The sequence below is a fragment of the Shewanella cyperi genome (genome assembly GCF_017354985.1).
Taxonomy (GTDB): Bacteria; Pseudomonadota; Gammaproteobacteria; order Enterobacterales; family Shewanellaceae; genus Shewanella; species Shewanella cyperi.
Window position 1 is genome coordinate 2,051,657 of record NZ_CP071501.1, and the last position, 230,686, is coordinate 2,282,342.

Sequence of the window (230,686 nt, forward strand, 5' to 3'; positions counted from 1 at the left end):
AAACCATGGGCTTCTCCCGGCTTGTGCTGGTCAACAGCCAATGTTACCTGCAGGACGAAGCACAATGGGTCGCCCATGGAGCCACAGAGATTTTGGAATCGGCCCGTGTGGTTGACAGTTTGGCGGCTATTCGGCCTGAATTTGATCTTCTGGTAGGCACCACGGCCCGGGAGCGGGGTTCGCCAAGGCACTACCTGGCACCGGATGAACTGGCACAGACCCTGGCTGCCAAGGCAAGCCAGAAAACCGCTTTGGTCTTTGGCCGCGAAAGCAGCGGTCTGAACAATCAGGAGCTGGCCCTTTGCGATCTGCTCAGCTATGTGCCACAGCAATGCGAATATCCGTCATTGAATCTGGGGCAAGCCACCATGCTCTACTGTTACGCTCTCTCAGATGCGCAAAAACGACTGGGACTGCAAAACACAGCAGCACCGGCACCACAGCTGCAGGCGCTCAAACACAAGACCCAAAGTTTGCTCGACCAGTTACCTTTAAGCGCCAATGATAAGCTGACGCCCTGGCTGATGGAGGGCTTGTCGTTGCTGTCGGATAGGGACTGTCGCCTTGCCCATCAACTGGTGGGAGATTTGCTTGAGAAACTCAAACAGAATACTCAGAGATAAACGGCACTGACGCCGGACTGCTGCTGACCCATAATTGAAACTACCAGCGGTTGTTACACTTCAGGCCATGATTTTCAGCAATAGTGCCAGCCTTTTCCACGCTCTTAGGCCAGCAAAAGGCGGCAGCATTAAACTGCCGGGCTTGTCGCTTTGTCTTGCTCTGGTGCTGTTTTTGAGTGCTTGTACTCCCAATGCAGAGGATCTTTGGAAGGACTACCAGGACCGCCTTGAGCGGGTACTGGTGCAAAGTCTAAGTTCAAAAACCACTCCCTCTGACGTGCCCGTTTTTGTCCCGCCTCCCAAGCGTCGTTGGCCCGATGCTCAGGTCAACATTTCCCTGCTGCAACTGGCCAAAATTGCCCAGTGCCCATTGGGGCGATTGATTGCCGAGCACAATAACAGCCTTGGCAAGGTCGCACAGCCAAGCCAGCGTTTGGCATACCAGCTGAATTTTATTCGCCTTGCCCCCGAATGCATTGCTTCCCTCAATAAGGCCCAGTCGGACGAGGCCGCGCTAAGGAGCGTGCTGCAAGCCGAACGGCAGGCCAAGATAGGCAGCGCGATGCAGGACTTACGGTTTATGCTGGAGCAGGACAGCACTCTGAGGCAAAAACTCGCTCCGGGCCACGGACTTGACAGTCGGCAACCACTAGGGGGCTTGAGCGAGACCCAATTGGCATTCAATATGCTGTTTGTACTCAAACAAGCCATTGCACTGGCTGACTGGGAGAAGCTCAACACCGAGTCTGTGGAGCAAGCCCTGGGCGAGTTGCACCGCAGTGACCTTATAGCCGGATATATGCTAAGCCTGGCCCAGAGCCTGACGGCACTTGAAGGTCTCAACCAGGAGCTCTCCCAGGCCAAGGGGTTTTTATGTCAACCGGGACGCAATAAAAACCGTCAGGAAATACTGCTCAATGTGCTCAACAAGGTTTTCATTGGCCGGCTCCAACCCTTTCTGGGGGCGCTGGACACAATACAGTTTGAATTGGGCCCGGCTCTGCTTGACCTGTACACAGGCACAGCCTATGAAGTGCAATTGCAGTTTTATTTTGGCGAGTTGCCAGACTCAGCAATGACCAGGCTGAAAGCGGCCATCAAAGAACACATAGCTTTGTGGCAACAACTGCAGCAATCCTGCCGTATGGAGTTGGCTCCGGGCAGTGCCGGCGGCGAGCAAGCAACTTCGCAGGAATAAATTTTCCGGGAGCCATAGATTGTGGTGCTGCAAGCAGCCAATATAGAGTTTTTGCAGTGCGGCGCCATTCGGGGCCCGCAGATATCCGGAAGCAGCCATGGCAGATCCTAAAACCCTCATCCAGTTGATAGAAACCCAGTTTGGCAAGGGGCATCAATCCCTTGGCTACGATTCATTGAAAATCCAGGATGATGGCGTCAACGGCAGCTTTCAGATCACCTATGGTCGCTGCCAGGCCAAAGAGCAGGACAAGCTCAGATATCTTATTGAAATGTATGTTGAAAACGAAGGTGTTTTCAGTGATGACTTTGTTCCCTTCCTTGACAGGATAGGTACTGAATCCCTGGTCAGTCACGAGGGTTTTCATCAACTGTTGGTACAGGCCGCCAACGACGACCCCATAATGCGCCAAACCCAGGACGCCTTCTTCGATACCTTTTACTGGGATCCGGCCAAGGCTTGGTGCGAGGCCCACGGCTTGATGTGTCCGCTATCTTTGCTGGTGATCTACGACTCCTTCGTTCAGTCCGGATGCGTGCCTTTATTCCTGCGCAAGCGTTTCAGTGAAAAGCCACCTTCCAAGGGCGGAGACGAGCATAAGTGGCTGGCGGCCTACGTGGAAGCCCGGCACCAATGGCTCAAATACCACAAACGCCGGGAACTGCGCGCCGGCACGGCCCATACCCAGATGTTCCGCGCTGAAATGGCGCGAGGAAATTGGGACTTAAGCCAGACACCAATAATGGTGGAAGGGGTGCCGATCGGTTAAGCTGCCTTAGCCCTGGCGGGCGAGAAACTGGTTAATAAGCTGCGCAATCTTGGTATGAAAGCGTTCTTCCAGGCTGTCAATTTCCAAGTCGAACAGTTCCAGATAACGGTCAGCCTGCTCCCTTGAAAGCTGACGATTGGCGATAGAGAATTCCAGTTCGGGTAGGGTTTTATCCAGCCTGGGTTCCAGACGCCATTGGCATACACCCGGCGCAAGCGCCTGAACCGATCGCTGTGCCAGAGCGCAAAAAGCCGCGATATGACTCAGCCCGTCAGGCCCCAGGCAACCCGGCTCAAGTCTGGCCAGCAGGGTCAATTGCATTTGTTGTTCATTCATTGATCTTTCATCCAGGGTTTTCGCTTTCTGTTCGAGTATATCCTACTGGCCGCTGTCGTGGATTTGTCATTTCACTGGCATGTGTCTGTCATACTCCGTCACTAGGCTCGTTGGCAATTTCCAAAGCAACATTTACAAAGTAACAGCCATCTGGAGCAAGCATGAGTAAGGCGACTTTCGACCCCACCCGCTATAACAACAGCAATAACACTTCCTTTGCCGAGGTGCTGGACAAGCATCTGTCACGCCGTCATTTCGTCAAGAGCGGCCTTGGCCTTGGCGCCCTCACCGCCTTCGGCGGCTTTGGCCTTGCCGGTTGCAACTCGGATGACAAGACTACGCCAACCCCAACTGATCCCGTGCCTCCCACTCCGGTGCCACCGGCCAGGAGCAGTGTCTCTCTTGGATTCAATTCCATCCCCGGCTCCCTGACCGATGCAGTGACCATCCCCGAAGGCTACAAGGCTCAGATCCTGGCCCCCTGGGGCACGCCGCTCAACGACAAGGCCGCCCCCTGGAAGGCCGATGGCAGCAACACAGCTGAGGATCAGGCCAATTCCGTTGGTCAAAACCACGACGGCATGCACTTCTTTCCCTTAAATGACGCAGCCGATGACGGCCTGCTGTGTATCAACCATGAATACATAGAGCAAGATGCTCTGCATCCCATGGGCCCGACCCTGGATGCCGACACCGGCCTGCGCAATGTCATCGATGAAGTACGCAAAGAAATCAATGCCCATGGCATCACTGTTGTTCGTATCCGTCTGGTGGAGGGCAACTGGACTGTGGTGACCAACGACAGCCATAACCGCCGCATTACCGGTGCCAGTACCTTTGATATTGCCGGCCCGGTCGCCTACAGCGAGCACCTGGTCACACCTTTCTCACCCGATGGCAGTCAAGCCCGCGGCACCTTAAACAACTGTGGCAACGGTTACACCCCCTGGGGTACCTATTTAACCTGCGAAGAAAACTGGCCCGAGTATTTCGTCAACAAAGGAGAACTGACCGAGTCCCAAAAACGCATAGGTATAGGTACCAGCAAGACCCGCTATGGCTGGGCCGATCTGGCCGGCCATGAAGAAGAGCGCGTGGATGAATTTGCCCGCTTCGATGTCACCGCAACCGGCGCCGGCGCCCTTTATGACTATCGCAATGAAGCCAACGGTTATGGCTACATTGTGGAAATAGACCCCTACAGCCCCAACGCCCGTGGCGTGAAACGTACCGCCCTTGGTCGTTTCCGCCATGAGGGCTGTACCTTCGGTAAACTGGAAGAAGGCAAAAGCCTGGTGTTTTACTCGGGCCACGATTCCCGCTTTGAATACCTGTACAAGTTTGTCTCCAAGGCGAGCTGGAGCGAAGCGGATGCCAAGCCTGCCAACCGCCTGGCCACGGGCGCCAAGTATATGGATGATGGTGTACTCTATGTGGCACGCTTTAACGAAGACGGCAGCGGTACCTGGCTGGCGCTGGAACCCGGTTCAAGCACTCAGGATGGCAAAACCCTTGCCGACTATTTTGCCACTCAGGCCGACATACTGCTCAATACCCCTGGGGCGGCGGATCTTCTGGGGGCCACCCCCATGGACAGACCCGAGTGGTGCGCCGTCGACCCCTTCACCGGCAGCGCCTATCTGACCCTGACCAATAACAGCAAACGCACCGAAGCCAACCCCGCCAACCCCAGGCTTAAGAATAACTTCGGCCACATTATTCGCTGGGACGAAGGCGCTTCGGATACCGAATTCAACTGGGATATTTTTGTCTTTGGTGCCCCAACAGACAATGCCGATTATAACCTGTCAAACCTGAGTGAATTCAATCAGTTCGCCAGCCCCGATGGATTGTCCTTCGACAAGCGCGGCATTCTCTGGATCCAAACCGATAACGGTGCCAGTGAAGTTACCTCCTACACCAACGATCAGATGCTGGCCGTTGTCCCATCCACACTGACGGATGGTGACGGTAAGCAACAGACCATAGGTGAGGCAAATCAGACCGAACTGCGACGCTTCTTTGTTGGCCCCAATGGCTGCGAAGTAACGGGCTTTGCCATCAGCCCGGATTATCGCAGTGTGTTCGCCAATATCCAGCATCCGGATAACTGGCCCGTATCCAACGATGCCACTGAGGCCACGCCGGCCGGCGAGCGCATCAGGCCAAGGGCTGCGACCGTGGTGATCCGCAAGCTTGATGGCACCGAAGTCGGCGTCTGATGGCAGAAACAGCAAGGCCGGCAAATGCCGGCCTTGTTCTTAATGGGGTGATTTACCACGTAAATTTCAAGTTAAGAGGCTTGAATTTTAACCAAGGCAAACTTATCTTGGAGTGAGTTCGGAGCGTAGCTCAGTCTGGTAGAGCACTGCCTTCGGGAGGCAGGGGCCGCAAGTTCGAATCTTGTCGCTCCGACCAATTCAGTCTTTTTCGGTGGAATCAAGCGCCATATGCTCTGCAAAGCGCTGCAACAAGCCGTCACGGACACTCATATCGGTACTGGGCCTGCGGCTGCGTCCCAGCAGCGAACATTCAATAAAGAGATCAAACCACATTCCCAGCGCCTCTGCGTTAGCTTTCTCCCCCATGGCATCCAATACCATGGCAGCCACCTCGGCAGTGCCAAACTGAAAATCCCGCTGTCCCTTGCGCAGGGCGTAACGGGCAACGGTTGCCGCATCAAATGACAGCAAGGGCAAACCCGCCAGATAGGGGCTTTTACGGAACATTTTCACCGCCTCGCGCCAGCTGCCGTCGAGCATCACGAACAGCGGCCGCTTGCCAAGCGCGAACAGGGATTGACTGTTAATTTCCCCAAGTACCTGCTGACCTTCGGTGGCGTACTCTCCAGGAAACACCACGAACGGCTGGTAGCGCGGGTCTGACAACAAGGCCAGCACTTCCGGAGCGACTTCGGTTCGGGACCAGAGAAAAGCATGGGTGTCCGGCACCAGATCTGCAATCAAGCGGCCGCTGTTGGTGGGTTTGAGCACCTCATCATCGTACATCAACAGCAGGAAGGCCGCGTTGCTGTTAAGCAAGGCACGGGCACCGCAGGTGCAATAACGTTCCGACAGTAGACACTGACCACAGCGTTTGAGACTCTTTCCCCTGGCGGTAAAAGGTCGGGTGGAGATGGATTTGCGGTATTGATAAAGCCTGTGAACCGCATGTTCCGGCAATAGCTGCACCGGCAGTGACATAGTGGGTTCCGGCTGTGACATTTATGGCTTCCGCTGTGATGGGTTTGGACACCGGATACATTTTCCGGGGAGCGCAAGTCTAGCGGCAGCAAACAGGCGCTGCAAGAGGCTGCAGAGACAAAAAAGCCACGGGCTTGAGTCCGTGGCTGATGTTGGAGCGACTTCCAGTCAGAGAATGCGACGCAGCAGGAAGTCCGCCTTGAGACGCTTGATGCGGTTCATGATCTTCTTCACCGGCTTGGGGTAGCTCTGCAGCGTGTCAACCTGGCTGTAATGATAGAGTCTCTGGGTATGGAGCAGTATATGCCGTTGCTCCGCCTCGAATTGCTCTCGCCATTGGCCTTCTGTGTCATGGAGCAACAAACCATTTTCCAGATCCAGCGCCCAGGCCCGTGGATTGAGATTGGAGCCTGTGATCAAATGCCGCTTGCCGTCACAGCTGATGCCCTTCAGATGGAAGCTGTTGTCCTCGTGCTTCCACAGGTGCACATTGAGCAGACCGGCATCTACGGCCCACTGCTGACGTTTCACAAACTTGCGCAGTGACTGCTCATACAGATAAGGCAAGGCGCCAATGGTGCTGAATTCGCGCTCCGGTGGGATATAAAAATCATTGGCCGTTTTGTCTCCGACCACTATGTCGATCCTTATTCCCTGACGCAGTTTTTTCGCCAGGGCCCGTACCAGCGGATAAGGCGGATTAAAATAAGGGGTGCAAATAAACAGCTGTTCGTTGGCCTCTTCAACCAGATCGAGCACAGCCTTGTTCAGGGCATTGTGTTTGCGCCCAAGACCCACCAGAGGGGTGATCCTCGCCCCTTGGGTGACAGAGTCAAACCGATATTGACCTGCTGCAAGTCGCTGCTTGAAACTGCGAATGTCGGTCTTCTCGGGCAGCACTTCCGATTCGGCGCACTGGGTCAGTGACGACACCGCCGGATCGGCCACTATGTGCGCATCGATATAGCTGCGCATGGACTCGGCCAACTGGGCGTTTTCAATCAGGTGGTAGCGATCAAAACGGTAACGCCCCTGTTGCTGCAGGTAAACGTTATTTAGGCTGGCACCACTGTAAATCACCGCATCATCGATGACGAAACCTTTGAGGTGCAGTACCCCCATAAATTCGCGCGATTTTACCGGCACCCCGAGAATGTCGATACAGTGCTCGGCTTCGCTCATTACCCTGCGGTACATCAGATAGTTACCGCTGTCACCCGTGTGGCCTATCAGACCTCGACGGGCACGGTGAAAATCGACCAGAACCTTGACCTTGAGTTCGGGATTGCGCGCCTTGGCAGCCATCAGTGCCTGCAGCACTTCCCTACCCGCTTCATCATCTTCCAGATACAGGGCAGCCAGATATATAGAATGCCTTGCCTGAGCGATTCGCTCCAGCAAACTGTTTTTGAAATTGGTCGGGGTTAGCAGCCATTGCATTTGGTCAGGCTGCAGGGCAATTCCACCCAGCTTATCCAGCAAGGTATCCTCCTTAGGGCTGGTTGCGGCACTCAAGGATGAGGCATCCAATACAGATCCAAAGCGCCTCTTAACAGAGCAATGCTTTGGCCAGGCTCCCACGGCATGACAACGGGGAACCGGGGGTAGAAATTACCGGCTTAACCGGGTGGCAGCAACCTTTTTCTGGCCCGGGCGTGTAAAAGACTGCTGAATTTGCTCGAAAAAACATCACGACCTAGACCTGGCGCGCTGCTTTTCAAGGCAAGGGTTCAAAAAAGGCCTCCCATGGGAGGCCTTTTATCCGAGCAATGCGTTAGAACAGCTCAGCACCCGGCTCCATGATACATCCGGCGCCGGCATTCACCTGACTCAGGTGCCAACGGGCCCTTGGCAGCAATTTTTCCAGGTAGAAGCGACAGAATGCGGCTTTTTGCTGCGCAAACGATGCATCTGCTTCTTCCTGGGCGAGTGCGGCCATTTTAATCCAGTAATAGCCGTAAAGGCTGAAGCCAAAGGCATCAAGATAGTCTACCGCTACGCTATTGATCAGTGCCGGTTGTTCGCGCTTGGCTTCGTTTATGTTGCCGGCGCTGGCAATCAGATCGTCGAGTAATACGAGCAGTTCGCCGGCCTTGTCCTGCCACTCTGGAGCCAAGGCCGCAAGCTCAGCCTTCAATTCAGCGATAAACTCGTTCAGCGTCGCGAGGTTATCCCCGGTAACCTTACGGCCCAGAAAATCAATGGCCTGAATACCATTGGTGCCCTCATAAATCTGCGCGATGCGGGTATCGCGGACAAACTGCTCTATCCCTGTCTCGCGGATATAACCGGCACCGCCAAATACCTGCTGCGCCATGATGCAGGCGTCCAGACCACGATCGGTCAGGAAAGCCTTGGCAACCGGAGTCAGCAGTCCCACAAAGCGGGCGGCCTTGTCGCGCTCGGCTTCATCTTCGGAAAACTTTGCCAGATCCAATTGCATGCCCGCGTCGACGGCGAGCGCTCGTCCGGCTTCAGTGAGGCTTCGGATGGTAAGCAGCATGCGGCGCACATCACCATGGACCAGAATGGGATCGGCCGCGGCAGTTGAACCCGTGGCGGCCAGCCCCTGCAGACGCTCCTTGGCGTAGTCTGTAGCCATCTGCGATGCCGCCTGGGCACTGCCCAGCCCCTGAATACCTATGGCCAGGCGCTCGTAGTTCATCATGGTAAACATGCAGGCCAGACCGCGATCGGCTTCGCCGATAAGGAAACCACGGGCATTGTCGAAGTTCATCACGCAGGTGGCCGAGCCCTTGAGACCCATCTTGTGCTCAATGGAACCCACGCTGACGCCATTGTTTTCGCCCAGACTGCCATCGTCATTGACCTTGAGTTTGGGGACCAGAAACAGTGACAATGACTGGCTGCCGACCAGCTTGGCCAAAACCAGGTGCACCACGTTTGAGGTGAGGTCCTGATCGCCACCGGTAATAAAAATCTTGCTGCCGCTGATAAGGAAAGAACCATCGTCCTGGGGCTCGGCACGGGTGCGGACACCGCGCAGATCGGAGCCCGCCTGGGGTTCGGTCATGTCCATGGCCCCGGCCCACTCACCGCTGTAGAGCTTGGGCAAATACAAATCCTTCAGTTCATCACTGCCGTGGGCATTGAGAGCCAGTGCGGCGCCGGCGGTCAAAGAGCTGTACAGGTTGAAGGCATTGCAGACGCTGTAGCCCATTTCATCAACCAGCACGCCGAGCATTTTCGGCATGCCCATACCACCAAACTCGGGATCGCCACAAAAGCCTACCCAGCCACCTTCCATAAAGGCCTGATAGGCCTCCTTGTAGCCGTCCGGGGTGATCACAGTACCGTCTTCAAACCTGACTCCCTGCTCATCTCCCGCCCGGTTGATGGGCTGCACTATGTCGCGATTAAGCTTGGCCGCCTCTTCGAGGATGGCCATTGCTGTATCCAGGTCGACTGTCTCAGCCAGTTGCGGCAGACGCTGCCAAATGGCAGGTGCTTTGAAGACCTTGTCGAGCAAAAAGCGCATTTCGTTAAGCGGAGCAGAATAGGGATACATGGCGACTCTCAAACATTAGATTAAAACAGTTGTTTTAATTTAGCCTGATTCAGTGCCGAACACAATGGCAACAGGGGGATTATCCAAACGCTTTTTCCGGTCGCTGCCAACAAACCGGGACTTTTCGCAATGCAGGAAAGCCGCTGGGTGAAAATAAAAAGCCCCTACAATGAAGGGGCCTGAACAAAACTACCACATAAGATCGTCGGGGATCACATAATCTGCGTAGGGATCCTCTTCTTCCAATGCCGGGTTGCTGTCTTCCGGCTTCCACAGGTAACCACACCAGTCAGGCACCAGCAGATTGACCCGTTCGGCCAATTTGTGCGGCACTAAGAAGCTGCTGTCTTCCAACCTGACGATACCCAGTTGGCCCCCCAGTAACTGGGCCTGGATCCGCTCTGTGATAAACAAGGGATAAATTTTGTTGTTCAGTGTGTAGTTGAACTTAAGCTCGGCCCCCGCGGGCGGTTTGATGGCACAGCGTTTGACTTCAGTCACCAGGCTGCGTACCTGGCCCCGGGCCTGGGCCTCCTGGAAACGCTGCTCATTGAGTGCCCTGTCCTGCTCAGCCTGGCGCTTCTTTTGCTCGGCGATACTTTGTTTCAGGGTAGCTGAGCCGTCGTCCACGTTGGATTTGCGGTCACGGCGCTTCTGGGTTTTAACGTCCTTAACCTTTTGTTTGCTGGCAAGCCCTGCCTTCAGCAGTTGCTCCTGTAATGCGTTAGCCATTTTTCACTCTCAACTTGTCGTGTTCTTTTACTTTATGCCATCTTGCCAAGGCCCGACATGGCAATGCTGGCGCCACCAAGGGACCAGCCACCATCAACGGGCATGACGATACCTGTAATATACGCAGCCTGTGGCGAGGCCAGGAACATGGCCGCATTGGCTATGTCCACACCTTCACCATTGCGTCCCAAAGGCACGCTTTTGGCGACCCTGGCCTGTAATTCCTCTGACGGCGCCAGGCGATTAAAACCTTCGGTATGGGCTATGGGCCCGGGCACTATGGAATTGATCCTTATGCCTTCAGGCCCCCATTCCATCGCCAGGGTGCGGGTCAGCATGTCAACTCCTGCTTTGGCCGCACAGACATGGGCCTGCATCGGCATGGGCACAAAGGCCTGGGGAGCTGAGATCTGCACTATGGCGCCTGGGCGCTGCATCATGCCATAGGCGCATTTGAGCACCTGAAAGCTGCCCAGCAGATCTATGTCCATCACAGCCTTGAAGCCGTTGGGGCTGAGATCTTTGGCGCTGGCTGGAAAGTTGCCGGCAGCACCACTTATCAGCACATCCAGTTTACCGAAGGCGTGTTCAACCTCGGCAAAACCGGCGCTGAGTGCCTCCATATCACGGACATCAAAGCTAACCCCCAGATGTTGCCCCCGGGGGTTGACCTTGTGCAGGGCTTCCACTGTGCGGGCAACTTTTTCAGGATCGCGACTACCCACGGCAACCGAGGCACCGTGGCCGGCAAACGCCAGGGCTATGCTGAGATTGATGCCACTGGTACCCCCAACAACGAAGACCTTCTTTCCATCAAAATTGAACATAACCTGACTCCTTTGTGATGCCGTTCCTATCTCTTACAAGCCTCGCCCCTTACAAACCTTGGCCCTTACAGGCCTTGAATAGAGGCGTGGATATCCTTGAGCGCCTGCAGCGGATCCGCTGCCTTGGTGATGGGGCGGCCAATGACCAGGTAATCCGATCCGGCCTCCAGCGCCTTGGCGGGGGTCATAATTCTGTGCTGATCGCCCGCATCGCTGCCAGCGGGACGAATCCCTGGGGTGATTAACTTAAATTCCTGTCCCAACTGTTGTTTGAGCATAGTCGCTTCCTGGGCCGAACACACCACCCCGTCCAGCCCCGCTTGCTTGGTCAAGCCCGCCAGGCGTTTGACATGCTCTGCCGCAGGCACATTGATGCCCAGCAACTTGAGATCGTCATCGCTCATGGAGGTCAGCACCGTCACCGCAATCAACCAGGGCGCTTGCTCACCGTAGGGCTCCAGAGCCTTGCGGGCCGCTTCCATCATGGCGAGTCCACCGCCGGCGTGCACATTGACCATCCACACGCCGAGCTCGGCGGCGGCGGCCACCGCTTTGGCGACCGTGTTGGGAATATCATGGAATTTCAAATCCAGGAACAATTCAAAGCCACGTCCCTGAAAATCCCTGACCAATTCGGGACCAAACAGGGTGAACATTTCTTTGCCGACCTTAAGACGGCACATGGCGGGATCCAGTTTGTCGACCAGCTGCAGGGCGGCATTGCGATCATCAAAATCCAATGCGACCAGAATGGGGGTATCTCTCATCTTGTCTCCCGATGTTTCTTTGGTACAGGTGCTCACCGTCCTATTCTCCGTCTAAGCCCCTGATCCGGCTGATGCTGCCCCAGGATTTACAGGAAGGGCAATGCCAATACAGGGTATGTGACGGGAAACCGCAGGAAGTGCAGCGGTAACTTGGACGGAATTTAATTTGTTGTTCTACCAGTTGCTCCAGCATGGCCAGGCTGTCTCTTGCCTGTCCGGGCTCGGCCTGGCGTATGTGCAATTGCATCAGGTGCTGAAAGCCCCGCATGGTCGGATGCCGATAAAGGGCATCCAATACCAGGCGTTCTGCATCCTTGGTCTTTCCTGAGCCGATCAAATGCTCGGCAAGGGCCACCACCACTGAGGCACCGGCACCATCGGCCACGGCCTGGGTCAGCAAATCGCGGTAGCCTTCCTTATCTTTAAGCTCATCATACACTTGCCGGGCAATTTTAAGCGCTTCGGGCAGCAGCTGCAGATCCACAGTGGCGAGCTCGGCCAGCATTCTTTTGGCCTCGGTATAATTGTCCTGCTTTAAATAGAGCTGCGCCAAACTCAGAAGTGCCCTACCACAACCGCCGTGCTGCTTCAGGGCCATGCCAAACAGTTTTATCTTGGCATCGGGCTCCATGGCCTCGTCGGCCAACTGACAGTAAAAATGGGCAATGGTGGGCTTAAGTGCCTGCTGGCGCTTGCGCGGCAGCCGTTTGGTGATATCTATGGCCTTTTGCCATTCCTTGGTGATCTGGTAGATGGCTATCAGCTGATTTTCGGCTTCTTCGCTGTGGTCTTCCTGCTTGACCAGGGTCAGGAAAATTTCCTCTGCCCTGTCATAGAAACCCGCGGCCTGGTAGTCCTTGCCCAGCTCCATCATAGCCAGATCCCGCTGCTCTGTGGTCAGGCTGGGACGGGCAATCAGGTTTTGGTGGATGCGAATGGAGCGGTCAACCTCGCCGCGTTTTCGAAATAAGGCGCCGAGGGACATATGGGTATCTATGGTTTCATCGTCCACGTCCAGCAGACTGATGAAGAGATCCACCGCCTTGTCCGACTCGTTGGACAGCAGAAAATTCAAGCCCGTGAAGTAGTCCCGGCTGAGCTGTTTGCTGCGACTGCTCTGATGTTGCCTAATACTGCGCCTGCCCATGTACCAGCCATAGGCCGCGGCAATTGGCAGCAGCAGAAACAGGATTTCCAGCATATCAGGACTTCACTTCACCTTCTGTGGTTACTGTCCCGGCAACCGTGGCCGACTCCAGCTTTGATAATTTACGTCTGGCTTTGGCGAGTGCCAGCTTCAGGCGGGTAATATGGTAGATGGCAAACAGCCAACACAGCAGGAAGCCCGCCAGGAAAACGCTCGCCAGCACCACAGGCAATCTGAATTCACCCTGGGCAACAAAATAACTGATGGTAACCATTTGCTCGTTGCGCGCGCCCAGCAGCAGCGCCAGAAAGAACAGCAAGGCGACAATCACGGTCGCGAAAAATGCCTTCACGTTATACTCCCTAAACGCGGTTCAATGGCCTGATTATCCAAGAATTTGAACACGCTGACCAGCACGGAAACCGGCCGGATACAAAAAAGCCTCCAAAAGGAGGCTTTTTTAAGCATTAAGACAATCACATGTTGACTGCGTCAACACGCTCGCGCAATTCCTTGCCTGGCTTGAAGTGCGGAACGTACTTGCCATCCAGTTCGACCGAAGACCCGGTTTTTGGGTTACGGCCAACGCGAGGAGCGCGGTAATGAAGGGAGAAACTGCCAAAGCCACGGATCTCGATACGATCACCGGTTTCCAATGTTGTTGCCATTTGCTCCAACATCTCTTTTACAGCGCCTTCCACTTCTTTCGCCGACAGTTGCGACTGCCTGGTGGCGAGTTTTTCGATCAGTTCGGATTTAGTCATCCTAGCTACCCCTATTATCAAGCCAAACACAGTCGCCTATGGGAGGGAGATAACCCTCCCATATGGCAGGCGAAATTACTTACGAGCTGCCTTAAAGGCTTCAGCCATAGCATTACTAATAACAGCGTCTTCTTGCTTGTTCAAGTTAGCCATAACTTCTTTTTCATCAGCTTCGTCTTTCGCTTTGATAGACAGGCTGATAGAACGGTTCTTGCGATCAACGCCCATGAACTTGGCTTCTACGCTGTCACCTACGCTGTAAACGGTAGATGCATCTTCGATACGCTCACGGCTGATGTCAGCTACACGGATGTAACCTTCAACAGTGTCGGCCAGCTCAACGGTTACGCCTTTGGCATCAACAGCAGTCACGGTACCGGTAACGATAGTACCTTTCTTCTTGTCGGCCAGGTAAGCGTTGAATGGATCGTCTTCAGTCTGCTTCACGCCCAGGCTGATACGCTCGCGCTCTGGGTCAACAGACAGAACCACGGCGTGGATTTCGTCGCCTTTCTTGTATTCGCCAACGGCGTCTTCGCCGGTGCCGTTCCAAGAGATGTCAGACAGGTGAACCAGACCGTCGATACCGCCGTCCAGACCGATGAAGATACCGAAGTCAGTGATAGACTTGATCTTACCGGAAACCTTGTCGCCCTTGTTGTAACGGTTGGCGAAATCTTCCCATGGGTTGGTCTTGCACTGCTTGAGACCCAGAGAAATACGACGACGCTCTTCATCGATGTCCAGAACCAGAACTTCAACTTCGTCACCCAGGTTAACAACCTTGGATGGGTGGATGTTCTTGTTGGTCCAATCCATTTCAGAAACGTGTACCAGACCTTCAACGCCTTCTTCGATTTCAACGAAGCAGCCGTAGTCAGTCAGGTTGGTCACGCGACCGGTCAGCTTGGTGTTTTCTGGGTAGCGCTTGCTGATTTCCAGCCATGGATCTTCACCCAGTTGCTTCAGACCCAGAGATACGCGGGTACGCTCGCGATCGTACTTCAGTACTTTCACGTTGATTTCGTCACCAACGTTTACGATCTCAGATGGGTGCTTAACGCGCTTCCAAGCCATATCGGTGATGTGCAGCAGGCCGTCAACACCGCCCAGATCTACGAACGCGCCGTAGTCGGTCAGGTTCTTAACGATACCTTTAACTGCTTGACCTTCTTGCAGGTTTTCCAGCAGAGCATCGCGCTCAGCGCTGCTCTCAGACTCGATAACTGCACGACGAGAAACAACAACGTTGTTGCGCTTCTGGTCCAGCTTGATAACTTTGAATTCCAGTTCTTTGTTTTCCAGGTGACCAGTGTCGCGTACTGGACGCACGTCAACCAGAGAACCAGGCAGGAACGCACGGATACCGTTCAGTTCAACGGTGAAACCGCCTTTAACCTTGCCATTGATGATACCGATAACGGTCTCAGCATCTTCGTAAGCTTTTTCCAGAACGATCCAGGCTTCGTGGCGCTTGGCTTTTTCGCGAGACAGTTGAGTCTCACCGAAACCGTCTTCAACGCTGTCCAGAGCTACGTCAACTTGGTCACCAACGGCGATTTCCAGAACGCCCTGGGCATTCTTGAACTGCTCGGCTGGGATTGGGCTCTCGGATTTCAGACCGGCGTCAACCAGTACCAGGCCGTTTTCGATGGCAACTACAGTACCACGAACGATAGAACCTGGACGGAATTCCAGTTGTTGAAGGGATTGTTCAAACAGATCAGCAAAAGATTCAGTCATGTTAAGTTACTTTAAGTAGTAATAAACCAGCATCCATCCTGGACCTGGAGTCAGTAATCAAACCCGCGTCTTCCCTGATGCGGATACCTATCTGGCCCCGGCCTACTGACCGGAAACCGATAATTGGATCTCGATGTAATCTATGGCCTTGGCCAGTACATCGTCTATGGCTATACCCGTGGTGTCTATCACCAGGGCATCCTCTGCCGGGACTAAGGGCGCAACCGGGCGGTTCATATCCCGCTCATCACGCTCGATTATCTCGGCTAAAAGGCGATCGATGTTAACATCGAAGCCCTTGTCCCGCAACTGATTATAGCGTCTTTGAGCCCGCTCTTCGGCCGATGCGGTCAAATAAATTTTTGCCGGTGCCGTGGGGAAAACCACAGTGCCCATATCACGACCATCGGCGATCAATCCCGGAGCCACATTAAAGGCACGCTGGCGGCGCAAAAGGGCCTCACGAACCCGTGGGAAAGCGGCCACTTTTGAAGCGGCGTTGGAGCACTCCTGGGAACGGATGGCACCGGTGACATCTTCCCCTTCGAGCACCACCTTGATGGCGTCTTTATCATTGCCGGTCAGAAACTGCACATCCAGATGTGCGGCCAGCAAGGTAAGGGCTTCTTCATTCTCCAGTTCTACATTGTGATGAATAGCTGCAAGTGCCAGTACCCGGTATATCGCACCACTGTCGAGCAATTGCCAGCCGAAATGTTTGGCAAGCAACTGGGCAATGGTTCCCTTACCGGCACCGCTTGGGCCGTCGATTGTGACTACAGGAGCCCGTTCAGACATAAATTCCTCCGCAATAAAAAACCATCTTCCATGAATGCACAAATGAGTTCACCGAAAATGAGCGCGCGGCATTATATAACAAAGGAAGGCAAAGATCCGGGTAATTTTGCCATTTTAAAGGGGCTACCGTATGGCAGCCCTTTTAACAATTTCCCGTTAAGCTTGAGTTAACCTTGCGAATTGATTGAAGTAATCAGGGAAGGTCTTGGAGGTACAGTCGGGGTCATTGATGGTGACACCGCAATCGGCAAAGGCCAGCAGCGAAAAACACATGGCCATGCGGTGATCGTTATAGGTGTCTATGTCCGCATGCTTGGGCACAGCCGGCGGCACCACACGAATAAAATCGTGGCCCTCCTCTACCTCGGCACCGATTTTTCTGAGTTCGGTGGCCATGGCATGGAGCCGGTCAGTTTCTTTGATACGCCAGTTGTAGATATTGCGCAGGCAGGTTTCACCCTCGGCAAATACGGCGGCGGTGGCCAGGGTCATAGCCGCATCGGGAATATGGTTCATATCCATGTCGATACCGTGCAATTTAGCCGCGCGGGCGATGATATAGTCATCTCCCCATTCAATGTCGGCACCCATGGCCGCCAAAGCATCGGCAAAGTGCACATCGCCCTGAATGCTGAGCTTACCAACACCCGTCACCTTCACTTCGCCACCGCCCAAGGCGCCGGCTGCGAGGAAATAGGATGCCGAGGACGCATCCCCTTCCACCAGAACCTTGCCGGGCGAGCGGTATTTCTGACCTGCGGCCAACTCGAAACGGCGATAGTCATGGTTAATGACCTTGACGCCAAACTGCGCCATCAGGGCTATGGTGATGTCGATATAGGGCTTGGATACCAGTTCGCCCCGTACCTTGATAACCACGCTGTCCTTGGCAAGGGGCGCCACCATCAACAAGGCGGTGAGGAATTGACTGGAAAGCTCACCGCTGATTTCCACTTCACCGCCCTTGAGACCGGTGGCGGAAATGGTCAGCGGCGGGAAGCCCGGTTGCTTTAAATAGCGAATATCGGCGCCCAGGGCCTGAAGACTGTCCACCAGATCGCCTATTGGTCGCTCTTCCATCCGCGGTTCACCGGTCAGGGTAAAGGTGCCCTGCCCCAGGGTCAGGGCGGCGCACAGTGGCCGCATGGCGGTGCCTGCATTGCCAAGAAACAGCTCCTGTGGCTGCGCCGCGTTAATGGGTCCACCCAGTCCTTGCACAACGCAGGTTTGCTTGTCGTCTGATAATTTAAAACCGACACCCAATTGCTTCAGAGCCGCCAACATATGGCGAATGTCATCGGAATCCAGCAGGTTGACCAGGGTGGTTTCACCCTCGGCCAGGGTAGCGAGCAGCAAGGCCCGGTTGGAAATGCTTTTGGAACCGGGAATGTTCACTTCTCCCCGGAACCCTTTTACTGGCTCAAGACGTAATTGCTTCATCGTTTCTCACTTAACTTTTTGAGTGGCCAAGTTCTCCAATGTCAGGAGTATCCATGGCAGCTGGACTGGCAAGACAACGCTACAGGCTGTCAGCTTTTAGTTACGTTTACTGAAGGAATGATTCCGTTTTGAGTCTTCATGCTTCTAAAAATACTCAATGGCCACGGGCTTTCAACCGTTTTTTGTCGCAAACGGCCCTTTGTCCAATGATTTTTGTTCAAGATGACAAAAATTGCCCTTGTTTTAGCCAATCCAGACCGGATTTGACCAGAAAAGTTGCCAATTCTCACAGGGCTTTTCCGTCTCGCTCAGGCTTTTGATGCTGGTATTTGCGTTTAACTGCGGTGCAATTCAGGCTATGCTAGGTGTTCATTCCAAGGGGCCAGACTGGCCTGATAAACCAGCAGAAGGTAAAGGAAAGATGTTTCAATATCTCAGCGCCATGCCGGCAGATCCCATTCTGGGCTTATTGACCAAGTATCGTCAGGACAGTCATCCACAAAAGGTGGATCTGGGTGTCGGTGTGTATAAAGATCCCCAGGGCAATACCCCCATCCTGGCCTGCGTCAAGACCGCCGAAAAATTCAGGCTGGATTCCGAAACCACCAAGGTCTATATCGGCCCCACAGGTTCTGCTTCCTTTAACGAGCTCACGTCCGCCCTCGCCTTTGGCAGCGAGCATCCGGCCCTGAACGCGGGTCGCATCCGGACCGTATCCACTCCGGGCGGCACTGGAGCCCTCAGGGTCGCCGCCGATTTCATCGCCCGCTGCAAACCGGGCGCCACCATTTGGGTGAGCGATCCTACCTGGGCCAACCACACAGGTCTGTTCCAGGCTGCGGGTCTCACGGTTAAAACCTATCCCTATTACGACTATCAAAACAAAACGCTCAGATTTGATGACATGCTGGCGACTCTGAAAACCGTCGGCAAGGACGATGTGGTGCTGCTGCACGCCTGCTGTCATAACCCCAGCGGTCAGGATCTGACACAGAATCAATGGGATCAAGTGGTTGCGCTCACCAAGGACTGCGGCTTTATGCCCATGATAGATATGGCATACCAGGGCTTTGGTGACGGCGTCGATGAAGATGCCTATGGCGTCAGGGCCATGGCCGCCGCCGTCGACAACATGCTGCTGGCTTCCTCCTGCTCGAAAAACTTTGGTCTGTACCGTGAGCGCATCGGCGCCTGCTCCATCATAGCAAAAGACAGTGCCCAGGCCGATGTGGCTCTGTCTGTGCTGCTGTACGTGGTACGTTGCAATTACTCCATGCCACCGGCCCACGGCGCCGCCATAGTGGAAACCATTCTGGGTTCGGTCGAGCTCAAGGCCCAATGGCTGGAGGAGCTCAAGGTGATGCGGGATCGCATCAACGGCAATCGCGCCATTTTGGTGGAAAAGCTCAAGCAAAATGGCGTTGACCGCGACTTCAGCTTTATCGCCCGCCAGAAAGGCATGTTCTCCTTCCTCGGCATAGATGAGCAGCAGGTTGCCACCCTGATGCAGGACTACAGCATCTATATGGTGGGCTCGAGCCGCATCAGCATCGCCGGGATAAGCGAAGACAACGTGGATTATCTGGCCAAATCCATAGCTGCCATTCTCTGATAGCCCATAGGTTGCACCAATGAAAAAGGACTGCCAATGCAGTCCTTTTTTCATGCGCTTTTCAGCGTTCTTTTTAACCTTCTTATTGGCTTAGGCGTGCCTGGCGGCAAATTCTTCCATAAAGGTTACCAGGGCATCTACACCGTCCAGGGGCATAGCGTTATAGAGGCTAGCACGCATGCCGCCCACAATTCTGTGGCCCTTGAGCGCCAACAGCCCTTTGGCTTCGGCTTCGGTAAGAAACACCTTATCCAATGACTCATCGGTTAGCTGAAAAGTGACGTTCATGCGGGAACGGTTTGCCATCGCCACCCCATTGCGGTAGAAGTCCAGCTTGTCTATACAAGCGTACAGTCTGGCGGCCTTCTCCTTGTTGATGGCTTCCATGGCTTTAACGCCGCCTATGCCTTTGAGCCAGGTAAAGACTTCGGCAGCCAGGTACCAGGCAAAGGTCGGTGGCGTGTTGAACATGGAGTCATGCTCGGCACAGAGGCGATAGTCCATGATGGAAGCCTGGGGCATCTGTGGCAGTTCCAGCATGTCTTTGCGTACTATCACTATCGCCAGACCCGACGGGCCTATGTTTTTCTGGGCGCCGGCGTAAATCAGGCCATAGCGACTGACATCCAGCTCACGGGACATGATGGTGGAGGACAGGTCCGCGACTATCGGCCAGGGACTGGTTATCTCATCAAAAATTTCGATACCATCGACCGTCTCATTGGGGCAGTAGTGCAAGTAACGGTATTCATCGCCACTGCCTTTCAATGCAGGCATTACCACAGTATTGATACCATTGATATTTTCAACGATATTCAGCGCATCTATTTGACTGTCGCCCGCCAGCTTTCTGGCCTCTTCCATGGCCGACTTTGACCACTGACCGCTGACCAAATACAGGGCACGGCCTTTGTCTCCGAGAAAATTATTCACAACCGCAGCGAACTGGCCACGACCACCACCGTGCATAAACAACACGTGGTAGTTGTCGGGTATCGACATGAGTTCGCGCAAATCGGCTTCGGCCTGTTTCGCCAGTGCAATGAATTCACTGCTGCGATGGCTGATCTCCATCACGGACACGCCCAGACCATTCCAATCAAGCAATTCCTGTTGCGCCTTTGCCATCACGGGTGGGGGCAACATCGCTGGACCGGCACAGAAATTATACTTAACGCTCACTCGCAATCTCCTCGGGTACTGTTTTTAAAATTCTGTTTCCACCAAAAAAACGAGCGTCACAATGGACGCCCGTTTTTCAGTTATTATGCTTCGGTGTCTTCACCCGCAGCCTCTTCTGTGTCTGCGGCCTCGTCGACCACCGGCACTATGGGTTCGCCGTTCTCGTCGTATTCGACTTCCTCGCCGCCTTGGATTTCATCAATCCGCTGCAGACCGACCACGGTTTCATCCTCGGCGGTACGGATAATGGTCACACCCTGAGTGTTACGACCTATGATGGACACACCATTGGCCGGTGTACGCACCAGGGTACCCTTATCGCTGATGAGCATGATCTCGTCATTCTCACCTACCTGAACCGCACCCACTACGGCACCGTTACGCTCACTGACCTTGATGGACACTACGCCCTTGGTGGCACGGCTCTTGGCCGGATATTCCATAAGCTCGGTACGCTTACCGTATCCATTTTCGGTCACGGTCAAAATGGCACCATCGCCCTTGGGCACAATCAGGGACACTACTTTCTGACCATCTTCGAGGGCAATACCGCGCACGCCGGTAGCGTTACGGCCCATGGGGCGCACGCCCTTGAAGTTAATTTGCGGCTGACCGTTTTCATCCAGCACAGGGTTGCCGTTTTCATCTACAACGGCAACTTCTTCACCTTCCTTGAAGCGCACTACCTTGCCGGCGTCAGAGAACAACATGATCTCGTTGCTGCCATCTGTGATATCCACACCGATCAACTGATCACCATCCTTCAGGTTGACGGCAATGATACCGTTGGCCCGTGGACGGCTGTATTCGGTCAGGGCGGTTTTCTTCACTGTACCGTGAGAGGTCGCCATGATGATGAACTTGCCTTCTTCGTATTCACGCACCGGCAGAATAGCCGTGATGCGCTCGCCTTCAGACAGCGGCAGCAGGTTGATAATAGGCTTGCCGCGGGACTGACGGCTGGCGAGCGGCAATTGATATACCTTGAGCCAGTACAACTTACCCAGATCCGAGAAGCAGAGTATGGTGTCGTGGGTGTTGGCAACCAGCAGCTTCTCAACGAAGTCCTCGTCCTTCACCTTGGTCGCCGCCTTGCCCTTACCACCACGCCGCTGGGCCTGGTAATCGGACAGTGGCTGGTACTTGGCATAGCCAAGATGCGACAGGGTGACCACCACATCTTCTTCGGTGATCAGATCTTCCAGGCTGATGTCGACGGCCGAGGCATTGATTTCGGTGCGGCGGGCATCGCCGAATTGCTCGAGGATTTCCTCCAGCTCTTCCTTAATCACTTCCATCAGGCGCTCTGGGCTGCGCAGAATAAACAGCAGGCCGGCGATGATTTCGAGCAGCTCCTCGTATTCCTGGAGGATCTTTTCATGTTCCAGACCGGTCAGCTTGTGCAAACGCAGATCCAAAATCGCCTGGGCTTGTTGTTCGGTCAGGAAGTACAGACCATCACGGATACCGTACTGGGGCTCCAGCCACTCTGGACGGGCGGCATCATCACCGGCCTTTTCCAGCATGGCTTGCACGTTGCCCAAAGCCCAACCGTTTTCAATCAAACGTACCTTGGCTTCCGCCGGGCTCGGAGAAGCCTTGATCAGCGCAATGATGGGGTCAATGTTGGCCAGGGCCACCGCCAGTGCTTCCAGAATGTGGGCACGGTCGCGGGCCTTGCGCAGTTCATATACGGTTCTGCGGGTGACGACTTCACGGCGATGCAGAATAAAGGCTTCCAGCATCTCCTTGAGGTTAAACAGCTTGGGTTGGCCATTGGCCAGGGCCACCATGTTGATACCAAAAGAAGTCTGCATCTGGGTATGGGCATAGAGGTTGTTCAGCACCACCTCGCCCACTTCACCGCGCTTGATCTCGATAACGATACGCATACCGTCTTTATCGGATTCGTCACGCAGACCGCTGATGCCTTCCAGCTTCTTATCCTTCACCAACTCGGCAATCTTTTCGATCAGACGGGCCTTGTTTACCTGGTAAGGGATCTCGGTAACGATAATGCGCTCGCGACCGTTTTCTTCGGTCTCAACTTCGGCACGGGCACGCATGATGGCCTTGCCGCGGCCGGTGCGATAGGCTTCTTCGATGCCCTTGCGGCCATTGATGATGGCGGCAGTGGGGAAATCCGGGCCCGGGATGTACTCCATCAGTTGCTCAATCGGCAACTCGGGATCTTCAATCAGCGCCAGACAACCCTGAATGATTTCATTGATGTTGTGTGGCGGAATATTGGTGGCCATACCTACGGCAATACCGGAAGAACCGTTTACCAGCAGGTTGGGAATGCGAGTTGGCAGCACCGCAGGAATTTGTTCTGTGCCGTCATAGTTGGGCACATAGTCGACGGTTTCTTTGTCGAGATCGGCCAGCAGCTGATGGGCCAACTTGTCCATGCGGATTTCGGTATAACGCATGGCTGCTGCCGCGTCGCCGTCGATGGAACCGAAGTTACCCTGACCGTCCACCAGTGTGTAGCGCAGGGAGAAAGGTTGCGCCATCCGCACTATGGTGTCGTACACGGCACTGTCGCCGTGTGGGTGGTATTTACCTATAACGTCACCGACCACACGGGCGGATTTTTTGTAGGGCTTGTTCCAGTCGTTCTTCAACTCGCTCATGGCGAACAGCACGCGACGATGCACGGGTTTCAAACCGTCACGCACATCCGGCAATGCCCGGCCCACGATCACGCTCATGGCGTAATCCAGGTACGAATTCTTGAGTTCGTCTTCGATATTAATTGGCGAAATTGATGAAGCCAAATCAGTCATAAACTGCTCGATCCCCTGAAAAATAGCTGACAAGCCGGCATTCCGTGTCTTTGTCGAGCCAATAAACGTGATTTGGCATTCTAACACAGTAATTTATTGTCGGAAGCCCCTGTTTTGCATCTTGGTAACATGGGGCTCGGATTGTCCATGATATCAGGGGGGCAGATTATACTTTCACTAATAAATTCAGCGTAATATTTAAGGAATTGCCTTTAAGTACCGACAGTATTCGCGCCATAAATCCGGGGTGTTTGTAGATTAAGTATCCAATTTCAACATTAGCTGCTCATTAAAGCGCCAAATATGCCAATTAAGCGGGCAATAAAGGGCAAAGTTTGGCTTCTTAACCGGTGGCAAATCGCTATAATGGGCGCATCTTTATCCGTCTGCGAAAAAATGGACTCTATATATGTCTCAGCACGCCAATGTCGATGCCAATGAAATAGCCAAATTTGAAAAGATGGCTGCAACCTGGTGGGATCCTGAAGGTGAGTTCAAGCCCCTGCATCAACTCAATCCCCTGCGGCTCAACTATATAGACAAGACCGCCGGCGGCATTTTTGGCAAAGCAGTACTCGATGTCGGCTGTGGCGGCGGCATATTGTCAGAAAGTATGGCCCGTATCGGCGCCAGGGTGACAGGGCTGGATATGGGAGCAGAGCCTTTGGATGTCGCCAGACTGCATGCACTGGAAGCAGGCGTCAGTATTGACTATGTACAACAGACGGCTGAAGAGCACAGAGACAGTCACAGGGAAAGATATGACGTGGTCACCTGCATGGAGATGCTGGAACATGTGCCCGATCCCCAGTCGGTGATCCAGGCCTGCTGCGACATGATCAAACCCGGTGGCTGGGTGTTCTTTTCCACCATCAATCGCAATCTGCGCTCCTATGTGGAAACCATACTGGGCGCCGAGTATCTGCTGAAGATGTTACCCGTCGGCACCCATGACCACGGCAAGTTCATCAAACCTTCAGAATTGATGGCCATGGTAGACAATACCGCCCTGCTCAATCGCGACGCCCTGGGGATCCGTTACAACCCGTTAAGCGGCATGTTCGGCTATACCCAGAACCTGGACGTCAACTATATGATAGCCACGGTAAAACCTCTTGACTGATCTCCGACTGCGCCCCCAGGGGGTACTGCTTGATGTGGATGGCACCCTGGTGGATACGGCACCGGATCTGGTGCAGGCACTCAACCTGGCGTTAAGTGACTTCGGCTTGCCGGAGGTTTCCCTGGCGCAAATGCGTCATGTGGCCTCCCACGGCAGCCTGGCACTGGTTGAAGCCGGCGCGCCGACGCAGCCCCAGGCGATGAAATATGAATTGCAACAGGCGCTGCTACGGCACTATGCCCGTATCAACGGCCAGCATTGCGTGCTGTTTGCCGGCATGGCCGAACTGCTGAAAGAACTCGAACAATCAGAGATCCCTGTCGGGGTCGTTACCAATAAAGCCGCCCGCTTTTGCCGCCCCTTGATGGGATCCCTGGGAATAGAAAGCGCGCTGGTGTCCATAGTGTGCGGAGACAGCACTCTGATGGCCAAACCCAATGCGGCGCCCATGTTACTGGCGGCGCAGCAACTGGGGGTAGCGCCGGCGGATATCTGGTATTTGGGCGACGCCGAGCGTGATATGCAGGCCGCGGTAAATGCAGGCATGGCGCCGGTCCTCGCCCTTTGGGGCTATTTGGGCGAGCAAGACGATATTGACAGTTGGCCAGTGGAATATCGGCTGAATTCGCCCTTGGAGTTGGTGCAATTAATCCGCAATCGCGGCTAAATTCGCCACAGAGAATTATGACGATCTTATTGCGATCGCCCATTAAAAAAGCGATCGCACCGGATCTCAAACTGGCAAAATAATCGCCAGTCGATGTTAAGCGCAGGGAAAAATTGCCCTCTGAAGTTAGCTTCCACTAACGTTTTTTTTATCCTCAAGATATCCACAAGATCTACACCAATTTCTTACTTGCAAATGGCCCCCCACCTCACTATCTTGTATCTTAGATTTAAATAAGCACCATATCTTGTGTATTGACAGCAATCAGACACACTAGAAATGCCCCGCTTAGCCAGTACAGCTTGTCTGCCAGATGTAGGTTAACGGTATTCCAGATTGATTGTTTACAAGGATACGTACGGTGGCGCCAATCATATTTACAGTGAAAAGAACCAAGGCCTATCTTCAATGAACAGCAACATGACAGTCACAAAGCGCAGTGGCGAAAGAGAGACAATTAATCTCGACAAGATCCACCGCGTGGTTACCTGGGCAGCCAAGGGCTTAAAAAACGTTTCCGTTTCCGAAGTAGAACTGCGCTCACATCTGCAATTCTTCGATGGCATTCCAACCGAAGCCATACATGAAACCATTATCAAGGCTGCGGCGGACCTGATCTCCCCCGAGTCTCCGGATTACCAATTCCTGGCGGCCCGTCTGGCCGTGTTCCACCTGCGCAAGAAGGCCTTTGGCCAATTCGAGCCGCCCAAGCTGTACGACCATGTGGTACGCCTGGTGGAAATGGGTAAATACGATCAGCACATCCTCGCCGACTACAGCAAGGAAGAGCTGGACGTACTCGACAGCTATATCGACCACTGGCGTGACATGGACTTCTCCTATGCCGCGGTTAAACAGCTCGAAGGCAAGTACCTGGTACAGAACCGCGTGACCCACGAAGTGTATGAGAGTGCCCAGTTCCTCTATATCCTGGTGGCCGCCTGTCTGTTTGCCGGTTATCCAAAGGAAACCCGCCTGAAGTACATCAAGGACTTCTACGACGCGGTGTCGACCTTCAAGATTTCTCTGCCCACGCCGATTATGTCAGGCGTGCGCACCCCAACCCGCCAGTTCAGCTCCTGTGTACTGATCGAGTGCGGTGACAGTCTGGATTCCATCAACGCCACTGCCTCTTCCATAGTGAAGTACGTCAGTCAGCGAGCCGGTATCGGCGTCAATGCCGGTCGTATTCGTGCCCTGGGCAGCCCGATCCGTGGCGGCGAAGCCTTCCACACCGGCTGTTTGCCCTTCTACAAGTATTTCCAGACCGCGGTGAAGTCCTGCTCCCAGGGCGGTGTCCGTGGTGGCGCGGCCACCCTGTTCTACCCCATATGGCACCTGGAAGTGGAATCCCTGCTGGTACTGAAAAACAACCGCGGCGTGGAAGACAACCGTGTCCGTCATCTGGACTACGGCGTGCAACTGAACAAACTGATGTATCAGCGCCTGATCAAGGGTGAAAACATCTCTCTGTTCAGCCCCTCGGACGTACCAGGTCTCTACGATGCCTTCTTTGAAGATCAGGATGAATTCGAGCGCCTGTACCAGATGTATGAGCAGGATCCGGCCATCCGCAAGAAGACCCTCAAGGCAGTGGAACTCTTCTCGCTGATGATGCAGGAACGTGCCTCAACCGGTCGTATCTACATCCAGAACGTGGATCACTGCAACACCCACAGCCCGTTCGATGCCAAGGTGGCCCCAATTCGCCAGTCCAACCTGTGTCTGGAAATTGCCCTGCCCACCAAGCCGCTGGAAAGTGTCGATGACACCAATGGTGAAATCGCCCTCTGTACCCTGTCGGCACTGAACCTGGGCGCCATTGCCAATCTGGAAGAGCTGGAAAACCTGGCGGATCTGGCGGTACGTGCCCTCGACAACCTGCTGGACTACCAGGACTACCCCATCAAGGCGGCCCAAATAGCCTCCATGAACCGTCGTACCCTGGGTATAGGTGTCATCAACTTCGCCAACTACCTGGCGAAAAACGGCATGAAGTATTCCGATGGCAGCGCCAACAACCTGACCCACAAAACCTTTGAAGCCATTCAGTACTACCTGCTGAAGGCATCAATGAATCTGGCCAGGGAAAAAGGTGCCTGCCCTGCGTTCCATGAAACCACTTACGCCCAGGGCATACTGCCAATCGACACTTATAAGCGCGATTTGGACAAGATTTGTGACGAACCACTGCACCTGGATTGGGAAGCGCTGCGCAGCGATATCAAGCACTATGGTTTGCGTAACTCCACCCTGTCAGCGTTGATGCCGTCCGAGACCTCTTCGCAGATCTCCAATGCCACCAACGGTATTGAGCCACCCCGTGGTCTGATTTCGGTCAAGGCCAGTAAAGACGGTCAGCTCAAGCAAGTGGTACCGGATTTTGACAGCCTCAAGCACAACTATGAGTTGCTGTGGCAGATGCCAGGCAACGACGGTTACCTGCAATTGGTGGGCATAATGCAGAAGTTCGTCGATCAGGCGATTTCGGCCAACACCAACTATGACCCTGCCCGCTTTGAAGGTCGTAAGGTGCCAATGCAGTTGTTGCTCAAAGACCTGCTGACCGCCTACAAGCTTGGCGTCAAGACGCTCTATTACCATAACACCCGTGATGGTGCGACCGATCAGCACGACGACATCACCAGTGTTGAAAAAGAAGATGACGGCTGCGCCGGCGGCGCCTGCAAGATCTGATGCGCCGTCAGACAACTCTTTGGTGTTAACGGGGGCCTTTGCCCCCTTTTGCCCGGAATACGAACCATGGCTTACAGTACATTTTGTCAAACCCCCAATGACGCGACCCGCGAACCCATGTTCTTCGGTCAGTCGGTCAACGTCGCCCGTTACGACCAACAGCGTTATGAAGTATTCGAGAAGTTAATCGAGAAGCAGCTGTCCTTCTTCTGGCGTCCGGAAGAAGTGGATGTCAGCCGCGACAAGATTGACTATGCGGCTCTGCCCGATCACGAGAAGCACATCTTTATTTCCAACCTCAAGTATCAGACCCTGCTGGACTCCATTCAGGGCCGTTCACCCAATGTGGCCTTCCTGCCGCTGGTGTCGCTGCCGGAGTTGGAAACCTGGATTGAGACCTGGTCCTTCTCCGAGACCATCCACAGCCGTTCTTACACTCACATTATCCGTAACATAGTCACGGACCCCTCAGTGGTGTTTAACGACATAGTGGGCAACGAGCAGATCCTCAAGCGCGCCACCGACATTGCCGCCTATTACGACAAGCTGATCAGGCTGACCCAGGTGTACGAACTGCTGGGTGAAGGCACCCACATGATCGACGGTGAAGAGGTTCAGGTCACATTGCGGGAGCTGAAAAAGGCCCTGTACCTGTGCATGATGTCGGTCAACGCCCTGGAAGCGATACGCTTCTATGTCAGCTTCGCCTGCTCCTTCGCCTTTGCCGAGCGCAAGCTGATGGAAGGCAACGCCAAGATCATTCGCCTCATTGCCCGTGATGAAGCCCTGCACCTCAATTCAACCCAGCACATTCTCAACCTGATGCAGGGTGGCAAGGACGATCCCGAAATGGCAGAAATTGCCATTGAATGCCAACAGCAGGCTTACGATCTGTTCCTGCGTGCCGCAGAGCAGGAAAAGGAATGGGCCAAGTACCTGTTTAAAGACGGCTCAATGATCGGCCTCAATGAGCAGATCCTCTGCCAATACGTTGAGTTCATCACCAACCAGCGCATGAAGTCGGTAAACCTGCCGCAACCCTACGGTGAGCAGACCAACCCCCTGCCCTGGATGAAGAACTGGCTTGAAAGCGACGCGGTACAGGTTGCCCCCCAGGAAGTGGAAGTCTCTTCCTATCTGGTGGGTCAGATTGACGCTGCAGTTGATGAAAATGAGTTCCTCGACTTTGACCTGTAACAAGGCACCCATAGTCAGCCTCAATGGCCAGCCGGTGCTGCTGTTTAATGGACAGCAGCACACCTTGCTGCAAGCCCTTGAAGTTAAAAAGATTAAGGTGTTTTCCGAGTGCCGCAGTGGTTACTGCGGTGCCTGCAAGACCCGGGTGATCAGTGGTTCGGTGCGCTACCTGACCGAACCATTGGCCGTGCTTGGCGAAGACGAATGCCTGCCCTGTTGCTGCGTGCCCAGTAAAGATTTGGATCTCGACCTGTCTGCCAAGGGGGCCGACGTGGTCAACCGCCCTGTCAGTCTGCATCCCCAGGCCGAACATCTGCTCATCGACTGATAGCCAACACCAAATGGCTCAGATGGCCTTTTTGGCCATTTTTTTGTGCAGTTCATTCACCTCCACCAAAGCCGCGCTGCCATACCAGGGCAAGAGTTCCATCACCAGGCTTCCGGCCTGAACGGCAGGATCAGTTTCGGTCAGGGCTTTGGCCTCTTCCACGGTTCGCACGTTGAAAATGTAGATCCCCCGCAACTCACCATCATTCAAAAAAGGCCCCGCCAGCACCAGTTTACCGGCCTTGGCCATGCGGCCTATGTTATCCAGATGGGCCCGCTGCAGCTTTTCCGCCTCTTCCTTGGACCGGTCACGATTGGGCCCCTTCTTTAAAAACGCCAGCACGTATTGCTTCATACCGTACTCATCGGCACCGGCGCGCTCTGCCAGGGCCGGATCGTACTGTGAATTGTCACCGGCTACAGTGGGCATGGACAGCAATCCATTGAGCACCACAAGCGTTAACGCCGCTATCAGATGTTTCATTATCATCTCCTTGTTTTCTTGTTTGTTCTTATCAGCCAAACGTGAATTTAGCATAGCAAAACGCCCGCGGCTGCGGGCGTTTGTCAGTGAAATCAGGTTGTGACTAAATTCTTGCCGCCAATTCTGTTCCCTGGCGGATAGCGCGCTTGGCGTCCAGCTCGGCGGCCACATCGACGCCACCTATCAGGTGAACCGGCTTGCCCGTGGCCTCCATGGCGGCAACCAGCTCACGGTTCGACTCCTGACCGGCACAGAGCACCAGGGTGTCCACCGGCAGAATTTCGCTTTGCTCTCCCACCTTGATATGCAGTCCCTGCTCGTCAAACTTCTCGTAGCTGACACCGGTTTTTTCCACCACACCGTGCTGTTTCACCACGGCCCTGTGGATCCAGCCCGTGGTCTTGCCAAGGCCCTTGCCCATTTTGGAAGTCTTGCGCTGCAGCAGATACAGTTTACGCTCCGGCGAATGGGCTTTTTCCGGCGCCTTCAGGCCGCCGGGGGTGCGATATTCCTTGTCTATCCCCCACTCGTTGAGCCAGCGGTCCCTGTCCAGGGTCGCCGAGGATGTTTCGCCGAGGAAGTGGGCCATGTCGAACCCGATACCACCGGCCCCCATCAGGGCAACCCGCTCACCCACCGGCACTTCACCGCGCAGTACCTGTTGATAGGTCACCACCTTGGGAGAGTCAAAACCCGGTAAGTTCACTTTTCTCGGTACCACACCGGCGGCGATGACAATTTCATCGAAGGCTTCAGCCTTCAGCGTGTCCGCCTCCAAACGGGTGTTGAGCCTGAGTTCCACGCCGGTTTCCTTGAGTTGAGTGAGGAAATAGCGGATGGTCTCGTTGAATTCTTCTTTGCCGGGGATCCTGCGAGCCAGATTGAACTGGCCACCGACTTCGGAAGCCGCCTCAAACAGCACTACCTTATGGCCTCTGGCAGCCGCGCTGACGGAGAACGCCAGGCCCGCGGGGCCTGCGCCCATGACGGCTATGCGCTTGGGCACCGATGTTTTGCTCAGATTGAGCTCGGTTTCATAACAGGCCCTGGGGTTCACCAGACAGGTGGCGCGCTTGAGCTGAAAGGTATGATCCAGACAAGCCTGGTTACAGCCGATACAGGTGTTAATCAGATCGGCACGGTCCGCCGCGGCTTTATTAACGAATTCAGGATCCGCCAGGAAAGGCCTGGCCATGGACACCATGTCCGCCTGGCCCGATGCCAGTATCTGTTCAGCGATTTCCGGGGTGTTAATTCTGTTGGTGGCGACCAGGGGTACCTTGACCTCGGATTTAAGCTTCTCGGTCACCCAGGAAAACGCCGCCCGGGGCACGCTGGTGGCTATGGTCGGCACCCTGGCTTCATGCCAACCGATACCGGTATTGATAATGCTGACACCCGCCTGCTCCAGTGCCTTGGCCAATTGCACCACTTCATCCCAGCTGGAGCCCTGCTCCACCAGATCCAGCATCGACAGCCGGAAGATGATAATAAAGTCTTTGCCGACCTTGGCCCTTATGGCTTTAACTATTTCCAACGGGAAGCGGGCACGGTTGTCAAAACTGCCACCCCATTCATCGGTGCGTTTATTGGTGCGCTGGCAAATAAACTGGTTAATCAGGTAACCCTCGGAGCCCATCACCTCGACACCATCGTAACCGGCCTTGCGCGCCAGAGAAGCACTGGTGGCATAGTCCTTGATGGTGCAGCGAACCTGGCGTGGTGACATGGCAGACGGGGTAAAGCGAGATATAGGAGCTTTTATCTTGCTCGGCGCCAGCGAAAAAGGATGGTAGCCGTAGCGGCCCGCGTGCAGGATCTGCATGCAGATCTTGCCGCCGGCCTGGTGCACCGCATCCGTCACTATTTTGTGTTTTCTGACCTGCCAGGAAAAGCTCAGCTGACTGGCGTGGGGAGCCAGGCGTCCACGGAAATTGGGCGCGATACCGCCGGTCACAATCAGACCGACACCGCCCTCGGCACGCTCACGATAAAACGCGGCCAATTTTTCAAAACCGCCCTTTTCTTCTTCAAGACCGGTGTGCATCGATCCCATCAATACCCGGTTTTTCAATTGGGTAAAGCCCAGGTCAAGGGGTTGCAACAGATGTGGAAACGGCATTCAAACATCCTTTTAAAACAGGTGATTTAATGGAGCATACCCAAAGAACCCGCCAAGCTCAACCGGCACCTGTGGCCGCATGTTAAAAACCTTTACAATTGCGCGTCGCCCGCATAGCTAAATTGCTGTAACATAACGGCAGATCATATTTCAGGAGTGGCAGATGGCCCGTAAACCCTTAACAACCCGCAACACCTTAGCGCTTATCTGGAGCACCATTAATTTTGTTCGCAAGCTCATCATCAACCTGGTGTTTTTCCCCGTTTTCCTGTTGCTGCTTATCGGCGTTATCATAGCTTTCAGCAGCGGCGAAGAAACCCGGGTAGAGCCCGGTTCGGCGCTGGTATTGGATCTCAACGGTACCCTGGTGGATCAGGCCCGTCCTGTGGATCCCATCGAAAGTCTGTTAATGCAGAACAAGCGCGACAGAGAAGATGCCGAAGTGCTGCTGTCTGAACTTCTGTATGTTATTGAAAACGCAAGCCATGATGACAGAATAAGCACCATAGTGCTGGATCTGGCCAACCTCCATGGCGGCGGTATCAGCAAACTGGAGGCAGTGGGCACGGCCCTGAATAAATTCAAGGAAGCCGGCAAGTCCGTGGTTGCCATAGGTGACTGGTACGGTCAGGGAGAGTATCTGCTGGCCAGCTATGCCGATACCATTTATCTCAATCCCCAGGGCATGGTATCCCTCGATGGTTTCGCCAGTTACCGGATGTTCTTCAAATCGGCACTGGAAAAGCTGAAAATCAAGACCCACGTGTTCCGCGTCGGCACCTATAAGTCAGCTGTTGAGCCTTTCATCCGCGACGACATGTCAAAGGAAGCCAAGGAAGCCAGCGGCGCCCTGCTCGGTGATATCTGGCAAAGCTTTGCCGACACAGTCAGCAGCAACCGTGGCATCCCAGCCGAGAACCTGGTACTCGATGGTGACACCTATCTCGCCAAGCTCGAAGCCGCTGAGGGTGACTCCGCCAAATTGGCCTTGGACATGGGTTGGGTAGATGCCTTGGCCAGTGCCGAAGAATTCCGCGTTGCCATGGTAGACAAGGTTGGCAAGGCCAAAGAAGGTAACGGCTTCCTTGCCATCCATTACGATGAATATGCCAAGCTGGTAGCGCCAAGCCCCTCTTTTGCCCCCATGGACAGTGTGGCCATAGTGGTTGCCAAGGGCACCATACTCAATGGTTACCAGGCACCCGGCGACATAGGTGGTGAAAGCACATCCGAGTTGCTGCGCAAGGCCCGTTTCAACAAGCATGTCAAAGCCCTGGTGCTCAGGGTAGACAGCCCCGGCGGCAGCGCCTTTGCATCTGAGCAGATCCGTCAGGAACTGTTGGCATTGCAAGCCGCCGGCAAGCCTGTGGTGGTCAGCATGGGCAGCATGGCCGCCTCCGGTGGTTACTGGATTTCCGCCAGCGCCGACTATATCTATGCCACTCCAACCACACTCACAGGGTCAATTGGTATTTTCGGCATGATCACCACCTTCGAAGACTCCCTGGCGAGCCTTGGGATCCACACAGATGGTGTGGCGACCAGCGAATGGGCGGGCATGTCTGCCACCCGTACCCTGTCGCCCAAGCTTGAGGCCGTCATTCAGCGCCATATCGAGCGTGGTTACCACGAGTTTATCTCTCTGGTGGCCAAGGAGCGCAATATGACGCTCGAGCAAGTGGACAGCATAGCGCAGGGCCGGGTATGGAGCGGCAAAAAAGCCCTGGAGCTTGGGCTGGTCGACGCCATGGGGGATATGGATGACGCCATAGCCAAGGCTGCAGAACTGGCATCGCTGGACACCTTCGATACCGAACTTATCGAGCAGGAACTGACGCCGGAGCAGAAGTTCATTCAGGAAATGTTTGCCCAGGTCGCCGCCTGGATGCCAATCAGTGTGCGTCAATCCACACCGCTGGAGCAGATGCTGGGCCAATTGTCCGGGGCCGTGGCCGAAATCGCCGCCTTCGACGATCCCAACCATGTGTATCTCTACTGCGAGCTTTGCAGCCAGTAAAGTTAAATCGCCCGGTTCGCCGGGCTTTTTATTGTTTCTTTTCTTACGCCTTAAATACCTTTTTCAGCGCCAAGCCCTTATAATCGGGGCTCTCTCTCCAGCTTTTAAGTCAGTGCAGATGTCGGTGCAGAATCAAAAACGTTCCATTTATGTTGCCTACACGGGCGGTACCATAGGCATGCAAAAAACCGTTAACGGTTTCGTGCCGGTGGCGGGTTTTCTCACCCAGTGCGTGCAAGCCATGCCCGAGTTTTATCACGAGGAAATGCCCGAATTCGTCATCCACGAATATTGTCCGCTGATCGACTCGTCAAATATGTCTCCGGCCCATTGGCAAATGATTGCCGATGATATCCAGGCCAACTATGACAAGTACGACGGTTTCGTGATCCTGCACGGTACCGACACCATGGCCTACACCGCCTCGGCGCTGTCCTTTATGCTCCAGGGCCTCACCAAGCCGGTGATAGTCACAGGATCGCAAATTCCCCTGGCCCAGTTGCGCTCAGACGGTCAAACCAATCTGCTGAATGCCCTGTATATCGCCGCCAATTACCCGGTGGCCGAAGTGTGTTTGTTTTTCAACAACAAGCTGTTCCGCGGCAATCGCACCACCAAGGCTCACGCCGACGGCTTTGATGCCTTTGCCTCGCCCAATTTTCCTCTGTTGTTGGAAGCCGGGATCAAGATCAATCTCAAGGCCGGCAAAATCTGCACTGCCAGCGATGGCAATCTCAGGGTCGCCACCATAGAGCCCCATCCCATAGGAGTGGTGACACTTTACCCCGGGATCTCCACCGAGATTTTCATCAATATTTTGCAGCAACCGGTGAAAGCGCTGATCCTGCTGACCTTTGGTGTGGGCAATGCGCCCCAGGATGAAGGCCTGCTCAGGACCCTCAAGGAAGCCGATGAGCGCGGCATAGTGCTGGTCAATCTGACCCAGTGCTTCCAGGGCAAGGTGAATATGGGGGGCTATGCCACGGGCAACGCCCTGGCCAGGGCCGGAGTGATTGGCGGCGCCGACATGACCATAGAAGCCTGCCTGGCCAAGTTGCACTTCCTGCTGTCACAGCACCTTTCCAGCGAGCAAATCAAGGCCGCAATGAAGCAGAATATTGCCGGCGAGCTGACACCGGATTAGTAAAACAGATATAAAAAAGCCGGTCGTCGACCGGCTTTTTTATTCATGAAATTCAGATTTCGTCGTTGCCGAAGATGGCGATGGACTCACCACCGAAATCCCGCGCCATGCGCTTTTTCAATTCCAGCTTGGACAGATCGTTGAATACGCCATTGGCACCTATGGTCAGATGTTGATCCTGCTGCATCCGCCTTGCCTGGTACAACATCACCACCTGCAGGGTATTGTCGCGCTGCTCTTCACTGAGCACAGAGCCGTCTTCCCATTTGCCCAGCTCGACCGCCGAGCGCATCCGCTCGTACACCTCATGGGGCATTTCATCTATGATGCGATTGATATCCGTCATATGCTTTTCCGCTTATGTAACACAATTTGAACCCGAGTGATCAGGTAGCCGATAAACCCCAGACTGAAACACACGGCACCTGCCTGTACCCTTATGCCCTCGGCAGCTTCGCCGCCCCAGAACCAAATCACCACCCCGGCGATAAACAGGGTCATGGCCACAAAACTCTGGTTCATCAGTCTTTGGGTTTTCTGGATGTGGGCAATGCGCATTCTGGAATGCATATCGCCATCAACGCCGGTACTGCAATGGGCACACTGCTTGGCCTTGCTGGAAATACGTTTGCCACATACGGGACATTGGATCAGTGCCATGGCGCCTCCTTATCTGAGTTTGTCAACCACGGCCAACATGGCCAGCAGTGACGCTTCGCCCAGGTACACCGAGCGCTCGGGTGACCAGCCCACCAGGGGATCGGGCAGGTTGTCGTTATCTTTGAATGGCATTTCCAGGGTGTTTGACAGGCAATCAAATTCCTGAGCCACCCAGTTGGAGGCCACAGTCATGTTGGCCTTGCCAGGCTCGTCCTTGGTGTAACCAAACTGGCTCTGGAAATCGGCGCTGGCCAGGGTCAGAGCGGCAACGAAATCCTGTTGCAGACCGGCAAGACGCTCACCCCAGGCAGGTACGCCCTCACTGCCCGCCAGGAACACATAGGGCAAACCTTCATCGCCGTGGACATCGTAGAAGAGGTCCACACCGGTTTCTTTCATCTTGTTAACCACATGGTACACCTCTGGGCTGCGCTCCAGACTCGGGGTCTGCCACTCGCGGTTGAGGTTAACGCCTGCGGCATTGGTACGCAGGTGACCGCGCACCGAACCATCGGGATTCATGTTGGGCACTATGTAAAAGTTCGCCTTGTCGAGCAGGGACTTGGCGGTAGCACATTCGCGGTCCAGTAAGCGGTTGAGCAAACCTTCCACCAGCCATTCGGCCATGGTTTCACCCGGATGTTGACGGGCAGTGATCCAGATATTGCGTTTGGAGGGATCTTCATCACCGACTTTCACCAGAGTGATGTCGCGGCCGTCCAGGGTCAGCCCCAGGTGCTCCAGATCCACATCCGGGTGACGCTGAACCGCACTGAGCAGATCCCAGTGACGCTCATAGCTGTAGGGGGCGAAATAGGCAATCTGAATGGCGCTGCAATCCAGCTCAACGGCGATGGACAGGACCCCATTCTCGTAGCTGGTTGGCAAACGGAACCAATGCTGACGGTCGTAACTGGCTGCCGCCTGGTAGTTTTCCCAGCCCTTGGGATAGGAGGCAGTGCCGGCATTGATAATATTCAGCCGATATTGGTTACCCACCTCACCTTCAAAGCGGAAGTTGAACCATTGGTAGAATTCGCCGCCGGCATCGGGGCGAATAGCCAGTTGGATGTCGTCCTTGTTGTCTAGGTTGATGACCTGGATATTGCCACCATCAAAATTGGCACTGATGCGCATTGTCTGTTCCTGAATCGGGTTTGCGGTAACGGCGCTGCCCGGTGAAGGGAAAAGAGCCGCCTTTCTTGCGCCATAGGATAAACCAAAACGGCCCGGATTCTAAGCCCCCCGGCACTTTGGCACGGTTAAATGGGTCGGTTTGCGACTATCAGTAAGCACGGCGGCAAAAAAAGGGCCCCATCTGGGGCCCGTGGCATTACTTACCTTCTTTCATCAAGGATTTGATGTACTTGACCGGCGCACTGCCGTAGCTGAGGAACTGCTCGTGGAAGGCCTTGAGATCAAACTTGTCGCCCTGCTCTTGCTTGAGCTGTTCACGGAAATCATAGATCTCACGGTAACCGGCATAATAGCTGGTGAGCTGCACCTGGCTCAGGGTAGCGCGGCGCCATTTGCCTTCGGCCTCGGCCTGCTGCTGGAAGGCTTCTTCCGTCATCAGGCGAATGGCCTCATCCCTGTCCATACCCTTCACCTGGATGCTGTAGTCCAGAATGGTGTTGACTATCACCCTCAGGTTCCACTTGTAATACATCAACCACATTTCAGGCTCGAAATTACCGTAGCCCTGCTCCAGCATCATACGTTCGGTATAGACGGCCCACCCCTCCACCATGGCACCGTTGCCAAACAGGCTCTTGACCAGGCTCGGAGATTCGTTGGAATACACCAATTGGGTGTAGTGACCGGGAATGGCTTCGTGGATATTCAGTACCTGCAAAATCCAGTGATTGTATTCCCGCAGATAGCTTTCGGCCGACTCGTCACTCATACCATCAAGGGGCGTCACGTTGTAATAGGTATTGCCACCCTTGTCGTAGGGGCCGGGGGCGCTGACACTGGCACCGGCATAGCCGCGCATATACTCGGGCGTTTCCCGAACCACCAGAGGTTTGTTGGGGTCGAGGGTCAACAACCGGTGTTGATTGACAAATTCCACCAGGGTTGGGATCTGTGCCCTCACCTCGGCGACAAAGTCATCACGCTTCACATGGTTGGCCGACAACTTGTCTATCATCTGGCGGATGGCAATTTTCGGCTCTGAAGGCATGGGCTCACTGAAGTACTTGTCCCAGATTTGGGCAGTGAGCTTGGCCATTTCGGCCTGTACCCTGTCCTTGTCCGCGAGAGCCTTCTGATACAGCTCATTGGCGGTCATGCCGGACTGGATGTCATAGGCAAACTTCTGCTCATAGAGGGCTTCGCCAATACGGAAATCCTTGGCGCCGTCCTGTTTCAGACTGGCAATCAATTGCTCCAGCCAGCTGTTGTGCTCCTTAATGGCATCAACCGCCGCTTGATAGCGGGTTTGGAACAAGGCCTTATCGGCATCGCTGAGTCCGGAGGCGGCAACTTTGGCCACCAGCTCATCATTGAGTACCGAAAACGCCCCCTGGTTTTGCTGCAGTGCCAACTCGGTATGTTCCAGGGTTGGGTTGACTATGTTCGCCCGGGCAGCTGCATAGTAGGCGGGCACATTTTCCAGGCGGGACACCAGACTCTTCAATCGGCTATCCAGTGGCGCATACTCTTCGTTAATCAGCTGGGCGAAACCACCGGCGACATTGTAACCGGACGGATCCCACTGCCAGGATTTAAAGGTCTGTTGCTCCCAGGCCATGCTGGCAAGCAGGTTTTCGATCAGGCGGTAATCAATCAATTCACCGGCGCTGAGCTTGCCGGTATCAAACTGGCTGAGTGCTTTTTGCTGGGCGGTGACAAAGGCCAGGGTTTGGGCCATGGTCTGTTCATTGGGGATCTGCAGCAAACCGTCATAGTCGTGGACACCACTGTAAAGTGCCCAGGTGGGCGCCACTTGCCACAGGGCATCAATAAAGCGGTGACTGAATGCGGCAAAGTCCTGCACCTGGCTCACTGCCTGGGGCGCGCTCGCCTCCGGTGCAACCTTGTCCTGAGGGTTGCAGCCGCTCAGGGAGCCCACGCCGGCCAGAGCCAGCGCCATGACGAGAAATGATTTTTTCATGCTTGTCCTTGTTGTCGTTTTGGCATCAAAGGCGACAGTAAAACACGGCAGCAACAAAAACTTAAGACGAAAAAGACCGGATTCATCTTTTGTTACCAAAATAACAAAAGCGGCGTTACGCGTGGGCGGGAAAGATAAACAGCTGAAAAACAAAACGGGGATCAGCTAAGCTGATCCCCGTCTCTAAATGTGGCGGTGAGGGAGGGAGTCGAACCCTCGATACGTTTCCGTATACACACTTTCCAGGCGTGCTCCTTCGGCCACTCGGACACCTCACCATATTGTCATCGACCGGGCGCATATCTCGCTTTCCCCTGTCGACGGAGCGGTACTTTACGCAAAAGCCCAGGCAGGGTCAAGCAAAAAAGTACAAGGATTATGTGTTTGCACACTTGCTAAGCAAACCGCTGATTTAAGCGCCAATATTGCCTTTGCCCAGCTTGAATTTAGCCACTTCCCTGGACATCAGCTCCACTTCCTCCAGCAGCTTGTCATTCAGGCTGCCCAGTGATTCGGCAACCGCTTGCGTATTTTGATAGATCTCACTTATCCGCAGCGCATTGCGGTTCACTTCTTCAGCCACCGCGGATTGTTCATGGGTGGCCGTTGCTATCTGCTCGTTCATGGAATCTATGACGCCCACATGTTTGGCGATACGCTCCAGCTCCTTGCCGGCCTTTTCGGCCTCGGCAACGCTGGAACCCGCCTGTTGCTGACCGCGTTGCATGGCATCAACCGCCACCACGGCACCGCTCTTTAGCCGCTCTGTCATGGTACGTATATCCGTGGTGGATGCCTGGGCCCGCTGTGCCAGGGTACGCACCTCATCGGCCACCACGGCAAAACCCCGGCCCATCTCCCCTGCCCGCGCCGCCTCTATGGCCGCATTCAGTGCCAACAAATTGGTTTGCTCGGCGATGCTGCTGATAACCTCAAGCACACTGACTATGCCCTGAATGTCAACATCAAGCCTGTGGATGGCATCGGCGGCGAGATCTATGTCATGGGCCAGAGCCGAGATGGAACGGCCGGTTTCCTGTACCTCCTGGCTCCCCTTGTTGGCCTCTTCGCTGGCCTTGTTGGAGGCAGTGCTGGCCTCCACCGCGCTGGAGGCTATTTCATTGACCGTGGCCGTCATCTGGGTCATAGCCGAGGCCACCTGCTGAGCTTCGTCGTGGCCCTGAGCCACATCGGTGCGCATTTGCTGCGAGAAGGCCTCCATTTGCTGCACCGCCTCTGCCACCTGGGCACTGTTGCTGTTGACCCTGATAATGATCCGCTCGAAGTCTTCCATCATAGCGTTATAGGCCTTGGCCAATTGACCAAACTCATCCTCACTGCGGTGCCCTATGCGTGTGGTCAGATCGTGCCTGTCCCTCGCATGGCGGATCTGACCGACAATGCCATCCACCGTCTTATGCAGGTAATGCATCACGGTCAGGCTCAGCACCACCACCAGGGCCAGGACCAGCACCAGTGAGGTGCCAACCCACATCAGCACCTGATTGGCCGCGGCCATACGAATGGTCATCATGTCGCCAAGTTCCTTGGCAAGCATTTTTTCGGTTGCATACAGGCTGTTAATTCTGTCGGTGGACATGGAAAACCACTCTTCCGCCGACTGGCCGCGGATTTTTGCGCTGTCCTGCGACAGTGCCAGTTCCCGGGCGGCCTCAACCTGACTGAACTCGGATCCGCTTTGCAGCCGGCGCCAGCTTTCCTGCCAGGCATCTGGAGCCAGGGCATTGAAACGTTCCGCATAGGTGCGCTGTTCGGATACCAGATTGATAAAGCGATTGAACATTCCCGGCTTAAAGCCCTCGGTGCCGAAGGTGGAGCTCAGCACCGCCCGTTCAATCCCGGCGCGTTCCTTCATCTGCAGATAGGCGCTGAATGAGGCCAGGGCCACGGCCAGCGATTGATCCCGTCCCTGCTTAACACTTTCATCCACTATGCCCAGCAGCAAGGCATTGACCTCGGTGTAATAGGCCACCGCCTGAGGAACCGCCACAGTCAGATCATCCACTTGATTGCGCATGGCAGCCAGACGGACCAATTGCTGTGTTGCACTGTTGATGTCTGCCGCCACACCGGCAGGGAAATCATTGCCTGCGATAAAGCGTTGAAACTCATTGCGCCTGTCATCGGTTAAACGACGCTGTCCGGGAAGTTGATTTGCAAAGGCTTTGCCCGATGAACCGAGAAAACCGGCACTCATGCCACGCTCTTTTTGCAGCTCGTGTACCAGGGCACTGTTGCTCACCGCAAGTTCGGTTAACTGCTGCACCTGTGCCAGAGACTGTTTGTCATCCCAGGCATCCCTGAGCATTAGACTGCCGTAGATCAAGTACCCAAGCAGTGAGGGCATGACCACCATTAAAAGTTTTTGTTTGAGGCTGAGATTGCCTATCCATTGCCAGTTCATAAAGATCCCTTTATTGATGCGGTTGTGGACGAGTCTACCTCAGCAAGTCTAGACGCCACATACGCCTTTGGTAGGGTAACTGGCCAAAAAAAAGCCCACCTTCAGGTGGGCTTTTCGGTATCTGAGGCTCAGGCATTACCTTTGAGCTGCATGTTCAGTCCCTTGGCAAAATCCAGCATACGATCCAGCGGGATCAAGGCCTTATGACGAAGGTTTTCATCCACATGGATCTCGTGGTTTTCCATATCGCTGCCGCTCAGTGCCGCCTCAATTGCCTTGAGGCCGTTCATGGCCATCCAGGGACAATGGGCGCAGCTGCGACAGGTGGCACCGTTACCGCCGGTGGGCGCTTCAATCAGCGTCTTGCCCGGGGCCGCCTGCTGCATCTTGTAGAAGATGCCCCTGTCGGTGGCGACTATGAAGGTGTCATTGTCCATGGTCTGGGCGGCACGGATCAGCTGACTGGTGGAGCCCACGGCGTCGGCCATCTCGACCACACTCGCAGGCGACTCTGGATGAACCAACACGGCCGCATCGGGATACTGGGCCTTGAGTTCCCGCAAAGCCTTGGCCTTGAACTCATCATGGACGATACACTCACCCTGCCACAGCAACATGTCGGCGCCGGTTTGCTTGGCAATATAGCTGCCAAGGTGTCTGTCCGGTCCCCAGATGATCTGCTTGCCTTCGCTGTCCAGGTGCTCAACGATTTCCAGCGCTATGCTGGAGGTTACCACCCAGTCGGCGCGGGCCTTAACGGCCGCCGAGGTGTTGGCATACACCACCACGGTATGATCCGGATGAGCATCGCAGAAGGCGCTGAAGGCGTCTTCGGGGCAACCGAGATCCAAAGAACAGGTGGCTTCCAGGGTGGGCATCAGCACGGTTTTTTCGGGGCTGAGGATCTTGGCGGTTTCGCCCATAAATTTCACCCCGGCCACAATCAAGGTCTTGGCAGCATGATCGCGGCCAAAACGCGCCATCTCCAGCGAATCTGACACGCAGCCACCGGTTTCCTCGGCCAGGGCCTGGATCTCGGGATCGGTATAGTAGTGCGCTACCAATACCGCATCGCGCTCCTTAAGCAAGGTCTTGATCCTGGCCTTGTAGTCGGCCTTCTCGGCATCGCTCAAGGGGACAGGCTTGGGAGGAAATGGATACTGAATGCTTTCGATAATTGGGGCAAGCTGACTCATGTTGGTTCCACCGTCTGACAACTGGGGCGAATTATACGAAATTGAGCTGCAAAGATTAACCCATTTTATGGCGGTGGGCCCAAAAAGCCTGCGGCACGGCGGCCGCAGCGCTTGCCAATTGAACACATGAGCCAATAAAAAAGGACGCCGCAGCGTCCTTTTTTGATGCCCGACCATCAATGCATGGCCAGCAGCATCTCCTGTGGGTTTTCCAGGTACTGTTTCCACAGGTTACAGAAGCGGGCAATGGTGCCGCCGTCGATAACCCTGTGATCCCCGGACCAGCTGACCTGCATGATCTTGCGGGCCTGCACGCTGCCATCGGCAGCAAAGCGTGGCAGGGTTTGCACCTTGCCAAGGGCCACAATGGCCACTTCCGGCTTGTTGATGATGGGGGTTGCCACAGTGCCACCCAGAGCGCCAATGTTGGAGATGGAGATGGTTCCGCCCTTGATATCCGCCGGCGCCACGCGACCGCTGCGGGCGCTGTCCGTCAGACGGGTGATTTCCGCTGCCACTTCCAGGATGGACTTGTTCTGTACATCCTTGACGTTAGGCACCAACAGACCCACCTTGGAGTCTACCGCCATGCCGATGTTGTGGCTGCTCTTATAAGTCAGCTCGGTACAATCTGCATTCACCTGGCTGTTCAGCACAGGGAATTGCTTGAGCGCCAGTGACATGGACTTCATAAAGAAGGGCATCATGGTCAGCTTGAGCTCATCAGAGCTGTACTTGGTCTTCATGGCTTCACGCAGGGCGATAAGATCGGTCAGATCTATCTCTTCGCAGTAGGTGAAGTGCGGGATGCTGGACACAGAGTCCATCATCTGGCGCGCCATGGCGGCCTGAACACCGCGGATAGCGACAACTGTATCGGCTGCGGCTGGTGCAACAGCGGCAGCTGCGGCTACAGGAGCAGTCGCTGTTTGCGGCTGGGCTGAAGCCTGCACAGCAGGCTGTCCAGAGACAAAGCGCTGCACATCTTCCTTGTACACCCGGCCGTGTTTGCCGCTGCCGGGCACCTTGGACAGATCCACATCCAGGCTGCGGGCAAGACGGCGCACCGCGGGGCTCGCCAGGGCTTTACCTTGGGCAACGGGCGTTACCGCTGCGTTGCAGGCGGCAGCCTGAGATGCGACTTGTGTACCGGCATGCGAAGCAACAACAGCGCCGGCGGCACCTTCCACTTCGATGGCGTACAGGGGCGCATGCACCTTGGCCAGTTGGCCCTTGCGATAATGCAGTTTGACTATCTTGCCGGGTTTGATGGCAGGGATTTGCACCAGGGCCTTGTCGGTCATCACGTCGGCGATGGGTTGGTCTTCCACCACCATATCGCCTTCGGCAACCAGCCACTCCACCAGTTCACACTCAACAATGCCTTCACCTATGTCCGGCAGCAGGAATTCTTCCACCGCGGCGCCGCTAGCCGCAACCGCAGGAGCGGCAGTAGGAGTTTGCACGGCTGCGGCTGGAGCTGAGGCTTCGGCTTCACCGCCGATATCCACGGCGTACAGCGGCGCATGCACCTTGGCAATATCGCCCTTGGCGTAATAGAGCTTGCTGATCACACCGGCAAAGGGGGCCGGGATCTGCACCAGGGCCTTGTCGGTCATCACGTCACAAACCGGCTGGTCTTCGGCCACAGTGTCACCTTCGGCAACCAGCCACTCCACCAGTTCGCACTCAACCACACCCTCACCGATATCCGGCAATATAAAATCTTTAATCATACCGGACTCCTAGAATGCGACGCAGGCCTTGATGGCTTCAAAGGTCTTGAGCGCATCGGGCATATATTCTTTTTCGTGGATCAGCGGATACGGGGTATCCAGACCACACACACGGGCAATGGGTGATTCCAGGTACAGGAAGCATTCTTCCTGTATGGTGGCGGCGATTTCGCCGGCAAAACCACCGGTCAGCGGCGCTTCGTGGTTAATCAGCAAACGGCCGGTTTTCTTCACCGACTCGGCAACCGTGTCCACATCCCAGGGTGACAGGGTGCGCAGGTCGATAACCTCGCAGGAAATGCCTTCGGCAGCGGCCATTTCGGCGGCCTTCTCCAGGATTTCCATCTGGGCGCCCCAGCCAAGCAGGGTGATGTCTTTGCCCTGCTGGAGTACTTCGGCCTTGCCCAGTTCGATTTCGTAATCCCCTTCCGGCACTTCGCCAACGGAAGCGCGGTAGAGACGCTTGGGTTCAAAGAACACCACAGGGTTGGGGTCACGGATGGACGCCAGCAGCAAGCCCTTGGCCTGATAGGCGTTACGGGGCACTACAACCTTGAGACCCGGGGTACCGGTGAAGTAGGCTTCAGGTGATTGCGAGTGGTAATGACCACCGGCAATACCGCCACCGTAAGGGGTACGGAAGGTCAAACCGCCGACGTTGAATTCGTTACCTGAGCGGTAACGGAACTTGGCGCTCTCGTTCACTATCTGGTCGAACGCCGGGAAGATGTAGTCTGCGAACTGGATCTCGGCTACCACAGTCATGCCATTGGAGGCCAGACCGTTGGCAAAACCGGCGATACCCTGCTCGGTCAGCGGCGTGTTGAAGCAACGCGCGCGGCCGAAGGTATCCTGCAGACCGGATGTGGCACGGAATACACCACCGAAGTGGCCCACGTCCTCACCGAACACCGTCATGGTGGAGTCTTTTTCCATCGCAATGCGCAGGGCACTGTTGATGGCATGCAACATATTCATTTCAGCCACGGCTTACAGCCTCCCTGAGGTTTTTGGATAGGATTGAGGGTACTTTTTGACATGCTCTTTCAGCGCATCCAGCTGCTTTTGCAGCAGCGGTGTCGGCTTGTCGTACACATCCTCAATGATTTCCTCAAGCAGTGGCGCAGGCACCTTTTCGGCAACCTTCACCGCCGCCAGCACCTCTTCACGGTACTTCTCGTACAGGGCAACATCTTCGGCTTCGGTCATCCAGCCCTTGTTGATCAGCCACAGCTTGAAGCGCTTGACCGGATCGTGTTCACGCCACTTGGCTTCTTCTTCCTTGGAACGGTATCCGGATGGATCGTCGGAGGAAGAGTGAGCGCCCAGACGGTAGGTCATGGCTTCAATCAACACAGGGGCATTGTTTTCCACCGCGTAGGCCCGGGCCTGTTGGGTGGCAGCCAGCACCGCCAGCATATCGTTGCCGTCAACACGTATGGTGTGCATGCCATAACCCACACCGCGGCTGGCAATACCGTTACCGGCAAATTGCTCTTCGGTTGGGGTGGAAATGGCGTAGCCGTTGTTGCGGCAGAAGAAGATCACCGGCGATTTCAACACGGCGGCCATGTTGAGACCGGCATGGAAGTCCCCTTCCGAGGCGGCGCCTTCACCGAAGTAGCATACGGCGACATTGCGCTGGCCCTTCAGTTTCAGGCTGTAGCCCACACCCGTGGCCTGGGGAATTTGCGTGCCCAGGGGGGAAGAAATGGTTTGATAGTTCAGCGCGGCGCAGCCGTAGTGGATGGGCATCTGCCGACCCTTGCCGAGATCTTTCTCGTTGCTGAACATCTGGTTCATGAACTGTTCTGTGCTGAAACCGCGATAGCGCAGCGCAGCATGCTCACGGTATTGGGCCAGGATGATGTCGTTATCATCCAGTGCGGCGACGCTGCCAACGATGGCGGCTTCTTCACCGGTACAGGTCATGTAGAAACTGATCCGTCCCTGACGCTGGGCACCGAGCATGCGCTCGTCCAGAACCCGGGTAAAGACACAGGCATCGTGGATACGATTGGCCAGAGCCTCATCGATTTGAGGCAGCACGGCCTGTTCAAAGGTGGTACCGTCGGCTTGGAGAATTTTCAACACAGGGATAGCAAGCGACTCCCTGTCCAGAAAGGCGACGCGATGCACCGTTTCGCTATTCGTTGTTGCGTTGCTCATAATTTGCTCTTGTTATTGGTGGCCGGCGCAGCACGCCCTGCCAGTTGCTAAAACGCGGACTGAACATTACGTTAACGTAAACTACCTATCAACCATTGGCACCCGTCCGGCGCCAACTTAGGACCGGATCGGATGTATAAATTGGTTTACAAGCTTAGCGTACGTCCGGCGCCTGTGCCGCTGTCAGCATGATCACAGTGCGCTGCCCCACGGGGACCTTGGCGTTGGGAAACACCACGGCCTCGCTGTCGAGCTCCACCCTGATGTCCTTGCCCCCTTCCCTTGCAAGCACAAAGCCCTTGGGGAAAGAGGTAAAGTTCTCGACATCGGAGGCAAAGGTAAATTCAAAGTCTTCGGCCTGCTTATTGATCACCCGGCACACCTGATACAGGTTGACCTTGTCAGGGCCATAGCTTTCCAGCTCCAGGTCCCGGCCGCAAATCAGTCGGCTCAGCATCTCGCGGGTGGCAATAAAGCGGGTCATGTCGTTCTGGCCCATGGGATAGACCTTGCCCAGCTCTATGGTGAAGGCATCGGCGCCATAATTCTCGGAAGAGAAATAGCTGAAGGTGGTGGTCGGCTCATGATGGAACAGAACTGTATCCACCCCGGCGGCCTTGAGGAACATGATCTGTTCGGCGCTGTACGCGCGGCCCGGACGGTAGGGATAGATGGCAAATTTTTCGTGCTTGGAACCCCGGATAGCGGTATGCAGATCGTAATGAATGCGCTGCGCCCCTTCACGGGCACGGAAGAAACGATCCACATAGGTTTCCAGCTTACGGGCGCGGATCCGCTCCGGATTCACCAGCCCGGGGCCGCGGGAATGCTCGCCGCTGAACAGGCGGTTCATGTTCTCATCCACTATGCGGGTGCCGTTGTTGATGGCGGCCGGATTGCCGATGAGAAACAGGGTGCGCTCACCTACCCGGATTTTGTCTTCCAGCAGATCGCGGATAAGACCGTTGCACAGTTCTATGGGGGCGGTTTCGTTGCCGTGAACGCCGCAGGACAGCACCACATCTTTGTTGGCGACTTGCTGCAATGGCTGAAACAGGATCACGCCCGTGTCCCAGACATCGACCCGGGTATGTTCGCCTATGTCGAAGCCAAAGGGTTCGGGAAAGCTTTGGGGATTGGCCAGGGTCAGGGCCAGGAAATCTTTGGTTTTAAGCAAAGTGTCGAGCACAGCGAATTCTCCTTGTTCATCCGTAACGGCGGTGGGCACAAACGGGACTAATACTAACATAAGTGGCTGAGGTGTCAGCTATCCCTTTCGCTGCCTTACCGGTTGAGGACAAGGTCTTACTTCTGCCCTACTGCTGTACGCATGTTTCTACGCTTGCTTTTCCTTTTGCATTGCTCTTGCATTTGTCTTGGCATTTGCTCACAATATTTAGCCATCCAGACATCCATTATTTTGCGAGAGATTCATGTCAGCACAAGATACCTCCCTGGCCACCTTCGGCGCCGGCTGCTTTTGGGGCGTGGAATATTTCTTCCGCCAGGTCCCCGGCGTGCTTAATGCCACCTGCGGTTACATGGGCGGCAACAACCAGGCCACCACCTATGAAGAGGTTAAAAAAGGCAAAACCGGCCATGCGGAAGTGGTGCAGGTGGAATTCGATCCCACTCGGGTCAGTTATGAAGAGCTGCTGCAGGTGTTCTGGAAAAACCACAATCCCACCAGTCTCAATCAACAGGGTGGCGACATAGGCACCCAATACCGCAGCACCATTTTCTTTCACGACAAGCAGCAAAAGGCCGAAGCCGAAGAATCCAAACTGGCGCTGGCCCGCTCCGGCAAATGGGGCATTCGCCACATAGTGACCGAGATAGTGCCGCTGCAGCAGTTCCACCGTGCCGAGGAATACCATCAGGACTATATCCAGAAGAACAATCTGCCGAGCTGCCACCTGGAATACTGATTGGCTTTTCGATCATAAGTACAAAAAGCCGAAAGCAAGGTAAAAGAAAACGCGCCCAAGGGCGCGTTTTTTTATGTCTTAATGGTTCAGCCCTTGAGGGCGGCGCCAATCAAGGCCTGGGCCTCGGCTATCAGCTCTGCCAGATGGACTTCGCTGACAAAACTCTCGGCATAGAGCTTAAACAATGGCTCCGTGCCAGAGGGGCGCGCCGCAATCCAGCCATTGGCCGTGACAATCTTGATGCCGCCGATGGCGGCACCGTTGCCCGGTGCATGGGTCAGCACCTCGAGTATGGCATCGCCGCCCAGGGTGCTGGCATTGAGGCTGTCGCCATTGAGTCCGGCAAACTTGGCCTTCATCTTGGCATTGAGCGGACTGTCGATACGGCGATAGAAGCTGCGACCATGTTTTGCCGCCAGCGCCTCATAACGCTCGGCGGGCGTCTGGCCGGTGACAGCCAAAATTTCCGCCGCCAGCAGCGCCAGAATAAAGCCGTCCTTGTCGGTACACCAGGTACCGCCATCACGGCGCAGGAAGGCGGCGCCGGCGCTTTCTTCACCGCCAAAGGCCACGGTGCCGTTCGCCAGCCCATCCACAAACCACTTGAAGCCCACCGGCACTTCCATTAAAGGCCGGCCATGGGCGGCGCAGACCTTGTCGATGAGGGCGCTGGACACCAAAGTCTTGCCGATGGCGAGGTTTTCGGCCCAGCCGGGTCTGTGACCCAGAAGGTAATCTATGGCCACCGCCAGGAAGTGATTGGGATCCATCAGGCCACTGCCGGGGCAGACTATGCCGTGACGGTCGTAGTCCGGGTCGTTGCCGACACAGATATCAAACTTGTCCTTGTGGGCCAGCAGACCCGCCATGGCATGGGGCGAGGAGCAGTCCATGCGGATCTTGCCGTCCTTGTCCAGGGTCATAAAGCCGAAGGTCGGGTCGACCCTGTTGTTGACGACCGTAATGTCCAAACCATAGCGCTTGGCTATTCTGTCCCAGTAATAGATGCCAGAGCCGCCCAGGGGGTCAACGCCGATGCGTACTTTGGCCCTGGCTATGGCCTCCATGTCTATGACCTGGGCCAGATCGTCTACGTAAGGGCCGATAAGATCCTTGTGTTTGAGCAGCGGCATGGCGCGGGCCACGCTGTAATTAACCCGTCTGACGCCATCGAGATTGTGTGCCAGGTAGTGGTTGGCACGGGTCTCAATCCAGGAGGTGATCTCCCCTTCGGCGGGGCCACCGTGCGGCGGATTGTACTTGATGCCTCCGTCCTGGGGCGGATTGTGGGACGGGGTGATGATCAAGCCATCAGACAATTCGTTGCTGTTGGCGTTGCGGTTAGCGCAAAGAATGGCGTGTGACACCACGGGCGTAGGGGTAAAGCTGTCATTTTCCTGGGCAATGACACACACCTGGTTGGCCACAAGCACCTCGATGGCACTGACATAAGCGGCCTGTGACAGTGCGTGGGTATCCATGCCGAGATAAAGGGGACCTTGAATACCCGCCTGCTTGCGGTAGTCCACCACGGCCTGGGTGATGGCCAGGATATGTCGCTCGTTAAAGCTGTTCAAAAAAGCACAGCCCCTGTGGCCCGAGGTGCCAAAACTCACCCGCTCCGCCGGATTGCCGGCATCCGGCACCAGGCGGAAATAGTGGCTCATGAGTTTGGGGATATTGACCAGATCCTGTTGCTGTGCCAGGGTACCGGCGCGCTCGTGTATTGCCAAAACCATTACTCCTTGTGTTGCGCTTGCGGACTTAACCCAGCGCCCGCTCGCCGATACTGGCAGCACGCACGGGATCGCAGCCAAAGCACTCCAGCACTTCCTGCAATATCATGCGCTTCTTACCTGTGTTGTTATTGGTGGTCACCCAAAAACCACTGCTGCCGATTTCCTTGGGATTGGCCGACTGGCTGGCCTGTAACAGCGCATCCCTGGAGGTTGCAAAATAAAGCCGGTCGCGGCCCTGGATTTGCAGTACCTTGGAAAAACCCGCCGGGTTCGCCCTATGCAGGCTCTCAAGCACAAACAGGAAGCGGCCAACCGCGCCCTTTTGTTGCTCCAGCAGGGATTCAGACAGCAGATGCTCGAAATCATAGTCGGCATTTATGTCAGTTTGAGGGGCAAGGGTCGCCTCCATGCCAGGCTGGCTGATGGGCTTGGGTTCGGTGTTGACCACTTCTGTCACCGACAGACCCAGCAGGCGCCGTAAAATGTCTGAAGCACTCTCGCCTATCCTTTCCGTTTTTGCTGCGATAAAACGATAAAGCTCTTCATCCACTTCAATGTATTTCATAACCCTCGAGTTCCTTAATCTTATGGTTCGTCACTGACGGCCACAGCCAACACTGTGACCGGCAAAGGGAGTAAGGCCACCAGTGTAGACAGTTATGAATCTTTGATAAAGCACTCTTAATTCAAAACTTGTGGCCTTTTGACGGCGCTGCGGCCATGACAGTTTAAAAAGACAGCGAACGGCCCAAAGCGTGGGACAACTTGATCCCTTTGGGTCACCCATGCACAATTGCGCACCATTGAAAAGGCGGCAGCAGCGGAACACACACACATGCACATCAACAGAGCCATCAGCGGCCAGGGGCCGGCAATAGTGCTTATTCATGGTCTCTTTGGCGATCTGGATAACCTCAAGTCGCTGGGACAAAGTTTGCAAAGCGATTACAGGGTCATACGGGTGGATGTGCCCAACCACGGCAACAGCCCCCATTGGGACACCATGGACTACCCAGCCCTGGCCGATGCCATGGTAGCCATGCTGGATGAAGAAGGCATAGACAAGGCGCTGTTTATCGGTCACTCCATGGGCGGCAAAATCGCCATGGCCACGGCCCTGTACCACCCCGAGCGCGTCAGTGGCGTAGTGGCGGCCGATATCTCGCCGGTTGCTTATCCCCACAGACATCAGCTGGTGTTCCAGGCGCTGACCAGTTTGCCGCTGGACGGCAGCTATGACCGCCGCCAGGCCCTGGTGCACATGAAAGATGCAGGTGTTGACGAGGCCACGGCGCAATTTTTGCTGAAAAGTTTTCGCCGCACCGACACAGGCTTTGGCTGGAAGATGAATATTGATGGCCTCAAGCGCAATTACGATGCCCTGATTGGCTGGCCGTTCCACACGCTCAGCTATTCCGGCCCCACCCTGTTTGTCCGCGGCGGCGATTCCGACTATGTCAAGGCCGAGCACAAGGACGCCATTATGGCGCAGTTTCCGGCGGTGCAGCTGAAATCCATCGCCGCCACCGGCCACTGGCTGCATGCCCAGAAACCCGAGCTGTTCAATCGTCTGGTGAAAGGATTTGTTGACAGCCTGGCGCTGCCACTCTGAGTTGTACTGAAACTTGTGCTCTGGCAGGCGGTAGCGGGCACTTTATCTATGTGATATATTCCCGCCTCTTCCAATCCCGGCGGCGCCTGCGGCCGGAATGATTAGCAGCGGGAATCAGGAGAAGCAGTCGATGTTGTCCCAGTACATGGAACAGATAGAGACCATAGGGCTCAATCTGTTTTTTGCCAGTATCTTCTTTTTTATCGGTATGGCTATCCACGACGTACTGAAGCAGGGCAATGTTCCCAAGTTCGGCCGCTTTATCGTGTGGCTGGTACTTTTTCTCGGCTGCGCCGGTTTTATTGCAAAAGGAATTATCCAGGTGGCCTGGGAAGGTGCAGGCATCGGCTAATTGACTATCATGGCAAAAGAAGCAACAGACAGAATAACAATAGACCTTTTTGCCTCCGAAAAACGCCGCGGTCGTCCCCGCAGCAGTCCCCTTTCTCGGGAGCAACAGCTCAAGGTCAACAAGCGTAACCAGATCCAAAGGGATCGTGCCAAGGGGTTAAAGCGAATAGAGTTAAAAGTGTCACAAGATTTATATGACGCCTTGAACGAAAAAGCTTTGGCCAGTAACATCAGCCGCAGCCAGCTAATCGAATGCATATTGCAGGAACAATTTGGCGGTTGAATCCGGCTTTAAACGATTGATTGCAATCGCGAACTACATATTAAAGGAAAGACAATGGCTACTGTAGGTCTTTTTTTCGGGAGTGACACAGGTAACACCGAAGCTGTCGCCAAGATGATCCAGAAGAAACTGGGCAAAAACATGGTGGATGTCAAAGACATCGCCAAGAGCACCAAGGAGCAGATCGCCGAGTACGACCTGCTGCTGTTCGGGATCCCGACCTGGTATTATGGTGAAGCCCAGTGTGATTGGGACGACTTCTTCCCCGAGCTGGAACAAATTGACTTTACCGACAAGCTGGTGGCCATTTTCGGTTGCGGCGATCAGGAAGACTATGCCGAGTATTTCCTTGATGCCATGGGCATGGTACGCGACATAGTGGAAGCCCGCGGCGGTATCATCATCGGCCATTGGCCCACCGCCGGCTACAACTTTGAAGCCTCCAAGGGCCTGGTGGATGACGACCATTTCGTGGGTCTGGGCATTGACGAAGACCGTCAACCCGAGCTGACCGAAGAGCGCGTCGACGCCTGGGTGAAGCAGATTTACGAAGAGATGTGTCTGGCCGAACTGGAAGATTAATTCCCCGGACATCAATATTGAAGCGGCCATAGGTGCCGCTTTTTTATTCGCGTTTTTAAGCGCCTTTTTATACGCCTTATTTCTACGTCAAGAGAACAGCAAATAGATGCAACACAGCCACTGGGATATCTTTTGTGCCGTCGTCGACAACTATGGCGACATAGGGGTCACCTGGCGCCTTGCCCGGCAACTGGCCAGCGAACACGGCATTGAGGTGAATCTCTGGGTTGACGACCTCAGAAGCTTTGGCCATATCCTGCCGGCACTGGATCCCAAGCTCCCTTGCCAAATGGTAGAAGGCATCAGGGTACTGCAATGGAATACCCCACTCGACCTGCCCTATGTTGCCGGTGAGGTGCTGATCGAAGCCTTTGCCTGCGAGTTGCCCGATGAGGTGAAACAGGCGGTCAGAGATGCGGCCACCCCGCCCTGCTGGCTCAATCTGGAATACCTAAGCGCCGAAGACTGGGTCGAGGGTTGCCATGGCCTGCCCTCCTTCCAACCCGGTGGCATCAACAAGTACTTTTATATGCCGGGCTTCAGCGCCGCCACAGGTGGTCTTATCTGCGAAACCGGTCTGTTTGAGGCTAGGGCAGCCTGGCAGACAGACAGCAGCAATAAGATGGCGCTGTTCCAAAAGCTGGGCCTTGGCGGCATACAGGCCGAAGATAAGGTCATCAGCGTCTTCAGCTATGAAACCGAGGCCCTGCCGGCCCTGTGCGAACTCTGGTCCGAAGGCCAGCAGCGGGTCCATGCCCTTATCCCCAAGGGCCGCAGCTTCAACAGTCTTAAAGCCTTGCTGCCCTGTCCGGTGGAGGCCCTGACACCGGGGCAGCGGATTGAGCTCGGCATGCTGACCCTGCATGTGCTGCCGATGACGGATCAACAGGGCTACGATCGCCTGCTGTGGAGCTGTGATTTCAACATAGTCCGCGGCGAAGACTCCTTCCTGCGAGCCCAGTGGGCGGCCAGACCCTTCATCTGGCACATTTATCAACAGGAAGAAGATTACCACCTGGTAAAATTAGAAGCTTTTATGCAACTTTACTGCGATAATCTGGCTTCTGAAATTGCAGAGTGCTGGCGGAACCTCAACCTTTCGTTCAACCAGCAACAGGCGACGGCAGTGCAACAGCACTGGCAATATATGGATTCGCACGCTGTGCCCTTGCTGGCCCATGCCAGACAATGGCCAATCGATGCACTTAAGACGACAGATCTGGCCACAAGGCTAGTGCAATTCGTCAAAAATTCGTTAAGATAGCGCCTTTAGTAAAACGTCCAAGATATAGGAAATTTAGTAATGAAAACTGCTCATGAAATCCGTCCCGGTAACGTGATCATGTTTAATGACGCCCCATGGGTCGTTCAGAAAACTGAAACCACTCGTTCAGGTCGTAACGCTGCCATCGTGAAAATGAAGCTGAAGCACGTGCTGATCGATTCTTCTACCGAGACCACCTTCAAGGGTGAAGACAAGATGGACGTTATCGTTCTGGAGCGTCTGGATTGTACCTACTCCTACTTTAACGATCCTATGTACGTATTCATGGACGCCGAGTACAACCAGTACGACGTTGAAGCCGAAAACGTGGGCGATGCCGCCAAGTTCATCGTTGACGGTATGGAAGACACCTGCCAGGTTACCTTCTACGAAGGTAAGGCCATCAGTGTTGAACTGCCAACCACTATCGTACGTGAAGTGGGTTACACCGAGCCTTCTGCCCGTGGTGACACTTCAGGCAAGGTGATGAAGCCTGCCAAACTGGTAGGTACCGACATCGAGCTGATGGTTGCCGACTTCGTTAAAGAAGGCGACAAGATCGAAATCGATACCCGTACCGGTGAATTCAAGAAGCGCGTGTAATTCCCGCAGCTGAATCCCGAATTGATAAAAAGGCCAGCAAATTGCTGGCCTTTTTAATTTCCGTTCCACCCAAAGGTGTCAGGCAACTTCGACCCGGTTACGGCCGGCGGTCTTGGCCCGATACAGGGCGTTATCGGCCCGCTCCACCAATTCAGCAAGATCTTCCGGTCCCTGCCACTGGGCCAGACCGATACTGGTGGTAAAGCGCACCTCTTCGCCGTCATCGGTTGTCACCAACAGGGCTTCGCAGGACTCGCGGATCCGCTCAGCCACCTCAAGCGCATGCTTGGCGTCGGTTTCCGGCAAAATCACCAGGAATTCTTCACCGCCATAGCGGCCCACCAAATCCACGTTGCGCACCGCCTTTTGGGCCGCCACGGCAAAACTTTGCAATACCTTGTCACCCACCAGGTGACCATACTGATCGTTGACCCGTTTGAATCTGTCCAGATCGAGCAGCAGCACAGTTACGCTGCGTAAATATCTGTCCGCCCTGAGCACCTCGGTCTGCAGGCGCTCAAACAGGGCGCGGCGGTTAAACAGGCCGGTCAGCGGATCCCGGGTTGCCTGACGATACAGGCTCACCAGCATGAACAATTGCGACATCTGGGCCCACAGGGTCAGCGCTACCAGCAGGATCAGGGTCATCATCAGCTCCTGGGGGATCTGATAACCACTCATCTGCGAAGCCAACAGCACACTGAAAAACACCGGCAGCGCCAGCACCATGCCCTCAATCAGGGTCAGCGGAAACACCGCCAGTTGAACTGCAGTGATCAGCGGATAATATTGATAGATCTGTTGGCTCTGCTCGAGCAACTGGGCACTGTAGACATAAAACGCCGATGGAATAAGCACCAGCAAGGCCAATCTGAGGCGCGCCAGCAGCAGACTGGAACTGCGCCCCTGCCAGAACACCAGCCCCATAAAGCCCGCGGCCATAAAGCTCCTGGCCGGTACCATGGCCTGAAACTGCACCAGCGGCATACTGATATAGTCCAAAATCATCCAACCCAATGCCACCAACATGTAAATGGCGGCCAGGGCCTGTACCCTATGGTGTATTTGGCTGGCCCTGGATCCATCGAAATCCTTGGTATGATCCCGATTGGAAAACAGGTCACCGAGCTGTAATAAGCGTTGCCATCTCATTATCAGTGGCATGGGCTCTATTTGAGCCGAAACCTGGGATTTGGTCATGTTTGTCCTTCATTTTCAACGGCTGACCCTGGGGCTAGCGGTTTGTCTTAGTTATCTGAGCCTAAACTAACCTAAATTAATGACTTTCTGTTTGAGCAACATCAAATATACGAACACTGGCCGGATAAAGCGCAAAAAACCGCATAAAAAAACCGGCATTAAGCCGGTTCTTTGCAGAGACTTTTACTCTTTGGCTATTACCCTCAGGCGATCAGGATGAAACCTACAAAAGCCAAACCTGCTGCGATCAGGGCATAGGGCAACTGGGTTACGGCATGGCTGACCAGATCGCATCCCGAGCCCTGGGCCGCCAGCACTGTGGAGTCCGAGTAGAAACAGGCCTGGCTGCCAAAGGATGAGGCCGACAGCAGCGCACCTATCACCAGAGGGATGTCAGCGCCTACGGAATGGGCCAGGGGCATCACAATAGGAATGGTCACGGCGAAAATACCCCAGCTGGAACCTGTGGCAAAGGCCAGTACCGCCATGGCCAGGAACACCACGGCTGGCAGCAACTGCGCCGTCATAAAGGGGCTCAGGGTGTCAATAACATACTGGGGCAACATCAGGTTGTCGCAGACGTCCTTGAAGATAAAGGCAGCAATAACTGTGCCTATGGCAGGCAGCATGTTCTTAAAGCCGTCGATCATCTGCTCCATCATCTCGGACAGCGGCATCAACTTTTGCACCGCATAGTAAGGCAGGGTGACCACCAAGGTCGCCAACAGGCCTTTCCATACATCGATGTCGAAATAGACGGTAAAGCCCACCATAAGCAACAGCGGCACCAGGAAGTTATGCAGCTTGCCGTCCTTATGGGCGGTCTCAAACTCTTCTTCGATGGCATGCACGGCATAATCGTCCGAGGTGTGCACCTGACGGGCATTGGCATCATGCTGCTCTTCCACCGCAGCCGCCTTGAGTTCGGCCCGCTTCATGGGACCCAAAGCGGGTACCAGTCCCAGTGCCACCAGGAGCACCATGGCCACCGCCAACCAGGCATAGAGCATATAGGGAATGGCCGACATATAGACGCTGATGCCCTCACCTTCGGGAGCCACACCGTTGTCCACCAACAGGCCGCCGAAGAATACCGCCCAGGTGGATACAGGCACCAGCACGCACACGGGGGCCGCGGTGGAGTCCACCACATAGGCCAGCATCTCGCGGGACACCTTGTACTTGTCGGTCACCCGCTTCATGGTTTCACCCACGGTCAGGGCATTGAGGTAATCGTCAATAAAGATCACCAGACCCAGGATAAAGGTCATAAACAGGGATGAGCGCCGCCCCTTCGCCAGGGCAATGGCCTTGTGGCCGAATGCCAGGGCACCTCCGGTGCGGACCAAAAGCGCAATCAGGGCACCAAAACTGCCACACACCAGAATCAACCAGCCTATGGTTTCATCGGCCATCACCTTAAGGGAGGTGGCAGCGAAGTTGTTCAGCATTTCGGCGGGATCAAGCAGCAGCAGACCCACTACCGCACCCAGGATAAGAGACAGTATGGGGCGACGCAGCCACACGGCCAGCACCAGCACCACAGCCGGAGGAATTAGACTCAACGCCGTCGGTTCAGACATGCACTCAGGTCCTCAAAATACGCCCAAAGGGCTCTGAAAAAAGATACAAGGTGTCGACCGTCTTCCGGGATCAGGCACCGCTCTGCTTAAGGTTGGATCCGGCACAAATACGAGTGCCCAGGGTAAAACATCGCGCAGAAAATAAAACGCAACCCCAAGTGAGTCAACCAGAAATTCCATTCAGTTGCCACTTTTTTGCAACATGCCTGGCAAGCCCCATCCATCTTCATGTTTATATTGAATAAATGAAGACGATGCATCGATAGAAAACACAAAAACTGCATGGATAAAAATGCACTGTCCCTGCCGGTCCCCAATTTACAAAAAGTGGGTCAAACGCGGTAAAAAAATCTGCAAAAACAACGCCGACTTCCGGCGGTCAAAAGTCCAGATTAAATTGGCTGTCACTTTGGCCAAAACAGCGCAATGCCACCTTAAAATCACCATGAAATAGTTTATTATGCTTTTTATGCGTGTCGTCAAGCGGCTTTCTCAGACAATAATGCTGCAAAATACCGAAATATTTCAGCTTTATCCCCTTCCAGAGCCCCTGAATTTTCGTTATCGTGCCTAGACTTACTCCGGGCCACAGCATTTCGCAAATCAGAGGTAGCGATGTACCCCATAATCAAATCCAACAAACTGGACAGTGTTTGCTATGACATTCGCGGTCCGGTACACAAGGAAGCCCGCCGCCTGGAAGACGAAGGCCACAGGATCCTCAAGCTCAACATAGGCAACCCGGCTCCCTTCGGTTTTGAAGCGCCGGAAGAGATAGTGCGGGACGTGATCCTCAATCTGCCCACGGCCCAGGGCTATTGCGAGTCCAAGGGCCTGTTCTCCGCCCGCAAGGCCATAGTGCAACACTACCAGTCCCAGGGGATCTTCGGCGTCGACATAGAAGACGTCTACATAGGCAATGGCGTATCTGAACTGATCATGATGGCGCTGCAGGGCCTGCTCAATACCGACGATGAGGTGCTGATCCCCTCCCCCGACTATCCGCTGTGGACCGCGGCCGCCAACCTCGCCGGTGGCAAGGCGGTGCACTATCGCTGCGATGAAGAGGCGGACTGGTTTCCCGACCTTGACGATATCCGCGCCAAAATAAGCCCGCGCACCCGCGGCCTGGTGCTGATCAACCCCAACAATCCTACAGGGGCCGTGTACAGCCGTGAGCTGTTGCTGGAAATAGTGGAAATCTGCCGTCAGCACTCGCTTATCCTGTTTGCCGATGAGATTTACGACAAAATTCTGTACGACGGCGCTGTGCATATCCCCGCCGCGTCGCTTTCCGACGACATACTGACAGTCACCTTCAACGGTCTGTCCAAGGCCTACCGCGCCGCCGGTTTCCGGGTCGGCTGGATGATGCTGTCCGGTAACCTCAAGGCCGCCAAGAGCTATATCGAAGGACTGGAAATGCTGTCCTCCATGCGCCTGTGCGCCAACGTGCCCAATCAGCATGCGGTGCAGACAGCCCTCGGCGGCTACCAGAGCATCAATGAACTCATCTTGCCAAGCGGCCGGTTGACTGTGCAGCGGGACACCTGTGTCGAGTTGCTGAACGCCATTCCCGGGGTCAGCGTCAAGAAGCCCAAGGGCGCCCTGTATGCCTTCCCGAAACTGGATGCCAAGAAGTTCAACCTGAGGGATGATGAACGCCTGGTGCTGGACTTGCTCAAGGACAAGAAAATCCTCTTGGTGCAGGGCACGGCCTTTAACTGGCCAGCACCGGATCACCTGCGGGTGGTGTTCCTGCCCCACAAGGAAGATTTGCAAAAGGCGCTGCTGGCCTTTGGCGAGTTTCTTGAGAACTATCGCCAATAGCTTTTCGTCAATAGCTATAGCCAATAGCTTTTCGCCAATGGCTGTAGCAATAGAAGCGACAAGGCTGCCCCGGGCAGCCTTTTTATTTGCCGTGCATCCGGCTTACGCCCGGCGGTGGGTAATTTAACTGCCCATTTTCATGCCCTTAGGGTAAAGTGGCTTAGGCGTATTGAGGTTTCGTAATTAGATTCAGTTCATCTTGACGACACTGTTTTAGACTTGAGAAAAGAGTCGCGAAACGAGGAACCAAGTTTAGTTAAGCTAAATGAGTGACGAGTGGCACTGCTTAAAGAGACATAAGAAAAGTATTGCCAAGGTGAACCAGAGCCGAGGGAAGTATGAGTCATTTCTTTGCCCATCTGGCGCGGATGAAGCTTATCCAGCGCTGGCCCCTGATGTACAACGTGCGTCGGGAAAATGTTCAGGAGCATTCGCTGCAGGTCGCCATGGTGGCACACGCCCTGGCGGTGATCAGTAACCGCGAATTCGGCACAAATCTCGATGCCGACAAGGCCGCCACCCTGGCAATTTTTCACGATGCCAGCGAAATCCTCACCGGCGATCTGCCAACCCCGGTCAAATACTTCAACCGCGAAATCGAGGCCGAGTACAAGAAAATCGAGGCCATAGCCGAGCAGCGCTTGCTGGAACTGGTGCCCGAGGCCTTCAAGGACATCTACCGGCCGCTGCTGTTGGCCGATGAGGCCGATCCCACACTCAAGGCCCTGGTCAAATCCGCAGACACCCTGTGCGCCTATTTGAAATGCCTGGAAGAGATCAAGGCCGGCAACCGCGAGTTCAATACCGCCCGTACCCGGCTGGAGGCCATGCTCAGGGCCAACACGGATCCTGCGGTCAAGTTCTTCATTGATGTCTATGTGCCCAGCTTCCAGCTGGATCTGGATGAAATCAACAAGATGCTATAGGTGAACCCATGACGTCTCTCTGGCACGATCGTTTTCACGGCGAAGACAAGCACAGGCGCAACGACCACCGCAGTCCCTTCCAGCGGGACAGGGCCAGGATCCTTCACAGCGCCGCCTTCCGCCGCCTGCAGGCCAAAACCCAGGTGCTCGGCGTCGGCATGAACGACTTTTACCGCACCCGCCTGACCCACTCGCTGGAGGTGTCGCAAATAGGCACCGGTATCGCCGCCCAGCTCAGACGCAAACATGCCGAGTACGCGCCACTGCTGGATTCCATGAGCCTGATTGAATCCCTGTGCCTGGCCCACGACCTGGGTCATCCCCCCTTTGGCCACGGCGGCGAGGTGGCGCTCAACTACATGATGCGCGAACACGGCGGCTTTGAGGGCAACGGTCAGACCTTCAGAATTCTCACCAAACTGGAGCCCTATACCCCGGGCTTTGGCATGAACCTGTGCCGCCGCACCCTGCTCGGCATTCTCAAATACCCCGCCCTGGCCTCGAAACTCAGCGGCGATCTGCCAAGCACTCAGGTGGCCCATTACCGCCAGCTGCGGGCCAAGGACTGGCCGCCGGTCAAGGCCGTCTTTGATGATGACGCCACCATGCTGGAGTGGGTGCTGGCGCCGCTTTCGGATGAAGACAGAAGCAAACTCGGCGAGATTTTCCGTCCCGCCGATGCCCGCCATTCCAAGACCCGCCACAAGTCACTGGATGCCACCCTGATGGAGCTGGCGGACGACATAGCCTATGCGGTCCACGATCTGGAAGACGCTATAGTCATGGGCATAGTCCGCCGTGACCAATGGTTGGAGGATGTGGCCCCCGTGCTTTGCAACAACGAGGATGACTGGATCCGCACCGAGCTGGCACAAATCGACCGGGATTTGTTCTCCCGCGAACACCACCTGCGCAAGGACGCCATTGGCACCCTGGTGAACGGCTTTGTCACCGCCATCAGTATCCGCAACAAGGAAGGTTTCGAAGAGCCACTGCTGGCCTGCAATGCCGAACTGGATGCGGGATTTGATACGGCGCTCGCCGCCCTCAAGGCCTTTGTGCTGCGCCACGTGGTGCAAAAGCCCGAGCTGCAGATGCTGGAATACAAGGGCCAGCAGATAGTCATGCAGTTGTTTGAGGCCTTCGCCTCGGACCCCGAGCGTTTACTGCCACACAACACCCAGGCCAGGTGGCGTGCGGCCCACGAACAGGGCCACAACAGCATGCGGGTTATCGCCGACTATATCTCCGGCATGACGGATGAGTTTGCGATGCGGATGCACCAACAGTTGTTCAGCCCCCGACTTGGGGGGTTGCATGAGCTTGGACCAGAGTGATGGGGTTGGCTCCCGAGGGGGGGAGCCAAATAGTCTAATGCGGCTTAGAACAATATAAAGTAATGAGGGATTAACGTACTCAATTTGGGATAGATGCACAAAGCAATGACCTTACAGCAGTGAGGAATTACTTTGACTATCACCCTACCTAACTGCGCTCTTCCTTAAGCTTCATATATTCCTTCAAACCAAGGTGCACTTTGAACCGATTTGCATTTGCGTCCCATCCCAATTCAGGATTGGCGAACTTCGATTTCCATCCAGACCCCCCATAACCAGAACGTGCTTCATATTCAATAATGCTGAAATTATATAACTCTTCTAGTGATTGTGATGCTGAGTAAGTTTTACCATTGCTAGCTTCGAGTTCATATGCACCTATATATTCGTCCTTTGTGAAGTAGACTTTTCCCATTCTTGATAGTACTTGCAAGCAGACTTCCCAATCTGCCCAGTGCGGAAGAATTTCGTCATCAAGTTCCAACTTCAGATATTCTGAGTATTTTGGTCTAGACGCAACAACATCCCTGTTTTCAAATATAAGATTTTCATCATCTCTTTTTTTAGTTGTTTCTAACAGAATATTAAGAAAAGAAATTACATCCCTTGGTCTCATGAGTGTTCTCTCGATGATATGCCTCCATTTCTTCTGTTTATTTATTCTTTTCCCATCATCAAGATCATCCCACGCCCCTCCCTCTCCTAATGACACTTTTACGCGTTTCTGAATTAATTTGAAAAGTTCATCTTGACCCCACTCAATAAACTCAGAGTTAGACGATGATATTTTATTTTTGTCTGAAAATTTTAACTCATCCCAAATATCTCGCCTCAAATAAACGACGGATTTAAATGAAGTCGAACTATTCTTTAAGTCTTTAAATATTTCTTTAGAAGCAAGAATAAGGCCTATAACCATATCTTTTCTCGATTCAGTAAGGGAAGTTATCCCCCTATCAAGCTCATCGAAGTGAACAAAAATTTTATTAATTTCTGAAACCTCTGCCGCTTTTTTTACATGCTTCAATATTTTATCAGTTAGAGCATTGAGCTCCGAACCTAAAGTTAAGTCTTTCTCATCCCTTGACAATGATATTTTTCCAAGCTTGCAGCCTAGAAACTGGGGTTCAAGGTCACCACTAACTTTTAGCTTAGATGGCGAGAATATATTGACAATTTTGGGTTCGATTGAGCCATAGTTGTCATTTAAAAACTTATTTAGCTCTACAATTTCTGTCATCATGTGGCGGTCAGATAACTTAACCACTAACTTAGCAAACTCGACAGCTATTAAATATTTCCAAGATGCTACATAAGACTCTACGTGCTCGACTCCAAAGTCTTTTATCTTTTCATGAACCCGCCAAGGATACCCGTTTAAGTTCAAAGCAGCTGAATACATTAATTGAGATTTTTCTGTAAAAAATCTAAATAGCGCAGTTTTTCCTGAACCCTTTCTCCCAAGAACTAGGAATGCATCATTATTATTCACATTATCTGTTACGTTCATTTCGACAAAATAGTCAAGGACAGCATCATCCTCTGCCTCAACCTTACCAAAATTAGTGATATCTCTTAGTCCTTTCATAAATAGCCCTACTAATTTAAGCAACTAAAAACATAAAAATCTAAAGTGTTTAATAATCAGTTTTATTAACTCATGGCTTCGATAAAAGGCGAAGCAAGCAATGAGCTATCTAGACTTATTATTATCACCGTTATCTTCTAACAGCTTGTCGAAATTTATACCTAGCTTCTTTTCTATATGTTCAAGCGCATGTTTTATGCCACGTAAAATATAAAGCTGGTTAGCACCAAAAGCATAATATGCTGAGTTATAGCGTTTGTTACCTAATTGACCCTGGACATAATCACCATTGACTTTTTTGGTGAAAGGATATCGCCCCCTATATTTATCCTTATCACCTTTATCGTTGATAAAAGTAACGGGATATCGAAAGTCTCTTCCTTCACCAGCCCAATCTCCACCAGGTCCATAATTTTGGATATTACCGTTGTAGCACTCTGAACCGATTTCGTATTCGATTTCGTGTATCAAATCATAGAATTTATAAGAGCGATCTTTGCTCATGGTATCTACCTTACTTATAGCCCTAACTTTTTATTGAGTGCATACAGTTCGGACCTGAAGCTCTATAGCAATTTCATCGGAATATGCGAAATTTTATTAAATCCAGTCAAATTGTTTCTCTTCATCTCGCATTTAGTTTTTGCCGCTTAATCAGCATCTTGGCAGATGTAACTACCGTTCGGCAAGCGAAAAAGTGATGTGCAGCAAGCCTTTTATTAAAGACTACTTGACGCGTGAGGGTAACACCTTTGAGCAAGCACTGCCGCACCAGTGACCATGGTGAGCAGATGTCGCCGCTGAGCGCCCATGGAAGGGTTCACAGCGTGTCACGAGTGTGGCAGTGCGAAAGCGCACCACAGGGGGATAAGCGTGTCGTCAGACTGCGAGATGAACAGTTTCATCTCGCAAGCGTTCCCCGAAGGCCTCTGGCCGCCACGCGGAGATGAGTTGCATCCGATGCAGGATGTCAGGACAAAACACAAGATAGCCGCTGTGCCAGCGGCACAACGTCGTGGGTCTCCAACCCACACCCGGCCAAGAGGGGCTCATCAGCAAGCCCCTCTTGGATCACCCTGCCGCCCCCCGATCGGAGCCGAAATCCCCTCGGCCTTATACTGAAAATTGGCTAACGCGCCAGACGCTCATCCATGATTCGACTGGCGCTGCTTCGGCATCCATGCCTTGCCACGCCATTTTCAGCAACGTCCTCAGCGGCTCCAAAGGGGGGACATTCGGGTGCAACAGTCCGGCTGCGTCATTCTTCTTTTCACCTGATTGCCGATTCCACCATTGCTGGAGTGGAACACCTTTGATCAAGCACCGCCGCACCAGTGACCGTCCGAGCCATGGATGGCGAGGGGAGGCTCCACGGACGGATTCACGCCGTGTCACGGGTGTGGCAGTGCGAAGGCGCACCGCAGGTGATTTATAACTCAGCAGCAGGAAGTTGCTTTAAAAATGGAAGGTATCCACTGTGTGCGTAGCACGGAGAAATGACCACTGCTGCACCAGAGGCGATGGCGTTGCACGCCAGAAACAACAAAGCCCGCGTTGGGCGGGCTTTGTAATGAGGGTTGTAGGGCGTTCAGCCCAACAGATTGGGGAACATACCTTTAAAGCCGGCGGCAATGACTTCGATGCCGATGGAGAGCATGAGCAGGCCCATCAGACGGGTGATGACGTTGATGCCGGTTTTGCCCAGTACCTTGTAGATCATCGGTGCCATGCGGAACAGGCCGAAGCTGAGCAGGCCGAAGATGACGACTGTGACAAACATGGCGACCAGGTCCATCAGGGTGTTGTGGGAGGCGGCGAACACTATCACAGAGCTGATGGCACCGGGGCCGGCCATCAGCGGCAGTGCCAGGGGTACCACGGCGACGGATTCCATGCCTGAGGCTTCGCGGTCTTCCTCCTGGTTGCGTTTCACCTCACCCAGTTTGCCCTGCAACATGGACATGGCAATGATGGCGATCAGGCTGCCGCCGGCGATGCGGAACGCCGACAGGGAAATGCTGAACATGTTCAGTATGTGCTGCCCCGCGACTATGGTGACCAGCAGGATCACCACCACGGCAAAGTTGGCCACCTTGCCGGTGTGATTGCGCTCGGCTTCAGTCTGGTGACTGGTGAGGCTGACAAACACCGGCAGCAGGCCCACCGGGTTGATGATGGCCACCAGGCCGAGAAAGAATTTAACGTACAGGGTCAAATCCACTTTTGCTGTTCCTTTACACAGAGGGTTGGGCGCCAGATCACAACGACTGCGTGGCGATGAACTAATCTACCTTAAGGCCATAAAACCCGGAAATGAGATTTTCTGTCGAGACGGCCGATTTTTAATTAGTTTAGCTAATGATTGGTACATTTTTCGGCCAGCGGCAACTCTTGTTCGGGGGCGGCGATTTTTAGCGCAACCTGGCGGAGTTTACGTCATTCCGTTACAGATAAGCGTGGATATTGGGTCGGGATCACAGAAAAAGCCCGCCGTTAACTGTAATTTTATTACACAAAGAATCCTTGGCCAAATCGGCATTTCGCCAAGTATTTTTAAAGGAAGGCTATTATGAAAGTCACCAATACCCAAGAGCTCGACGCCCTGGTCGAGCGGGTCGCCAAGGCCCAGGCTCAATTCGCCACTTACAGTCAGGAGCAGGTGGACACCATTTTCCGTGCCGCCGCCCTTGCCGCCGCCGACGCACGCATCAAGCTGGCCAAGATGGCGGCCACCGAAACCCGCATGGGGGTGCTGGAAGACAAGGTGATCAAGAACCACTTCGCCTCCGAGTACATTTACAACAAGTACAAGGACGAGAAAACCTGCGGCATTCTGGCCGAGGATGACACCTTCGGCACCATCACCATAGCCGAGCCCGTGGGGCTGATTTGCGGCATAGTGCCGACCACCAACCCCACCTCCACGGCCATCTTCAAGGCGCTGATCAGCCTTAAGACCCGTAACGGCATCATCTTCTCGCCCCACCCCAGGGCCAAGGAGTCCACCACCACGGCGGCGCGCCTGGTGCTGGAAGCCGCAGTGGCGGCCGGTGCGCCCAAAGATATCATAGGCTGGATAGACGAGCCCAGCGTGGCCCTGTCGAACCAGCTGATGACCCACGCCAAGATTAACCTGATCCTGGCAACCGGTGGCCCCGGCATGGTGAAGGCCGCCTACTCCTCTGGTAAACCCGCCATAGGCGTGGGCGCAGGTAATACGCCGATTGTTATCGACGAAACCGCCGATATCAAACGCGCCGTCAGCTCCATCCTGATGTCCAAGACCTTCGACAACGGTGTGGTCTGCGCCTCCGAGCAGGCCGTAGTAGTGGTCGATGCCGTCTACGCCCAGGTGAAGGAGCGCTTTGCCAGCCACGGTGGTTACCTGCTGAGCAAGAAGGAAAATGCCGCCCTGCAATCTGTGATTTTGAAAAACGGTGCCCTCAACGCCGACATAGTGGGTCAGAGCGCAGTTGCCATTGCCGCCATGGCCAATATCAAGGTACCGGCACACACCAAGGTGCTGATCGGCGAAGTGAGCGAGATAAACGAGACCGAAGCCTTCGCCCATGAAAAGCTGTCTCCGCTTTTGGGTATGTACCGCGCCGCCAACTTCGACGAGGCGCTGGACAAGGCCGAGGCCCTGGTGGCCCTTGGCGGTATAGGCCACACCTCGGGTCTGTACACAGACCAGGATACCCAGACAGAGCGGGTGAAAACCTTTGGCTACCGGATGAAGACGGCGCGGATCCTTATCAACACCCCGGCCTCCCAGGGCGGCATCGGCGATCTGTACAACTTCAAACTGGCGCCCTCCCTCACCCTGGGCTGCGGCTCCTGGGGCGGCAACTCCATTTCGGAAAACGTCGGCCCCAGCCATTTGATCAACAAGAAAACCGTCGCCAAGAGGGCCGAGAACATGCTGTGGCACAAACTGCCTTCGTCCATCTACTTCCGTCGTGGCAGCCTGCCGATTGCACTGGAAGAACTCGCAGGTAAAAAACGCGCCCTGATAGTCACGGACAAGTTCTTGTTCAACAACGGCTATTGCGACGAAACCATACGTATCCTCAAGGCCCAGGGCCTGGAGACCGAAGTGTTTTACGAAGTGGAAGCCGATCCCACCCTCGCCATAGTGCGTCAGGGTGCCAGAGTGGCCATGAGCTTCCAGCCCGATGTGATCATCGCCCTTGGCGGTGGCTCCCCCATGGATGCGGCCAAAATAATCTGGGTCATGTACGAGCATCCGGAAGTGGACTTTGCCGATCTGGCGCTGCGCTTTATGGATATCCGCAAGCGCATCTACAAGTTCCCCAAACTCGGCGCCAAGGCCATGATGGTGGCCATACCCACCACCTCGGGCACAGGTTCGGAAGTCACCCCCTTTGCCGTGGTGACCGACGAGCAGACAGGCACCAAGTACCCCATTGCCGACTATGAGCTGACACCCAATATGGCCATTGTCGACCCCAATCTGGTGATGGACATGCCCAAGTCACTGACCGCCTTTGGTGGTATTGATGCTGTGACCCACGCCCTGGAGGCCTATGTCAGCGTGATGGCCAACGAGTACAGCGACGGCCAGGCATTGCAGGCCCTCACCCTGCTGTTCCAGCACCTGCCAGAGGCCTACGACAAGGGTGCCCAGGCACCGGTTGCCAGGGAGAAGGTACACAATGGCGCCACCATAGCCGGTATCGCCTTTGCCAACGCCTTCCTCGGCATCTGTCACTCCATGGCCCACAAGCTGGGAGCCGAGTTCCACCTGCCACACGGTCTGGCGAACGCGCTGCTGATCAGCAACGTCATTCGCTTCAACGCCACCGACCTGCCCACCAAGCAGGCGGCCTTCAGCCAGTACGACAGGCCCAAGGCCCTGTGCCGTTACGCCGCCATCGCCTCTCACCTGGGGCTGCCCGGCAAGACAGATGCCGCCAAGGTGGAGGCCCTGCTGGCCAAACTGGAAGAACTGAAAGCCAAGCTCGGGATCCCGGCCTCCATCCGTGAAGCCGGTGTCAACGAGGCAGACTTCCTCGCCAGGCTCGACGAGCTGGCAGAAGACGCCTTCGACGATCAGTGCACAGGCGCCAACCCGCGCTATCCGCTGATAAGCGAGCTGAAACAAGTGCTGCTGGACAGCTTCTACGGCAAGGCCTACAGCGATAACTGAGCCCGGGCTCAGGCATAAACCGCAAAAACAGCTAAAACAAAAACGGCGCCCAAGGGCGCCGTTGCTTTATCTGTACTTCAAAAGAACGCTAAGAGGCTCAGCAGATGCTGACCAGATCGTCCTCGACAAACTGCTCAGGCAGATTCTGCATCTGCTTCAGCAGCAAGGGATTACCGAGAATATAACCCAGCTCCTGCTTGCTCAGCAGCGCCAGCAGGCTCTTGCGGCACACGGCTTCCTGTACCTTAACCCTGGCGATGGCATCCAAAGGCTCGACGGCGCCACCCGGGGTATGGGTTGGCAGCTTGTCCATCATGGCCAGATGCAGCTCCATCAGCTCGGGGCTTCTCAGCAGGGCCTCTATGGTCCAGATCTCGGTCAGATCGGCCTGATACTGCTCCCGGCGCTCCGCCACCTTGGTCACCAGCTGCGGCTGGGCCACCTCTTCCGGCGTCGCCATGATACGGCGGCGTTTAAACCAGGCACCTATGCCCCAGGAAGAAGTAAATGCCGACAGGGGCACGGACAACCACAGACCCACCAGGGCCGGTGACATCCAGGCCAGCAGGGTCAGGGAGTCGAGCCAGGCCGCATAGCCCAGCAAGGCGCCTGCCACCATATGCCACTTGTGCCTGAAGATCAGTGCGGCCCAGGGCAAACTGCCGTCGTCCCGGCGCTGGGGCGACCAGCCGCTGTCTCGGCCAAAGAGGATAGACAGCACGGCGCCGCAGTGGATAAGCATCATGATGGGGGCGATGAGCGCCGACAGTATTACCTCCACCAGGACGCTGACACCAACACGCAAGCGGCCACCGAGGGCGCGGCAGGTGGCCGAATCCTTGATAAGCAGCAGCAAGCCGAAGATCTTGGGCCCGAACAGCACGCCCATGGTGATGAAGAACAACCGCAAAGCGCGATCCGAGTCCATCACGGGCCAGGTGGGAAACAAGGAGAACTGATCGGTGAAGTACTCTGGCCGGATATAGTGCGCCTGCAGGGCGAGCAGCAAACCGGACAGGATCAGCATCAGCCAGAAAGGCGAAGACAGATAGGCCATGATGCCGGTCAGCAGATGCAGACGGTTTATCCAGTGCAGCCCCTTGGCCGGCAACACCCTTGAGTGCTGCAGGTTGCCCTGGCACCAACGCCTGTCCCGTACCGCCAGGTCGATGATGGACGGTGGGCATTCCTCGTAGGATCCGTGGAGATCCGCGGCAATTTGCACGCTCCAGCCGGCGCGGCGGATCAGCGCCGCCTCGACAAAATCGTGGCTGAGAATATGGCCGCCAAAGGGAGGCTTGCCCGACAGGTGTGGCAACCCCGCCGCCTGCATAAAGGCCTGGGTGCGTATGATGGCGTTGTGGCCCCAGAAGTTACCTTCCTTTTGCACCCACCAGGCCAGCCCCGTGCCTATGACGGGACCATAGATGCGGGCGGCGAACTGCTGCAACCTGGCCATCAGGGTAGTGCCGTTGATCAACGCCGGTATGGTCTGGATAAGGCCCGCATCGGGATCGGCCTGCATCCTCGCCGCCAGGCTGACCATGGTGCGGGTCTCCATGATGGAGTCGGCATCAAGCACCAACAGATGATCATAACTGGCGCCCCAGCGGCGACAAAAGTCGGCCACGTTGCCAGCCTTGCGGGCGATGTTTTTGCGGCGGCGACGGTAATAGACCCTCGCCCTGCCGTCCACGGCCTGACGCAGCAGCCAAAAGGCCTGCTCCTCGGCCAGCGCCACACTGGGATCAGTGGTATCGCTCAGGATAAACCAGTCAAAGGCATGTCCCTGGCTGCGCTCGGCCAGCGCCAAAGCCATGGTTTCCACCGCGGCAAATACCCTGTCCGGCGCCTCATTGTAGGTCGGCATCAGGATAGCGGTGCGGGTGGTCAGCACGGCATCTTCGGCAAAGGCATCCTGGCGATGACGCAGCAGCTGGATAAAGCCGGCCACGCCGCTGCAAAAGGCCAGCGCAATCCAGCAGAAGTTAACTGCGAACAGCAAGAGCACCAGGTACTCCAGCGGCGTAATGCCGCCGACGCTGAATACCCCGGCCATTTCATAGATGGCAAAGGCCGACAGCAAAATGGCGCTGCCGACCACCAATACCCGGCGCCGTGCCAGGGAACGCACTCCCCGGGGCGCGACGCTTGCGCGGGGAAATCCCTCGGCAAAGGCCTTGAGGCTCTGGGGTGGCATGGGGCTGTGACGCTCGGGCGGCATGGCACTGTCGCCGGCCAGCACGGGCGCGGCGACGTTAAGCAAGGCTTCGGTCATGGACGGGATACCTTAGAGCGTCCAACGATAGAGCCAGGTTTCGGCCTGACGCTGATCGCCAAATTTCAGCTCGGCGCGCAGTTCCGCCAGATTGACCTCCAGGGGATCGAACTCGAACGACAGACGATAGCCATGGCTTCTTGGGTTCTCGCGCACCACTATGTTGCTGATGCTGCCGGCGGAGGATTCCACCTTGGCCACGGCCTGGCCTTGGGGCATGTCGCCCTTCACCTGATAGTCAATCACAAACAAGCGTCTGGCGGTTGGCTTGGCAATGTCGGCGCGGCCACTGGCGGTGCGACTGACGATAACGGCCCTGTCGTTGTTCACCGGCTCGGCGCCCCACACCAGATGGTAGGAGAAATGGAACTCACTGCCGGCCGCCAGCGGATGACGGGGTTTCCAGAAGGCCACTATGTTGTCGTGAATTTCCGATTGAGTCGGGATTTCGGTCAGCACCACGGCGCCTGGGCCCCAATTACCCACCGGCTCCACCCACAGGCTGGGACGACGCTCGTAATTGGCTTCCAGATCCTGATAGGCATCGAAATTGCGTTCGCGCTGCATCAGGCCAAAGCCCTGGGGTGAGTTGTCCATAAAGGCACTGATCTGCAGGTTGCTGGGGTTGGCCAGAGGGCGCCACAGGCGCTCGCCGCGACCGTTGATCATCAGCAAACCGTCGGAGTCGTGGACCGAAGGCCTGAAATCATCGGCGTTCTGGCGGCCATTGGCTGAGTGCATGTACATGCTGGTGCTTGGGGCCAGACCGACCTTTTCCAACTCTACCCGTGGGAACAGGGTCGCTTCCACGTCCATGCGGGTATTGTCACCGGGACGGATGGAGAAGCGGTAGGCACCGGCCACGCTGGGGCTGTCCAGCAGCGCATGCACCACAATCAGGTTGGTTTCGGCATTGGGTTTTTCTATCCAGAAAGCGCGGAATACCGGGAATTCCTCACCGGCAGGCTCGGCGGTATTGATGGCCAAACCGCGGGCGGACAGACCATAGGCATTACCCTTGCCCAGGGCGCGGAAATAACTGGCCCCCTGGAACACGAACAGCTCGTCGAAGTACTCGGCGTTGTTGAGGGGGTAATGGACCCGCAGACCGCTGTAACCTATGTCCTGGGTCGGCAGTTTTTCCCGGAGCACCTCACCGGCACTGAAGAAATTGGGATCGTAGGCCAGGTGGCTGGCCTTGTTGCCTTCCACCAGGGCGATTTCAATCAGATCCTGGAAATAAAATCCGCGGTGAAACAGCTGCATCTGGTATGGCAAGGCTTCGCTGCGCCAGATAGCCGCTTCCGGTTTGAAACGAATATCGCGGTATTCGTCGTAGTTGATCTTTGCCAGGCTGGCGGGCAGAGGATCTTTCAAGGCCACATAGGGCTTTTGCGCCAGATTGCGGGCTATCCGTACCACAGTATCTGAATCAAACTGGCCATTCCTGGCAAAGCGCACCTGAGCCCGGGAGTCTGTCTTGACCGGCTTGGGCTGGGGATCTGCGGGCTTGACCTCGGTGGCGGGGTTGGCATCGCTGCCCTTGATGTCGGCCGCATTGACGGCTGCACAGCAAAGCAAGGACGCGGCGGCGAATCCGTACGCCAGCAAGGGGGCCAATTTTGAACGGTTTGGGTGGCAACTCAGAAAGCTAACCATAGTGGAGATGACCTGAATAAAGTAGAGAAACGGATGTATTTTATGGAGTTTCGTTAAACTTTGTCTGCCGGACGGCATAACGGGAAAGTTAGCGGCTCACATTGCGCGAAAGATAGCAGAACAGTAAAAAAATGCACAAGATATGTGTGCTTAAGGGCAAACAAAACTATACCATTTGGTTATAAGCTTATACCCAAAATTAAAACTTCGGTTCTACCCCGGAATTTTGTCGCCATTCCGGAGCAGAACCGTTGCTATTTCAGGGGATTAAGGCGCGGGATCATTTATCCCAAAGTGCAGGTGCCAGACTGTTGAATCGGCTGATGCCTTTGTCGGGTGCGCCCTTGAGTTGGTAGTAGTTGTCCTGATAAATGCGCCAGCGACACAGATCTATCGGGGTCACTTCCGAGCAATTGATGGTACCTGTCATACCTGCAGCTTCAAAGCCCGCAGCCACCAGCTCGGAGCAGAAGAATTTGGCAAAATCTTCCTGGTTGTAACCCGGCCCGTTGAAGTCATCGAACAGGTCAAAGGCCGATAACAGCGCCTGGGGCACATCGAAGGGTTTACGCGCCTTGGCCTGGTTGAACAGGAACTCATAAAATGCCGCTTCGTTGAAACGGGTTTCCCGCAATTCGGGATCCAGCGGCAACCACCAGATCTCCCCGTCGTAATCCAGCCTGTCGCTGAAGCGGGAGATCTGCACCCCGGTGAAATCGTTGAGTTCGGTAGACTCAATGATCTGATTGAAAAACCGGTCACTGCTGTCATTGACCACCTTGGTTTGCAGTATCACCCCCACATGGGACACATGGGAGCGGGTGGCGAACTTGGTCAGGTTGGAAAAAGCGGCCTTGCCGCCAAAGGCAATGACGTCACCGGGCCTCATCCGTGCCCTGGCGTCTTCGTAACCTATTTGAATGGCTGTCATGGCAAGCTCCTTTTGCTGTTAGAGACGCTATTACTATTGCAGCCTCTGGCCGAAATTCAACACCTTAGATAAAAAAAGCCGGCATAAGCCGGCTTTCTTGGGTGGAAATTATTGTTTGCCCGTCCAGCGGTCCATCCAACCCAGCACCTTGGCATACCATTGTTGCAGGTTGTCGGGATTAAGGATCCAGTGATTCTCGTCGGGGAAAATCAGCAGTTCAGATGGAATGTTGTTGCGCTGCATGTAACTGAAGGCCGCCAGCCCCTGATCGTAGGGCACGCGGAAGTCCTTCTCACCGTGGATCACCAGCATGGGGGTCTTCCAGTTTTCCACGTAGTTGGCGGGATTGAACTTCTCGTACAGGGACTTGGCCTCTTCATAGCTGCCGCCAAACTCATGCTCTGGGAACCAGAGTTCCTCGGTCACATGGTACATGGAGCGCATATCGAACAGACCGGCATGGTTCACCAGGCACTTGAAACCTGTGTTCCAGTTACCCTGGATCCAGTTCATCATGTAGCCGCCGTAGGAGCCACCGAGGGCACAGGCGTTGTCCACATCCAGCCATTTTTGCTGCTTACCGACGGCTGCCAGACCCTTTTGCAGATCTTCCAGCGGCTTGCCACCCCAGTCCAGGGAAATGGAATCGGTAAAGGCCTGACCGTAGCCTGTGGAACCGTGGAAGTCCACCATGACCACACCGTAACCGGCACCAGCCCACAACTGGGCGTTCCAGCGACCGCTGAAGCTGTTGCCAAAGGAACCCTGTGGACCGCCGTGTACCAAATAGGCCACGGGGTACTTCTTGCCTTCTTCAAAGTTGGCCGGCTTGATCCAGTAGCCATAAACTTCTTCGTTGTTCCAGCCCTTGAAACTGAACTGCTGGTATTCACCGAACTGGATTTCTGCCAGCTTGTCCTTGTTGGACTCGGTCAGGCGGGTCAGCCTGTCACCGTCGAGGCCTATGCTGTAGAAGTCGCCGGGCTCGGACAGGCTCTTGTGGTTGAATACCAGCTTGTCGCCGGCCAGGCCCACCAGGCTGTTGCTGCCATCGTTGTAGATGGGACGCACATCGCCAAATTGGGTGTTGATTTCAAAAATCGACACCTGGCCCAGATCCTGGGCGGTCACGTACAGGGTACGCTGGTCGGCACCGAACTGAATGGATGAAGGGCTTCTGTCCCACAGGGGCGCCACTTCCTTTTCCTGGCCGGTCACCAGATCGCGCATCATGATGGCGTAACGATCGGCCTCAAAGGCGGGCTTCTTCATTGCCAGATAAGCCAGGTAACGGCCATCGGCGGAGAAAGTTGGCTGGGCATCCCAGGCGATGTTCTTTTCGGTCAGGTTCACGGCCTTGCCGCCGGTCACAGGCACCTGCCACAGATCATAGTTGGTGGTCCAGGCCTGATCTTTTGATGGCGCCTTGGCGCTGTAAACCACTGTCTTGCCATCGGGGCTGAAGGTCACTTCTTCCATACCGGAGAAGGGCTTGGGCGGGGTTTCGGTATCCTGACCGACTGTGATGTCCACCGGCGTACCGAGACCGGTCTCGTCCAGCGGAGCCACAAACAGGTGATTGCGGGCGTGATCGAACCAGGTATCCCAGTGACGCACCATCAGCTGGCTGTACTCACGGCCGGTGCTCTTGCGCTTGGCCTCGGCATCGAACTTGTCCTTGGAGCACTCCAGGGTGTCGCACTCGGGGAACACCCGCATGCTCATCACCACTTGCTTGCCATCGGCAGACAGCTTGAAGCCGTCAATGTCCAGCGGCAGCTTGGAGATCTGCTGCGCTTCACCGCCATCCAGCGGCAGGCGGAACAGCTGGCTGGAACCATCGCGGGCAGCGATAAAATACACACTCTTGCCGTCGGGGCTGAAGGCGGCGTCATGCTCTGTGCCCTTGGCTGAGGTCAGCTTGAGCGCGGCCTTGTCTGAGGTGAGATCCAGCAGGTAGAGGTCGGATTCGCCTTTGCCGGCATCGTCAATGGTCTTGAGGCCATACACCAGCTTGGTACCGTCATTGGACAGAGCGGCGGAGTGGAGCTTGTTGAGTTTAACCAGTTGCTGCACATTGAAGGGTTGAGGTGCAGCCAAGGCGGTTGCGCTGATGCCGGCCAATGCCAGGCCAAGCGCGATAGCGTTGTGCTTGTTCATTCTGCTTGTCGTCCGATGTTTTTGTTGAACTTGTTATTGTTATTTCCTGAAAAACCGCCCGTCCCCACAGTTTTGTCAGTGGCAGACGGGCGTTTGCCCTTAGGCGCGAGCTTTTTCTATGTTGACCTTCCAGATGGCGGGACCTGTCTCGTGGGCGTTGACGCCCTTGGAGTCCACGGCCACTGTCACAGGCATGTCCTGTACATCAAACTCATAGATGGCTTCCATACCCAGATCTTCGAAGGCGACCACGCGGGCCTTCTTGATGGCCTTGGACACCAGGTAGGCGGCGCCACCAACGGCCATCAGGTACACGGCCTTGTGCTGCTTGATGGATTCAACCGTGGCCGGGCCACGTTCGGCCTTGCCAATCATGCCCATCAGACCTGTCTTGTCGAGCATCAGATCGGTGAACTTGTCCATACGGGTGGCGGTAGTTGGGCCTGCAGGTCCCACCACTTCATTGCCCACGGGATCAACAGGGCCCACGTAGTAGATGAACTTACCGGTGAAGTCCACGCCCGCCGGCAGGCCTTCGCCTGATTCGATCAGGGTCTGGATGCGCTTGTGGGCAGCATCACGGCCGGTGAGCATTTTGCCGGACAGCAGCAGGGTGTCGCCGCTGTTCCAGGTTTCAATCTCGGCCTGGGTCACAGTGTCCAGGTTAACGCGGCGCACGTTCTCGCCCACTTCCCAGGTAATTTCGGGCCAGTCGGCCAGGCTTGGCGGGGTCAGATCCGCAGGACCTGTGCCGTCCAGGTGGAAATGCACGTGACGGGTGGCGGCGCAGTTGGGGATCATCACCACAGGCTTGGAGGCGGCGTGGGTCGGCGCGGACTTGATTTTCACGTCCAGTACCGTGGTGAGGCCACCCAGACCCTGGGCGCCTATACCCAGGGCATTGGCGCGCTCGAAAATGTCCAGACGCAGTTTTTCTTCGGCGGTTTGGGCACCACGGGCCTTGAGTTCGTGGATGTCCACGCTCTCCATCAGGGACTCCTTGGCCAGCACCGCAGCTTTCTCGGCGGTACCGCCGATACCTATGCCGAGCATGCCCGGAGGACACCAGCCGGCACCCATGGTGGGCAGGGTCTTTTCTACCCAGGCGGCGATATCGTCTGAGGGGTTCAGCATCACCATCTTGGATTTGTTCTCACTGCCACCGCCCTTGGCGGCAATGGCCACTTCCACATGGTTACCGGCCACCATGTCGATATGCACCACGGCGGGCGCGTTATCCTTGGTGTTGGTGCGGGCACCGGCGGGATCGGCCACTATGGAGGCCCGCAGCGGATTGTCGGGATTGCTGTAAGCGCGGCGCACACCTTCATCCACCATCTGCTGCACCGTCATATCGGTCTTGTCCCACTGCACCGCCATGCCCACTTTAACGAAGCAGGTGACAATGCCAGTGTCCTGACACAGGGGGCGGTGCCCTTCGGCCGACATGCGCGAATTGATGAGGATCTGGGCTATGGCGTCCTTGGCGGCGGCACTTTGCTCGCGCTCGTAGGCTTCGGCCATGGCATCAACGAAATCTTTGGGATGGTAGTAGGAGATGTATTGCAAGGCATCGGCAATACTTTCGATGAAATCGGCCTGTTTAATGACGACCGCTGACTGATGTTCTGACACTTTCTGCTCCGACACTTTCATTGATTGAATGGGTGTACCCGCATGACGGGTGTGCCCCGCTCTAACGGGTGTGCCCCGTTTTTGGGCGTGTTGGCATTTCATAATTGTTTTTGCAGCAGCTGGGCCGGTTTTTATACCAGGCAGCGTCTGCGCCCTGTAGCCATACTACATAAGCAGGCGATAACACAGTAGAAAGACCGGCCAAGCGCTGCCCTTCGGGTTCGCTTTGGCGGCGTCCTGCTCTTTGTCACTCGTTGCTCATTTAGAATAACTAAACTTCGCTCCTCGCTTCGCGACCATAACGTCGCCAAGGCGAACAAAATCTAATCTAGAAATGCCAACACGCCCTAATGTTTTATTAATTCTTTTCAGGCCGGTATGATAACCTCTCGGGTCTTTTTGGGCTACATCACATTGTAATAAGGTTTATCGATGTTCAAGCTGGCACAGTCACGTCATGTCTCTGCCCCCCTCGCCGTGAAAACCCTCGATTGGGATGACAGCACCCCGGCGCTGTTTGCCCACCTGGCACACCTGCCCTGGGCCCTGTTGCTGGACTCTGCCGATGCCCCCCACGAGGATGCCCGCCGCGATTTGATTTGCGCCAATCCTGTGGCCAGCCTCAGCGCTACCGAAACCGAAGCTCACCTGTGGCACAGTGACGCAGTGTTCGAGGCTACCCTGCCCGCTACCCTCGCCTGCACAGATCCCCTGGCGCTGCTGGAACAAATGCAGACTGCGCTGTTCCCGCACGCCAAGCCCTGCAGCGCGTCACCCTTTGCCGGTGGCGCCGCCGGAGCCTTCAGCTACGATTTGGGCCGCACCATAGAAAAACTGCCGAGCCGGGCCAAGGATGACATTGCCCTGCCGCTGATGAATATAGGTTTCTATGACTGGGTTCTGGTGCACGATTACGACAGCAACAACTGGACCCTGGTGCATTACCTTGGCGAAGCGGCCCTGAACGAGACCCTGTCCTGGCTCGAAAGCTTACGTTCGCAGACCGAGCCAGTACCTGACAACTTCAAACTGACCCGGCCCTTTGCCAAGCAAATCAGTTTTGAGCAGTACCGGCAGAAATTCGATGCGGTGCAATCCTACCTGCACAGCGGCGATTGCTATCAGATAAACCTGACCCAGAGATTCAGCGCCGGCTTCGAGGGCGATTCCTGGCAGGCCTATCAGGCGCTGCGCCGAGCCAATGGCGCGCCCTTCTCCGCCTTTATGCGCCTGCCCCAGGGCAGCATATTGTCGATTTCGCCGGAGCGTTTTATTCGTCTCGATGGCAGGAAAATCCAGACCAAGCCCATCAAGGGCACCCTGCCAAGACAGCAGGATCCGGCTTTGGATGCCAAGGCCGCCGAGACCCTCAAGGCCTCGCCCAAGGACAGGGCCGAAAACCTGATGATAGTGGACCTGCTGCGCAACGATATGGGCAAGGTGGCGAGCCCCGGCAGCGTTCGGGTGCCCAGTCTGTTTGCCATTGAAAGCTTCCCGGCGGTGCACCATCTGGTCAGCACGGTCGAGGCTGAGCTGGCCGAGGGTCAAAGTGCCGCCAGTTTGTTGCGGGCGGCCTTCCCCGGCGGTTCAATCACGGGGGCACCCAAGATCCGCGCCATGGAAATCATCGAGGAGCTGGAGCCTTCGCGGCGCAGCCTCTATTGCGGCTCCATGGGTTATCTGAGTCAGAGCGGCGCCATGGACACCAGCATCACCATACGCACCCTGGTGGCGGCCGATGGCGAGATCCATTGCTGGGCCGGTGGAGGCGTGGTGGCCGACTCGGTGGTTGAAAGTGAATACCAGGAAAGCTTCGACAAGGTCAGCCGGATCTTGCCGCTGCTGGAGCGTTTTCTGGCCCCAGACGCCAGAAGCGAGGCCCGATGATGACGGGCCGGGGCTGGAAAATGAATGCGGAGCAGTTCAGGCTGCATTTCTCCCTGCAGCCCCTGGTCCATGAGATCGTTTCCGCACCGGCGCCGGGTACATTACGCCAGGCCGCGGTCTTGATGGCGCTGGAGGAGCATAATGGCGAGCTGCATCTGATCCTCACCCAAAGGCCCAATCACCTGCGGGCCCACCCGGGGCAAATCAGTTTTCCAGGTGGCAAGGTGGAGCCTGAGGACATCAACAGCAAGGCCACAGCGCTTAGGGAAGCGGCGGAAGAAATTGGCCTGCACAGCGACAATCTGGAGGTGCTGGGGCTGTTTCCGCCACACCGCACCTTTACCGGCTTTGAAATCACCCCTGTGGTGGCCCTGGTGAAGGCCCCCTTTGAACTTGTGCTGGATCCCGGGGAAGTCGCTGCCTGCTTCAGGGCTCCACTGAGTTATTTCCTGGACGATGCCCACAGGCACAAACGCAGTTTCCAGCGCCAGGGAAAACACTATCAGGTGATGTTCATGCCCTGGCGCCAGTACTTTATCTGGGGCGCCACCGCGGCCATGATTGATTTACTTTGCCGCCATCTGAAGCACGGTGGCATTAAGGGTTGAGATCAGTAGTTTAAAGACCAACACATTTGGCGTTGGAGCACCGGGCTCGAGAATACCTGCCACCTGGACAATAGACTGCTAGAACACCACGAAGCTGATATAGAGTCCGGCGGCCAGGGACGACAGGAACAACAGCGGGATATTGAACCAGTAACCCAGGCGACTGTGGTGCGCCACATACCAATTGAACGCCATACTGACAAAACTGATGGCGGCGCAGATCCAGATAATGTGCTCCAGCAGCACAGTCTGCTCGGGGTCCCAACCCAGGCGTACCGGGGCACCCTTGGAAAAGAAATAGCCCACGGCCCTGTCGGGTCTGGCCTCATGGAACAGCAGCAAGGCATAGATGGCCAGGCTCCAGCCGGCGATCGACATTGTCGCCAGCAGCAGTTGGAAGATCTTGACCTTTTTCATCCATCACCTCCATTGTGATTTTTCGGGCATCACAGTGAATCGTGATTATTCTCAAAGCATACCTTTTTCAGCTTGAGAAAAGCCACCGGAAAGGTAATATAAACCTCCCAAAATTATCATAGAAAACGTTTCGTTGGAGAAATGAGCAACAATGAGCATTGCATCTGTCGCTTCTGTATTTAAGGGTGAATTCGCCGCCGGCACCGAGATCACGGTGCGTGGTTGGGTCCGTACCCGCCGGGATTCCAAAGCCGGGATCTCCTTTTTGGCCGTGTATGACGGTTCCTGTTTCGACGCCATCCAAGGCGTAGTTCCCAATACCCTCGCCAATTACGACAATGAAGTGCTCAAGCTGACCGCAGGTTGCTCTGTGGTGATGACTGGTACTGTGGTGGAATCTCCCGGTGCCGGCCAGGCCTTCGAATTGCAGGCCAGCGCTGTGGAAGTGACCGGCTGGGTTGACGATCCAGATACTTACCCCATGGCCGCCAAGCGTCACTCCATTGAGCATTTGCGTGAAGTGGCCCACCTGCGTCCCCGCACCAACATCATAGGTGCCGTGGCCCGGGTGCGTAACTGTCTGTCCCAGGCCATCCACCGCTTCTATCACGAAAACGGTTTTATCTGGGTTTCTACCCCCATCATCACCGCCTCCGACTGTGAAGGCGCAGGTGAAATGTTCCGCGTTTCTACCCTGGACATGGAAAACCTGCCCCGCACCGAAGCCGGCAAGGTGGACTACGATCAGGATTTCTTCGGGAAAGAGGCCTTTCTGACGGTATCCGGTCAGCTGAACGGCGAAACCTACGCCTGTGCCCTGTCCAAGATTTACACCTTCGGCCCCACTTTCCGCGCCGAAAATTCCAACACCAGCCGTCACCTGGCGGAGTTCTGGATGGTGGAACCCGAAGTGGCCTTCGCCAACCTCGATGATGTGGCCGGTCTGGCGGAAGCCATGCTCAAGTACGCCTTCAAGGCTGTGCTGGCTGAGCGCATGGACGATCTCACGTTCTTCGCCGAGCGCGTTGAGAGCAGCGTAATTGAGCGTCTGCAAAACTTCGTCAGCAGCGACTTTGCCCAGGTGGATTACACCGACGCGGTAACCATACTGCAAAACTGTGGCAAGACCTTCGAATTCCCTGTGGAATGGGGCATAGATCTGCAGTCCGAGCACGAGCGATACCTGGCCGAAGAGCACTTCAAGGCCCCTGTGGTAGTGAAGAACTATCCGAAGGACATCAAGGCCTTCTACATGCGTCTTAACGAAGACGGCAAGACTGTGGCGGCCATGGACGTACTGGCTCCCGGTATAGGTGAAATCATCGGTGGCTCCCAGCGTGAAGAGCGTCTCGATGTACTGGATGCCCGCCTGGAAGAAATGGGTCTGAACAAGGAAGACTACTGGTGGTACAGGGATCTGCGCCGCTACGGCACTGTGCCTCACTCAGGCTTCGGCCTGGGCTTTGAGCGCCTGGTGTCCTACGTGACCGGCGTGGGCAACATCCGCGACGTGATCCCCTTCCCGCGCGCACCGCGCAGCGCCAGCTTCTAAGCCGCTGTTAACAAACAGGCTTAAAACAGAAAACGCACCCACCTCGGGTGCGTTTTTTATTGGCCGCATTGGTGATTTGTATTTGTAGCGTTAGCGTAAAACCCAGTAGGGCAAATCCTGCTCTTCAAGAAAATCTTCCGCATCCTCACCCTTAAGCATGGCCAGGGTCGCCAACATACCCGCCACGGTGCAGTTGGCCGCCATTACCGTCACTGAACGGGGCGCCCCTTCAATGGGATAACCGCTGAGGGGACTCAGTATGTGGCCGTAACGTTTGCCGTGACGCTCGATAAATCTGTGGCTGTCACCACTGGTGGCCAGGCCACCGCCGGGAAACTGAATGCTGAGTTTGGCCGCCTGGTGATTGTCGGGATCTTCTATGCCGACCCGCCAATGGGACTCGTGTGGGCTGGCGGCAAGATCGCCCCCCAGGTTAACCAGGATTGCCGGCTCAATGGCAATGCTGCCAAGCTGCTCCTGCATCAGCTTCAGCGCCCGGTCGGCGGCATATTCCTTGGCGATACCGCCAAGATCCAAGGTCATGTCCCTGGGCTGCAATATGCTGGTGCTGGTGAACTTCAGCCGTTCGAACCCCACATGGGCCAGGGCCTTTTGCACATCTTCGGCGCCGGGTACATCGTTTGAGCCGTCAAAACGCCACAGCCGCGACAGGGGCTCGCTGCTGATATCGAACAAACCGTCGGAATGGCGATAACATTCCCTGGCAAAGGACAGCAAACCAAAGGTCTCGGGATCCAGCGGCTGACGCTCGCCTGCATCCCGGTTAAGCTGGGACAGCACACTGTCGTGATTGAAGCGACTGTACTTGGCTTCGATACGGCGCACCTCATCCACCGCCACTTTACCCAGCCTCTGGGCTTCCTCCTGGCTTTCCAAACCATAGAACAGAATTTCACAGGGGCTGGCCATGGCCCTGAACGTCGCAGCCATACCGGGCACCGGGACATCGTCCGGGCCCATAAATCCCCTGTGATGCCATTTGACGCCATCTTTGACCACACATTTACTGCTCATAGCACCCTGTCCCAGGTCCAATTTCGCTCTTTTACCAAAGTGCGACGCCTTCAATTTGAAAGCGATATGCTTACCATTGATAGTTTAGCTGTAACATCGCGGCATCGACCACGGGATACAGATCCAACCCCGCCAGTGCCGGCAAGGCCGGCTGACTTCCCCTGGGTACCTGGTGATACCAGCCCAAACGCCAGGCCAGCTCGCGCCCACCCGAGAGGCGGTATCCCAGCTTGACTCCCAGGGTGTAAGTGTCCAGGTCGCCGAGGCGATAATCGGCGCTCATATAGCGCGGCAAGGCCTCGCCTTCCATCAGAAAGCTGCGATAAAAATCCGTCTCCCCCTGATGCAGCCAACGCAAGTGCAATTGGCCGTAAAGTCCTTTAAAGCCCCAAATATCACCGAACTGACGTCTTAAGCGGGTTTCCAGGGTATGGGACTGCATGCCCCAGTCATCGAGGGTAAAACGGTAGGAAGCTTCCCAAACGCCCTTATCCATCGCGTACTTCAGCAGGGCAAACAGGCTATGGCGCAGCCGCGAATCCGGCCGGCTCTCATACCTGTATTCCTGTGCCAGCCCCTGTTCGTTGACCACAGACAGGATTTTATAGGGATCGGTCAAATAGCCCTGACTCAGGGCCACACCATAATTGAGTTGCACCAGGGTGCTGCGATTGATTACCTGATTGAGGCCAAAGAGCATTTCCGAGGTGTACTTGCGCCTGACCCCGGGAATGCGGGTGGTGGCAAAGGCGGCCAAAAAGGCGTCCTCACCGCTGAAATCCCTGCGGATGGCCATGGGCGCTCCGGCAACGGGCACGGCACCGACCGGGTCCACCACATCCATCCCCAGAGCCGTGGACAGGGACAAGGTGGTGTTATCTTTATTGAATCCCCACTCAGCACCGCCATTCACACCAATGGAGGCATAATCAAACTCTTTCGAGCCATAGACCCCGCCGTGAATGCGTTTTTCCGTTGAAATTATTTCACTCCAATCCGCCGACAGCTGCAGCCGGGTGTCTTTGAAGGTGTCATCCAGGGGTGTCTGTCCGGTGGCGACGCTGTATTCGCCACCACCCGATGGCCGGGTAAAGGTCTGAGCTGTCGGTTGCGGCAAGGCACCCGTGGCAGAGGCGCCGCTGAGACTGTCCAGCAGCATCTTGGCGGTCACGCTGAGGCTGTCGCTATAATCGTACCTTCCCTGAACTATGCCCTCTATGGCCTGAACCCTGTCCTGCTCCCGATACCAGAGAATGGCGCCATCAAAACGCCAGGGGGCCAGGGGTTTGGCAATCCAGTCGGGTAACCAGTCGAGTCCGGTGCTGTCGGCGTCTTTTCCAGAGCTGCTTTTTCCTGAAAGGGATTGCCCGGTCAATTGCTCCTGTGCCACTGCATCCAGGCTCAACATCTGCACGCTGGCCACGGTCAGGGCCGCCGCCACTCCCTTGCCGCTCAATTGCATCCGCAACCTCCGCCGGCAAAGGCGCGGCCACCGCTGACCCCTTCCTTGCTGAAGAAAATATGATCGTCGAGCGCCAGATCCAGCTGCTCATGATCAAGCGCCATCTCGGGTTTGGCCAACACGCCACGTTCCCAGGGTTGCACCCCTAAATTGGTACAGCCGCCCAAGGCACACAGCAGCAACAGCGAAAGCAGCTTGGTCTTCATGGTTTTTTCACTCCCGCTGCAGACACCAAGGCCTCAATTTCGGCCTCGTAATCCCTGGCCTTTTCGGTAAAAAAGCCCACGTGCGTTGAGATAAGCTGTCCCTGGCGGTCAAACAGGAAGCTTGACGGCATGCCGAGCAGGTCAAAACGGCGCGCCAGCTTGCCCTCGGGATCATAGCCTATGGTGAACCTGGGTTTGAATTCCTCGATAAAGGCCTCGGCATCGGCGGGATCCGGGTCCAGATTCACCGCCAGTACCACCAGGTCATCGCCATGGCGCTTGGAAAGATCGTTCATCCAGGGGAAGGATTTACGGCAAGGACCACACCAGGACGCCCAAAAATCCAGGTACACAACCTTGCCTGCGTATTGAGTCAGCGCCATCGGCTGGCCATTGGCATCCTGAATAACGGCATCCAGCCCGGGTTCTGCCTGTGCTCCGCCGGCCAGCAGCAGTAACAGCGCCGCAAACAGAGTTTTGAACATAATGAAGTCCCTAATATTGCTGTCCTTTATCTAGCTTAAGCCTTTTTCCTTGGCCATAACAGGGGTTGGGCGTTTCCGCAGGGCTTCAGAATCCCTTGCCGGTGTCAAAAATCAATTGCAAAAGCTTGACCTGGGTCAAGATCCCCTTTGCCTTCGCTGCCTACACTCAGGGAAGTTACCGTCCTCTATACCCCAAAAGGAATAAAAAGGTCACATCATGGACACACATTCAGCCTTGTACGAACTGGGAAGACGTCGGCTGCAAAGCCTGCGCAACCTGCCAAAACGTCACCCACACAGTCTCGCCGACAAGATGGCCGAATTTGGACTCAGCCGACGCGACTTTCTCAAGTGGACTGCCGGTGTCAGCAGTATGTTGGCACTGCCACTGCCTTTTTCCAACCTGGTGGCCGAAGCCGCAGAGCTGGCCGACAGGGTGCCCTTGATTTGGCTGCACATGGCCGAGTGTACCGGCTGCTCCGAATCACTGGTGCGCGCCGACACCCCGAATCTGGACTCGTTGATCTTCGATCAGATCTCCCTTGAGTACCATGAAACCCTGATGGCTGCCGCCGGTTGGCAGGCCGAGGAGAACCTCGACCAGGCCCTGGAAACCTACAAGGGCAATTACCTGTTGGCCATAGAAGGCGCCGTGCCCACCGCCAACAACGGTGCCTTCCTGACCCTGGGCTGCAAGGGCCGCACCGGCCTTGAGTCGGTCCGCAAGGCCGCCGCTGGAGCGGCAGCCATAGTTTCCGTCGGTACCTGCGCCTCCTTCGGCGGCGTTCAGGCAGCCTACCCCAACCCTACGGGGGCCAAGGGCGTGCATCAGGTGGTGGATAAGACAGTGATCAATCTCGGTGGCTGTCCCCCCAGCGAGAAGAATATCGTCGGCACCCTGATGTACTTCATCATGTTCGGCAAATTGCCGGCGCTCGATATCTACAACCGGCCCAAATGGGCTTACGGTGCCAGGGTCCATGACAATTGCGACCGTCGCGGTCACTTCGATGCCGGTGAATTTGTCGAGCAGTTTGGTGACAACAATGCCAAACAGGGCTTTTGCCTGTACAAGGTTGGCTGCAAGGGCCCCTACACCTATAACAATTGCCCCACCGAAAGATTCAATCACCACACCAGTTGGCCCATTCAGGCGGGTCATGGCTGCATGGGCTGTTCCGAACCCAATTTCTGGGATGAGATGGCTGACTTTGAGCGACCACTGGGAAGACAAACACTGCACGGATTGGATGCCACCGCTGACACCATAGGCAGCGTGATATTAGGCGCGGCAGCGGTTGGCATTGGTGCCCATGCCGTTGCCAGCATATTCGCCCGTGGTATTGAGGAATAATCATGAACAAGCGCGTAGTCATAGATCCCATCACCCGCATCGAGGGCCATTTGCGCATCGAAGTGGAGGTGGATGAAAACAATGTTATTCAAAAGGCCTGGTCATCATCGACCCTGTGGCGCGGCATCGAAGTGATCCTCAAGGGGCGCAGTCCCCTCGATGCGGGTCTGATAACCCAAAGGATCTGCGGTGTCTGCACCTACTCCCATTACCGCTGTGCCACCGAGGCGGTGGAAAACGCCCTGGGCACCAAGATCCCGCTCAACGCCAAACTCTTGCGTACTCTGATGCAGGTTTCCCTGTATATGCACGATCATCTGGTGCATTTCTACCATCTGCACGGATTGGATTGGGTCGACGTGGTATCCGCCCTGAGTGCGGATCCGGCCAAAGCGGCCAGGGAAGCGATGAAATACAGTCCCCATCCCATTGCCGCCGGTGAAGGCGATCTCAAAGCGGTGCAGGACAAGGTGGCCGGTTTTGTTGCCACCGGCAAGCTGGGGCCTTTTGCCAACGCCTATTGGGGTAATGGCACCTATAAATTCAGCCCCGAGCAAAACCTGATTGCCCTGTCACATTACCTCAAGGCGTTGGAAGTGCAGCGGGTGGCGGCAGAAATGCTGGCAATCTTCGGTGGCAAGCAGCCCCATCCCCAGTCGCTGGTGGTCGGTGGCGTCACTTCGGTGCGCGATATGCTCAGCCCGGCGCGCTTGCAGGAATGGAAACAAAAACACGCCATAGTGGCCGATTTTATTGACCGGGCCTATCAGGCCGACATCATCATGGCCGCCGAAGCCTATGGCGCTGAGCCCAGCGTGCTTGGAGGTGTGGCACTGACAAACTTCCTGGCCACGGATGATTTCCTGCTGGCGGACGGTGAATACCTGTTCAATGCCGGGGTGATCCTCAATGGTGATATCAATGGTGTACAGGATCTGGATCCCAGCCTGATCGCCGAAGATGTCACCCATGCCTGGTACAGCGCCCCGGCAAGCCAACATCCCTTCGATGGCACCACAGTGCCCCAGTACACAGGCTTTGTGGAGCGGGACACTGTCTACGGCAAGCTGCCGACTCTGGATGGTGACGGTAAATACTCCTGGGTCAAATCCCCCAGATATCAGGGCGAGCCCATGGAAGTGGGACCACTGGCAAGCCTGCTGGTGAGCTACGCCCGCGGCAACACCGCCGTGGTCGAGGCCGTTAACGGCCTGCTGGCACGTACAGGTCTGCCAATTGGTGCCCTGTTTACCACCCTGGGCCGTACCGCTGCCCGTATGTTGCAAACCCAGCTGGTGGCCCATGAGGGTCTGCGCACCTTTGATGCCCTGCTGACCAACCTGGTGTCTGACGAAAGTACCTACGCCAAGCCCGAGATAGATCCGGACAAGGAATACCGCGGCCACGCCATGATAGAAGCACCACGGGGCATGCTCAGCCACTGGGTGCGGATCAAGGGTGGCAAGATTGAGAACTACCAGGCGGTGGTGCCGACCACCTGGAATGCGGGTCCAATGGACAGCCAGGGCAAACAAGGACCTTATGAGACCTCGCTCATAGGCCTGAAGCTGGAAGATCCGACCAAACCCCTGGAAGTGATCCGGGTCATTCACTCTTTCGATCCCTGCATGGCCTGCTCGGTGCACGTGATGGATTTCAAGGGCACAGATCTGGGTGAATTCAGGGTCGCGGCCAACGCAATCTAGGAGGCTTTGCACATGGACAAGCACATTCAGGAAGTCAGAGAATTCAAACGTACCCTGGTATTTACCGGTGCCCTGAGAGCTGCCCACTGGTTAAGGGCCGCAGCCATCACTGTACTGCTCATCAGCGGCTTTTATCTCGCCTGGCCGTTTTTGGTGGCGCCGGAGAATTCGGATGTATTGGTTCAGGGATGGATCCGCTTTGGCCACCTTATCGCCGGCTTCCTGCTGTGCGCTGTTACAGCTGTGCGTACCTACCTGTTTTTCTTCAGTAAATACGACGTTGAGCGACGCAGTGTCCGTGATCTTTTTTCGCTTAAGAGCTGGATAGCCCAGCTGAAGTCCTATTTCTGGATTGGACAGTTGAAAAAAGCCGGTGTCTACGGCCCATTGCAACTGCTGGTGTACACCGGCATAGCGGTGGCGTCGATCTTCATCTGCATCACGGGTCTGACCCTCTATGCCCAGGTTTATCACCTGGGAATGGGCGGTATGCTGTCGGATTTTGCCGCCTGGATCACAAGTGTGATGGGCGGATTGGCGAGCGTCCGACTTTGGCACCACTATGTCGCTTGGGTATTCATCGTTTTTCTGGTGTTACACATTTACATGGCGGTGTGGACAGGCATCCGCTTCAAGCACAATTCGGTGGAAGTCATAGTCAGCGGTTACGACTATCACAGGCACTGAGTGGTTAAAAGCCAAGGCGCAGCGGGGAGGCACCATGAAGTTATTGTTGCTGGGAATAGGCAATGTGCTGTTCGCCGATGAAGGTATTGGCGTCCATTTCCTCCATTACATGGAAGAAAACTATCGCTTCAGCCACCCTCTCCACAGTCTGACCCTGTTGGATGGCGGCACCCTGGCCCAGGGGCTGACCCCCATCATCAGCCAATTTGATGAAATGCTGCTGGTGGATACGGTCAACGCCGCCGGAGCCAATCCGGGTCAGGTGTATTTCTTTGATTTCGACAAAGCACCGGCCGAAATTGACTGGCAGGGCAGCGCCCACGAAGTGGAGATGTTGCAAACCCTGACCATGATGGAAATGCTCGGGGACAGACCAAAAACCTGGGTACTGGGCGTGACCCCTACCCGCCTCGAGCCCATGCGTCTGGGCCTGAGTCCCGAGCTGCTCAGCGTGGTACCCCTGATGGAAGAGGTGGTGCTCAAGCACCTTCGAAGCCTTGGTTTTGAGGTGGAGCGCCGCCAACACCGCCCCATAGAAGAGCTGATCCCAAGCGCCTGGCAAGGGCAGATCCCAATTCATGAAAACTCTTAGATTTTACTTTCCCTGCCACAGGCCGGTCCCTTTCTATCACAGCTATTTCAACCAACTGCTGGCGACGGAGGAACTGGATTTGGCGATCGGGTATCACAATACGAGCGGCCAGTCTCATTACCTGCTGGATGCCAGTGGTAGCCAGGCACAACTGGAGCAGTTGGCCGATCTCCTGGCCAGGGAGCTACCGGTCTCGCTGGCGCTGGGTAAGCCGGGGCTGGAGCTTATCGAAACGCCCGACAGCTTGACAGCAACCGTGCCTATCCCACCCATGGAAGACATGGGGGCAGGTCTTGGATTTTGCAGCCACTGCCTGCCCTGGTTCAGTCAGGTGCAAGATGATTTGCCCCGGCAATTATCGCTGAGCTGCCCCTGCTGCCATGGCGAGCAACAACTGACGCCGGGGGCCCGGGCCATCACAGCGGATGAATTGGCAACAGCCGTGGCCGTGCTGGCGGATGGCAAAAGCGCAGTCCTTGGCGGTGTGACGTACGCTTACCGGGCGGCGCCGGAAAACGCTGACTGCACCAGCTTGCTTATTTGCGATCCCAAGGTGCTGACAAAACACCTTCTGGCCGATACAGAGCAGCAACTGGCGCTGTCGGCCCTGGAGAAACCCTGGGTTCGGCTCACGCCCCTGCCCGGACACGAGTTACTGAACCTACACTGGTATCGTTGCCGCTTCGCCGCCAGTCGTCTGGAGCTGCTGCTGACGGCCGCGCTGGCCCGGGCCGGTATGGATTGGGTGCATGTGTCACAGGATGGGGCCCGGGATGAGGTCTGTCAGCTGGCGGGAACCTGGATGCCGGTGCAGCGCAGCCAAAGCTTCAAGCTGACGCTCAGTGAATCCCTGTTTGCCCAAACCGAGTCGGCTACCGGGGCCTGGCGCGCCCGTTCGTGCGGCCCGGAGCAACTGCAACTTGAACCCCTTACCCATGGGGCCGAAATTAAGGATCCCGCCCGGCTGGCGCTGCAGGGGACACTGCTGCGCCGGGGCAAGGCTCTTGCCAATAGCGCAGTGCTTTACCTTGGTCATCAAGGCCCCATGCAGCTGCAGGGTTATGACGCCCAGGCAGAGCAACAGGTCTTTTTGTCCCTAAGCCCGTTGCCGGCGACGGGATTACAGCTTTATCAGGCCCTGCTAAGCGGCGCTCCCGAGCTGATACAGAAATTCCGTGAACAGTTTCCTTACGAATGTCTGGCATTGTCTGAGCTGAACCTCAGCAATGGTGCCAGTTCCCGCACTGATTCGCTGCAAAGCCTGCTTGCCACGGCCGCCTGTGTGCTGGGGCTGGGCTACCGCCAAAGCAAGCAGCAATTGGCCGCCGCCCTGGCCGCCAGCGCCACCCACCACAGGGGACACAATGCCCCCAGAGTCGATTACCCCCTGGTGTGGGGCAGCGAGGGCCGCACCATAGACTGGCGCCGCATGCTCGGCACCCTGATAAGCTTCCGCCTTGCAGGGGACAAGGACAGCAGTCGTCTGGCCTTTGGGGTATTGGACTCACTGGCGGATTATTTGGCCAACTGGGTGGAGCACCTGGATCAGCAGCTGGGGATAGAACAGCTGGTACTGGCCGGACAGGATCTCAATAATCCTGTGTTGGCCCAGCGGCTGACCTTGCGTCTGGGAAAAAACGTCAGGCTCAGGGTCAATCCGGCGCTGGATCTCGACGGCAGTCTGCTGGCGGTGGGCGCCTTATTTGACCGCCCTGCCCGCCGCTCAAGCCAGCAGCGGGAAACCGCGCCATGAAAGCCATAAGCCTGCATGTGGGCGGCATAGTTCAGGGGGTGGGTTTCAGACCCCATGTCTACCGCCTGGCCAGAGAACTGGCCCTCCGGGGGCATGTGCTCAATGACGCCAGTGGGGTACATATCGACCTTTATGGTGAGCCCACCCAGCTGGCGCGGTTTATTGAGCAACTCAGGCATTGCCCCCCGCCCCTGGCGCGAATTGATTTTATCCATGAAAGCCCACTGCCCATGCCTCCATGGCCGCCCCAGGATTTTGAGATCCGCTCCAGTCAGGCGGATGACAAGGCCACTGTGCTGGTGTCGGCGGACAAGAGCAGTTGCGATGCCTGCCTGGCGGAAATTCGCGATCCTGAAGATCGCCACTTTGACTACCCTTTCACCAACTGCACCCACTGCGGCCCCCGCTACAGCCTGATACGGTGCTTGCCCTATGACAGGGTCAATACCTCCATGGCTGCGTTTGCCATGTGCCCCGAGTGTGAAGCTGAATATCGGGATCCCATGGACCGCCGCTACCACGCCCAGCCCGTCAGCTGTCCCCAATGCGGACCGCACCTGAGCCTGCTCAGTGTCTCGGGAGAAGTGTTGTGTGATGACAGCAGCCGCGCCATGGATCTCACGGCAGATATGCTGGCATCCGGAAACATACTGGCCATCAAGGGCCTTGGCGGCTTCCATCTGGTCTGTGACGCCCGCAATGCAGATGCGGTTGCCCTGCTGCGGCAAAGAAAACACCGGCCAGCCAAGCCCCTTGCCGTGATGGTGCCCGATCTTGACTGCGCCAAACAGCTCGCTATCGGGTCGCAGGAGGAATGGCAACTGCTGTGCAGCCGTGAAAAACCCATAGTGCTGCTGAATAAACAGCCACAACAGTCGCTTGTCTGTGAGGCCGTGGCCCCCGGCATCGACAGACTGGGATTGTTTCTGCCCTACACACCGCTGCACCAGCTGCTGTTGGCACGCTGTGGCTTTCCCCTGGTGGCCACCAGCGCCAACCATAGCGGAGATCCCATCATCACGGACTCAGAGCAGGTGCTGGCGCGTCTGGGCAAGGTGGTGAACGCTGTGCTCGATCACAACCGCCCCATAGTCAATGGCTGCGATGACAGCGTGGTGCAATGGGCCGGCGGGCAGATGCAGGTGATCCGCCTCGCCCGAGGCTATGCCCCCCTGTGCCTTGAGAGTCAGCTTGACAGTCAGCGGGAAACCGACGGCGACTGGTTGGCCGTGGGACCGCAGCAAAAAAATACCCTGGCGCTGAATCTGGGCTCGCACCTGTTTCTGAGCCCCCACATTGGCGACTTGTTCAGCGTCGAAGCCGAGGCCTATTTCGAACGTACCCTGGCGACCTTTCAGCGCTTGTACAGCATAGCCCCCGCGGGCATCGCCTGCGATCGCCATCCCGATTACAGCTCCAGTCGCTGGGCCCATGCCAGGGCACAAGCGGGGCAAGGCCTGTTGCCGGTGCAACACCACCACGCCCATGTGCTGGCCACCATGGCGGCAAACGATATCAGCTCCCCGGTGCTGGGATTTTGTTTCGACGGCAGCGGCCTGGGAGATGAGGGGGAAATATGGGGCGGTGAGGTCCTGCTGTGTCGGCCGTCGGGCTACCGGCGTTTGGCCCATGTGCGCAGTTTCGCCGTCACCGGCGGTGACAAGGTCGCCACCGAGCCTTGGCGCGTCTTGCTTGGCCTGCTTGCCGACGAGCTGATTGATGACAGCATTCACGCCCTCAAACTGCCGGCGCTGGAAAGGCTCGGGGAGCTGCAGCGGGCCAACCTGCTGCGCCTGACCCGCTCCAGTAGACTCAAATGCAGTTCCATGGGGCGATTGTTCGATGCGGCAGCGGCCCTGCTCGGCTTCGAAGGGCCCATACTGTTTGAAGGCCAGGCAGGATTGTTTCTCGAAGCCCTGGCCGCCAAGTCACAGCCCAAGAATGGGTCGTCCAATTGTCTGCGCCTGGCGATAACCCCCGATGACAAAGGCTTTGTGCTCGACGGCCATGGACTGATCCTGGCAATGATAGATGCCCTTTGCGCCGGTACAGATGCCAGTGCAGAGCAGTTGAAGGCCGATCTAGCCCGGCAGTTTATTCTGGCCCTGTCACGGGCCGTGCTCGAATTGGCTGACCACTATCCGGACCTGCCCGTGGTCCTCAGTGGCGGCGTGTTCCAGAACCGAACCCTGGCCGACGCCTGTGTGGCCGGTTTGCAGCAAAGGGGTCGAACCCTGCTGCCCTGGGGCCAGGTGCCCGTGAATGATGGCGGTATCGCCCTGGGGCAACTGTGGGCGGCATTACACGGCAATAAGGGCGAAAGCCTGACCTGAATCAAGGCACTCGGGTGCCGAAAGACAGACACTGAATATCCGGGGCACGCCCCAGAGCAAGGAGACAAAGCCAAATGTGTAAAGATTGCGGCTGCAGCCTGACACAGGACAGCATGAAGGACACGCTGCGACAGAACCCCCAACTGCAGGATCCCAAGACCCTCAGTAGTATCCACAGGATCCTGGCACGCAACGACAGTGAGGCCGTTCATAACCGCCGCCACTTCGAAGCCGGTGCCATGAGCGCCTATAACCTGATGAGCAGCCCGGGAAGCGGCAAAACCAGTTTGCTGGAATACCTTGGTCAGTTCACGCCCCTGAGTTTTCAGGTCATTGAAGGGGATTTGGAAACCAGTCGCGATGCCGACCGCCTGCTGGCTCGCGGGATCAAAGCGGTGCAAATTCAAACCGGCAGCGCCTGCCATTTGGACGCTTTTATGGTGCATGGCGCCCTCCACCACCTTGATGGCAACCGGGTCGATATCACCTTTGTGGAAAACGTCGGCAATCTGGTGTGCCCCGCCAGCTACGACATAGGCTGCCATCGCAACATAGTGCTGGTGTCGGTACCCGAAGGTGATGACAAGATAGCCAAGTATCCGGTCATGTTCCGCCGCGCCGATTTGGTGCTGATCAGCAAGTGCGACCTGCTGCCCTATTTCGATTTCAGTCTGGATGAGGCGCTGACGTCGCTTCACGCCATTAATCCCAAGGTTAAGGTTATCCAGATCTCCATCAAGGATGGCCGCGGTATGGCCGAACTGGCCGACTGGTTGGCACAGGATCACGGTCAAAGATTCGCTGACCAGCCCCACAGCCGACAACGGCAGGGAGAGCGCTGATGTGTCTTTCGGTCCCGTCACAGGTGGTGGCACTGCATCCCGAAGAAGCCGCGGTCACGGTAGATACCCTAGGCGTACGGCGCAAAGTCAGTTGTCATTTGCTGGCCGATGAATTGACCATCGGCGACTACGTGCTGATCCACATCGGTTTTGTCATGAATAGAATTGATAAAGAAGATGCACTGAAAAGTATAGAAATATACAAGGATATAGTCTCAAGCATGGAGAGCGATGAAAATGCTTGAACTCAAGAGTTTGTACCGGGTGTTCCGTGATCCGGACACCATGGCGGCCTTGGCCGCGTCCATTGCCAAGGACGCAGCCCACTTGAGCGAGCCACTGAACATTATGGAGGTCTGTGGCGGCCATACCCACACCATAATGAAATATGGTCTGCCTGGCCTGCTGCCAAGCAACATACGTTTTATCCATGGACCCGGTTGTCCTGTGTGCATTATGCCAAAGGAGCGCATCGATCAAGCCGCGATTCTTGCAGCCCAACCGGGAGTGATATTGCTGACCCTGGGCGACATGATGCGGGTGCCCGGTTCCCATGGCAGCCTGGCGCAGCAAAGGGCCAAGGGGCTGGATATCCGCGCCCTCTATGATCCACTCGATGCCCTTGCCATTGCCCGTGACAATCCCGGCAAAACCGTTATCTATTTTGCCATTGGTTTTGAAACCTCCACCCCCATGACCGCAGTGCTGCTGGAACAGGCCGAACGTCTGGGGCTGGATAACCTGCTGTTCCACATCAACCACGTGCTGGTGCCGCCGGCCATGGACGCCGTAATGGCAGAGCCCGCCACCAAGGTGAATGCCTTTATCGGACCGGCCCATGTCAGTGTGATTGCCGGTGCCGACATTTATCGGCCTGCCGCAGACAAATATCACACCCCTGTGGTGGTCAGCGGCTTTGAGCCCGTGGATTTGATGGAATCCATTCTGCGCCTGGTGCGGCAGAAAAACGACGGCCGCAGCGAAGTGGAAATCCAGTACAGCCGCGCGGTCACGGCCGAAGGTAACCGCACGGCTCAGGCCAAGGTCAATCAGGTGATGGAAGTGCGGGACGAGTTTCGCTGGCGTGGTCTGGGCCCCATACCCAAGTCTGCCTTGAAACTCAGAGACGAATATCAACACCGGGACGCGGAGCGGGTTTACGGTGAGCGCCTGCCCATAGTGGAAATTGACGATCACAAGGCCTGCCAGTGCGGCGACATACTGCGCGGTCTTGCCGATCCCACGGATTGCCGGGTTTTCGGTCGTGGCTGCACCCCCCAGACGCCACTTGGCAGCTGCATGGTCAGCTCTGAGGGTGCCTGCAATGCCTATTACAGATACAGCGGAGGGCCGAATGTCCTTTAAACAGAGCACGTCCCTTAAACAGATCCAACTGGCCCACGGTGGCGGCGGCCTGGAGATGGCCAAACTGATCCGTGAGCTGTTTTTTACCGCCTTTGACAATCCCATTCTGGCAGCCGAAGAGGATGCCGCCGTGCTCAACCTGAGCGGCCCCTGCGCCTTCACCACCGACTCATTTACCGTATCGCCGCTGTTTTTTGCCGGTGGTGATATAGGCAAACTCGCCATTGCCGGCACGGTCAATGATCTGGCCATGATGGGCGCCGAACCCCAGTACCTGAGCCTGGCCCTGGTGATAGAAGAAGGCTTTGAACTGGCCAAACTGAAAACCATTATCCAAAGCATGGCAGCGGAACTGGCGAAAAGCGGTGCCCGCATCGTTTGCGGCGATACCAAGGTGGTGCCCAAGGGCTGCGCCGATGGCCTGTTTGTCAATACCACAGGTGTCGGCCGGGTGCTGCGTCCGGGCCTGTCGGCAGCAAAACTGCAGCCGGGAGATGCCATCCTGGTGTCCGGCGACATAGGCAGGCACGGCGCCGCCATTCTGATGGCCCGCGAAGGTCTGCAATTGGAGTCGGATCTGATAAGCGATTGCGCCAGCCTGTGGCAAGTGGTCGAGCAACTGCTGGCCCTTCCCTTTGAGCTGCACGCCATGCGCGATGCCACCCGCGGCGGCATCGCTGCCGTGCTCAACGAATGGGCCGTTCGCTCGGGTGTCGGCATAGCCCTTGAAGAAGCCCGTCTGCCGATCAGCGACGAGGTGCAGGGACTGTGTGAACTCTATGGCTTTGAGGCCACAGATCTCGCCAACGAAGGCACCTTCGTATTGGCGCTGCCCAAGCGCGATGCCGAAGGCGCCCTGGAAGTGTTGCGCCGTTTTGACGGCGGCAGCAAGGCCGCCATCATAGGTGAAGTGTGCGAGGATCACGCCGGCCGGGTGGTGTTGACCACCGCCTGGGGGGGACGACGCTACCTCGACCTGCCCCAGGGTGAATTGCTGCCGAGGATCTGCTGATGCACGAGTTCTCCATAGTGGAGGCGCTGCTGGAGCAGTGTGAACGCCTGGCGCGGGAGCAAGGCGCCATTGGTGTCACCCAGGTGAAGGTTCAGCTGGGGGAACTCAGCGGCGTCGAACCGGCGCTGCTCGCCACCGCCTTTGACGGCTTCAAGTTGGGCAGTCTCTGTGAACGGGCCGAGCTTGAACTGGAGATAGTGCCCCTGACCCTGAGCTGCAATGACTGCGGTGCCAGCGGACCCGCCCACAACCGCAGCATGATCTGTCCCCAATGTCAGGGTACCAATACCCGCACTCTGACAGGTGAAGAGCTGCTTCTGGCCCGCCTGGAGCTGGAGCTGCCCGGCGATACTAGTCCCCTGTCAGCCAGCTGATATGCAGTACCGAAGCGTCAAGTTGCCGCGACTTGAACCAGTCAAACCAGCGACGCTGGCTGTCCTGTAGCCTGTCACCCGGGCCCTTGATTTCCACAAAGGCCAGCCCATCCTGTTTCAGCACCAGCAGATCCGGCCAACCGCTGCGGTAAAATTGCGGATCCTTAAGCATACGTTCGAGCAAGTCCGTCAGCAGCGCCCCATCCAGGTGGCTAAGCACAGCCTCAAGCACCTCGCCGTCAAACAGCTTCCAGTTGACCCAATCGTTAACCAGGCCCTGCTTGGTTTCAAAATGCCGGGTCAATATCGACAGTTCCCCTTCCCGCAGGCGCTGCAGGCGCTCGTCCAGGGCAACTTGCCGGGCCGCCACAAATCCGGGACGGTACATGTCCCTTGGCCGGGATTGAAACGGATTGTCAAAGGCGCCCTTGACCGGCATGAAGATAATATCCCACAGCGCCAGGCCAAAAAGGCCGCAGACGAAGGCATTTTCCAAATGCCAGGCCCGCAGCCCCCGTGACTCGAACCAGGCGACGGCGGCCTGCTCAACCTTGCCTTCAAAGGGAGGAAGCGCCAGTTGCTGCCCTGGAATAGTCGAAGCCGGCGCCCTAAGCCAAGGCCTACCAAGCAGCCTGGCCAATCGCGGCCCCATGCGCCTTGCCGCCGCCAACTCCTGCTCGTCCCAGGGATTGGCAATCATGGCCTCCACCACAGCCAGGGCCTCTTCAAAGCGTGCCAGTTTCTCCAGACAACGTGCCGAGCGCTCCCGAGCCGGCGTCTGCGCCAGTTCCCCGTAAATTGTCAGGGCAAGGTCATCATCCCCCCTGCGCTCCAGCTCCCGGGCAATGCGGCCCCTTAGCTGCTGGCGTTTATCCTCCAGCCCGCCCCCAGTAGCCAAGGGATGGGGGCACCGGGCCAGCATAAGCTCTAGTTCATCGCGCTCCAGAATACGGCCGCTCAGCTCAAGCTGCTCACTGAGCTGGCTCAGCAAAAGCGCCGCGTCTATGTCGGCCCGGGTGTCGAACCTGCGCAGGGCCTTGTCTACGGCATAGTTTTCATAGCGCCGCAGGCCCATATCACCAAGCACAAATTCGCTGAGATCCTGATAGCTGTTGCCAAAATAGAGCAACTTGAACAGGGCCATGGGATCGTCCCGCAGCCAGAGACAATCGCTGCGCCAATATTCGGCCAGGCTCGACCACAGGCCTTTCTGCTCAATCAGTGCTGCCAATTGGGTTTTGGTTGCGCCCTTGCTTACGCCCAGGGGCGCGGCCTTGGGGTCCTCAGAGACCAGCGCCGTGCGCCACTCGGCCAGGGTCAGTAAAGAATTGAGCTCAGAATGGGGCGCGGCCAGCCCGGTTTCGATAAAGCCCGCCAGGCGCAGCTCATTCAGTGCCGAGGGCAAATCATCCAGTTCCGGATAGTGAAGTTTGCTTATCCTGAACCATTGGCCCTTGCGCAACAACAGTCTGACCAGCAGGCAGCGGGCGTCATGGCCAAGTTGGTCGAAGCGTGCAAGAAACCCCAGCTCGCTGTCACTCAGCAGATCGCGATACCTGTCGAGTCCCCCCAACAGGCTGAGAAAATTGCCCAGATAGTAGTCCGGAGCGAGAGATGGCACGTCGGCCATGGGATCAACTGCGGTAAATGGTTTGGATCAGGTGAAAGCCGAATTGGGTTTTGACCGGACCATGTACTTCCAGCACCGGCTTTTTAAACACCACATCATCGAATGCCTTGACCATCTGTCCGGGGCCGAACTCCCCCAGATCGCCGCCGCGACGCTTTGATGGACAAAGGGAATATTGCTTGGCCAACTTGCCGAAATCCTCGCCCTTGGCGATACGGGCCTTAAGCTTTTCTGCCTCTTCGCGGGTTTTGACCAGAATATGTCGTGCACAGGCGCGGGCCATGGTTTACCTCTTTTGCTGCGCCCCGTCTGGGGGCACTTAACTGGAAAAATCTGGGGCGATCTTACCGCAAAAGCGCGGCGGCGTCAGTCTTGCCGTCACCGGGGACAGCGCCTACACTGGCACCTCGTTGACAGCAAAAGGAGTTTTCAATGTGGCAGCAACACACTCTTAATCTCAAAGCGCGAGCCAGGGGCTTTCATCTGATCACCGCGGAAATCAATGCCGCGCTGCAAGGCATGCCTGCGGTTAGCTGTGGCCTGCTGCATCTGCAACTCTTGCACACCTCGGCCTCCCTCAGCCTCAATGAGAATGCCGATCCCGATGTCCGGGGTGATTTCGAACGTTTCTTTAATCGCCTGGTCCCTGAAAACACGCCTTACTTCAGACACCTGGATGAAGGCCCGGATGACATGCCGGCCCATATCAAGTCCAGTATCCTTGGTACCAGCCTGCTGCTGCCTGTTAACCGGCAACAACTGGCACTGGGTACCTGGCAAGGCGTGTATCTGGGGGAGCACAGGGATGCGGGGGGATCGCGGCGCCTTTTGCTAACCCTGCAGGGGCAGCCGGGATAAACCAGCGGCCCCTTGGTTGCTACTCCGCGATTCTCTCTATGCGGGCGAGATAAAAGCCGTCAAAACCCTGATTTGCGGGCGTAATACACTCATCATCCAGCAGGCGGAAGTTGCTTTGCGCCGCAAGAAATTTGTCCACCTGACGGCGGTTTTCGGATGGCAGTATCGAGCAGGTTGCGTAAACCAGTATGCCGCCGACCTTCAACATCCGGCTGTAGCTGCCGAGAATATGTTCCTGCAACTCCATCAGCACCGGCAAACGCTCTTCGGTGTCTCGCCACTTGGCATCGGGGTTACGTTTGAGTACCCCAAGGCCAGAACAGGGTACATCGAGCAGCAGCCGATCGGCGGACAGCTTGAGGCGCTTGATGGTCTTGCTGCCGGCAATGAGGCGGGTTTCAACATTGTGGGCACCGGCGCGGCGGGCACGCTGCTTCAGGTTATCCAGCTTCCATTGCTCCACATCCATGGCCAGCAGACGACCACGGCCCTGCATCTTGGCAGCCAGATGCAGGGTCTTGCCGCCGGCTCCGGCACAGGCATCGATCACCCGCATGCCGGGCGCCACATCCAGGGCATCGGCCACCAGCTGCGAACCAGCATCCTGCTGCTCAAACCAACCATCGGCGAAACTCTGGGTGCGAAACAGCGCCGCATCCGAGGTCACTTCCAGCGCCGAGGGCACACCGGCCACCGGCTGGGTATCAACGCCTTCGCCCTTGAGACGGGCCATCAGCGCCTGCGGATCGCACTTGAGACCGTTGCTGCGCAGATAGCGCTTGGGTGCCAGCGCCAGTGCCGCGCGCTCTGCCGGCCAGGCCTCGCCCAGCTCCGCTTGGCCCAGGGTATCCAACCAGGCGGGACAACCGTCCCACAGTGGACCTTGGTTGCGGGCCTGTGTCAGACGACCTGCGAATTCGGCCGCATCCACCGGCAAGGCGTACTTCATTTTCGGCAGTGGCAATTCATGGAACAGATGCCAGGCATTGATAAGCCGCGAACCTTCACGCTCCACCCTTGCCGGCTCTATGTCGGCCAGATAGCAAAACAGATTCAGACGCCGCAGCAGATCCCCCGTGACCAGAGCTATCCTGGCCTGCTCGGCAGGTGCCAGTTGCAGTCCTGAGAAGTGTTTTGAATAGGCTCTGTCCAGGGGCGCACCTTCAATCAAAACCTGATTGAGGACACCGAGCACCAATTCGCAGGAAGACGCAGACAAGGGAGATAACATAATGGCAGGATCCGGGTGAAGAAAACCGCCGGATCTTAGGCGTTAACGCCGGCGGGCGCAAGGCGAACCTGCCCCGAAAGCCACAAACGGCGTGAAAAATCCGCCAAAATAAAAAGAGGCCCCGCAGGGCCCCTTTCAAACTCGGCAATAGTGCCTGCAATATCAGTCCAGGCGTGAACCGCGCAGGCCATAAAACAGTATGTAACCATAGCAAAGGACCGGCAGCACGAAGGACAGATGCAGCCCGACCCCATCGGCCAGCATGCCCTGAAACAGCGGGATGATGGCGCCACCGACAATGGCCAGACACAGCACACCGGAACCCTGTGAAGTGGCAGGACCAAGATCCCGCAGTGCCAGGCTGAAAATGGTTGGAAACATGATGGAATTGAACAGGCCCACGGCCAGGATGGACCACATGGCCAGCTGACCTTCGCTGCCCATGGCAACCATCACCAGCGCCGCCGCCATCAGAGCGTTGAACGCCAGCACCTTACCGGCAGCCACTTTTTGCATTACGGCAGAGCCGATAAAGCGCCCCACCATGGCACCACCCCAGTAATAGGCGATGTAATGGGCCGCGTCGGCTTCAGCCAGTCCGGCGACCTTGTCATCGCCAAGGAAGTTCACCAGCAAGCTGCCGATGGCCACTTCACCGCCCACATAAACGAAAATAGCCACGGCGCCGAGCACCAGGTGACGGTAGCTCAGGGCGCTGCGGACAGGTTCAGCAACCGCGTCTTCCTGGCTGTGGATGACGGGCAATGACAACTTGGAAAACACCAGTGCCAGCAGGCCCAGCATGCCTGCCAGCAACAGATAAGGCAGCTTGACCACATCGGCCTCGGCCTGGGCGTCCAGGGCTGCGCCACTGGCCACTGACAGGATCAATACGGCACCGAAAAAAGGCGCCACTGTGGTGCCAAGAGAGTTGAAGGCCTGGGTCAGGGTCAGTCGGCTTGAGGCGGTTTCCGGATTGCCGAGTGCCGTCACATAGGGGTTGGCAGCCACCTGCAGTACAGTGATGCCGGACGCCAACACAAACAAGGCACCGAGGAACAAGCCATAGGATATGGCCGCTGCCGCGGGGTAAAACAACAGGCAACCTATGGCCGCAACCACCAAACCTGTCACTATACCGCGCTGATAGCCGAGTTTTTTCACCAACTGCCCTGCCGGTACCGACACCAGGAAGTAAGCGCCGAAGAAGCAGAACTGGATCAGCATCGCCTGGGTATAGTTCAGTGAGAACACGCCCTTGAGGTGCGGGATCAAAATATCATTCAGGCAGGTAATAAAACCCCACATAAAGAACAGCGACGTGAGCGACGTCAGGGCAAAACCGTATTTGCCCTCTGTTGCCGCCACTTGGACCGTAGCCCCGGTGTTGATACTGCTTGCCATAGCTTCCTCTCTTTCTGTTGTTATCGTTATTTGCGACGCCAGGCCGGCCCCAAGGGTCAACCTCGACCGCTGTCGCTATGTATAAAATATTCCATCTTCGACTGATACTGATGAAAACCCGGCGCCTGGTCAACGATTAAGCCCGTCTCCAGGCTTAATCATGCATCAGATTTTTTCATCCAATAATTTGATTTAATCAGCTCAGCTTGGCAAAAAAGCTGCCATAGGGCGGCAGGCTCAGGCTATCCCCCACAAGTTGCCCCGCGACCAGCCCATGGCCCTGGAGACCTTCTGACACCTTTAAGCCATGCAAATCGTGGCTTTCTTCGGAGCTACCGAGGTTAAAGGCCACCAGGTATTGCTCATTTTGCCATTGTCTGATGAACAGCAGCAAAGGCTCTTTGCTGTCGATAAATTTGATATCACCCACCACCAAAGCCGGGTGTTGTTTACGCCAGGCCATAAAGCGGCGGAATTGGTTCAGCACTGAATCTTCTGCGCTTTCCTGCACATCCACTGCTTTGGGCAGGTGCTCGGGAGCCAATGGCAGCCAGGGTTTGCCGTTGCTGAACCCGGCTTCCTTTGCCTGCGCCTGCCAGGGCATGGGGGTGCGGCAGCCGTCACGGCCCTTGAAGTTGGGCCAGAAAGCAATGCCAAAGGGATCCTGCAGGGCCTCAAAAGGAATGTCGGCTTCGGTGAGCCCCAGCTCTTCACCCTGATAGCTGCAAATACTGCCGCGCAAACTGGCGAGCATGGCGCTCAGCATCTTGGCCATATCAGCAGGCGCATCGGCACCACCCCAACGGCTCAGTACCCGCTCCACATCATGATTGCCTATGGCCCAACAGGGCCAACCGTCACCAATGCTGGCTTCCAGGGCTTCCACCGTGCTGCGGATATAACCGGCACTGTAATCCTTGGTCAACAGTTCGAAGCTGTAGGCCATGTGCAGGCGGCCATCACCCTGGGTGTATTCGGCCATGGTGGCCAGAGAGTCTTCAGAAGACACCTCCCCCAGGGTCACGGTACCTGGGTAGCGGTCGATCAGCGCCCGCAACTCCTCGATAAAACCGACGGTCTCGGGACGGGTGTTGTTGTAATAGTGATATTGATAGGCGTAGGGGTTGTCTTCCGAGAAGCCCCTGCCCTGACGTTGATCCTTGGGCTTGGCCGGATTATCCCTGAGCTCCGCATCATGGAAGCAGAAGGTAATGGCATCGAGGCGGAAACCATCAACGCCTTTTTTCAGCCAGAACTCCACATTGCTCAGCACGGCACGACGCACGTCTTCACAGTGGAAATTGAGATCCGGCTGGCTTTTCAGGAAGTTGTGCAGGTAGTACTGCTGGCGACGGGGTTCCCATTCCCAGGCACAGCCGCCGAAAATGGCCAGCCAGTTGTTGGGCGGGGTACCGTCTTCGCGGGGATCGGCCCATACATACCAGTCAGCCTTGGGGTTATCCCGGCTTTGGCGGCTCTCTTCAAACCAGGCATGGGCATCGGAGGTGTGACTCAGCACCTGATCTATGATGACCTTGAGTCCCAGGCTATGGGCCTTGGCAATCAATTCATCAAAGTCTTCCATGGTGCCAAACAATGGGTCGATGGCCAGATAGTCACTGATGTCATAACCGAAGTCTTTCATCGGAGACTTGAAAAAGGGCGAGATCCAGATCGCATCCACGTTCAGGCTGGCGATATAATCCAGCTTGGCAATGATGCCCTTGAGATCGCCGACGCCATCGCCGTTGGTATCCAGCATACTGCGCGGATAGATCTGGTAGATGACGCCACCGCGCCACCAGGCTAACTCATTCATTCTCGCCTCTTTTTTACTTTTATGGCCGGCATCTGCACTGATGTCAGGGTTACAACTTTGTTGCCCCGAGGTAAGCGGTTTGACGCCTTTTAGGATTGAAACGAGGATACGTGAACTGGGAAACCGCCTTCAATACGGCTGCATACGTATGCAGAGATCATTCCTCATCGCAGCTGGCGGACAGAATGTTCTATTCCTATATTAAACAATGAGTAACAAGCATTTGTTCGTATGAAAAAGCCCTCTTTTTAACCATAACGGCGTCACAATCCTGCTCCATGGGCCTTTTGAATACGTATGCACACGATTGAGCAAGCCCAAATGGCGGGAGTAGTATCTTCACCGTTGTGCAACAATTTGGTTATAAAAACGGCACTTATGCAGTCAGGTAAGCGCGTTAACGCCAAATACACTACTACAAATGACTGTTGTCCCAACACTTATAAGCTAAGACATGAGCTATAGCGACAAAGGGGAAAGATGAATGTTCCAATATAAACCGAGCCTACTGACGTTGGCACTGGTAGCCGCCGGTGCCAGCATGTATTCCTACGGCGCGCTCGCCGCAGAAGATGCTGCCAACCAAAAAGCTGAAGACGAGTCCATTGAAGTTATTCAGGTGACCGGTATCCGCCGTTCACTGCAAGAATCCCAAGCCACCAAGATGTCCAACTCTTCGGTGGTTGAGGCCATTTCGGCCGAAGATATTGGCAAGTTGCCCGACGTCAGTATTGCTGAATCTCTGGCACGTTTGCCCGGTGTTGCTGCGCAACGTCTTGACGGTCGCGCCAACGTAATCTCTATCCGTGGTCTGGGCCCGGACTTTACCACAGCCACTCTCAATGGCCGTGAACAGGCTTCGGTCAACGACAACCGCGGTGTTGAGTTTGACCAATACCCATCTGAACTCCTGAATCAGGTTGTGGTGTACAAGACGCCCGATGCATCCCTGATGGCTCAATCCATCGGTGGTACCGTGGACATGCGCACCATCAGCCCCCTGGCCCACGGCGAGCAAACCATTGCCGTTTCTGCCCGCGGTGAACTGAACGATCTGGGCGCGCTTAACAGCGACAGCACTGATAAGGGTTATCGCGCCAGTGTCTCCTATGTGGATCAGTTCCTCGACGACACCCTGGGTTTTGCCTTCGGTTATGCCCGCATGCAATCGCCCAACCAGGAAGAGCGTTGGCAGGCCTGGGGCTATCCCCGTATCGACTACAAAGATGATAATTCACCTTATGTGCTGGGTGGAGCCAAACCCTTTGTACGATCCAGTGAACTGGAGCGGGATGGTTTCCTGATGGTGCTGGAATATCAGCCAAACGATCAATTCCACAGCTTACTGGATGTGTATTACTCCCAGTTCAAAGATCAACAGCAATTACGTGGTATTGAAATGCCAGGTCGTTGGGGCGCTAACGATGACAATAATGCTGGCGGTTGGGCTAACGACGGCATTACCGCTGTCGCAGTGGATAACGGTCTGGTCACTCAGGGCGTTATCAACAATGCCGGCGTTATCGTTCGTAACGACGTCAATACCCGTGATGCAGACGCCCTGTCCATTGGCTGGAATAACAAGTACATAGTCAATGACAACTGGAGTCTGGAGGCGGATATCGCCCTGTCCAAGGCCAACCGTACCGACATAGGTATGGAAAGCTACAGCGGCACCGGCCGTGGCAATGGCAATGGCGCCACCGACACCCTGGGCTTTGCTTACCAGGGTGATGGTCGCTATCAGTTCACCCATGATCTGAACTATGCCGATCCCAACGTGATCAAACTGGGTGGAGCTTTCAGTTGGGGAGATCCGGTTGGACCAAGCAGCCAGGACGGTTTTATCAACAAACCCGAAATCGACGATGAACTCAAGTCCATGCGTCTTGCCGCCGAGTATGTGCTCGACAGCGGTGCCGTGCGCAGCGTGCAATTCGGTGTAAACTACACCGAGCGCGAAAAGTCCAAGCTGGACCAGGGTTTCTACCTGACCCTGAAAGACTACCCTGAAATGCTGACGGTGCCGGCGAAGTACCTGCTTGATCCTACTTCCCTGGCTTTCTTTGGCATGGGTGACATGCTGAGCTATGACTCCCTGGCTTTCTACAACGACGGCAACTACATAGAGACCAATGCTGACTCTGTGGATCTGAGCCGCGCTACCAACTCCTGGTTGGTTAACGAGGAAGTGACCACCGGTTTTGTCAAAGCCAACCTGGAAACCGAAGTCTTCGGTCTGCCCATGTCAGGCAATATCGGCCTGCAGGCGGTACACACAGACCAAAGTTCCGACGGCACAGCAGCGACAGTTAACGCCCTTGGCAAAGTAGAGAAAACTCCAGTTACCGCCGGTGACAGCTATCTGGAATGGCTGCCCAGCATGAACCTGGCATTCGAAGTGGCAGAAGATCAGGTGGTACGCCTGGCCGCGGCCCGCACCCTGACCCGTGCCCGCATGGACAAGATGAATGCCAACGTTAACTTCAGCTACACCGAAACGCCATCAGCGGGGAATCCGAACTGGAGCGGTGGCGGCGGTAACCCGCAGCTGCGCCCCTGGCTGGCACGCCAGTATGATATCAGCTATGAAAACTACTTTGCCGATCAGGGTTATTTCTCTGTCGCCCTGTTCTACAAAGACCTGGAAAACTTCGTCTTCGATCAACACAGCGATTTTAACTTCGGTGAGCTGTTCCCTGAAAAATCAGGGAATCCAATCGGTGATGTGACACTGCCACAAAATGGTAACGGTGGTTACGTTCGTGGTGTCGAGGCCACAGTTCAGCTGGACTTCGGTTATTTCGTACCCGAGATGGAAGGTTTCGGTATGTACCTGAGCGGTACTTACAATGAAAGCGAAGTCAAAGAAACTGCCGACAGTGAACCCACTACACTGCCAGGCCTGTCTGAGAAGACCTTCAATGCCACGGTTTACTACGAAAACAGTGGCTTCCAGGCACGTATCAGCTCACGCTACCGCTCAGACTTCCTCGGCGAAGTGACCAAGATCAGTCTGCAGCGTGAGAACGTCAACATCAAAGCCGAAACCGTAGTGGACGCACAGGTGGGTTATGACTTCTCTGAAAGTGGCATCGAAGCCCTGTATGGCTTGTCGGTTCTGTTCCAGGTGAACAACCTGACCAACGAGCCTTTCATCTCCTACACAGGTGATGATCAGCGTTTCGTTCGAGACTACCAGAACTATGGTCGTAACTACATGCTGGGTGTGAACTACAAGTTCTAATCCCCAGGCTTGCTAGACTGAAAAATGCCCTTGTACTTCAGTGACAGGGGCATTTTTTTAACAGAACCAGCTACAAGGAACCGGATCATGAACAATGGCATTCACAAGCTGCTGATCGTCGGTGGTGGCAGCGCCGGTTGGATGGCGGCGGCATTGCTCAGTCGCATGCTGCCAAAGCTGAGCATTTCCCTGGTGGAGTCACCTTTGGTGGGCACCATAGGTGTAGGCGAAGCCAGTATACCTCCCCTGACCCACTTCAATCAGTTGCTTGGGATCTCTGAGGCCGAGTTCATTGCCGCGACCCAGGGAAGTTACAAACTGGGGATCGAGTTTGAAAATTGGGGTGCCAAGGGCGAGCGCTACATGCATGCCTTTGGCAGTATCGGAAAATCCCTCGGCGCCACCGACTTCCACCAGCTGTGGCTCAGACAACAAGCCGCAGGCGACAGCACGGATTTCTGGCGTTATTCTCTGAATTATCAGGCCGCCAAGGCCAACCGATTCTCACCCAACGCCCAGCTGCAGGGCTCCCCCCTGGCACCTTTGGTACACGCCTATCATTTTGACGCCGGTCTGTACGCTCAAATGCTGCGCCGTTACAGTGAGAACAAGGGCGTCAACCGGATTGAAGGCCATATCACCCAGGTCATGCAGCAGGATGGCCGCATCGCCTCTGTGGTGCTGGATTCGGGTCAAACACTCAGTGCAGACTTTTTTATTGATTGCACCGGCCTTGCCGCCTTGCTTATCGGCAAGACACTGGCCACCGAATTCGAGGATTGGGGCCATTTCTTGCCCTGCGATCGCGCCATTGCGGTACCGACCCAGCGCACCGAACCTCTGCAGCCCTATACACGGTCCATCGCCCATGAAGCAGGCTGGCAGTGGCGCATTCCACTGCAGCACAGAACCGGCAACGGCATGGTCTATTGCAGCGAGTATTGGAGTGAGGATGAAGCCACGGCGCGTCTATTGGCCAATTTGGATGCCCCCATATTGGCCGAACCCAGGCTCATCAAATTCCGCACCGGTCGCAGGCAACAGCAATGGCAACAAAACTGCCTGGCATTGGGTCTGGCCAGCGGTTTCCTGGAGCCACTGGAGTCCACCAGCATTCACCTGATCCATTCCGGACTGGTGCGCTTTATCCGGCTGTTTCCAACGGATATGGATGGCGGTGCCTGCCGCGAAGAATATAACCGTCAATCCCGGGCCGAGTTTGAACAAATTCGTGACTTTATCATTTTGCATTACCATCTTAACCGTAGCCGTCATGGCCATAGCTCTGCCTTTTGGCAACACTGCGCCACCATGGATATCCCCGCAAGCCTGAAGCACAAGCTGGACTTGTTTGCCCAAGGTGGCCAGGTATTCCGTCATCAGGATGAGCTCTTCAGTGAAGCGGCCTGGCAGCAGGTGTTCCTGGGTCAGGGACTGTTGCCGGCTCATTATCATCCTATGGCCGACACTCCCGCAGCCGCCGATCTCTCCCAGTACCTCAAAGACATGGGCAAGGTAGTCGATGCCACCGTCGCTGCCATGCCTTCTCACACAGATTTTCTCAGGAGCCTAGCCCGATGACCAAGAAGCCACTCCTTTTCACCCTGTTCCCCCTGTGCTGGTCCCTTGGGGCAATCGCAGCGCCCGATATTGCCGAACTTAAAATCGAGCCCAGTAATTGGTGGGCCGGCATGCATAACCCCAAGCTGGAATTGATGCTGCACGGCAAGGGCATTGGCCAGGCCGAGCTGCGGCTGGAAAATGCACATGGGGCTGAACTTGAAAAAACATTCAGTGGCAGCAGTGCCAATTATCTGTTCGCAGATCTGGATCTGGGCCAGGCCAGCCCGGGAGACATCACCCTGGTGCTGACATTGAACGGTAAAGAGCAGCGCTTTAACTATTCGCTGCTGGAGCGCCGGTCCGGCTCGGCTGAGCGCGCCAGTTTTGATGGCAGCGATTTGATCTATCTCATTACCCCAGATCGTTTTGCCAACGGTGACAGCAGCAATGACAATGTTGCCGCACTGGGCGATGCCGCCGATCCGGACAACAAGGATGGTCGTCATGGCGGCGATCTCAAGGGCATAACCCAGCATCTGGATTACCTGGCGGACCTTGGCGTCACTCAACTGTGGATTAATCCGGTGATGGAAAACCGCCAGCAAGCCTATTCCTATCACGGTTATTCAATAACAGATTTTTATAACGTAGATCAGCGATTTGGTACCAATCAGCAGTACCGGGAGCTGGTCCAGGCCGCAGACCAAAAGGGCATGGGGGTGATCAAGGACGTGGTGCTCAACCACATAGGCTCAGGCCACTGGTGGATGCAGGATCTGCCCTTCCCCGATTGGATTAACTATGCCAATAAACCTGTATATACAAGTCACAGGCGTACCACAGCGCAGGACCCCTACGCCACCGATGCAGACCAGCAGGACTTTGCCAGCGGCTGGTTTGTTGATTCCATGCCGGATCTCAACCAACGTAACCCGCAGCTGGCCACTTATCTGATTCAAAACAGTATCTGGTGGATTGAATTTGCCGGGCTTTCGGGGCTGAGAACCGATACCTGGTCCTACTCCGACAAGGCGTTCCTCACCCGCTGGGCAGCCCAGGTGCGGGGGGAATATCCCGGCCTTAATATTGTCGGCGAAGAGTGGAGCACCAATCCCAACATAGTCAGCTACTGGCAAAAGGGTAAAATCAATCCCGACGGCTATGTCTCCGAACTGCCTGCCTTGATGGACTTCCCCCTCAATGACACCCTGCTCAGGGCCATCAACACCAAGGAAGATTGGGGCAAGGGCTGGATAGAGCTGTATGAGGCACTGGTCAACGATAATCTCTATCCCGTGCCCCATAACCTGGTGCTGTTTGAGGGCAACCACGATACCAACAGACTCTACAGTGTGCTGGGTGAAGATCTGGATAAGTACAAACTGGCGCTGGCCTATGTGTTTTGTGTCAAACGCATCCCACAGTTGTTTTATGGTACCGAAGTGCTGCTGACCAGCCCGGTTGAAGGGCGCCATGATGGCCTGGTGCGCGGGGATATGCCGGGTTTCAACGGCGATGACAGGGTCAATGCCTTTACCGGTAAGGGGTTGAGCACAGAGCAAAAGCAAGCACAGGCCTTTGTCCGCACCCTGGCGCAATTCCGTAAACAATCGCGGGCACTTGCCGAGGGACAGCTGAAACACTTCGTGCCCCAAAAAGGCGTTTATGTGCTCTACCGTGAAGCCCCGGCCAATGAAGGCAAGGCGGCCGAGCATGTGCTGCTGTTGCTGAATAAAAACCCGGGGACCACAGCCATTGATATGGGGCGCTTCGCCCAATACCTGCCCCCAGGAACTAGGGTTAACAGTCTGTTTGAAGGCAAGAGCTTCAATCTGCCCGCGCAATTGCAACTTAGCGCGCCGGTGACGCTGCTGAGCTGGTAAGCCCTGAACCGAAAACTGTGATGACGGAAAAGAATAAGATGAACAAGACCCACACGAAGGTCAAAGCCAAGAGCGGCCCGAACTGCAAGATGGCAATGACAGCTTTGGCCTTGTGCTGCTTCATTGCGCCGGCTATTGCCGCAGCCCCCGAAAAAGCGGCGATCTACCAGATTTTTACCCGCCTCTATGGCAACGATAAGCAAGTGAACAAACCCTGGGGCACGGTAGCCGAAAATGGGGTTGGCAAATTTGCCGATATTGACGACAAGGCACTGGCGGACATCAAGGCCCTCGGGATCACCCATGTCTGGTATACCGGGGTACTACACCATGCCTCGGTGACGGATTACAGTGCCTATGGTATTGGGATGGACGATCCGGATGTAGTCAAGGGCCGCGCCGGTTCCCCCTATGCCATCAGGGATTATTACAATGTGGATCCGGATCTGGCGCGCGATCCCGATAAACGCCTGCAGGAATTTGAGGCGCTGATAAAGCGCAGTCACAACCATGGCCTCAAGGTTATCATGGACATAGTGCCCAACCACGTTGCCAGGGGCTATGACTCGGTCACGGCCCCCGACGGGGTGAAGAGCCTCGGGGCCGATGACAACAGCCAACTGGCCTACAGCAAGCACAATGATTTTTACTATGTGCCCGGCGCGGATTTCCAGGTGCCGGACTTCGGCCCCAAGGACCTGCCCCTTGGCGGCGCTAAGGCCCCCGGCCTTGACGGTCAATTTGCCGAGTCCCCGGCCAAGTGGACCGGCAACGGCAGTCGCAGTCATCAACCCCGGGTCGATGACTGGTATGAAACGGTCAAGATAAACTATGGATTGCGCCCCGACGGCAGCCATGACTTCCCTTCCCTGCCTGCCGACGCTGCCACCTGGAATACGACCAAGCATGGTGCCTTTTGGCAGCAACAGGATCCCCAGCAGCTGCCATCAAGCTGGGCCAAGATGCGCGATATTGCCCGTTTCTGGCTGGTCAAAGGCGTTGATGGTTTCCGCTACGATATGGCCGAGATGGTGCCGGTGGAGTTCTGGAGTTACCTCAACAGCGACATCAAACGCATCAAGCCGGACGCCATGCTGCTGGCTGAGGTGTATGACCCGTCCCGCTACCGGGACTATCTGCACCTTGGCAAGATGGACTTTCTCTACGACAAGGTGGGCATGTACGACACCCTTAAGGCGGTTATTCAGGGTCGTCAGGAGACCGACAGTATCGGTCTCGCCCATGAGGCGGTAGCCGACATCGCCCCCCATATGCTGCACTTTCTGGAAAACCATGATGAGCAGCGCATTGCCAGTCCTGAGTTTGCCGGCGATCCCCGCAAGGCCCTGCCGGCCATGGTGGTCTCCAGTTTGCTGACCCAGGCACCGACACTGGTCTATTTTGCCCAGGAATTGGGCGAAGACGGCAGTGAAGATGCAGGATTTGGCAAACCCAGCCGCACAAGTATCTTCGACTATGTGGGCGTCCCCACCCTGCAGCGTTACCGGCAGGCCAAGCGCACAGGCGTAGCCTTGCCTGCGGATATTGCCGGCCTCAGACGCTACTATCAGCAACTTCTGACACTGTCGCTGAGTGAGCCTGCATTGCGGGGTGAACTGCGACTGGTACCACTGCCCGGCAACAGCCTGTTTGGCTTTATCCGCCAATCCGGCCCCGACAGGCTGTTGGTCTTGAGCCATTTTGGCGCCGAACCCCTGGCGTTGGAGCAGCAGCTTAGTCCGGAGTTCGTCCCGGAAGGTCATGGGCAACAGCGCATGCTATTGTCGTCCCTGCTGACGGACGTAGATGGCAAGCCAATCCAGGCCGAACTCTTGCAGGGAAAACTCAGGCTCAAGCTTCCGCCCTACAGCTCAGCGGTTTTCAGATTACATGTGGAAGTCGGCGCGTCGCAATAATTAAGGAGATACCCCATGCTGCCTGGCTTGAAGGGCCTTCATCACGTTGCCCTTATCGTATCTGACTATCAGACCTCGAAGGCCTTTTATACCCAGGTGCTGGGGTTGCCAGTGCTCGCTGAACACTTCAGGGCCGAACGCCACTCCTGGAAGCTGGACCTAAGTCTGCCCTGTGGCGCCCGGCTGGAGTTGTTTTCCTTCCCTTCAGCGCCGGCCAGGCTGAGCTATCCAGAGGCCTGTGGCCTGAGACATCTGGCATTTGAGGTCAGCGATCTGGATAAGGCGCTGGACCATCTGCAATCCAGGGGCGTTGCCACCGAGGCAGTCCGGGTCGATGAAGTCACGGGAAGACGCTTCTGCTTCTTTGCCGATCCCGATGGCTTACCGCTGGAGCTTTACCAAGCCGGATGAGTAGTATGGGCAGCGGCTCAGTTGAGCACGCTGCGTATCTTCTTCAACAGGGTTTCGGCATTGGTTGGCTTGATAATGTAATCTTCGGCCCCGAGCAGCAATGCATTCTGAAAATGCTCCACATCGGCATAGCTGGTCAGCATGATAAGTGGAATGTCCTGCAGCACCGGGGTCTTTTTACATACCTTGAGGGTTTCTATGCCATCCAATATCGGCATGTCTATGTCCAGCAGAATAAGATCCGGCTTCAGCACCTTGGCCTTAAGCAGCACCTCCACCCCGTTCGATGCCTTTTCCACCTTGTAACCATGCTGCTCCAATATGGTGGCTATGATTTTAAGTACCACGTCCTGATCGTCCGCCACCACCACGGTGGCCTTTCGCAGGTTATCCTTTTTCTCCAAGGCAGCCTTTTGCGCCAACAGTTGGGTCGACAACTCATTGAACAAAGACTCACTCTTTTCCTTGAGTCGGTTGAGTTGGGGATTAATGGAGTGCTTCCTCAGTTCATGAATAAACTTGTTGATCTCCTCGTCAGGCAAGGCATGGAACACCTTACGGAAGGATTTCATAAAGGCACTTTCGGAAATGGAACTTAAGATCCCATCCACATCCTGCATGATATTGGTGATCAGGGAAGACTGTTGTTTACTGGCCACCTTGACCGACTCATGCAATCCCTGCAGTTGGCTGGCGGTATTTTGCATTTCGTACTGCATATCCAGCCCGGCCTGATCAAAACGTTTCAGTTCGGCCTTCAGTTCGATGATCTCTATCAGCTTGTACAGTGTCAGTATGATCTTGTGATTGTCATACACGGGACGAATGGTGTCGTAGCTGTCAAAGGTCTCGTTACAGCACAGCTGAAAGGCATCGTTTCTGTTGTTCTTTTCGCACAGCAACATGGACGCGTGCGGCACGGTTCTCAAGGTATTGAAATGCTCGTTGGCCTGCAGAAAATTTTTCAGACTCTCGGCATGGGACACTTCCTGAAAACAGTAGACCAGCAACATGCGTTTATGTGCCGCCTGACACAGGCTGCTGAGCTTTTTGTTTTCAACCCGGATATCGACCTTGATAACGCGCTCAAAATAAACGCCCACTATGGCTTCTACCGGCTCCACCAGGTCGAGATCATCAAAAAACAGTACCAAGGTCGTCGTTGAATCCTTCATCGCTTTCTCCCATCACTGCCTATGCGCTGTGAATCACATCCGGCCATAGGCCGGCCTTATCATTCTTGCAGGGTATCGCCCTGAGGCTGGGCCTTGGCCGCCAACAAGCTGACCTGCTCCTCAATCCGCGTCTTGAATTCATGCACCAGGTGCAAATCCTTGGCCGCAGCCTGTTGCTCCAATTCACTGAATATCTGGCCCAAGCGGCTGGCGCCTGAGGAATTGGCGGCCCCCTTGAGCGCATGGGCCAAGCGCCGGATCTCTTCCGCCTCCCCCTCATCCATCGCCTTATACAGGGGTTCTATATCCCTGGCCAAAGCGTCGAGGAAATACTGCACTATGGAATTCAACACTTCTTCATCATCGGTACCCAGGATTTCCGCCAGCTTGCGATAGTCGATAGGGCTATCTTCCCCCACCGTTTCCTGTGCCGTGACCACCTGCTGCTGGCGCTGTTTAAGGCTATTGCGGCCGTGCCAGGCCAACAGCTTACTTTTGAGCAGCTTGAATTCCACCGGCTTGGCCAGATAGTCATCCATACCCGCGGCCAGGCAATTTTCGGCTTCTCCGGACATGGCATTGGCGGTAATGGCGATGATCAGTGTGGGCTCAAGCTGCTGCTCTTTTTCCAGTCGCCGCACTTCTGCTGTGAGTTCAAAGCCATCCATATTGGGCATGTGGCAGTCGGTCAGCAGCACCCGGAAGCGGCCCGTCTTCCACAATTCCAACGCTTTGGCACCATCCTCCGCCAGTTCGAAACGGCAGCCGATTTTTTTCAGCTGCAGCGAGATCACTTCCCTGTTGGTCTCATGATCCTCGGCCACCAGAATGCGGAATTCGCTGTCCTTGGCAATGTCGGTTTCTGAGGCGCTGCGACCCATTTTGCCCCGCTCGGTTCCGGCAAAGGGCGTCCACAGGCTATTGGGCTGACCATTGAGCATGGCCATGCCGGCCAACAAATCCGAGGGTTTCAACGGATGACAACTGAGCACACAGACACCTTCACTTTCTTCGCCCTTGGAAGAGATGGAATCCTCATCCATCATTAACAACTTATAGGGCAGATGTGTCCGCGGATGTTCCGCCTTGTGAGCTTTATAGGCCTGGTAATAATCGCTTATCAGCAAGCCGCTGAAATCATCCAGTAAATTGGCGTCAAACAGGTTGCCACTGATATTGCGGGGGTTGATGCACCGATATTCCAGTTCCAGTTGATCAAGCAGGTGCAACACTGAGACCAGATACTGTTTGTTTTCAATACAAATAATCAGGCCCGGGTTGAGCCCCTGATACAACTCCTGCTCTGACTCACCGTAGGGATCCGCAGTCCTGCAGGGCAGCCTTATTCTGAAGGTGCTGCCAACGTTGGGCTCGCTCTCTACTTCAATCTTGCCACCCATCAAATCGATAAAGGATTTGGTAATGGTCAATCCAAGACCAGTGCCACCATATTTGCGGGTGGTGGAGGAATCGGCCTGGGTAAAGGGTTCAAACAACTGGTTCATCTGCTCCCGGGTCATGCCGACTCCGTTATCTATCACCTCCAGCACCACTTCATGCTCCTGGGTATGATTGCGCCTAAATTCGGTGCGCAGCATCACCAGCCCCTGTTGGTGCTGGTTGTGGGAGAACTTGATGGCGTTGCCGAGCAGGTTGAGCACTATCTGGCGGATGCGCACCGGATCCAGCAGCACCTCTCGCGGCAAACTCAGATCCGGCAGTATATTCAGGAACACATTCTTGCTGGCCGCATTGAACCAGAGCACTTCAACGGTTTTTTCCAGAATAGACAACAGGGAGGTGGGTTCAATTTCCAGCTCCATCTTGCCGGCTTCAATCTTGGAAAAGTCGAGGATGTCGTTGATGATTTCCAGCAGTGAAAAGGCTGAATCCCGGATGGTATTGGCCATCCGCTGCTGCTCTGAACTGAGCCCGGTATCCCGCAGCAGATCTATCATGCCGACGACCCCATTCATCGGGGTACGGATTTCATGGCTCATTACCGCCAGGAACCGCGACTTGGCCTGGCTCGCCTGGTTCGCCTCGGCACTTTCACGCTCCAGGGTCTGCTGCACCAGCTTCACATCGGTCACATCAAGGTTGATACCAAAGAGCTTTACCGCCACGCCATTGCGAGTGATGGTGTCCCCGGCGGCTTTAATCCAATGAATATTACCTGTCTTGCGATTGATAACCCTGAATTCGGCGTGATAGGCCCTGCGCTCTTCGATGGCGGTGCGCACCCTGAGCTCCGCTTCTTCAATATCTTCCGGATGTACCTGATTGCTCCAGTCCTCATAAGTCAGCGCCCGGCCGTCATTATCCAGCCCGTAGGTCTGGTACATGCGGCTGTCCCAGTGCAGCTCACCCGTCTCTATGTCCATGGACCAGTTACCTATGCCCCCCGCTTCCGAAGCCAGATCCCGCCCCTTAATCAGTTCCTCACGCTGGAACTTGGCTTCGGTCAGTACCAGTTCAAACTGCTTACGTTGACTGATGTCTTCGCAGGCCATCAGGAAATATCGCGGTTGACCGTTCTTGTCGCGGATAAGACAAACGGACACATTGAGCCAGACAATGTTGTCATCCAAACGCAGGAAGCGCTTCTCGTCGGTATGAAACTTAAGTTCGTTGGTCAACATCAGATCGCTGAACCTCAGGCAATCCTCAAATTGTTCCAGGTTGATGGCCAAACTGCTGTCCATCAGGGTGATTTGTTCACGGCTGCAGCCAAGAATGCCGCAAAACTTGTCGTTAACCTCCAGCCAGGTGCCATCAATACCGATACGGGCAAAACCCACCGGAGCCTGCAGAAATGCGGCGCGATATCCCGTCTCCCGCACCGGCGAGTCGGACGCTGAGTCCTCAACACGCCCAGTGCTCAGCCACAGCCAACACAGTTCCCGACCATCGAGGTTGCTGAACTGTCCGGACAGACTGAAATCGAGCACCCGTCCCTCATGGTTCAGCAGGGAGAGCTGCTCGGGGAAGTTGCTGCTGAGGTCCCAATAGGGCGAGAGTTCGGCAAAATCCTGCTGCAGTAACAAACTGTGCTCATAGCCCAGCAACAGGGCCAAAGCGTCACTGGCATCGAGGATTTCCCCTTCCTGGTCGAGCAGCAGGAACAGATCGCCATGGATATAAGGCGACAGGGTGTGGGTTTCATAACTGGGTAAAGGCTCGTGCTTGTCGGTTTCTTCATGTATGTCATCCAGCGCCACCACATAATGGCTGACCTCACCGTTCTGATCCCAAACCGGAAATGCCGACAGTTGGCTGTAAAACCCATGACCATCCTTGCGCAATTGTTTGACTATGCCGTTGCAACTGCGGCCATAGCTGATGCCGCTGCTGAGCAGCTTTTCGATGCGGCTGTTACTGCCGTCCTCCAGCAGCTGCATCAAAGGCTTTCCCTTGAGTTCATGGGGCGAGTAACCGGTCAGGACCTCAAGCCACTTGCTGGCGTACAGTATGCGGCCATGATCTTCCACCGACATCAAGAGCACGGCCCTTGGCAGGGCATCCAGGCTGTGACTGACCGCCCGCAGCAGTTGTAATTCACGCTGAAACTCCTGCCACTGGCCGGATTGGGTCTCCAAGGCATCAATGGCCCGGGCAAGCCAGGCGGTGATCCTCAACAAGGGCGGCAAGGCGTCGGTATTGAGCTTGTCATTGTGATTCAGCAGTCGTGCCAGCGACGGCAAACTGGCCTCAATCCGGGTCAGGGGTAACAGCACAGTCTGATACAGGAATGCCAGCCAGGCGACCAGGCTCAAGCACAGGAGTGCCAATACAATGAATCCGGGTTGGTTAAAGGAACCGAAACGGCTTAGCAGTGCCGTCTCAGGCACTTCCAGTGCCAGGCTCCAGCCGGTGTTCAGCTCATTGAACAGATTGATGGGGCTGGCGACAACTTGCAGGGCATCCGCTGGCTCGTTCAAGGACAGCCAAGCGGCTCCCATAGACATCACATCGGCGCTTTTATCCTGCTGCGATCGGGTCTCCCAGGTGCGGTTCAGCTTGGTGTAGTCACGATTGAGTTGCCAGTGTCGGTTGTTATCCTGAGCAAATTCGGCAAGCAGCTTATTTTTGCTGTCCAGCAACAGCAGTCGGGAATCGCCCAGCCCACGTGCCGACATCCCCCTTAGGGTGTCGGTCAGTATGGCCTCAATCCGGGCAAAATCCATCACCCCCACCCAGTAGCCCAGCAGCTCACCGCCGGAGGCCTGGATCTGCGACGCAAACAGCATATCGAAGCGCAGCGGATCTTCATTAAGCAGAAACTGCTCCGGTCCCACCACCAGGGTGCCGCTTCTGTTACCGGGCTCCAAGCGTTTTCCCATGCTCATTTGCTCGAACCAATCCAGCCCAGCCAGGTAATCCGCTTCAATACTCATGGCATAAACCGGACGGCCAAAGGGATCGATACTGTTTTGAGCCACAAGACTGCCATCGGCGCCAAGCAGCAAGATCTTGCTGTACTCCCCCTTCAGCAGCACCAATTGGTCCAGCCTTTGGGTCATAACCTCCGAAGATTGCTGCTGAAACAACTCGGCCATTGTCAGTGGCAACACCTTGGCATCCAGCAAACGCTCATGCAGATGCTGCTCAATGGCCGCCAGCGTGGCTGTCAGTTCAGCCTGCAGGTGCTGCTGCTCAGAATGGAGCAAGTTGTTACGAAAGACCATGGAAAAGGATTGCAGCGCAAGGGCCGCAAATGTCAGCACCAGGGCAGCAGCAAGCAGATGATATCTAAACCATTTCATCGGACGGGCCTCCGCTGCTCAGTGCGCACCTGAACCCTTTGCCCGTGCAAACTACCCGCCGCTGCGGAAACTGCTGAAAACTTGGCTGGCGGTACATCCTTGAGCATTTCCATGGAAATCCCTTTGAACATGGCCAATTGACGGGAGCAATAGTCCCCTAATCTGAATTAAGAATAGTCAATAGATTGAAATGCAGTGAAAAATTGTAGAGCTGGACGAAAAATCAGCCTTAGGTACAGATTAGGTACAGAAAAGCAAAACCCGGCGCTGAGACAACCGGGAATCCAAGAATCATAGCTATTGGCCAAGTCATGGCCAAGGCGCCCTGGACAGCGACCTACACCATGCAAGAGACTGTGTAATAGACCATGCGGGGGAACATGCAAGAGACCATGCAGAACAAGGGAATTCAGTCCCTGCCGGTACCTATATCCAGACGCACCATATCCGCAGCCAGCCCTTGGGCTTCAGCACTGCTGCTGGAGCTGAGACCATCAAAGACACCCTGTTGATCGGCCGTCTTTTTATGCTGACCATACTTAACCTTGGCCTCCAGGGATTCTATCTCAATGGTCACGGCCACAATGGCTTTGGACAGGCGTTCAACGTATTCTGGCGCCAATACCTCAGTCCGGCCAGTGAGTTCGGGGTCAAACCGGTCGCACATACGCATCAGTAATGGGATGCTTTCCGTGGCCGGCAAACAGCGAGCCCGCCCCAGTACATGTACGGCACTGTAATTCCAGGTGGGGACCGAGGGTTGATTCCGGTACCAAAGTGGACTGATATAAGCATGTGGACCACTGAACACCAGTCTCACCTGTTGACCGTCCAATAAACGCCAATGATCATTGGCCCTGGCCAAATGGCAATGTACCGCCCGTGCCTCCCGGTCCAACAAAAACGGCAGATGACTTGCCTGAGGTACAAGCTGCTCACCATTGGAAATCAACAAGCCAAAAGGATAGCGTTCTATAAAATCAAACACCTGTGATTCGTCTGTCATGGCCATGGCCGGTGGTATATACATGCTGCCTCCACTGCTGAAAATTTTAACCTGAGGCTAACATGCTCACCCATTGCAATCTACGCAATTGCCTGTTTAATAGAAATATTTACAGTTTCATAGCCAATTGCAATGGCGGCCTCGATGTTAGCGCCAGGTTGCATGGCACCCATGAATACGTATGTATGCAGTTGTCCGTCAAACTTAGGCGGGGGTACTATCAATCCGCTGATTTTCAACCTCGGTCCGAGGTGGGGTCGTTTCCATCTCAGGTGGCTCAGGCTGCCTCTGATGGGTTTGGAGTACCTTCCCTTGCCGCATAGGTCCGGCAAAGGAATTCAAGGTGTTTGGCGGCGAATGTCTGAGGGAGACGGTAGCCGCCTTTTTTCCATCACCCTTTCCGGAAACCGGGCACCGACGGGTGAAGGCCCCCGCCGAGTGTTTCAGCCGGCCATGCGTTTAAGCCAGCCTTGAGCCGATAACTATAAGGCGCACAGCGCCATAAATCAGGAAGCCTTATGACCAAATTCAGCTCCCCACTGGTGCAAGCCAGACCCGCACTGTCCTTCTGGCAGATTTTCAACATGTGTTTCGGCTTTCTAGGCATCCAATTTGGATTTGCGCTGCAGAACGCCAACGTCAGCCGCATCTTCCAAACCCTGGGCGCCTCCATTGATGAGATCCCCATACTCTGGATTGCCGCGCCACTCACCGGCTTACTGGTGCAACCCATTATCGGCTACCTGAGCGATCACACCTGGAATCGCTTCGGCCGTCGCCGCCCCTATTTTCTGATTGGCGCCATATTCACGACCCTGGCCATTTTTGTTATGCCGCACTCGCCCTACCTGTGGGTGGCTGCCGGCATGCTGTGGATCATGGACGCCTCCATCAACATCGCCATGGAGCCCTTCCGCGCCTTTGTGGGCGACAATCTGCCCAAGCAGCAGCGTACCCTGGGCTACGCCATGCAAAGCTTTTTCATCGGTGTCGGAGCTGTGGTGGCATCGGCATTACCCTACCTGCTAACCCAGTTCTTCGGGATCAGCAATACGGCGCCTGAAGGTGAAATTGCCGACTCGGTGCGTTATGCCTTCTACTTCGGTGGTGGTGTGCTGTTGCTGGCGGTACTGTGGACCGTCATCAGCACCCCGGAATACTCTCCCGAGCAATTGGCGGCCTTTGAAGCCGGCGATCATCCCCAGGGCAGTACCGGGACTTTGGAGCGTCATCGCACCCACAAGGACTATCAGCTGGCCGGCGTTATCTGGATGGTGCTGGGCGCCCTGCTTACCGGCGCCATCTATCTGGGCAATCTCGATAAGCAACTTTATATCCTGGGTATCGGCATTTTCGCCTTTGGTCCGTTGCAATTTTACTGTGCCATCAAGCTGGGCAATAACCAATCGCGCCGCGGTCTGGGGTTGGTGTTCAACGTGGTCGATGACTTGTTCCATATGCCAAAGGCCATGCATCAACTGGCCCTGGTACAATTCTTTTCCTGGTTCGCCCTGTTTGCCATGTGGATCTATACCACGGCGGCGGTGACCGGTTATCACTTTGGCAGCCAGGATGTACTGTCCAAGGCCTATAACGATGGCGCCGATTGGGTCGGTGTACTGTTTGCCGCCTATAACGGCTTCGCGGCACTGGCGGCCATGCTGATCCCGCTGCAGGCACGCTATCTTGGCAACAAGGGTGCCCATATGATGAACCTGTGGCTCGGCGGCGCCGGTCTTATCAGCTTCCTCTTTATCAAGGACCCCGCCCTGCTGTGGCTGCCCATGATTGGTGTCGGCTTCGCCTGGGCCTCCATACTGTCGATTCCCTATGCCATGCTCTCGTCCGTGTTGCCGGCCGGCAAAATGGGGGTCTACATGGGCATATTCAATTTCTTTATCGTGATCCCACAGTTGCTGGCCGCCAGCGTACTGGGATTAATCCTGAAAGTCGGCTTCGGTGGCGAACCCATCTATGCCCTGGTCACGGGTGGCAGTTTGATGTTGCTGGCGGGGATCAGTGTGTGGTTTGTGAAAACCGATGATGCAGAGACCCGGACCGTCAGCCAATAAAGGAGTTATTACAGATGAAACAAACCAAGAACGTCAGCCACGGCGCCCTCTTCAGGCCATCTTTGGCCGCGCTGTCCCTGGCTGTCGCGGCAGCGCTGACGCTCGGTGGCTGCGAACAGGCACCTGATCAGACACAAACACAATCAGAACCGTCAGCCATCAAGGTAGCCCCGGGTGCCCCGGGCGCCGCCCCCACCTGGGCTTTCGCCGGCAAGACGGGTATAGGCACCAGCTATGAACCCTACGGTGCTGCCCCCAAGTCCATCAGCAAGGTGTGGTTTTCCATCGCCAATGGCGTCCTGACCGAAACCATGTATGGCCTTATTCACAATGCCCAGCTCAAGGAACTGCAGTTTGTTATCAAGGGCCAGGGCTTTACCGACCTTGAAAGCCAGGATACCGACAGCAGTATCAGCTATCTCGATACCGATGCGGAAGGCCGCCCCCAGTCTTTGGCATACCGGGTGGTGAACCTGGACAAAGACGGTGCCTATCGCATTGAAAAACATATTTTTACCGATCCCGACCGCAACAGTCTCATCATGCGTACCCACATCAGTGCGTTGACTGAAGAGATCACCCCCTTCCTCTATGCCAACCCGCATATAGACAACAGCGGCAACGGGGATCTGGCCCGGGTGGTGGACGGTGGCTTTATGGCCCGCAAGACGGCACAAGAGTCCAGTGTCATGACCCTGAAGTCTTCCCTGCCCTTTGCTGCGCAGCAGGTGGGATTTGTCGGCAGCAGTGACGGTCTCGACGAAATCCGTCAGTACGGTCAACTGAAAAACCGCTTTCAAACCACTTCGGCCGATGGCAGCCAAAATGGCGGCAACGTCGCCATGACAGGCCAATACCCCAGTATCAAACCGGGCGAGACCCTGACCCTGGATCTGGTGCTGGGCTTTGCTGATGACGAACAAAGCAGCAGCGCCACTGCCGCAGCGACCCTGGCACAGGGCTACGATCAGCTGCTGGCAAACTTCAAGGGTGAAGGCGCCGCGATCGGTTGGCAGGATTACCTGGCCAGTCTCCAGGGGCTGCCCGCCATGGTGACCAACACCGCCGATAATGGCAAGTTGCTGACCGCCAGTGCCATGGTGCTCAAGGCCCAGGAAGACAAGACCCATGCGGGCGCCCTGATAGCCTCTTTGTCCAATCCCTGGGGCGATACAGTGTCGGCCGCGCAGCCAAGCACAGGATACAAGGCGGTGTGGCCGCGGGACTTTTACCAGTGCGCCATGGCGTTCCTGGCCATGGGAGACACCGCCACCGCCAAGGTCGCCTTTGAGTACCTGAAACAGGTTCAGGCCGGCGCAAACACGCCAGGTTACCAAGGCACCCCGGGTTGGTTCCTGCAAAAGACCCACGTGGATGGTCAGACAGAATGGGTGGGTGTGCAGCTTGACCAGACCGCCATGCCCATCATGTTGGGCTGGAAACTGTGGCAGGCAGGCGTACTCAGCGACGACGAGATCCGCTCCTGGTACAAGGATATGCTCAAGAGCGCGGCGGATTTCCTGGTGACTGGTGGTGAAGTCAATATTGACTGGAACCACATAAACATAGTGCCACCCAAGACCCAGCAGGAACGCTGGGAAGAGCAAGCCGGCTTCTCACCTTCTACCACGGCGGCGGTCATCACAGGCCTCCATGCCGCTGCGGCCATTGCCGAGTTTGCCGGTGACAGTACTTCGGCAGAGCACTACAGCAAAGCCGCCCAAGGCTATCGGAATAACCTGGAACTCACCATGGTCACCCGTAAGGGCACCCTGTCCGACAAGCCATATTACGTGCGCCTGAGCCCCAACGGCCAACCCGATGCGGCCGACAAGCTAGCCGACAACAACGGCCGTCCGGGATTGGATCAACGTCAAATTCTCGATGGCGGTTTTCTGGAGCTGGTGCGTTACGGGGTAACCCCGGCGTCCGATCCCGTGATCAACAACACCCTCGCCCTGATGGACTCCAACACCCTGGAAGATAGCTTGCGCCTCAGGTACGAGTTCACCGCCAAAGACGGCAGCAGCTTCCCGGGTTTCCGCCGTTACGGCAATGACGGTTACGGCGAAGATACCCAGAGCGGGGCCAACTACGCCGAATCCGGCAGCAACAGTGCCAATCAGCGTGGCCGGGTGTGGCCCTTCTTCACCGGTGAGCGTGGCCACTTTGAGTTGGCGGCCCTGACCGAGCAGGCACAGCTCAGTGCCCAAGACAGGGCCGCCCTGGTATCCACCTATGTGCAGGGCATGGAAAGCTTCGCCAACGAGGGGCTGATGTTGCCCGAGCAGGTATGGGACGGTGTTGGCAACAGCACCCGCTTCCAGTATAAAACCGGACAGGGAACCAACTCCGCCACGCCGCTGGCCTGGACCCATGCCGAGTACGTCAAGCTGGTGCGCTCCATCACAGACGGAACCGTCTGGGATAAATATCCACAGCAGCCTTAACCGTCACAAAATGTAAAAGCCAGTCATTGACTGGCTTTTTTATTGGTCTCTTTCATCACCGGCAGCACACTTCTCACTCAAAGTGAGCAAGCTAACTTAGCCTGTGGTGAGTTTTACCAACCATTGGCAAAAACGCTCGCCCCAACCAACAAAGACAACAAATATTTTATTAAAATACAATGCGATACGAACATTATCATCGCTGGCATGGGGTTTGCTATTGACCGTCGCTGGCCTATTCCGGTTACCGCCTTGCGCTGCCTATATCAGCTTTTGGCGTGAAGAGAAGGCCTGCCACTATCAATAAAACTTGTATGGAGACGCTCATGCACAAATTTGCAAAATGGACACTGGCATTGCTGTTACTTCCCGCTGCGGCCATGGCCAAGGATATCCCCCCCACAACGGCCTCTGCCGTTGACAGCATAGTCAGTCGCTATGCCGAGCTGGATATGTTTTCCGGTACTGTCGTACTCGCCAAACAGGGGGAAGTTGTTTTTTCCGCAGCTTACGGTGAAGCCAACCGGGACTATCACATCCCCAACGGGATGAATACGCGTTTTAATATCGGCTCTATCGGAAAAACGCTGACCTCTGTGGCCATAATGCAATTGGTCGAGTCAGGAAAACTGGGGCTCGATGACAAACTGGCAAAGTACCTGCCGGATTTTCCATTTCCGGAGAAAGACACCATTAGCATTCAGCAACTGCTGAATCACTCCTCCGGTTTGGGCGACTATATGGAGCTGGACGCCTACAAGCAGCAGATGGCGGATCTTCATACTATTGGGGACATCTTGCCACTGATCTATCAGCAACCGCCCCTGTCGCCTCCCGGAGCTGATTTCAACTACTCGAACTCCGGCATGGTGTTGCTCGGCGCCATCATAGAAAAGGTGAGCGGACTCAGCTATCCGGACTATCTGCGCCGCTATGTTTTTGAACCGGCCGACATGCATGCCAGTGAGCTGGCGCAGGAAGATCAGATTTTGGCCGAGCGCGCCATTGGTTATATAGCTTCGCCCAAGGGCGGATACAGCTCCAACGTTCGCAGCATAATGCCGGCCTCGGCCGACGGTGGGCTCAGAACCACGGCACTCGACCTGCTGAAGTTCGATCAGGCGTTAACCCACAACAAGTTGCTGCGCCAGGACAGTATTGACAAGATGCTGACGCCTGTGGGCCCTGTGCCTTTCTACGCCAGCGGATGGTTCGTGAAAATGGTCGGAGACAAGAAGGTCGTTGGCCACAGCGGTGGCGCACCGGGTGTCAGTTCTGAGTACCGCCGTTATGCCGATGACGGATATACCCTGGTGATCCTGTCCAACTATGACAATGTTGCTTCACCCCTGGCCGAAGATCTTGAAAAGGCGTTGTTCAACATCCCCTTCCAATTGCCGACCAAGGTCGATGCCGAGGTAAATCGTGCGGCAAACTTTGAACAGAATGGTGAGATAGATGCGGCGCTGACAATTCTTGACCGCCTCGGCAGCGATGCATCACCCCATGTGGATTCACTCTATCGAGCCGCGCGGTTACGTATAGTCGAGAAGCGTGATGTTGAAAAAGCGCTGCCGGCGTTGAACAGCTACATAGCTCTGGCAGGTGCAGACGCGCGTCCTTCCATTGCCGCTGCATGGTGGCGCAAGGGCAACGCCTATGAGCAACTGGGTGATAAAAACCAGGCCCGTAGCTGCTATCAGCAGTCTCTGTCACTCGAGCCCGAAAACACCGACGCCAGGGAAGCTCTCACCCGTATGGGCAATTAAGCCACCGGGAAAGTGGATTCAGGCCGCTCCTGCCCCGCAGGAGCGGCGTACCACCAGGCTGGTGGGGATAAGTTGGGTCGACACCTCCTTACCAAGGATCAACTTCAACAGACTCTCCACCAGAATTTCGCCCGCCAACTGGGTATTTTGTTTGACCGTGGTTAGCGGCGGATTGGCAAAGCTGGCCACGGGAATATCGTCATACCCCACCACGGCCACATCTTCCGGCACCGCTATCCCCTGCTCTTTCAGGGCCCGGATGGCGCCAATGGCTATCAGGTCACTGGCGGCAAACAGGGCATCGAACACCATGCCTTTTTTCAGTAATTGCTGGGCCGCTTCATAGCCCGAGGCTTCGGTGCTGATGGCATCTATCTGGCGGCGTTTGTCCACCACCAGACCCGCGGCCTTCAGCGCCTTGCAATGCCCCAGATACCTGTCCCTGAACTCCGGGCAGTGACTGGAGGCGCCACCGAGAAAGGCAAACTCCTTGCGCCCAAGTCCAATCAGGTGCTCTGTGGCGATCACGCCCCCTTGAACATTGTCGCAGCCTATGGACAGCACGGATTTGTTGTTGTGCTCGGCGCCCCAGATAACAAAATGGGTGTTCTGGGCCAGCAGTTTTTCCAGCTTCTGCTCGTAGTCCATGTAGTCGCCATAACCGAGCAAAATAATGCCGTCGGCCTTGTTGCTGTCCTCATAATCGGCATGCCAATCTTCGGACAGCTGCTGGAAAGACACCAGCAGATCATAGCCCTGGCGGGCGGTGGCGCGGGTAATGGACCCCAGCATCGACAGGAAAAAGGGATTGATCAGCGAATCATCATTGGTGGGATCTTCACAGAGCAGCAACGCCAGGGTATGGCTGTTCTGGGTGCGCAGGTTGCTGGCATTCTTGTCCACCTTGTAATTCAGTTCCCTGGCTATGGCCTTGATGCGTTCACGGGTTTCCGGGCTCACCAAGGGGCTGTTGCGCAGTGCCCGCGACACGGTGGACTGGGATACTCCGGCACGATAGGCAATATCAATGGAAGTTGCTTTGGCAGCCATAGGCAAGACTCACACTCAACACTTTCACTCAACAAAGGACACCCGGCGGGAGCCATACCCGCCGGTCACACACTTATCTTATCGCTTTTCCAGCCAGGATCAGATCCCGAGTTCATCAAGCAGATCGTCGGCATCCCCAACCACCACGCCCTTGCTCGCCATCTGCGACCAGGGGGAACTCTGGCTGCCGCCGTGCTGTTCCAGCAAGCGGTCGGGATCAAACTCTTCATCCAGTTCAAATTCATCCAGTTTGATAAATTCGGTACTGTCCATGGCAAATTCAAGATAGAAGATGTGATTGCTTTCGGTACGGAAAGAGACCCTGCGGGTGACGGGTTCATCGAGGTTGGCATCAATGGAAATGGTAATTTCCTTATTGATGGTCAACATCTTGGGCTGGCTTTGGCTGATGGAGGTTTGCAATTCCTTGGACACCTTGCCGATGAAATCCCCCAGGATCTGGTTCATCAGTTCGCCCATCACGTTACCCACCTCATCGGAGGTGTGCGCCACGGCCAATTCGCTTTCCGGCATGCCCATGTTAATCATGTACCGGCGGTAAATTTCCACCGCTGCTGCGGCGGAAAAGTTGATCACCACCAGGCCGGAGAAACCGCCGTCAAAAATGGAAAAACAGCCGAGATCCGGCTTGAGTCGGGTACGGCTGATGTTCTGCACCATTGCCGCATGCGTCACCCTGCTGGCGCTGGTACTGCTCAGCACGTGGGAAACCGAGTGGCACAACTTCAGCAGTATGTCGTCCGAGGTCACAATAGACGGAGGCGTATTCATGGCGTAAACCCTTAGAAAAATAATACTTAATAGTGCGCGCAATCGAATTTAAAATCAAAGCCAAAACAACCAATTAGTCCATTTATTCGCCAACCGGCAAGGGATATGCGCTAAGCAATTGATTTTTTGGCCGCAGGCCGTGATCCAGCTCACAGCTTTCTGTGATATCAGGGTTATCATGACCCCGGCGGGCGCCGGGACCATTCGGGACCATTGAGCGTGGGGCCAAGAGCCCTTCGGCCACCGCTTATCTCCACTTTATTTATCCATAAAACAGCAACGACTGCTTCAGGCAAGGAATGCCGGGTCTTCTTGGCCTTCCGGGCCGGTGAACACATAGGGTTTGTGATAATGATTGTACTGCTGAGAAAACTGTCCGTCCTGCAACGCCTCATACTGATGTTGCTGCTCGCCGCCCTGGGCACCCTGGTATTCGGCGGCTTATCCATCCGTGAACAATACAACAATCTGGAAGCCCAGAAGTGGCTGCAAAATGACGGCCAGCTGGATACAGTCTTGTCCATCGCCAAGGGATTTGAAGACCGGGTGACAGCAGGCGCCCTGAACGAGCAACAGGCCAAGGATGCGGTACTGGAAATACTCGGTGACAGCCATTACGGCAATGGCGGCTACTTCATTGTGGTGGGCCCCGACGATAACATCATTGCCCACGGTGCCGGCCAGCAGTGGCTTGGGCGTTCCATCCGGGAATTCCGCCTCGCCGACGGTGACAATCCGGTGGCCGATCTGGTACAGCAGGCCAGGGCCAAGGGCAAAGGCATGCGCACCTACGAAATTACCAACCCGGCCACGGGACGCGCGGAAGACAAGCTCACCGAATCACGCCAATTTGCCCCCTGGGGCTGGACCTTAATTACAGGTGCCTATATTGAAGACATCCACAGCGTGATGGAAACGGCAATATGGCATTACTTTCTGATCATGCTGGGCATTTCCATTCCGCTGCTGGCCATGTTTGTGATGCTGAACATCTCCATCACAGCACCTTTGAAGGACGCCATCCTCGCCATGGAAGACATAGCCCAGGGTGAAGGGGATCTCAGGGCCCGGCTTGATACCCATGGCCGTGACGAAATCAGTGAGCTGGCACGGGCGTTCAACCTGTTCGTGGCCAAAATTGCCGCACTGGTAGAGCAGATGCAACCACTGGGACGCGAGCTTGACCAGGACGCCCGCCAATTGATGGTGGCCGTGGAGGAATCGGGCCAGAGCAGCGAACATATTCACCGGGAAACCGCCAGCGTGGCCACCGCCATCAACCAGATGCTGGCCACCAGCCACGAAATGGCCGGTAACACCCAGCAGGCTGCCGATGCCGCCACCAGTGTGCAGCAGCAGGCCCAAAAAACCCAAACCCTGATGGGCAACACGGTAACCCAGACCCAAACCCTGGTGGCCGATCTCAAGGCCGCCGAAGTCACCACGGAACAACTGGGTGCCGCTTCGGCCAAGGTGGGCAGCATAGTGGATGTGATCCGCGCCATTGCCGACCAAACCAACCTGCTGGCCCTAAACGCAGCCATTGAGGCGGCCCGCGCCGGCAGCCATGGCCGCGGCTTTGCCGTGGTCGCCGATGAAGTGCGCGCCCTGGCCAACCGCACCCAGGATTCCACCAATGAAATCCAGGCCATCATCAGTGATATTCAATCGGGCATCACCTCGGTGATGCAATCGAACGCCGACAACCAGGCACAGTCGGTGGAGCTGCAGGCCCAGGCCGAACAGGCCGGTGATGCGCTGAATGCCATTTTGAGCCTTATCGATCATATCAATGGCATGAATACCCAGTTGGCCAGTGCCACCGAGGAGCAAAGCCTGGTGACCGAGGAAATCAATCGCAACATCAGCAATATTTCCGAGCTGATGGAGGTGCTGGCGGCGGGTAACGAGGGCAACGCCAAGGCCGCGGAACACCTGCAACAAATAAGTACCCAGATGTCGAGTTGTCTGGGACACTTTAAAATTTAAACCAGCGGGAGGGACACTAAAGTCCCTCTTTTTATTGGTAACATTTATGTTAACCTAGTCCAAACAGCCACAGTTCTCGGGTCATTCCAAGAGGGATTTCAGGTGCGCATGACTTTGGCGGTGCATCCGCAGCTCTACAGCATTCACAGTTTCAGCCCGGAGACCCCTTTGCCGGCCGCAGTGTTCTGCCAGCCGATGTTTTTTATCGGTAAAACCCGCGAAGAATTGTCCGTGGTGGTCCCGGCAGAACTGGAATTGGACAGCCTGGAAACCGAAACCGATTGGCGCTGTTTCGAGATTTTGGGGCCGCTCGGCTTTTCCATGACCGGCATACTGTCACGGGTGTCCGGCACCCTGGCCGACGCCAGCATCAGTATCTTTGCCATATCCACCTTTGATACCGACTATATTCTGGTCAAACGCGACAAGCTCAAGCAGGCCATAGGCGCCCTTAAACGCAGCGGCTATCAGATAATCGAGTATCCGGCACAAACCGAATGACACCCTGAACTTGCAGTACAGTGTCACCTTGCAGACAATAAGCGCATCCTATTTGGCTACCCAGAAATACTATGTACGAAAAAACAGTCACCATCACAGCCAAACATGGCATACACACCCGGCCTGCCGCCCTGCTGGTCAAGGCGGCCAAGTCTTTTGATTGCGATGTAATAGTGGAATGCAATGGCAAACAGGCCAGCGCCAAAAGCCTGTTCAAGCTGCAGACCCTGGGTCTTTACAATGGCGTCAGCGTGCGGGTTTTTGCCCAGGGCGATGAGGCCGAGCGGGCGGTCGAGGAAGTGGCCGAACTGCTCATCACCTTAAGCTGACGGGAACAGGCCATGGACGTTAAGGGTATCGCGGTATCATCGGGCATCAGCTTCGGCGAGGCCCTGCATCTGGCCACAGAGCAGCGTAATCTGGATTACCGGTTACTGCCGCTCAGCCGCATTCCCCAGCAACTGAATCGCTTTGATGCCGGACTCAAACGCCTGACCCAGCAACTGGCAGACAGCCTGCAGGGACTCGACGAGCACAGCGACAATTATCAATTGATTGAAGCCGATCTGCTGTTGCTGGAAGACCCCGAAATGGCCGGCCAAATCCGCAATTCCATCCGTGGGCTGCAATTTTCCGCTGCAGTGGCCATAGAGAGGGTGTTTGCCCACCAGGCGAGCGAGCTGGAGGCCATGGACGATCCCTACCTGGCCCACCGGGCCCAGGATGTGCGCTGCCTGGGGCGGCGCCTTATTGCCGCAGTGGATGGCAAGGCAGCACTGGAGCCCGGCAAGCTCACCCGCCCCACCATCATACTGGCGCCGGATCTGACCCCCGCCGAATTCGCCGTACTACCGCTGGACAATATCAGTGGTCTGGTGCTCAAAAGCGGCGGTTATACCAGTCATACCGCCATTTTGGCTCGTGCCGCCGGTCTGCCGGCCCTGCTCTCCTGCAACTTCGACAGCCTGAACATTGCCAACGGCGATGCCCTGGTGCTTGATGCCGAACAGGGTTGTCTGCACCATCAACCGGATGCCGAGCTGCTGGAGCAGCTCAACGCCCGTGCCAAGGCTGAGGCCGAGCGCCGAGTCCGGTTGGAGAAATACCGCGAGCGGGCCGCCATGACCAAAGATGGCCATGAGGTCAGCCTGCTGGCCAACGTCGGCAATCTCAACGACATTACCCATCTCGCCAAGACCGGGGTAGATGGCATTGGTTTGTTCCGCACCGAATTCATGTTGATGCATTGCAGCGAGCTGCCCGATGAGCGCAGCCAGTACCGTCTGTATTGCGATGCCCTCCATGCCCTTGAAGGCCAGGTGTTCACCATACGCACCATGGACATAGGTGCCGACAAGGAACTGCCCTGCCTGCCGCTTACCAGCGAAGACAATCCTGCTTTGGGCCTGCGGGGACTGCGCTATAGTCTGGCCCACCCCGAGATGCTCAAAACCCAGCTTAGGGCGGTACTGCGGGCCGCCAACCACGGCCATATCCGGCTGATGTTCCCCATGGTCAATCAGGTGGAAGAACTGGATCGGGTCTTTGCCCTGCTGGAGGAGTGCAAACAGGAGCTTATCGAGGAAGAACGCGGTTTCGGAGAGCTGAGTCTTGGCATAGTGATAGAAACCCCGGCGGCAGTGATGAACCTGCCCTCCATGTTACCCATGCTGGATTTTGTCAGCATAGGCACCAACGACCTGACCCAGTACGCCATGGCCGCTGACCGCGCCAACCCGCAACTGACCCGGGATTACCCCACCTTATCGCCGGCGATACTGCGGCTTATCAGCATGATATTGCAAAGCGCAAGGGCCCAGAATGTGCGGGTCTCTCTGTGCGGCGAATTGGGCAGCGATCCGCGCCTGGTGCCATTGCTGATTGGCCTTGGCCTTGACGAACTCAGCGTCAACACCGGCATGGCGCTGGAGGTCAAAGCAGCCATCTGTGAGGCCGATTACCAGCGCTGCCTGCTGCTGGCGGGCCAGGCCCTGATGGCCGACCGTCTGGAGCAGCTCAACCAATGCATAACAAATTACAAATAGCACTACTAATTCAGTATGATAAACCTCATACTCACAGGCAAAGCCAATAACAACCAAGGGGGCACATACATGGGATTTTTCAGCCGCATCCGGCGCCTCATTTCCGGCCAGCCAAACCTTGAAGGTGGCATAGCCATACTGGCCCCCGTCTCGGGCGAAATTTTTCCCATAGAAAAGGTGCCCGATGTGGTGTTTGCCGAAAAGATCGTCGGTGACGGCATTGCCATCCTGCCCCAGGGCGATCAGATCCTCGCCCCCATCGACGGCACCATAGGCAAGATCTTCGAAACCAACCACGCCTTCAGCATTGAATCCCCCCAGGGCCTTGAGCTGTTCGTCCATTTTGGCGTCGGCACAGTGGAACTCAGGGGCAATGGCTTTACCCGCCTGGCGGAGGAAGGCCAGCAGGTCAGAGCCGGCGATCCCATACTGTCTTTCGACCTCGACTACCTGCGTGAGCATGCCGACAGCCTGCTGACCCCTGTGGTGCTGGCCAATATGGAAGACATCAAGTATCTGGAAAAGGCCCAGGGCAAGGTCGTTGCCGGCAAGGACGTGATCTTCACCGTCGAGCTGTGATCTGCCCCCTTAGCAGGGAGCCTGAAAAACATTCAACCCTTTCGCAGCCGCTTGTCGTCATTCACCCCGAATGTAACAATGCGGCTGAACTTTTTTGGAATATCCCCGGGAGTACAGCCAGTGACACCTTTTGGCATCAAACTTTTTGGCATCAAGAACTGCGATACGGTAAAAAAGGCCCGCAAATGGCTGGAAACCAACCAGCTGGCCGTGGACTTCCACGATTTCCGCGATGATGGTCTGGACAGCGCTACCCTGGAAGCCTGGGTTGACGACCTGGGATGGGAAGCCTTGTTCAACAAGCGCTCCACCAGTTTTCGCGCCCTGAGCGATGCCGACAAAGCCAATCTGAATGCTGTCAAGGCCCAGACATTGATGCTGGCCAACCCCACACTGATCAAAAGGCCCGTGCTGGTGCACGGCTCCCAAATAGCCTGCGGTTTTTCCGAGGCCCAATATCGTGAGATTTTCGGCAAATGAGCAGCCCAGTTGTTGAATTGACCCAGGCGCTGATTGCGCGCCCCTCCGTGACCCCGCTGGATGAAGGTTGCCAAACCCTGATGGGGCAGCGCCTGGCCGCCATTGGCTTTGAACTGGAGCCCATGGTATTTGAAGACACCACCAACCTGTGGGCCCGCCGCGGTACCGAGGGGCCGGTATTCTGCTTTGCCGGTCACACAGATGTGGTGCCCACAGGCGATCTGGCCCGCTGGCACACACCGCCGTTCGAGCCCACCATAATAGATGGCTATCTCCACGGCCGTGGCGCCGCCGACATGAAGGGCTCCCTCGCCGCCATGGTGGTGGCCACCGAGCGCTTTGTGGCCGAGCATCCCGATCATCAGGGCTCCATTGCGTTTCTGATCACCAGTGATGAGGAAGGTCCCTTTATCAACGGTACCACCCGGGTGATAGACACCCTGGAGGCCCGTAACGAAAAGATCACCTGGGCTTTGGTGGGCGAGCCTTCCAGCACCCACAAGCTGGGGGATGTGGTGAAAAACGGCCGCCGCGGCAGCCTCACAGGCAATCTGACGGTCAAGGGCATTCAGGGCCACGTGGCTTACCCGCACCTGGCGGACAACCCGGTGCACCGGGCCGCGCCTGCCCTGGCTGAGCTTGCCGCCATGCACTGGGACAACGGCAACGAATTCTTCCCGCCAACCAGTTTCCAAATTGCCAACATCCATGGCGGCACCGGCGCCTCCAACGTGATCCCCGGCGAACTCAAGGTGATGTTCAACTTCCGCTACTCCACCGAAGTGACCGCCGAGGAGCTTATCAGCCGGGTACAAAGCATTCTCGATGCCCATGGCCTGGACTATGATTTGCATTGGACCTTCAACGGCCTGCCGTTCCTCACCGGTGATGGCCCACTGCTGGAAGCCACCCGGGACGCCATCTTCGAAGTCACCGGCAGCCATACAGATCCCCAAACCACAGGCGGCACCTCAGATGGGCGCTTTATCGCGCCAACCGGCGCCCAGGTTATAGAACTGGGGCCGGTCAATGCCACCATTCACAAGATAAACGAGTGCGTGAAGGTGGCGGATCTGGAACTGCTGGTGGGCTGCTACCAGCGCATATTGGAAAAACTGCTGTGCCCCTGAGTCAGCCTGAGCTTTACGGCCTGGGTACCCCGGCGCTGACCGAGATTGGCGGCGCCGGCCTGTTACCACAGGTTGCCCTGGCCTTTGAGGCCATGGCAATCGCGGCCCGTAACGAAGGCATAGCCATAGCCATTGCCTCCGGCTATCGCAGTTTCGAGCGCCAGCTGGCAATCTGGAATGCCAAGGCCGGGGGCAAGCGTCCCCTGCTGGACCGTAATGGCACAGCCATTGACCCAGCCAGTCTGGATCCGCAGCAGTTGATGGAAGCTATTTTGCTCTGGTCGGCATTGCCCGGCACCTCGCGGCATCATTGGGGTACGGATCTCGATGTCTTTGATTGCAATCGCATTACCAAGGCCGAATTGCAACTGGTGCCAGCGGAATATCAGCAAACCGGTCCCTGTGGCGCTTTGCATGACTGGCTTAACGCCCATGCCCACGAATACGGTTTTTTCTTTCCCTATCAGGCGGGCCTGAGCGGGGTCAGCGCCGAGCCATGGCACCTGAGCTATGCGCCGCTTGCCGTGCCCATGCTGGCTAAATTTGACAGTCATGACCTCGCCCTGGTACTGGAGCAGGCTCCCCTGGCACTCAAGGCCCAGGTGTTGCCGCGCCTTGATGCCCTGGTGCGACATTATGTTCACTTTATCGCGCCGCCGGGCCCGGCGGCTCACCCAAACAGTTAGTGGAATTTCAGATGGAAAACATCACCCCCAAGCGCTTTGGCCTGCACGGCAGCCACCTCAGTTATCTTGATTTGGGCGACGGCCCGGTTTTACTGCTCGGTCACAGTTATTTGTGGGACAACCACATGTGGCGGGAACAGCTTGAGTTGCTGAGCCAAAGATACAGGGTCATAGCCGTGGACCTTTATGGCCACGGCGAGTCCGGTCCCCTGCCCGCCAACCATCACAGCCTGATAGACATAGCCAGAGACATGCTGGCACTGCTGGACAGCCTGGCCATCGACAGGTTCAGCATTATCGGCCTGTCTGTGGGGGCCATGTGGGGCGCCGAGTTGGCGCTGCTGGCGCCGGGTCGGGTGCAAACCCTGGTGATGCTCGACAGCTTTATCGGCTTTGAACCCGAAGTCACCCGTGACAAGTATTTCGGCATGCTGGATATCATCAAGCAGCAGCAAGCCATTCCGGACTCATTGGCCGACGCCATAGTGCCGCTGTTTTTCGCCACCACACAATCACCACGGCGCGATGCCCTGATAGCCGAATTCCGCGCCGAGCTGCTGGCCATACCCGCCGCCAGGATAGACAGTCTGGTGCGCTTGGGCAGGATGATCTTTGGCCGCCGTGATACCTGTGAGGATGCCGAGCAACTGACCCAGCCCTGCCTTATCATGGTGGGTACCGAAGACAAGGCCAGAACTGTGCTGGAAAGTTACCTGATGCACGAAACCATTGCCGGCAGCCAGCTGGTACATATACCCCAAGCCGGCCACATCAGCTGCCTGGAACAGCCCGAAGAGGTCAACAAAGCCCTGCTGGCCTTCCTCGCCCGTCATCTGGGTCATTAATCCTCCCCTCCGAGCCTTCAACGCGGGTCAGACCTTCCGGCCCGCGCAATCGCTCAAATACCCAACATTGTTTCACCTTCGTTGCACATTTGTTGCTTAAAATCAAAGCAAAACCGCCACCATCAGCTACTTTTAACCTGTATTTCCCAATACAGGACTGAAAAACATGAGAAAAACAACAATAGCTCTCGCCCTGCTGCCACTGCTGCACAGCCCAGCGCTGTTGGCAGAGGTGCAGATCAACGGCTTTGCCTCCATAGTGGCCGGCAGTAGCCTGGATGATGATGAACCTCTGTATGGTTATGATAAAGATATTGATTTCAACGAACACACCAAATTTGCCGTGCAGGTGGCAGCGGATCTCGGCCAGGGCCTGAAAGCCACAGCCCAGGTGCTGGCCCGCGGCAGCGAGGATTACAGCGCCGAGTTCGAGTGGGCCTATCTGTCCTATGACATCAGTGACAACCTGATGCTGATGGCCGGGCGCCAGCGCTTTAACCTCTACAAATACTCGGACTACATAGACGTGGGTTATGCCTACCACTGGATCCAACCGCCCCAAGGGGTCTATTCCCTGCCCTTCAGCTCAGGTGAGGGCGTGGGCCTGCTGTATACCACCCAATGGGGCGATACCGATGTGGGGGTCACCTACAAGTACATCACCTCCTCCATCGACGACTATGTGCCCTCGGGAACCGACGTGCAGCCTGCGCCCTTCTCAGCCAAGGCCCATGTGCTGAACCTGAACTTCACCACCGGCGACTTTGAATACGGCCTCAATCTGGGTTACGCCCCGGAAGTGACCTACCTCAATCCGGATCTGGCCTTGCTGGCACTGGCCTGGGCCCAAACCGGTCTGTTTGACGAGTCCACCCTGAATGATTTCCTGGCCATTGATGATGCCGTCAGCCTGGTGGGGGTGCACGGCAAATACGATCCGGGCAACTGGTTTATCCTCGCCGAATACACCACATCTGACTATCAGGATGCCAACGCCTTTACCAACCAGGACTCAATTTATGTCTCGGCCGGGATCCGCTGGAACCAACTGACCTTTCACCTGACCTATGGCCAGGATGAAAACAAACCCCAGTACGATTCCTATAACGCCATGGCCCCCGTGATAGCCGGCCTGCCGGCACAAAATCAGGCCCAATTGCTGCCGCTGCTGGCGCTGACCAAGCAGGCGCTGGAAACCCAGCAACAGGACAGCAACTACTACACTGTGGGCCTGCGCTGGGACTTCCATCCGTCGGCCGCCTTCAAGGTGGAATACACCGACTTCACCAATGACAAGGGCCCCACGGCCGATGGTCAGGCCCTGATGATGGGCGTGGATCTGGTGTTCTAAGAGGAGACAGACAATGAAAAGCATTAAATTACTGGCCGCCTCACTGACGCTGTTGGCACCACTGGCCTTTGCCGAAGTGGCTGTGGTGGTGCACCCCAGCAACAACGACACCCTGACCAGCGCCGATATCTCGCGCATCTATCTTGGCAAACTCAAATCCTTTCCCGGTGGCAGCCCTGTGGTGCCCTTGGATCTCAAGGAAGGCAGCGATATCCGCAGCCAGTTTGTCGACAAGGTGCTGAACAAATCCGAGAGCCAGCTTAAGGCCTATTGGTCGAAATTGGTGTTTTCCGGCCAGGGACAACCCCCCAAGGTCGTTGAAAACGCCGAAGTGCTGGGCCTTATCGCCGCCAACCCCAACATGATTGGCTTTATGGATGCGGCCGCGGTCGACGCCAGTGTCAAGGTGGTGGCCCGCTTCTGAGCCCCAAGCTCAAAAATCACTGCTCCTGGCGGTAACACAAACCAAGGCCGGCACCCGCCGGCCTTGTTATTCAGCAAGGACTGTTTTATCTGCCAACCTCTGAGTTTTCATATCTTTATGCTGATTTTGTCTTGGATAGACCAGACAGGAAAAATTTCCTGATACACTAGCGCCGACATCAGCCAATTTTGCGAAAATGAAAACAATGAAACTACTTAAGCCCTTGTTTGATAACAACCGCCGCTGGGCCGAGCGCATCCGCCATGAAAACCCATCTTTTTTCGAGCAATTGGCCAAACAGCAAAACCCTGAGTATCTGTGGATTGGCTGCTCCGACAGCCGGGTGCCCTCCAACCAGATCATCGATCTTTTGCCCGGTGAAGTCTTTGTTCACCGCAATATCGCCAACATGGTGATCCACACCGATCTCAACTGCCTGTCGGTACTGCAATACGCGGTGGAAGTACTCAAGGTCAAGCACGTGATGGTGGTCGGTCATTACGGCTGTGGCGGTGTGCGCGCCGCCATGGGCAAACAGCGCCTGGGCCTGATAGATAACTGGCTCGGTCATCTGCGCGATATCTACCGTATTCACCAGCAGGAGCTGGCCGGCATGGATGACCAGGCCCGTTTCAATCGCTTCTGCGAACTGAACGTGATTGAACAGGTGGCCAACGTGGTCAGCTCCACCGTTATCCAGGAAGCCTGGCTGCGCGGTCAGGACGTCGCCGTCCACGGCTGGATCTATGGCATAGACAATGGTCTGCTGACGGATTTGGATGTCACCACAGACAGGCAAACGGCCCAAAACCAGGGCAATTAATCCTTCCCCCGCCGGTTCCGTTCCCGGGACCGGCAAATTCCGCAATTTTTTCACCGCAAACCATCGCAGCCCCTTGGCAAGCCAGTTATAATCCCTAAGTTTTTTTATCTTTGCGCCCAGGCGCTATGCCCTATTTAGGAGATCCACTTCCATGCCCGGTTTTGAAATATTTGGTCCTGAAGAGAAGCAGGAAGTCGCAGATGTAATGGAGAACGGTTTTACCTTCCGTTACAACTTTGATGGCATGCGCAATGGTCGTTGGAAGAGCCGTGAAATGGAAGAGCTGCTGTGTGAGAAGCTCAATGTCAAACACGCCCATCTGCTCTCCAGCGGTACCTGTGCCCTGACCACAGCCCTGATGGCCGCCGGTATCGGTGCCGGTGATGAAATCATAGTACCTCCCTTTACCTTTGTGGCCTCCATTGAAGCCATCATGATGGCCGGTGCCGTCCCCGTGTTTGCCGAAATCGACGAGACCCTGTGTCTGTCACCCGAAGGCATCCGCGCCGCCATCACCCCACGCACCAAGGCCGTTAACTTTGTGCACATGTGCGGTTCCATGGGTCATATGGACGAAATCATGGCCATCTGCGATGAGCACAACCTGATCCTGCTGGAAGATGCCTGTCAGGCAATAGGTGCCAGCTACAAGGGCAAGTTCCTCGGCTCTATCGGCCATGTGGGTTGCTTCTCATTCGATTCTGTGAAGACCATCTCCTGCGGTGAAGGCGGAGCGGTAATCACCAACGATGAAACCATCTACAACCACAGCCACATGTTCTCCGACCACGGTCACGACCACATAGGCAACGACCGCGGCGCCGAAAAGCACCCCATCATGGGCCTGAACTTCCGCATCAGCGAAATGAACGCCGCCCTGGGTCTGGCCCAGCTGCGCAAGCTGGACACCATTTTGGATATCCAGCGCAAAAACAAGCAGATGATCAAGGATGCCATGGCGGAAATCCCCGAGGTCAGCTTCCGCGTGATCCCGGACCCTGAAGGCGACAACGCCGGCTTCCTCAGCTTTATGCTGCCAAGTGAAGAGCGCGCCCAGGAAATCAACAAGGCCCTGGCTGCCAATGGCGTCGACGGTTGCTTCTACTGGTACGTCAACAACTGGCATTACCTGAAAAACTGGCACCACATCCACAATCTGCAGGCCCCAGCCGCCCTGCCCATCAGCCTGGTGGCCGACAAACCCGATTACACCCAGGTATCTGTGCCCAAGTCCGATGCCATCATGAGCCGGACCATCTCCATGCTGATCAAACTCAGCTGGACCGAAGAACAGATCCAGCAACGTATAGCCAACATCAAGAAGGCATTTGCCCAATAATTCGAGGGAGTGTGTTTCATGAGTTTCAAGAATTTCAAAGTCGTTGAGAAGCTGATTTTCGGCCGTGGGTCCTTCAACCAACTGGACGAAGTGCTGGCCGCCCAACGCAAGAGCGCCGACGATTTCGTAGTGTTTGTGGTGGACGATGTGCACCGTGGCAAGCCACTGGAAAGCCGCATTCCCCTGAAGTCCCAGGATCTGCTGCTGTGGGTCAACGTGGATGATGAGCCCACCACTGAGCAAGTGGACAGCCTGACCGCCGAAGTACAGGCCTTCAACGGCAAACTGCCGGTGAGCGTTATCGGTCTGGGTGGCGGTTCCACCATGGACCTGGCCAAGGCAGTATCCCTGATGCTGACCAACCCCGGCGGCTCCGCCATGTACCAGGGCTGGGATCTCATCAAAAACCCTGCCGTGCATCACGTGGGTATCCCCACAGTGTCCGGTACCGGCGCTGAAGCCTCACGCACCGCGGTACTTTGTGGCCCCGAGCGCAAACTGGGTCTGAACTCTGACTACACAGTGTTCGATCAGATCATCATGGACTCCGAGCTGATTGACGGTGTACCTACAGATCAATGGTTCTACACAGGTATGGATTGCTACATCCACTGCGTTGAATCGCTGGAAGGTACCTTCCTCAATGAATTCGCCCGTGCCTACGCCGAAAAGGCCATGGATCTGTGCCGCGAAGTCTACCTGGGCGATCACCCCGAAAAAGACGACAAGCTGATGATGGCCTCTTTCATGGGCGGTATGAGCATTGCCTACAGCCAGGTCGGTGCCTGCCACGCCGTGTCCTACGGTCTGTCCTATGTGCTGGGTTACCACCACGGCATAGGCAACTGTATCGCCTTTGACGTGCTGGACGAGTTCTACCCCGAAGGTGTGGCCGAATTCCGCCAAATGCTGAAGAAGCACAACATCACCCTGCCGAAGAACATCTGTAAAGATCTGCCGGACGACACCATCGCCGCCATGGTCAAGGTGACCAAGAGCATGGGTCCCCTGTGGGCCAACGTCTATGGCGAAGGCTGGCAGGAAAAAGTCACCGACGAGATGTTGACTGCGCTTTTCCGTCGCATCTAAGCTCTACCCAGGCGTCACTGTTTCAGGGCCCACTTGGGCCCTGTCCTCTTTAAGCACAGGAATTTTTGAATGAATGTCACCCTGTTGATCCCGGCCCGCTACGGTTCCAGCCGTTTTCCCGGCAAACCTTTGGCACCGATTAACGGCAAGCCCATGATCCAGCACGTATACGAGCGTGCCGCCCTGGCCAAGGGCCTCAGTGCCATCTACGTGGCCACCGACGATGAACGCATCAAGGATGCGGTTGAAGCCTTCGGCGGCAAGGTGGTCATGACCGGCACCCACGCCGCCTCGGGCACCGACAGGATTGAAGATGCCATCACCCAACTGGGCCTGGGAGATGACGACCTGGTGATCAACCTCCAGGGCGATCAGCCCCTGATTGACCCCATTTCCATCGAGCAGATCATCGAACTGTTCCGTCGTCATCCCGGCGAGTTCGAGATGGCCACCTTGGGCTATCAGATCACCGACAAGGAAGAGCTGGACGATCCCAAGCACGTCAAAATGGTGTTCGACAACGAGATGAACGCCCTGTACTTCTCCCGCGCCCGTATCCCCTTCGGCCGCGATGTGAGCGAGTATCCGGTTTACAAGCACTTGGGCGTTTACGCCTACACCCGCCGTTTCGTGCACACCTTCAACAGCCTGCCGCTGGGCCGCCTGGAAGATCTTGAAAAGCTCGAGCAATTGCGGGCCCTGGAATTTGGTCACAAGATCAAGGTCGCCATCAGCGCCTTCGACTCCCCCGAGGTCGACACCCCGGAAGATATCCGTCGCTGTGAAGCCCGCCTGAAGGTTGAATGATGAACGGCTCCGGCATGTCATCCCTCGAAGTCTGGCTGATCATCCTGCTGGTTGTCGGGGTTATCGCCAGCAACCTGGCGGTACTCAAGTACAGCGCCAAGTTCAAGATGCCCCAGTTCGGCGATCCCAAGAAGAATGCCAAACCCCAGGAGGGGCAGCCAGACATGCATCCGGCAGAGGATTCGGGTGAAAATAGCGCCGCTGTAGATGCAGAAACTCAGAATGAAGCACCTAAGGATGAGAGTCCCAAAGGCTCGTCTGGTGACAAGCAGTACTAAATAAAAACGCCCCGAAAGGGGCGTTTTTATTTAGTACTGCTGGCTAAAATTATTGCCAGAAAGTCACAGTCACTTGTTATGTGCCAACCTATTCTATTAAATTATTAGAAGCATCATATTTGGTTGGGTTCTCTATTAACTCTCTAAATTGGTCGTCCGTTATCTCTATATCTGCATATTCATGCTCATCAAATACTCGCCAACCATTTCTTTCACGTTCCAATTTGTGTAGGTGCCCTACTTTATAACAATTAGGCAGAACAATTTCTTTTACAAATGGGTTATCTTCGAAAGACTTCCTAACAAAACATGCACCTTTGGTTCCATCTATATACCATGGCTGAGTTCCAAATCCAGAAAATTGAATCTTAATTATCTTTTTTATCTGCAAAATCGCTTGCAGAGCAGAATCTTTGTAATTCAAATCAACTTCAGGATTAAAATGAATCGACTTGTTTCTGATGTCTTTCAGCTCCCTGAATTGCTCAGCAGCTTCAGGAAGAAGGATATCCCATGCTTCTAACGTGTTTATCGCAAGATCCCAGTTGTCAAAAGATTTTTTTCGATAAACCTTTTGATACTCTGCTGTATCTTTAAAGTAGTCACGAAGTCTGAGGACAAGATGATTCAATATCCTCTCTCCGAGAGAACATGCACCGGTCAACGCTGGATAATAAGAACCAAATGAGTATGCATAACTTACCTGCTTCATAAAGTTGTTATGGAATGCAATAAGCGAGGGTTGGTCGGAACCAATTTCAGAGAAATCCTTAATTTTCTGAAAACAGTTAATGGAGCCAAACTCGGAGATTAACCCTTCCTGGATTTTCTGTTTATTTTCCAGCCAATTCGCTCTGACACTTTGCTCCCAAGTATCAGGTATCTCTTGGTTCAAGATTTCTGCTCTACCATCAAAATCGAAGTTGAACACCTTGTAACGCTTCAAACATTCCTCCTTGGCACATAACGCCTAAATCAGGTGCGCCGTAGGCGTCACCTGGATTTACTTGTTAGGCTACGTTAACATTTCTTCTTTCATCATTTCTCTAACCAATGCATTGATCCACCAGTTTACAGCAGTTTCAAACTGCCCAATGGATTTTTGAGCTGTGTATTTTGGAAGCTCAAGCTTTTCCAATAGCATTGTTAGAACCTGTTCCCGTGGCATTTTAAGATCGAAATTACTTTCTCCATCTTTATTCATAAACATAATGGGAACTATATGTAGGGTTTCATCATCTATGCTAAATTTTTTGTTATATATGTGTTCAAAATTAGATTTAAACGATTCAGCATACATTAGAGATAGAGTATGAAGTAGCTGAAAACTCTCACCCATACCGTTTTTGAAATCATCTGAAATGTTTGAAAGCGAATAGAAATGCATCGTTAGAAATAACAAAAGGCAAAATTCAGCACTTTGTGCTTCGATATCTTCCTTAGAAACGGTCGCTGTTGAATTTTTAATCAGAGCGCTCTCAACATCTTGGCTTTGAGATAATAATATTCTCATTTGCTTATCTATTAGTTCATCAAATAGAAAGCAGCCTTCATCGAACTCATTTTTTAAATTTAATAAAGAACTATCATGTAGGGTTTCAAATTTACCTTTATTGGCATTCTTAATGCTCGATTCTGTTTTTGCTTCAGCTGGCTTTCTTTCTTTATCATCATTAATTCCAAGTGTCGTGGCGATCCTTGACGCAAGTGCTAAGACTGCAAAGTGTTCAACAACTGTTGCTTTAAAGAACTCTGAATTATTAATGAAGATTCTACTTTTTGTGCCAGGTGCAATGCTTTTTATTTGGTCAAACGAGAATGATTTTGGCTCTTGAAAAAGCTCTTTACTGTAAATTCCATCTTCAGTAAGTAATAACCCCTCTTTTGAACCGCCAAAAACAGTGTCATCTAAAAGAACTAGTACGCGATCTGGATTTACTGTAGAGGCATATGAGTTAATTGCTGCATTCAGCTTTTTAGCAGGAATGTTTGGTTTTATGTACATTTTCTCATAGTTCCAGTTCCATTCTTTGTTGTCTAATATTGATGAAATATTACTAATCATTTTACTTCCTTTGTGTTGCACAATATTTGCTGTAGTGGCCTAACATTTGTATAGTGTGCCGGCTCATTTATCTCCGCGTGGCAGGCCGGAGGCCTTTCGGCTTCAACTAACGGAATGAAGCAGTTCATTCCGTTACCTTGCAGGTACGTTTTCGCCCTCAGACCAGTGAAAAGCGTGCCGGAGAATTCACCGATTAGTCCTCGGGTTAGCGGATTTTGTCCACATCAAATTACAAGCAAAGCGTGCCAGCACGCTTTGCACACTTTAACGGCCTGTTATCTAAACTCGATACCAGCCTAAGGCTTTGATTTATTTTAATAATAACTTGACTAAGTCTATAAAACCGTGCCATGAGATGCAGAAAACCGTGCTTGCGCTTTTGCCATTGGCAATAACACTGCGGATCTTTGCGATGCAGAGGAAAACTGGTTGACATTCAGGCAGCAAAGGGGTCAACGAGCGGCATGGCTACCGCACGGGCTGAAGTGGTGGGCTTCATCCCTGAATATTGTTTTATCTCCTTGAATCAGCATCTTGTCAGAGGTTACTACCGTTACGCAAATGAAAAAATGACGTGCATCAATGCTCTCTCATCAACAACACAATTGCCGGAGAGAAACTCCCAGAATTAGCACTGCCGCACTGGTGACCATCGGCGACAGGGACGTCGCCGCTGAGCGCCCAAGGATGGGTTCACAGCGGGTCACGGGTGTGGCAGTGCGAAAGCGCACCGCAGGTGATTAGTTGCATCCAGAGGAGGATGCTCCGATAGACTCGAAAGATAGCCGCTGTTCCAGCGGCAGAAAATCGCGGCCTTCCATCCCGCCTCCGGGCAAGGGACTTTGCTCATCCATGAACAACTTCCCTGTTTAAGTACCAGCTCGCCCTCCATGGCTCTCGTTCATAAAGCTCTTACGAGCTTCCCCCTTGCATCCCAAAGGATGCCCCACCGACGCTGACTGCCCCTCGGTTTTATGCTGAAATTTGGCTAACGCGCCAGACGCTCGGATTTACGTCCATGCAAATCTTTCCCAGCTCGACTCCATGCCTCGCGCTAGTGAGCTTGTCGCAGTGTGACACTCGCCCCTGATTAACTGGCGCTGAAATGGCATCTGCCGGACAGGAATCCCTATGCGGAGGAGGGCTGGATACCCGAGAACGGCCATGCCTTGCCACGCCATTTTCAGCAACACCCTCGGCTCTGGCTCCTGCTTCGTCCTAACTCCTGCATCAATGCAGTCGTCGGCAGCGTCGGAAAGGGAAATGGCGTACAAGTCTAGCTTATGAGTCGCCATTTTGTAGGCTTGATGGTTCCGCCAATATCGAAGTGGAACACCAAATATTTGCACTGCCGCACCAGTGACCATCGGCGACATGGACGTCGCCGCTGAGCCTCCAAGGATGGACTCGTGGCGTGTCACGGGTGTGCCAGTGCGAAAGCGCACCGCAGGTGATTGGTTGCATCAATAGGTTGATGCTATTGCCATCATCAAAGACAATCGCTGTGCCAGCGGCGGAATGGAAAATGGTGCAACATTCCAGCTATTGTATTGTTGCCAAGTAGGCTTACTATTTTTGCTGATGCCGGATTGGCATAAAAAAACGCCCCTTTGAGGGGCGTTTTTTTATTTGGCTTGTGGCGCACTTGCCTCTGGCTACCCGGGCTATTCAGCCCTGACACTCCAGCCTTAGAAACTCAGTTTGTTGATGATGTCATCATCAACCAAGTTGGCCAGGGTGATCTTGAGCTTGGGAGTTCTGGCCATTTCACGTTTGATGGCGAAGTTGGCTTCGGCGTTGCGGGCCCAGCTGCGGCGGGCGATGCCGTTGTTGACGTCAAACAGCAGCATGGACTTGAGGCGACGCTCGGCGTCGTCTGTGCCGTCGAGCAGCATGCCGAAGCCGCCGTTGATCACTTCGCCCCAACCTACCCCGCCGCCGTTGTGGATGGAGACCCAGGTGGCGCCGCGGAAGCTGTCACCGATCACGTTGTGAATGGCCATGTCGGCTGTGAAGCGGCTGCCATCATAGATGTTGGAGGTTTCGCGGAATGGCGAGTCGGTACCGCTCACATCGTGATGGTCACGGCCGAGCACCACCGGGCCAATCTCACCGCGGGCAATAGCGTCGTTGAAGGCCTTGGCGATTTCCATCCGGCCCTGGGCGTCGGCATAGAGGATACGTGCCTGGGAACCCACCACCAGCTTGTTCTGCTTGGCATCTTTGATCCAGGTGATGTTGTCCTGCATCTGCTGCTGAATTTCCTCTGGCGACTCGGCCATGATCTTCATCAGCACCTCGGCGGCGATGGCGTCGGTTTTGTCCAAGTCTTCGCTCTTGCCCGAGGTACAGACCCAGCGGAACGGGCCGAAACCGTAGTCAAAGCACATGGGGCCCAGGATATCCTGCACGTAGGACGGGTACTTGAAGTCGATACCGTTGGGGGCCATCACATCGCCACCGGCGCGGGACGCTTCCAGCAGGAAGGCGTTGCCGTAGTCGAAGAAGTAGGTGCCCTTGGCTGTGTGTCTGTTGACCGCGGCAGCGTGACGCTTGAGGGTCGCCTGCACCTTGGTCTTGAACAGCTCAGGCTCTTCACGAATCAGGCGGTTCGATTCTTCATAGCTGATATCCACCGGATAGTAGCCACCGGACCAGGGGTTGTGCAGGGAGGTTTGATCCGAGCCCAGATGCACAAAAATGCCCTGCTCATCAAAGGCTTCCCACACGTTAACCACGTTGCCGATAAAGGCAATGGACACTACTTCCTCGTTGGCCTGGGCCAGTTTGACCCGGGCAATCAGCGCATCCATGTTGTCGATAAGCTCATCCACCCAGCCCTGCTGATGGCGCTTGATGGCAGCCTTGGGGTTCACCTCAGCGCACACGGTAATGCAGTTGGCAATGTTGCCGGCCTTGGGCTGGGCACCGCTCATGCCGCCAAGACCGGCGGTGAGAAATATTTTGCCCTTGGGGCTTTGGCCCTTCTCCAACACCTTGCGGAAGGCATTCATCACGGTAATGGTGGTGCCGTGAACTATGCCCTGGGGACCAATGTACATAAAGGAACCGGCGGTCATCTGGCCGTACTGGGTCACGCCCAGGGCATTGAACCTTTCCCAATCGTCCGGCTTGGAGTAATTGGGGATCATCATGCCATTGGTAACCACTACCCGCGGCGCATCCTTGGACGAGGGGAACAGGCCCATGGGGTGACCTGAATACAGGTGCAGAGTCTGGTCACTTTCCATCTCGCTCAGGTACTTCATGGTCAGCAGGTACTGGGCCCAGTTCTGGAACACGGCGCCGTTGCCGCCGTAGGTGATCAGCTCCTCGGGATGCTGGGCCACAGCCGGGTCGAGGTTGTTATCCACCATCAGCATAATGGCTGCCGCCTGCTCGCATCTCGCCGGATAGTCGGAGATGGAACGGGCCTTCATGGCGTATTCGGGCTTGAAGCGGTACATATAGATACGGCCAAAGTCCTGCAGCTCCTGGGCAAATTCCGCCGCCAGCTCCGGGTGCCACTCGGCGGGGAAATAACGCAGGGCGTTACGCACCGCCAGCTGCTTTTCCGCCGGGCTCAAGATGTCCTTACGCTTGGGCGCGCGGTTGGCGTCCGCAGGATATGGCCTCGGCGCCGGCAATACGCTTGGGATCCCTTGTTTGATTTGGTCCTGAAAATTCATTGCTGTCTCCATCCTGTCAGCCGCACTCAGTTAACAATAAAGGCCTGGGCCTTCACCAAAGCTATGATGGCGTCGATGTCCGGCTTGAGCAGACGGTCTTCTTCCAGCTTGGCCACCTTGGCGCGGATAAGTTGATAGTTTTTCTCAATAATCTCTGAGCAAGTGTTAGGGCGGCGGAAATCTATGGCCTGGGCCGCATACATCAGCTCAATGGCGAAGATCTTCTCCAGGTTACCGAGGATTTGATTGAGCTTACGGCCTGAGATACTGCCCATGGACACGTGATCTTCCTGGCCCATGGAGGTGGGCACGCTGTCGGCGGATGGCGGGAAGCACAGGGACTTGTTTTCCGTTACCAGGGCCGCAGTCACGTATTGGGGGATCATCATGCCGGAATTGAGACCTCCTGAACTGGTCAGCAGGCGCGGCAGACCATGCAGGCCCTCCAGCAGCAGATAGCAGCGACGGTCGGCGATATTGCCAAGCTCGGCCGCAGCAATGGAGGTGTAATCCAGCACCATGGCCAAAGGCTGGCCGTGGAAACCACCGCCGGAAATGGCTTCTTCAGCACTGATAACAATCGGGTTATCGGTCACCGAATTCATTTCGATTTCGGCGAGATCTTTCAGATGATTAAAGGCGTTGCGTGAGGCGCCATGCACCTGGGGGATACAGCGCAGCGAGTAGGGATCCTGCACTCGATCACAATCCACATGGGCGGCCATGTTTTGCGAGCCTTCGAAGAACTTGCGCATGCGCGCTGCCACTTCGATGTTGCCGGCAAAGGGACGGATTTCATGCAGTTCGGCGCGGAAGGGAGACTGGCTGCCCTGCATACCTTCGATGCTCATGGCACCGGCGAGATCGGCCAAGTCCAGCAGATAACGCATCTTGGTCAAGGCTGTGATGGCGTGGGACAGGATAAACTGGGTGCCGTTGATGAGTGCCAGACCTTCTTTGGCCTGCAGCTCCAATGGCTCCAGACCATGTTCTCGCAGCAATTCGATGGCGGGCACGGCACGTTCACCCTGCCAGAATTCACCTTCGCCAATCAGCGGCAGGAACAGGTGTGACAGAGGCGCCAAATCGCCGGAGGCGCCAACAGAGCCTTGCTCTGGCACCACGGGGATCAGGTCCAGTTTCAGAAAGGCCAGCATGCGCTCGACCACTTCCAGGCGAATACCTGAGAAACCCTGGCTCAGGGCGTGAACCTTGGTGATCAGCATCAGCTTGGAGATGGCCTTGGCAATGGGCTCGCCCACGCCGACCGCATGGGTGATCAGCAGGTTTTTCTGCAGCAGCGCGGTTTCAGCGGGAGAAATCTGGGTGTCACACAGGGGACCAAAGCCGGTGTTGATGCCGTAAATGGCCTTGTCTGAATTGGCCATGATATCGACGTTGTGGCGGCTGGCATTGATCTTGTCAACGGCCTGTTGGCACAGCTCGGCCTGGATACTGCCATCGGCAATGCCGTTTACGATTTCGAGAGTGAGATGGTCAACACCATATCTAAAGCTCATCTTATGCTCCTGAGTAGCGGTTCTATCACTGTAAAAGCCAGTGCTATCTTTCTGTTTTAGTTGGCAGCAATTGCCTTTGTTACCCCCATGCTAGCTTGCTGCAGATGTTTTATAAATGCATAATATTCGTAATTCATTCCGGTTTTGCCGAACTAATAAATCGAGCTATGTTCGACCGAATAACGCGTATCGAGCCTATGCATGGCGCTAACGTCTCAAGCCAATGTCTTGAGCGAAAAGGGGAATACTGAGTGCAGGTACATGATGTAGATCTGAGGCTGCTGCGGATTTTCGTGGCCATAGTGGAATGTGGCGGCCTGTCGGCGGCGGAATCCCGGCTCAATATTGGTCGCTCCACCATCAGCTCCCACCTGTCGGATCTGGAGGTGCGCCTGGGGCTGAAACTGTGTAAACGCGGTCGCAGCGGCTTTGAACTGACCGAATCCGGACGCGTGACCTATCAGGCGTCGCTGGAGCTCTTGCAGCAATGTGAGGCCTTTGCCAGCACGGTCGCCAGCTCCAAGCAGCAGCTGTCGGGCCGGGTAACCATAGCCATCATCGATACCCTGGTAAGCGATCCCCGCTGCGGTGTGGCCCGGGCCATAGCCTCGCTCAAGGCCAGGAGCAACAACATCCAGTTCGATATCAACGTCTGTGAGGCCCGCGAAGTGGAAACTTCTGTGGTGAACGGCCGCTCCCTTGCGGGTATAGGCGTCAGTCGCCATCATTTGCGCGGCCTCGATTACGAGCCGCTGCACAACGAAACCAACTATTTATATTGCGGCATCGGGCACCCGCTGTTCGACTGCGACCCCGGGGCAAGCCAGAAGCTGCTGCAAAATGCCGAAGTCATCACCAGTAACTACACCCGCGATAAGGAAAGTCGCAACGACGACTTGAATTACCAAAACAGCGCCACCGCCTACCATGACGAAGGCATAGCCCATTTAATCCTGTCGGGGAAGTTCATCGGTTACCTGCCGGAGCACTACGCCAGCTACTGGGTCGACAAGGGCCTGTTCAGGGCAATATTGCCGGAGAAATACTCCTACCAAATCCCCGTGGTATTGATCACCTCGAAAAACAATTCCGCCACGCCCTTGGCCAAGGCGCTTATCAAGGAAATCAAACGCTGCCACGGGGTGGAGTGATGTCCTGCCTCGCGTCTTGCGCTTCACTTCCAGCTGTTAACTTCCAGCTCTCTTAACGCCTAGCGCTCTGCTTTTTATTCCGCGTTAGCGCTTTGCTCTCTATTTCGTTTTACCGCTTGAATTTGGTTTCCAGAATAACCGACGAGGTGGTGCGCTCCACCCCGTCCAAATTGCCAATGTCATCCAGAAGGTGGCTCAGCTGCTCTGTGGTCTGAGCCTGCACCACGGCTATCAGATCGTATTCACCGCTGATGGCGTAGAGCTCGCTTATCATGTGCATCTTTTTCAGCTCGATATTGGTCTTGGTGGTGAATTTCTGCTTCACCTTGATGGACACGTGGGCCGACACCAGGTTGCTGATATAGGCCTCGCCGTACTCCACCCCGTAACCCTTGATGATGCCGGTTTCTTCCAGCCTGGCGATGCGGGTCTGCACAGTCGAGCGCGACAGATTGAGCGCCCGGGCCAGATCCGAGACGCTGGTGCGGGCGTTATTTTTCAGCAGCGCCAGCAGGCGTTCGTCTTCTTTGCTTATCAATTTGCTAAATCCGTCCGTTAAAATGACATTTATAACATGCAAAGTGTTAATAATGCCGCTGCAATTTGCTACTTCTGCTCAATATAATACAGAAATAACTAAATAACAGGTCGTTCGACCAGATAAAACAGAGGTTTGCATGCAAGTCAACAGAAGCTTATTCGATGAAGTGATGGTACCCAACTACGCCCCGTCTCCAATCATTCCGGTCAAGGGCGAAGGCTCGCGCATCTGGGATCAGGAAGGCCGTGAGTTTATCGATTTCGCCGGCGGTATCGCAGTAAACTGCCTGGGTCACTGTCACCCTGCCCTGGTCAATGCCCTGACCGAACAGGCCCACAAGCTGTGGCACCTGTCCAACACCATGACCAACGAGCCGGCACTGATGCTGGCCAAGCAACTGGTTGACAACACCTTTGCCGAGAAAGTGTATTTCGCCAACTCCGGCGCCGAAGCCAACGAAGCTGCACTGAAGCTGGTGCGTCGTGTGGCCCTGAATAACCATGGCGCCGACAAGTCACAGATCATCGCCTTTAAACAAGGCTTCCACGGCCGTACCCTGTTTACCGTATCCGTGGGTGGCCAGCCTGCCTACTCCGACGGTTTCGGCCCCAAGCCTGCCGACATAGTGCACGCCGAATACAATAACCTCGACAGCCTCAAGGCGCTGATCTCCGATCGCACCTGCGCCGTGGTACTTGAGCCGCTGCAGGGCGAAGGCGGTATCATCAACCCCACTCCCGAATTCATCAAGGGCGTACGCGAGCTGTGTGACAAGCACCAGGCGCTGCTGGTATTCGACGAAGTGCAAACCGGTGTCGGCCGTACCGGCGATCTCTATGCCTACATGGGTCTGGGTGTCACCCCGGACGTGCTGACCACGGCCAAGGCCCTGGGCGGCGGTTTCCCCATAGGTGCCATGCTGACCACCACCGAGCTGGCCAAGCACCTGGTTGTCGGTACCCATGGCAGCACCTACGGCGGTAACCCTCTGGCCTGTGCCGTGGGTCTGGCGGCCTTCAACACAGTTAACACCCCTGAGGTACTCAACGGCGTCAAGGCCCGTGAACAGCTGTTCCGCGATGGCCTGATGGCTATCAACGCCAAGTATCAGGTGTTCACCGAAGTCCGTGGCAAGGGTCTGCTGCTCGGTGCCGCCTTGAACGCCGATTACGCCGGCAAGGCCCGCGACTTTATGCTCGCCGCCGCCGAACAAGGTCTGTTGGTGCTGATGGCCGGTCAAAACGTGGTGCGTTTTGCCCCCTCTCTTATCATTCCTGAGCAAGATATCCAGGAAGGTCTGGTGCGCTTCGAGGCCGCCATCGCCAAACTGGTTGCCGCCGCCAAGGCAGCTTAAGCCGGAAGCCGTTTAAGCCGGAGCGCTTAAACCAAAGCTTTAAGCCAAACAGCGGCCAGATCTCGGTTCTGGCCGCTCTCAAGCTCAGAGAACACCATTATGTTATTGATCCGTCCAATTTCGGGCACGGACTTTCCTGCGCTGATGACTATGGCACGGGAATCCGGTGCTGGCTTTACCTCTCTGCCACTTGATGAGCAGAAGTTGGCCCACAAGATTGTGCATTCGGAGCAAAGCTTCGCCGCCGACATTCAAAAGCCGGGCAATCAGGGTTACCTGTTTGTACTGGAAGACACGGACACGGGCGAAATCCTCGGTGCCTCAGGCATCGAAGCCGCCGTGGGTCTGTCCAATCCCCTGTATCATTTCCACAAGAGCACGGTCGTGCATCAGTGCAAGGAACTGGATATCTTCAATCCTGTGGAAGTACTGACAGTCGGTAACGACTACACAGGCGCCACCGAGATCTGCACCCTGTTCCTGCGGGAACCCTTCCGGGTCGGCCTCAATGGCCGCTTCCTGTCCAAGGTGCGTTTCATGTTCATGGCCGAGCAGCCACAACGCTTCTCCAAGCTGGTGATCGCCGAGATGCGCGGTGCCGCCGATGAGCAGGGTCAGCCACCCTTCTGGAACTGGCTGCGTAACAGCTTCTTCAACATGGAATTTTCCAAGGCTGACTATCTGATAGGTGTCGGTAACAAGGGCTTTATCGCCGACTTGATGCCGCGTTACCCCATCTATGTGGATCTGTTGCCGGAAGCCGCCCGCAAGGTCATAGGTCAGGTCCATGAAAACACGGTTCCTGCACTCAAGCTTTTGGAGAACGAAGGCTTTATGCACCGCGGCTATGTGGACTTGTTCGATGCCGGTCCGACGGTGGAAGCCCAGCTCAAGCAGATTAAATCCGTGCGCCAGAGCCACAGGGCCAAGGTGGTCATCACCAGCGATGAAGCGCTGCGTAAAGGTCAGTTCCAACTGGCAGTGTGTAACAGTGAGAGCCGCGAATTCCGTGCCACGGTCACAGACGATTGCCGCTTCGACCCCGACACCCACAGCCTGTACATGAGCCCGGCCATGGCCGATCTGCTCAAGGTTAACGAGGACGAGCTGGTCCGTTACTTAAATCTCGACAAGGGGGCCAAATGAGCTCAGTGATTGACAATACCCATGCCTGCCAGTTTATCCAGGGCGAGTGGCAGGCCGGCAAGGGCACCGCCTTTGAATCCGTTAACCCCGCCAATGGCGAGGTCATCTGGCGCGGCCAGGGCGCCGACGCCGCCCAGGTGGACGGCGCAGTCAAAGCCGCGAGAATCGCCTTTTATCTCTGGTCGGCCAAGCCCCTTGAAGAACGTCTGCAGGTGGTGGAGGCCTTTGCCGCCCAGTTGACTGCCAACAGCGAGACCATGGCGCGCCTGATTGCCGAGGAAACCGGCAAGGCCCTGTGGGAGAGCCGAACCGAAGTGGCTGCCATGACAGGCAAGATTGCCATTTCCATCCGCGCCCACAATGAGCGTACCGGCACTGTGGAAAACCCCATGCCGGGCGCCCGGGCCTTTATCCGTCACAAGCCACACGGCGTGGTGGCGGTATTCGGTCCCTATAACTTCCCCGGCCACCTGCCCAACGGTCACATAGTGCCGGCGCTGATCGCCGGTAACGTGGTGCTGTTCAAGCCATCTGAGCTGACCCCCAAGGTCGCCGAATACACGGTGCAGCTGTGGCAACAGGCGGGCCTGCCCGCTGGCGTTATCAGTCTGCTGCAGGGCGAAATCGCCACCGGCAAGGCATTGGCGGGCCACCCCGGCATCGACGGTCTGTTCTTTACCGGCAGCTCCAACACGGGCCATCTGCTGCACCAGCAGTATGCCGGTCAACCGGGCAAGATCCTGGCGCTGGAAATGGGCGGCAACAACCCCCTGCTGGTTAAGGATGTGGAAAACATCGACGCCGCCGTGCACGACATCATTCAGTCGGCCTTTATCAGCAGCGGTCAACGTTGTACCTGCGCCCGTCGCCTGTTCCTGCAACAGGGCGCCAAGGGTGATGCCATCCTGGCCAAACTTGTCGAAGCGACGAGCAAGATCAAGGTGGGTCAACCCTTTGCCGAAGAGCAACCCTTTTACGGCGCCATGATAAGCGCCAAGGCCGCCGCGGCCATGGTCAAGGCCCAGGCCGACATACAGGCCGCCGGTGGCGTGTCCCTGCTGGAACTGACCCAGGTGGATCCTGCCTTGGGCTTTGTCACCCCCGGGATCATCGATGTCACCAATGCCGCGCCTTTGGCGGACGAGGAACACTTCGGCCCGCTGCTGAAGGTCTATCGCTATGAAGACTTCGATGCCGCCATCGACGAAGCCAACAACACAGCCTTTGGTCTGTCTGCGGGTCTGCTCGGTGATAACGAAGCGGATTACCAGCACTTCTTCGGCCGGATCCGCGCCGGGATAGTCAACTGGAACAAGCCCATCACGGGTGCTTCCAGTGCCGCCCCCTTCGGTGGCATTGGCGCCAGCGGTAACCACAGGGCCAGCGCCTACTATGCGGCGGATTACTGTGCTTACCCGGTATCCTCGGTGGAAGCCAGCAGCGTCAGCCTGCCGGCGACCCTGAGCCCAGGCCTGAGCATCTGATTGAATTTGATTGATTTTATTAACATTTACACATTAATAATTTGATATTTGTAGGATAAGTAGTATGCACACCCAGATTAACGAACTCTTCTCAAAACTTTGGCAAGACTATGTGGCGGTAACGCCCTCGGCCCAGAAAATCCACGCCCTGCTGGGTTCTTCCCAGCAGGACGACGTGCAAAACGATCACATTGCACTGCGTACCTTCAACATAGAGAAGATTAACCTGGAAAAACTGGCCGCCCACTTCCTGGCCCTGGGTTATGTGGAGTGTGGCGAGTACCACTTCGAAGCCAAGAAACTCTATGCCAAGCATTTCGAGCATCCGGATGCCACCCAGCCCAAGGTGTTCATCTCCGAGCTGCTGCTGGAAAAATGCTCCCCCGAGCTGCAGGCCATAGTGCACAAGCTGGTAGACCAGGTAGAAGAGTCCGCCGTGACCGCGGATAACTTCCTCTACTCCGGCCGTCACTGGGCTATCGATCAAGCCACCTACGAAGCCCTGTTGGTGGAAAGCGAATACGCCGCCTGGGTATCTGTCTGGGGTTTCCGCGCCAACCACTTCACAGTGTCTGTCAACGCCCTGAAAAACTTCGATACCCTGGCTTCGGTTAACGATGCCCTCAAGGCTGCGGGCTTCGTGCTCAACACCTCGGGCGGCGAAATCAAGGGCAGCGAAGAGGTTAAGCTGAAGCAGTCCTCAACCCTCGCCGACGAAGCCATGGTGGAATTCACCGACGGCAGCAAGATGATCCCCAGCTGCTTCTACGAATTCGCCCGCCGCTTCCCGCTGGAAGACGGCAAGCTCTACCCGGGATTCGTGGCGGCCTCGGCCGACAAGATTTTCGAGAGCACCAACGCCAGGTAACCCCTTCGCAGGGCCTGCGGCCCTGCTCTACCTGCCCGTTAAAAATAAAACCCGCTTAAAGCGGGTTTTATTTTTTGTGGCCGATGGCCACGGTTTTTGCATATGCCCCCGCAGTTAAGACTGAGCGTCGATGGTAGTGCTCGAAAGACTCTTTGCTGTTGGCACATAGGTTATGAATTGCTCTCAAAACAACTTCCGACATCAGGTGTAATTAATCACCTGCGGTGAGCCTTCGCACTGCCACACCCGTGACACGGCGTACTCTCGGCTTATAATCGGTCCCTATAGCCTCCCCTCGCCATCGATGGCTCGGACGGTCACTGGTGCGGCAGTGCTAATTCTGGGTGTTCCCCTTTGGCAATTGCGTGATCTTATCCATAAAGGCCTAACGCACGTCGTTATACCACTTGCCTAAGCGAGTCATTCTCTGCCAAGATGCTGATTCAAGGAGATAAAACAAGGTTCAGGGATGAAGAAAATCACTTCAGCCCGTGCGGTAGCCATGCCGCTTTCCGACTCCTTTGATGTCTGAATGCCAACCGGTTTTCCACTGTTCAGGAAAGATTCACAGTATTATTGCCAATGGTAAAAGCGCAAGCACGGTTTTCTGCATTTCATGGCACGGTTTCATAAAGTTAACACGGCTATTATTGAAATAAATCAACGATTTCAGTGAAAACCAAATTCAGATAACAGGCCGTTAAAAAGTGCAAAGCGTGCCGGCACGCTTTGCTTGTAAATTGATGTGGACAAAATCCACGAACCAGATGAATAATCGGTGAATCATCCGGCACGCTTTTCACTGGTCTGAGGGCGAAAACGTACCTGTAAGGTAACGGAATGAACGGCTTCATTCCGTTAGTTGAAGCCGAAAGGCCTCCGGCCTGCCACGCGGAGATAAATGAGCCGGCACACTATACAAATGTTAGGCATCAAAACCAATGAGCATCAGATTTCAACTTCTACTTCTCGGCAGCATATTATTGCAAGCGTGTTCATCTATTCCTTTGGCCGAGAAACTTAGTGTTGAAGAGCAGAATAGTATAAATGTACACGCAAACGTCAACGCTGCGTTGGTATGCAATCAGCCGGCGGATTATCCTAAGGAAGCTTGCGACTATGCCACAAAGGAGATGGAAGAACTACTTGGTAAAACGGGCTGGATTTCGAATTTTGAGGCCTCGCCTGAAAACGCTGATCTGGTAATTACCTTTGGCCTTCCAAATCGGCGTCCATACTATACTACTCCAGCTCACAATCCAGCATTTGCTTTGCTTGCGTTTGCAATACCATTTTGGTGGTCCGATAACTTTGGTTATAGGTTCGAGGCAACTTGTACGCGGTGCTCTCTGAACACTACGATTGATACTGAAAGAGAAGGCACTATTGTATGGTGGGGGTTTTCATCCTTAATTAATATTAGCCCTAATCGGGCTTTACAAAATGATCATGAACGGGAGCTAGAGCATATAAAATTACAATTGCTTCCCTTAATTCAGGCCATAAACAAAAATGCCTAACAAACACATCAAAAATCGCTCCACTACGTTCCGCTGGACCTCCTTACGCTGCGCTCCAGTCGGCCATTTATGTGGGCGTTGATATGATTTCCTTTGTCAAATAGATAATAGTGTCCTTACCGGAGGGCCAAAAACGCTCCGGTAAGGACACTCTGGCAGACGGGCTTGGGCGAGTAAGTGTCGGCGGTTGACCTTGCTGATATCCGCGAGTTTGGTTATTCGCATTACTTGTGTTCGCCGTTGGAGCCTTGCCTCAGTCTAGGAGCGCGGATGTGACCGCTTAACGCCCTCGAGGGTTGCTCGCACCGCTGCCGCAGCCCGGTACTGCCAGAGTGATTGCTTAAATCAGCTTCAGAACGCTTGTATTGGTTTCTCGGCGTCAAAGCCCTGCGCCAGGTCCCAGATGTAACCGGTCAGCTCCCGTGCCACCGCAGTGACCACCTTGTTGTACTCTTTGCCCCGCGCCTTCAGGGCATGGAACCGTCGGCACAGGCGTTGCTGCACTTCCCAGGAGCGGGTTTGCAACTTGATGGAATGCGCCTGCTGACGACTTTCCAGCTCCCGCGAGACCCGGGCTGGAAATCGATAGGCCCACGCCGATTCGATTAAGATGCGCCTGGCATGACCATTGCCACATTTGGTGATACCACCCCTTCGTTCCCGCTGGCCACTGGAGCGTTCACTGGGTGTCAGGCCGACAAAGTTCATTAAGGAACGCGGCGAGGCAAAGCGCCGCAGGTCACCCAGCTCGGCCAACAAGGTCATGGCGGACAGAAAACGCACGCCCCGCAGCACCGTCAGGCGCTGCACCAGCGGATACCAGCGCCAGCTTTCAGCCAGGCTTTGCAGTTCTAACTCCAGCCGCTGCAAGCGCTCATAGCGCTCGGTCACGGTGTGGATGTAATGCTGGAAGGTAATTTTGCTGGCACTTTCCGGGAAGCTGATATCCGCCAGATGACGCCGATAGGCTTCGGTCCAGTGTTGGCGACCGCTGCAGGGGTGGCCATGACGCAGCAGGAAGGATTTCAGCCGTTGCCGCGCCTGACGCAAGTCGAGCATGGCATCCTCCCGGCAGCGGATAAGGTCGCGGATGGCCTCGTCCCGTTCGTCCGGAACATAGATAGACTTCAAGTCACCACTGCGGGCCAGTCTGGCCAAGGTCATGGCATCGCGTTTATCGGTTTTGACCCGGTCTCCCGGGGCCTTGGGGATGAGCGCCGGCGCTACCACCCAGCATTCAATGCCACGGCGCAACAGATGACGATAGAGCCAGAAACCGCAGGGACCGGCTTCATAAATGACGCACAGCTTGCTGGCTTTGGCTGTTTGGTTTTTAAAGAGTTTATCAAGTGAACGCAGGTTGGTTGGAACAGTGCCATGGTAGTGCACTGTGTCAGCCGGCTTATCAGAAACCCAGGCCACGTCAGTGGTCTCCTTGTGCACGTCCAAACCGATAAAAAGTGTGTTAGCTTTAGACATGTCGGCCTCCTGTGATTGTTTGCCTATTGGATCAACAAACAGTGTGGCTCTGGTTTAACTAACCCACGAGAAAACACGGAGGCCGACACCTGCACAGGGAATCATTATGTCTAAGTACACATAGGATGCAAACAGGGCGGCTGAATGGTTGAGGCAAACTATAGGATAACGGCAGTCTTTGTCTTGTTTACTGCGGTTGTAAGCTTGCTGGTCGTAATCTCCAGCCAGTTTATGGCATCAACACCTGTTTCAGTCCGCAAACATTTTATTGCCTCAGTTGAGAGGTCTGTTTATATCCCGGAAGCAAACAAAAGAATCGCTCCCTTCTACTCTCATGCGATTCATTTCAGCGGACCAGAAAACAGGCTTAGAGGTGTAGCCGGGAGTAATTCTCCCTTTGATGTAGATGACAAGATCTGTATCGCTGAGCTTGTTAATGACAATCAAATAGTTAACTATCAAGTTGTGGCTTATGACAAATGTATCTGACCAAGCCAGCCAGCGCCGTTCCCTTTGGTCACTGGACCTCGTTTCACTCAGCTGCTGCTGGCGGCGTTAGGAGACTCAAAGTGTCATCTGGAGTACCGCAAGCAAACATGTTTTATGAAGAAGTTGCCGAAACCAAGGTAGTTTGGTTTGGGGTATTGCCCGGTGAAATCTTACTAGAGTTTGATTTGAAGGATAAAAAGGTATCTTTTCCTATGTGGTCTTCTAAAACTCGAATAGAGCGCCTCAAGAAAATCAATCCAGAACTGCTCGGTGACGTTGAGCCTAGAAGTGTGAACTGGCAACAATTCAAGGAACTCTTTTTACCTATCCTTACGTCTGAACAAAAAGTCGTCGGCGTCAATCTCAGTGGAAAAAACCTTACGGGCATTGATATGCCCGCATCACTACTGGTAAAGCAAGTTGAAGCATTTTGGTAATGCCTCCTAACAAGTTGCTCAAATTACTTCGCCAACTGACCTTTCCCAGGGAACTTTGCCCGAGCTCAGTACCAATCCCTTAATGAGATTTTCCAGCTTATGCTGCCTGCTTGGCTGACTTAACAGGCGGCATTAACGTCCTGTGTGGTGTGTGGGGAAATCATTTGAATAGGCTATCCAGCAATGTTAATGGTTCATAGGGGCCTGAACTGGCAAACCTGCCACTTCAGACTTATCTTTGATCAGGTTTATTAGAAGTCGATAAAATGGAGGTCAAAGATGAAACAGGCAAAAATGATTGGCTTGTCGATGGCGTTTATATCGGGACTGCTAGCCACAAGCGTGCAAGCAGATGTTGATACCGAGGAGTTTCCCTTGGTTTTTCTAGAGATAAACACCAGCAGTGCAGATACCTACTTGCAGTATCATGGTAAAGCCCTCACAAAGATTTCTTCGGGTGTTTATGAGGAATACCGCTGGGGAGGAGCCTCTTGCGGAAGCCGGGTATTAAACGATCAGCAACTTGCTGCGTTGCAGGGAGCACTGGATAACCCGAATGTAAAGGTGGCATTCAGGTATCAAGACGGTCAGGGGATATCAAAGTGTGTTGTTGGTTTCTCCCTGGTTAGAAAAGGCTACAGCGAGTAAAACCAATCAATTGAGCCCCGCAGTATGGGGCCGCACTGCCAACGACACAGCGGGTTTACTCTGGGATGGCAACTCTGAATTAGACAGTCATGTTATCAAACCTTGATGGCCCCAATCTTCACCTAAGCAACAGAACTCAAGGGCTCGTCGATTGATTCACCATGTTGTATTTGTTCAGTTTTTTGGTGGAAATTAACCATCTCCCCCCTCACCTACCTCTATTGCGGGTCGCGACTCTCCCCTTTCCGCGACATCAAACCCGGGGAAAAAGAAAAACCGTGGCAAGCCACGGTTTTTTATGCTTAACAAGCGGTTGTTACCAACCTGGTACCCCTTCCATATCTGGCAGGTGGTGCGCTATGCCCTTGTGGCAGTCGATACAGGTCTTTTCACCGCTGGCCAGCGAAGTGGAGTGCTGCTTGGCGGCACGCTCTGACTGACGGGTAAAGTCCATGTAATCGAAGTTATGGCAGTTACGGCATTCCAGTGAGTCGTTGGCCTTGAGACGTTTCCACTCATGCTCCGCCAGTTCCCGGCGCTTGGCCTCGAACTTCTCACGGGTGTTGATGGTGCCGAAGATCTTGCCCCACACTTCCTTCGATGCCTGCATCTTGCGGGCAATCTTATCGGTCCAGTTGTGCGGCACGTGGCAGTCAGGACAGGTCGCCCTCACACCCGAGCGGTTGGTGAAGTGGATAGTGGTCTTCAGTTCCTGGTACACGTTGTTCTGCATCTCGTGACAACCGATACAGAAGGCTTCGCGGTTGGTGGCTTCCAGGGCGGTGTTGAAGCCCCCCCAGAAGATGATCCCGGCCACAAAGCCCCCCAGGGTCAGGAACCCCAGACTGAAGTGCACGCTGGGCTTATTGAGCACCCGCCAGATTTTTTTCAGCTTATCCAACATAGCGGACTCCTAGTGCTTGCCTTCGGTGTTGGCATTGGCCTTGAGCAGGTGCTCAAGGTCAACGAAGTCGTTTTCCACCAAAGGTTTGGCATCCAGTTGCGGCACGTGGCACTGCAAGCAGAAATAACGTCTGGGTGACAGTTCTGCCAGGAAGTTGTTATCCCGGTCCATAAAGTGAGTCACGCTCACCATGGGCGCCTGGGAATCCCCTATCCGACCACGGGCATGGCAGGACATGCACTTGTTTACCTTGAGATCCAGCTGGTAACCGTCAACCTTGTGGGGAATGACGGGCGGCTGCATCGGGTAGTTACGCACCTGGCGCACATCCGAGTTGACCACCTTTTGCATTACCGGCGGCTTGGGCTCCACATTCAGTGGCGCCTGACGCAGTGTTGCCAACTTTTCATCCTGCACAGGTTCGGCTGCAACCGACACAAATGACATGCCAAGCAAGGCCAGCGCAGAGATTGTCATTATTGTTTTCATGCTGTTACTCCTTAGGCCTTGACCACTTTAACGGCGCACTTCTTGAAGTCTGTCTGTTTGGACAGAGGATCCGTGGCATCCAGGGTCACCTTGTTGATCAACTGGCTGGCATCAAACCAAGGTACGAACACCAGGCCCACCGGCGGCTTGTTGCGGCCTCGGGTTTCTACCCGGGTGCGGATCTCACCGCGGCGGGATATCACCTTGACCTCGTCACCGCGGCGCAGACCGCGCTTGTTGGCATCTTCAGGGTGCATAAAGCAGACGGCATCCGGGAAGGCGCGGTACAGCTCGGGCACCCTTTGAGTCATGGAACCTGAGTGCCAGTGTTCCAGTACCCGGCCGGTGGACAGCCACATGTCGTATTCAGCATCGGGTGACTCTGCTGGCGGCTCGTAGGGCAGCGCGAAAATCACCGCTTTGCCGTCGGGCTTACCGTAGAACTCGAAGCCCTTGCCGGGTTTGACATAGGGATCGGTGCCTTCGCGGTAACGCCACAGGGTTTCCTTACCGTTGACCACGGGCCAGCGCAGGCCGTGGGCTTCGTGGTACATGTCGAAGGGTGCCAAATCGTGACCATGGCCGCGACCGAACTCGGCGTATTCTTCAAACAGGCCCTTCTGCACGTAGAAACCGAAGTGCTGGGACTCGTCGTTCAGATACTTGCTGTCGTGATCGCTCAGCGGGAACTTGTCGACGCTGCCGTTTTGGAACAGCACCTGGAACAGGGTCTTGCCCTTGTAGGACGGATTGGCGTCGAGGATTTCTTTGGTCCACACCTCATCTGTGGTGAAACGCTTGGAGAATTCCATCAGCTGCCACAAATCGGAGCGGGATTCACCCGGTGCCTTTACCAACTGGTGCCAGAACTGGGTACGACGCTCGGCGTTACCGTAGGCGCCCTCTTTCTCAACCCACATGGCGGCGGGCAGCACCAGATCGGCGGCCTGGGTGGTAACCGTCGGATAGGCATCGGACACCACGATAAAGTTATCGGGATTGCGATAACCGGGCAGACCTTCCTCGTTCAGGTTGGGGCCGGCCTGGATGTTGTTGTTCACCTGCACCCAGTAGACGTTCATATCGCCGTCCTTCAGGCGACGGTTCTGCTCAACCGCGTGGTAGCCTGGCTTGGCGGGGATGATACCGGCAGGGATCTTCCAGATATGCTCGGCCTTGGCGCGGTGCTCAGGGTTCTTCACCACCATGTCTGCGGGCAGACGGTGGGCGAAGGTACCCACTTCACGGGCGGTACCACAGGCTGAGGGTTGGCCGGTGAGCGAGAATGGGCTGTTACCCGGAGTGGCAATCTTACCGGTCAACAAATGGATGTTATACAGCAGGTTGTTACACCAAACACCGCGGGTATGCTGGTTGACCCCCATGGTCCAGAAAGAAGTCACCTTGGTGTCAGGGTCGGCATACAGCTTGGCCAGGGCAATCAGCTTGTCTTCCGGTACGCCGGACATCTTGCTGACCTTGTCGACAGTGTATTCAGATACAAACTTGGCAAAGGTGTCGAAATCAATCGGAGTTGAGTCACCGGCGGTGGCCACGTTCTTGGCCTTCTGCTCCAGCGGATGGGTTGGACGCAGGCCATAGCCTATGTCTGTGGTGCCCTGACGGAAGTTAACGTGCTTGCTGATGAAGTCCTTGTTTACTGCACCGTTTTCAATGATGTAGTGAGCGATGAAGTTGAGGATCGCCAGATCTGTCTGGGGCGTGAACACCATGGGCAGGTCTGCCAGCTCAAAGGATCTGTGTTCAAAGGTCGACAGCACGGCTACCTTGACGTGGGGCGCACTCAGACGACGATCGGTTACCCGGGTCCAGAGAATGGGGTGCATCTCGGCCATGTTGGAGCCCCAGAGTACGAAGGCATCGGCCGCTTCCATGTCGTTGTAGCAGCCCATGGGCTCGTCCATACCGAAGGTACGCATAAAGCCACCCACGGCGGAAGCCATACAGTGACGGGCGTTGGGGTCGATGTTGTTGGAACCGAAACCGGCCTTCATCAGCTTAACCGCGGCATAACCTTCCCACACGGTCCACTGGCCTGAACCGAACATGCCAATGGCGGTTGGGCCCTTGGCCTTGAGGGTAGCTTTCCACTTTTCGGCCATGATGTCGAAGGCCTGATCCCAGCTGATGGGGGTGAAGTCACCGTGCTTGTCGTACTTGCCGTTGGTCATGCGCAGCATGGGGGTTTGTATACGGTCGCGGCCGTACATGATCTTGGACAGGAAGTAACCCTTGATACAGTTGAGACCACGGTTGACCTCGCTGTTGGCGTCACCATGGGTTGCCACCACTTTGCCATCGCGGGTCGCCACAATCACAGAGCAGCCGGTACCACAAAAACGGCAAGGCGCCTTGTTCCATTCCAGCTTGGTTTGCTCAGAGCTGGTGATCAGGTTGCTGGCACCGGCCGGCAAGGCCAGGCCTGCGACACTTGCCGCAGCCATGGCGGCATTGGCCTTCATAAATTCACGTCTGTTCATTTTCATTACTCACCTTCCTCCAGCACTTCGCTTTGGTGATAAACCATGGTGGCCGTCAGCACGCCCGGCAAGGCATTGATGGCGTCAATGGTTTGCAATAACACCTTCTGATGGGGCCCTTCCACTACCACCACCAGCTTGGCCTCGTTGTTTACCGACAACTCGGCATTGTCCATCGCCATGATCTGACTGCGTACTGCAGCCATTTCACCTGGCTTTACCTGGACTATCAGGCTGGTTACATGAAGTTCATTGCTCATTGATTATTATCCGTTGTTACGTTGTTCTTTCGACTGTCAACCTGCTCCCGGTGGCCCGGTAAAAATCTGGCCGATCCAGATGCTGAAGCCCAGACTGGCGACCAGCGCGACCGCCAGTACAGGGGCGAGGAACACGGTGAGAAAGATGAAGATCTTCAATTCCAGGCTTTTTTCGGTATTGGGTGTGGCACTCATGGCTCCTCCGTTTGGCAATTCCCGCGTGGTTTTGCCTTTTAACCGCGTCCCGCCCGTGGGCAATACACGGTAATTTTATACGGGTTTAATAATAATCCTTGCCCGTTAACAACTTGTATACCTCTAAATCGGTAAAAGGAGCGACCTTTGATCCAGATCATCAAATTTTTCCTGATGTTAAGCGGATCACGTAACGGGCATAGCGACGAACGCATTTTTCAACAATTTAACGAGATGACAACAGAGTATGGTGGATAAGCGGCGCAAAAGCCGTCAGAAATGAATTGGACAGGGATAGGCGTCATCCCTTAAGAGGTAGTACCCCGGGCGATAGATACTTCGCCCGGGGTGAAGATCAGGCCTGACTGATGTGGGCCAGTACCCGTTTTTCTGAAATGGGACAGCTGGTACCGAGCACCTGGGCAAACAGCGACACCCTCAGCTCCTCAATCAGCCAGCGGGCCTCCAGCAGCTGGGCGGGTTCGGGTTGGCTTTTCGGCACCTTGGCCCTTTGGGCCGCCAACGCCTCCTGCACCCTGTGGATGGTGAGCAATTGCAGCTTGTCGCGCACAGGATCCACCGGCAGTTTTTCCAGCCGGTATTCTATGGCCTTGAGGTAGCGGATAATGTCCGAAAGTCGGCCATAACCACAATCGGCCACAAAGCCGCGGTACACCAGGTTGTCCAGTTGCTGCTGGATATCGCTCATGGCAAAGGCTATCTCGAGGCTGATCTTGCCCTTGAGCCGTTTGCGGATGGCATTGTGCAGGGTCAAAATCTGCTCCACCTTGAGGGCAATGGCCTCGGCGGTCTCGTTGAGATCCATGCGCACCGCATCCCGGGCCGCATCAAACTCTTCGGCGCTCCTGATACGCAGATTTTTCGTTGCAATAATTTGCTCGACCGCTGCAAAAATAATGTCATCAATCAGCAACTGCACCTGACCAAAGGGGTTGAAGTACATGGCCAACTTGGCCTTATTGGGCAAGGCCTGCTGCAAGTGTTTGACTGGCGATGGAATATTGATAAGCAGCAAACGCCGGACACCAGCCGCGTGGGCCTTTTGCGCCTGATGCTCATCATCAAATAATTTCACCGCAACGCTGTCTTTTTCATCCACCAGCGCCGGGAATGCCTTGACCTCGTAGTTACCCTTGCGGCGCTGGAATTGCTCCGGCAGCGCCTCGATACTCCACTCGGTCAGCCCGCTCTGCTCTATGCCGCTCTTGGCCACCTGGCGAATGGCCTTGGCCACTACGCCCTGCAATCCGGCCTTGAGGCTGTCGAGATCCCGGCTTTGCCCCACCAACTTGCCCTTGTCGTCTTCAATCTTGAAGTGCATCAACAGATGCGCTGGCAACTCGGCAACCACGAAGTCCTCGGGAGAGACCCGCACACCGCTCATGCGCAGCAGCTGCTTGCACAGGGCATCGAGCAGCGGCGCATCCTGCTGCAGGGAAGCCACCGCGGCGCGGGCATAATCCGGTGCCGGCACAAAGTTGCGTCTGAGCTGCTTGGGCAGGCTCTTGATAAGGGCGGTGCATTTCTCTTCGAGCAGGCCTGGCACCAGGTAATCGAAGCCCACGTCCTCTACCTGGTTCAGCAGCGCCACCGGAATGTGGACGCTGACGCCGTCATCCTCGCTGCCGGGTTCAAAATGATAGCTCAGGGCAAAGCTTAAATTGCCCTGATGCCACTTGTCAGGGAAGTCCAGCGCCGACACGTGACCGGCACTGCGGGCCAGCAGCATTTCCTCGTTGAAATCGAGTAAATTCGGGGTCTTTTTGCGAGCCTCCTTCCACCAGCTCATCAATCTGGGGGCGTTGTAAATGCCCTCCGGCAGACGGGCGTCATAAAAGTCGAACAGCACTTGCTCGTCCACCAGAATGTCTCGGCGGCGGGACTTGTGCTCCAGGGCTTCGACTTCTTCCAACAACTTCTGGTTGTTGACGAAAAAGGCCTCGCGGCTCTTGAGCTGCCCTTCGGCCAGGGCACTGCGAATAAAAATCTCCCGCGCTTCCACCGGGTTGATGCCGCCGTATTGCACCTTGCGGCGGTTAACCACGGTCAGGCCGTACAACACCTGGTTTTCAAAGGCGATAACCGCGCCCTGATTGGCCTCGAAATGAGGCTCATTGTGCTGCTTCTTGATAAGGTGCGCCGCCAGCTCCTCCAGCCACTCGGGCTCGATTTTGGCGCAGCCCCTTGCAAACAAGCGGCTGGTTTCGGTCAGCTCGGCAGCCACTATCCACTTGGGGCCCTTTTTGGCCAAGGGCGAGCCGGGAAATACGAAGAAGCGGCGGTTGCGGGCCCCCAGGTATTCGTTGTTGTTGTCTTTAAAACCTATGTGACTCAGCAGGCCGGACAGCAGGGAGCGGTGCAGCGAGTCATAGTCCGCCGTAGTGCTGTTCAGTCGCCATTTGAGTTCGTGCACGCTTTGGCGCAGCTGGGCATAGAGATCCTGCCACTCGCGCACCCGCAGGTAAGCCAGGTATTCGCTCTTGCACTGCTTGCGGAACTGGCTGGCGGACAGGGCTTTTTGCTGCTCCTTGAGGTAGTTCCACAGGTTCAGCAGGGCAACAAAGTCCGAATCCTTGTCGGCAAAGCGCTTGTGGGCCTCGTCGGCAGCCTGCTTTTTCTCCAGCGGCCGCTCGCGGGGGTCCTGAATTGACAGTGCCGAGGTGATCACCATGGCTTCATGCAGGGCGCCACGGCCATTGGCCTCGATCACCATGCGGGCCAAACGGGGGTCCAGCGGTATGTGCGCCAGTTGCTTTCCAAGGGGCGTCAGCCCCAGCTCGCCGTTACGGGACTTGACCGCCTGCAACTCTTCCAGCAGCAGGAAGCCGTCCTTGATATGGCGCTCATCGGGGGGCTGGATAAAGGGAAAACCCTGAATATCACCAAGGCCGATGGCCAGCATCTGCAATATGACCGACGCCAGGTTGGTACGCAGAATTTCGGGATCGGTAAACTCGGGCCGCGACAGGAAATCGCTTTCCTCGTACAGGCGGATACAGATCCCCGGCCCTACCCGGCCGCAACGGCCCTGGCGCTGGTTGGCGCTGGCCTGGGAAATCGGCTCTATGGGCAGGCGCTGCACCTTGGTGCGGTAACTGTAGCGACTGATGCGGGCGGTACCGGGATCGATCACATAACGGATACCCGGCACTGTCAGTGAGGTTTCCGCCACGTTGGTGGCCAGCACAATACGGCGGCCGGTGTGGGACTTGAACACCTTGGATTGCTCGCCATAGGACAGGCGGGCGTACAGGGGCAAGACCTCGGTATCGCGATAGTTGCGGCGATTGAGCTGCTCGGCGGTATCGCGAATTTCGCGCTCGCCGTTCATAAAGATCAGTATGTCGCCGGGGCCTTCGGTTATCAGCTCATCGACGGCGGCAAAAATGCCGTCCATCAGGTCCAGATCCGGCTCGTCATCCTTCACCAGCGGCCGGTAGCGGGTTTCCACCGGGAAGGTGCGACCCGACACCTCAATTACCGGCGCATTGTTGAAATGCTTGGAGAATCTGGCCACGTCTATGGTGGCCGAGGTGATGATAAGCTTGAGATCCGGCCGCTTCGGCAGCAGCTGCTTCAGGTAGCCGAGAATAAAGTCGATGTTGAGGCTGCGCTCGTGGGCCTCGTCGATGATCAGGGTGTCGTACTGATTGAGAAAACGATCCGAGGTCAGCTCCGCCAGCAAGATACCGTCTGTCATCAGCTTGATATAGCTGTTGTCATTGATGGCATCGGCAAAGCGCACCTTGAAGCCGACGGCCTCACCCAGCGGCGATTGCAGCTCTTCCGCCACCCTGGTCGCCACGCTTCGGGCCGCAAGACGTCTGGGCTGAGTGTGGCCTATCAGGCCGCGACTGCCACGCCCCAGCTCCAGACAGATCTTGGGTAACTGGGTGGTTTTGCCCGAACCGGTTTCACCGGCCACTATCACCACCTGATTGGCGGCGATGGCACTGGCTATCTCATCGCGTTTTTGCGATACCGGCAGTGCCTCTGGGAACTGACACTTTGGCCTGCTGTCCAGCCGTTGTTTGACCTTGGCAAAGGCGGCCTCGGCGGCCTGCACCAACTCGGCCTCGGCTGCCGCGCGGGCCTCGGGCGCTTTAATGGCGCTCAGTTGTTTGAGTCCACGCCTGATCCTGACGGCATCTTTTTGAAAACATTGATTGAGAAAGGCCTGAGACAGAGGATGTTGCTGCGTTGCCAAAACCGGAACCCACTCGCTTGAAAAAAAGCGATCCTAGCAAGTCGGCGCCCTTTTGGGTATGCCTAAATTGGCAAAAGCCCCGCAAGATGCGGGGCTTGGCTTTCTTATCTTATTACAATTACTACTTCAGGCCTGTTTCAGATAACACTGCTGCATGTAGGTATTCATGGCGTTGAGCACAGCGGTACGGTTGATTGTGCCTATGACCTTACCCTCCTCCACCACGGGATAGATCTTGGGTTTGGGTCCCAGCATCTGCTCCGCCAGTTTCAGCATGCTGTCATCGGGGCCAACAGACAACACCTCTGTGTGCATGCAGTCGGCTACAGTGGCCGTCATATCGCAGTGGTAACTGCTTTTAAGCATCACCGACATGCAATCCTGCTGTGACAAAAAACCCACCAGATGGCCTTCATCATCCACTACAGGAGCGCCATTTTTTTTGTTTTCCAGCAACTTGTCCACAGCGGCGGCCAGTGACATCTCTGCGTGCAGCAACACGGCATGCCTGTCCATGTAGTCCCTGATTTTAATCGAGTCCATAGCATTCCCCAGTTGGTTGTTCCTTTAACAAGTGTAGGAAAAAACACGGTTCTTCGCCTGCCTGTGAAATCGATTGTGTCAATCTGGCTTTACTTGTCGCGCCAGATCATCACCAGGGGCTCGTCATCATTGGCACGGCTGGCGCGGTACATACCCTCGGTATTGAACGGCGTGGCGATATTGCCGCGCTGATCTATGGCTATCACCCCGCCCGTGCCGCCGGCCTCGACCAGGCGCTGGTTTATCACCTCATCGGCCGCCTGCAACACGGATTTATTCTGATACTTCACCCGGGCACAAATATCGCCTGCCACCTGATAGCGGATGAAATACTCACCGTGCCCAGTGGCGGACACGGCGCAAGCGCCGTTTTCGGCATAGGTACCGGCGCCTATCACAGGGGAATCACCGACACGGCCAAAGCGTTTGGCGGTCATGCCGCCGGTGGAGGTGCCGGCCGCCAGATTGCCTTTCTTGTCGAGCGCCACGGCGCCCACAGTGCCGAATTTATAATCCAGATCCAGCTGCTCGTTTGATGCCTGGTAATCCTTGGCTTCGGCCTCGGCTTTTTTGATCTTGTCCTTGGCATCGAGCAACTGCTGGTAGCGACCCTCGGTATCGAAATAGTCAGCAGGAACCAGGCTGAAACCCTGGGTCAGGGCAAATTCTTCCGCCCCCTGGCCCGAGAGCATCACATGGGGAGACTTTTGCATCACCGCCAGCGCCAGATCTATTGGGTTCTTGATGTGCCTGACCCCGGCCACGGCGCCGGCATTGAGGCTGGCGCCGTCCATAATGGCGGCGTCCAGTTCGTGGGTGCCGTCGAAGGTGTAGACAGCGCCCTTGCCTGCATTGAACAGCGGACTGTCTTCCAGCACCTTGATGGCCGCCTGCACCGCACTCAGGCTGTCACCGCCCTTGGCGAGGATCTTATGGCCGGCATTGACCGCCTCCTCCAGTTTGTCGCGATAGGCCTGCTCCTGCTCCGGTGTCAGTTTGGCCTTGGAAATGGTGCCGGCGCCGCCGTGGATGGCGATGCCGAAGGGTGGATTGTCGGCCCCCTGGGCCAGGGCTGCGAATGTCATCGAAAGTACCAACAGTGCTGAGTTTATTTTCATTATTGTATCTCCGGTAAACGGACATTTGTTGTAACCATTTCCCGCTGGGAATTCAATGATATCCTTGCCTGCCCAGAGCTAAATGGCGACAATGTCTTCCTCAGACGTTTTGGATTGGAACAGGGAATTTGCGCTTGGTCGGCATGCGTGGTTTGGGCTTGGGATTGGCGGCCGCTTTATCGTGGCAGCAAGGCATGGCTGCCGACACCAATCTTGAGTTGGATATTCAGGGCGCAGATGAACGCCTGGGCAAAAATATCCTGGCCCATCTTGGCGACCTGCCCCAGACCGAAGTGCAGCGGCGGGCATTTCTGTTCAATGTGGAAGACGCCGTCTTCGCGGCGCTACAATCCATGGGCTATTACCATGGTGAGCTTGAACAGCAACTGCAACAAAAAGACAAGAAGCCCTGGCACCTGGCGTTGAAACTCAGCCCCGGGCAGCCGGTACGCCTTGCCTGGGTGGATATTCGCTTTCTGGGCGACATGCTGCAGGATCAGGCCTTCGATAACTGGCTTCTGGGTCAGCCGCTGAAACCGGGTGATCAGCTTGATCACGGTCGCTATGAAGAGGTCAAGTCGGAACTCTCCACCCTGGCGCTGTCCCGGGGCTATTTCGACGCCGACTTCAACAAGGCGGAGATCAAGGTCAACCGTGACCTTAACCTGGCCTTTATCAGCCTGCATTTCAATTCCGGAACCAGATACCATTTCGGTGAGGTCAGCTTTAATGGCCACAGTCTCGAGCCGCAATTGTTGGAGCAGCTGATCCCCTTTGACACTGACAGCCCCTATGGCACCCGGGAACTGGGGCAATTCAACGGCGCCCTGCAGGAAACCGGCTATTTTTCCGGGATCAAGGTGTTGCCGGAACTGGCCCATGCCACTGAGCAGCATGTGCCCATCCGGGTGGAACTGACGCCCAAGCCCGATCACTCGATAGAGTTGGGTCTGGGTGCCGATATCGGCTCCAGCAGCGATGCCACCATAGAACCCAGGGTCAGGGTGACCTGGCGAACGCCGCAAATAAACCGTTACGGACACTCCCAGGAAACCTCGGTGGAATGGTCACCGGACCGGCCAAAATTCCTGACCACCTATACGCTGCCGCTGAGCCATCCACTCAATGACCAGTTGATATTGCGCCTGGGTGTGCTGCGGGACAAATACGGCGTCACCCAGGAATACAACGCGGCGGACGACAGCTACAACAATACGGGACAGCTGGAGTCCAGTACCCGGCTGCTGGGGATCCGGCGCCAACAACGGCTGCCGAGTCGTTGGTACTACAGCTACTCGCTGGATTTCATGCGGGAATTCTATACCCAGTCGGACATTCATTATGATCCGCGCTACTTTCTCGCCGGTGTCAGTCTGCAACACAGCCGCCGCAACGACACCAGTTTGGATCCCAAGGGCGGCTTGCGGCAGTTTTACAGCCTGGAATATGCCGATCCCATGCTGGGTTCCACTGTGCGTCTGGCGAGGGCCATGGCCAAATTCAAATGGATCGACACCTTCTTCGATAAGCACCGCCTGGTGGCCAGGCTGGATCTGGGCGCCAACTGGGTGCCACAGGGAGACGAGCCCTTGGTGCCGCCATCGCTGCGCTATTTCGCCGGTGGCGATCAGAGCATCCGCGGTTATGGCTACCAGGAGCTGGGGCCATTTATCAAGTACACGGCCGACGATGGCCTGCCGGCCCGCCAGGTGGTGGGCGGACGTTTCCTGACGGTGGCCAGCCTGGAATACCAATATTACCTGACTCCGGAGTGGCGTCTGGCCACCTTTGTGGACGGCGGCAACGCCTTTGACCTGCGCCAATTTGAGCCCGCCATGTCGGTGGGCGGCGGTGTACACTGGATATCCCCCATAGGCCCAATCAAACTCGATCTGGGGTTCGGTGTGCGCGAAACCGACACCATTCCCTCCTCCTGGCGTATCCACCTGACCATGGGGGCCGAGTTATGACAGACTTGTCCCAAGCCATGGCGCCCAAAGCCGATGACCCCAAGCCGGACAAAAGCCAGCCAAGGCGGTTCCGCTGGCTGAAGCTTGGGGTGCGACTGCTGCTTTATGTGCCCCTGGTGCCACTGGTACTGCTGGCCCTGCTGGTGGGCACCCCAGTTGGCAGTGCCCTGTCTGTCCGCATTGCCAACGCCCTGGTACCCGGACTCGCTGTCGAATATCGCTCCGGCACCCTCAACGGTGAACTGCAACTGGGGAAAGGTCGCTGGTCCATGGCGGGTGTCGATGTATCCCTGACCGATCTGACCCTTGACTGGCAACCCACTTGCCTGCTGGCAAGGCGGATCTGCGTCAATCGCCTTGACGCCTCGGGCATTGAGGTCAAGGTGGACACGAAGGCCCTGGTATCGCTTGAGGATGACGAAGCGGTGTCAGCGCCGCATACCGAGCTGCAACTGCCCCTTGCCATCGAACTGCAAAAGAGTGCACTCAAGCAGGTGCGGGTTGAGGTGAACGAGATGCAATTCTCGGCCGCCGAACTTGCGCTGGGTGCACACTGGGATAAACAGGGGATCCATGCCCGCAGGCTTTCAAGCCAGGGACTCAAGGTGTTTATCCCGGCCAAGGAAAGCGATCAGGCTTCCACCCAAACGGCAAACACTGAGGCTACAGAGCAGACAGAACCAGCCTTACCCGAAATCATACTGCCCATGGCCATCCGGCTCGACAGCGGTGAGTTCAGCGACAGTCGCCTGGATATTGCAGGCTTTGGACAACGACTCGACCGCGTGACGCTGGCGGCCGCAGTCAGCGGCAACCAGTTCAGCGTTTATCGGCTTGACCTCAAGGCCCCTGATATAGACCTGGCCGTCGACGGCCAATTTGCCCTGGCCCAGGCCTATCCGCTGCAGCTGAAGCTGAGCAGTGAACTGCGCCATCCCCACTGGTTGCCGCTGGCCTTGACCGCCGATGCCAATCTTGATGGCGATCTGCAAGCGCTGCAGTTGACGCTGCAATCGGCGGGCGATCTGGCGCTGCAACTCAATGGCCGGGTGGATTTAACCCACGAACTGCTGCCATTCAGCGCCACGATAAGCGAAGGACATTTTGGTTGGCCGCTAGCCAATCCCGACTACAGATTCAATCACACCGAGCTGCAGTTAAGCGGCGATCTAAAAAACCAGCAGGGCCGGCTCAAGACCGAGCTGCAACTGCCTGGCGCAGAGTCGCTAGCCTTTGACAGTCGGCTTAACCACTCCGCCGGAAAACTCACCCTGAGCGAATTTGAGGCCGATGGCGCAGCGGGCAATCTCAAACTCTCGGGCACTCTCGATTACACCCGGGGACTTGCCTGGCAAACCAGGGTGGCCCTCTCCAAGTTGCGGCCCCAGACCCTGCCCGCCATCCCGGGTATGCCGCTGCAGGGTGAGCTCAATGGCAAGTTTGCCAGCGAAGGTCAGCTTATCGACGGTCACTGGCGCCTGGCACTGAGTGAAGCAGACGTTCAGGGAATGCTTAATGAACTCCCCTTTAGCCTGAGTGGCGCCATTTCTGCCAGTCACAACTGGCAGGTCGAGGCAGGAAATTTTCATCTGAAGGCCCTTGGGGCTCAGTTGGATTTGGATGGCGGTCTGACCAACAACTGGCAATTTACCGGCAAATTGGCGGTTGCGGATGCAGCCCTGTTGTGGCCGGAACTGGACGCCACCCTGGCGCTCGATTTCAATGTCACCGGTGAGCGGCGCGATCCCGTGCTCGATTTCAGCGCCCAGGGCAGCAACCTGAAGTACCAAAGCCTGCGGCTGGCGGCCCTGGCTGTCGAAGGTCAGGCTCATCCCTTTGGTGGCCAGCGATTTGAGTTGTCGGCCCATGGCAAGGATCTTGACCTTGGCAATATGCGACAAAAGCAGCTGCAGCTGCAACTTCAGGGGGATCTGCAACAGCAAAGTCTGGCGCTGCTGACCGAGGGCGATCTTGCCATCAGCGCCAAGGCCGGCAACCGGTATTCGGCCATGAATGGCAATGACAGGCTGGAGATAAGCCAACTCAATCTCGGAACGCCCCTGGGGCCCTGGCAATTGGACCGGCCACTGGTGTTTGATTGGCAGCAGGCCAAGGAGAATGGACGTCTCAACCCCTTCTGTCTTGGCCATGCTGCCGGAAAACTGTGTTTGATTGACGAAGGGCGATTCGGAGCCGAGGGGCGATTTGCAGTGCAATTTCGTGGCGATCCCGGACAAATTCTGGCACCGTTGTTGCCCGCCAATCTCAGCTGGCAGGGTCAGGCCAGCCTGGACGGTCGCCTTGGCTGGACCAAGGGACAGAAGCCCAGCAGCGAACTCAAGCTAGCGCTGCCACCGGGACTGCTCAAGCTCAGGCGGCCAAAGGGCCAATGGCTGGAGTTTGGCTACCGGGCATTGGATCTTGATGCCAGCCTGGATCCCAGGCAGCTGGTCGCCACATTAGGGCTCCAGTCAGAGCAACTGGCCAGTTTGAATGCAGATCTCAGGGTCAATGTCAGTCCGGATCGGGCCCTGTCGGGAAATATCAGTCTGACTCAGGTTAACCTGACCGCCATTAAGGAGTTTTTGCCACAGCTGGAAACACTGGAAGGCAAATTGGACAGCCAACTGCAATTAGGCGGCAGCCTGAACGATCCGGAGATCACAGGCAGCATTGCTCTGACCGAGGGTGCCGTTGCCAGCAGCAACAACCCCACCTTGCTTGAAGAAATCCAGCTGCTGCTGACCCTGGAAGGACAGCAGGCAGATGTGACGGGACAATGGAAAATGGGCCAGGGCCCCGCCAACCTCAAGGGCAAGCTTGCCTGGGATGACGGCAGGTTCAACGGTGATCTGCAACTGGCCGGGAACAATCTGGCGGTGATTGTCCCGCCCTTGGCGCTGTTGAATGTGTCGCCGGACCTGCAAATTCGGTTCGATGCCCGCAAGGTGGCGCTCACAGGCCAGGTACAGATCCCCTCGGGGCAAATTACCCTGGTGCAACTGAGCGAGGGCGGTGTGCCCCTGTCCGATGATGTGGTGTTTGAAGACTCGGTATCCCTTGGCGAGCAACGCAGTAACCCCTATGCCATCGAGGCCGACTTGGCCATAGATCTCGGCAGGGATGTGCGTATCGAAGGCCTGGGGCTGATGGGACGTTTAGGGGGCAACCTGAGGCTGAGACAACAGGCATTCAAGCCGCCGCTGCTGTTCGGCAATGTAGGGATCAGCAACGGCTTCTATAAGTTCATGGGGCAGACCCTGAAAATCCGTCAGGGTGAGCTGCAATTTGTCGGTCCACCCAAACTGCCGAACCTGGATGTGGACGCCATCAGGGAAATCAAGGAAGAAGAACTGATAGCCGGGGTGAAGATCACCGGCACCCCTGCCCGCCCCGTGGTCACCCTCTTTTCCAATCCGGTCAAGGAGCAGGCGGAAATCCTGTCCTACATTCTCAAGGGCAAGGGTTTTTCCAATTTGGGCAACACAGATACCAATGCCCTGATGATGGGAGCCGCCCTCACCCTGGGTTCGCAACTGGGAGGCAGTGCCATTGGCAACATAGGTAATACCGCTGCCTCGCTGATGGAGGAGTTCGGCTTCTCCAATGTCAGCCTGGACACCAATGATGAAGGCAAGGTGGCCATCAGTGGTTATATAGGCGAGGATCTGATGGTCAAGTACGGGGTCGGGGTGTTCAATCCCGGCTATGAAATGACGGTACGTTATTACCTGCTGCGACAACTGTACCTGGAGACTGTGTCCGGAACCCTGGGGCAATCACTGGACATCTATTACAGCTTTGACCTCTAGGCAAAACGCAGGCACAAAAAAAGCGCCCCGGGGCGCTTTTTTTGTTGCTCAATGATTAAGCGTAAACGAAGTCTACGTGCTCGATCATTGGCTTGAATACGTGACGCTGCATAGCCTGGGCACGTACTTTCACTTCTTTGCCATCGAGAACAATAGTCAGCTCGCTGGTGTAGAAATCATTGTTGGTTTGGATATTGATGATATCTTTGTGTTCGAACACGATAGATACGGCTTCTTTGCCGGCGCCATAGATTACGGCAGGCACTTTACCGGCATGACGCAGGCGGCGGCTCGAACCTTTCCCTATTTCAGTGCGGGTTTGTGCTTTGATAGTGTAAGACATGATTTTCTCACTTAAGTCATTAGAGTAAACTGCGACGCCATTCTCGACCAATGCCAGCCGCAGGTCCCTGAGATCAGGGAGCGCGAATACTAGCACGCAAGGCTCCGACACACAAGTCCAGCCCCTTAACAACTCCCCGCTCAAAGATAGTCTGTGTTAGCCAATTGTGATCAATGGTTGCACCTTTGATCTGTGTTGATGCCGGCAAGAGCAGGATCACAATTTCGTCACTGCCGCGCTGGTATGCTGTGCGGAATCAACTAAGGAAGGTATCGCATGGACAAGCAATTTCCGCGGCTATCGGCCGAACTGTGCTGCCAATGGCATGGCAACCTTAAGCTGCTGCAGCAACTCCTGCGTGATACTGCCAATAATCTCGACAGCCTGGGAATTGATCCCCTGCAGATGGATGTGCGCCTGGCTGAATTGATGGCGCTGTGTGAAGAAAAGTTCCGCCTGGAGCAAAAGCTGTCAAAGCTGGCCCCCATGCAAGCCATCGCCTGCCCCATCAGTGTCGGCCAATTCTATCAACAACTGTCAGCCTTGCTGGCCGATTGGCAGCAACGCCGGGAGATTGTGGACTTTCGCCACAAGCTCTCGGCGATACTGGAGAGTCAGGCGTTTACCAACGACGCACCGCGCCGCAGTCCACATGGACAAAACCCGATTCGGGATAATAACCCACACCACCAAGCTTGAGCGCACAGGCTGCATCACGCAACTTGTTCAGCGGCACACCGGGTATGGCTATATCTATGGCCATGCCTTTCATGTGCAAGCTCTTCTTGGCCACCCCATGGCTCTTTGAGGCCAACATGGCATTGGTCTGGGGCGAACGGTAACCCGAGATCACGTGAATGGTCTTGCTGGTATCCAGTCGATTCTGTAACTGAAACAGCAAGTCAAACACCCGCTTATCCATGGGCGCAGCCACATTTTGCCTGTGATCACGCAAAAGGTAACTGAAGTCCTCTAAAGCTTCCTTTTGGTACTTGCCATCAACCCAGTAGACACCCTTATGGGTTTCCCCTGTGTGACGATTGTACAAACTCAGCATCCTGCTGCCCTTGGTTGAGCGGCTGGCCATCGCTTTTGATGGCACCATGGAAGCCAATGCGGCTCCCCCCAACCCTAATAACAACTGCCGACGGGCAGGACAGAAATCAGACACTCATACCACCATAGTACTATTTTTGAACACTTCGACCGCAAAGTATCCTGATTTTGCACCAGAATCAAGCTTTCTGTGCTATGGCTGTGAGTCGCGCCGCGTCCGGGCTTCAGGGTTGTGCTGCCGTAAGCATGGGGGTGTTTTGACGTAAGTTGTAAATGTCATTACGAAATTGTGCCTGTTGCTCGCCGTCCATCCAGGCCGTCCAGTACACCAGATGTACAGGTACTTTTTCTGTCAGGGAAAACCATTGGGTTCTCTCCCTGCCCCCCAACATGCTGTCCCATGTGCGTCTGTCCCTGATCAGGTTGTCGGCAAACCAGTTGGCCAATTCGCGCACCTTATCCACCCGGATACACCCAGACGACAGGGCCCTGTCGCTGTGTTCAAACAGCTCTTTTTCCGGGGTATCGTGCAAATAAACACTGGCTTCATTGGCAAAGTGAAACTTGAATTGTCCCAGGGCATTGTGGACACCGGGTCGCTGCTCCAGGTTAAAGGGAAATTGACTGGCGGCTAGCTGCTGCCAATCAGCATCTGAGTGTTCAACCAATTGGCCCTGGCTATCAAAGACATCAAATTGCTTCTCGCGCAGGTAGCTGCCGTCCTTGCGGACCTTGGGAAGCACATCCTTGCGCATCAGTTTTTTGGGCACCCGCCAGCTGGGATTGAGCACCACATTGGAGATCTCACCGCTCAGCAAGGGCGTCTGCCGGTAGGTGCGACCCACTATGACCCGAGAGCGGAGAATTTCTTCACCGCCATCCACCAACACCAGTTCAAAAGCCGGGATGTTGACCAACAGATAGCGCTTACCCAACGCACTGCTGTCCATCACGAACTGCACGAAGTTGCGGGCGAGAATTTGCGCCCGCTCCAGTGGTGAGCGATTCAGCCATTGCAGCGTCAGCGGGCCGACAATGGCATCCTGCTTGAGACCATGGCGGGCCTGAAATCGCAAAACCGCGAGCTTTAGCCTCTCCTCATAGATCTGGCTGCTGTCGGGCTTGGCTTTCATGTCTCCCAGCAGCCACAAACGTTGGCCAATCTGCGGAATACTGCCATGGCTGTCGCCGGGCCTCAGCAACCCCTGGGGGGATATCAATGGCCATTCCGCATGGCTGTCGAGCCAAAGCAGTTGCCTTACCCGGTTTACCGTCAACATAAATTGATTGGGGAACGGCTCCAACCCTGTTGCCTGGCTAAGTTTATCCCCGGCGGCCCCATTGGCCGGGAGTCCAACCTGCCTGACACGCCAGAAATCGGCAATGGCCTCGGCCGCCACATCAAAGTATTCCAGCTGGGCTGACAGGGATTCCGATTCCAGTTCCCTGGCATAGCGTTCAAGCAGTGGATCCTGACTGGCCAGAGCCAGCAGACGTGCATGCTCGGCTAATACCTTTCCTGCGGCCACAGTATTGCTGTCGGCCCACACAGATCCTGCGGACAGGCACAAATACCCCAGAAAAAATGCCCCCGCCAACCCTATTCCCGGAGACAGTAACCTCAAACACATTCGCCTGCTCCCTCTACTCGCCTGACTTTGATTATGGCATCGGTGCACGCCCTTGGGGGCCTTAATTCACCCTCTCCGGGGCGGTTAAACGCCATCCCCCTGAGACTGTTGGAAAAGTCTGCAATCGGCACGGGAATAGTGCTTAAATCGAGCAAACGCGGGCGTTTGGGTGTCATTGGAAAACAGAAATTGTTATAACGCCGGGCCCGGTTTCCAAATGAAGTTCCCATGAAACAAAGCGATATAAGCAAACGCCTTGCCCTTGAACTGCAACTATCCCCTAATGATGCCAACGAGATCATCAAGCAGCTGCTCGGCGCCATCCGCGGCGCCCTGATGGAGGGCGAAAAAGTCTACCTGCCGCCGCTGGGCACCTTTGAACTCAGATACTTTCTGCCCAAAAACGGCCGGCATCCCCAAACCGGCGAGCCCATAGAGATTGCCGGTTACAACCAGCCGAGCTTCAGACCCTCACCGGCACTGAAAAAAGCCCTTAACCGCTGACCTGAGGCCATGCCTGAGCTGGCCGGCTGTGACGTCGACTCATTCCATAAATGAGCAGAGGGATAATGTAGAAAAGACCTGAGGGATTAATACGTAGTTTGGTTAGCGATAAACATTTATCTTATTGATTTGCGGAGCAAGGATGCCGTGCGAGCAAAATCTTAGGTCCAAGATCTATGCACTTCCCCCTCACCGCTTCCCATAGGCGGCTGTGCCACACTCAACTTGATCTGTTATTCAGCCACAGCATCTATTCCCTTGCTGCACCGGCGGACACTTCACCGCCGCGAAAGAGCAGAATACACAACAGTCCCCGGGATTTGGCTTTAACAGCTTATGACATGAAGTGCACTCGTAAAAATACACACAGCAGTCGGTGGGCATGATTTCCACTTTTTTAAAGCCACATGCAGGGCAGGTAATTTCAGAAACCAATATTATTTCTGACATCTGCACTCCTTCCCTTATCATCTGACAGTGGAGATTGCATCATTCCCACTCAAGCCTTGGGTGCCGACAACACAGCCCCGGGCAACTGGATTTACTTTAACTGAATTGGCTTTGCTGAGTTAACCGATGCTTGGTTGGCTGAGGCTCAGTTGCCTGATGTTAAAGTGGGCTGATGTTAAAGTTGACTGATGTTAAATTGGACCTTGGCCACAAGTAATGCCAATTAATTTATGACAAAAATGCCCGAGCCTAATAAGATTTGGGAGTGTTATATGTGCTTGATATGGATTTTTTTGATTGTAACTGCTTGATTTGAATGGTACCCGAGGACGGACTTGAACCGTCACGGCGTTACCGCCGAGGGATTTTAAATCCCTTGTGTCTACCGATTCCACCACTCGGGCTTAGCATGATTACCCAGATGGGTTCTCATTTAAGATGGAGGCGCGACCCGGAGTCGAACCGAGATCGACGGATTTGCAATCCGCAGCATAGCCATTCTGCCATCGCGCCATCTTAAGATTTGTCACTGCCTGGGCAGTGATTGGAGCGACATATCGGGTTCGAACCGATGACCTATACCTTGGCAAGGTATCGCTCTACCAACTGAGCTAATGTCGCATCACTGTTTGCTAATCAGCGCTTTTCTTAATATCCGCGAGGTATCCCGCGTTTTATGAACTGAGCTAATATCGCATTGTCTTCACAGTAATTTACTGGTCAACATTTACAGCAGGTTTGCCCTGACTGCGGATTGGCATTCTACCTATTTAACCCTGAGTGTCAATTGCTTATTGTGGGCCTTTGAACTGCTTGCGCACTAATTAAACTCATTGATCTTTTAATGTGCGGATCCACATGTCTATTCGGCGGTGAGATCTTTCCAGGCGGCCAGAATGTAGCTCATCATCGACCAGAAAGTCAGCACTGCGGCAATGTAAAACAGTACCCAGGCAAGACCAATCAACAAGTCATTGGGCTTCCAGATAAGGCCAATGATGGCCACCATCTGCACCGCAGTCTTGAACTTGCCCATCCAGGACACGGCCACGGCGCCGCGCTTGCCGATTTCCGCCATCCACTCCCGCAGAGCCGAAATAACGATTTCCCGACCTATCATCAACAGTGCCGGCAGGGTCAGCCAGACATTGTCGTAGTCGGCCACCAGCAACACCAGGGCCGTAACTACCATGACCTTGTCGGCAACAGGATCTAGGAAGGCACCAAAGCGGGTGGATTGCTTGAGTTTGCGCGCTGCATAACCATCCAGCGCATCGGTAATGGCAGCCAGCCAATAGACAAAAGCTGCGGCAAAGGCTGCCCAGCTGTAGGGTAAATAAAACATCACCACGAATACCGGCAACAGGAACAGCCGGAAAAAGGTCAATGCTATTGGCAAGTTAAATGGCATGTAAAGGCAACCGGATAGTCAAAAAGCAGCGCCAATCTTGCCTGATTTTTGTCACCCCCGCAATGAGTCGAAGATCGTTTGCGCCATTTCTGGGCTGATCCCGGGCACTTTGGCAAGTTCTGCTGCGCTGGCGCTTTTTACCTGTTGTAAACCACCGAGGTACTGCAGCAGCGCCTTGCGTCTTTTGGGCCCAATGCCGGGAATGGACTCCAGGGTTGAACTGTTGCGGGTCTTCTGCCGCTTGGCCCTGTGGCCTGTGATGGCAAACCTGTGCGACTCATCGCGAATGTGCTGGATAAGATGCAGCGCCGGGTTATCCCCTTCCAGAGCAAAGGCCTGCTCGGTATCCCCCATGATCAGGGTTTCCAGCCCGGGTTTGCGGCTCTCGCCCTTGGCAATACCGATAAGTATCGGTTGCTTGTCGAGTTCGGCGACCTTGGGCATGACTATCTTCATCGCCGCCCGCAGCTGCCCCAGACCACCGTCGATGAACAGCAGATCCGGCACCTTTCCGCCCCGTTCAATTTTGTCAAAACGGCGACTAAGCGCCTGGGCCATGGCGGCATAGTCATCGCCTGGAGTGATACCTGTGATGTTATAGCGGCGATATTCGGACTTTTGTGGCCCTTCGCGATTGAACACCACGCAGGAAGCCACTGTGCTCTCGCCCATGGTGTGACTGATGTCATAGCACTCCATCCGACCTATGGGGAAGTTCAGCGCCAGCACATCCTCCAGCAGCTCAAAACGCTGCTCTATGGTGCTCTTGTGGGCCAGACGGCTGCTGACAGCGTTGCTGGCGTTGGTGGTGGCTAGACGCAGGAAACCCGCCCTGTCCCCCCTCACCCGCATTTTTATCTCCACCCGGGTGCCGAGGGATTGCAGCAGTGCCTGCTCCAGCTCGTGCAGATCCTCAAACTCCTCGCCGATGATCACTTCCTTGGGCAAGGTGCGCTTGGCATCCTCGTTGAGATAGAACTGCAACATAAAGGCTCGCAGTAGCTCCGGCAGTTCGGTTTCCGCCGGCACGGTCGGGAAATAACTGCGGCTGCCGAAGATTTTGCCGTTGCGGATAAACAGGATATGGAAACAGGCCAGACCCGAGGCGTAATGGGCGCCAATCACGTCCATATCGCCCTTGTGACCTGACACCTCCTGCTGCTCGGCGACCTTGCGCAGCGCCTGAATCTGGTCCCGGTAACGGGCCGCCAGCTCATATTTCATGTCAATGGCGGCCTGTTCCATCTTGTCCACCAGGGCAGCAATCACCTGCTGATCCTTGCCCTTAAGGAACAAGGTCGCCAGGCGTACCTGTTCCTGGTAATCCTCATCACTGACCTTGCCGACACAGGGAGCGCTGCAGCGGCCTATCTGGTATTGCAGGCAGGGACGGGAGCGGGACTTGTAATAAAGGTCTTCACACTGGCGGATGGGAAACAGCCTTTGCATCAGGTTCAGGCTTTCGCGCACCGCACCGCCATTGGGGTAAGGTCCGAAATACTGGCCCTTTTCCCGCTGGGCGCCCCTGTGATAGGCCAGTCTGGGATGCTTGTGGCCACTTAAGAAAATATAGGGGTAGGACTTGTCATCCCGCAGCAGCACATTGTATTTGGGCATGTACTGCTTGATGTAATCGTTCTCGAGGATCAGCGCCTCGGTCTCGCTGTGGGTCAGGGTGACATCTATGTTGGCGATATGGGACACCAGCGCCTGGGTCTTGACGTTGGGCAGATTGCTGCGGAAATAAGATGACAGGCGCTTCTTGAGATCTTTAGCCTTACCCACATAGATAACGGCACCGCCGGCATCGTACATACGATACACGCCGGCGCCGGATGAAACGGTTTTGAGAAACTGCTTGGAATTAAACGGGCTTGTCATTCGGAAAAGGCGTTTACGCCATTAAAACTGACCGGTATCGAGCATCTTATAACGGATTGCCAGACGGGTCAGCTCCACATCGCCGTTAATCCCCAGCTTGGCAAACAAGCGGTACCTGTAGCTGTTGACCGTCTTGGGGCTGAGGTTGAGCTGCTCGGAAATATCGTTCACCTTGTCGCCATTGGTGATCATCATCATGATCTGCAATTCGCGCTCTGACAGGGACTTGAACGGGCTTTCTTCGCTCTGGTTAAACTGATTGAGCGCCATCTGCTGGGCGATTTCCGGCGAAAGATATCGCTGCCCTGCCGCCACCTGGCGAATAGCCTGCAAAACCTCGGGCGGCTTGGCCCCCTTGGTCAGATAGCCAAAGGCACCCGCTTGCATCACCTTGGTGGGGAAAGGATCTTCGGTGTGCACTGTCAGGACGATGATCCTGGCATGGGGTTGATAGCGCAGGATTTTACGGGTGGCTTCCAGACCACCGATCCCGGGCATATTCATGTCCATCAGGATCACATCGGCTTCGTTTTGCCTGGCCCACTGCACCGCTGACTCACCGTCGGCGGCCTCGCCAACGACCTTGATACCACGCTCATCTTCCAGGATCCGCCGGATACCGGTACGAACCAACTCGTGATCGTCAACCAAATATACTGAAATCAACGTCTTTCCACCCTATTTGATCTTGCTTTGCGGGGATAGGCAGCATTCGGCGCCAATCCCTTGTCGCCCATGTGAGCTAATTTAGCCCATCTACCAATGCATGCAAAGCACTAAATCATTGTGGCCATAATGATTGCATTGATACTAAACAACTAATTTACTTATAAAAAGAGATAACTTCTGACCTTTCCCCGGGAAATAGCGCGGATTCCAGCGGGCCAAATGACAAAATTTTGTCGCCGCGTGTAAGAAAAAAGCAGGGAAATCAAAAGGTTATTCAAGGCTGAAAAGTAAAAAGCCCGCTTAAATAAGCGGGCTTTTCGAATATGGCGGAGGAGCAGGGATTTGAACCCTGGGTGGGCTATAAACCCACGCCGGTTTTCAAGACCGGTGCATTAAACCACTCTGCCACCCCTCCGGAACGAGCGACATAATAACGGCCTGTCACGTCACTGTAAACTGAATTTTTACGCTACGGACTCGATTGCTCATTTGTGCTGCAATCAACGACTTTTCGATGCCGCTAAAGTAAAAAGCCCGCTTATATAAGCGGGCTTTTTGAATATGGCGGAGGAGCAGGGATTTGAACCCTGGGTGGGCTATAAACCCACGCCGGTTTTCAAGACCGGTGCATTAAACCACTCTGCCACCCCTCCGAACAGTGCGGATACTAGCGCCCCCTGGGTCCGCTGTAAACTCCTTTTCGCTCTCGGCCAGCGCAACTGCTCAATGTCTGGTCGCCTGCGGCAACTGCTTCTTTTTATTATTGACGACAAACAAATCTGTCCTTTGTCATGAAAAGCATCCGGGATTGAAGAACTGGCTGCGGCTTATGCTAGAATCGGCTTATTCAATGCATTCAGCAATCGTCATGACTCTATCCCATATTCCTGTGTCAGCCCTGGCACCCAGTTTTACCTTACCTGCTATTGATAAACTCACCCCAGGATCCCGGGCCTTGTTGCTTGCCCAGGAAAGGCTGCAGGATGCCTTTCAGCTGGCGAGCCGCATCCGTGATCAGCACTTGTTTATTGCCGATTACCCCGGTGTCGCCCGGGAACCGCTGTTCAAGGCCCTGTGTGACACCCAAGGGTGGCAACCCAGGAACCTGGTTGCCCTGAAGCAGGAAGGAGAACCCGAGCTGCAATGGCGCGAGCCAAGCGGAGACAACGTGGGTTCCCTGGCCAAACAGGAGTCCGCCTATGCCTACGTTAATGGCCCCCTGCGCCGGGCGGATCTGATAGGCAAGATGACCACAATCGGCGGCAAGCGCCAATATCAACCCGGGCTGCTCGCCAAACATAATTGGCTGTTTCTCAGCGCCGACAGCCTGTGCCGCCGTGAAAGCCTGTGGGATTTTTTGCTGCAGGTACTGAGTCAGGGGTTTTACCGGGTCAGCGATGAATTGCCCAAGGTCCCGCTGCACACCACCCTGGTGCTGGTGGGCCACGCCGGCATCTATAGCGAACTCAAGACCCACGAGCCCCAGTTCAACGAATGCTTCCCCCTGCTGGGCGAAGTTAACAACGAAATGGATTTAACCCGCCACCATGAGCTGGAATACGGTTCCTGGTTGGTGGCTCTGGCCCAGGAAGCGGGGGTGACGCTGGACGAGTCGGCACTGCTGCCATTGTTTTTACATGGCTCACGCCTCAGTGAACATCAGCAGCGTCTGGCCCTGGCGGGACAGGATATGGTACAGCTGTTCGCTCAGGCCGCCGCCTATCGCGGCACCAGCCACCTTGATGGCAAGGCCATTACCAAGGCATTGCAGCAGGCCGAACACAGACACAACATTTCGGAACGCTTTTCCGCACAAAGTTTCGACGACAGTTTTATCAATCTGCTGACAGACGGCGAAAAGGTGGGTCAGATTAACGGCCTGACCGTAATTGACAGCATAGATTACAGTTACGGTGAGCCTGCACGGATTACGGCGACCGTGCATTACGGTGACGGTGAAGTGGCTGACATCGAGCGCAAGTCAGAACTCGGCGGCAACATACACGCCAAGGGCATGATGATTTTGTCAGCCTGTCTGTACCGCATTTTCGGCCGCGATGCACCACTGCACCTTAACGCCAATATAGTGTTCGAGCAGTCCTATCAGGAAATCGACGGCGACAGCGCCTCCCTTGCCGAGTACTGCGCCCTGATGTCGGCCATTGCCGAACAGCCCATACGTCAATCCCTCGCGGTGACCGGCGCCCTCGATCAATTCGGCAATGTGCAGGCCATTGGCGGGGTCAATGAAAAGATTGAAGGTTTCTTCAGCCTCTGTGAACGCCGTGGACTTACCGGTGAACAAGGGGTGATCATTCCCAAGGCCAACCTGTTGCAACTGAATCTGGATCCCAAGGTCATAGAGGCGGTCAAGGCCGGTCGATTCCAACTGTACCAGGTGGCCCATATGGATGAAGCAGTGGAACTGCTGATGGATTTGCCAGCCGGAGTCGCCGATGAGGATGATAACTTCCCCGAGGGCACCCTCTACGGCATGGTGCAGCAGCGCCTGGACAAGCTTGCCGGACATGACGACGAAGAACCGCTGGGCTTTTTTGCCAGACTGCTCGCAAAATGGACATCCAGAGGCAACTAAACAGCTGATCGGAGTTGTCTGGCTTACACCTGTTCGCTAATCTTGGCCACTCTATATGCTGGAGTGGTAACTATTACAATGAATAAAGCAAACAGTTTCAACAAAGAAGAACTCATCGCCTGCGGTTACGGGGACATATTTGGCAAGAATTCTCCTCGCCTGCCCATCGACAACATGTTGATGATCGACAGGGTAACCACAATCAATGATCACGGCGGCGAGTTTGGTAAAGGTGAGATTGTTGCTGAACTGGATATCAATCCGGATCTTTGGTTTTTCGGTTGCCATTTCGTTGATGACCCAGTGATGCCAGGCTGTCTCGGTCTGGATGCCATGTGGCAGCTGGTGGGCTTCTTCCTCGCCTGGGAAGGCGCAGAAGGCAAAGGTCGTGCCCTGGGTGTGGGTGAAGTGAAATTTACCGGTCAGGTATTGCCCGGAGCCAAGAAGGTGACATACCGCCTGAACATTAAGCGCACCATTCACCGCAAACTGGTGATGGGTATCGCCGATGCCATTCTCGAAGTGGATGGCCGCCAGATCTACAGCGCCACGGATCTGAAAGTGGGTGTATTCACCGACACCTCAACCTTCTGAGCTTAGGCCCGGACACAGAAACGCCCTCAATGGAGGGCGTTTTTGTTGTTGCTTAGGTTTGCACTATTTGTTGAACAGCCCGTTGAGTCTACCATCGACTCCTTCCCGCCATCCCCCCAGCCACTGGGAACGCGAATCAAGATTGGCATAGGGACAAAGTTCTTTTGAACGGCCACCGACCCCAGCCTGGAATCCTTTTGAAAAAGCCCTATCTAAACGATCTCGTTTTTGTCTTTTCATGCAAGCGTCCTCTGTTCTACATAAAGAAGAAGCAACAGCTTCCCAAGTAGAAATAGAACTTTTCAGATCCAAGATCAATCAAAAAATCACCGATTATAGCGCTCAATTTTTAAGCTTTTGAGATCGTAATAAAAAACGGGACAAATATTTTTGTCCCGTTTCGGTATTTTGAGGGGGATCAGCGAATACGGCGTCTGATCCAGGCAAACGGCAGCAACAACAAGGCCAATAATCCGCCGGCGGCACCTTTGCGCTCGTACTTGGTTTCCGTACCGCCATCGACCGCATCACAGGCCTCGGCGCCTGAGGCGGCCGGTGCCAGCACCACCATGCGCGGCAGATAAGAGGTCACGGGATTGCCATTGCCATCGAGGGAGAACAGCGGCAAGCCATTCTCACCCACCACAGGGATGCCGTAGAGATCGGTCTGATATACCGGTTTACGCACAAACGCAGTACCCACGATAAGCCCGGCCTCGTTGATGCTGTTGGCTTCAACAATCTGAATATCGGTTTCGTAACTCAGGGTCTTGCCGGTACCGTCCTGCACCTCTACTTTGTGGCGTTGCCAGTTGCCATCGGTGCCCTGCTCGAATCCCTTGGATTGACAGGTCAACTGGGCGTTGAGGTTGACGAACTCGGCCGAGTTCATATCAAACAGGAAACCGGCCTTTGGTCTTGGCTTGTCCTTGTCATACTCGGTTTCGATAAAACCAACCACCTGCCCCTGATTGTTGATGTCTCTGGGCTTGCTGCTCAGATCCGTCAGGCTGGTGGAGAAATCGTTCGGCACCACCACGCTGCCAGCATCTGCCTTGGTGTCAAAGTAGAAAAACTTGTCCCGCAGTACACCCTGGATATAACTGCGATAACTGCCCACCAAAATGCCGTTGTCGTTGATATCAAAGGCAATCGATGATGTGACATCCTTATTGATTACCGGTACCCAGTGATATTCATACTGGCCATCGGCATTTTTACGCCAATAAGCAGCGTCCAAACGTAACTTTTTAGTGTCGTTGTCGCGAAAGATGTGAGAACGACCGGCAACATCACCTTCATTGTTAATGCCAAGGCCCTGGGCCGAATATACCACCTTGGAATCTGCTGGCGGCTCCAGGCCCAGCGGCAGTTCCATCTCGGTCACTGTATCTTCGCCCAACTGCCAGACAAAGGCACGGTTCTGGTATTGGATGTTGCGAGTGTTCTGGCTGCCGGAGGGATATTGTTCTTGCTGGACACAAATATCCAATGGCAAGCCAGTGCCAGCTTCATCGGCTGTAATACAGGCGGCAACCCGATCAGAGCTGAAGCTGCTCAGGGCAGTACTGGCATAGCCGGTGACTTGATTATTGTTGTTGATAGCAGAAGCCAGCGACATGCCACCCAACTCCACCGTCTTGCCTTCATTGGTATAGGTGGTGTATGGAGGCGGCAGCTCAATCTCACCACCTGGCGTCTTCACGACCGCGCGCTGCTCAAAATCACGGTAATACCAAAATTCCTGGGTGGTGCTGCTGCCGGTATAATCAACCTTTTTCTCTGGTGCTGTGAGAGCCCCTACCTTGATACCGGCATCATTGATGTCGTAGTAATAGGTATCAACAGAGTTAATGCTTTCCGGCACATCGGTATCGGTCAAGGCAGGATCTGTGGTGCCCCCCAGGCTTTCAAAGGTCGGGATCCAGGCCCCGGCTTCGCCATTGGCACCGGCAACAAAGCTGAAGTTGTTGGCTACTATGGGAGAATTCACCGAATAGGTGATTTTTTCGGCATCGGCCACCCCATCGTCAGCATCAATAATGCCACCTTCAACATCGCTGCTGTTGAGCTTCTTGCGGCCCTGGGCCACACCCACCAGCTCATTGTTGGCATTAATGCCCATGGCATAACCGTTGCGGGTACCTTCTATGGTGCCATTGAGATCAAAATCTTCGATATTGACGACTTCATAAACAGGTGCTGCCTGGGCGGTTCCCAATACTCCGGCAACACTCAGTGCCACCAGGGTCAATGCTTTATCCAGCTTCAACTTCATTCACTTTTTCCCGTTTTTTATTATGGGTTTACTTCATGGACTCGAGCTCTTCCCATCGCTCGAAGCAAACTTCCAATTGCTGCTCTTTGTCCGCCAGCTCTGCGAGCCGTGCGTTTACCTTGTCCTGCCCCTGGGCATAAAAATCGGCCTGATTCACTTCGGCCTGCAGCGCGGAGATTTCCGCTTCCAAACTTTCCATCAGAGCCGGTAATTCCTCAAGCTCACGCTGCAACTTGTACGACAATTTTTTCGCAGGTTTTACACCGACTTGCTGTTTTACCACAGCGGCCTCAGGTTGGACACTCTTTTGCTCTGCGGGTTCCTCTGGCTCTCGATAGAATCTTGCGCCCTGCTCCAGGGCATCCTGGTAGCCCCCTACATATTCGCTCCAGCGGCCGTTACCGGCGAACCACCAACTGCTGGTGACCACGTTATCAATAAAGGCCCTGTCGTGACTGACGATAAGCAGGGTGCCATCGTAGTCCGCCAGCATGGATTCCAGCAGCTCCAGGGTTTCAATATCCAGATCGTTGGTAGGCTCGTCGAGGATGATAAGGTTCGCAGGCTTGAGCAATAAACGCGCCAGCAGCAAGCGATTCTTTTCTCCCCCCGAAAGGGCCTTCACCGGCGTTCTGGCCCGCATCGGCGAGAACAAAAAATCCTGCAAATAGCTGAGAATATGCCTGTCCTTGCCGTTGACTGTGACCGTCTGTTTGCCTTCGCCGACGTTTTCTTCCACCGTCTTTTCCGGATCCAGGTTTTCCCGGTACTGGTCAAAGTAGGCCACATCGAGCTTGGTTCCGACCTTGATCTCCCCGGACTGGGGCGCCAGCTGGCCAAGCAGCAGCTTGATCAACGTCGACTTGCCACAACCGTTGGGGCCAATCAGCGCGATGCGATCGCCACGCATAACGGACACGGAAAACTGTTTCACCAGATCTTTGTCCGGCAAATTGAAGTTCAGTGCGTTAACGTCAAACACCAGTTTGCCGCTGCGCTCACCATCGGACACCGCCATTCTGACGCCGCCCTGCCGATTGATCCTTTCTTTGCGTTCCATTCTGAGCGCTTTAAGGGCTCTTACCCTGCCCTCGTTACGGGTGCGGCGGGCCTTGATCCCCTGGCGGATCCACACTTCTTCTTCCGCCAGTTTCTTATCGAATTGGGCATTGGCTTCAGTTTCCAGGCGCAGCCATTCGGCCTTGCCATCAAGGTAACTTTGATAGTTACCTGGCCAGGAGGTCACCACTCCACGGTCAAGATCGACAATGCGAGTGGCCATGCGCGAGATAAAACCGCGGTCATGGCTGATAAACACTATGGCGCCGGCAAAGCCGAGCAGAAATTGTTCCAGCCATTCAATGGTGTCAATGTCCAGATGGTTGGTCGGTTCGTCAAGCAGCAGCAGATCCGGCTCGCTCACCAGCGCCCGGGCCAGTGCCACCTTGCGCTGCCAGCCACCGGACAGTGCAGACAAGGGGGTATCGGGATCCAGGCCCAGGCGTATGCAGTGTGCCTGAATGCGGCTGTCCAGTTGCCAGCCGTTCAAGTGATCCAACTGCGCCTGCAACCGCTCCATTTCCTTGAGCATGCGCTCCATCTCGTTGCCGCTGGCGGTGGCAACGTCGTGGGACAGCTGATGATAACGTTCCAGCGCTTCCCCCGCGTCTTTAAGCCCCATAGCGATATAGCTGTAGACAGAGCCGGACTCGGCCTTGGGTGGGTCTTGCTGCAAGCGACTGATTTTCAGATCGCCAGCGATATTAAGCTCACCATCGTCCAGCACCACTTCACCATCGAGGATCTTCAGCAAACTGGACTTGCCGGCGCCATTGCGGCCGACGATACAAACCCGCTCACCGGGTTCAATGCTGAAATCGGCATTTTTCAGCAGTGGGGTATAACCATAGGCCAAAGAGCCATTATTGATACGGACCAGACTCAAATCATGCTCCTGCAAAATCCAGTAATAGGGTCAAATCGAAGGGCCAGCCCAATTCTGCGCCGCTGTGATTGCAGCGCAACACGGGAATACGAATACCGTAGCGCTCGGCCAATTGCTCGTCGTCACAAATATCCTGCAGACGGTAGGCTATACCTGCCTGCTCCAGCAAGGCCTGCGCCTCGTGGCACAGGTGACAGCCTTCGGTGTGATACAAAATGAAATCAGGGGACTGCAAGGCCTCAGGCATGGGTCACCAGCCAGCAATTGTGGATTTGCGGATTGCGCTGATAATCCATGGGCAACACCTTATCGTCGATGTTGACCACCTGCAGGCCCGCGGCGGCCATGGCGTCCATATCCATCTTGAACTTGCGCTTGTTGTTGGAAAACAGGATTTCGCCGCCCGGATTGAGCAGCTTTTTCAGCGCCGACAGCAACTTCACATGGTCCCGTTGCACATCGAAGGAATCTTCCATGCGCTTGGAATTGGAGAAGGTGGGCGGATCGATGAAGATCAGATCAAAATTCTGCTCGCATTCGGCCAGCCACTGCAGACAATCGGCCTGAATAAACTGGTACTGTCGCCCCACCAAACCATTGAGCATAAAGTTGTCTTTCGCCCAATTCAGGTAAGTATTGGACATGTCCACAGTGGTGACCGATTTGGCGCCGCCCTTGGCGGCGTGCACAGAGGCCGACCCAGTGTAAGCAAACAGGTTCAGAACATCGCGGTCTTTGGCCTTCTCGCCCACCAGCTTGCGGGTCAGACGGTGGTCAAGGAACAGACCGGTATCCAGATAATCACTGAGGTTAAGCTTGAAACGGCAGCCGTATTCTGTGGTCACCCGTTCCAGCTTTTCCATGTCCAGCTTCTGATACTGACTGGTCCCTTTTTGGCGTTCTCGGGTCTTGAGAATAATGTTTTCCGGATCCACCCCAAGGGCCCGTGGCAGGGCCAGCAAAACATCCGTCACGCGTCTTTTACTGACGGCTTCGGGAATTGCGGCCGGGGCGGCATATTCCTGCACCACCAGGTGGTCCAGATACCTGTCCACCGCCACGTTGTATTCCGGAATGTCGGCATCGTAAAGGCGGTAACTGTCTATGCCCTCGCGTTTTGCCCACTTATCCAGTTGCTTGGCATTTTTCTTGATGCGGTTGGCAAAGGCCGGCGCTATCTCGCCGCCCTGTCCTTCCTGCGCAATGGGGATCTCACGGCGGGTGCTGCTGGCATGCAGGGTATAGAGGTTAAAGGCGCATTCCAGGGCACCGTTAAACATCTTCATCTGCTTGTCAGCCTTAAGCTTGAGCGAAGACACCAGCTCAATATCGCTGCACAGCATGGCCAACTTCCAGCCACCAAAATCCTGCTTGAATTTTTCCCCCAGCTGGAAATACAGCTGCAACAGGCTGGTGACATTGCCAAGGCGCTCGCCGTAAGGCGGGTTGGTGACCACCATGCCGGTTTCGACCGGCGGCGTCACATTGAGGACATTGGCCACCTTGAAGTCGATAAATTCAAATACGCCGGCGTTGTTGGCGTTGCGCTTGGCCAGCGCCACCACCCTGGAGTCTATGTCGGAGCCGTAGAACTTCAGCTCGCAGCGGCTTTTACCCAGGCTGGCGCGGGCTCGGGCCTCTTCCACTATGCTTTGCCACAACTTGGGATCGTGACGGCGCCAGTGCTCAAAACCAAATTTGTCACGCAGCAATCCCGGCGCCATATCGCAGGCCATCATGGCGGCCTCAATCAGCACAGTGCCACTGCCGCAGAAGGGATCCATCAGGGTCACAGGCTCCGCCTGCCAACCACTGCGCACCAACATATTGGCCGCCAGATTTTCTTTCAGCGGGGCTTCGCCGGTATTACCGCGGTAACCGCGCTGGTGCAGCGCCGGACCGGAGAAGTTCAGCCCTATGCTGATCTTGCCATTGCGATAGTGGGCATCCACCCTGAAGTCCGCGTCACTGCGGCCCACATTGGGGCGATTGACGCCATCGTCACGGAAACGGTCAACTATGGCGTCCTTGATACGCAGCGCGCCGAACTGGGTATTGTTGATAAAGCCGCCGCTGCCGTGAAAATCGACGCTGAAACTGGCCTTATTGGAGAAATGCGCCGGCCAGTCGATGCAATAGGCGGCGTTATACAGCTGCTCGGCGCTGGTGCACTCACCGCTGAACACCAACAAAATAATGCGGCTGGCCAAGCGGCTCCACAGGGTGACACGGTAACCCAATTCCAATGAGCCACTGAAATATACCCCGGCGACACTCTCACGCACCTCGGTCGCACCAAGGGCCGTGAGTTCATTTGCCAATGCATATTCAAAGCCCTTGGGGGCCGCCGCGAAAAAATTAAACATGTAAATAAGCGCCAACAGAAAATCGAAGCGCACATTATACCCGTGGAATACCGCAAAAGATAAGCAAAGTTAGCCACAAAGGCACTATTGCCAGTGGATAAAAGCCATCCCATGGCCCCGAATTTTGTAAGGCCACTACCGATAAGGTCAGCACTTTACCCTGCCCATAGCGGATAACGGTTCATATTTGAGCATTCACACAGGAATTTGAAATTGCTTCTTGTAATTGGCTTACAGGCTCGTTATAGTTCGCCCCGCTTTGAAGGACGCAGCCAAGATGGCAGGTACAGGTTAACTGGAACGCACAGATTGGCGGTCACAAAAGCAGCGTTGATTATTCGGACGCGGGATGGAGCAGCATGGTAGCTCGTCGGGCTCATAACCCGAAGGTCGTCGGTTCAAATCCGGCTCCCGCAACCAATTTTGGTCAAGCCGTTATCAAGAGAAAGCTTATCGGGCTCAGCTCTTCATAACAGCCAGCGAAGGTCGAGATGCAAATCCGGCTCCCGCAACCAATCATAATTCAACGCAAAGCACAAAATGGCGCGGGATGGAGCAGCATGGTAGCTCGTCGGGCTCATAACCCGAAGGTCGTCGGTTCAAATCCGGCTCCCGCAACCAATTCTTTTGTGTATTCAATCGACTTCACAGTCACATCCGGACGCGGGATGGAGCAGCATGGTAGCTCGTCGGGCTCATAACCCGAAGGTCGTCGGTTCAAATCCGGCTCCCGCAACCAATTTTCGTCAGGCAGTTACAAAAAGAAAGCACATCGGGCTCGGCTCTTCATAAACAGCCAGCGAAGGTCGAGATGCAAATCCGGCTCCCGCAACCAATTCTTTTGTGTATCAATCGACTTCATAGCCACATCCGGAATAGTCACATCCGAACGCGGGATGGAGCAGTAGCTCGTCGGGCTCAGCTTTCCGTTAACCGCAGCAAAGGTCGTCGCCCTCTCCTTTAAATAAGCAATCCGGCTGCCGCAGTCTACTCATCTCTTATACTCAAGTGATTTTCACGGTCACAGCCAAAAGCTGCCGCTTGGCCGGAGATCAGGCTCCTAATCTATTGTAGTGATCCTTGCTCTTGTGAACCTTACCGCTATGGGCATTGCCCTGGTGAAAATGGGGGAGAAAAAGAAAACCCCGACTCAGTGCCGGGGTTCCCTAATTAAGCATAAAGATGCCATTAAAAAGGATTGAGACTGTAGCCTTGCTGAGCCAGCTGCGCATGGGCCGTCATGGCAGACAGTGACATTTCCACTCCGGGAGCCAACATATTATTGTCTATCCCCAGATACGCCGCAGTCTGACCGCACACTATGATCCTGGCACCTTTGTCTAAAAGGGCCTGCAGCAACACACTGTTTGGATTAGGCTTGGCCAACTTCCTCTGGTGGGCATCGTCGGTCAGCGCGTCCCAAGCCGCCTTACCGTGCAGCACCAGCGCCAACTGGATGTTTTCCAACGGTACGCCGGCCGCCCCATGCATATTCAGAAAACGGGCCATACTGTCCAGGGTGCGGTTTACGTCCCCTTCTTTACCCTGCTCACCGGTATCGAATACCACCTTGAAGTGCTGATCTTTGGCAACAGGAAAGGTTTGCTTCACGTATGCCACCTTGCCAAAACCTTCTATGACAGGTCCTGAGCGAAAACCATCCGCCGCGGCGCCCGGTGCCAGCAGTGCGGCCACTATTGCCGCCATACCCAATAATTTACCTTGCATCATGCCTCCGGTTATATTTTTGTTATCAAGACGAGTCTTACATAAAACAGGCCTGATACTCAAGCATGATGTCTCGGAGGTATTTGATTTAGCACACGAATCTAAAAAAGTGTCATTCTCACCAGGGAACCTTGTTTCCCTGAAAGTCATAGAAGCCGCCACTGTCGACAAGACTCAGGCCATCGAGCAACCGTTTGAGGCCGGCAGCACTGGCCTTGCTTTCCAGCGGTGCATTGGGGCCTCCCATCTCGGTCTGCACCCAGCCCGGGTGCAGCGCTACCGCTATAATGCCCTTGTCAGTCAGATCGATTGCCAGACTCTTGGTCACCGCATTGAGGGCCGCCTTGGAAGAGCGATATATGTAGGCCCTGCCACTGTCATTATCGGCCATACTGCCCATCTTGGATGACATGTTGGCGACCGTGCCCCTGGCTGCCATCAGGTTAGGCAGCAAGGCCTCCACCATTTTCATCGGCGCTATGCTGTTGACTTCAAAAACCTTAAGCCACTCAGCCGCAGGCGTATTACCGATACAAACACCGTTGGGGCCATAGACACCGGCATTATTGATAATCAGGTTCAGTGGTCGACCCACCAGGTCCTCCGCGAGTGCGGCAATGGACTCAGCCGAGGTCACATCCAGTTCAAAAACCTCCAGGCCCTCGTGTTCATCCAATAATGATTGCAATTCTTTGGCGTCATAGGGATGACGGCAGCAGGCGATGACATCGCTTCCCGCCTCAAGATAGACCCGGGTTAACGCCAGCCCTATCCCCCGGTTGGCACCGGTAATCAACACTGAATGATGCATAAAGCAGTTCTCCTTACGTGCAGGCTTATGCCCCCGGCTACTGCCGAGACATCAACGCCCGTCCCAATGGGTGAAAGTAGCAGCACAGCGCCCCGTGGATGAGCTTTCTGTGTGATTCTTCAGGGAAGGCGCCATCTGGCATGGTGCCCCAACCGGAACGCCCGGTCCCGGATTTGGCCCTGGTTCCCGTAACCAGATAAGGGTTTACCAGTGGCTGCGGGTAAAGCTCGCCGGTGTCTTGATCCAGGCGCTCATAACTTCCATAAGTCTCAATACAGGCCTCAAAGGCTCTGGCCATCAGCTCCGAAGGCCGGGAAAAATAGCAGTAACCACTCCCCCTATCCAGCTGTACGGCCCGGTTAACAAAGTCGCTGGGTTGCTGATTGTCTTCACTGAGCATAGTGATCCGGAACAGCTCACTCAAACGTTCATTGAGGGGATGGCTCAAAATGGGCACATCCTTGAGCCAGAGATCGCTGGCACACAGCATACCTGGGCTGAACCTGGCCAAGTTCAAGGCTCCTGTGTCCAGGTCGAAGGCTTTGGGGGCAATAAAGTGGTCGAAGGCATGCCAGAACTCGTGGGCCAGCGCTCCGGCACCGGCATTTTTTGCCAGCGCCAGGGTCCGTTCCTGGGGAGAATAATGGGCCATTACGCCTTCGCGGCCGCCGTGGCCAAAGGCCAGATTCAAACTTTCCCTAAGCCCCAGTGCCTTTGGTGGCAATCCCAATATCAGCGCCAGATCCGCCAGGGCATCAAACACCAGATTGGCGGCCAGCAGTGACTCCTCCCTACTGACCCAGCTGCCGACCCGCACATGACCCAGACCAAAGTGCTGTTTGACCTCAAGAAAGGTCACCTGCTCACCCTCGCGGTGATCCGGCCCCTGGCGTTTATACCTGTGGCTTTGTGTCAGCACCCTGTCACCAGCTTTCAAACTCGCGGCAGATAAGACCGGTATCGGACTCGCTCAGTGGTTCCTTGGTCAGATTACAGAAATACGCCTCTCCACCCAGGTGTTGATTGAAACGGCACTGGCGACACTGACCAAAGGGACGCGAGCCGTTGGCTCGCTGCATCTGAATAAGCAACTGCGCCAATCCTTCGCAAAGTGGTGCCAATTGGGTATCGGGCAGATGTTGCAGCAAGGCCGAGTGGCTGTGCTGCTCCAGCAGTCCCCTGCCGGCGTCGGTCAAATTCAAATGAATAAGGCGTTTGTCCGTCTCATCCTTTTGTTTGGCGATCAGGCCCTTTTTCTCCAACACTTTCAGGGTCTGGGACACCGTGCCCTTGGTTTGGCCCAAATATTCGGTCACCGCCATCGGCGTGTCGGAATAGCGATTGCAGACGCCAAGGAAATAGAGCGCCTCGAACTGAATGGGCAGCAGTCCATGTTCACCCAGGAGGTTGCGCCGCTCACCACGCAACAAGGCAGCGACGCGCTCCAACAGGTATTGCAGATTTTGGGATTCGGTTTTCATGCTGCAATAGTATCGAATCAAAACTATATTGACAATCCGATTTCAAGCTGTTGATATAGGTGTTGACTCGAAACTACATTGATTTGTGAGTCATGACACCATTATCAAGGAGTGAAACATGAAACCGTCCCTTCCAAGCGCCCTCATACCAAGCGCCCTCATACTGGCACTACTCGGCAGCGCCCAGGCCTATGCCCATGACCACAGCGGCGGCATCACAGCCACGGCCCAGCCAAAGCCCACCCCCTTTGACATAGTCCACGCCAAGGTCAGTGTCGAAAACAATGTGGCCACCTTCCATATGGCGGTCAGCGGTGCCATCGGCACACAGCAACCCAGGGCCGGTGGCAAACTGGCCGGCGCCGACGCCTTCGCCTATGTCTGGCCCACTTCCATCAACAGTTACGAACTCGGCTTTGACAAGGATGCCGGTATACTGGCATTGGCTGTGGCCAGTCATCCGGATTTCGACGACACGCCACTGTTTGATGAGAACCGCGATGCCAATACCGGCAACGACGGCGCCAGTTGGCACAGCCATTGGGTGGTGCTGGTACCCGATGAAAAGTGCGGCCCCGGCGCGCTGACGGTGAAGGATATCCCCGAGGGTGGCAAGCCGCGTTTACCGGCCACCTGGCCCGGCCTGCCGCTGCTTATCGACAGTCCAGGCTGGGATCCCGTGCTCAATGGCGACACAGTGGAAATCAAGGTGCCCTTTGCCAATGCCGACATTATCAAAAATGCCAGCTACGACGGCGTGACCGCCGGCCTCAGGGTCAATGCCAATATTCACGCGCCCCTCTTCTGTGTGGTGAATGTGATGGACGTGGCTTCAGGAGATTTGAGTCTGCCGGGTAAGGTGTTGACCACGGACACCGCCTCGGTCAAGGCCGCGAAAACCAAGGCAGCCAAATAGGCATCTCCGGGAGACTACCCCCCGACATTTGAGCCGCGCCGTCACCGGAAGGCTGCATGACACTCATATGATCTTACGGGCTAACCCGGGTGCTCTCCGTCTAAGCTTATCGGCGTCGATGCGGCAGGTAAGAAGGGGCAGAACCATGCATGTCGGCCTCGATGGTCAGCCCAATCTGCTAACGATAGACGGCCGAGGCGGGCTGAAGTACCTCAACCGACGGCGAATATGAAAGAGGGATGGTGATTAACCATCCCTCTCATATTTATCAGATGTCTGGAGACCGAGGGCGACGGATTCAGGCGCGGTCGATTTCACGTTTCAGTTGCCAGTCATCGTCGGTCACCACTTTCTCCAGCACCTCGATCCGCGCTTTCAATTTACCGATTTCCTCTCGCATCAACAGCATCTCTTCCTGGTGCTCCCGGCTGGCCAACTGCTGCCGTTCACGAATTTTCATCATGGAAATCAAATAGGCGCCAACGATGGCGACGAGGGGGATAAGTAATGCGAGTGTCCCTGCATTCATTGGATGAACTCCTTTATTTTGGTATTTCCCATTATGTAAAGATCCAAGGCTTTTCTCCAGTGACAAATGTCAGCGGAAATGTTCGCCCAGGTGACTGTCACACGCTGCATTAGAGTTTTAACCCAAACGACGCCGAACTGTCATTTTCTTACCCTAGACTCGGCTGCACCTGACGGGTGTCAGGGGTTTTACCCTATATCATTCAATAATATAAAAAAGGTTTTACCATGATGAACAAACTCCTTATTGCTGCTGCAGCCGGCGCAGTGCTGCTGTCCGGCCAGGCCAATGCCTTCAGTCAAATCACCCATAAACGCATAGTGATAGACGCGGTCAACTATATGAAAAACCATCCGGACAGCACCAACTACAGCAAGCTGCAGGCCATGGCCGCAGCGGCGGGGATCAGCATTGATGAGTTGGCCGAACGCTTGGGCCAGGCTGCCTATGATGTGGACGATTTTGAAGACACCTTTATCTGCGGTGCTGTCACCGGCGACTGTGTGCAGGCCCCCGTATGGGGCTCGGCGGAAAGCATAGTCAAGTACACCTCCTACTGGCATTTCCAGAACCATACCCAGGGCAGCGATGCCCACGGCAATGACTTTGGCGGCTACAACTACGCCAAGCTGACGGTGTGGGGCACGGTAGATACCATGGCCGCCACCTGGCTCAAGGGCGATCACCTGGACGATGGTGCCGGCGGACAGACCGGCTGGTTCGGTGCCGAGGACAGTGAATACAACAGCTACGGCGTAACCGAAGCCCACTACCGCCAGGGCAGCAGCTCCAGTTACAGCATGTATAAGGACTTTGAGACCATACCGTTCCAGCCGATAGATAACCTGGGACAATATTGGTACCAGCAGTTCTGGGTCCAACCCACTGTGCAGTCGCTGGGTTTTGTCTTTCACACCACGGATCTGCTGCAGCCACACCATGTCTGGACCACTTCGGATCTGAATCACTCCAGTTGGGAGTCCTGGGTGCGTGACTATTACGATGCCGAGCAGCTTAACGACGCCAATCTGGTGACCGCTGCGCTGGCGGACTTCAGCCCGCTGGATCCGGCCAGCTCCGAGATCCGTGGCCTGCTTACCCAGGGCGGAAACCTGGCTTATGCCGCTGGCGGTCAGGTGCTTTACAGTGAAGATCACGCCATGCGCCGTGATGTGGGCCGTCAGGTGATCCCCCACGCCATCGCCATGGTGGTTCGGCTGCTGAACCATGCCGGCAACAGGGTTGCACCATGAACCCTGGCCGGTACGCTATAGCCCTGCTGTCGTTGCTGCCCCTGTGGGCAACGATGGCCGCAGGGCCTGACATGAACGCCGACACGACGGCTTTAACCGCGCAAGCAGATACCCCGGGACTGAGCCAGGGTCTTGCCGATAGCTTGTTCCGCCTGGGTGATGGCAGCATCAGCCGCGAGGCATTCGATGCCATGCTGCTTGAGCAGTGGCGTCTGGCCCGTTACCACGACCGGGACATGCCCGAGAGCCTGTGGCAACAGGGACGCGCCGGCTATGACATGGATTACCTGCTGCGGGCCAATCTGTCGCACACCCTGGAGCAATTGTTTCCCCAATTGCGGCAACTGCCGGTAAAGGAGGCAGCCAGTCGGGTCCAGGCCTCCCGCGATAGTCCCTGGGTCGCTATGCCGGATATGGCAGAGCTGCAGGCGCTGCTAAAAGCTCCTAATCCCCTGGGTTATGAGCTTTCCGGCGTCCAGCAGCAAGCCCTCGGCGAACGGATAGCCATAGAATTGGGTGAGAGTGAGCAGATATCCCTGGCGAAGATCTTCACCGAGCAATCTGTGCAGGGCAGGCAAAAACTGTTGCAAGCGGATACGGACTATTGGCAGCAATTGATAGCCCGCCGCGCTATGCAGGAGCGACAGACGCAGTGGCTGCTTGCCAATGGCATGCTGAGCGGTGCAGAACTCGACATTCTGCGCTACCTTACCCGCGCCAGACTGCTCTACCCCAAATTGCTGGCGCATTTTGGCGTCGGTGCCGAGCAGCATGGCGACAACCCGGCGTTGCAAGCATTGGCGGCTGAGGTAACTGGGGACGAAATTCGTGCCTTCTATCGCCAATACCCACAAAGGTTTCAGCGGTTAAAGCAGGCCGAAGCCGAGGTCTGGTGCTACGGGGCTCAGTCAGAAGCCGAGCAGGCAAGACGCAAAAACGCGGCTGAACGCAATCGTGATCAGGACCCCACCAGGGTCAGGCTTGCAGATGACGCAACAAGGTTGGTGGAATTGCCCTGCCGGAAAGGCAATGACATCAAAGCTGGTGTTGATGGCACCTGGCTCAGAAGTCTCGCGGCGGCCTTACCGGCGCGAAGCTTGAGCCAGCCGGTGCGCAGTCCCGAGGGACTGTGGCTGCTGCTGCAAACCGGGGACAAGACCTATGATTTGTACCCGGAAGACAGCGAAACCACGGCCTTCATTGCCCGCAACGCGCTGGCAGCAGACAAGGCCTGGCAAAAGTGGCAAGCATTGCGAAAGCAGCTGGGCCTGCCTCCTGCCCAACGCGCGGCTGATGTCCATGATGCTCAAGCCCAAGCCAATGCCAATGCCAATGCCAATGCCAATGCCAATGCCAATGCTAAAGCGAAAGCCAAGGGATAAGGAGAAACGCACATGAAAGCCAGATCCGCTTTTGCCCTGATGCCCCATACGTCCTTGGTGTTGGTCTCCCTGGTGTTGACCTCGCTGGTATTGGCCACGGCCTGGCTGCTGGCAAGCGACCATGCCCCACCGCAGGCCGCCGGGCACAGCCCGGCCAAGGACGCGGCGGTCGAGAAAGTGGCGGTCGAGAACGTGGCAGTCGAGGAAGTCGCGGTCAAGGATGTGCCGCTAACAACCGGCGCTGCGTATCCTCCAGCACCTGCCATAACGGCAGTCACGGGCGAGGAGCCCGCTGCCACCGACGACACAGGCCCGCAACAGCTGCTTGACCAAGAGGCACTGCCCCGGGTCAGCGAGCAGGATGCCATTAGTCTGCGCGGTGCCCTGATTGGTGGCGATCCCCGAGCTCCCAAGATAGGCAAGAGTGCTGAGCCGCAATTGCCGACACAGGAAGATCTGGCCAGCCCCGCTGCCTATCAGGCCTATAGCGGGCGGAGCCGGACCGAACTCCTGCAAAGCTTTGCCGCCGCTGTGCCCGCCAAGGTGAGCATGCTAGAGGCCGCCATAGCCAAAGCCGAGGCCGAAGGTCTGCCGCCGGCCGAGATTGCCTTTGCCCGCGCCAAAATCGCAGCCCTGCTGGCCATGCAGCAGCAGACCCAGGCAGAAGCCGAACTCCTGCAACAACAAAGCGCCGGCCAATAATGGCCGGCGCGGTTTAATCTTCCACTCTGCCCTGAATCACATATAGGCCTTCTGGAACGCATCCCTGGAATCCTTGATATAGGCCCGGGCGCGCACGGCGTGTTGTTCCCACAATTTGCGATCTTCCCCCTCGCTGAAGGGGTTGGCCTCCGGCGCCACCGAGCGTTCAAAGCGATCGTAAAATGACAGCACCTGAGCGGTGATCTGGTTGAAACGTTCTTTATAACCCTGGGTCGTTTCTATGTATCCCGAGGTTCGCAGCAGGTATTGCACCAGATCCGTCTGGCGCCTGGCATCGGCCAGGGCGTTGGCCCGCCTGGCAATATTATCCTGGGCTTTTTGCTGAATGGCGGCACGGCTGGCTTCATCCTTGCTCATCAGGGCACTGCGGTTTTCCTGATTACGCCCCAGATCGGCATATTGCATGGTGTCGCCCATAAAGCGTTCCAGATCCTTGCGGAAGCTGTCGATGTTTTTCAGGATCTGGCTCAAATCGTTATCCAACGCCGTGGTCTGTCCCAGCTCCCGCTCCAGCTCGGTCATGAATTTCTCGGCCCGTTCATAGATGGCCAGACCGTTCTCTCGGGCAAATTTCTTGTCGCTGCGACTGAGATCCGAATTATCTATATTGGACTTGTCAAAGGTCGCCGCCAGGAAGGATTTGAACGGCTCGGCAAACACCGCATAGGTGCCGGCACTGACCAGCTTGAGCGTGGCGCCAACCAGATCGCCGAAGGGCTTTATCATGGAATTGAGCCTGGCTTCCTGCAGCGGTGTGGCCACCCGCTTGGTGTCGTTCAAAATGCCCTTAAAGGTTTTGTACACCAGGGGGTTGGCCATCTTGTTACGCTCGGAGGTGGCCAGCACAAAGGTGATGGAGGAATAGATACCGTTGGCATATTCCAAATACTGGCGCTGGCTCTCGAGCTGGCCGGCAAAACTGCGGGCCATGGTGGCAATGGAATCCGACTGCAGCTTGTAATCCTGATCTTCCTTGATTTTCTCCAGCAGACCACCAATGATGCGGCGCTCGTTTTTGGCCAGCGCCGCATTGAGCTGAATTTTATCTATGCGGATATCGTCGAGGCTGACGCCGCCATTCTGGGTTTCAATATCCAGGCGCAAAAAGCGCTGACCGGCTTCGTCTATAGCGATACGCTGGGCTTGATAGCTGTCATCCCCCTCGCCTTCAAGCACGGCCACCGGAGTCCAGATGCTGTTGAGTCCACCGGACTCGGAACTGTACAGACTGAGTTTAAAGCGGCTGTGGACACTGTCGGGCTTAAGCCACAGTTCCAACATACCCAGCTCCGCCAATCCCTGACTGCTGATAAGCACGGCAGTGCCTGGACCACAATGCAGCGCGCCTTCACCGGAGCGAGGCACGGCGTTTTGACGCTCACAGCCATAGACAAAGGACCACTCACTGCCGGTGCCCAGCTCAAAGTCACTGCTGAATTGGATATCATTGCCGGCGACGGCCATGGCCGACTGGCATAGGGTGATGGCGGGCAGCATCAAGGCTGCGACTTTGGCAAACATGGCAGAACGCCTCCGGACGGCTTTGGGGCAGCGAACGGCCGCTACCCGCGGTGGCGCAAATCTAGCAAATTCCAGTTGAAAACAAAATGGGCCGTCGGCGTTGCCAGAACTTATTTTTGCCTTGCCTATTGGGCTGAAAATAACCATGAAAAAAGGCGCTGAAGCGCCTTTTATTAATAGAGTGCCCGCAGTTCAAGCGGCAACAGTGTGACGTTTTACTCTGATTTCGTGCAGGCGATTGTGCATGACTTTGATGGTATCAAACTGCTGCAAACTCTTGGCATCACTTAAGCAACATTCACTTGAAAGCATCATGACCAGAGCAGCTTGCAGGGTATTTTCCACCACCAGCACCAGATATTTTTCCCGGTTGCATTTAAGCTCAAATACCTTGCCCACTTCCGCATAAACACAAACATCTGTGGTATCAAAAAACCAGGACTTGGGCATCTGGGGCTTGAGCATAAAATGCGCCGCTGTGGCATTGAGTGCTATTTGCACCAGGGCTGCATCGGTTAATTTCAAATTCTTTTGCAGACGATCGAGCAGCTCAATATAGAACCTGGCGTGCTCGACGCTAAATTCGTGCTCATGCAATGCATCCGGAATTAAGGATTTGGCTTTGTAAGGGGTCAGAAATTCCATTTCCGCGCCTAACGAAACGCTTAATACACCGTAAGCATCGTTATATGTCCATTGCCAATCCCTGTTTGGCATTAATAACATAACGTCTACCCATAATTAGATTAACAGGCCGATAATAGTTGATATTTTACTCAATATCAAAATCTTTTTAATAGAAATTAATCCAGTTAACAAGACGTTATGCAGATCTAAAAGATCATATTTCGATCTCAACCAGATCGTTTCAGATCTGGAAAATAAAAAGGATCACCTCAGCGATCCTTTTGTCTGTTTATTGATCTGTTTTTATATTTATTTGCCGGAATAAGCAGCAATAATATCTTTAATTAATTCCGGCCCCTGATAAATAAAACCGGAATAGATCTGTACCAAGGTGGCACCCGCATCAAATTTGGCCAGTGCATCCGTGGCCGAGCAGATCCCGCCTACACCTATGATCGGAATTTCGCCCTTGAGTTCAGCGGCAAGCTTGCGGATCACCTGGGTGGACAACTCGGTCAGCGGCTTACCGGACAGGCCACCGCTCTCATTGGCGTGTTCCAGGCCAGACACACCATCACGGCTCAGGGTGGTGTTGGTGGCGATGGCGGCATCAAAGCGGTTTTTAAGCAGCGAACGGCCGATGTCGGCTATCTCATCATCACTTAAGTCCGGCGCTATCTTCAGTGCCAGCGGCACGTACTTACCATGTTTGTCGGCCAGCTCCTGCTGTTTTGCCTTGAGCGAGGCCAACAGATCGTCCAGCAGCTCACCGTACTGCAGGGCACGCAGGCCCGGGGTATTGGGGGAAGAGATATTGACCGTAATATAGGAGGCGTAGGGATAGACCTTGTCCATACAGATCAAATAGTCATTCTTGCCCTCTTCCACCGGCGTATCTTTATTCTTGCCAATGTTCACCCCAACCAGAATATCGCTTTTTCTGGCCTTGAGATTGGCCACCAGGTTATCGACACCCTTGTTGTTGAAACCCATGCGGTTGATGATGCCCTTGGCTGCCTTAAGGCGGAACAGGCGTGGCTTGTCATTGCCCGGCTGGGGTCTTGGGGTCACAGTGCCCACTTCCACATGACCAAAACCCATGGCATGAAACGCATCTATGGATTCTCCGTCCTTGTCCAGACCGGCGGCAAGGCCCACGGGATTGGGAAACGTCAGTCCCATGCAGGAGACGGGTTTGTTCGGCAATTGCTGGCTGTAGATACAGCTCAAGGGCGTATTGGCGCTGCGCTTGAGGCCGTCAATGGCCAGATGGTGGGCTCGCTCAGCGTCCATTTGGAACATGATCTTCTGTGCGATTTTATAAAACATTGGGTCTCCTGGACTCTTTTCTGTTATGGGCTTTTCACAGTTCCTGGCGCACCAGGCGGGTACGGCGCCAAGTTTACACCAGGCTTGGGCCGACGTCTTGGTCAAAAAAAGCCCCGGCAATTGCCGGGGCTGGTATTTTTGACCTGGATCTTACTGGTGACCTTCGCAGTGCAGGATCATCAGGTTCAGTTCACGCAGGGCAACAGAGAACTTCGCAAACTCATGGCTTTGCGATGTCTTGAAGTCGGCCAGCATGTGGAACCAACGCTCCAGCAGTGAGCGATTGGTGTCGATCCACTGGGTGATGATGGTATCGGCATCACAGGTTTCGCTGCAGGTACGCAGTACCACTGAGCTGAGTGCACGTTGCTGCCAATCCAGCTCTTCGCGGAAGGCGGCACGGGCCAGCGCTTGCCAATGGTTGCCCACAGGCTGGGCGCTGATCTGCTCCAGGAACCAGTGCAGTTCAACCTTGGCACCCAGCTTGAAGTAAGCCTCGGCCACCAGAGCCACAGGCTTGCTTTCATTTTGGGCAATCTGGGCTATGTCCAGGGCCGAGAACAGGGTGCTCATGTAAGCCACCAGGCGAGCCACAGACTCAGGAACCTGTTCCTTGATCAGTGCATCGGTTTCGGCCTGAATACCAACCACTTCCTCTTCCACCATGTAGTTGTGAACGTCGGCACGCAGCTCGTCGAACACTGGCTTGAAGAAGGCCACGGTTTGTTGGATGTTCATGGTGCGGTTGCGATGACGCAGGAACCAGCGGCAGGCACGGCGCATGTTGCGACGCAGCTGATGCAGCATTTCCAGTTGCACCACGGCTGGCACTATACCGTTGAGATCGGTGATCGCCTTGGTCAAGTCAGCCAGACCAAAGACCTCGCGGGCCATGGTATAGCAGATGGCCGCTTCGGCCACGCTGGCGCCGGTCTCATCCTGCATGCGTTGCACAAAGTTCAGACCCATGTCGTTCACCAGCTCGTTGGCCAGTGAAGTGGCAATGATCTCGCCGCGCAGCGGGTGGCTGGTCATCTTGTCGGCAAACTGCTCCTGCAACTTCTTGGGGAAGTAGGAGATCAGCATCTTCGACAGGAATTCATCCTCGGTGATCTCAGCGGTAACCAGTTGCTCTTTCAGCACCATCTTGGCGTAGGCCACCAGCACAGACAGCTCGGGACGGGTCAGCGGACGGCCATTGGCCAGGCGCTCGGCCAGTTCGTCGTCGTTTGGCAGGAATTCCAGCGCGCGGTCCAGCTTGCCTTCCTTCTCCAGATAATGGATGAAGCGGATCTGTTCCTTGAGCTGCTCGGCACCACGCACCTGGGTCACGGAGATGGTACGGGTTTGATCCTTACAGTCCTGCAGCACTATGTCACTGACTTCGCCGGTCATCTCTTCCAGCAGACGGTTACGCTGCTTGAGGGTCATCTCGCCTTCGGCCACCATGGCGTTCAGCAGGATCTTGATGTTCACTTCGTTGTCGGAACAGTCCACACCACCCACGTTGTCAACGAAGTCGGTGTTCATACGGCCGCCGTTCATGGCGTATTCGATACGGCCCAACTGGGTACAACCCAGGTTACCGCCCTCGCCTATGATCTTGGCACGCACGTCACGGCCGTTGACACGCAGGCCATCGTTGGCGCGATCGCCCACTTCGGCGTTGGTTTCGCGGGAAGACTTAACGTAGGTACCGATACCACCGTTCCAGATCAGGTCCACTTCCATCTTCAGCAGCTCTTTGAGCAGCTCGGTTGGGTTCATGGAAGCCTTGTCCGTGCCCAGCATTTGCTTCATCTCTGGGCTCAGGGTGATGGACTTGGCGCTGCGCAGGAAGATACCGCCGCCCTTGGAGATCAGCTCGCGGTTGTAGTCGTCCCAGCTGGAGCGTGGCAGGTTGAACAGACGCTCACGTTCCTTGAAGGTGGCAGCCGCATCCGGATTCGGGTCGATAAAGATGTGCATGTGGTTGAACGCCGCCACCAGACAGGTGTGCTCGGACAACAACATGCCGTTACCGAATACGTCACCGGCCATGTCACCTATACCCAGACAGGTGAAGTCTGTGGTTTGGCAATCGATACCGATTTCGCGGAAGTGACGCTTAACGGATTCCCAACCACCTTTGGCTGTGATACCCATCTTCTTGTGATCGTAACCGTTTGAACCACCTGACGCGAAGGCGTCACCCAGCCAATGGTTGTATTCGATGGAGATGGCGTTGGCGATATCCGAGAAGGTCGCAGTGCCCTTGTCGGCAGCCACCACCAGGTATGGATCGTCTTCGTCATGACGGACCACATCGGCAGGTGGCACTATGGCACCATTGATGATGTTGTCTGTGATATCCAGCAGACCACGGATAAAGATGCGGTAGCATTCCTGACCTTCGGTGAACACGGCTTCACGGCTGGCATCGACCGGCATTTGTTTGCAGACGAAACCACCTTTGGCGCCCACGGGCACGATAACCGTGTTCTTCACGTTTTGGGCTTTCACCAGACCCAGTACCTCGGTACGGAAGTCTTCGCGTCTGTCTGACCAGCGCAGACCACCACGGGCCACCTTACCACCGCGCAGATGCACACCCTCAACCCTTGGGCTGTAGACGAAGATTTCAAACTTCGGCAGCGGCTTTGGCATCTCGGGGATCAGGCTGGGGATGTACTTGAAGGAGATATAATCCTTCGACTCACCGTCGGCCTTGGTCTGGTAGAAGTTGGTACGCACTGTGGCCTTGATCAGATCCAGGTAACGACGAATGATGCGGTCGTCATCCAAGCTCGCCACTTCTTCCAGGCGCAGGTTCAGCTGCTCCAGGAACTTGTCCAGGGTGCGGGTCTTCAGCTTGGGATTGAACTTACGGATGAACATCTTCACCAGCAAGTCGGCAATCTGTGGATAGCGGGCAAAAGTCTGCTCAATGTAAGCCTGGCTGAAGGTGGCGTCGATTTGACGCATGTACTTGGCATAGGCACGCAGGATGGACACTTCACGACCGCTCAGGCCGGTGGCCAGCACGATACGGTTGAAACCGTCATCTTCCAGTTGCTTGTTCCACACCTGGGCCAGAGCACTTTGGAACCTGTCCTGACTGTCGGCCAGGTTTTCGGTGCTGCCACCTGTGACCATCATCAGGAAGTCGAGGATCCAGAAAGTGGCACCATCGGGGGTCTTGACCTCGTAGGGACGCTCGTTGATAACGCGCAGGCCGAAGTTTTCCAGCATGGGCAATACATCGGACAGATGGATAGGCTCGTCCTTGTGGAACAGCTTCAGGCGCACCTTGTTGCTGTTCAGCGCGGCTTCCTGTGGCTGGTAGAACAACATGCCGAGCTTGTGTTCTTCGTTGAGTGATTCCAGCTGCTGAATATCCACCACGGCGGCACTTGGCAGCACGTCTTCTTTGTAAGAACGGGGGAATGCGGTCAGGTAGCGCTTGGACAGGTGATTGCCTGCCTCCTCACCCTGGCTGTGGTTAAGCGCGCTGTAAAGTTTGTCTTCCCAGCTGCGGGCGGCTTCAATCAGGTTATTTTCAATGGCGGCCACATCTACTTCCATATTGTTATTATCGACTTTGACTATGTAGTGGGTTCTGGCCAGGCTGGATTCAGAGAAATAAGTGGTGAATTCCACTTCGTCCTGGCTGTTGAAATGCTTGGCCAGAATGCGTTGGGTATCCTGACGCAGCTTGGTGTTGTATCTGTCTTTGGAAACGTAGACCAGACATGACAGGAAACGGCCGAAACCGTCTTTGCGCACGAACAGCTTGAGCTTGTCCCTGTCCTGCATTTCCAGCACGCCGTGGGCCACATGGGCCAATTCTTCAACACTGCCCTGGATTAGCTCATCACGTGGCAGGTTTTCAAGAATGTTCACCAGCGCCTTGTAGTCGTGTGAACGGGGTACCAGACCTGAGTTGTCCAGCACGCGCTGTACCTTCTCGGCCAGCAGCGGGATTTCCCTTGGGCTGCGGTTGTACACGTTGGAGGCGTACAGGCCGATGAATCTGTCTTCACCCACCACGTTGCCTTGCTTATCAAAACGCTTGATGCCGATGTAATCGACATAGGCAGGTCTGTGTACCCGGCTCTTGCTGCTGCTCTTGGTCAGGATCAACAGAGATTCGTCCAGGGCTTCCTTACGGGCACTGTCCGACAGGGTAGAGAGTTTGAGCGCCTTGTCGCTGTGGACCTTGCCTGGCTTATTCATCAGGCCAAGACCCGTTTCCAGGTTGGGCACCAATTCCATGTCACCTTCGATGCGCTTGAGGTCATATTGGCGATAACCCAGCAGGGTGAAATGGTGGTTATTCAGGTAAGTCAGGAAGGCAATGGCTTCTTCCATATCCTGCTTGCTGCCGGGGAAAGGACGGTTTGGCAGTTCCTTAATGGTCTCGGCCAACTTGTCTGACATGGCTTGCCAGTCATTGACAGAGGCAGCCACATCCCCCAAAACCGACTGCATTTCTTTCAGCAGCAGCTTGAGATCGGCCTCACTGCTTTGACGGTCGATTTCAATCAAAAATACCGCGACCTTATCGCTGTCGGCGGGACTGTTGTTCACATGACTCACTGCGGTCACGTCACTACCGCTGCGGCTGATGGCCAGTGGCGTGTGCAGCATCATATGGGCGGTCACACCCATGCGGTTCAGGGCCATACTCAGGGAATCAACCAAGAAAGGCATGTCTGGCTGAATAACTTCGATGATGGTATGGGCGGATTGCCAGCCATGTTTGGACTGGCTCGGGTTGAATACCCGGATATGGGTGTCGCCGATCAGGGTCTTGTTGAGGGCGTTCCACAGACTCAGAACGGCACCGTAGAGATCACTGTCGTTACGGGCCTGCAAGTCATCTTTCGACATGTGGGTGTAAAGGCAGGTGGCGAACTGTTCAACTTGCTTTGCTTGTGAATTAGGGACTTTGGAGTGAATCAAACTGACTACGTTTTCAAGTAGTACTGAAGGCATTGCATCTTTCAAGGCCATGTTGCTGTTTCCTTAAGCGTCTATGGCAGCGCTTTTTCATTTTATGGATGCTTCGACGTATGACCCAGGGCGAAAATAGGCATGTGACCAAGGTCATGGCGCGCAGTTTATTACTAAACTTTGCTATTTTCGAGGAAAATTTTAGTGGTAGATCCTGTGCAAAGCCAGCCGCGACGGGCATTTGTTAGCTATTCGTGAACAAACACGCAATCGGGCAGAGTAACTATTCATGGCGGATTTAAAAACAATCGGGGAGCCATGCTCCCCGATCCCGTTAATTACCTGCGTTTGGGCCAAAACACCGACGTCAGCGCCGGCAAAATAATTATCGCCCCCAGCATATTTACCAGGAACATAAAGGTCAGCAATATGCCCATATCCATCTGAAATTTCAGTGCCGAGAAGAACCAGGTGCTGACACCTATGGCCAGGGTCAAACCGGTGAAGATCACCGCACTGCCCCGCTCTTCCAGCGCTTCCAGATAAGCCTGTTGTACCGCCATGCCCTGGCGCAGCTTTTGAGCCATGGTGGAGAGGATATAGATACCGTAATCCACACCTATACCCACCCCGAGGGCAATCACAGGCAAGGTACTGACCGCCAAGCCAATATTGAGCTTGGTCATCAGGGCCTGGGCCAGGGTCGACACCACGTACAGCGGCAGGATCACAGCTATTGTGGCTCTGAGCGAACGGAAGCTGACCAAACACAGCAGGAACACGGCACCGTAGACATAGAGCATCATGGGCAATTGAGCCTCGGAAACCGCTTCGTTGGTTGCCGCCATTACGCCCACGGGGCCTGATGCCAGCTTGAACTGGATTTTGTCATTGTCCAATACCGCTGCAATCTTTTTAACCTTGTCCACCACCACTTCAATGGTTTCCGCCTTGTGATCTTTGAGGAACAGGTACACAGGCATCACAGAGCAGTCGCCGTTGAGCAATCCGGAGCTGGTTGGGATCTGGCCAATGGCCTGAACCAGGCTGGCGGTATTGCGCGGCAACACCTGCCATTTCGGATTACCTTCGTTAAAGCCGGCGTTAACCTTACGGGCAATGGACGCCAGGCTGGCTGTTGACTCCACACCCGGGGTATTGGCCATTTGCCATTCAAAATCACCGATGCGGGTCAAAACCTCGTTATAGGTACAGGCTTCCGGGAAACCCTCCACTATCACAGTCATCACGTCCGTGGTGATGGAGAAGTGATCCGTAATAAAGAAGGTGTCCTGGTTATAGCGCGAGTCCTGATGCAGCGCCGGTGCCCCGCCCTGCAAATCACCAATCTTCATGTTATTGGCATACTGCAGGCCAAAGCCGTAGAGGGCCGCACTCAGAGCCAGGATCACCAGCGCAAATTTGGGGTTGGCGAAACGGGCCAGGAATTGCCAGATTTTTTCGGCGCTGCCCTTACCCAGAGCTTCACCCTTGACCTTGAGATCAAAGAAGGAAATCACCACCGGCAACAGGATAAGGTTGGTCAGAATAATCACGGCCACCCCGAGTGACGCGGAAATAGCCAGCTCGCGGATGATGCCAATGTCGATTGCCAGCAGGGTCATAAAGCCAACTGTGTCGGACAACAGGGCGATACCACCGGGTACCAGCAGGCTGCGAAATGCCGACGCCGCTGCGGCCTTACTGTTCTGGCCGTCGATAACCCGGCGCCGCACGGCGTTAATCATCTGCACCCCGTGGCTGACACCTATGGCAAATACCAAAAACGGCACCAAAATCGACATGGGATCCAGACCAAAACCAATCACGGTTAACAGTCCCAACTGCCACACCACGGCAATCAAACTGCACACCAGAGGCAACAGGGTCAACATGATGGAGCGGGAGAAGAGATACACCATGACCGCCGTCACCAGGATGGCGATAAGGAAGAACAGCACGACTCCTTTGGCCCCTTCGGCCACATCGCCGGCCATCTTGGCAAAGCCTATGATGTGAACCTTGATCTGATCCGTTTCAAACTTGCCCCTGAGTTCGGTTTCCAACTGCTTGGCAAAGGCAATGGTATCCAGCGGCGCGCCGGTTTGCGGGTCAAAGTCCATCAACTGGGCCGAGACCATGGCGGCACTGTAATCCTCCGCGATGAGCCGCCCGACTATGCCGGCCTTCTCTATGTTGTCCCGGACAACCGCCAAGCCCTGAGCGTCATTGACATAGTCGGCCGGGATCACGGGGCCGCCGGCGAAGCCATCTTCCACCACTTCGGTAAAACGGGTCGAGGGCGAAAACAGCGATTTTACGTTGGCACGTTCGACACCGGGGATAAAGAACAACTGATCATGAATGTTCTTCAGCGCGTCAAAAAACACCGGGTTGAAGATATTGCCGCTGGTGTCTTCCACCGCCACCATGATGCTGTTGGCACCACCAAAATCCTTCTGGTGCTTGAGATAGGTTTGCATGTAACTGTGGGCCAGCGGGATATTCTTCACGAATGCCGCATCCATCTTCAGTTGTCCGGCCCGGATCCCAAGGAAGAGCGTCGCCAACACAAACAGGGCTATCACATAGCCCCGGCGGCGGAACAAAAAGGATTCAAATCCGTTGACCATTTTTTCTAACATCTATTCGGCCCTGTTTTTCTTTATGTTTTTCTTTATGTTTATAAGTATCGGGATTATTTCTTGGCAATATCATCAAGGGAAAACACCCCCTTGGTACCCACCATCCACACTGTACCTGCATCATCCTTGTCGATGGCAACTATGTTCTCGCCCTGGCGTCTTGCCAGCAAGGCTATGTCGCCATGGGGATCCTGTCGCAGTATCACGCCGGCGTTGCCAACCAAGTACAGGCTGCCATCGTCATTGGCTAGCCCGCCATTGATGGACGATTCCACCGGCAATTGCAGTTCTTGCCAGTCATTAAGGGACAGGGAAGCGCTGAATACGTGACCGCGCAGACCAAGTACATAAACCTTGTCGCCACCGACCAGAGCCGAGAACATGGAACCATCATAGTCGAATTCAGTGCGATTGAAGGTCACGCCGTTATCGCTGGAGACGGCTACCAGGCCCAGTTCGCCCACCAACAACAGACGATTGTCCGGCAAGGGAATAATGCGATTGAAATGGGGCAACAGCGAACCGCGCTCAATCAGGTAGGCCTCGGGATCGCTGTCCTTGAGTTCATTGAGGTAACTGACATCCTCTTCAAACAACAATTCCTGATGAAATTCTTCCTGCCAGCTGGCACCGCCGTCATGGGTGCGGAAAAACAGACCATAGGCACCTATAGCCACACCCTCTTGTTCAGTGCTGAAAAAAACATCAAAGAAGGGCTTTTCACGCTTGGGATCCTGATACTGTACCTGCCAGCTCAATCCACCATCGCTGCTATGCAATATGGTGGCATCATGGCCCACTGCCCAGCCCAGTTTATCGTTAAAAAAGAAAACCTTGGTTAATTGCGCATTCGTCGGTGTTGCCACCTGTTGCCAATCCTGTTGTTTGATAAGCACATGCCCCCTTTCGCCCACGGCAATGAGATGCTTTCCCGCATGGCCGATATCCAACAACAAAGAAGCACGAGACAGGGGTTGCAGTTGTGACAGGGGCTCGGCATGGGCCGCGGCAGTGATTAATCCGAGAGAGAGACAAGTGAAGAGAATGCGAAACGACATACATTACCTACTGAAGAAACAGGGGGCGCACTGCGCCCCCCATGTTGGCTGGATTAGCGGATGCCTTCACGGCGCAATGCGTCCGGGGTGAAGTCAGCATCTGACAACTTGGCATCAAAGTTATACATACTGCCTTCATTATCCAGGCCAATGGCCAGGTAGCGACGGGACTGCAGATCGTGGAACACTTCCAGGGTACTCCAGTGGGTCGGCACCTCGTAGTAGTTCAGACCATGGGCAAATGCGACCCGGTACAACTCATCGCGGTTGTCGTACATGTCGGTTGCAGATACCTGCCAGGAGTCCTCATCGAGGAAGAATACGCGACTCTTGTAGATATGGCGCATACCGTCCTTAAGGGTGGCCTTGACTTCCCATACCCTGTGCTTTTCCCAGCGCACCAACTCGGGATTGATGTGACCTGGAGTCAGCACCTGATCGTACTTAACCTTGTCCGAGTGCAACTTATAGTCGTTGTACGGGATCAGGATTTCCTTCTTGCCCACCAGTTCCCAGTTATAACGGCTGGGTGAACCGTTGAACATATCGTAATCGTCTGTGGTACGCAGACCGTCAGACACTGTGCCTGGTGTATCGAAGGCCACGTTGGGGGCCTTGCGCACCCGACGTTGACCTGTGTTATAGGTCCAGGCCTGACGTGGCAGCGCTTCCTGATCCAGGGTTTCCTTTACCAGCAGCGCGGTACCTGCCAGACGGGCCGGTTGGGTCACCACCTGCTTGAACAGCGCCAGGGTATTGCTCGCCTTCAGCTTGTCCGCCGTCATATCGGGACGGGAGTACTCAAAACGCAATTGTTCAGACAGTTCCACCAGGGTGTAACCACCGTCTTTCGCCGGAGCGGCCTGGTTACGCTGGGTTTCCACATCCACGCCACGGAAGCGGAGAATATGGTTCCAGATGGCCTCCAGACCGTTCTGTGGAATGGGGAACGGAATACCTATGGCGGCATTGAGCACTCCGTTACCGTCGGCAGCCAGTTCTGCGTGGGTGGCGTTGACCTTGGTAGCGTCATAAACGAACTGGGGGACAGAGGCCGAACGGCGGGTCTGATACACGTTCATCTTGAAGGTATCGGGATACAGCTCAAACAGCTTTATCTCACCGGGTGTCAGCAGATCCTTGTACTGGGCCATATTAGCCTTGGTGACAGTGTACATCACCTTGTCACCGGCAAAGGGATCGGGATGATGATCGCCCTTTTTATAACCGGCAGGCGCAGCAGTGATACCACCATCCCAAGCCGGGATGGAACCATCGGCATTGGCGCCCTTCTCGGCCCCCAGGGGTGTCAGGGTACTGCTGAGCTTGGCGGCATCGCTATCCGAGACCTTGGCCATAGCAACGGGACCACCCAGGGCCAAAATTACCGCTGCAGACAATATCGCAAGTTTCTTCATTGTTATTGTCCTTATATCGAATACTTGAGGTTGAACGAGACGTAGTCACGATCAGCCATGGCATTGGTGGTACCCACCCCGCCAAAGAAGCTGTTATAGGAGATATCGGCTCCCCAACGGCTTTGGTAATCGAAGTTGATACCAAAGGCTACCGACTTACGTCCCTCGGTGAAGAGGAACATGGGATCGGGCGTAATACCATCGACGTCATGGGACCAAATCAGCCTTGGGGACACGTTGATGCCGGCAAACAGGTTGTTGTAATCGGCCTTGGCCACAATGCGATAACCCCAGGAGAAATCGGTGGGGAACGGATTGGTTTCCGGACCGTTATGCAGCGCTTGGATGATGCCCGGCATATCGGGATTACCGCCGGAGCGGGCAGTGCCTGGGCCATTTAGGCGCAGCTCGTCGAAACCTGGCATATCGTGGATCCACACACCACCCACCTCGGCCAGCATGGTGAGGTTGTCTGTACCCAGGGTTGGGCCAAACAGGTGGGTAAAGGTCATCTGAGCCTGGGTGGTATCGCGGCGGATAAAGCCTTCGGCATACTCACCAAGCCCCACATCATTGACATAAGAACTGTACTGGGACAAACCGTCAAGATCCGGACGCCAGCCGGCATTGGCCAGCTGTTGCGGCATGGCGGCAAACAGCAGTTCCACGTCGTCAATTTGCAGCGGCTCATCCTGACGATGGGCGATTTCACCGGCCACCGAGGTATCACCAATCAGAGTATTGAAGCTGAAACCATAGAGCTTGATGTCTTCGGGATACACTATCTGTGCCTTGGAGAAACTCTTCAGACCCAGGAGCGTTTCCCTGTCTATGTTGCCGGCATTCACACCCAAGGTGTGCATATCCAGCATCAGAGCGCCAGCACTGAAATCGGCCGTGGTACCGCTTATAAGCGGACGGCGGCTGTGGTAGTTCATAAAGTACAGACCGAACTCGGTTTCACCCAGCTCTGGGGCGTAATAGCCCAGTTTGAAGCCGTATTGGCCGTCATCACTGGCCTTGGCCTCGTCTTCCACCAGGGTTACCTTGGTGGGATACGCCAGGGCAAGGCCAATCAGGGTTTCGGTGGGAATGCTTTGACCTGAGGCCAACATGCCACTCAGCTTGTTGTATTCTGCCAGCAGGAATTCCAGATTGATGTCAGGGTTGGCGTTGAAGCCAAGCTGAGCATTCTGATTGTAACCGCCGTAGCCTGCGAAATCGTTGGTGGCGAAAATAGAGCCCGGGGTCGGGATCCAGATTGGCTGCCAATCATATTGATAGAAGGCCTCAAGGCTCAGGTTTTCGGTCAGGCCCAAAGAGGCCCACACCATACCCTGGGGACGGAAAGCTTCTTTCAGCTCAGCCCCCGGGGCATTAAGAATATTGAGATCGACAGGGTTAATGACCCCGATACCATGGGCTATCAAGGTACTTTCGCCCCATGACACCACCTGATCACCAACGCGGATGGACAGCGGGTTATTGCCATCATTCAGGTCGAAGTTGGCATAGACAAAGGCGTCGAGCAGACGCACATCTTTACACTGAACTTCACGGGCTTTTTTATCGGCACAGGGGTCATATTCCTTGCCGGTCAGCGGATCGCTGAAGCCGAAATCACCATCATTGAGCTTGCGATCGTAAAACCACATACCACGGGCAAATACGCCGTAGTTTTCGTACTTCAGCGACAGCTCGTGCAATCCCTTAACGATTTCCGAGGTGGTATCACCCTTGGAATACAACAGATTGCTCAAGTCGTTGTTGCTGGAATAAGAGCCGGGCTGGGCCCAGATCTCGGCGGAAGTGTACTTGGTGTTACCGAAGGCGGTGTAATTGGACCAGTCAAAGCGCGGGTGATTGACCTTGCCTATCTGGCCATCCCAATCACGCTCTTCAACCCGCCAACTGGCACCGGCAGTAAAGGTTGAGTCAAATGTCCCCTTGACCGCTCCCCAATCAAACGACACGGCGCTGGCACTTGACGCCATCCCCAAACTGAGTGCCGACGCCACCCCCAAAGCAAGCGCCGACTTGTTAAAACCGTTCTTAACAACTTTCATGTTAGATTCTCTCCGTAACCTGCTGGATTCTTTGTTATAGGAATTGCAACCAACATATGGTTAGCCTACAGGTAACACCATTGTTACAGCAATTGCTGCGGTTGAGCAAGGCGCTGATTGAGAAAATTTTCTAAAGAATTGGGCACTTAGTCGAAATTCAATCACCCGTTTCAGATGCCTGATTTAAATCTTTCGACCCTGGGTGGGAAGGGGGAAAATGACTGGTCGGATTAGTCGGTTTTTATCAAGAGCTTAGAGCCTTCATAAAAATTTTTAGCCGAAGGTAAAATCCAATTAAACGTTTTAAGTCTTTACTCTAATTTTTCTATGGAAACAAATTTACCCTGTTGATCCAACTCCAGCCTGAAATGCCCTCTTATCCCCTCTCTGGTCAAATAACGGCGCAGATGCCTGCCATGGATCCACAACAGTCGACCGGCATCATCCTTTACCTGGATCATCTCCGCAGTCCCTTGATAGTATGGGAGAAAATCATCAAAGCTGAGATTGATTCGAAAAAATAGCTGCATCTTTTCCTCATAAACGGGGGCAAATGAAACTTGCCCCCGCTGCTGATATCAATCTGTGGCCAGGGCCTTGGAGACCTTTTCAAACAGATCGCGCGACAAATCAGGCATAGCCAACAATTGTCCCAGACAGGCCTTCATTTTTTCCTGCCTCACAGCATCAAACTTGGCAAACTGAATAAGCGGCGTGACTATGCGCGCCGCCAGCTGGGGGTTGGCACTGTTAAGCTTTATCAGATACCCGGTCAGCAATTCATATCCCCTGCCATCGGGACGGTGAAATTGGGCCGGATTGCCGGCGGCAAAGCTGCCAATGAGCGAGCGCACCCGATTGGGGTTGGACAAACTGAAGGCCGGGTGCTGACTGAGTGCGTCTATGCGTGTCAGCACGGCATCATCCTCTGCCATCGCATGAAGCGTAAACCATTTATCCATCACCAGTGGGGTAGCATTCCATTTACGTTCAAAATCGGCCATCAGTGGTTCGGCACACTCCAACTCTGCCGCCATAACAGCCTTCAAGGCCCCGAGGGTATCGGTCATATTGTTGCTGCCATGATACTGAGCCAATGCCAAACTCTCGGCCTCGGCGCTGGCCTGACACAGCAGCGCCAAACAGGCATTTTTCAAGGCCCGGGCGGGAGCATCATCCAGTACACTTTGCTCGCGGTAACGGGCCTGCAATTCATCCGCCAACTCGCTCGCCAGTTCCTCCACCACAAAGCGGCGGGCGGCCAGCAAGGCATCCAGCTCAACGGTTTCCACTTGTTCGATAAGGGAATTAATGGATGGAAGCGCCAGAACTTCGGCTACCAGCTCCCGATCAAGCTGCGGATCCAACAGTACGGCCCGCAGCGCATCCGCCACCCGACTGTCGACGCCCATGGCGTCACCGGCTGCCAACTTGGAAACGTTGCCCCAAATGGCACGGCTGAAGAGTTCCACCGAGGCTTCCCAACGGGCCACTTCACTGCCGGCATGGCGCATCAGGGTCACCAATTGCTCGGTGGAAAAATCGTATTTCAATTTGACCGGTGCGGAGAAGTTCTGCAACAGCGACGGCACCGGCCTTTGCGCCAAATTGGGGAATTCAAACACCTGCTCTTCACCGGTCAGATCCAGTACCCGATTGATCAGGGATTGTCCGCCCTCACCGAGCAACTCAACATCAAATGGAATATGCAAGGGCAAAGGATCGCTCAGTCCCTTTATCCTGGGCTGTTGCTGACTCAACTTCAGGCGATAACAGCCATTGTCAAAGCTGTCACTGACAGTGACCACTGGAGTACCAGCCTGACTGTACCAGCGACGGAATTGGCGCAGATCTATACCGCTGGCATCTTCCATGGCGGCAACAAAATCATCGCAAGTCACGGCCTGACCATCGTGGCGCTCAAAGTACAGCTTCATACCGGCCTGAAACCCGGCCTCGCCCAACAAGGTGTGCAGCATACGGATCACTTCCGCTCCCTTGTTGTATACGGTAACCGTATAGAAGTTGTTCATCTCGATGACACTTTGGGGGCGAATGGGATGCGCCATGGGGCCGGCATCCTCGGCAAATTGCTGATTCTTTATTACCTTGATGGCATGAATACGGTTGACCGCCCGAGAGCCGAGATCGGAGCTGAATTCCTGATCTCTAAATACGGTCAAACCTTCCTTGAGACTGAGTTGAAACCAGTCGCGGCAGGTCACCCGGTTACCGGTCCAGTTATGAAAGTACTCATGGCCCACGACAGATTCTATGCCATGATAATCTTCGTCTGTGGCACTGGCGGTGTCGGCCAGCACATACTTGGTATTGAAGATATTCAGGCCTTTGTTCTCCATGGCGCCCATGTTGAAGAAGTCCACCGCCACTATCATGTAGATATCGAGATCGTATTCGAGCCCAAAGCGGCTTTCATCCCAGGCCATGGACTTTTTCAGTGACGCCATGGCGTGGTGGGCCTTATGCAGATTGCCCTTGTCAACAAACACCTGCAACGCCACATTGCGGCCACTGCGGGTGATAAAACTGTCCTGCAACAGGTCAAAATCCCCCGCCACCAGGGCAAAAAGATAGCTGGGTTTCGGGAAGGGATCCTCCCAGCACACGAAATGACGGCCTCCCTCCAACTCACCGGCATCCACCTTGTTGCCATTGCTCAGCAGAAAGGGAAATTCCGCCTTGGGTGCCTCAATACGCACCTTATAGCGGGCCAGCACATCGGGGCGGTCCAGGAAATAGGTGATGCGCCTGAAACCTTCGGCCTCGCATTGGGTACAGTAAGCCCCATCGGACATGTACAGACCTTCAAGACTGGAGTTGGCCGCGGGGTCTATCAGGGTCACCAGCTCCAAACTGAAGCGTTCCGGCACGTCGGCGATGATGAGCTTGCCGGGCTCCAGACGATACGCTACGTCCCTGCCATCAACCGCCACCCGCTCAAGCTCGAGTTGCTCTCCATCAAGCACCAGTTCGGTCGCACCAGTCTGCTGTCTTTGGATTTGGCTGATGGCGGTGACCCGAGTGGCTGCAGGTGCCAGCTCGAATCGCAACTCGATATCACTGATTAGAAAGTCGCTGACACGGTAGTCATCCAGGTGTTTGGCTGTTGGCTCTGTCATGGTTTTCCCTTATTGCTGTGCTTGTGAAAAAAAACGCGCCGGGGCGCGTTTTTTTAATGGGTTGACCGGCAAATCAACCGGCATTTTTCGCCAATTGACCGGCATCGACCATATCCAGGGTGATAAAGGCCGTTTCGTCGAGGAATGGATCCGGCGCTTCCGGAGTGTTCTCCAGCTCATCGAGGCTCTTCACCGGAGGCAGGCCTTGATGTACCCGGCGCTCGTTGGCGCGGTCCAATTGCTTCTTATCATCGGCTTCACGTTGTGCCAGGCGGTCTTTTTCAACCAGAGACACAGTTTTTTCGTCGTGATGCTTTTTGTACTCGAGTATATCCTGATAGATATAGCCGAACTCCACGTCCTGCTTGATGCGTTGCTCGTGCTTGGCTTCCAGGCTGCTCACCAGTTGCGGGGAGATCTCTCCCACCACACCATACTGGGCCACGGGAACCTGATCCCAAGGCAGAGCGTTATCTTCTTCCGCCTCACCGTATTCCCCTTGTGCCAGTGCACTTGGGAACGGAATATCAGGTGTCACACCCTTGAGCTGAGTACTGCCACCGTTGATCCGGTAGAACTTCTGTATCGTGTATTGCACATGACCTATGGGTTTGTCATACAGATCGTAGATACGTCCCAGGCTCTTGTGCTGCTGCACAGTTCCCTTGCCAAAGGTTGATTCACCCACTATCAACGCACGCTGATAGTCCTGCAGCGCTGCTGCAAATATTTCCGATGCTGACGCGCTGTAACGGTCCACCAACACGGTCAAGGGACCGGAGTAACTGACCTTGCCATCGTTATCCCTGTGCTGGGAAACACGGCCATTGGCATCACGCACCTGCACCACTGGGCCCATGTCGATGAAAAGACCGGTCAACAACACGGCCTCGGTAAGTGCGCCACCGCCGTTGCCACGCAGATCGATAACAATACCTTCGACTTTGGCTTCATTGAGCTTAACCAGCTCCCTGGCCACGTCCTGGGACAGGTTCATGTAGAAGCCGGGGATCTGGATAACACCGACCTTACGGTTGGCGTAGGCGCCTTCCTTAGGTTCAATCACCTTGGACGTCGCCGCTCTGTCTTCCAGACGGATTTTGTCACGCACTATGGTGACTTCAAACAACTTGGCGTTGGAGCCGCCCTTCTTGGGCAGGATTTGCAACCGAACCTTGCTGCCCTTGGGGCCTTTGATCAGGTCTACTACATCATCCAGGCGCCAGCCGATAACGTCGACTATGGGACCATCTTCCTGGCCGACACCGACGATTCTGTCTTCCGGCGACAGCTTTTCACTCAGAGCTGCGGGGCCACCGGCCACCATGCTCTTAATGACTGTGTAATCGTCATCAAGCTGCAGCACGGCACCAATGCCTTCAAGGCTCAGGTTCATTTCCATCTGGAAACGCTCGGCATTGCGCGGTGACAAATAGCTGGTATGGGGTTCAATGCTGCGGGAAAACGCATTCATTACTGTCTGGAATACATCTTCACTCTGGGTTTGCCCCAAACGCTTGATGGCGTTGTTGTAGCGCTTTTGCAGCACTTCAACTATCTCGTCCCAGTTTTTGCCGGTCAGTTTCAGATTCAGCGCATCATACTTGACCCGTTGACGCCACAGCTCATTGAGCTCAGCTTCATCTTTTGGCCAGGGAGCATCCTCACGATCGTACTCGTAGGCATCGCCGGGCTCATCGAAATTCATCTTGGCATCAAGCAGACTCAGTGCATAAGCGAAGCGCTCATAGCGACGACGCTGCGCCAAGTCAAACATGGTGTAAGCTCCGCTCAAATCGCCGTTTTTGAGCATGTCATCAAACTGCGTCGCGTAGCTATTAAATCCGGCGATATCGGCTTGGGTCAGCACATTGCGACGATAGTCCAATTGCTCCAAATAGCGATCGAAGATACTCGCGGAAAAACCATCATCCAGATTGAATCTGTGGTAATGAGAACGGGTGAACAGATCGGCCACCCGCTTGCTGGCCACCTTGTGCTGTGGCTCCTGTTCAAGGGAGGGTAACTCGCTGACTTGAATTGCCGGCGGAATTGCCCAAGCTGAAAAAGCAGCCAGAGCTGAAGCGACTGACGCGGCTAAAGTGAGTTTTCGCATCAACAAGTTACTCCTTTGTACTTGATTGGGTTACAGCAGTATATAGTCAGCCCTTACCTTGACAGTCAAGCCGCTATCCAACTGGACATGTACATCTTCCTTGTTGATATCCACGACTGTGCCTGCCACGGGGGACATACCCAATTTGACATTCACACGCTGTTTTGGTTTCAGATCGGCCAGTTTTGCCTGCACCAAATTGGAAACATCCACGGCGGGTTTAGCCTTGGGTTCAGCCTGTGATGGTTTGGCGGCACGTTCCTGACGTGGACGGTCCTGGCGCGGACGATCTTGACCTGGACGCTCCTGACGGGGGCGCTTGGCCTGTGGTTTACGGGCAGGCTTATCTGTTGCCTCGGCCTTGGGGGCGCGCTCGGCACGCTTGGCCTTGGCTTTCTCCTGACTTTCTTTCAGGGTCGCCTGGGCGTGATCTATGTGCTCTTGCTCCAACTCACCGCAGGGATTGCCATCAAGGTCAACCCTTACCGCACCTTCTTTGATGCACTTGAGGTAACGCCAGCTGCTGGTATAACGGCGCAGGGCAACACGAAGCTGTGTTTTACTGACTTTGGAATCATCAGCCAACCTTTCTGCCAGATCTTGAAACAAACCTATTTTCAGAGGTTTAGCCTCACCCTCGGCGATAAAGCACAGGGGGAATGTTTCATACAAATACGCCAGAATGGCGTTGGTGTCGGTCAACTTTTCTGTTGATTCCATTTCTACTTCCACAGTTCACAGGGATGCGGCGTTCTGATGCCGGCATCGGTTATGTAAGGTTATGGCCACCCGGAGCCATCGCACACGTTAGCATTATATCGACGGATGCCAAAGTGCTTATAAACATTGATTAACAAATTTCCGTTAATCCGCCCCCCGCACGGCAGGAAGCAGCCGCCTATTATAAGGCGGCCTTGAGCGAATGCGACCGGGATTTACGCTAAATTGGTGGGATTTCAACCAAACAGGGTGTTTTCCAGCACCCGGACAGCCTGTTCCAGGCCCAATTGATCCGCTTCGTCGAAGCGGTCGAACACCGGACTGTCAATATCCAGCACGGCAACGACCTGCCCCTGCTTGCGAACCGGGATCACGATTTCGGAGTTGCTGGCTGAATCGCAGGCGATATGACCATCGAACTGGTGCACGTCGGCGACTCTCTGGGTGCTGTCCAGCGCAGCTGCTGTGCCGCAGACACCTTTGCCCCAGGGAATGCGGTTGCAGGCGACCTTACCCTGGAAGGGGCCGAGCACCAGCTCATCGCCACGACGGATATAAAAACCGACCCAGTTCAATTCGGTCAGCTGGCTGTTAAGCATGGCAGAGAAATTGGCCATGGCCGACACCATATCGTCGTCGCCCTCAAGCAGGGCCGCCAGTTGTCGGTTCAGTGATTGGTAAAATTCAGACTTCATGCAAGTACCTTATGCCAATACCGTCTGATTAATCAGCGGCGTCTTTCCTGGTGTTTTTCCTGGGCGCGGGTTCTGCTTTGGCAAGCGGAGCGCCCTTGAGCAGGGATGATAGATCATCTTTGTGGGTGGCTAAATAGAAGGCCAACTTTTCTGTCCTGCCATCGTCCAAATCCAGCCCGGCACCTTGGATAAACGGGATAAGACTGTCGGCGATATCCAGCATCTTGTCATAGGCATCGGCCTCTTTTTTCGATGTGAATGTCATCTTCTCCACCCCTTCTCTGACCACGACATATTGAGTGATAACTGCCATGATTGCCCTCTTACTGGTTATTTATACAGTGCATAGAGTGTCACAGGTGCAACTAATGATGCAAGTCCGGAACGGGATCTGCTAGTATCATGGCATTAAAAGCGGCAATAATTGAATTCTTTTCACGTGATTACGGAAACTTACGCGCAAAAATGTCCGCCGCTGCCAAAGAGGAAGTCAGTTTAGCCATTATGCAAGACGATGCCGTAGACCAGACAGTCATTCTCTGCCGTGCCTGCGACATGGCGGTGCGCAAGCGAGCCCTGCCCTCGGGGGTTCGAGCCCTGTGTCCGCGCTGTCATACGGCACTGTACGATACGCCATACTGCTCCATCAACGGCATGCTGGCTTTGTGTGTGGCCGCCCTCGCTTTCTACCTGCCCGCCAACCTGTTCCCTGTGCTGGAGCTGCATTTTCTCGGCAGTGTGCGTACCGCCAGCGTGGTGGAAGGCGCCATGGCGGTGATGTCATTGGGTTACTGGGTAGTCGGAGTGGCCGTATTAACCGCCGCCGTCGTTGCCCCCGGTATCCTGCTGTTGTCCATACTGGGTCAGATCCTGCTCATCAAGGCCGGACTCAAGCAAGGATGGCAACGCACCACCTACGAATGGTTACTGGAGCAACACGGCCTGCTGAGCCAGTTAACCATGCTGGAAATCTATGTGATCAGCTTTCTGGTCTCGGCATTTCAGCTGGCAGATTTTTCCGACATCTATTTCGGTGTCGGTACCTTTTGTTTCACCATGCTGTTTCTGGTGACCCTGTTTCTGCAGCGTGAATACAACCTTGAACATATGTGGAGCTACCTCGATGTCTGAAGCCGGCACCCAGGGTAAGGATTTAGGCTTGCTGCTGTGCAATGTCTGCCACAAGGTTAACTCAGCCCATCTCAGCCATTGTTGTCGCTGTGGCGAGGCGATATCCGAGCGGGACTACAGCAGTTTGCATAAAAGCTGGGCCCTGCTGCTCACCGCCGCCATCCTGCTTATACCGGCCAACATTTATCCCATCACCACTCTGGTGAATCAGGGGGTGGTCACCCAGGACACCATTTTCTCCGGCATTAAGCACCTGGTGGATTCGGATATGCTGCCGATAGCCATCATAGTCTTTACCGCCAGCATACTGGTGCCTTGGCTCAAAATTATCGGTCTGGCCATTTACCTGACCGCCATCAGCTTTCACCTGCCCATTCCCAAGCGTTTACTGATGGGGGGCTTTCATATCATTGAATGGATTGGTCGCTGGTCCATGCTGGATTTATTTGTTATTTCCCTGACTGTGGCACTGGTCAATATGGGACAACTGCTGGACGCCAAACCCGCGCCGGCCGCTACTGCTTTTGCCTTGGTTATCCTGCTGACCCAGCTGGCCGCCAAGGTGTTGGATACTCGTTTACTTTGGGATCGACTGGAACTCGAACATGACGCAAATTGAAGCCCCGAAAGTTGTGAAGAAAAAGCTGTTTTCACCTGTCTGGCTCTTACCCTTGGTGGCTTTGGCTCTGGGCGCCTGGCTCGGGATCAAAAGCATCCGCGAGTCAGGTGTGGAAATTGTGATCCACTTCCCCAGTGCCACAGGCATAGACGTGGCCAAAACCCTGGTCAAATATCAGGGCCTGACCGTGGGAAAAGTAACCGACATAGCCATCGACGACAACCTTGAGGGCGTGAACGTCAGGGTCAAAATGGACTACCGCGCCGGCCCCTACTTAAAGGATGACACCAAGTTTTGGCTGGTGACCCCCAAGGCATCCATCACAGGTGTCTCAGGCCTCGACGCGCTGTTTTCCGGTAATTATATTGCGGTGCAACCGGGCGATGGTGACTCCCGCACCCAGTTTGAGGCCGAGCGTGAAGCGCCGCCGCTGCTTCCCGGCAATGAAGGCATAGTGGTGGAACTGGCCAGCGACCGTCTGGGCTCACTGGATGTGGGCTCTTCCGTACTCTTTCGCCAACTCCCCGTGGGCCGGGTGGTCAGCTACCGTCTCGAGGGTAACAGGCGCGTCATTATCAGCGCCTTTATCCAGGAGCAATACGCACACCTGGTTAAAGCCGATTCACGTTTCTGGAACGTATCGGGCATTGCCATCGATGCCTCCCTGGCTGGGGTACAGATAAAAAGCGAAAGCATTTCGTCACTGCTGGCCGGCGGGATCAGTTTCAGCTCCTCCGACAGTGACCGTTCAGCCAAACACGGTGACAGCTTTATGCTCTACGAGAGCGAAGCCAATGCCCTCGGCGGCAGAGTTATCCGTCTGAACGCCAAAGACGCCGACGGTATAGGTGCAGGTACCCAGGTACTGTACCGGGGCCTTGTCATAGGCAAGGTGCTTGACAGCCATTTGAGTCAGGACGGTGTCGAACTTGAGGTCAAAATTGACGATGATTACGTACAGTTACTGGGTGACAGCGCCCGCTTCTGGCGCGAAGGAGCCGAATTGTCGCTCTCAGGCATCAAGCATGCCGCCCGTCTGGTAACCGGCGATGTGATTGCCTTTATGCCGGGCCTGGGTATGGCCCGGGACAGCTTTCCACTGGAGGCCAACGCTCCCGACCCCATGAATATGGCCCGACATGAACTGCTGCTGCGGGCCGATCGCAACGAAAATATCAGCGAAGGTGCCGAGGTACGCTACCGCAATGTTGCCATAGGCACGGTCAAATCGGTGTCTTTGGCGCGGGATCTGGACTCGGTGGAATACCGCCTGGAAATTTTGCCCGAGTTTGCACCGCTGCTGACCCAGGGCAGTTACTTTGTGCCCGAATCGGCGCTGTCCATCGATGCCAGCCTGAGCGGCGTCAAGATGTCACTGGGTGACGCCAAAACCCTGGTCAGCGGCGCGCTCAGTCTGATCCAGGGCAAGGGGCAACCCCTGCCACCGGGAACGGTACTGAACCTGTACGCTTCGGTGGACGAGGCTGACAAGCAGCAGGCATTGGCCGGTCGCAAATACCTCACCCTCAGCAGTCACGATGGTGCAGATTTATCCCAGGGCTCACCGGTTTACTACAAAAAAATGCAAGTGGGCGAAGTGGTCTCTCTCGACTGGCGCGCCAGTGATGACAGTTTCGCCATCAAACTGGCCATAGACAAAGCTTTCCACTCCTTGCTGGGTGCCAATACCGTATTCTGGCGCAACAGCGCTGTGCACCTGGATGCGGGCCTCACAGGTATCAAGGTCGATGTCGCCCCACTCAAGGGTATGCTTGGCGGCAGCATCAGCCTGGGGATCTTGCCGGAGCAGAGCAAGGTTAACGGCAAGCACCTATATGATACCGAGGCACTGGCCATGGCCAAAGCCAGTGCCCTGTCGCTGACCCTTAAGGCCGATGCCAGGATCAGCGCAGGTGCCGCCATTCGCTATCAGGGGCATCAGGTCGGTGAAATCACCGAAGTCAGGCTCGATAAAGATCTGACCCATCTCAATGCCAAAGGCTACTTATACGGAGATTATGCCGATCACTTTAACCGTGACGACGCCCAATTCCTGTTGGTGGATGCACAAATTTCGCTGCGCGGAATCGAAGCTCCGGAAACGCTGCTCACCGGCCCCTTTATTTCGGTGCTGCCCGGCCGCAGCGACACCCATGTCGACCATTTCGAAGTCGACTCCAGCATCAGCCCCTATGCCGCCCTGCCAAAGGATGCGCTGGCGCTGACCCTTGAACGGCCCAATCTCGGCTCCATCAAGCGTGGCAGTCAGATTTTCTACCGTGGCATTGCCGTGGGACAGGTGGATGGTTATGCCCTGAACCTTCAGGGCGACAAGGTGCAGTTGTTTGTCCACATTGATGGCCGCTATCGCGAGCTCATCAACCAGAGCAGCGTATTTTATGATTTGTCCGGGATCTCGGTGGACATAGGCCTGTTCTCCGGAGCCAGGGTGCAAACCGGCTCCCTGGAAACCATTTTGGCCGGCGGTATTGGGGTATCCACCCTGGACCGAAATGCTCCCGCCATGGTCGAGGGCAGTCTGCTACCCTTGTTGACCAAGGCCGAAGAGGCTTGGCTGCAATAAGCGCTGATACCTGTGCCACATAGAATAAAAAAGCCGGATAATTCCGGCTTTTTTATTGGCGCATAGCGCTTGGCCTTTGCCGTAAAACCATCAGCCGTAAAACCAATAGCACACCCCGATGGCGGTCAGTATCCCGCTCAGATCGGCAAGCAAGGCACAGGGAACGGCGTGGCGGCTGTACCTTATGCCCACAGCCCCGAAATACACGGCCAATACGTAGAATGTGGTTTCTGTGCTGCCCTGCACCACGGCGGCAAGCCGACCGGCAAAAGAGTCCACGCCAAAATGATTCATGGTTTCCAGCATCATGGCCCGGGCGCCGCTGCCGCTGAAGGGTTTCATCAACGCCGTTGGCATGGCATCGATAAAGCGCCCATCCAGTCCCAAGGCCTGCACCATGGTAGCCAGCAAGCCCAGCACAACGTCCAACGCCCCGGATGCCCGCAGCAGACCAATGGCCAGCAGCATAGCCAACAAATAAGGGATCAGGGCCACCGCCTGGGCAAATCCCTCCTTGGCGCCATCAACAAACTCATCGTAAATCGCCACCCGTTTCAGCGCCGCCAGCAGTACAAAGGCAAACACCAGGGCCAGCAAAACCCCATTCCCCAGGTTGGTGGAAAAGTCGCCAATGGCATCGGAGCCCAGGCCCATCAGGTACCACACCAAGGCGCCCAATCCTGCAAACAGCACTGCGCCATAACCCAGTACCAGAGTATTGAGCAAGGGCAGACGCTGCACCCAGGCAACGGCCAATAATCCCACCAGGCTGGAACTGGTGGTGGCGAGCAAAATAGGCAAAAACACATCCGCCGGCGCCACGGCCCCCTGCTGGGCTCGAAACAG

General features: G+C 55.3%; 186 protein-coding genes and 10 tRNA genes (2 of these 196 cut by a window edge). 90 read left to right on the forward strand and 106 right to left on the reverse strand.

The features are described from left to right. From JYB84_RS08910 to JYB84_RS08920, 3 genes are all read left to right on the forward strand, one after another. Positions 1-623: the 3' portion of a tRNA/rRNA methyltransferase gene (locus JYB84_RS08910; RefSeq protein WP_207323030.1), read on the forward strand. Its footprint begins 82 nt before the window's first position; the window shows 623 of its 705 coding nt (coding positions 83-705); the start codon falls outside the window, past its left edge; its stop codon occupies positions 621-623. A gap of 172 nt (positions 624-795) precedes the next feature. Further along, positions 796-1,821: a DUF3080 family protein gene (locus JYB84_RS08915; RefSeq protein ID WP_207323031.1), complete on the forward strand. Its 1,026-nt coding sequence runs from the start codon at positions 796-798 to the stop codon at positions 1,819-1,821. Between the two features lie 97 nt (positions 1,822-1,918). Next, on the forward strand, positions 1,919-2,590 hold the full coding sequence (locus tag JYB84_RS08920) for a chitosanase (protein WP_207323032.1): 672 nt from the start codon (positions 1,919-1,921) through the stop codon (positions 2,588-2,590). A 6-nt stretch (positions 2,591-2,596) separates the two neighbouring features. Here JYB84_RS08920 and JYB84_RS08925 read toward each other — a convergent pair whose 3' ends face one another. Then, positions 2,597-2,926: a hypothetical protein gene (locus JYB84_RS08925; protein ID WP_207323033.1), complete on the reverse strand. Its 330-nt coding sequence runs from the start codon at positions 2,924-2,926 to the stop codon at positions 2,597-2,599. Positions 2,927-3,087: 161 nt separating this feature from the next. Here JYB84_RS08925 and JYB84_RS08930 point away from each other — a divergent pair, with 161 nt between their 5' ends. After that, positions 3,088-5,148 carry a PhoX family protein gene (locus JYB84_RS08930; protein WP_207323034.1) on the forward strand — a complete coding sequence of 687 codons (2,061 nt, stop codon included), beginning with the start codon at positions 3,088-3,090 and terminating at the stop codon, positions 5,146-5,148. Positions 5,149-5,267: 119 nt separating this feature from the next. After that, positions 5,268-5,344, forward strand: a tRNA-Pro gene (locus JYB84_RS08935). A gap of 2 nt (positions 5,345-5,346) precedes the next feature. On the opposite strand, the gene JYB84_RS08940 is transcribed toward JYB84_RS08935, so the two are convergent. From JYB84_RS08940 to aroA, 12 genes are all read right to left on the reverse strand, one after another. Continuing rightward, entirely contained in the window at positions 5,347-6,150 is an 804-nt protein-coding gene (locus JYB84_RS08940) for a tRNA-uridine aminocarboxypropyltransferase (RefSeq protein WP_228290930.1), read from the reverse strand. Positions 6,151-6,297: 147 nt separating this feature from the next. Continuing rightward, complete coding sequence (pssA, locus tag JYB84_RS08945; RefSeq protein ID WP_207323035.1) at positions 6,298-7,611, reverse strand: CDP-diacylglycerol--serine O-phosphatidyltransferase; 1,314 nt, start codon at positions 7,609-7,611, stop codon at positions 6,298-6,300. Positions 7,612-7,903: 292 nt separating this feature from the next. Next, positions 7,904-9,658, reverse strand: a complete 1,755-nt coding sequence (locus JYB84_RS08950; protein ID WP_207323036.1) for an acyl-CoA dehydrogenase C-terminal domain-containing protein — start codon at positions 9,656-9,658, stop codon at positions 7,904-7,906. A 189-nt stretch (positions 9,659-9,847) separates the two neighbouring features. Continuing rightward, positions 9,848-10,390 (reverse strand): DUF2058 domain-containing protein, encoded by a 543-nt coding sequence (locus JYB84_RS08955; protein WP_207323037.1) that lies wholly within the window; start codon positions 10,388-10,390, stop codon positions 9,848-9,850. Positions 10,391-10,422: 32 nt separating this feature from the next. Continuing rightward, complete coding sequence (locus JYB84_RS08960; protein ID WP_207323038.1) at positions 10,423-11,217, reverse strand: SDR family oxidoreductase; 795 nt, start codon at positions 11,215-11,217, stop codon at positions 10,423-10,425. A gap of 65 nt (positions 11,218-11,282) precedes the next feature. Further along, positions 11,283-11,984: an orotidine-5'-phosphate decarboxylase gene (pyrF, locus tag JYB84_RS08965; RefSeq protein WP_207323039.1), complete on the reverse strand. Its 702-nt coding sequence runs from the start codon at positions 11,982-11,984 to the stop codon at positions 11,283-11,285. Between the two features lie 40 nt (positions 11,985-12,024). Beyond that, positions 12,025-13,185 (reverse strand): lipopolysaccharide assembly protein LapB, encoded by a 1,161-nt coding sequence (gene lapB / locus JYB84_RS08970; protein ID WP_207323040.1) that lies wholly within the window; start codon positions 13,183-13,185, stop codon positions 12,025-12,027. Position 13,186: 1 nt separating this feature from the next. Further along, positions 13,187-13,483 carry a LapA family protein gene (locus JYB84_RS08975; RefSeq protein WP_207323041.1) on the reverse strand — a complete coding sequence of 99 codons (297 nt, stop codon included), beginning with the start codon at positions 13,481-13,483 and terminating at the stop codon, positions 13,187-13,189. Between the two features lie 124 nt (positions 13,484-13,607). Next, on the reverse strand, positions 13,608-13,895 hold the full coding sequence (gene ihfB / locus JYB84_RS08980; protein ID WP_207323042.1) for an integration host factor subunit beta: 288 nt from the start codon (positions 13,893-13,895) through the stop codon (positions 13,608-13,610). Between the two features lie 75 nt (positions 13,896-13,970). Continuing rightward, positions 13,971-15,638, reverse strand: coding sequence for a 30S ribosomal protein S1 (gene rpsA, locus JYB84_RS08985; RefSeq protein WP_207323043.1), 1,668 nt, complete (start codon positions 15,636-15,638; stop codon positions 13,971-13,973). Positions 15,639-15,740: 102 nt separating this feature from the next. Continuing rightward, complete coding sequence (gene cmk, locus JYB84_RS08990) at positions 15,741-16,436, reverse strand: (d)CMP kinase (protein WP_207323044.1); 696 nt, start codon at positions 16,434-16,436, stop codon at positions 15,741-15,743. 156 nt (positions 16,437-16,592) lie between these two features. Further along, complete coding sequence (gene aroA, locus JYB84_RS08995; RefSeq protein ID WP_207319780.1) at positions 16,593-17,876, reverse strand: 3-phosphoshikimate 1-carboxyvinyltransferase; 1,284 nt, start codon at positions 17,874-17,876, stop codon at positions 16,593-16,595. A gap of 421 nt (positions 17,877-18,297) precedes the next feature. Between aroA and JYB84_RS09000 the strand changes: the two genes are divergently transcribed. Beyond that, entirely contained in the window at positions 18,298-19,488 is a 1,191-nt protein-coding gene (locus JYB84_RS09000) for an amino acid aminotransferase (RefSeq protein ID WP_207319781.1), read from the forward strand. A gap of 90 nt (positions 19,489-19,578) precedes the next feature. On the opposite strand, the gene serC is transcribed toward JYB84_RS09000, so the two are convergent. Next, positions 19,579-20,670 carry a 3-phosphoserine/phosphohydroxythreonine transaminase gene (serC, locus tag JYB84_RS09005; RefSeq protein ID WP_207319782.1) on the reverse strand — a complete coding sequence of 364 codons (1,092 nt, stop codon included), beginning with the start codon at positions 20,668-20,670 and terminating at the stop codon, positions 19,579-19,581. 83 nt (positions 20,671-20,753) lie between these two features. Beyond that, complete coding sequence (gyrA, locus tag JYB84_RS09010) at positions 20,754-23,459, reverse strand: DNA topoisomerase (ATP-hydrolyzing) subunit A (RefSeq protein WP_207323163.1); 2,706 nt, start codon at positions 23,457-23,459, stop codon at positions 20,754-20,756. Between the two features lie 409 nt (positions 23,460-23,868). Here gyrA and ubiG point away from each other — a divergent pair, with 409 nt between their 5' ends. The 5 genes from ubiG to yfaE all read left to right on the forward strand — a co-directional run bounded on the left by ubiG (position 23,869) and on the right by yfaE (position 29,471). Then, complete coding sequence (gene ubiG / locus JYB84_RS09015; RefSeq protein WP_207319783.1) at positions 23,869-24,582, forward strand: bifunctional 2-polyprenyl-6-hydroxyphenol methylase/3-demethylubiquinol 3-O-methyltransferase UbiG; 714 nt, start codon at positions 23,869-23,871, stop codon at positions 24,580-24,582. Continuing rightward, positions 24,575-25,249 carry an HAD family hydrolase gene (locus tag JYB84_RS09020; RefSeq protein ID WP_207319784.1) on the forward strand — a complete coding sequence of 225 codons (675 nt, stop codon included), beginning with the start codon at positions 24,575-24,577 and terminating at the stop codon, positions 25,247-25,249. The genes ubiG and JYB84_RS09020 overlap by 8 nt, the downstream gene beginning before the upstream one ends. Positions 25,250-25,657: 408 nt before the next feature. Then, positions 25,658-27,946, forward strand: coding sequence for a class 1a ribonucleoside-diphosphate reductase subunit alpha (gene nrdA, locus JYB84_RS09025; protein ID WP_207319785.1), 2,289 nt, complete (start codon positions 25,658-25,660; stop codon positions 27,944-27,946). A 66-nt stretch (positions 27,947-28,012) separates the two neighbouring features. Further along, positions 28,013-29,143, forward strand: coding sequence for a class Ia ribonucleoside-diphosphate reductase subunit beta (gene nrdB / locus JYB84_RS09030; protein ID WP_207319786.1), 1,131 nt, complete (start codon positions 28,013-28,015; stop codon positions 29,141-29,143). After that, positions 29,112-29,471, forward strand: a complete 360-nt coding sequence (gene yfaE, locus JYB84_RS09035; protein ID WP_207319787.1) for a class I ribonucleotide reductase maintenance protein YfaE — start codon at positions 29,112-29,114, stop codon at positions 29,469-29,471. The genes nrdB and yfaE overlap by 32 nt, the downstream gene beginning before the upstream one ends. 18 nt (positions 29,472-29,489) lie before the next feature. On the opposite strand, the gene JYB84_RS09040 is transcribed toward yfaE, so the two are convergent. Both JYB84_RS09040 and JYB84_RS09045 read right to left on the reverse strand, forming a co-directional pair. Continuing rightward, positions 29,490-29,954, reverse strand: coding sequence for a YciI family protein (locus JYB84_RS09040; RefSeq protein WP_228290745.1), 465 nt, complete (start codon positions 29,952-29,954; stop codon positions 29,490-29,492). A gap of 103 nt (positions 29,955-30,057) precedes the next feature. Then, positions 30,058-32,076 (reverse strand): NADPH-dependent 2,4-dienoyl-CoA reductase, encoded by a 2,019-nt coding sequence (locus tag JYB84_RS09045; RefSeq protein WP_207319789.1) that lies wholly within the window; start codon positions 32,074-32,076, stop codon positions 30,058-30,060. A 163-nt stretch (positions 32,077-32,239) separates the two neighbouring features. Between JYB84_RS09045 and sppA the strand changes: the two genes are divergently transcribed. Then, entirely contained in the window at positions 32,240-34,093 is a 1,854-nt protein-coding gene (sppA, locus tag JYB84_RS09050; RefSeq protein WP_207319790.1) for a signal peptide peptidase SppA, read from the forward strand. Between the two features lie 178 nt (positions 34,094-34,271). Further along, the gene (gene ansA / locus JYB84_RS09055) at positions 34,272-35,237 is read left to right on the forward strand and encodes an asparaginase (RefSeq protein WP_407696028.1); all 966 of its coding nucleotides are present in this window, start codon (positions 34,272-34,274) and stop codon (positions 35,235-35,237) included. A 52-nt stretch (positions 35,238-35,289) separates the two neighbouring features. Here the strand turns inward: ansA and JYB84_RS09060 are convergent, their stop codons facing one another. From JYB84_RS09060 to JYB84_RS09075, 4 genes are all read right to left on the reverse strand, one after another. Then, on the reverse strand, positions 35,290-35,583 hold the full coding sequence (locus JYB84_RS09060; RefSeq protein ID WP_207319792.1) for a YeaC family protein: 294 nt from the start codon (positions 35,581-35,583) through the stop codon (positions 35,290-35,292). Continuing rightward, the gene (locus JYB84_RS09065) at positions 35,580-35,897 is read right to left on the reverse strand and encodes a zinc ribbon domain-containing protein (protein ID WP_207319793.1); all 318 of its coding nucleotides are present in this window, start codon (positions 35,895-35,897) and stop codon (positions 35,580-35,582) included. The genes JYB84_RS09060 and JYB84_RS09065 overlap by 4 nt, the downstream gene beginning before the upstream one ends. 9 nt (positions 35,898-35,906) lie before the next feature. Continuing rightward, positions 35,907-37,034, reverse strand: a complete 1,128-nt coding sequence (locus JYB84_RS09070; protein ID WP_207319794.1) for a M14 family metallopeptidase — start codon at positions 37,032-37,034, stop codon at positions 35,907-35,909. 196 nt (positions 37,035-37,230) lie between these two features. Next, a complete protein-coding gene (locus tag JYB84_RS09075) occupies positions 37,231-39,015 on the reverse strand; it encodes a DUF885 domain-containing protein (RefSeq protein ID WP_207319795.1) in 1,785 nt (594 codons plus the stop codon). On the opposite strand from JYB84_RS09075, the gene JYB84_RS09080 reads away from it, so the two are divergent. Continuing rightward, positions 39,014-39,184, forward strand: a complete 171-nt coding sequence (locus JYB84_RS09080; RefSeq protein WP_207319796.1) for a hypothetical protein — start codon at positions 39,014-39,016, stop codon at positions 39,182-39,184. The two genes, JYB84_RS09075 and JYB84_RS09080, sit on opposite strands and share 2 nt — an antisense overlap. A 21-nt stretch (positions 39,185-39,205) precedes the next feature. Here JYB84_RS09080 and JYB84_RS09085 read toward each other — a convergent pair. From JYB84_RS09085 to astE, 7 genes are all read right to left on the reverse strand, one after another. Next, a tRNA-Ser gene (locus JYB84_RS09085) sits at positions 39,206-39,293 on the reverse strand. Between the two features lie 134 nt (positions 39,294-39,427). Further along, positions 39,428-41,440: a methyl-accepting chemotaxis protein gene (locus JYB84_RS09090; protein WP_207319797.1), complete on the reverse strand. Its 2,013-nt coding sequence runs from the start codon at positions 41,438-41,440 to the stop codon at positions 39,428-39,430. A 128-nt stretch (positions 41,441-41,568) separates the two neighbouring features. Continuing rightward, the gene (gene nadA / locus JYB84_RS09095) at positions 41,569-42,636 is read right to left on the reverse strand and encodes a quinolinate synthase NadA (protein WP_207319798.1); all 1,068 of its coding nucleotides are present in this window, start codon (positions 42,634-42,636) and stop codon (positions 41,569-41,571) included. A gap of 176 nt (positions 42,637-42,812) precedes the next feature. Continuing rightward, complete coding sequence (locus JYB84_RS09100) at positions 42,813-44,372, reverse strand: dihydrolipoyllysine-residue acetyltransferase (protein ID WP_207319799.1); 1,560 nt, start codon at positions 44,370-44,372, stop codon at positions 42,813-42,815. A 9-nt stretch (positions 44,373-44,381) separates the two neighbouring features. Then, positions 44,382-45,359 (reverse strand): alpha-ketoacid dehydrogenase subunit beta, encoded by a 978-nt coding sequence (locus tag JYB84_RS09105; protein WP_207319800.1) that lies wholly within the window; start codon positions 45,357-45,359, stop codon positions 44,382-44,384. Positions 45,360-45,362: 3 nt separating this feature from the next. Then, on the reverse strand, positions 45,363-46,541 hold the full coding sequence (locus JYB84_RS09110) for a thiamine pyrophosphate-dependent dehydrogenase E1 component subunit alpha (RefSeq protein ID WP_207319801.1): 1,179 nt from the start codon (positions 46,539-46,541) through the stop codon (positions 45,363-45,365). 154 nt (positions 46,542-46,695) lie between these two features. After that, positions 46,696-47,730 carry a succinylglutamate desuccinylase gene (gene astE, locus JYB84_RS09115; RefSeq protein WP_207323164.1) on the reverse strand — a complete coding sequence of 345 codons (1,035 nt, stop codon included), beginning with the start codon at positions 47,728-47,730 and terminating at the stop codon, positions 46,696-46,698. A 244-nt stretch (positions 47,731-47,974) separates the two neighbouring features. On the opposite strand from astE, the gene msrA reads away from it, so the two are divergent. Further along, positions 47,975-48,469, forward strand: a complete 495-nt coding sequence (gene msrA / locus JYB84_RS09120) for a peptide-methionine (S)-S-oxide reductase MsrA (RefSeq protein WP_207319802.1) — start codon at positions 47,975-47,977, stop codon at positions 48,467-48,469. An 86-nt stretch (positions 48,470-48,555) separates the two neighbouring features. Here the strand turns inward: msrA and pgm are convergent, their stop codons facing one another. Both pgm and seqA read right to left on the reverse strand, forming a co-directional pair. Next, complete coding sequence (gene pgm / locus JYB84_RS09125; protein WP_207319803.1) at positions 48,556-50,202, reverse strand: phosphoglucomutase (alpha-D-glucose-1,6-bisphosphate-dependent); 1,647 nt, start codon at positions 50,200-50,202, stop codon at positions 48,556-48,558. 31 nt (positions 50,203-50,233) lie between these two features. After that, positions 50,234-50,773, reverse strand: a complete 540-nt coding sequence (gene seqA, locus JYB84_RS09130) for a replication initiation negative regulator SeqA (protein WP_207319804.1) — start codon at positions 50,771-50,773, stop codon at positions 50,234-50,236. A 276-nt stretch (positions 50,774-51,049) separates the two neighbouring features. Between seqA and JYB84_RS09135 the strand changes: the two genes are divergently transcribed. The 6 genes from JYB84_RS09135 (at position 51,050) to efp (ending at position 54,903) form a co-directional block, all read left to right on the forward strand. Beyond that, positions 51,050-51,820, forward strand: a complete 771-nt coding sequence (locus JYB84_RS09135) for an alpha/beta fold hydrolase (protein WP_207323165.1) — start codon at positions 51,050-51,052, stop codon at positions 51,818-51,820. A gap of 130 nt (positions 51,821-51,950) precedes the next feature. Continuing rightward, on the forward strand, positions 51,951-52,172 hold the full coding sequence (locus tag JYB84_RS09140; RefSeq protein WP_207319805.1) for a DUF2788 domain-containing protein: 222 nt from the start codon (positions 51,951-51,953) through the stop codon (positions 52,170-52,172). A 9-nt stretch (positions 52,173-52,181) separates the two neighbouring features. Further along, a complete protein-coding gene (ybfE, locus tag JYB84_RS09145) occupies positions 52,182-52,454 on the forward strand; it encodes a LexA regulated protein (protein WP_207319806.1) in 273 nt (90 codons plus the stop codon). Between the two features lie 54 nt (positions 52,455-52,508). Beyond that, on the forward strand, positions 52,509-53,036 hold the full coding sequence (gene fldA, locus JYB84_RS09150) for a flavodoxin FldA (RefSeq protein ID WP_207319807.1): 528 nt from the start codon (positions 52,509-52,511) through the stop codon (positions 53,034-53,036). A 106-nt stretch (positions 53,037-53,142) separates the two neighbouring features. Next, entirely contained in the window at positions 53,143-54,300 is a 1,158-nt protein-coding gene (gene earP, locus JYB84_RS09155; protein WP_207319808.1) for an elongation factor P maturation arginine rhamnosyltransferase EarP, read from the forward strand. Between the two features lie 39 nt (positions 54,301-54,339). Further along, positions 54,340-54,903 (forward strand): elongation factor P, encoded by a 564-nt coding sequence (gene efp, locus JYB84_RS09160; RefSeq protein ID WP_207319809.1) that lies wholly within the window; start codon positions 54,340-54,342, stop codon positions 54,901-54,903. Positions 54,904-54,981: 78 nt separating this feature from the next. On the opposite strand, the gene JYB84_RS09165 is transcribed toward efp, so the two are convergent. Next, the gene (locus JYB84_RS09165; RefSeq protein WP_207319810.1) at positions 54,982-56,103 is read right to left on the reverse strand and encodes a GGDEF domain-containing protein; all 1,122 of its coding nucleotides are present in this window, start codon (positions 56,101-56,103) and stop codon (positions 54,982-54,984) included. A gap of 203 nt (positions 56,104-56,306) precedes the next feature. Continuing rightward, on the reverse strand, positions 56,307-57,686 hold the full coding sequence (locus JYB84_RS09170) for a Na+/H+ antiporter NhaC family protein (RefSeq protein ID WP_207319811.1): 1,380 nt from the start codon (positions 57,684-57,686) through the stop codon (positions 56,307-56,309). 615 nt (positions 57,687-58,301) lie between these two features. On the opposite strand from JYB84_RS09170, the gene JYB84_RS09175 reads away from it, so the two are divergent. The 3 genes from JYB84_RS09175 (at position 58,302) to JYB84_RS09185 (ending at position 61,779) form a co-directional block, all read left to right on the forward strand. After that, positions 58,302-59,516, forward strand: coding sequence for a pyridoxal phosphate-dependent aminotransferase (locus JYB84_RS09175; protein ID WP_207319812.1), 1,215 nt, complete (start codon positions 58,302-58,304; stop codon positions 59,514-59,516). Positions 59,517-59,854: 338 nt separating this feature from the next. Next, positions 59,855-60,442: a 5'-deoxynucleotidase gene (yfbR, locus tag JYB84_RS09180; RefSeq protein ID WP_207319813.1), complete on the forward strand. Its 588-nt coding sequence runs from the start codon at positions 59,855-59,857 to the stop codon at positions 60,440-60,442. Positions 60,443-60,450: 8 nt separating this feature from the next. Then, complete coding sequence (locus JYB84_RS09185) at positions 60,451-61,779, forward strand: anti-phage deoxyguanosine triphosphatase (RefSeq protein WP_207319814.1); 1,329 nt, start codon at positions 60,451-60,453, stop codon at positions 61,777-61,779. A gap of 148 nt (positions 61,780-61,927) precedes the next feature. Here the strand turns inward: JYB84_RS09185 and JYB84_RS09190 are convergent, their stop codons facing one another. From JYB84_RS09190 to JYB84_RS09200, 3 genes are all read right to left on the reverse strand, one after another. Beyond that, positions 61,928-63,367, reverse strand: a complete 1,440-nt coding sequence (locus JYB84_RS09190; RefSeq protein WP_207319815.1) for a P-loop ATPase, Sll1717 family — start codon at positions 63,365-63,367, stop codon at positions 61,928-61,930. Positions 63,368-63,472: 105 nt separating this feature from the next. Next, positions 63,473-63,871: a hypothetical protein gene (locus JYB84_RS09195; RefSeq protein WP_207319816.1), complete on the reverse strand. Its 399-nt coding sequence runs from the start codon at positions 63,869-63,871 to the stop codon at positions 63,473-63,475. 1,084 nt (positions 63,872-64,955) lie between these two features. Then, entirely contained in the window at positions 64,956-65,588 is a 633-nt protein-coding gene (locus JYB84_RS09200) for a YchE family NAAT transporter (protein WP_207319817.1), read from the reverse strand. Between the two features lie 348 nt (positions 65,589-65,936). On the opposite strand from JYB84_RS09200, the gene adhE reads away from it, so the two are divergent. Beyond that, complete coding sequence (gene adhE / locus JYB84_RS09205) at positions 65,937-68,537, forward strand: bifunctional acetaldehyde-CoA/alcohol dehydrogenase (RefSeq protein WP_207319818.1); 2,601 nt, start codon at positions 65,937-65,939, stop codon at positions 68,535-68,537. Positions 68,538-68,634: 97 nt separating this feature from the next. Here adhE and mdoH read toward each other — a convergent pair whose 3' ends face one another. The 5 genes from mdoH to JYB84_RS09230 form a co-directional block, all read right to left on the reverse strand. Continuing rightward, complete coding sequence (mdoH, locus tag JYB84_RS09210) at positions 68,635-70,815, reverse strand: glucans biosynthesis glucosyltransferase MdoH (RefSeq protein WP_207319819.1); 2,181 nt, start codon at positions 70,813-70,815, stop codon at positions 68,635-68,637. 12 nt (positions 70,816-70,827) lie between these two features. Next, complete coding sequence (locus JYB84_RS09215; RefSeq protein ID WP_207319820.1) at positions 70,828-72,474, reverse strand: glucan biosynthesis protein G; 1,647 nt, start codon at positions 72,472-72,474, stop codon at positions 70,828-70,830. A gap of 280 nt (positions 72,475-72,754) precedes the next feature. Then, positions 72,755-73,405 (reverse strand): hypothetical protein, encoded by a 651-nt coding sequence (locus tag JYB84_RS09220; protein WP_207319821.1) that lies wholly within the window; start codon positions 73,403-73,405, stop codon positions 72,755-72,757. A 108-nt stretch (positions 73,406-73,513) separates the two neighbouring features. Further along, a complete protein-coding gene (locus JYB84_RS09225; RefSeq protein ID WP_207319822.1) occupies positions 73,514-75,565 on the reverse strand; it encodes a dipeptidyl-peptidase 5 in 2,052 nt (683 codons plus the stop codon). 99 nt (positions 75,566-75,664) lie between these two features. Then, positions 75,665-77,221 (reverse strand): fumarate hydratase, encoded by a 1,557-nt coding sequence (locus JYB84_RS09230; protein WP_207319823.1) that lies wholly within the window; start codon positions 77,219-77,221, stop codon positions 75,665-75,667. A gap of 411 nt (positions 77,222-77,632) precedes the next feature. Here JYB84_RS09230 and pabB point away from each other — a divergent pair, with 411 nt between their 5' ends. Together pabB and JYB84_RS09240 are read left to right on the forward strand one after the other, a co-directional pair. Continuing rightward, the gene (gene pabB, locus JYB84_RS09235) at positions 77,633-79,087 is read left to right on the forward strand and encodes an aminodeoxychorismate synthase component I (RefSeq protein WP_207319824.1); all 1,455 of its coding nucleotides are present in this window, start codon (positions 77,633-77,635) and stop codon (positions 79,085-79,087) included. Positions 79,088-79,107: 20 nt separating this feature from the next. After that, positions 79,108-79,695 (forward strand): CoA pyrophosphatase, encoded by a 588-nt coding sequence (locus tag JYB84_RS09240; protein ID WP_207319825.1) that lies wholly within the window; start codon positions 79,108-79,110, stop codon positions 79,693-79,695. Positions 79,696-79,773: 78 nt separating this feature from the next. Here the strand turns inward: JYB84_RS09240 and JYB84_RS09245 are convergent, their stop codons facing one another. Continuing rightward, positions 79,774-80,112 carry a hypothetical protein gene (locus tag JYB84_RS09245; RefSeq protein ID WP_207319826.1) on the reverse strand — a complete coding sequence of 113 codons (339 nt, stop codon included), beginning with the start codon at positions 80,110-80,112 and terminating at the stop codon, positions 79,774-79,776. 151 nt (positions 80,113-80,263) lie between these two features. On the opposite strand from JYB84_RS09245, the gene asnS reads away from it, so the two are divergent. Next, positions 80,264-81,664, forward strand: a complete 1,401-nt coding sequence (asnS, locus tag JYB84_RS09250; RefSeq protein WP_207319827.1) for an asparagine--tRNA ligase — start codon at positions 80,264-80,266, stop codon at positions 81,662-81,664. 90 nt (positions 81,665-81,754) lie between these two features. Here the strand turns inward: asnS and JYB84_RS09255 are convergent, their stop codons facing one another. From JYB84_RS09255 to JYB84_RS09270, 4 genes are all read right to left on the reverse strand, one after another. Further along, entirely contained in the window at positions 81,755-82,699 is a 945-nt protein-coding gene (locus tag JYB84_RS09255) for an FAD:protein FMN transferase (RefSeq protein ID WP_228290747.1), read from the reverse strand. Positions 82,700-82,769: 70 nt separating this feature from the next. Next, a complete protein-coding gene (locus tag JYB84_RS09260) occupies positions 82,770-84,161 on the reverse strand; it encodes a DUF3570 domain-containing protein (protein WP_207319828.1) in 1,392 nt (463 codons plus the stop codon). Next, the gene (locus JYB84_RS09265; RefSeq protein WP_207319829.1) at positions 84,152-84,367 is read right to left on the reverse strand and encodes a DUF4266 domain-containing protein; all 216 of its coding nucleotides are present in this window, start codon (positions 84,365-84,367) and stop codon (positions 84,152-84,154) included. Before JYB84_RS09265 ends, JYB84_RS09260 begins: the two co-directional genes overlap by 10 nt. After that, a complete protein-coding gene (locus JYB84_RS09270; protein WP_207319830.1) occupies positions 84,364-84,852 on the reverse strand; it encodes a TlpA family protein disulfide reductase in 489 nt (162 codons plus the stop codon). The genes JYB84_RS09265 and JYB84_RS09270 overlap by 4 nt, the downstream gene beginning before the upstream one ends. A 217-nt stretch (positions 84,853-85,069) precedes the next feature. On the opposite strand from JYB84_RS09270, the gene hyaA reads away from it, so the two are divergent. From hyaA to JYB84_RS09325, 11 genes are all read left to right on the forward strand, one after another. Continuing rightward, positions 85,070-86,206, forward strand: a complete 1,137-nt coding sequence (gene hyaA / locus JYB84_RS09275; RefSeq protein ID WP_207319831.1) for a nickel-dependent hydrogenase small subunit — start codon at positions 85,070-85,072, stop codon at positions 86,204-86,206. A 2-nt stretch (positions 86,207-86,208) separates the two neighbouring features. Beyond that, positions 86,209-87,912 (forward strand): nickel-dependent hydrogenase large subunit, encoded by a 1,704-nt coding sequence (gene hyaB / locus JYB84_RS09280; RefSeq protein WP_207319832.1) that lies wholly within the window; start codon positions 86,209-86,211, stop codon positions 87,910-87,912. A 12-nt stretch (positions 87,913-87,924) separates the two neighbouring features. Then, on the forward strand, positions 87,925-88,599 hold the full coding sequence (gene cybH / locus JYB84_RS09285) for a Ni/Fe-hydrogenase, b-type cytochrome subunit (protein WP_207319833.1): 675 nt from the start codon (positions 87,925-87,927) through the stop codon (positions 88,597-88,599). 34 nt (positions 88,600-88,633) lie between these two features. Then, positions 88,634-89,191 carry a HyaD/HybD family hydrogenase maturation endopeptidase gene (locus JYB84_RS09290; protein WP_207319834.1) on the forward strand — a complete coding sequence of 186 codons (558 nt, stop codon included), beginning with the start codon at positions 88,634-88,636 and terminating at the stop codon, positions 89,189-89,191. Beyond that, entirely contained in the window at positions 89,178-90,944 is a 1,767-nt protein-coding gene (locus JYB84_RS09295) for a Kae1-like domain-containing protein (RefSeq protein WP_207319835.1), read from the forward strand. The genes JYB84_RS09290 and JYB84_RS09295 overlap by 14 nt, the downstream gene beginning before the upstream one ends. Next, on the forward strand, positions 90,941-93,277 hold the full coding sequence (gene hypF, locus JYB84_RS09300) for a carbamoyltransferase HypF (RefSeq protein WP_207319836.1): 2,337 nt from the start codon (positions 90,941-90,943) through the stop codon (positions 93,275-93,277). The genes JYB84_RS09295 and hypF overlap by 4 nt, the downstream gene beginning before the upstream one ends. Before the next feature lie 74 nt (positions 93,278-93,351). Further along, positions 93,352-94,119 carry a hydrogenase nickel incorporation protein HypB gene (gene hypB / locus JYB84_RS09305; protein ID WP_207319837.1) on the forward strand — a complete coding sequence of 256 codons (768 nt, stop codon included), beginning with the start codon at positions 93,352-93,354 and terminating at the stop codon, positions 94,117-94,119. Continuing rightward, entirely contained in the window at positions 94,119-94,364 is a 246-nt protein-coding gene (locus JYB84_RS09310) for a HypC/HybG/HupF family hydrogenase formation chaperone (protein WP_207319838.1), read from the forward strand. The genes hypB and JYB84_RS09310 overlap by 1 nt, the downstream gene beginning before the upstream one ends. After that, positions 94,357-95,484: a hydrogenase formation protein HypD gene (gene hypD, locus JYB84_RS09315; RefSeq protein ID WP_207323167.1), complete on the forward strand. Its 1,128-nt coding sequence runs from the start codon at positions 94,357-94,359 to the stop codon at positions 95,482-95,484. Before JYB84_RS09310 ends, hypD begins: the two co-directional genes overlap by 8 nt. After that, positions 95,474-96,496, forward strand: a complete 1,023-nt coding sequence (gene hypE / locus JYB84_RS09320; protein WP_207319839.1) for a hydrogenase expression/formation protein HypE — start codon at positions 95,474-95,476, stop codon at positions 96,494-96,496. Before hypD ends, hypE begins: the two co-directional genes overlap by 11 nt. Continuing rightward, the gene (locus tag JYB84_RS09325; RefSeq protein ID WP_207319840.1) at positions 96,496-96,870 is read left to right on the forward strand and encodes a hydrogenase maturation nickel metallochaperone HypA/HybF; all 375 of its coding nucleotides are present in this window, start codon (positions 96,496-96,498) and stop codon (positions 96,868-96,870) included. Before hypE ends, JYB84_RS09325 begins: the two co-directional genes overlap by 1 nt. On the opposite strand, the gene JYB84_RS09330 is transcribed toward JYB84_RS09325, so the two are convergent. Beyond that, on the reverse strand, positions 96,848-98,500 hold the full coding sequence (locus JYB84_RS09330) for a VRR-NUC domain-containing protein (protein ID WP_207319841.1): 1,653 nt from the start codon (positions 98,498-98,500) through the stop codon (positions 96,848-96,850). The genes JYB84_RS09325 and JYB84_RS09330 overlap by 23 nt on opposite strands. Positions 98,501-98,504: 4 nt before the next feature. Next, positions 98,505-98,783 carry a peptidylprolyl isomerase gene (locus tag JYB84_RS09335; RefSeq protein ID WP_207319842.1) on the reverse strand — a complete coding sequence of 93 codons (279 nt, stop codon included), beginning with the start codon at positions 98,781-98,783 and terminating at the stop codon, positions 98,505-98,507. A 149-nt stretch (positions 98,784-98,932) separates the two neighbouring features. Here JYB84_RS09335 and JYB84_RS09340 point away from each other — a divergent pair, with 149 nt between their 5' ends. Further along, entirely contained in the window at positions 98,933-99,358 is a 426-nt protein-coding gene (locus JYB84_RS09340; RefSeq protein ID WP_207319843.1) for a secondary thiamine-phosphate synthase enzyme YjbQ, read from the forward strand. Positions 99,359-99,377: 19 nt separating this feature from the next. On the opposite strand, the gene JYB84_RS09345 is transcribed toward JYB84_RS09340, so the two are convergent. The 3 genes from JYB84_RS09345 to JYB84_RS09355 form a co-directional block, all read right to left on the reverse strand. Then, the gene (locus JYB84_RS09345; protein WP_207323168.1) at positions 99,378-100,592 is read right to left on the reverse strand and encodes an RsmB/NOP family class I SAM-dependent RNA methyltransferase; all 1,215 of its coding nucleotides are present in this window, start codon (positions 100,590-100,592) and stop codon (positions 99,378-99,380) included. A 159-nt stretch (positions 100,593-100,751) separates the two neighbouring features. Beyond that, entirely contained in the window at positions 100,752-101,993 is a 1,242-nt protein-coding gene (locus JYB84_RS09350; protein WP_207319844.1) for a sugar MFS transporter, read from the reverse strand. Positions 101,994-102,189: 196 nt separating this feature from the next. Then, positions 102,190-103,812 carry an alpha-glucosidase gene (locus JYB84_RS09355; RefSeq protein WP_207319845.1) on the reverse strand — a complete coding sequence of 541 codons (1,623 nt, stop codon included), beginning with the start codon at positions 103,810-103,812 and terminating at the stop codon, positions 102,190-102,192. A 484-nt stretch (positions 103,813-104,296) separates the two neighbouring features. Between JYB84_RS09355 and JYB84_RS09360 the strand changes: the two genes are divergently transcribed. The 5 genes from JYB84_RS09360 (at position 104,297) to gloA2 (ending at position 112,832) form a co-directional block, all read left to right on the forward strand. Next, positions 104,297-107,059 carry a TonB-dependent receptor gene (locus JYB84_RS09360; protein WP_207319846.1) on the forward strand — a complete coding sequence of 921 codons (2,763 nt, stop codon included), beginning with the start codon at positions 104,297-104,299 and terminating at the stop codon, positions 107,057-107,059. Between the two features lie 87 nt (positions 107,060-107,146). Beyond that, positions 107,147-108,640 (forward strand): tryptophan halogenase family protein, encoded by a 1,494-nt coding sequence (locus JYB84_RS09365; protein WP_207319847.1) that lies wholly within the window; start codon positions 107,147-107,149, stop codon positions 108,638-108,640. After that, positions 108,637-110,505, forward strand: a complete 1,869-nt coding sequence (locus JYB84_RS09370) for a glycoside hydrolase family 13 protein (RefSeq protein WP_207319848.1) — start codon at positions 108,637-108,639, stop codon at positions 110,503-110,505. Before JYB84_RS09365 ends, JYB84_RS09370 begins: the two co-directional genes overlap by 4 nt. A 95-nt stretch (positions 110,506-110,600) precedes the next feature. Then, on the forward strand, positions 110,601-112,421 hold the full coding sequence (locus JYB84_RS09375; RefSeq protein WP_407696029.1) for an alpha-amylase family protein: 1,821 nt from the start codon (positions 110,601-110,603) through the stop codon (positions 112,419-112,421). A gap of 15 nt (positions 112,422-112,436) precedes the next feature. Then, positions 112,437-112,832, forward strand: coding sequence for an SMU1112c/YaeR family gloxylase I-like metalloprotein (gene gloA2, locus JYB84_RS09380; protein ID WP_207319850.1), 396 nt, complete (start codon positions 112,437-112,439; stop codon positions 112,830-112,832). Positions 112,833-112,849: 17 nt separating this feature from the next. Here gloA2 and JYB84_RS09385 read toward each other — a convergent pair whose 3' ends face one another. The 3 genes from JYB84_RS09385 to JYB84_RS09395 form a co-directional block, all read right to left on the reverse strand. Beyond that, on the reverse strand, positions 112,850-114,007 hold the full coding sequence (locus tag JYB84_RS09385; RefSeq protein ID WP_207319851.1) for a response regulator: 1,158 nt from the start codon (positions 114,005-114,007) through the stop codon (positions 112,850-112,852). Between the two features lie 59 nt (positions 114,008-114,066). Then, on the reverse strand, positions 114,067-118,773 hold the full coding sequence (locus JYB84_RS09390) for a PAS domain S-box protein (RefSeq protein WP_207319852.1): 4,707 nt from the start codon (positions 118,771-118,773) through the stop codon (positions 114,067-114,069). 409 nt (positions 118,774-119,182) lie between these two features. Beyond that, a complete protein-coding gene (locus tag JYB84_RS09395; protein ID WP_207319853.1) occupies positions 119,183-119,803 on the reverse strand; it encodes an FMN-binding negative transcriptional regulator in 621 nt (206 codons plus the stop codon). Between the two features lie 494 nt (positions 119,804-120,297). Between JYB84_RS09395 and JYB84_RS09400 the strand changes: the two genes are divergently transcribed. Genes JYB84_RS09400 through JYB84_RS09415 form a run of 4 tightly spaced genes read left to right on the forward strand, consistent with a single transcriptional unit; the run spans position 120,298 to position 126,070 of the window. Continuing rightward, entirely contained in the window at positions 120,298-121,851 is a 1,554-nt protein-coding gene (locus tag JYB84_RS09400) for an MFS transporter (protein WP_207319854.1), read from the forward strand. 14 nt (positions 121,852-121,865) lie between these two features. Beyond that, positions 121,866-124,301 (forward strand): glucan 1,4-alpha-glucosidase, encoded by a 2,436-nt coding sequence (locus JYB84_RS09405; RefSeq protein ID WP_207319855.1) that lies wholly within the window; start codon positions 121,866-121,868, stop codon positions 124,299-124,301. A 42-nt stretch (positions 124,302-124,343) separates the two neighbouring features. Beyond that, positions 124,344-124,583 carry a hypothetical protein gene (locus tag JYB84_RS09410; RefSeq protein WP_207319856.1) on the forward strand — a complete coding sequence of 80 codons (240 nt, stop codon included), beginning with the start codon at positions 124,344-124,346 and terminating at the stop codon, positions 124,581-124,583. A gap of 44 nt (positions 124,584-124,627) precedes the next feature. Then, positions 124,628-126,070: a serine hydrolase gene (locus tag JYB84_RS09415; RefSeq protein ID WP_207319857.1), complete on the forward strand. Its 1,443-nt coding sequence runs from the start codon at positions 124,628-124,630 to the stop codon at positions 126,068-126,070. A gap of 18 nt (positions 126,071-126,088) precedes the next feature. On the opposite strand, the gene JYB84_RS09420 is transcribed toward JYB84_RS09415, so the two are convergent. After that, positions 126,089-127,120, reverse strand: coding sequence for a LacI family DNA-binding transcriptional regulator (locus JYB84_RS09420; RefSeq protein WP_207319858.1), 1,032 nt, complete (start codon positions 127,118-127,120; stop codon positions 126,089-126,091). Between the two features lie 99 nt (positions 127,121-127,219). Then, positions 127,220-127,912 carry a DUF3334 family protein gene (locus JYB84_RS09425; RefSeq protein ID WP_207319859.1) on the reverse strand — a complete coding sequence of 231 codons (693 nt, stop codon included), beginning with the start codon at positions 127,910-127,912 and terminating at the stop codon, positions 127,220-127,222. 351 nt (positions 127,913-128,263) lie between these two features. Between JYB84_RS09425 and JYB84_RS09430 the strand changes: the two genes are divergently transcribed. From JYB84_RS09430 to JYB84_RS09505, 16 genes are all read left to right on the forward strand, one after another. Further along, complete coding sequence (locus JYB84_RS09430) at positions 128,264-129,901, forward strand: methyl-accepting chemotaxis protein (protein ID WP_207319860.1); 1,638 nt, start codon at positions 128,264-128,266, stop codon at positions 129,899-129,901. Positions 129,902-130,003: 102 nt separating this feature from the next. Beyond that, positions 130,004-130,402, forward strand: coding sequence for an ACT domain-containing protein (locus JYB84_RS09435; protein ID WP_207319861.1), 399 nt, complete (start codon positions 130,004-130,006; stop codon positions 130,400-130,402). A 71-nt stretch (positions 130,403-130,473) separates the two neighbouring features. Then, complete coding sequence (locus JYB84_RS09440) at positions 130,474-130,731, forward strand: HPr family phosphocarrier protein (protein ID WP_207319862.1); 258 nt, start codon at positions 130,474-130,476, stop codon at positions 130,729-130,731. A 12-nt stretch (positions 130,732-130,743) separates the two neighbouring features. Then, the gene (ptsP, locus tag JYB84_RS09445) at positions 130,744-132,447 is read left to right on the forward strand and encodes a phosphoenolpyruvate--protein phosphotransferase (protein WP_207319863.1); all 1,704 of its coding nucleotides are present in this window, start codon (positions 130,744-130,746) and stop codon (positions 132,445-132,447) included. A 69-nt stretch (positions 132,448-132,516) separates the two neighbouring features. Next, positions 132,517-133,026, forward strand: coding sequence for a PTS glucose transporter subunit IIA (gene crr / locus JYB84_RS09450; protein ID WP_207319864.1), 510 nt, complete (start codon positions 132,517-132,519; stop codon positions 133,024-133,026). 135 nt (positions 133,027-133,161) lie between these two features. Next, positions 133,162-133,506, forward strand: a complete 345-nt coding sequence (locus JYB84_RS09455) for an ArsC family reductase (RefSeq protein ID WP_207323169.1) — start codon at positions 133,162-133,164, stop codon at positions 133,504-133,506. Next, entirely contained in the window at positions 133,503-134,636 is a 1,134-nt protein-coding gene (dapE, locus tag JYB84_RS09460) for a succinyl-diaminopimelate desuccinylase (protein ID WP_207319865.1), read from the forward strand. The genes JYB84_RS09455 and dapE overlap by 4 nt, the downstream gene beginning before the upstream one ends. Beyond that, entirely contained in the window at positions 134,627-135,322 is a 696-nt protein-coding gene (locus tag JYB84_RS09465) for a M15 family metallopeptidase (protein ID WP_228290748.1), read from the forward strand. Before dapE ends, JYB84_RS09465 begins: the two co-directional genes overlap by 10 nt. An 11-nt stretch (positions 135,323-135,333) precedes the next feature. Next, positions 135,334-136,167, forward strand: coding sequence for an alpha/beta fold hydrolase (locus JYB84_RS09470; RefSeq protein WP_207319866.1), 834 nt, complete (start codon positions 135,334-135,336; stop codon positions 136,165-136,167). Between the two features lie 166 nt (positions 136,168-136,333). Beyond that, positions 136,334-137,518 carry a porin gene (locus JYB84_RS09475; protein WP_207319867.1) on the forward strand — a complete coding sequence of 395 codons (1,185 nt, stop codon included), beginning with the start codon at positions 136,334-136,336 and terminating at the stop codon, positions 137,516-137,518. Positions 137,519-137,531: 13 nt separating this feature from the next. Then, the gene (locus JYB84_RS09480) at positions 137,532-137,942 is read left to right on the forward strand and encodes a type 2 periplasmic-binding domain-containing protein (RefSeq protein ID WP_207319868.1); all 411 of its coding nucleotides are present in this window, start codon (positions 137,532-137,534) and stop codon (positions 137,940-137,942) included. 205 nt (positions 137,943-138,147) lie between these two features. Then, positions 138,148-138,765: a carbonate dehydratase gene (gene can, locus JYB84_RS09485; protein ID WP_207319869.1), complete on the forward strand. Its 618-nt coding sequence runs from the start codon at positions 138,148-138,150 to the stop codon at positions 138,763-138,765. Between the two features lie 151 nt (positions 138,766-138,916). Next, positions 138,917-140,104: a DegT/DnrJ/EryC1/StrS family aminotransferase gene (locus tag JYB84_RS09490; RefSeq protein WP_207319870.1), complete on the forward strand. Its 1,188-nt coding sequence runs from the start codon at positions 138,917-138,919 to the stop codon at positions 140,102-140,104. 18 nt (positions 140,105-140,122) lie between these two features. Next, a complete protein-coding gene (kdnB, locus tag JYB84_RS09495; RefSeq protein WP_207319871.1) occupies positions 140,123-141,193 on the forward strand; it encodes a 3-deoxy-alpha-D-manno-octulosonate 8-oxidase KdnB in 1,071 nt (356 codons plus the stop codon). Between the two features lie 69 nt (positions 141,194-141,262). Then, a complete protein-coding gene (kdsB, locus tag JYB84_RS09500; RefSeq protein WP_207319872.1) occupies positions 141,263-142,000 on the forward strand; it encodes an 8-amino-3,8-dideoxy-manno-octulosonate cytidylyltransferase KdsB in 738 nt (245 codons plus the stop codon). Positions 142,001-142,014: 14 nt separating this feature from the next. After that, a complete protein-coding gene (locus JYB84_RS09505; protein ID WP_207323171.1) occupies positions 142,015-142,278 on the forward strand; it encodes a DUF2897 family protein in 264 nt (87 codons plus the stop codon). Between the two features lie 88 nt (positions 142,279-142,366). Here the strand turns inward: JYB84_RS09505 and JYB84_RS09510 are convergent, their stop codons facing one another. From JYB84_RS09510 to hutH, 4 genes are all read right to left on the reverse strand, one after another. After that, positions 142,367-143,224, reverse strand: a complete 858-nt coding sequence (locus tag JYB84_RS09510; RefSeq protein WP_207319873.1) for a hypothetical protein — start codon at positions 143,222-143,224, stop codon at positions 142,367-142,369. Positions 143,225-143,293: 69 nt separating this feature from the next. Then, positions 143,294-144,343, reverse strand: coding sequence for a hypothetical protein (locus JYB84_RS09515; RefSeq protein ID WP_207319874.1), 1,050 nt, complete (start codon positions 144,341-144,343; stop codon positions 143,294-143,296). 1,688 nt (positions 144,344-146,031) lie between these two features. Next, positions 146,032-148,044, reverse strand: coding sequence for a urocanate hydratase (locus tag JYB84_RS09520; RefSeq protein ID WP_207319875.1), 2,013 nt, complete (start codon positions 148,042-148,044; stop codon positions 146,032-146,034). 14 nt (positions 148,045-148,058) lie between these two features. Further along, on the reverse strand, positions 148,059-149,552 hold the full coding sequence (gene hutH / locus JYB84_RS09525) for a histidine ammonia-lyase (RefSeq protein ID WP_207319876.1): 1,494 nt from the start codon (positions 149,550-149,552) through the stop codon (positions 148,059-148,061). Between the two features lie 251 nt (positions 149,553-149,803). On the opposite strand from hutH, the gene JYB84_RS09530 reads away from it, so the two are divergent. After that, a complete protein-coding gene (locus JYB84_RS09530; protein ID WP_207319877.1) occupies positions 149,804-150,703 on the forward strand; it encodes a LysR family transcriptional regulator in 900 nt (299 codons plus the stop codon). Between the two features lie 109 nt (positions 150,704-150,812). Here JYB84_RS09530 and JYB84_RS09535 read toward each other — a convergent pair whose 3' ends face one another. After that, positions 150,813-151,241: an Lrp/AsnC family transcriptional regulator gene (locus JYB84_RS09535; RefSeq protein WP_207319878.1), complete on the reverse strand. Its 429-nt coding sequence runs from the start codon at positions 151,239-151,241 to the stop codon at positions 150,813-150,815. A 139-nt stretch (positions 151,242-151,380) separates the two neighbouring features. Here JYB84_RS09535 and JYB84_RS09540 point away from each other — a divergent pair, with 139 nt between their 5' ends. The 5 genes from JYB84_RS09540 to JYB84_RS09560 all read left to right on the forward strand — a co-directional run bounded on the left by JYB84_RS09540 (position 151,381) and on the right by JYB84_RS09560 (position 157,616). Continuing rightward, positions 151,381-152,598 carry an aspartate aminotransferase family protein gene (locus JYB84_RS09540; protein ID WP_207319879.1) on the forward strand — a complete coding sequence of 406 codons (1,218 nt, stop codon included), beginning with the start codon at positions 151,381-151,383 and terminating at the stop codon, positions 152,596-152,598. 99 nt (positions 152,599-152,697) lie between these two features. Further along, on the forward strand, positions 152,698-153,744 hold the full coding sequence (gene astA, locus JYB84_RS09545) for an arginine N-succinyltransferase (RefSeq protein WP_207319880.1): 1,047 nt from the start codon (positions 152,698-152,700) through the stop codon (positions 153,742-153,744). After that, positions 153,741-155,228, forward strand: coding sequence for a succinylglutamate-semialdehyde dehydrogenase (gene astD, locus JYB84_RS09550; protein WP_207319881.1), 1,488 nt, complete (start codon positions 153,741-153,743; stop codon positions 155,226-155,228). Before astA ends, astD begins: the two co-directional genes overlap by 4 nt. Before the next feature lie 64 nt (positions 155,229-155,292). Further along, positions 155,293-156,096, forward strand: a complete 804-nt coding sequence (locus JYB84_RS09555; protein WP_207319882.1) for a DUF1338 domain-containing protein — start codon at positions 155,293-155,295, stop codon at positions 156,094-156,096. A gap of 941 nt (positions 156,097-157,037) precedes the next feature. Beyond that, entirely contained in the window at positions 157,038-157,616 is a 579-nt protein-coding gene (locus JYB84_RS09560; protein WP_207319883.1) for a hypothetical protein, read from the forward strand. A 351-nt stretch (positions 157,617-157,967) separates the two neighbouring features. On the opposite strand, the gene JYB84_RS09565 is transcribed toward JYB84_RS09560, so the two are convergent. Then, a complete protein-coding gene (locus JYB84_RS09565) occupies positions 157,968-159,095 on the reverse strand; it encodes an IS110 family RNA-guided transposase (RefSeq protein WP_207319884.1) in 1,128 nt (375 codons plus the stop codon). Between the two features lie 144 nt (positions 159,096-159,239). Between JYB84_RS09565 and JYB84_RS09570 the strand changes: the two genes are divergently transcribed. The 3 genes from JYB84_RS09570 (at position 159,240) to JYB84_RS09580 (ending at position 160,669) form a co-directional block, all read left to right on the forward strand. Then, positions 159,240-159,584 carry a hypothetical protein gene (locus JYB84_RS09570; protein WP_207319885.1) on the forward strand — a complete coding sequence of 115 codons (345 nt, stop codon included), beginning with the start codon at positions 159,240-159,242 and terminating at the stop codon, positions 159,582-159,584. Beyond that, a complete protein-coding gene (locus JYB84_RS09575; protein WP_207319886.1) occupies positions 159,575-160,021 on the forward strand; it encodes a DUF2750 domain-containing protein in 447 nt (148 codons plus the stop codon). The genes JYB84_RS09570 and JYB84_RS09575 overlap by 10 nt, the downstream gene beginning before the upstream one ends. 279 nt (positions 160,022-160,300) lie before the next feature. Next, complete coding sequence (locus JYB84_RS09580; protein WP_207319887.1) at positions 160,301-160,669, forward strand: hypothetical protein; 369 nt, start codon at positions 160,301-160,303, stop codon at positions 160,667-160,669. Between the two features lie 316 nt (positions 160,670-160,985). On the opposite strand, the gene JYB84_RS09585 is transcribed toward JYB84_RS09580, so the two are convergent. From JYB84_RS09585 to JYB84_RS09620, 8 genes are all read right to left on the reverse strand, one after another. Beyond that, complete coding sequence (locus JYB84_RS09585) at positions 160,986-161,573, reverse strand: cytochrome c3 family protein (RefSeq protein WP_207319888.1); 588 nt, start codon at positions 161,571-161,573, stop codon at positions 160,986-160,988. A gap of 9 nt (positions 161,574-161,582) precedes the next feature. Continuing rightward, positions 161,583-162,062, reverse strand: coding sequence for a nitrate reductase cytochrome c-type subunit (locus JYB84_RS09590; protein ID WP_207319889.1), 480 nt, complete (start codon positions 162,060-162,062; stop codon positions 161,583-161,585). An 11-nt stretch (positions 162,063-162,073) separates the two neighbouring features. Further along, complete coding sequence (napA, locus tag JYB84_RS09595) at positions 162,074-164,563, reverse strand: nitrate reductase catalytic subunit NapA (RefSeq protein ID WP_207323172.1); 2,490 nt, start codon at positions 164,561-164,563, stop codon at positions 162,074-162,076. Between the two features lie 5 nt (positions 164,564-164,568). Further along, complete coding sequence (locus JYB84_RS09600) at positions 164,569-164,823, reverse strand: chaperone NapD (RefSeq protein WP_207319890.1); 255 nt, start codon at positions 164,821-164,823, stop codon at positions 164,569-164,571. 36 nt (positions 164,824-164,859) lie between these two features. Further along, on the reverse strand, positions 164,860-165,018 hold the full coding sequence (locus tag JYB84_RS09605; RefSeq protein WP_207319891.1) for a periplasmic nitrate reductase, NapE protein: 159 nt from the start codon (positions 165,016-165,018) through the stop codon (positions 164,860-164,862). Positions 165,019-165,373: 355 nt separating this feature from the next. Next, positions 165,374-169,246, reverse strand: coding sequence for an ATP-dependent RNA helicase HrpA (gene hrpA / locus JYB84_RS09610; protein WP_207319892.1), 3,873 nt, complete (start codon positions 169,244-169,246; stop codon positions 165,374-165,376). 126 nt (positions 169,247-169,372) lie between these two features. Beyond that, the gene (locus JYB84_RS09615; protein ID WP_207319893.1) at positions 169,373-169,789 is read right to left on the reverse strand and encodes a CBS domain-containing protein; all 417 of its coding nucleotides are present in this window, start codon (positions 169,787-169,789) and stop codon (positions 169,373-169,375) included. An 89-nt stretch (positions 169,790-169,878) separates the two neighbouring features. Next, positions 169,879-170,874 (reverse strand): isoaspartyl peptidase/L-asparaginase family protein, encoded by a 996-nt coding sequence (locus JYB84_RS09620; protein WP_407695995.1) that lies wholly within the window; start codon positions 170,872-170,874, stop codon positions 169,879-169,881. A 176-nt stretch (positions 170,875-171,050) separates the two neighbouring features. On the opposite strand from JYB84_RS09620, the gene JYB84_RS09625 reads away from it, so the two are divergent. Together JYB84_RS09625 and tamB are read left to right on the forward strand one after the other, a co-directional pair. Continuing rightward, positions 171,051-172,877, forward strand: a complete 1,827-nt coding sequence (locus JYB84_RS09625; protein WP_456114984.1) for an autotransporter assembly complex protein TamA — start codon at positions 171,051-171,053, stop codon at positions 172,875-172,877. Beyond that, positions 172,874-176,689 (forward strand): autotransporter assembly complex protein TamB, encoded by a 3,816-nt coding sequence (gene tamB, locus JYB84_RS09630; RefSeq protein ID WP_207319895.1) that lies wholly within the window; start codon positions 172,874-172,876, stop codon positions 176,687-176,689. Before JYB84_RS09625 ends, tamB begins: the two co-directional genes overlap by 4 nt. A 55-nt stretch (positions 176,690-176,744) precedes the next feature. Here tamB and rplY read toward each other — a convergent pair whose 3' ends face one another. Beyond that, entirely contained in the window at positions 176,745-177,032 is a 288-nt protein-coding gene (gene rplY, locus JYB84_RS09635; protein WP_207319896.1) for a 50S ribosomal protein L25, read from the reverse strand. Positions 177,033-177,308: 276 nt separating this feature from the next. Between rplY and JYB84_RS09640 the strand changes: the two genes are divergently transcribed. After that, complete coding sequence (locus JYB84_RS09640; RefSeq protein WP_207319897.1) at positions 177,309-177,731, forward strand: hypothetical protein; 423 nt, start codon at positions 177,309-177,311, stop codon at positions 177,729-177,731. Here JYB84_RS09640 and JYB84_RS09645 read toward each other — a convergent pair. Together JYB84_RS09645 and JYB84_RS09650 are read right to left on the reverse strand one after the other, a co-directional pair. Further along, complete coding sequence (locus JYB84_RS09645) at positions 177,655-178,203, reverse strand: DUF882 domain-containing protein (protein ID WP_207319898.1); 549 nt, start codon at positions 178,201-178,203, stop codon at positions 177,655-177,657. The two genes, JYB84_RS09640 and JYB84_RS09645, sit on opposite strands and share 77 nt — an antisense overlap. A 109-nt stretch (positions 178,204-178,312) precedes the next feature. Then, a complete protein-coding gene (locus JYB84_RS09650) occupies positions 178,313-179,719 on the reverse strand; it encodes a L,D-transpeptidase family protein (RefSeq protein ID WP_207319899.1) in 1,407 nt (468 codons plus the stop codon). 228 nt (positions 179,720-179,947) lie between these two features. Here JYB84_RS09650 and JYB84_RS09655 point away from each other — a divergent pair, with 228 nt between their 5' ends. After that, positions 179,948-180,223, forward strand: coding sequence for an HU family DNA-binding protein (locus JYB84_RS09655; protein ID WP_207319900.1), 276 nt, complete (start codon positions 179,948-179,950; stop codon positions 180,221-180,223). 237 nt (positions 180,224-180,460) lie between these two features. On the opposite strand, the gene JYB84_RS18440 is transcribed toward JYB84_RS09655, so the two are convergent. The 9 genes from JYB84_RS18440 to JYB84_RS09695 form a co-directional block, all read right to left on the reverse strand. Further along, positions 180,461-180,673 (reverse strand): GDCCVxC domain-containing (seleno)protein, encoded by a 213-nt coding sequence (locus JYB84_RS18440; protein ID WP_228290750.1) that lies wholly within the window; start codon positions 180,671-180,673, stop codon positions 180,461-180,463. 317 nt (positions 180,674-180,990) lie between these two features. Next, positions 180,991-181,077: transfer RNA gene (locus JYB84_RS09660), tRNA-Leu, on the reverse strand. Positions 181,078-181,112: 35 nt separating this feature from the next. Next, positions 181,113-181,186, reverse strand: a tRNA-Cys gene (locus JYB84_RS09665). Between the two features lie 32 nt (positions 181,187-181,218). Then, positions 181,219-181,294 (reverse strand) — tRNA-Gly (locus tag JYB84_RS09670). A 241-nt stretch (positions 181,295-181,535) separates the two neighbouring features. Next, complete coding sequence (pgsA, locus tag JYB84_RS09675) at positions 181,536-182,084, reverse strand: CDP-diacylglycerol--glycerol-3-phosphate 3-phosphatidyltransferase (protein WP_207319901.1); 549 nt, start codon at positions 182,082-182,084, stop codon at positions 181,536-181,538. 51 nt (positions 182,085-182,135) lie between these two features. Then, positions 182,136-183,965 carry an excinuclease ABC subunit UvrC gene (gene uvrC, locus JYB84_RS09680; RefSeq protein WP_207319902.1) on the reverse strand — a complete coding sequence of 610 codons (1,830 nt, stop codon included), beginning with the start codon at positions 183,963-183,965 and terminating at the stop codon, positions 182,136-182,138. A gap of 21 nt (positions 183,966-183,986) precedes the next feature. After that, complete coding sequence (gene uvrY / locus JYB84_RS09685) at positions 183,987-184,631, reverse strand: UvrY/SirA/GacA family response regulator transcription factor (protein ID WP_207319903.1); 645 nt, start codon at positions 184,629-184,631, stop codon at positions 183,987-183,989. A gap of 327 nt (positions 184,632-184,958) precedes the next feature. Next, positions 184,959-185,049 (reverse strand) — tRNA-Ser (locus JYB84_RS09690). Positions 185,050-185,196: 147 nt separating this feature from the next. After that, a tRNA-Ser gene (locus tag JYB84_RS09695) sits at positions 185,197-185,287 on the reverse strand. Between the two features lie 215 nt (positions 185,288-185,502). Here JYB84_RS09695 and JYB84_RS09700 point away from each other — a divergent pair. Then, positions 185,503-187,230 (forward strand): S16 family serine protease, encoded by a 1,728-nt coding sequence (locus JYB84_RS09700; RefSeq protein ID WP_407695996.1) that lies wholly within the window; start codon positions 185,503-185,505, stop codon positions 187,228-187,230. A gap of 78 nt (positions 187,231-187,308) precedes the next feature. Then, entirely contained in the window at positions 187,309-187,824 is a 516-nt protein-coding gene (gene fabA, locus JYB84_RS09705; RefSeq protein ID WP_207319905.1) for a bifunctional 3-hydroxydecanoyl-ACP dehydratase/trans-2-decenoyl-ACP isomerase, read from the forward strand. Positions 187,825-187,887: 63 nt separating this feature from the next. Here fabA and rmf read toward each other — a convergent pair whose 3' ends face one another. The 5 genes from rmf to rlmKL all read right to left on the reverse strand — a co-directional run bounded on the left by rmf (position 187,888) and on the right by rlmKL (position 194,413). Then, positions 187,888-188,064, reverse strand: a complete 177-nt coding sequence (gene rmf / locus JYB84_RS09710) for a ribosome modulation factor (RefSeq protein ID WP_207319906.1) — start codon at positions 188,062-188,064, stop codon at positions 187,888-187,890. A gap of 178 nt (positions 188,065-188,242) precedes the next feature. Further along, positions 188,243-190,102, reverse strand: a complete 1,860-nt coding sequence (locus JYB84_RS09715; RefSeq protein WP_207319907.1) for a DUF3466 family protein — start codon at positions 190,100-190,102, stop codon at positions 188,243-188,245. A gap of 28 nt (positions 190,103-190,130) precedes the next feature. Next, positions 190,131-192,047: an ABC transporter ATP-binding protein gene (locus tag JYB84_RS09720; protein ID WP_207319908.1), complete on the reverse strand. Its 1,917-nt coding sequence runs from the start codon at positions 192,045-192,047 to the stop codon at positions 190,131-190,133. Position 192,048: 1 nt separating this feature from the next. Then, complete coding sequence (locus JYB84_RS09725; protein WP_207319909.1) at positions 192,049-192,294, reverse strand: glutaredoxin family protein; 246 nt, start codon at positions 192,292-192,294, stop codon at positions 192,049-192,051. After that, a complete protein-coding gene (gene rlmKL, locus JYB84_RS09730) occupies positions 192,287-194,413 on the reverse strand; it encodes a bifunctional 23S rRNA (guanine(2069)-N(7))-methyltransferase RlmK/23S rRNA (guanine(2445)-N(2))-methyltransferase RlmL (protein WP_207319910.1) in 2,127 nt (708 codons plus the stop codon). The genes JYB84_RS09725 and rlmKL overlap by 8 nt, the downstream gene beginning before the upstream one ends. A gap of 343 nt (positions 194,414-194,756) precedes the next feature. On the opposite strand from rlmKL, the gene JYB84_RS09735 reads away from it, so the two are divergent. The 3 genes from JYB84_RS09735 to JYB84_RS09745 all read left to right on the forward strand — a co-directional run bounded on the left by JYB84_RS09735 (position 194,757) and on the right by JYB84_RS09745 (position 195,152). Next, a tRNA-Met gene (locus JYB84_RS09735) sits at positions 194,757-194,833 on the forward strand. Positions 194,834-194,957: 124 nt separating this feature from the next. Then, positions 194,958-195,034 (forward strand) — tRNA-Met (locus JYB84_RS09740). A 41-nt stretch (positions 195,035-195,075) separates the two neighbouring features. Beyond that, positions 195,076-195,152 (forward strand) — tRNA-Met (locus tag JYB84_RS09745). 449 nt (positions 195,153-195,601) lie between these two features. On the opposite strand, the gene JYB84_RS09750 is transcribed toward JYB84_RS09745, so the two are convergent. The 4 genes from JYB84_RS09750 to JYB84_RS09765 form a co-directional block, all read right to left on the reverse strand. Then, complete coding sequence (locus JYB84_RS09750) at positions 195,602-196,141, reverse strand: DsrE family protein (protein ID WP_228290751.1); 540 nt, start codon at positions 196,139-196,141, stop codon at positions 195,602-195,604. 118 nt (positions 196,142-196,259) lie between these two features. Beyond that, entirely contained in the window at positions 196,260-196,952 is a 693-nt protein-coding gene (locus JYB84_RS09755; protein ID WP_207319912.1) for an SDR family oxidoreductase, read from the reverse strand. 37 nt (positions 196,953-196,989) lie between these two features. Then, positions 196,990-197,868 (reverse strand): CLCA_X family protein, encoded by an 879-nt coding sequence (locus JYB84_RS09760; RefSeq protein ID WP_207323174.1) that lies wholly within the window; start codon positions 197,866-197,868, stop codon positions 196,990-196,992. A gap of 7 nt (positions 197,869-197,875) precedes the next feature. Further along, complete coding sequence (locus tag JYB84_RS09765) at positions 197,876-198,433, reverse strand: MarR family winged helix-turn-helix transcriptional regulator (RefSeq protein WP_207319913.1); 558 nt, start codon at positions 198,431-198,433, stop codon at positions 197,876-197,878. 118 nt (positions 198,434-198,551) lie between these two features. Here JYB84_RS09765 and JYB84_RS09770 point away from each other — a divergent pair, with 118 nt between their 5' ends. Further along, entirely contained in the window at positions 198,552-199,349 is a 798-nt protein-coding gene (locus JYB84_RS09770; RefSeq protein ID WP_207319914.1) for a hypothetical protein, read from the forward strand. 298 nt (positions 199,350-199,647) lie between these two features. Here JYB84_RS09770 and JYB84_RS09775 read toward each other — a convergent pair whose 3' ends face one another. Further along, entirely contained in the window at positions 199,648-199,878 is a 231-nt protein-coding gene (locus JYB84_RS09775; RefSeq protein WP_207319915.1) for a hypothetical protein, read from the reverse strand. A 230-nt stretch (positions 199,879-200,108) separates the two neighbouring features. Here JYB84_RS09775 and JYB84_RS09780 point away from each other — a divergent pair, with 230 nt between their 5' ends. Genes JYB84_RS09780 through JYB84_RS09790 form a run of 3 tightly spaced genes read left to right on the forward strand, consistent with a single transcriptional unit; the run spans position 200,109 to position 203,215 of the window. Next, positions 200,109-201,131, forward strand: coding sequence for a phospholipase C/P1 nuclease family protein (locus JYB84_RS09780; protein WP_207323175.1), 1,023 nt, complete (start codon positions 200,109-200,111; stop codon positions 201,129-201,131). Continuing rightward, positions 201,128-202,513 carry a hypothetical protein gene (locus JYB84_RS09785; protein WP_207319916.1) on the forward strand — a complete coding sequence of 462 codons (1,386 nt, stop codon included), beginning with the start codon at positions 201,128-201,130 and terminating at the stop codon, positions 202,511-202,513. Before JYB84_RS09780 ends, JYB84_RS09785 begins: the two co-directional genes overlap by 4 nt. Positions 202,514-202,525: 12 nt before the next feature. Then, on the forward strand, positions 202,526-203,215 hold the full coding sequence (locus tag JYB84_RS09790) for a hypothetical protein (RefSeq protein WP_207319917.1): 690 nt from the start codon (positions 202,526-202,528) through the stop codon (positions 203,213-203,215). Between the two features lie 36 nt (positions 203,216-203,251). Here JYB84_RS09790 and bdpA read toward each other — a convergent pair whose 3' ends face one another. The 14 genes from bdpA to JYB84_RS09860 form a co-directional block, all read right to left on the reverse strand. Then, positions 203,252-204,757: a BAR domain-like protein A BdpA gene (bdpA, locus tag JYB84_RS09795; RefSeq protein ID WP_228290752.1), complete on the reverse strand. Its 1,506-nt coding sequence runs from the start codon at positions 204,755-204,757 to the stop codon at positions 203,252-203,254. A 192-nt stretch (positions 204,758-204,949) separates the two neighbouring features. Continuing rightward, on the reverse strand, positions 204,950-205,483 hold the full coding sequence (locus JYB84_RS09800; protein WP_207319918.1) for a cell division protein ZapC: 534 nt from the start codon (positions 205,481-205,483) through the stop codon (positions 204,950-204,952). Between the two features lie 210 nt (positions 205,484-205,693). Then, positions 205,694-206,713 carry a quinone-dependent dihydroorotate dehydrogenase gene (gene pyrD / locus JYB84_RS09805; protein WP_207319919.1) on the reverse strand — a complete coding sequence of 340 codons (1,020 nt, stop codon included), beginning with the start codon at positions 206,711-206,713 and terminating at the stop codon, positions 205,694-205,696. A 150-nt stretch (positions 206,714-206,863) separates the two neighbouring features. Beyond that, positions 206,864-211,708 (reverse strand): NAD-glutamate dehydrogenase, encoded by a 4,845-nt coding sequence (locus JYB84_RS09810; RefSeq protein WP_207319920.1) that lies wholly within the window; start codon positions 211,706-211,708, stop codon positions 206,864-206,866. A 278-nt stretch (positions 211,709-211,986) separates the two neighbouring features. After that, positions 211,987-214,293, reverse strand: coding sequence for an efflux RND transporter permease subunit (locus JYB84_RS09815; protein ID WP_207319921.1), 2,307 nt, complete (start codon positions 214,291-214,293; stop codon positions 211,987-211,989). 53 nt (positions 214,294-214,346) lie between these two features. Next, a complete protein-coding gene (locus tag JYB84_RS09820) occupies positions 214,347-215,351 on the reverse strand; it encodes a YCF48-related protein (RefSeq protein ID WP_207319922.1) in 1,005 nt (334 codons plus the stop codon). Positions 215,352-215,404: 53 nt separating this feature from the next. Then, the gene (locus tag JYB84_RS09825; RefSeq protein WP_207319923.1) at positions 215,405-216,769 is read right to left on the reverse strand and encodes a DUF1329 domain-containing protein; all 1,365 of its coding nucleotides are present in this window, start codon (positions 216,767-216,769) and stop codon (positions 215,405-215,407) included. Between the two features lie 11 nt (positions 216,770-216,780). Further along, positions 216,781-218,835, reverse strand: a complete 2,055-nt coding sequence (locus JYB84_RS09830; protein WP_207319924.1) for a DUF1302 domain-containing protein — start codon at positions 218,833-218,835, stop codon at positions 216,781-216,783. Between the two features lie 311 nt (positions 218,836-219,146). Further along, positions 219,147-219,365, reverse strand: coding sequence for a DUF2835 domain-containing protein (locus tag JYB84_RS09835; protein ID WP_207319925.1), 219 nt, complete (start codon positions 219,363-219,365; stop codon positions 219,147-219,149). A 48-nt stretch (positions 219,366-219,413) separates the two neighbouring features. Next, on the reverse strand, positions 219,414-221,975 hold the full coding sequence (gene pepN, locus JYB84_RS09840; RefSeq protein WP_207319926.1) for an aminopeptidase N: 2,562 nt from the start codon (positions 221,973-221,975) through the stop codon (positions 219,414-219,416). Between the two features lie 73 nt (positions 221,976-222,048). Next, positions 222,049-224,091 carry a carboxy terminal-processing peptidase gene (prc, locus tag JYB84_RS09845; RefSeq protein ID WP_207319927.1) on the reverse strand — a complete coding sequence of 681 codons (2,043 nt, stop codon included), beginning with the start codon at positions 224,089-224,091 and terminating at the stop codon, positions 222,049-222,051. Between the two features lie 30 nt (positions 224,092-224,121). Beyond that, positions 224,122-224,811 (reverse strand): RNA chaperone ProQ, encoded by a 690-nt coding sequence (gene proQ, locus JYB84_RS09850; protein ID WP_207319928.1) that lies wholly within the window; start codon positions 224,809-224,811, stop codon positions 224,122-224,124. A gap of 236 nt (positions 224,812-225,047) precedes the next feature. Continuing rightward, positions 225,048-225,506 carry a GAF domain-containing protein gene (locus JYB84_RS09855; RefSeq protein ID WP_207319929.1) on the reverse strand — a complete coding sequence of 153 codons (459 nt, stop codon included), beginning with the start codon at positions 225,504-225,506 and terminating at the stop codon, positions 225,048-225,050. A gap of 28 nt (positions 225,507-225,534) precedes the next feature. Continuing rightward, positions 225,535-225,819, reverse strand: a complete 285-nt coding sequence (locus JYB84_RS09860) for a YebG family protein (protein WP_207319930.1) — start codon at positions 225,817-225,819, stop codon at positions 225,535-225,537. A 191-nt stretch (positions 225,820-226,010) separates the two neighbouring features. Between JYB84_RS09860 and JYB84_RS09865 the strand changes: the two genes are divergently transcribed. From JYB84_RS09865 to JYB84_RS09875, 3 genes are read left to right on the forward strand one after another with little or no spacing between them, the layout of a single operon-like run. Beyond that, complete coding sequence (locus tag JYB84_RS09865; RefSeq protein ID WP_207323177.1) at positions 226,011-226,637, forward strand: paraquat-inducible protein A; 627 nt, start codon at positions 226,011-226,013, stop codon at positions 226,635-226,637. Next, positions 226,630-227,256: a paraquat-inducible protein A gene (locus JYB84_RS09870; RefSeq protein WP_207319931.1), complete on the forward strand. Its 627-nt coding sequence runs from the start codon at positions 226,630-226,632 to the stop codon at positions 227,254-227,256. The genes JYB84_RS09865 and JYB84_RS09870 overlap by 8 nt, the downstream gene beginning before the upstream one ends. After that, the gene (locus JYB84_RS09875) at positions 227,243-229,840 is read left to right on the forward strand and encodes a PqiB family protein (protein WP_207319932.1); all 2,598 of its coding nucleotides are present in this window, start codon (positions 227,243-227,245) and stop codon (positions 229,838-229,840) included. Before JYB84_RS09870 ends, JYB84_RS09875 begins: the two co-directional genes overlap by 14 nt. 90 nt (positions 229,841-229,930) lie before the next feature. Here JYB84_RS09875 and JYB84_RS09880 read toward each other — a convergent pair whose 3' ends face one another. Next, positions 229,931-230,686, reverse strand: the 3' portion of a protein-coding gene (locus tag JYB84_RS09880) for a nucleoside recognition domain-containing protein (protein ID WP_207319933.1). The gene runs 471 nt beyond the window's last position; 756 of the gene's 1,227 nt are visible here — the last part of the coding sequence; its start codon lies beyond the right edge, outside the window — the gene reads right to left on this strand; its stop codon occupies positions 229,931-229,933.

Excerpts from the sequence above, each read along its gene's own strand:
- JYB84_RS08920 (WP_207323032.1), top strand. The coding sequence starts at position 1,919 with ATGGCAGATCCTAAAACCCTCATCCAGTTGATAGAAACCCAGTTTGGC.
- JYB84_RS08925 (WP_207323033.1), bottom strand. The coding sequence starts at position 2,926 with ATGAATGAACAACAAATGCAATTGACCCTGCTGGCCAGACTTGAGCCG.
- JYB84_RS08930 (WP_207323034.1), top strand. The coding sequence starts at position 3,088 with ATGAGTAAGGCGACTTTCGACCCCACCCGCTATAACAACAGCAATAAC.
- JYB84_RS08940 (WP_228290930.1), bottom strand. The coding sequence starts at position 6,150 with ATGTCACAGCCGGAACCCACTATGTCACTGCCGGTGCAGCTATTGCCG.
- JYB84_RS08950 (WP_207323036.1), bottom strand. The coding sequence starts at position 9,658 with ATGTATCCCTATTCTGCTCCGCTTAACGAAATGCGCTTTTTGCTCGAC.
- JYB84_RS08955 (WP_207323037.1), bottom strand. The coding sequence starts at position 10,390 with ATGGCTAACGCATTACAGGAGCAACTGCTGAAGGCAGGGCTTGCCAGC.
- JYB84_RS08960 (WP_207323038.1), bottom strand. The coding sequence starts at position 11,217 with ATGTTCAATTTTGATGGAAAGAAGGTCTTCGTTGTTGGGGGTACCAGT.
- pyrF (WP_207323039.1), bottom strand. The coding sequence starts at position 11,984 with ATGAGAGATACCCCCATTCTGGTCGCATTGGATTTTGATGATCGCAAT.
- lapB (WP_207323040.1), bottom strand. The coding sequence starts at position 13,185 with ATGCTGGAAATCCTGTTTCTGCTGCTGCCAATTGCCGCGGCCTATGGC.
- ihfB (WP_207323042.1), bottom strand. The coding sequence starts at position 13,895 with ATGACTAAATCCGAACTGATCGAAAAACTCGCCACCAGGCAGTCGCAA.
- rpsA (WP_207323043.1), bottom strand. The coding sequence starts at position 15,638 with ATGACTGAATCTTTTGCTGATCTGTTTGAACAATCCCTTCAACAACTG.
- cmk (WP_207323044.1), bottom strand. The coding sequence starts at position 16,436 with ATGTCTGAACGGGCTCCTGTAGTCACAATCGACGGCCCAAGCGGTGCC.
- aroA (WP_207319780.1), bottom strand. The coding sequence starts at position 17,876 with ATGAAGCAATTACGTCTTGAGCCAGTAAAAGGGTTCCGGGGAGAAGTG.
- JYB84_RS09000 (WP_207319781.1), top strand. The coding sequence starts at position 18,298 with ATGTTTCAATATCTCAGCGCCATGCCGGCAGATCCCATTCTGGGCTTA.
- gyrA (WP_207323163.1), bottom strand. The coding sequence starts at position 23,459 with ATGACTGATTTGGCTTCATCAATTTCGCCAATTAATATCGAAGACGAA.
- ubiG (WP_207319783.1), top strand. The coding sequence starts at position 23,869 with ATGTCTCAGCACGCCAATGTCGATGCCAATGAAATAGCCAAATTTGAA.
- nrdA (WP_207319785.1), top strand. The coding sequence starts at position 25,658 with ATGAACAGCAACATGACAGTCACAAAGCGCAGTGGCGAAAGAGAGACA.
- nrdB (WP_207319786.1), top strand. The coding sequence starts at position 28,013 with ATGGCTTACAGTACATTTTGTCAAACCCCCAATGACGCGACCCGCGAA.
- yfaE (WP_207319787.1), top strand. The coding sequence starts at position 29,112 with ATGAAAATGAGTTCCTCGACTTTGACCTGTAACAAGGCACCCATAGTC.
- JYB84_RS09040 (WP_228290745.1), bottom strand. The coding sequence starts at position 29,954 with ATGAAACATCTGATAGCGGCGTTAACGCTTGTGGTGCTCAATGGATTG.
- JYB84_RS09045 (WP_207319789.1), bottom strand. The coding sequence starts at position 32,076 with ATGCCGTTTCCACATCTGTTGCAACCCCTTGACCTGGGCTTTACCCAA.
- sppA (WP_207319790.1), top strand. The coding sequence starts at position 32,240 with ATGGCCCGTAAACCCTTAACAACCCGCAACACCTTAGCGCTTATCTGG.
- ansA (WP_407696028.1), top strand. The coding sequence starts at position 34,272 with ATGCAAAAAACCGTTAACGGTTTCGTGCCGGTGGCGGGTTTTCTCACC.
- JYB84_RS09060 (WP_207319792.1), bottom strand. The coding sequence starts at position 35,583 with ATGACGGATATCAATCGCATCATAGATGAAATGCCCCATGAGGTGTAC.
- JYB84_RS09065 (WP_207319793.1), bottom strand. The coding sequence starts at position 35,897 with ATGGCACTGATCCAATGTCCCGTATGTGGCAAACGTATTTCCAGCAAG.
- JYB84_RS09070 (WP_207319794.1), bottom strand. The coding sequence starts at position 37,034 with ATGCGCATCAGTGCCAATTTTGATGGTGGCAATATCCAGGTCATCAAC.
- JYB84_RS09080 (WP_207319796.1), top strand. The coding sequence starts at position 39,014 with ATGCTTGTCCTTGTTGTCGTTTTGGCATCAAAGGCGACAGTAAAACAC.
- JYB84_RS09075 (WP_207319795.1), bottom strand. The coding sequence starts at position 39,015 with ATGAAAAAATCATTTCTCGTCATGGCGCTGGCTCTGGCCGGCGTGGGC.
- JYB84_RS09090 (WP_207319797.1), bottom strand. The coding sequence starts at position 41,440 with ATGAACTGGCAATGGATAGGCAATCTCAGCCTCAAACAAAAACTTTTA.
- nadA (WP_207319798.1), bottom strand. The coding sequence starts at position 42,636 with ATGAGTCAGCTTGCCCCAATTATCGAAAGCATTCAGTATCCATTTCCT.
- JYB84_RS09100 (WP_207319799.1), bottom strand. The coding sequence starts at position 44,372 with ATGATTAAAGATTTTATATTGCCGGATATCGGTGAGGGTGTGGTTGAG.
- JYB84_RS09110 (WP_207319801.1), bottom strand. The coding sequence starts at position 46,541 with ATGAGCAACGCAACAACGAATAGCGAAACGGTGCATCGCGTCGCCTTT.
- msrA (WP_207319802.1), top strand. The coding sequence starts at position 47,975 with ATGTCAGCACAAGATACCTCCCTGGCCACCTTCGGCGCCGGCTGCTTT.
- seqA (WP_207319804.1), bottom strand. The coding sequence starts at position 50,773 with ATGAAATACATTGAAGTGGATGAAGAGCTTTATCGTTTTATCGCAGCA.
- JYB84_RS09140 (WP_207319805.1), top strand. The coding sequence starts at position 51,951 with ATGTTGTCCCAGTACATGGAACAGATAGAGACCATAGGGCTCAATCTG.
- ybfE (WP_207319806.1), top strand. The coding sequence starts at position 52,182 with ATGGCAAAAGAAGCAACAGACAGAATAACAATAGACCTTTTTGCCTCC.
- fldA (WP_207319807.1), top strand. The coding sequence starts at position 52,509 with ATGGCTACTGTAGGTCTTTTTTTCGGGAGTGACACAGGTAACACCGAA.
- earP (WP_207319808.1), top strand. The coding sequence starts at position 53,143 with ATGCAACACAGCCACTGGGATATCTTTTGTGCCGTCGTCGACAACTAT.
- efp (WP_207319809.1), top strand. The coding sequence starts at position 54,340 with ATGAAAACTGCTCATGAAATCCGTCCCGGTAACGTGATCATGTTTAAT.
- JYB84_RS09165 (WP_207319810.1), bottom strand. The coding sequence starts at position 56,103 with ATGACCAAATCCCAGGTTTCGGCTCAAATAGAGCCCATGCCACTGATA.
- JYB84_RS09170 (WP_207319811.1), bottom strand. The coding sequence starts at position 57,686 with ATGTCTGAACCGACGGCGTTGAGTCTAATTCCTCCGGCTGTGGTGCTG.
- JYB84_RS09175 (WP_207319812.1), top strand. The coding sequence starts at position 58,302 with ATGTACCCCATAATCAAATCCAACAAACTGGACAGTGTTTGCTATGAC.
- yfbR (WP_207319813.1), top strand. The coding sequence starts at position 59,855 with ATGAGTCATTTCTTTGCCCATCTGGCGCGGATGAAGCTTATCCAGCGC.
- JYB84_RS09185 (WP_207319814.1), top strand. The coding sequence starts at position 60,451 with ATGACGTCTCTCTGGCACGATCGTTTTCACGGCGAAGACAAGCACAGG.
- JYB84_RS09190 (WP_207319815.1), bottom strand. The coding sequence starts at position 63,367 with ATGAAAGGACTAAGAGATATCACTAATTTTGGTAAGGTTGAGGCAGAG.
- JYB84_RS09195 (WP_207319816.1), bottom strand. The coding sequence starts at position 63,871 with ATGAGCAAAGATCGCTCTTATAAATTCTATGATTTGATACACGAAATC.
- adhE (WP_207319818.1), top strand. The coding sequence starts at position 65,937 with ATGAAAGTCACCAATACCCAAGAGCTCGACGCCCTGGTCGAGCGGGTC.
- mdoH (WP_207319819.1), bottom strand. The coding sequence starts at position 70,815 with ATGACCGAAGCCTTGCTTAACGTCGCCGCGCCCGTGCTGGCCGGCGAC.
- JYB84_RS09215 (WP_207319820.1), bottom strand. The coding sequence starts at position 72,474 with ATGGTTAGCTTTCTGAGTTGCCACCCAAACCGTTCAAAATTGGCCCCC.
- JYB84_RS09220 (WP_207319821.1), bottom strand. The coding sequence starts at position 73,405 with ATGACAGCCATTCAAATAGGTTACGAAGACGCCAGGGCACGGATGAGG.
- JYB84_RS09225 (WP_207319822.1), bottom strand. The coding sequence starts at position 75,565 with ATGAACAAGCACAACGCTATCGCGCTTGGCCTGGCATTGGCCGGCATC.
- JYB84_RS09230 (WP_207319823.1), bottom strand. The coding sequence starts at position 77,221 with ATGAAAGTGTCGGAGCAGAAAGTGTCAGAACATCAGTCAGCGGTCGTC.
- pabB (WP_207319824.1), top strand. The coding sequence starts at position 77,633 with ATGTTCAAGCTGGCACAGTCACGTCATGTCTCTGCCCCCCTCGCCGTG.
- JYB84_RS09240 (WP_207319825.1), top strand. The coding sequence starts at position 79,108 with ATGAATGCGGAGCAGTTCAGGCTGCATTTCTCCCTGCAGCCCCTGGTC.
- JYB84_RS09245 (WP_207319826.1), bottom strand. The coding sequence starts at position 80,112 with ATGAAAAAGGTCAAGATCTTCCAACTGCTGCTGGCGACAATGTCGATC.
- asnS (WP_207319827.1), top strand. The coding sequence starts at position 80,264 with ATGAGCATTGCATCTGTCGCTTCTGTATTTAAGGGTGAATTCGCCGCC.
- JYB84_RS09255 (WP_228290747.1), bottom strand. The coding sequence starts at position 82,699 with ATGAGCAGTAAATGTGTGGTCAAAGATGGCGTCAAATGGCATCACAGG.
- JYB84_RS09260 (WP_207319828.1), bottom strand. The coding sequence starts at position 84,161 with ATGCAATTGAGCGGCAAGGGAGTGGCGGCGGCCCTGACCGTGGCCAGC.
- JYB84_RS09265 (WP_207319829.1), bottom strand. The coding sequence starts at position 84,367 with ATGAAGACCAAGCTGCTTTCGCTGTTGCTGCTGTGTGCCTTGGGCGGC.
- JYB84_RS09270 (WP_207319830.1), bottom strand. The coding sequence starts at position 84,852 with ATGTTCAAAACTCTGTTTGCGGCGCTGTTACTGCTGCTGGCCGGCGGA.
- hyaA (WP_207319831.1), top strand. The coding sequence starts at position 85,070 with ATGGACACACATTCAGCCTTGTACGAACTGGGAAGACGTCGGCTGCAA.
- hyaB (WP_207319832.1), top strand. The coding sequence starts at position 86,209 with ATGAACAAGCGCGTAGTCATAGATCCCATCACCCGCATCGAGGGCCAT.
- cybH (WP_207319833.1), top strand. The coding sequence starts at position 87,925 with ATGGACAAGCACATTCAGGAAGTCAGAGAATTCAAACGTACCCTGGTA.
- JYB84_RS09290 (WP_207319834.1), top strand. The coding sequence starts at position 88,634 with ATGAAGTTATTGTTGCTGGGAATAGGCAATGTGCTGTTCGCCGATGAA.
- JYB84_RS09295 (WP_207319835.1), top strand. The coding sequence starts at position 89,178 with ATGAAAACTCTTAGATTTTACTTTCCCTGCCACAGGCCGGTCCCTTTC.
- hypF (WP_207319836.1), top strand. The coding sequence starts at position 90,941 with ATGAAAGCCATAAGCCTGCATGTGGGCGGCATAGTTCAGGGGGTGGGT.
- hypB (WP_207319837.1), top strand. The coding sequence starts at position 93,352 with ATGTGTAAAGATTGCGGCTGCAGCCTGACACAGGACAGCATGAAGGAC.
- JYB84_RS09310 (WP_207319838.1), top strand. The coding sequence starts at position 94,119 with ATGTGTCTTTCGGTCCCGTCACAGGTGGTGGCACTGCATCCCGAAGAA.
- hypD (WP_207323167.1), top strand. The coding sequence starts at position 94,357 with ATGCTTGAACTCAAGAGTTTGTACCGGGTGTTCCGTGATCCGGACACC.
- hypE (WP_207319839.1), top strand. The coding sequence starts at position 95,474 with ATGTCCTTTAAACAGAGCACGTCCCTTAAACAGATCCAACTGGCCCAC.
- JYB84_RS09325 (WP_207319840.1), top strand. The coding sequence starts at position 96,496 with ATGCACGAGTTCTCCATAGTGGAGGCGCTGCTGGAGCAGTGTGAACGC.
- JYB84_RS09330 (WP_207319841.1), bottom strand. The coding sequence starts at position 98,500 with ATGGCCGACGTGCCATCTCTCGCTCCGGACTACTATCTGGGCAATTTT.
- JYB84_RS09335 (WP_207319842.1), bottom strand. The coding sequence starts at position 98,783 with ATGGCCCGCGCCTGTGCACGACATATTCTGGTCAAAACCCGCGAAGAG.
- JYB84_RS09340 (WP_207319843.1), top strand. The coding sequence starts at position 98,933 with ATGTGGCAGCAACACACTCTTAATCTCAAAGCGCGAGCCAGGGGCTTT.
- JYB84_RS09350 (WP_207319844.1), bottom strand. The coding sequence starts at position 101,993 with ATGGCAAGCAGTATCAACACCGGGGCTACGGTCCAAGTGGCGGCAACA.
- JYB84_RS09355 (WP_207319845.1), bottom strand. The coding sequence starts at position 103,812 with ATGAATGAGTTAGCCTGGTGGCGCGGTGGCGTCATCTACCAGATCTAT.
- JYB84_RS09360 (WP_207319846.1), top strand. The coding sequence starts at position 104,297 with ATGTTCCAATATAAACCGAGCCTACTGACGTTGGCACTGGTAGCCGCC.
- JYB84_RS09365 (WP_207319847.1), top strand. The coding sequence starts at position 107,147 with ATGAACAATGGCATTCACAAGCTGCTGATCGTCGGTGGTGGCAGCGCC.
- JYB84_RS09370 (WP_207319848.1), top strand. The coding sequence starts at position 108,637 with ATGACCAAGAAGCCACTCCTTTTCACCCTGTTCCCCCTGTGCTGGTCC.
- JYB84_RS09375 (WP_407696029.1), top strand. The coding sequence starts at position 110,601 with ATGACAGCTTTGGCCTTGTGCTGCTTCATTGCGCCGGCTATTGCCGCA.
- gloA2 (WP_207319850.1), top strand. The coding sequence starts at position 112,437 with ATGCTGCCTGGCTTGAAGGGCCTTCATCACGTTGCCCTTATCGTATCT.
- JYB84_RS09385 (WP_207319851.1), bottom strand. The coding sequence starts at position 114,007 with ATGAAGGATTCAACGACGACCTTGGTACTGTTTTTTGATGATCTCGAC.
- JYB84_RS09390 (WP_207319852.1), bottom strand. The coding sequence starts at position 118,773 with ATGAAATGGTTTAGATATCATCTGCTTGCTGCTGCCCTGGTGCTGACA.
- JYB84_RS09395 (WP_207319853.1), bottom strand. The coding sequence starts at position 119,803 with ATGTATATACCACCGGCCATGGCCATGACAGACGAATCACAGGTGTTT.
- JYB84_RS09400 (WP_207319854.1), top strand. The coding sequence starts at position 120,298 with ATGACCAAATTCAGCTCCCCACTGGTGCAAGCCAGACCCGCACTGTCC.
- JYB84_RS09405 (WP_207319855.1), top strand. The coding sequence starts at position 121,866 with ATGAAACAAACCAAGAACGTCAGCCACGGCGCCCTCTTCAGGCCATCT.
- JYB84_RS09415 (WP_207319857.1), top strand. The coding sequence starts at position 124,628 with ATGCACAAATTTGCAAAATGGACACTGGCATTGCTGTTACTTCCCGCT.
- JYB84_RS09420 (WP_207319858.1), bottom strand. The coding sequence starts at position 127,120 with ATGGCTGCCAAAGCAACTTCCATTGATATTGCCTATCGTGCCGGAGTA.
- JYB84_RS09425 (WP_207319859.1), bottom strand. The coding sequence starts at position 127,912 with ATGAATACGCCTCCGTCTATTGTGACCTCGGACGACATACTGCTGAAG.
- JYB84_RS09430 (WP_207319860.1), top strand. The coding sequence starts at position 128,264 with ATGATTGTACTGCTGAGAAAACTGTCCGTCCTGCAACGCCTCATACTG.
- JYB84_RS09440 (WP_207319862.1), top strand. The coding sequence starts at position 130,474 with ATGTACGAAAAAACAGTCACCATCACAGCCAAACATGGCATACACACC.
- ptsP (WP_207319863.1), top strand. The coding sequence starts at position 130,744 with ATGGACGTTAAGGGTATCGCGGTATCATCGGGCATCAGCTTCGGCGAG.
- crr (WP_207319864.1), top strand. The coding sequence starts at position 132,517 with ATGGGATTTTTCAGCCGCATCCGGCGCCTCATTTCCGGCCAGCCAAAC.
- dapE (WP_207319865.1), top strand. The coding sequence starts at position 133,503 with ATGAGCAGCCCAGTTGTTGAATTGACCCAGGCGCTGATTGCGCGCCCC.
- JYB84_RS09470 (WP_207319866.1), top strand. The coding sequence starts at position 135,334 with ATGGAAAACATCACCCCCAAGCGCTTTGGCCTGCACGGCAGCCACCTC.
- JYB84_RS09475 (WP_207319867.1), top strand. The coding sequence starts at position 136,334 with ATGAGAAAAACAACAATAGCTCTCGCCCTGCTGCCACTGCTGCACAGC.
- JYB84_RS09480 (WP_207319868.1), top strand. The coding sequence starts at position 137,532 with ATGAAAAGCATTAAATTACTGGCCGCCTCACTGACGCTGTTGGCACCA.
- can (WP_207319869.1), top strand. The coding sequence starts at position 138,148 with ATGAAACTACTTAAGCCCTTGTTTGATAACAACCGCCGCTGGGCCGAG.
- JYB84_RS09490 (WP_207319870.1), top strand. The coding sequence starts at position 138,917 with ATGCCCGGTTTTGAAATATTTGGTCCTGAAGAGAAGCAGGAAGTCGCA.
- kdnB (WP_207319871.1), top strand. The coding sequence starts at position 140,123 with ATGAGTTTCAAGAATTTCAAAGTCGTTGAGAAGCTGATTTTCGGCCGT.
- kdsB (WP_207319872.1), top strand. The coding sequence starts at position 141,263 with ATGAATGTCACCCTGTTGATCCCGGCCCGCTACGGTTCCAGCCGTTTT.
- JYB84_RS09505 (WP_207323171.1), top strand. The coding sequence starts at position 142,015 with ATGTCATCCCTCGAAGTCTGGCTGATCATCCTGCTGGTTGTCGGGGTT.
- JYB84_RS09515 (WP_207319874.1), bottom strand. The coding sequence starts at position 144,343 with ATGATTAGTAATATTTCATCAATATTAGACAACAAAGAATGGAACTGG.
- JYB84_RS09520 (WP_207319875.1), bottom strand. The coding sequence starts at position 148,044 with ATGGAGACAGCAATGAATTTTCAGGACCAAATCAAACAAGGGATCCCA.
- hutH (WP_207319876.1), bottom strand. The coding sequence starts at position 149,552 with ATGAGCTTTAGATATGGTGTTGACCATCTCACTCTCGAAATCGTAAAC.
- JYB84_RS09540 (WP_207319879.1), top strand. The coding sequence starts at position 151,381 with ATGCAAGTCAACAGAAGCTTATTCGATGAAGTGATGGTACCCAACTAC.
- astA (WP_207319880.1), top strand. The coding sequence starts at position 152,698 with ATGTTATTGATCCGTCCAATTTCGGGCACGGACTTTCCTGCGCTGATG.
- astD (WP_207319881.1), top strand. The coding sequence starts at position 153,741 with ATGAGCTCAGTGATTGACAATACCCATGCCTGCCAGTTTATCCAGGGC.
- JYB84_RS09555 (WP_207319882.1), top strand. The coding sequence starts at position 155,293 with ATGCACACCCAGATTAACGAACTCTTCTCAAAACTTTGGCAAGACTAT.
- JYB84_RS09560 (WP_207319883.1), top strand. The coding sequence starts at position 157,038 with ATGAGCATCAGATTTCAACTTCTACTTCTCGGCAGCATATTATTGCAA.
- JYB84_RS09565 (WP_207319884.1), bottom strand. The coding sequence starts at position 159,095 with ATGTCTAAAGCTAACACACTTTTTATCGGTTTGGACGTGCACAAGGAG.
- JYB84_RS09570 (WP_207319885.1), top strand. The coding sequence starts at position 159,240 with ATGGTTGAGGCAAACTATAGGATAACGGCAGTCTTTGTCTTGTTTACT.
- JYB84_RS09575 (WP_207319886.1), top strand. The coding sequence starts at position 159,575 with ATGTATCTGACCAAGCCAGCCAGCGCCGTTCCCTTTGGTCACTGGACC.
- JYB84_RS09580 (WP_207319887.1), top strand. The coding sequence starts at position 160,301 with ATGAAACAGGCAAAAATGATTGGCTTGTCGATGGCGTTTATATCGGGA.
- JYB84_RS09585 (WP_207319888.1), bottom strand. The coding sequence starts at position 161,573 with ATGTTGGATAAGCTGAAAAAAATCTGGCGGGTGCTCAATAAGCCCAGC.
- JYB84_RS09590 (WP_207319889.1), bottom strand. The coding sequence starts at position 162,062 with ATGAAAACAATAATGACAATCTCTGCGCTGGCCTTGCTTGGCATGTCA.
- napA (WP_207323172.1), bottom strand. The coding sequence starts at position 164,563 with ATGAACAGACGTGAATTTATGAAGGCCAATGCCGCCATGGCTGCGGCA.
- JYB84_RS09600 (WP_207319890.1), bottom strand. The coding sequence starts at position 164,823 with ATGAGCAATGAACTTCATGTAACCAGCCTGATAGTCCAGGTAAAGCCA.
- JYB84_RS09605 (WP_207319891.1), bottom strand. The coding sequence starts at position 165,018 with ATGAGTGCCACACCCAATACCGAAAAAAGCCTGGAATTGAAGATCTTC.
- JYB84_RS09615 (WP_207319893.1), bottom strand. The coding sequence starts at position 169,789 with ATGGACTCGATTAAAATCAGGGACTACATGGACAGGCATGCCGTGTTG.
- JYB84_RS09620 (WP_407695995.1), bottom strand. The coding sequence starts at position 170,874 with ATGACATTCGCAGCCCTGGCCCAGGGGGCCGACAATCCACCCTTCGGC.
- JYB84_RS09625 (WP_456114984.1), top strand. The coding sequence starts at position 171,051 with ATGCGTGGTTTGGGCTTGGGATTGGCGGCCGCTTTATCGTGGCAGCAA.
- tamB (WP_207319895.1), top strand. The coding sequence starts at position 172,874 with ATGACAGACTTGTCCCAAGCCATGGCGCCCAAAGCCGATGACCCCAAG.
- rplY (WP_207319896.1), bottom strand. The coding sequence starts at position 177,032 with ATGTCTTACACTATCAAAGCACAAACCCGCACTGAAATAGGGAAAGGT.
- JYB84_RS09640 (WP_207319897.1), top strand. The coding sequence starts at position 177,309 with ATGGACAAGCAATTTCCGCGGCTATCGGCCGAACTGTGCTGCCAATGG.
- JYB84_RS09650 (WP_207319899.1), bottom strand. The coding sequence starts at position 179,719 with ATGTGTTTGAGGTTACTGTCTCCGGGAATAGGGTTGGCGGGGGCATTT.
- JYB84_RS09655 (WP_207319900.1), top strand. The coding sequence starts at position 179,948 with ATGAAACAAAGCGATATAAGCAAACGCCTTGCCCTTGAACTGCAACTA.
- JYB84_RS18440 (WP_228290750.1), bottom strand. The coding sequence starts at position 180,673 with ATGTCAGAAATAATATTGGTTTCTGAAATTACCTGCCCTGCATGTGGC.
- pgsA (WP_207319901.1), bottom strand. The coding sequence starts at position 182,084 with ATGCCATTTAACTTGCCAATAGCATTGACCTTTTTCCGGCTGTTCCTG.
- uvrC (WP_207319902.1), bottom strand. The coding sequence starts at position 183,965 with ATGACAAGCCCGTTTAATTCCAAGCAGTTTCTCAAAACCGTTTCATCC.
- JYB84_RS09700 (WP_407695996.1), top strand. The coding sequence starts at position 185,503 with ATGACTCTATCCCATATTCCTGTGTCAGCCCTGGCACCCAGTTTTACC.
- fabA (WP_207319905.1), top strand. The coding sequence starts at position 187,309 with ATGAATAAAGCAAACAGTTTCAACAAAGAAGAACTCATCGCCTGCGGT.
- rmf (WP_207319906.1), bottom strand. The coding sequence starts at position 188,064 with ATGAAAAGACAAAAACGAGATCGTTTAGATAGGGCTTTTTCAAAAGGA.
- JYB84_RS09715 (WP_207319907.1), bottom strand. The coding sequence starts at position 190,102 with ATGAAGTTGAAGCTGGATAAAGCATTGACCCTGGTGGCACTGAGTGTT.
- JYB84_RS09725 (WP_207319909.1), bottom strand. The coding sequence starts at position 192,294 with ATGCCTGAGGCCTTGCAGTCCCCTGATTTCATTTTGTATCACACCGAA.
- rlmKL (WP_207319910.1), bottom strand. The coding sequence starts at position 194,413 with ATGTTTAATTTTTTCGCGGCGGCCCCCAAGGGCTTTGAATATGCATTG.
- JYB84_RS09750 (WP_228290751.1), bottom strand. The coding sequence starts at position 196,141 with ATGCAAGGTAAATTATTGGGTATGGCGGCAATAGTGGCCGCACTGCTG.
- JYB84_RS09755 (WP_207319912.1), bottom strand. The coding sequence starts at position 196,952 with ATGCATCATTCAGTGTTGATTACCGGTGCCAACCGGGGGATAGGGCTG.
- JYB84_RS09765 (WP_207319913.1), bottom strand. The coding sequence starts at position 198,433 with ATGAAAACCGAATCCCAAAATCTGCAATACCTGTTGGAGCGCGTCGCT.
- JYB84_RS09770 (WP_207319914.1), top strand. The coding sequence starts at position 198,552 with ATGAAACCGTCCCTTCCAAGCGCCCTCATACCAAGCGCCCTCATACTG.
- JYB84_RS09775 (WP_207319915.1), bottom strand. The coding sequence starts at position 199,878 with ATGAATGCAGGGACACTCGCATTACTTATCCCCCTCGTCGCCATCGTT.
- JYB84_RS09780 (WP_207323175.1), top strand. The coding sequence starts at position 200,109 with ATGAACAAACTCCTTATTGCTGCTGCAGCCGGCGCAGTGCTGCTGTCC.
- JYB84_RS09785 (WP_207319916.1), top strand. The coding sequence starts at position 201,128 with ATGAACCCTGGCCGGTACGCTATAGCCCTGCTGTCGTTGCTGCCCCTG.
- JYB84_RS09790 (WP_207319917.1), top strand. The coding sequence starts at position 202,526 with ATGAAAGCCAGATCCGCTTTTGCCCTGATGCCCCATACGTCCTTGGTG.
- bdpA (WP_228290752.1), bottom strand. The coding sequence starts at position 204,757 with ATGTTTGCCAAAGTCGCAGCCTTGATGCTGCCCGCCATCACCCTATGC.
- JYB84_RS09800 (WP_207319918.1), bottom strand. The coding sequence starts at position 205,483 with ATGTTATTAATGCCAAACAGGGATTGGCAATGGACATATAACGATGCT.
- pyrD (WP_207319919.1), bottom strand. The coding sequence starts at position 206,713 with ATGTTTTATAAAATCGCACAGAAGATCATGTTCCAAATGGACGCTGAG.
- JYB84_RS09810 (WP_207319920.1), bottom strand. The coding sequence starts at position 211,708 with ATGGCCTTGAAAGATGCAATGCCTTCAGTACTACTTGAAAACGTAGTC.
- JYB84_RS09815 (WP_207319921.1), bottom strand. The coding sequence starts at position 214,293 with ATGTTAGAAAAAATGGTCAACGGATTTGAATCCTTTTTGTTCCGCCGC.
- JYB84_RS09820 (WP_207319922.1), bottom strand. The coding sequence starts at position 215,351 with ATGTCGTTTCGCATTCTCTTCACTTGTCTCTCTCTCGGATTAATCACT.
- JYB84_RS09825 (WP_207319923.1), bottom strand. The coding sequence starts at position 216,769 with ATGAAGAAACTTGCGATATTGTCTGCAGCGGTAATTTTGGCCCTGGGT.
- JYB84_RS09830 (WP_207319924.1), bottom strand. The coding sequence starts at position 218,835 with ATGAAAGTTGTTAAGAACGGTTTTAACAAGTCGGCGCTTGCTTTGGGG.
- JYB84_RS09835 (WP_207319925.1), bottom strand. The coding sequence starts at position 219,365 with ATGCAGCTATTTTTTCGAATCAATCTCAGCTTTGATGATTTTCTCCCA.
- pepN (WP_207319926.1), bottom strand. The coding sequence starts at position 221,975 with ATGACAGAGCCAACAGCCAAACACCTGGATGACTACCGTGTCAGCGAC.
- prc (WP_207319927.1), bottom strand. The coding sequence starts at position 224,091 with ATGCGAAAACTCACTTTAGCCGCGTCAGTCGCTTCAGCTCTGGCTGCT.
- proQ (WP_207319928.1), bottom strand. The coding sequence starts at position 224,811 with ATGGAATCAACAGAAAAGTTGACCGACACCAACGCCATTCTGGCGTAT.
- JYB84_RS09855 (WP_207319929.1), bottom strand. The coding sequence starts at position 225,506 with ATGAAGTCTGAATTTTACCAATCACTGAACCGACAACTGGCGGCCCTG.
- JYB84_RS09860 (WP_207319930.1), bottom strand. The coding sequence starts at position 225,819 with ATGGCAGTTATCACTCAATATGTCGTGGTCAGAGAAGGGGTGGAGAAG.
- JYB84_RS09865 (WP_207323177.1), top strand. The coding sequence starts at position 226,011 with ATGCAAGACGATGCCGTAGACCAGACAGTCATTCTCTGCCGTGCCTGC.
- JYB84_RS09870 (WP_207319931.1), top strand. The coding sequence starts at position 226,630 with ATGTCTGAAGCCGGCACCCAGGGTAAGGATTTAGGCTTGCTGCTGTGC.
- JYB84_RS09875 (WP_207319932.1), top strand. The coding sequence starts at position 227,243 with ATGACGCAAATTGAAGCCCCGAAAGTTGTGAAGAAAAAGCTGTTTTCA.